The sequence below is a fragment of the Bacteroidota bacterium genome (assembly GCA_016699695.1).
GTDB lineage: Bacteria > Bacteroidota > Bacteroidia > Bacteroidales > UBA10428 > UBA10428.
In genome coordinates this window covers 1,211,100-1,441,785 of record CP065006.1, presented here as the reverse complement: position 1 = coordinate 1,441,785, position 230,686 = coordinate 1,211,100, and the positions used below count along the sequence as shown (strand labels likewise).

Genomic DNA, 230,686 nt, shown 5'->3' with positions numbered 1-230,686 from the left:
GAACTTAGCCGACCGGTTTATACCATGGACATTAAATGCCCCTCGTCGGGTATGGAAAGCCGCAATCTTTTTTCGAACATCGAACAACTCGATGTACGCGACGAGCTTAAATTTGTAGTTGCCAATCAACACGATCTGGACTATGCCATGGAAGTAATTGCTAAATACCAAAGGCATTTTTCTCAAAGCCAGCTTACACTAAATTTCTCCCCGGTTTTTGATGCGATAGAGTTGCCTGTACTGGTGGAATTTCTAAAACTACATAACAAAATTTTCGAAGAGAAGAGGTTAAAAGTCCGTTTAAACCTTCAGATCCATAAATTCATATGGCCACCGCATCAGCGTGGGGTATAAAAAAAAGGAGACTATTTCAGCCTCCTTTAAATTATTTTGCATTCCTTTGTTTAGAGTAGTTTGTTTTGAACAAGGTATTCGGCTATTTGCACCGCATTGAGTGCGGCACCTTTCTTAATCTGGTCGCCCACGCACCAAAAGGTAATACCTTTCGGGTTGGTAAGATCTTTGCGTACGCGTCCCACAAAAATATCGTCTTCCCCGGCGCTTTTCAAAGGCATTGGGTATGTTTTTCCATCTTCGAAAAGGCTTACACCCGGAGCTGAGGCAAGAGCCTTCTTTACGGCTTCTATTGTAAGTTCTTCGTTTGTTTCTATCCAAACAGCTTCGGAGTGGTTGCGCATTACCGGAACGCGCACACAGGTAGCACTTACTTCAATGTCAGTAGCCATGATCTTTTTCGACTCGTAGAACATTTTCATTTCTTCTTTGGTATAGTCGTTATCGGTAAAAACATCCACCTGTGGAATAAGATTAAAGGCCAGTTGATGTGCGAATTTTTCCACGGTAGGTTTTTCTCCATTGGCTAATTGTTTGCTTTGCAGCACCAACTCGTCCATGGCAGCAGCACCAGCACCGCTGGCAGCCTGGTAGGTTGCTACATGTACTTTTTTAATGTGTGAAAGTTTTTCGATAGGTTGCAGGCATACTACCAATTGAATGGTGGTACAATTTGGGTTGGCAATGATGTTCCTGGGCCTGTTTTTCGCTGCCTGGGGGTTTACTTCAGGCACTACCAGCGGCACATCATTCTCCATTCGGAAAGCAGATGAATTGTCAATCATCACGGCACCATGCTTGGTAATGGTAGAGGCAAACTCTTTGGATGTGCTACCGCCCGCTGAAACAAGGGCAATGTCTACACCTTTAAAATCGTCGTTGTGCTTAAGTTCTTTAACTGCCAGAGTTTTACCTTTGAAGAGGTATTCTTTTCCGGCACTTCTGCCTGAACCAAACAACACGAGCTCATCCATCGGGAAATTGCGCTCGCCGAGTACCCTCAGGAATTCCTGACCTACGGCACCGCTTACACCAACAATTGCTACTTTCATTTTGTCAGATACTTGAATTTAAAGTTTAACAATAAAATAAATCCCCTTTACCGGGGATTTTTTTGTTTAATCTGTTGCAAAAATCGCAATAATTTTCTTGATTGCATAATAGTTTACTGATTTTTGTCATTCATTGTTCACCCGCTTCATCTATGCGCAGTTTTCATTCCCTTGGTCTGCTGCTGATAGTGGTTTGCATTGAAGCACAGGAAATGCGGTTTACATTTGACGATTTTGATCTAAGCGCCTGGGAGCAAAGTAACCCGGGGCATTGGTGTATCGATAGTGTAAATTCCATAGATGGTACAGCTTCTTTGCATCACTGTTTCGATACCACTGCATCCTTTCACGATGCCGCTGCATTTTTCTATGAACCACTCAGGCTCGATTCGGCGATGACAGAATGGTGCTTTACCATTCGCTACGATTACAATCCTTCGGCATCAAATAATTGGGCTTTCTGGTTAACCAGTATGAAGGGGTCAGCCCATCTGTATCCCACGGCAAGCAATCAGGGGTATGTGTTGGGGGTGAACTTTACGGGGTCCGATGATTTTTTAAGACTCTGGCGTTTTAATGGATCCGCCACTACCATAAGTACCGGAGATTTTAACTGGCAGGAAGAAATTTTGCCGGGCACCCCGGTTCGAATCAGAGTAACCAGGAATTTGGATAAAGAATGGCAGGTCTATCTCGATACTTCCGGAACTGAATTCAAGGTTTTAGAGGCAATAGATTCTATTTATTGTACTTCGAATTACTCAGGAATTTTTTATCGCTATACAGCTACACAAGATCAGAAACTTTGGTTGGACGATGTAATGCTGAAAGGCAAATTTCTTGCAGACGTTCAGCCTCCAGTTGCAAAGCATGTGGAAGTAATCGATGGCAGGAGCCTGCTTGTAACTTTCGACGAAGAAATCGATACCACCCGCAGGGTGCTCTTTGTTGTCAACCGTTTTTACAAGCCTGTTTCACTTAAATGGCGAACGAGTAGCGAAGCCCTGGTAAGCTATGATGCAATTTTTTCAGAAAAGAATCTCTTGGAAATATACAATGTAAGCGATCTTACGGGGAATGCACTGCCCTTTCTCACGGCAAAATTTACATATCACCAGGCCGCTTATCACGATGTGTTAATTATAGAAATTATGGCCGATCCAACTCCAACAATAGGGCAACCGGAGTGCGAATACATTGAGTTGTTCAACCGGTCGGCAGATACGGTGAACCTGAAAAACTGGAAATTAGTTTCGGGCGACAGATTACCGGCCATTTTTCCTTTTTTTCTTTTGTTGCCAGGAAAAAGTGTTCTGGTGGCCGATGATGGTTGCATGAATAAGTTTGATAGTACTTTGTCGAAAATACCGGTTAGCACCTTTCCCGCCCTACCTAACGATGGTGAAGTGCTAACTCTCTATAACCAGGAAGGAAGTCTTATTCACACGATTGAATACGATCCGGTCTGGATAAGTGATCAGGAAAAAAGAGATGGCGGTTGGTCGATGGAATTGATGAATCTCAATTACCCCTGCATTACCAAAGGCAATTGGGAAGCAAGCAGGCACGAATCAGGCGGTACGCCGGGGCAGGGAAATTCGCTTCCAGTAGAGGAATTTGAATACCCTGTTGTGAGCTTGTCAGGCCTTTCTGAAATCACGCAACATTCTCTGAAGGCAACTTTTACCGAATCTCTTGACAGTTTTTCTGCTCAACAAGTAAGCAATTATTTGTTTCTGCCTTTTTCATTTTACCCCGATACGGCAAAGGCCATCGGACCTGAATATAAAGAAATCGGACTGATTTTTAACCAGCCCTTGTCATCTAAAGTTGAATATACCCTTCAAGTAAATTCTCGTTTGCATGATTGTTCTGGAACCTCTGTAATAACCGAAGCTATGAGTTTTGGGATTCCTCAAGAAGTCGATAGTGCGGATGTGGTAATTAATGAAATTATGTTCGATGCTACGGATGCAATTCCCGAGTATATTGAACTTTTCAATGCTTCGGAAAAGTGCCTTGACCTGAAGGATTTCCAGCTTGGATTCTTCGATTTGTATGCAGATACAATTAAATCTGCTATAAGTCTTTTCGAGGCTTCTTTCCAGTTGATGCCAGAGCATTACATTGTTCTTACCGAGAATGAGCAACAATTGTTATTTACATATCCATCCCTCCACGCAGACCTTGTAGTAGAACCTCAGCAATGGATAAGTCTTCACAACGATGGAGGCAAATTTGCTCTTTTGCAGCCGGATGGAAGCATAATGGATGCTGCTATTTTCTCACCCCAAATGCATTTTTCTTTGCTCTTGAATTCAAAGGGAGTTTCCCTGGAAAGGATTTCGCCTGAAATATCCGGCTTACTTGTCAGCAATTGGCATTCGGCTGCTACCCATACCGGATATAGCACCCCTGCCGCATTAAATTCGCAAAGTACTGAGTTAAATCCTATCGCAGAAAATGTTTCTTTTACACCCTCTGCCATTAGTCCTGATAACAATGGTGAGGATGATTTTCTACTTATTTCGTATTCGTTTGCTGAGCAAGGATTTGTTTGCAAGATTAAGATTTTTAATTCGCAGGGGGCATTGGTACGAGATCTGGTTCAGAATGAGCTGTGCGCCCTTGAAGGAAGTTATTTATGGGATGGCCTTAGCGAGGAAGGAAAACGTTTGCCAATGGGGTATTACATTGTTTATTTCGAAGCCTGGCATCCAAACGGAGATAGAACGGAGAAAAGGGAATCGGTATTGATGTTGCCAGAAAAAAAATAGCCCGGATACCAGGTACCCGGGCAGTGAATATTCTTTAAAAGGCAATTACAGGCTGCTTACGTGCTTGGTTAAGCCAGATTTTAAATTTGCCGCTTTGTTTTTGTGAATGTCGTTGCGTTTAGCCAGTTTATCGAGCATAGAAGATACTTTAGGCAATAGAGCCTGAGCCTCTGCTTTGTCAGTAGTTGTTCTAAGTTGTTTAATGGCGTTACGGGTAGTACGTGCGTAATACTTATTGTCAACTTTAGTTTCTTCGTTTTGCCTGATTCTTTTCAGCGCTGATTTATGATTTGCCATTGATCTTGATAATTACGTGCTTAAACCTCTTTATTTTGGAGCGACAAAATTAGTTAAAATTTTATATTTGAAAAATAATTCATCCATTATTTTTGGTTGCGGCCTAAATCTTCCACCTGTTGGCTCCATTTGGCTAGTTTGCTTTTGGTTGCGCTTTTAATAGGCCCAAAAGCAGAGATCTTCACTGGTTTGACTCCGCAGAATTTTAAAGTAGCCTTTTTCATGGCGTTGTGGCCGGCGTTGTGGTAAATGAGCCGGTTATACCAAAGGGGTGTATCCATGGTTACTAGCAGTCGTGCCGATTTGTCCTTCAGCAGTTTCAATGGAAAGGGGCTATTTTCCTGAAAACTGAATGCATATTTGGGTAAAAATACCCGGTCGATAAACCCTTTGAGCAAAGCAGGGAAAGTGCCCCACCATGTTGGATAAACGAAAACAAGATGATCGGCCTCGAGAATTAATTTCTGCGCTTCAATTAAGTCAGGTTCCAGTTCGGTTCGCTTTCGGTAGCCAAAATGAAGGATTGGATCAAATTTTAAGTCGGCAAGGTTGAGTATTTTAAATTGTGCACCAGATTGCTCAGCACCTTTCTGATAGCTGGCAGCCAATTGATAGCAAAAGCTTTCTTTATCGGGGTGCCCGTTAATGAGGAGAATATTTTTCATGAAAATTGTTTGGGTGTTTAAAGATTTAATACAGATGCTGTTTTCTTTTTCTTTAATACAAGAGCTGTGCGGCTTGGAAGATATAATTTGATCCAATCTTTTCCGGCAGTACCTCCGATACGTTCGGTGGTATAAATCAGGCTTTCATCAATATTACCATATCCGCCATATAGTTTCGAATCGGTACAAAGCCCCACATTGTATGTTCCTGCATTTACAGCAATGCCATAATTGGGAAAGCTTTTAGATGGGTTAAAGTTGAACACAAAAAGCAACTCGCCACGACTGAAAGCAAGAACCTGATCGCCTTGGTTGTCGGCCCATTTGTAACACCAGGGCTCGCGCAAGAACTTAGTATGTGTGTGCAGGTGAATCATATCGCGGTCGAAATCGGCAAGAAAATGATACCGCAAGTCGGGGTGATCGGCAAGGCTCCATTGGCGGCGGGCATGTTTGTACGACCATCCATTGCCTTCGCGTGGAAAATCAATCCACTCGGGGTGGCCAAATTCATTACCCATAAAATTCAGGTAGCCACCTCCGCTTGCCGCGAAAGTTATTAAACGTATCATTTTATGCAGCGCCATTCCCCGGTCGACCAGAAGGTTTTCCGAGGGTTTATTCATGTGCCAGTACATTTCTTTGTCTATGAGCCGGAAGATAATTGTTTTATCCCCTACCAGTGCCTGATCGTGCGATTCGGCATAGGATATGGTTTTCTCATTTGCTCTGCGGCTGGTGAGTTCATAGAACATTTCGGTTACATTCCATTGCTCGTCTTGCTTCTCTTTAATAATTTTTATCCAATAATCGGGCATACCCATGGCCAGCCTGTAATTGAAACCCAGACCACCATCCTGCACTGGTTCAGCCAAACCCGGTAGTCCGCTCATTTCTTCTGCTATGGAAATTGCCAGTGGATTTACTTCGTGTATCAGCTCGTTAGCCAGGCAAAGGTAGTTGATTGCATCGGGGTCTTGTCCGCCATCGAAATAGGCAGCATAGCTGGTGAAAGCTCTTTCGAGTCCGTGATCGTAATAGAGCATGCTGGTAACTCCATCGAAGCGATAACCATCGAATTGGTATTCGGCCAGCCAATATTGGCAGTTCGAGAGCAGAAAATGCATGACATGCTCCTTGCCATAATCGAAACAAAGCGAATCCCAGGCCACATGTTCGCGCCGGTGGTTGCTATGAAAATATTGGTAGGGCGTACCATCGAACCTTCCCAATCCCTCTACTTCATTTTTTACGGCATGCGAGTGCACCAGATCCATAATCACCATCATACCCATGCCATGTGCGGTATCGATAAGTTCCTTTAATTCATCGGGAGTACCAAAGCGCGAGGAGGCGGCAAAGTAATTCGATACATGGTATCCAAACGATCCATAATAGGGATGTTCCTGCACCGCCATCAGCTGCACGGTATTGTATCCTGCCTTTTGGATGCGGGGTAATACCAGCTCGCAAAATTCCTTATAGGATCCTACTTTTTCTTCTTCTGTGGCCATTCCCACATGGGCTTCGTAGATGATAGGAACTTTGATATTTTTTGCTGGACTTTCGTGCTTCCATTGGTAGGGTTTCCTATCGAGTACCACCGCGTCGAATACTTTGGTGTGTTCGTCCTGCACGCAATACCAGGTATAAGAAGGCAGTCGTTCGCCTTTTCCGCCATGCCAGTGTATTACCAGTTTAAACTTTTGTTTGTCTTTCAACTGGTCACTCGCCAATTTAATTTCCCAGTTTCCGTCTTCGAGCGATTTAAGCTTGTAGTCAGATGTTTCTTTCCAGTCATTAAACTCACCTATCATGTAAATTGCTGTAGCATTGGGGGCCCACTCGCGAAATATCCAGCCCTCTGTAACCCGATGAAGTCCATAATAAAGGTGTCCGGTTGCAAAGGCCTTAAGGTTACCAAATTGGTTCTTTAAACGTTCAATCAGGTTAAGGGCTGCATCGCGTCGACTGGCAATGACAGGAGCAAAGGGTTCGAGCCAGGGATCGTCATGAACTATTTTAGGTAGGTTTTTCATCAATTTTATTTTTTTATTATTAAGGAATGATGGAACCACACATGTTTGTAAAATAAATACTTATGTGTTTGTGTTAGCTAAAACATGTGGGTTTCATATTTCGATGCTTTAGCCTTTAAAGATAGCGAATGTGCAGGGATAATTTCCGGCCGTAATAAAAAAAAAGGGAATCGACTCTTCAACCTTTAAAAATCTATGGTTTCAATTTGATTCCGACCTTTGCTTCTTTTTGCTAAATTTGCACATTCAAGAAAAAACACTTCAGGTTGAAGCTTTATAAAGATTTGTCGGCCGAAATACCCCTACATACAGTGGCAACCATTGGTATTTTCGATGGCGTGCACCTGGCGCATCAGCAAATTATCCGAAGGCTTGACGAAATAAAGAAAAAGTATCAAACCTTGAGCACGCTTGTTACACTTTGGCCCCACCCCCGATACGTTTTAAACAAAGATGCTGCTGGTCTTCAGTTGCTTTCTACTTTGGAAGAGAAGTTGTTAAGGCTTGAGCATTCAGGCATTGACCAGGTTTTGTTAATACCCTTTTCAGCAGAATTTGCAGCCTTGCCTTACGATGTGTTTATTCACCGTGTGTTGGTAGAAAAACTTCGGGTACGGCACCTGGTTGTTGGGTTTAATCATCACTTCGGAAAAGACCGGCAAGGTAGTTATGAGAGTTTGTGCAATTATGGCCAGCAAGCTGGTTTTACAACCGAACAACTTCAGAAGATTGAAATCGATGGCGAGGGAGTAAGTTCTTCGCGCATTAGACAATTTATTTTACATGGCGACCTGGAGCATGCCAACCTTATGCTTGGTTACCCATATACTGTTTCGGGCAATGTGATACATGGAAATAAACTTGGTAGGGCAATGGGTTTTCCGACCGCCAATATTGAGTTGCCCGAAATCTACAAACTGCTGCCAGCCGAAGGGGTTTACGCCATCGAAACCAACATTGATGGAAAGCTTTTTAAAGGTATGTTGAACATTGGTACCCGTCCTACTGTTGATAACCGTGGGCACAAGGTAATGGAGGCAAACTTTTTCGATTTAGAACAAGATTTGTATGACAAACATTTAACTTTGCATTTCTTTAAGCGTATCAGAGCCGAGAAAAAATTCGAAAACCTCGATCTCTTAAAGAAACAAATTGAAACAGATCGTATAGAAATTTTAAATTACTTCAATAAGAAAAAGCATTAAAATTAGAAATGGGAAACACAACATTGACAGAGAGAATTACCTACAAAGTGGCCGACATCAATCTGGCCGACTGGGGACGGAAAGAAATTGAATTAGCCGAGACCGAAATGCCTGGCCTTATGGCTTTGCGCGAGGAGTATGGAAAACAAAAGCCACTGAAAGGAGCCCGGATTATGGGTAGTTTGCACATGACCGTACAAACTGCAGTGCTCATTGAAACCCTTGTGGAACTGGGTGCCGATGTAAGATGGGTAAGTTGTAATATATTTTCGACACAGGACCATGCTGCCGCTGCTGTGGCGGTGGGTAAGAATGGCACATCTGAGAATCCAACTGGTGTTGCTGTGTATGCCTGGAAAGGCGAGACATTAGACGAATACTGGTGGTGTACCGAGCAGGCATTGCAATGGCCCGATGGTGGTTACCCTAACCTGATTCTCGACGATGGCGGCGATGCTACCATGATGGTGATTAAAGGTGCAGAATTTGAAACCAAAGGCATACCCGCTTTTAATTCTGAAAAAGATTCTGAAGAGTGGGGTGTAATATTGGAAACGCTTCATCGTGTGAAATCAGAGAGCCCCGACCGATGGAGAAAAACCCGCGACTCGATAAAAGGCGTATCGGAAGAAACCACTACAGGAGTTCACCGTCTTTACGAGATGTCGAAAAATGGTACATTGCCATTTCCGGCTATCAATGTAAACGATTCGGTTACCAAGTCGAAATTCGATAACCTTTATGGTTGCCGTCACTCTTTAGTGGATGGCTTAAACCGTGCCACCGATGTAATGATGTCGGGTAAAATGGCTGTAGTATGCGGTTATGGAGATGTGGGTAAAGGATGTGCCCAATCCCTGCGTGGCCAGGGAGCACGCGTAGTGATTACCGAAATTGATCCTATTTGTGCCCTGCAAGCCAGCATGGAAGGCTACGAAGTAAAAAAACTTGAAAGCGTTTTGTCTTCGGCCGATATTTTTATTACCACTACCGGAAACTTTGATATCATTACGTCTGAACACATGGCCAAAATGAAGCACCGTGCTATTGTTGGCAACATCGGGCACTTTGATAACGAAATAAATATGGCCGGTCTGAAAAAGGTGCCCGGTATTAAAACCCGCAACATCAAACCACAATACGACGAGTGGATATTCCCCGATGGACACAGTGTGCTTGTTTTAGCCGAAGGCCGCCTGCTCAATCTCGGATGTGCCACTGGCCACCCCAGCTTTGTGATGAGTGCCAGTTTTACCAACCAAACCATTGCTCAGATCGATCTCTGGAAAAATGCACAAAAACAAGCTACCCTTTCGGGCATCGACTATAAAAACGGACAAGTATATACCTTGCCAAAAATTCTGGATGAAAAAGTAGCCCGTTTGCATCTTGCCAAATTGGGTGTAGAGCTTACAGTGCTTACCAAACAACAAGCCGATTACATAGGTGTAAAAGTCGAAGGCCCTTACAAGCCTGAACATTATAGGTATTAGTGGTTTTTTAGTGTAAAAAGCAAAAGGCTGTCCGGTGTGGACAGCCTTTTTTTAGCTTCAATATTTTCCAATTCACTTCATTATTTTTCTTCTACTTAGTTTGTTTTCTTCACAAATTTGGTAAGGATAACAATTTGCTGGCCATTGACCCGGCCTTCGATTTGCTCCGGGTTATCGTGCACCAGCGAAATGTTGCGTACCGCTGTGCCCCGTTTGGCGGTAAAGCTGGCACCTTTTACGTCCAGATCTTTTATCAGCACTACGGTATCGCCCTGCTGCAGTGTAACCCCGTTGCTGTCGATATGGCTTACTTTGTCCTCGTCAGCAGAAAAATCACCTGAAGCCTTCGCCCAAGTCAAGGTATCCTCATCGAGGTAGAGCATATCGAGCAGATCCTGAGGCCAGCCTTCGGCACGGAGCCTGTTAAGCATACGCCAGGCCAGTACCTGCACAGCAGGCACCTGGCTCCACATGCTATCGTTCAGGCAGCGCCAATGGTTACCATCCGGGGTTTCGGAAGAATCGATCTGGCTGCTACAGTTGCTGCAAAGCATGGCACAGGTATCGGCACTTTTTTTGGTAGCCGGGCTAACCTCATAAACACTTAAATTGTCTGTGGCATTGCACAATTCGCATTTCAACCCGCTTCGGGTTTGCAGTTCTTTTTCTATACTCATGGTTTTTTTTATCGAACTGCAAAAGTAAGTGTTTATTGAAAGAATTTTGTTTCCTATTCAGAAAAACAATTCATACCAGAAAGGAGTTTCAAATTTGCAGATGGAGTCATTGACCCGCAAAATTAGAGATGATCTAATACCTTTCCATCCATCTATAACGGCGTGCCTGATCGCCTGTTTTGACTGAAAAAGAGATTTCATGTGAACCATATGTTGCTGCAGACAACTCATTGAAGCCATAGTCGAATGCATATGAAAAGTATATTTTATTTATCCTGAACCCTCCCATTAACACAATATCTGATACGGTTCGATAAGATAGTCCGGCCCATATTCTCGACTCATAGAACATTTTTAAAGAAAGGTCAAGTTGCGCAGCTGGAGATTTTTTATCGCCACCAATGCGAATAAAGTCGTGCATTTTTAACCAGAATGAGGGTTCGATTTGCCAGTTGCGATTTGATTCAAGAGATAGATAGGCAGCTCCAAGCAAATTCCAGCTTCGGCGAAATCCAAGATCAGTCGATTTGTAATTAATTTCCGAGTTGCCGAACATTACAGGTGATTGTAAAATTTGCTGGACCGAAAGACCGAGATGATAGTGTGAATTCATAAAGTTGATACCCGCATTGAAATCGGGTATATAGGTTGGGGAGTTGGCTACTACCAGCATGGGTTCGTTGGTGTTGTCATAAAAATCGAGGTAGGCAGCATTGTAGCTGATCTGACTTATCGTACCCGAAAGGCCAAATGATAATTGCGAGGCTTGCATCGGAATATGATAGGCATAGGCCAATTGCCCTGTTAAAGTACTTAATGCACCGCTATTGTCGGCGAAAACAACGCCACCGAATCCCAGCCTGCCGTTCGAGCCGCTTTTTATCCGGTTCTGAGACCTACCTTTCACAACCTGTGTTTTACTTTTTAAAATTCTTGTCTGGGCACTTGCGCAAAAATTTCGGGGTGTGCGCATTTCATTCCCAAGGTTAAACCATTCATTTCTTGCCATTGCTGTAAAGGTCGACATGCCATCGTCGCCGGCAACAGCCGGATTAATGGTAAATTCGTTCATCATATACTGGCTAAAGCGGGGAACTTCCTGGCAGCCTATATTTCCGCAAACGAAACCTGATATGAATAGACTCATAAAGAGTGTTTTCAATGGAAAACTATTCGACCAGAGAAATTGACCGCGTATCTTTTGTGTAAAATTCATAACTGTTTTAATTAGTACAGAATGTTTAAGTAACCCTTTAAAAGGCTGCTGCCATTGCCCAGGTCGATGATATAATAATAAGTCGAAACCGGTAATACTTTGCCATTTTGCATACCGTTCCACGGTTCAGGATAACCACTTTCGCTTTGGTAGACAAGCAGTCCCCAGCGATCGAATACTTTTACCACTGCATTAGGATAGGTGAGCAGGAAATCCATCTGCCAGATATCATTAACCCCATCTCCGTTAGGTGAGAAGGCAGAGGGTGGGCTTGTGTTAATTGTGTACTGAATATCTGTTACACAGCTAGAGATGTTCTGTGAGTGATCCATCGCTATCCAGATAATCTGCTGATGGGCTTCTAATTCCAATCTGTATCCGACCAGTTCTGAAACCGGTACAGAGTCATGCCCGTTGACCGAAAAATACAGATCTAAATCATTATCGGAGCAGGCATCCTGGGCGTTAGGTATAAGAACCACATCTTCTTCGGTGAGTATGTAATACCAACTATCGTCGAAGGTGGCTTCGAATTCTACCTCCTCTATGCAATTCTGAATTTCAGGGGGCACCGTATCGATAAAAAATATGGGCAGGGACACAGAATCGCTGCATCCGGTAAGGCTGTTAACAATCTGTAAATCTATCCTGCCATTGTCTGTAGGGCTCCAGGCAACAGTAACTTCAGGGGAATTGTCAGGAAAAACGGTACCGTTTACAACCTGCCAGAAATAACTATTCCCTGTTTCTTCCACTGCCATATAACTCGACTCGCTTTGACCCGGACACAAGATCTGTTCACCCTGTATGCCCGTTTCGGGGAGCGGGTGAATGATCAGGCTAGTGGTATCGGATGCCACACAATTGTTAGTATCGGTAAAGGTATATACCAGCAGGTGGTTGCCAGGTTCATATAGCGATGGATCGATTTGGCTTACCATTTCGCCGTTTAGGGTATAAACTCCTCCTATGGGCTGGCCGTGGGAAAGGATAACCGGAGCACTGTTTTCGCAAAGGCTTCCGGGATTTTCCAATACCACTGGAGGCATTTCAGGTGACTCGATTGTTAAATATTGAATATGAATAGCATTACATAGACTGGTCCTATGACTTACTACAATTGGACCAATCTGACTTCCGACAGGAAGTTGGCTGATGTTTAGGGTTTGGTTTTGCAGGATGGCCTCATAGCTTGTTTCTCCGGTATTGCTTAAATACACATCGAATGTATCGCCCTCGGATGCACCTTGTATATCTATCTCAAGCCATCCTTGTTCGTCGCATCGCTCAGGACTGTGGCTTTGTGCCGAAGTTATTATAAAACCCTCAGGCTCACGAATAGTGTCGGAAATAGTATAAGTTGATACGCATTGATTGAGGGTATGCATGAGTCTGATATCCACGAAAGACGTACCTGGCATAATATCATTGTAGGTCAGTGTATTGATAATTAGGGTTGTTGTATCGTCCCATACGGCATCGTTGTTCCAGTCAACCATATAATTATCACCCTCGACACCATCCTCTAAGTTTAAGATCAATTCTCCTCCTTCTCCACATTGATTGGGTTGATTCACCATGGCGCTGACAACAATAGCCGGGGTAATAGTATTAACCCTGCCTGTGTCTGACCAATAAATACTGCATTGGGTTATGGCTTCGGTGATTACCATTGCCGAAAAAGTGGTGCCCTGCTCGATGTTCTCAAGGTTTATGCGGTTGTTCAGCACAACACCGGTGGCATCGATGGTGGCATCGTAATTAAAGTCGATCAGGTACACCTGGTTGTCAGTAGCCCCTTCGAGCGTAAGAATGACTGACCCCAATCCGGAACAAATCTGAGGTTGAATCAGTTCAAAACCTGACACACTAGCCGGGAATGAGTCGCAAATACTACATCCGGTACCATTGAAGAATATACTGTCGGTGTAGCTTGTATCGCTAAGCACATCGCAGTAGCCAAGTTCGCCGTAAACCCCAATATGTACTGGTTCAGTCACCATGCTATCCATGGAGATATTAACTATTCTGCCCTGCGCGGTTACCTCACCGATAGCTCCATTAATACTTAAACCTTCGGGTAGGAGCCATGTGTAGGTATCGGCACCAATATCGTTTACCGAAAAGGCATATTCCAGACCTTCGCACACCGAAGTTTCTAACTGGATAAATTGTGGTGTATCCAGCGTTCCGCCCAAGTTTACCGGGTCGGTACAAATTGTATATTCCGATTCACACTGAGGCATATTCACCAAAACACATACTGCTCCGCCCTGCACACCATTCACAGGAAGGGTCAGAGTAGTATCATCCGCAATTTGAAGAATTTCGAATTTAACAGCATCTGCCATCGAAATGCCTCCACCATTTGTGTGGGTTAGAATCTCTACATTGCCTGAGTTTCCTGCTTCAAATTCGAATTCGCCCAGCGCCCGCCAGATTCCATCCTCAGGAGGCAAAGTATTGTTTATAAATTGAAGATCGGTTCCATTGCGGTGATGAATACGAACCGGCATATCAGTTACATTGTTGTATCTCACATAAGATGATATAGAAACCCTGTAAAGACCTGTATATTGTAATTCTGGTGTATAGCGGATGCTTCTTTCAGCATTATTATCGGCAAAACTGAATTGTTGATTAATCATAGGTGCCCAGTTTTCCTGTTGCCAGCTTCCGCTGATAGAAATACCTTCGGTATCGCTGTCGTCGAGCAAGGTGGTTCGCATTCCTGGAGGCAGCGACCATTGATATGCCCCTGCACCAATGTCATTTACAGTATAAGTCAGGCTGTCTCCCGGGCAGGCAGCCAGGGGTTGATCAATAAAGTAGAAGTCGATCGCTTCTCCAGAGATTTGGATAGTTTCAGTAGTTTGCTGAACAGTGTTGCTACCACCGCAGGCCTCGCCAATGGCGTATACCTGCACCATTCCTCCCGTGCCGTTTTCCACATCGACGGTGATACCCGGCACTGTGGTTACAATATTGTTGGCCAGAAGGCCATTGGGTAAGCTCCAGATGTATTGGCTTGCGCCAGGTATTGGGCTAACTTCGAAAGTAGCTCTAGAGCCAACACACAATGATGTGGGGGCATTAATAAATTCCGGAACAAAGGCTGAAAGTGGCTCATTCCAATAGTAATATACCGAATCGGAAATATGCGCCCCTCCGCAACCATTGATTGAATTAACTATAATGTAACCACCATCGCTGCCATTGTTGAGGCACCGCCACGATTCCCAGTTTACAGGCATCATGGTATCGACCGGCGATGTGCGGTTTCGGAGCTCATAATTGGGATTTCCTTCGAATCCGGGCTCCCAACGCGGTGAGAAAAGTATTGCTGAACCGTTTATTTCCCATGAATAGCTACTTGCAAGTATGTCGCGGTAAAAGATAGGTTTACCAGCATCGCCATTGCAGATTTCGATTTCGTTGACGGATTGTCCTTCTTCGTCAACAAAACCAAGAGAGGTTAAATTAATTGACTGAATTTCAATTGCCATCAGACCAGGCGGGGTGATGTAGTTTCCATTGGTAGCCACAACACTCAACGTGCCTTTCATGGGAGTAGAAATCAAAATGTCAAGCAAAGGCAGGGATGTAGTAGAAACGGCATTGTTGGGCAAGGTCCAGATATAGTTTGTAGCCCCTACATCACTTACAGCAAGGGTAAGTCTGTCGCCCTGGCAAATGGTAAGATTGCCCGAAACATATTCGGGGGGCAATATGGCATTGGCAGTGCTTAAGGTAAAGCGGAATGCATGGCTTGAACAGCCCGTAAGAGTTATGGTGTAAATATCCAGATAGCCTGCTGCTTCGTCAAGAACCCTTATCTGATTGGTATTGTTATGAGGAGTGCCATCGTCGATTAGTTCAAAACCCTGAGGGATATCCCAATAATAATAGTCGCCTGTTCCCTCTATTTCGAGCGTATACACCGCTCCGGGCAATAGTTGGGTGGGATTCTGGCCCGTTGGTACTGTAATGGTAACATTGGTTATTATTGCCGGATCTACGTTCTGTGTCCAGCCATTGTATAAGAACCATTCACTGGCGGCGCAGGTTCCTTCACCTTCGATAGCCCTTACCCTTATCTCATTGTTTCCGTCAGGCATTTGAAAAACAGCGGCTGACCGGGCACTGTCGAGGTATTCGATAAGGTTGGTGTATACATCCCAAGTCCACTCATAGCCTACATTGGGACTGGTGTTTCGAACCCATAGCAGGGCATATTCTTCGCCGCAAAACTGATCAGCAACACCACCATCTGTGCCCAAAAACAAAACAGGTTGAGCGGGTGCCTGATTCACTTCAAAAGCAAAACTATCGACCGCCTCCGTATTTGTACAGCCGTTATTATAAACTTTCGCCGATATGTACCCTGTAATAATTTCCAAAGCCTGTATGTTGATTGATTCAGAGGTCGACAAAGGATAATCGACCGGGTAAATGCCTGTGGGTAAATGCCAGCTTACCGAATCGATTGTAGCATCGAAACGGATACTCGCTCTTTCATCGACATTAAGACACAATATTTCCGGAGCCTCGGAAAATACGGGTACATTAGGCTGTGGATTGATATTGATTGTAGGCGACCGGAATCTTTCGGAGAGTGTGCCATTGTAGTTGGTGGCTACCTCAATAGAGCCTCCAATACCGTCTGTGATTTGCAGGAGAGCCGTGTCGGCCCCTTGGGAAAGCATCACAATGCCATCTGGCAAGGTCCAGGAATATCCGCTATTGGGTACATTTTCGGCAGGTATTGCTCTTACTACAATTGTTAGGCCTTCGCAAAGAATACGTGGCAAGGGGTTTCCATTCGACAAAACAATATTGGTCGGAGGCGGACCAAGAAGAATAAGCATGCTGTCTGACGATGGTGGGCATACCTCATTGGAAATGGACCAGCTCAGGCTGTTTTGACCGAGGCCAATTCCGCTCACTGCCGATGTGGGGTTGTCAGGTTGAAGGATAGTTGCTGTGCCGTAGTTTAAATCCCATAATCCAATTTCGAGGGCAGAGGGCAGGTTTCCTTCAAGGGAGGTGCTCGTTAAAGGTGGTATAAGCACCTGATCCGGACCGGCATCTGCTAAATTAGGAGCTGGTAGCATGAAAACAGCGTAGGAGGTTGAGTTGCTTTCACCATAAGCATTTATAGCCACCACCGATAAGTGAACCGTGATGGTATCACTGCCGGTATAGGAGGCATTCAGGATTATGGTATCGCCTGTTGAAAAACCATCCAGCCCTTCCGGAATGGTCCACCTATAGCTTTCTGCATAGGGATCGGGCTGCAGGGCAAAGAGCAAGCCGGTGCTGTTTCCGCAAACAGTGTCTGGGTTTGTGTTATTTGAGTCAGGCAGAAATATAGGCTGGTCAGGCGCTAAATATTCATTAAAGGTTTGTTCGGTTGTTCCTCCTAGCACATACTCACCCCGAATTTGGTTAAATAGCGTAATTGAATGATTACTCAGATTGGGCAATTCTGTAATATTTGAAAGCCATGGAATGGAGGCATTGTCGAAACGACTTAGCAAGCGAAGTTCATCTTCGTTGGCCATATTTACCTGCGTATTATGAGAATAATAATTGGCTACCCGGTATTGACAATTTGTATTGTATGAATGAACCGCAAATATTCCCCAGTAACGCGATGAGTCCATCGATTCTATCAGCGCATTGTCTGTATTCGACGGTACTGGTGGCATAAAGTCGGTACGGTAAATGTGTATGCCTGTCGAAGAGCCTGAAGTTCTTTCTGCTAAAAGCGAATCGCCGTCGGGGTGAACGAAAACAAGACTTTGTGGGGTGATGTAGTTAGCAAGGCTTACGTCACCCACCGCAGCTCCCGACGATATGTATTGAAACCCTTCGGCTACAGAAACCAATTCAATATCCGATGGGCCATTTTTGTCTTCTAAGATAGTTCCGGCTCCCTGGTCGAAATTGAAATAGAGCACCAGATTTTCACAACTAAAAGGGTTTTCAGGGTTAATCTTTTTACACATCCACTCGCGGATAGTATTCTGGTCGAGTGCTGTGTTCCACACAGTAAACTCATCCATTGCCAGGTTACAAACGCCACCAGGGTAATTACCAGCCTGATAAGTAGGATCGTGAAACAATCGGAGTTCTTTAAAATTCATACTGTGAGAAAACTGGTCTTTCAGTATTTGGATGCCATTCGCATAAATAGTAATTTCAGTTCCACGGCGTGTAATAGCATAATGTACCCATTCGGTGGTAGTGGCATGTGCAGAATTGGTTCCAAGGTCTTGATTACTCCATAATGTTGAATTTCTTATGCCACAATTTAATCCATTTGCGCCGTTTATGTTGATGGTGAACCTATGTAAACCAAAGCCCAACATATCGCTGAAATTAAAGGCGGTGCCCCAACCCCTGGCCCAGAAAGTAACCGTGTAGTCATCAATGTCAAGGTACCTGATCAAGCCATGGTTTTCTTCTGTAGGTGCCTGGTTGTTACTCAGTGCCATACCCGATCCGGGTCTTTGAGAAACCACTTCGTGACGAAAAGCCAGATTATACTCTCCTCTTTCACGTTCTTTGCAGGCCAGGTGGAGCAAATTGGAGGTGAGGTCGATATCGGCACCCGAGTGCAACCACTCTTCTTCGCTATACATGTTCCTTCTTAGCAGCCGGTGATCGCTTTCAGCCGCTCCTGACAAAGCATCCGGATTGCCGGCATACACATAAGTGATATCGTAGTTTGGATGGGTGCCATTGGCCAAAAACACACCAAAAACCCGTTCGTCAGATATTCCCTCGTAGTATAATGGCGGATTGTTGTAATGAGACTCCCCTTCGATGATGTACAAATGCACCCCGTTGGGAGATCCTTCTCCAATGTTCGAAACGGCGAGTAAGTCTCCCTGCGGATGGGCAATACTTAATGAAACACCATTCCAATTGCCTTCGTATCGAAAGCGGCTATAATCGCCCAGAGGGGCACCTGATATGGCATAGCGCGAGCGGTCGGTAATGGTTATATTGTGCAAAAGTCCGTTGGCAGTTTGGGTGGTCTGATCATAAACCCTGAAAGTAACATAATCAGGCATGTCGAAGCGGTAATAAGCGCGCAGACTTGAATAGGAAGGTATGGTTGAGTTTATTTTTTTACACATAAATTCCCTGAGGTCGCCAATCGATCTGGCACTATTCCAGAGACGTACCTCGTCGATATAGCCTGTAAAATTATTAGTAGGAACCAAATTGCTTACGGAGGCACCTATTGTGAAATTGGTGCGTGTTACCGGGGAAAGTGAGAAATTGCTGCTTGCCACATCAAAGCCGTTAAGGTAAAGGGTGTAGCGAGTTCCATTTTTTACAACCGCCACGTGATTCCATTTCTCGGCTGATAGTGCAGGGCCAATTAGTTTGGCCATACTGACAGAATTGTTTCCAATGTCCCAAACCAGACGGCCATCGGCCCGTACCACAACATGGTTATAATAATCATTTGCGCCCTCGTTACTAAATGAGAGCACTACCTGTTCGGTGTTAGTAAAGATAGGATTGAACCAGGCTTCGGCCGTGTAATTGCCCGATTCGTCAGGCACGAAATTATCCTGCCCCTCAATGTAATCGTCCAGTCCATCGAGCAGAATGGCTAAACCAGGCCCTACAAGGTTGGTGTCGAGAATTACTTCTAGCGCATCGCAGTTGTCGGAAGCAATGCGTTCTGAAAAAGTTCTGAATTTTGGGTAATGAGCCAGCAGATAGGTTAAAGATTCATCCATATCGCGGGGTTGAATAAAGGACCACACCCCATAGCACGATGAGCGCCCGGCAAAAGAAAGGTGGTTGGCTAACCGCACACCGGCTGACTGAAGACTATCGATAATTTCGTTGTAGATATCGGCCATTTCTTCCGACTGATCGGCCAGGCATACAGCATTGATGAAGGAATTATCGGTTATATAATCGGGATAAGTAGGACTGTCGAAATCACGTTCGCCTGGCAACTGTCCCCCTGTTGGTCCATTTTCGCATCCGTAAAAAGTATGGTTTCCTCCTTCGTAGCAGATAATGTCTTTGTTGAAATATTTCGATAGCAACACATCGGAGTTATTCGCATACCCGCCATTGCACCTGAATTCGTTCAACACACAATTGCGGTACATCTGGTTAAAACCGGCCTGGTCGCCCTCGTTGGACAGAAACCAGTTGTACAAAACAGAACGCCAGTTGGTTCCACTTGCCTCATCGCGGCAGGAGTTGCTGCTGTTGTTGTCTTGAGTGAGGCCAAAATACCAGGTTGTGGCCAGTGCATCCCAATTTTCCGGATCAACCAGGTGAAGGGTACGGCTGTTTACATCTGTATACCGCGGAAAGGCCCCATACACCCTTTTAATCCGCGGCAGGTTTCTGGGTCCGGCCACGCTGGTTACCCGGCCAAATATCCGGTTAATGTGTGCGCCCCGGGCTTCTACATCGCCCAACCCCGGATATTCTGTTACCCTTTTAGCTGCCTGCCAGTGAAAGCCAGAAAAGCCTTGTGCAAAGTTCCACATTTCGTTCCCTACTTCAAGATAGAGTGTGAGGTCGGGGTTCAGCCGGTCCATAAAAAGGTTTACCAGTTGTTCCACATAGGCTTCATCTGCACAATAGGGGATATTCACCCAGGGGTCAATGCCAGTAAGGTTTGCCAACTCGATAATGTATTCGTAATTGCCTCCGCTATGATTGTTCAATTCGTACCAGTTTTCGGGTGTTCGCTCATTCCAGCGCATCCATTCAAGCATGTGGCTTTGATAAAACGGATTGGAAGAAGGCATTAATGTTCTGCATTCTATGTTGTTGGCGTTGTTATATTCCATAAACCTGAGTGAGCTGAATTGCTGCATGCGCTCGAGGTACAAAGGATTAAACTTTTGTCCGGCATCATAGGCATCTTCCAAACCCGGGTAGAGGAACACGATGTTGCGTATCGGGTCGGCCGGATCTGACTCAAGAATATATAACACCCAACCATGAACCATCCAATGCAGGTCGGTTTCAATTCTGCCACCATCGGTAGTTTCGAAGGCATAATCGTATCCACAAAATCCAGAACCAACCGGTCTCCAGCTTTCTCCATATTGTGTAGCTGTAGTCCCTGCATCTGCCACCACATTCTCCATACCCTGGAAGCTGATACGTCCACTGCCTTCCCATTTCATCACCCATCCATTTCGGGGCAAGTCGCCCGGAAAATAAATACGACGGGATATTTGATTGATGGCAACAGGCTTGCCCGGATCAATTGGTTGGGAAGCATTTTCTGATTTAGGCCGGTATTTATATACCGTAAGGGGAAATTGAACCGGGTAACCTTCAGGAGTAAAAAGTCCCTGATCAATCATCATATCGTAATACGATATATAACAGTCTGCCCAATTTTCACCCCAGGCTTCGTTGTTTACAGTACCGCTCCAGTCTGCATCCCAGTGCCAATAGGCGCCATTCACTACCTTAAAAGTATCGAGACTGTATACTTTGTACCAGGGATGGCCATTGTCGCCAATGGGCTCCCAGCGACCACCGTTTTTAAAGAAATCTATCAGCGCATATTCTTCGTTCGACATAGATATACCTGTTCCCAAATCGATGCATTGCTGCGAAGAGCCTGGGATTAGATTAAGGATTAAGGAAATTGAAACAAAAAGTGCTTTGCTTTTAGCACGGAGTTGAGGTAGGATGGGCATTTAGTTTAGGTTTATGGAAAAGGCATAGGTTTAGGACTTATCATAAATACAATTTCGATTCGTAAAGGTTAGCCCTTACAATTACATTTCAGCCTATTTCCGAGGTTAAAATTAACCAAGAATATTCTGTCTTGTAATTTCGAAAATCGATTGACAAGTAAGTTTTTAGGTTGAAAAGGAAAAATGAAAGTCCTTGATTTTTTGCGGGATAATGACTTTCTGAGTTGTTTTAGGAGGTTTTAGTAATAACATGTTTGTAGGTTTGGGAGTGTATATTTTTAACGTAAGCAAAAGTAAAATTGTTGTTTCTACTTAAAAAGTATTTTTATGATTACTCAACGACATGATTTTTCAGGATATCTTCATGCGTGAATAATTCTCTTCGATGTATGCCCGCTTAATTGCTAACTTTACCCATATAGCCTGAAAAAAAGTAATAAACCCCTGATGAGGAGATTTTTCAAAATAGCAAAGTATTCTTTTTATTTCTTGCTGCTTCTTGTGTTATTTCTTTTTGGCCTTGTTCAGCTGGCTCCGGTTCAGCGGCAGTTTGCAGAGCTTGTGATTGATAAGGTATTGCTGCAAAGGGGAATTAATTCGGTGGAGTTCGAACGACTGAAAATAGGCCTGAATGGGAAGGTATCTGTTTATCATTTAAGCATTGCTGATGATAGGTTCAATGAAATTGCTTTCGTAGAAAAATTCGCTGCCCGTGTTGGTTTTATTTCACTACTCAGAAAAGAACTGGCAATTAAAAGCTTGTCTTTGAAAGGCACCAGGGCTCAGCTTTATCGATTGAAAGACAACAGCCTGAATATTGCCGGGTTGATGAAATCAAAACCCAAAGCGGTAAAAAAGCAGACCAAACAAAAGATGGTCATCGACATTGGCCACATCGAATTGAAAAACATTGACTTTCGCTATCACGACAGTGTATCGGCGGTATATCTCGACATCAAACTGGGAAATTTCTCTGTCGACCTGCATGGTAGCAACCTGAATGCCTTAAGCCTGCTGTTGGATAAAATGGAGCTAAAAGATACAGAAGTGCGTCTTGTTCAGGACTATCCATTGGTGAATCGCAAACCAGAGGAAAACAATATCGAAAAGAAAGCGCCTCAAATACAGGTTGGGAATATGCTGCTAAGCAATGTACACTTTAATATGTTGGATAATCGAGATAAGAGCAGTCTTTCAGCCGGGCTAACAAAGCTTAGCGGGAACAAAGCATCTGTCGATATCGACGAACGCAACATTAAAGTGAAGTCAATTTCGCTTTACGAAGGGAGTTTTATGTTGAACGACCTTTTGGCAGGTGAGGTTGAACAGAAAATGGAGCTTAACCCGACCGAATCCCCTCGTGAGATTAGCTTTTCTGGCGGTTGGACCATAGAGGCGGGTCGACTTAAAGGAAAAAACAACCAGGTGTCCCTGTTACTCGAAGAAAAAGAAGCGAATACAAGCAGCTTTTCTCCACAGAATTTTTCTTTCGAGGGCATCGATTTCGATATCCGTAAAGCAAGTGTACGCGATACAGGCATTGTTGCGCAGATAAGTGGATTAACATGCCACAATGCCGATGGATTCAGGCTTCTGAATGCCAGTATCGATGCCGCCATTCATAAAAACATGGGTAGAGTAGAGGTGCATAAACTGTCTACTGGCCGGAGCAATATTAAACTTGAACTGGATGTTTTTTTGCCACTTCAGCAACCGGATATAAAGAATTTAAAGCTCAACAAGCTCTTCGCGGAGGGAGAAATTGCCGAAACTGACTTGGGGTATTTTATGCCTTCTCTTACCAAAACCCTTCCATGGTTAAAAGGCGAGGTGGTTACTGGGAAACTAAATCTTTCAGGTAGTGGAGAAACCCTGACATTAAGTGAATTTGAAATAGGCAGTACCTCACTGTTCACTTTAAAGGCAAAAGGAGCAATTCAGCACTATCAGAGCCTTGAAAATGCAGCTTTTTTATTCGATACTATTCAGCTTGTTTTAACCGAAGGAAGCCCTATGGTAAGTACTTTGGCCGATTCGTTGGCAGGCAGTATTCCGGAAATCAGAGCCGCACTGAGAATAGGTGGCAGGTTAGATTCCGTGGGTGTTCAATTTTACCTTACCGATTTACAAGGTTTTTCGGAAGGTAGCATTCAACTTTCTGGCGATAGTCTGCACCAATCGATTGAAACACAGATTGCTTTAAATGAAATTCACCTTGAGCGGTACCTAAAGGGGAAAACCCCCTTAGCTGTGAACGGCAATATGGTTCTTACGGCTGATCTTTTAGGTTGGGATTCTATATCTAATGCTACGCTTGATCTTTGTCTAAGCAAAATGGAAATTGACACCTTGCTGATCGATACTGTTTTAATGACAGGAAATTTTTCTGCTGGCAATTTTGAGATGGAGTTAAACCATCAATCAGAACTAACTCAACTTAATGCAAAAGCGATGGGCACGATTTTGCCGGATCAGCTGGCTATTGTATATCAGACTGAAATAGTGGGCTTCGATGTATCAAGATTTTTGGAGTTGAAGCAAAAGGGTCTGGTCGATGCCAAAATCGCCGGGATGATCAGGATCAGCGACAGCCTGCACAACCTTTTTAACGCCAATTGCGAGTTCCTTCGGTTTCGAAGCAAGGAGAAGGAGTATCAGCTCAATCAACTAAACCTTGCGGGGCACCTTTCTGACAATTATTTTTCCGGCAGCTTTTCCGGCGAAGGGGTAAAGCTTGAATTGGAGAGCAACATAGCTTTTAATCAAACAGGTAAAACTTTAAAAGACTTTCTGGCAAATCACATTGACCCTATTCAACGGCCGGCAGGTACTTTGGGCGACCAGCTTATTCTCCAATGTCAGGTTCAGAATTCTTATAATTTGCAGCATTTACTCAGCGAACTATTTTTCGATTCTCTGCTCGTAGAATCCGCGGAATTTCATTTCCACTTACAACAGGAATTGCTAAAAGCAAATATTTCCATTCCTTATCTGGCCTACAAAGGGCTATCTATTGCGCGGGTGAGTTCGAATGTATATATTGACTCAACACTTTCAGAATACAAGTTTGAACTTGGCGAAACAGGTTATAAGAAGTTGCGTACTTCAGGCATTAAAGTAGAAGCCAGGGGTAAGGACAATGAACTACAAAGTATTTTTCAGGTAACCGGACATTCAGGTTCTGCCGTATTAATTTTACCCTTGAATTTGAGCCGTCGCGATAGCATACTCTTCTTTTCGGTGAACGACAGCATACAAATAAGCGGCAAAAACTGGCATATCACCCAACCAGAAATACTGAGATACAACAATCGAACTAATCGTTGGAGCACCAGGGGTGTAAATCTGGCCTTCGAAAATCAATCCATTCAACTCGAAGAGAATGCCTTAGAAATTCGAATCAAACTGAATAAGTTGAACCTTGCCATGCTTACTAATTTTGTTAGCATGGCCGAGAAACCCTATTTAACTTCCGGCATACTTTCAGGTGAGTTAGCCTATCGGCTGGAAACAGAAAAGGTCTGGCTTTTTCATTCTGTCATTTCTATTAGCGAAATTGGAATTTTAGGTCGCAGCATTGGAAACCTTAAGCTGGCCATTGATCAACTTGGGAAAGAAAACACAAGAATTCAGCTTGACATTTTAAATCGATCGGACTACTTAAATTTTTCCGGATCGGTGGGTGACCTTGCTGAAAAAAAGCATCAGGCAAAAATTTCCATTGAAGATGTCACGCTTTATTCCGGGCTTTTCGATTCCAGCAATGTCGCCATTACTCAGGGTGGCTTGTTGGGCGAAATGGCAGCTGAAATACTCGAAGAGGGCTTAAACCTGAAAGGAAACCTGCACCTGAAGAACAATGTGGTTAGAATTCCAACTCTTGGAATGAATTTCAAAATAGATAACGAGGAAATTCAATTTTCCAGGCAGGGAATGCATTTTGATGATCTGGACATTTATGATGAAACTGGCAATCGTCTGCGCCTCTCGGGGAATATCTTTACTTCTAACTATACTGACATTAAACTCAATCTGCGCTTACTTACCGATCGTTTTCAGTTAATGAATACCCAGGCAGGGCTTAATAAGAAACTTTTTGGAAAGTTTGTACTCGGTGCCGATTTACGCATCGAAGGGTCTCCAAAATTGCCTGAAATTGTAGCAAAGCTTAACGTGCACAACGAAACCAATCTGACCTTGCTGCTTCCCGAAAAAGACCCTTTGCAGGCAGGAAATGAGGGTGTGATAAGCTTTCGTGAAAGGGATCAGACTATTAGCGACTCTGCATTTATTGCCTCAGGATTTCAACAGGTGCGCGATTCGCTCGATGCAAAGTTTAGCCTTGGGCCTTCAAGCATTGTCCTTTCATTCGATCCTGCTGCCCGCTATACCATTATCACCGATCCCCGGTCGGGCGATTTTGCCCGCTTTGGACTAAACGGGGCACTTCAATACCGCACACTTCAAAATAGCTTGTTTGAATTGAGCGGAAATATACAAATTGTGGAAGGGCTTTACCAGATGTCGTTCTACCAGATGGTTCAGAAAGACTTTACCATAGTGCCTCAAAGTACTATCTATTTTTCCGGGCCATTTAGCAATGCTACTATCGATTTAAAGGCCATGCATGTGGTGCGCACCAACTCACTTGCACTGATGTCGGGAGAATCGATAGGTAGTTCGTCCGCTGAAAAGGCCCTTTACAACCAAAGGCTGCCTTATGAGTTGTATTTTAATGTGTCGGGTCTTTTATTGAGTCCCGATGTGAGTTTTTCGCTTGACCTGCCTGCTGAATACAAGAAAAATTCGCCTATGATAGCCTCTAAACTGGACAAACTGGCCGGGGTTGAAAGTGAACAGGAGCGGAACATGCAGGTTTTTGCTTTGCTGGTTACCGGTGGATTTATTGCCCAGGATGCCGGATCGGGAGCTTCCGGCTCATCGGATGTGGCTACAGCAACGGCACGTAACAGCCTAAACAGTATACTTTCTCAGCAGATGAACAACATCATGTCCGACAACATTCAGTTTTTCGATATGAATATGGGGCTGAATACATATGAAGACTATGCTCGTAAAGGAGGACAGACCACCACCGACCTGGATGTGCGGATATCGAAAAACCTATTCGAAGACAGGGTAAGCTTGCAGATGGAAAGTCGCATCAACCTGAGTGGGAATACCAATCCCGGTCAGAGCAGTTCGAACTACAATACCGACTACAAGTTTTTTTACAACATCGACAAGGATGGAACCTACAAACTAAAGGCCTATAACCTGGCCATTTACGATTTGTTCGATGGCGATATTACCAATACAGGGATCGGAATTTTATATTCGAAAGATTTCGATAGCCGGAAGAGAAAAAATTATGTCGAAATAAATTCACCTCAGAACAGTGAACAGGAATAGGCGTATAGAATTTTTTGCAATGCTCGTAGTTCTGATTCTTGAGGGCTGCACAGGCACCCGGCATTTAGCCGAAGGAGAATTCCTGGCCCGGGATGGAGAGGTGAAGATAGAGCAGAAAGAGGCTATAAAGGGTTTTTCGGATATCAGCTATCAGGCAAAACGTCTCGCTACTGTGAAGCAGAACAACAAGTTGTTTTGGATGCGCCCCAGGCTGAGTATCTACAATGCATTCAAAGAACCCAAAAAAGAAAAAGGATTTAAACATTGGCTAAAGTATAAACTGGGCGCTCCCCCAGTGCTCTATAGCGATACGAAAACAGAACGGATCCGTCAGGCTATCGAGGGGCATTTGTTTAATCAAAGCTACCTGAATGCCCGGGTAGAATATAAACTCAAGGAGGACCGCCATCAGAAGCAGGCAATTTTTTATGTCTACACGGGTCCATCGTTTGCAATTGGCGAGAAAAGTTATCTTCCTTCCGGTACTGTGCACGATTCCACCATTAAGCATCAATTAAATACAGAAAGCCTGCTCGTAACCAAGCAGCCCTATAAGTTCGATCAACTACTTGAAGAGAGAAATCGCATTGCATTTTCACTAATGAACAGTGGATATTATTATTTCCGTCCCGACTATTTTGAATTTCAGGCCGACACCTTCACTCAACCCCAACAAATTAACCTTGCTCTGGGCATGAAGCCAACAACCCCTGCAGAAGCTTACAACAAGTTTAAAATTCACACAGTCACTGTGAAAGACTTTTTCAGGCTCGATACCGGATATGTGGGGAATAAAGAACGAATAGGAAACATCGATTACCTTACGCCTTATCCACACATTAATCCAGAAGTGGTTATCAACACCATTCACCTGCACCCTGATAGCCTTTATAACCGTAACGTGCATCTAAAAACCCTCAACCAAATACGTAGCTTGCAGGTATATAAGTTTGTCAACATCACCTACACACAAGACGATTCGCTTTCGGATCGTCTTAACGCCAATATTCTTTTGGAACCACTGAGCAACATGTCTTTCAGTGGCGAATTAAATGCCAACATCAAGTCGAACAACTTTGCAGGTCCGGGTTTGCAGCTTGCATTTACCAAGCGTAATGCGTTTAAAAACGCCGAGTTGTTTCAGCTGAGCACAAGTGGCAGGTTCGAAACTCAGATTGGGCAGGGCTTTGTAGGGAATACGTCTTACGAGGCAAGAGTCGATGCCGGCTTGCAGTTTCCACGCTTGTTTCCCTTTAAACTACACAGAGTGAAAGGCATGAATTTACCTAGCACAAGCATCAACCTGGGTTGGGGTTTACAGGAAAGAGTACAATGGTATAAAATGCTAAATTGGAATACGACCTTGCGCTATAGTTGGCGGCATTCGGAAAAAGTTAGTCACCGCGTTAGTCCAATGGACATCAACCTGAGCAAATTGTTAGAGACTACCGAACAATTCCAGGATTACCTCGACAGCAATCCTTCGGTGCGAAGAAGTTTTGAAGAGCAGTTTATTCTGGGTACCAATTACGATTTTTATTACAGCGCCTCGGCCGATCGGTTAAATACACCCTTTTTTATGGGTATCACCCTCGATTTTTCCGGCTTATTGCTTGGCGCTGTAACCCAACTTGTGGAGCAGCAGCCGGCATCTACGACAGACCCATACGAGGTGTTTACACTACCCTATGCCCAATACCTGCGCACGGTGTGGGATTTTCGACGAACAATTCGTCTTTGGCCTAAGCATTCATTGGCTTTTCGAGTCAATGCCGGTGCCGGATTGCCTTATGGCAATTCGGTGGTAATGCCCTATATCAAGCAGTTTTATGTGGGAGGCACGAACAGTCTCAGAGGGTTCCAGGCACGGTCGGTGGGTCCGGGTACTTTTCAGACCGAAACAGATTCGGATGGCTTTATCGACCAGGCAGGCGACCTGAAACTGGAATTAAACGCTGAATACCGCTTTCCTTTATGGGGAGTGTTGCACAGTGCCATGTTTATCGATGCCGGCAATATCTGGTTGGTCAATGAGGATGAAGCCCGCCCTGGTAGCCAGTTTCAATCTTCTGATTTTTTAAATGAACTGGCAGTAAGTTCGGGTTTGGGGCTACGGATTAAATTCGACCCCCTTGTCATCCGCTTCGACTGGGCCTGGCCATTGCGTTTCCCTTACGAGGTAAACGGCAGCAACTGGGTTGTAAAAGACATTGGTTTTGATAATCCCAATTGGCGAAAGGAAAATCTGATCCTGAACATTTCTTTGGGATACCCGTTCTAAATATAGTTATACCGATTGATAGGTTACGATTTGCAAATTCCACAAAACAATTTTTCTACATGCTAGGGTAGCAAAAAACAGTTAACTACAGAAGTGAATAGCAAAAAAACAAATCATGACAAAGAATCACAAAATTCAACTGACAATGGAGCAACAGGGAGAAATGTTGATCACATTGAAAGCCCGTTTTGAGAAAAATATGAACCGGCATCAAGGCTTAGAATGGGTTAATGTGCTTAGAAGACTGGAAGGGGATACTGAAAAAATCTGGTCGCTCTATGCGATGGAAACCACCGGTGGGGAGCCGGACGTAGTGGCTTTCGATACCTTAACCGGCGAATACATTTTTTACGATTGCTCGGTAGAAAGTCCGAAAGGGCGCCGAAGCATTTGTTACGACCGCGAGGCGCTGGAAGCAAGAAAAGAAAACAAGCCTGAGAACAATGCCATGGACATGGCAGCTTCAATGGGCATCGAAATACTTACAGAAAAGCAATACAGGGAGTTACAGCAACTCGGAAATTTCGACACCAAAACATCGAGTTGGGTAACAACACCTGCTGAGATTCGAAAACTTGGAGGCGCTCTTTTTTGCGATAGACGTTACAACCATGTGTTTGTTTACCACAATGGAGCAGAATCTTACTATGGTGCAAGGGGTTTTCGCGGATCGTTAAGGGTATAAAGAGGAATTAGGAAGGTGGCTGGGTGAGAGAAATTCTCTATAAGTTTAGTAGAAACGGGCATGACATAAAAAAACCGTTCTACAAACTTTGGTTATCCCCAATGAATAAACTCGGGTTTAAAATAGCACACAAAGGCAAAAGAAATGAGTTTAAGAAAGTCTTCTGAAATTAATTTCAGTAAAGACTTTCTTAAAAATATCTGATTATAATTTAACAGTCAATCCAACTCCACCTGTTGCTCCTTGAGTGCTTGCTCCACCAAGTTCAAAATACACACCCCATTTATCATTCCAAAACCATCTTCCACCAGCATGCAGACCTATATCGAAATTGCTGCTTTCATTATCACTTCCAATGTAAAATGCATAACCTGCTCCAACACCTCCATAAACATCCCAAGACTCATGTGTTATGCCAAATAAATTATCAAAATAGTAATTTGCTCTAATGTTGGCGGTAAACCAGTTGAGGTCAAAATTAGTCGATGCACCTGGAGCAATTGTGATATCTTGATGAACCGGGATTTCATAGTTAACACCGATTAAGCCAAGATTTAATTCACTTCTGGCCTGACCAAATACATTGCCAGCAAAGCACATGCAGGTGAATAGACTGGCGAAAATAACTTTTTTCATACTTTAATATTTTGATTAGTTAACAAAGTTAAAAAAATAAATATAGCCCTGAATATATTTTTTTGGACTAAATACAATTGGCATTTAAACGGCATGTTATAAGCGGTATAGCTATAAGGGCTTGGATTCGCCAATTATCAATACAGCGATAAACGATAGTTTTTTGTTTGCTTCAATTTTAATTTAATTTGAAAGCGAATCCACTGCAATGTGTAATTTGCTGAATCAGTATTGTTTATGTTTAATAAGTGCTGGTCAATTTTTCCTGGTTCACAGCACTATTACTGAAGATCAAGTTAAAACGATGAAATAAAAGGGGTTTCGCGATCAATCTTTCCAGTTCACTTCGATCATTTCTTTCCCCATCTTTTCTTTAGCAAGGCTGGCCAGACTTAAAAGCTCTGTCTTGCAGCAGTCGATGGACTGGTTTTTGTTTAACCTAAGTTTCAGTTCTTCGGCCAGGGCCGCCACGGTAATTTTTTTCTTTGTCATAATGATTCGGTGTTAAAAGGTGTTTTTTTGTTTGAAAAAGTAATAAAAGGTACAAAAAATGAGAGACAATTGCCAGTAAATAAACTGGTATACCTATCGACAGCCAGGTCCAAATAAGTTTTTTTAAATCTGATATAAAAACCAGCTGCTAAATGGCTCTTTATTTGCGTCACATAGTATCGGAACTGCGTAAAATTTACTAACTTAAAGGAGGTAACCCTCTTCGGAAAAAACTGCTAAAGATGCTTTCGTTGCATTTGAAAATAATTCGCTGGTTCGAGCTTCTTCTCTTGTACATCGGTTTACCTCTGCTACTGAAATACAGTCAGAATCCCGGACTAAAATTTGTGGCACTCTTGCTGGTGTTTGGAGTGTTTTTGTATGTCTTGTTGCGCGATAAGACATTTAAGAAGAGGCAGTTCAGACTGAATGGCTTCAGGGCCTGGCGTATGATCCTGTGGCGCACCTCACTCATGATTATTTTTCTGCTTACCTTCACCTGGTTTTTCTACCCCGCACAATATTTTGCTTTGCCAGCGCATGCTACTGGTTTATGGGCTATGACGGTACTGGCCTATCCGTTTGTTTCTGTAATACCCCAGGAATTGGTTTTCAGGGTTTACTTTTACCATCGTTTTCAGGGACTGGTTGCCAACCGAAACTTGCTCATGCTGGTAAATGCCTTGCTGTTTTCCTATTCCCATATTGTTTTTAACAACTGGGTTGTATTGGTGTTTACTTTCATTGCAAGCCTATTATTCTCTTTTACCTACCTGCGGCATCGTTCGTTTACGATCGTTGTGCTTGAGCACAGTCTCTACGGCCTATTGGTTTTCACCATTGGTCCGGCTAGTTTTTTCCATTCCTTTTAGGTTCTGATATAGTAAGGCTTAAATTCAATAATCCTTACTTTCAGATTTATTCGTGAGACTTAAATTTCATGAGTTCACGAAATGAAATTTTATAGTCGAACAATGCCGATGAAAGCGGGTGCGCAGTTAAATACCCCGCTTCTTGAGGCGATAAAATAAAATCCTTTGCAGATACCCCGTCAGCTTGCTGCTGAGAGCTTCATTTTCCTGAGGACAGATTTCCTTTTACATGCCAATAACCTGGCAACCTGAAATTTGGACTTCTTTAAACAGATAGATTAGTTCATTCGCCGGTGTCTGGCCTTTCTTGACCGATTAGGGCTGCTTTTCATCTTTTTGGTAACATACTTTTACTTAAACAATTCGATTTTACCATGGAGAAAAAAATTCTTGTAATTGGCGGTACGGGTATGCTCGGTAAACCAGTAGCCGCAGCCTTAAAGAGCAATGGTTTTCATGTTCTTATTTTTACACGTACTCCGGATGAGGCCCGCATCAAGATGCCAGGAAATTTTGAATTTGTCAAGGGAGACATCAGTAATATGGAATCCCTCGATCAGGCTTTGAATGGTTGTTATGGAGTTCATATCAATCTTCAGGGCGGACCTTCCATGAAGTCATTCGAAAAAACAGAGCATCAGGGTACTCGAAATATTCTGGAGGCTGCTATCCGCCAGGGAGTTGAAAGAGTAACATTTATCTCCGGGGCTTCGGTAAGTGAAAAAAACAGTTGGTTTCCAGTTATCCGGGCTAAATACAAGGCCGAAGAGGCTATTAAATCCAGTGGACTTAACTATACCATATTCAGACCTTCGTGGTTTTTTGAGTCACTGCCCTTGTTTGTGCGTAATGACAAAGCCATGATGCTTGGAAACAACCAAAACCCTTACCATTGGCTCGCGGCAAAAGACTATGCAGCAATGGTCGCTGTGGCATATTTGTCGGAGGAGGTTCTTAATAAAACACTGGTGGTTTTTGGGCCCGAAGCGTATACCAACAACGAGGCACTCAGCCGGTATTGCGAGATTAAACATCCGGGTATAAAAAAGGTAAGATTGTCGGCTGGAGCAATAGGTTTTATTGGACTACTGAGCTTTAATCCTGCCCTCAGGTTTCTTGGCAGATTTACAAAATACTTCGAAGGCATTTCGGAAAGCGAAGATAAGTACGGACCTGAGGTTACCATCCTACGCACTACAACAAATCTTCAAAATTGGATAGCTCCCAATCATTAAAATAATTTAGAATATGAAACTCAAGCGGGCACTGTTGGGAGTTTTATTTATTTTTGGTTCATTGGGAGCTAGAGCCCAGTCGGGGGAAGTTATTCCCTATTTCAGCGGCAAAATTATGGCTGCCTCCATCCTCAACAGTGTTACTATTATTCTTGACAGTGCATCGACAGGAGACTATTTAGAACTCAGGGTTGATAATTACCAGGCCTTACATAACGACATGATGGCCTGGGCAAGCCTCACCGGAAATGAGACCTTGCTTCTTGACAAGGATGCCCTGACAAGTACCTACCGCATTGTGAAGCATCATCAGGGACCCGTTTACAAACATTTTGCGCTCATTGTTTCTGAGGATGGACCCGATGAATTAGTATCGCCTCTTGGTTTTGCCTGGGCAGCAGCACTAAGCGGGATGCAGGTCTCCATCTTTTTTCAGGGATCGGCTGTAAAATTACTGGAGCAGGGATACAAAGAGAAACAAGGAGGAATTAATTCGGTTTTTAGACATAAGGGACAAAATAGACATGAGCCCGGTGAGCCTATCACATCGCAGGAGAAACTCAGAGAATTGGAAAGGTTAGGTGCACAGTTTTATGCATGCCAACCCTCGATGGACCGGTTTAAAGTTAAACCCACTGAATTAATTTTTCCTGACATTGTACTTTCTGAATACATCACCTTTATGGAAGTACTTGCCAAAGCCGATATAAGGTTTTTTCCTTAGAAGAGTTCTTCTTAGCTTTGGAAGGTAAACCCATTCAGAATGACAGGATATTGTTACCATCAATTCATTGAAGCAGAAGCCATAACAGTGTCTGCAGGTAGTATTGCGGCCAACAGAGGGTATGGGGCTTTCGATTTTTTTGGCGTAAGGCACCGACAAGCATTTTATCTCCATCGGCATCTGGAACGCTTTTTCACTACCATGAGTTTGATGAGGCTGAAAATTGAGTATTCACCAGAACAGCTTCAGGCCTTGGTTCATGAAATCATTCAGCGTTGCCAGGAAGATGATTTTTATATTAAATTATTTGCCTATCCTATTGATACTTTTTCCGGAAGTGAAATACCGGCAGAGCTTTTTATTATACCGCTTGTTCTGCCTATCGACACGCGCTTTACTTACAATACAGGCATTATGTTAATCAGCAAAGAGTACCAGCGTTTTTTACCCGAAGCCAAATCGACCAACTACCTACCACTGGTATACTGGCAACACGAAATCGACCTTGCCGGTGCTGCCGATGTTCTATACTATAATGCCGGTATCGTCAGCGAAACTTCTCGCGGAAATGTATTTCTGGTAAAAAACGGAAAGGTATTTACCCCAGCCAGAAATATGCTGAAAGGCATTACCCGTAGCATTATACTCGATCTGCTGCAGGAAAAGGGCGAGCCATGTATCGAGCGCGATATTGCTTTCGACGAATTGTTTACGGCCGATGAAGTATTTCTTTCCGGTACCACTAAAAAGGTGTTGCCAGTTACCTGTATCGACCATCGGATCATTCATAAAGGCCAAATAGGCCCTACATCACAGTGGCTTATGAGCGAATTCGAATCCTTGCTCGGGAGCTGATTTAGTTGGGTTAAATCAGACTAGACATTCTTTTTAAACAGTTAATTGAACCCTAAACAATTCAATTGACCCTGGCTTCAGCCAGGGGTAATTGAAATCAAATCTGTCTTAACGGTAATTTGAGCAGGTTGATAGGAGTGACCAGCAAGATCTTTTATTTTGAATGACTTTCGAGATAACCTTTCGGAGTGCCATAAAAATACACCACTTCAATTTTCTCCGAACGCGACAAACCGCCGGGGTTGCAGCCAGGCATACCTTCAGGAATTTCAATTCCGAGTTCCTGGTAGTATGCTTTCCATGCAGCATTCATTTCAAACCCTCCGGGAACTTTAAAAGTCATGGGTTGAAGTTCAAAAAAAGTTGCTCCATTGTTTGCCTGCTCGAATAGTGTATAAATAAGTTGCGAGCAGTAATAGCTACTGTCGTTCCAGATGTAACTGGTATTATAGGGCAAGCCGAGGTATTTTTCCTTTAGCAGCATTACTTTCGGAATTAGCGGCAAATAGGCATCTTTTACCCTGGCTACCATCACTTTTGGATTTCCAGCACTGTCGGTACTGCGTTGAATAAACTGTTGGAAAGCTGTTTCAATTACTCCTGCTCCGGTGGCTTCTAAAACCCAATAAGAAGAATCGCTGTGTAAAACCACCAAACCCATGTGAGAAAAGTTGGCACCATGGTAGCCTTCCGTAACCGATTCGATGGCATCGCAGAGCGGTCCGCAGTCCAGGTCCTGAAAAAGCAGGTCGCCATGCTCAGGATAAAAGCGATGTTGCTGGGCAGTTAAAAAACTTGTTGAGGTTAGCAATAAAAAACAAAAGATGCTAATTTGTAAGTGGTTCTTCATGGATAGTTTGATTGGAAGTGAGCATTTTTTGGGCTTGCACGAGGTTTTCAGGTCTTCCTAACAGGTATATGCAATCATCGGGTACAAAGCTAATGTCGGCATCGGGGTGTTCAATAATTTCATTTTCACGCTTGATAGCCAGAAGTGTCACATTCATCCGGCGGCGCAAGGCTATGTCGCGGAGCGAACGGCCCACAATTTCCGATCCTGTTTCTACCCGGTAGGCATTGATTTCAAAGTCGGGTAGTTCTTCCAGAAACCATCCGGGCTCGGTACGGCTATACTCGCGAAAAACACCATAATAATCTTCACGCACCCTGTTAACCAATACCGAAATATCGCGCTGGGGCATTAATCTTTTTTTCAAAATCTGGTTAAAAAACTCAATGGCAGTTTCGAACTTCTCCGGTACAATGTGGTTGGCTCCCTGTTTAAAAAGCAGTTCGAGGTCTTCCACATTTTTTGCCCGACCCAAAATGAAAGCATGATGATTTATCTGGCGCACCTTATCGATAATGGCCGTAGAAGCAATGACATCACCTACAGATACCACCACAATATCGGCACGTTCGACATGCGCTTTCAACAAGATTGGTTCATTCAGGGCATCGCCATAAATAACAGCTTCGCCGGCTATTTGCTTTTCGCGGACCATAATAGGGTCGAAGCAGATGGAGACGTAAGGAATATCTTGTTTTTTCGCGAGCATAGACAGTTTCTGTGCCCTTAAGTCTTTTCCGATGATAACCAAATGGCCTGTATATTCTGGTACCGGAATTTCCTTTAAGGGAAACAAGCCATCAATAAGCACTCGCGGTAGGGGAAGTTTAAGTAAAAAATTAGTAAATGGCCGGGCAATAGAGATAAAAAAAGGTGTGAGCGACATGCTTAAAACGGCCACCGATAAGAAAAGCTGAAAAAGGTTCTCAGGCAGTAGCTGTTGACTGCGGCCTATTTTGGCCAGCACAAAAGAAAATTCACCCACCTGGCTAAGGGCAATACCTACCAGCACAGTACCCCTGAAAGTATGGCCCAGAATAAAGCCTGTACCTCCGGCAATAATTGTTTTTACCAATAATACCAATAAAAGTGTAAAACTAACGAGGGCCAGGTTATCAAATACATAGCTAAGGTCCAGAAGCATTCCGATGGATACAAAAAAGAAACTGGCGAACATGTTTTTAAAGGGCACCAGGTTGCCAAATACATTGTGACTGTAATCCGAAGCAGAAATCATCAGTCCGGCAAGGAAAGCTCCAAATGCAAGCGACATTCCCAGGCTGAAAGTAAGCAATGCCACAGCAATGCAAAACAGGAATACACTCATCAGAAACAGTTCCTGATTTTTACGAGTGACCAGGAATTTTAATAGCCATGGAGTGGCCCATTTGCTACCAGCATAAATGAAAGCAATAATACCAATACCCTTCAAGCTAAGCAGTAAAAGATCCTGACCAATTTCCAGGTTATCGCCCGACATAAACTGGGTAAACAGCAACAGGGGCACCAGCATGAGATCTTGAAAAATCAGGATTCCGATTACAGTTCGTCCATAGTTCGAGGTAAGTTCGGAGCGCTCCTGCAATATTTTAAGTACTATGGCTGTACTGCTGAGCGAAGTGATAAAGCCTGCAAAAATTGCTGTTCTTGGCGGTAAATCGAAAACCTTTGCTACCCCAAAGATTACCAGTCCAGTGAGGACAAATTGCAAAAATCCACCCAGAAAAACCACCTTTCGGATTTTAATAAGTTGTTTCAGCGAAAACTCAAGGCCCAGTGTAAACATCAGCAGAACCACACCAATTTCGGCCATCAGTTCAATTTCGTGTTTCCCTTTTATTAAACCGAGCAGGTGGGGGCCGGCAATGATGCCTGTAAGCATGTAGCCAATAATGTTGGGTACCTTCAGTCTGTTAAACAGTAAGTTAACACTAATAGAAAGCGCAAAGATGATTACAATATCGCTGAGTATTCCGGTTTCCATATTGGATAAAAAGAAGGTTTGGGTTTAGAATCCCTATTTTTGCCTAAAGATAAAAAAATAGCGCACCAAATTGTGCGCTACTATCGTTAAACCGAATTGGAGGATTTTATTACAAGAGCTTCTGTTAAAAGACGAATCGGATATTTAACCCAAAACTATCCCAATACATATCGGTGTTATCAATAATTCTCAGGTAAGGTCTCCAATCGAGGCCTAAGGCCAGCGGGGCTCCGTTAAAGTGGTATTCAATACCTGCTTCGCCCGCTACACCCAGTTGAAAATTATCGCTTAAGAAGGTGTAAGGACCTGCACCAAGATACCAGTTGAAAGCTTCCTCGCCGAGTGGCTTGTAGAGAAAATCCCATAACACATCAAGACCCAGGCCATCATTAAAGTATGCGTCGGCATGTATCCGGCTGAATTTTCCTGCCTGGAAAACTCCATCAATGGCAACCCCATTGTAGCCAAAGTTTCCAAAACGCAAACCAAATTCCTGACCCATAGAAACGCATGAGATTCCTATTATTAAAAGAAATGTAAAAAGGATTTTTTTCATAGTTGCACAGTTGTATTAAAGTGATTCAAAATAAGATTCTAAGCTTCATCGATGTTTTTGTGCCCCAAAATTAACACAAAAAACTTCAGTATAGAAATCATAGAAAAATGAAATAAGTTCAATTTTAACTGAAGATGAATATTTAAAACTATTTGTCCTTCAGAATTACTTCGCCTTTCGTTAGCCACGATATACCAAAAGCCCACAAACAAAGTGCTTCGAGCCAAAAAATGGGGCTTAATTTCTGCAAGGCAGGGAAGCTTTGGCGAAGCCATACTATATAAATGGCCATTATCAAAATTCCGGCCAGCATTATCCATCCACAGGCTTTGTAAATCCTGTTACGCAGAATTTTGCGTGGAGTAGGTTGCGGGTCTCCTTTGGTAAAGATAAGCAGAGAAAATGCTGCTAAAACCAAAAACAACAAAGCGGCCGAGATCAGATGCAAAACGCCTACAATGCCATTGTCTGTTTCCTGAACCAGGCAATTCGAAAGCTCATCGGGTGTAACGCTTGTAGGCATAAAAGCTACTCCAATGGCAAACACGCAGGCCAGATTGCCGGCAAGATTGTCCCAGCTATCGGGATAACCTTTGTACGACCACAAAAAAAGACCTATGGCACAAAGGTAACCCACAAATACATTCCCCATTCGTGTGTGGTAATAATTGCTGATAGAACCTTGCACTCCACAGCAACGATCGAGAACGATCGACCCGAGAATTAGAATAACCGGAAGCGAAACACCTGTGATTCCAAGGGTGCGTTGAAGGGTTTTGTAGGAAATCAATTGGGGTTGATCGGAAGTTTTCATGGTAGTTTGGTTTAATTGGTATCCAAAAGTTATGAAACATCGGGGAAGAACATGCAACAATGAGAAGAAAAAATAGTAATCGTACAATTTGTTCCAACAAAGAATAAGCAAAAAGTCCTTGTAGTAACTGGCTATCAATTGGACTCAGGCTTATCTTTTATAAGATACTTGAAGTTATTTATCTGGTTTCCACCGACTTGTTAATTAGTTTTTCAAATGGCATAGATATTGTTTCGCCCAATTCTGTATTTTTAGTTTAATTTCAATCCAACTAAATGAAGCACCCATGTTTAGTAAAACACACACGATAGCAATTAAACAATAACATGGGTGTTCGATTATACCTTCAAAATTAATATTGTTATGATGAAACAAATTAGAACAACCTTATTTCTGGCAGCAGCATTTTTTCTTTTGCAGAACAATGCTTGGGTTAGTGTTAACACTACCAAACCTGCCCTGGCGCCACTTCCCTCGCATATCCGGTCAATTGTTGTCATTGATGGCACATTATTGCCAGTCAATTCCGGAACCAAAATAGAGAAAGTACTTACTGGCGAGGTGTTTGCTCAGGACGAGCAAGCAATCGGAAAATACATCGAAGGCATAGTAGAACTTTGTTCATCCTACGGCCGCATCACCGTCATCCGGTCCGGGGAGCGTTACGAAGGAGGGGGAACTAAAAACACCTTTCCGAAACCACTGGACTGGGATGCAGTGAAAAAGTATTGCGAGAAATACAACGCCGATGCAGTAATGGCCATTGAAGTGTTCGACTCCGATTACATGGTCACCGGTATTCCTTTCAACATGGGAACTATAAAGACACCGAATGTGAACACGACTTCCATCAATACAAGCGGAACAGTGACCCTTAACATTGGTTTACGCATCTACGATCCCCGGGAACAAAAAATTACCGATGAGTATCGCACCACCGAATATATCGATTTAAACTCGTCGGTTTATTCGGCAGAATCGGCTGTGAATACCGTTTTAAGCAAAGTAGAGATCGTTAACCAGGTAAGTTACGACTTGGGCTTATTCTATGGTAAACGCATTTCGCCCTGGATTACGAGCGTTACACGTTATTTTTACAACAAGCCAAAAAAGAGTAAAAACCTGCAGCAGGGTGTGCGCAGGTCTGAAGTTGCCGACTGGAAAGGAGCCATCGAATCGTGGACCATGGTCTTGGAGAGCAACCACAAGAAAGACAAAAAAGCATACAACGAGGCAGCTTTTAACATTGCAGTAGCATGGGAAGTGCTGGGCGATTTGCAAAAAGCCAGCGAATGGGCGCGCAGAGCCTATGTCGATTACAACGACAAAGATGCCAACGGATATTATAACGACATACAGGCCAGGATACGCGAGGAAGAAATCCTCAACGCCCAGCTTATGCAATAGCTTGCGAGTAAAGTAAATCCGATTAATTTCGCTGCAACAATTCGCACATGCGAACCGTTTAAGATCAGTAATTGCAACATAAAAAAAGAAATCGCCATGCGAGGTTTTATACTTTTAATTCTATTGACTTCTGTTCTGATTTCCTGCACCAAAGAACCCCTGTTGGATGTTCGCGAGTTGACAATTCCCGATTCCCTTATACTTGAGGCACACGATGTGGGTTGGGAGCTTTATTCCTGGGATGCAAATGGCGATTTGCGTTTCTCGTTAGTGGTTGCAACCAGCCGCTATAAAACCACCGAAGAGGTATTAGCCAATGAATATGCGGTAACGAGTCGCGAAGAGTTAAAAATGCTTTTACGCAGTCTTCCTGCCGGCGATACGATTACCTGGTATGGGGTCGATTGGATCCAGGAGCATCTGCAGGGAGCCAATGTTTTATTCAATATGCCGACTTTTTTAACCCAATACGATATTGATGTATTCTGTCGAGAGAATAACCTTGTACTTAACTTTGTAGAATAATCAGGAAGGCATTTCGGTTTTGCAGACTTGAAATGAATTCGTCTTTCGAACCAATTTGATCAGATTTCTTGAGCATAATACGCTATATTTGAAAAGCAATTATGAGGCAGAATGATAAGCTATCAATTCAATAATAACCTTCAGATTCTCGAAGTGGAATACAGTGGCGAGGTGGATCTGAACCAATTGATTGAATACGGAGAGAAAATTAAAAACGATGGTTCGCTTCCGCGCAATTTGCTTATTTTAACCGATGCCACCAAGGCAAATTACCGGTTTGAAATCTCTGATACTTCCATCATTCTCGATACCCTAAAAGAGCAACTTAGTTCTTACACCTCAGTAAGAACAGCCGTGATACACCAAAGACCTATGGAAACGGCATTTTCAATGGCTTTGGAGGTGGATCAGGAAATTCCGGGCTACCAGCACATGGTTTTTGCAACCCGCACTGCTGCATTGAATTGGTTGTTGGCAGGTTGGTAGGAGTTCGGCACAACTTCTTTTTTACCGTTTTTTCAGGAACTTTTGATCAAATCAACCTCCCGGGTGGCGATGAATTTTAAAAAACCAGAAAGCCATCAACAGACAGAGAGCCGATGCTGCGATAAAGACCTGCATCACCGACACCATTCCAATTTTGTCCATTAAGAATCCGATTAGCAGGTTACCGGCTGTTTGTCCTATCCCCAGGTAGCTTCCCCAAATAATTGATTGCCCGGTGGCCTGTTTGCCGGGGGGCATAATTTTGCCAATGTATTCGATGGCGCCTACCAGAAAAAAAGCCAGCGAAACCCCCTGAAGAGCACCAGTAGCCAGTGCTACAGCTATGGTTGGGAAACTACCATACAACAAGAAACGGATGAACATAGTGAGCATGCCGATGAGTATAAGCCTATGCAGGCCTATTTTTTTTAGCAATCGGTTACCAATTATAAATAGTGGTATTTCGCTAAGTGCCATGATGGCATATGCATAACCTATGGTGTTATTGGATGCATCAATTGACGAAAAATACAGATTCAGAAACGAGTTTACCGGCGAACAAATTATACCATAAAGTGCTACTAAAGCCGTAAACCACATGAGAGGCTTATTCTTAAGTAATTCTCTAAAGTGAAGACGTTCAAAATTTGGTTTAAACACTCTTTTTCTTTTACGGGTCGTTAAAAAGGGTATTGCAAAAAGAAACAATAGCGCCGACAAGGGGAAAATATTATTAAGGGGGAGCTTTGCAAACAAAAAACCACCCAGTATCGAAGCAAGTGCCCAACCTAATGAACCCCATAACCTGAAACTGCCATAAGAATGTTTCTTTTCGGTTTCGGCATACTGCATGGCAAGAGCATCGGTGAGCGGCCCCATCGGATGGTAAAAGAACGATAAGAGCGGTATATAAATTAAAAGGGCAGCAAAACTTGTTACATTTCCGAGAAAGAAGATAAACACAGCAGTGACCAAAACCCCAATGCGTAAAGTTGGTCTGATCCCATGATGGTCGGCATACACTCCCCAAAGAGTGACAACCAGAAAAATACTTCCTTGCATAATGGCATTCAGTGTGCCGATTTGTGTACCTGTAAAACCCTCCTGCTCCAGAAAAATATTGTAATAGACTCTCCATACAGCAAAAGCCATATAGAGAAACAAGTAAATAAAGCGTATTTTAAATACCGTCATCATCTGGCAGGAAGTTTATTTGAAGTGGTGCTTGTTTAAGTTCAGCTGAAAATATTGCATCGAATATATCCACTTATTATAAATCCGATTTAATTGTCCCGATAAACGACTCAATTTTTCCCTTCAACGAACCTTCTTTTTCCAGGGCTTGAATAAATGCCGACCCAATAATAGCACCATTGCCATAACGGCATGCCTCCTGAAAGCTTTGATGGTCAGAAATGCCAAAACCGATGAGGGTAGGTGTTTTAAGATTTAGTTTTTTCAGACGGTTAAAATATTCGATCTGATAGGGTTCAAATCCTTTTTTGGTGCCGGTAGTAGAAGAGGCAGCCACAATGTATAGAAAACCTTTCGACAACTTGTCGAGTTCGAGGATGCGTGCATCGTCGGTTTGCGGGGGAACCAACAAGATGTTTGCCAGGTCGGTTTCTTCGAAGTATGGCTGGTATCGCTGCTGATACAAAGCTGGCGGAAGATCTGGCAAAATGACACCGTCGATACCTGTTTCCTGGCACTTTTTGCAAAAGGCCTCAATACCAAATTGCAATACAGGGTTCAGGTAACCCATGAGCACAATGGGTATCTGTGTTTTTTTTCGTATATCTTTTAATTGTTCAAACAACAACGAAAGACTCATGCCATTCTGAAGTGCCTGATGACTGCTACGTTGTATAACAGGTCCGTCTGCTACCGGATCGGAAAATGGAATTCCTATCTCGACAATATCGGCTCCGGCCTTATCGAGCGACAATAATATTTCGGTTGTATCGTGCAGATTTGGGTGGCCTGCAGAAAAATAGACCGAGAGGAGATTGTGTTTTTTATGCTGAAAAAGTTGATTGAGTCTGTTCATATTTCTTGGTATAATGCAGGATAAGCTTTTTGGGAGCCTGGGCTATCCCTTGTTTTGTATATTCATTGCATCAATATAGGTCTGCATATCCTTGTCGCCCCTACCCGAAAGGTTTATCACAACTATATCCTTTTGATTAAAAGTCATTTTTTCGAGTAGGGCAAATGCATGAGCCGACTCCAAAGCGGGTATAATACCTTCGAGTTTTGCAAGCATAAAGGCTGCCTTGAGGGCCTCATCGTCAGTTACCGGATAGTATTTTCCGCGGCCCGTTTTAAACAAGTGGGCATGCAGAGGGCCAACTCCCGGGTAATCAAGGCCCGCAGAGATGGAATAAGGCTCAATTATCTGGCCATCGGAAGTTTGCATGAGCATGGTATGTGCGCTGTGCAAAACTCCCGGCGATCCGATTGTAAGTGTAGCCGCTGTCTCTTCGGCTTTTTCAACTCCCAGCCCTGCTGCTTCGGCACCTACCAGTGTTACCTTTTCATCGTCGAGAAAGTGATAGAAAGCCCCGGCAGCATTGCTGCCACCACCCACGCAGGCAAGCACATAGTCAGGAGTTTCGCGCCCCTCGTGCTCTTTTAGCTGCCAGCGTATTTCTTCGCTGATAACTGATTGAAGGCGCGCTACCAGGTCGGGGTAAGGGTGTGGCCCCACTACTGAACCAATGATATAATGGGTATCGATCGGATGGTTAATCCAGTCGCGTAAGGCCTCGTTGGTAGCATCCTTTAGAGTTTTATTGCCACTGGTGGCGGGTATTACTTCGGCACCCAGCATTTTCATGCGCAGCACATTGGGCATCTGCCGTTTCACATCCACCTCGCCCATATAAACTACGCATTGCATACCAAAGAGGGCGCAAACGGTGGCAGTAGCCACTCCATGTTGTCCGGCCCCTGTTTCGGCAATGATGCGTGTTTTGCCCAGTTGACGAGCGATAAGAATCTGACCGATGGTGTTGTTTAGTTTGTGCGATCCGGTATGGTTCAGGTCCTCTCGCTTAATGTAAACCCTGGTATTGTATTTGGCAGAAAGTCTGCGGGCGAAATAGAGCGGTGAGGGGCGACCGACAAAGTCGCGCATCAGCACATCGAATTCTTTTTTAAAACTGCTGCTGGCCATAATTTCGAGGTAACGATGTTGCAATTCAGTGATGTTGCGGTACATCATCTCAGGGATGTAGGCTCCCCCAAATTCACCATAAAAGCCGTCTTTATCTACTGTGTATTTATTCATGGGTACGTATTTCTTTGAAAAATTTCCGAAGTTTGGGTATATCTTTCATTCCGGGCTCCATTTCGAACCGGCTGTTGATGTCAATAGCGAAAAGGTTCACCAGTGTCAGGGATAGAATGGACTGGGCATCGCTCGCCTCTATTCCTCCGCTTAAAAAGAAAGGTTTCTCGCCGGAATATTGCTTCAACAACATCCAATCGAATTTCTTGCCGGTGCCACCGTGCGCTTCCGAGCGGGTATCGAACAAAAAATAAGTGCAGGCCTGCTGATACGAATCCAGTTTCTTGAAATTGAATTGTTCGTTCACCCCAAAAGCCTTAATAAGGGTGAATCCGAGTTCCTGCAACTGCATACAATAATCTGGGCTTTCGTTTCCATGCAACTGAATCCATTTAAAGCCAAAGAGGTTCGATTTGCGAATTATTTCCGGCAGGAGTTCGTTGACAAAGACGCCTGTTAGTGTGGTGTTATCAGGGATAGTCTGGCGAATGGCCGGTGCCAGAGAGTCTTCGACATATCGGGGCGATTTGGGGTAAAAAATAAGTCCCAGGTAGTCGGGTTTTAATTCCGCAACCTGACCAATATTGGCAGCATCGCGCATGCCACAGACTTTTATTTTTAAAGTGCGTCTCATTCCTTAAGCTGTTGCATAAAAGTTTGAAAAGCCATGCCTGGGTTCTCGGTCTTCATAAAGTTTTCGCCCATGAGAAAACCATCAAAACCTTTTTTTTGTAATAGCTGGATAATATCAACAGAATGGATGCCACTCTCGGCAATTTTTGGCATATCGGCCGGCAGCATGCTAGCAAGTCGAATTGAGTTTTCGATGTTTACCTCAAAGGTTTTCAGGTTACGGTTGTTGATACCCACCAGATCGGCATTGCTGTTTATTTTGTCGAGTTCTTCTTCGTTATGTATTTCCAGCAAAACTTCCAGTCCAAGTTGTTTTGCAAATGCATAGAGCGATTGAATTTCTTCAGCTGAAAGCACCGCGGCAATAAGCAGGATGGCATCAGCACCATAGGCTTTTGCTTCGATAAGCTGGTATTCGTCGATGATAAACTCTTTGCGAAGCAAGGGAATATTTACTTGCCTGCGTGCTGCGACCAGATCGTCGATGCTACCCCCAAAAAAATTAAAATCGGTAAGCACCGAAATAGCAGCGGCTCCGGCTTGCGAATAGGCTTTGGTTACCTCTTCGACCTTTACCTTGTTGTTAATGACACCTTTCGAAGGTGATTGTCGTTTAAACTCAGCGATAATGGCATTGGGTCCCTTTTTTTGTATCGATTCTTTCATGCTCAGGACCGGACGTTGAAATAGCACCATCTGCTCGAGCTCTGCAGTGCTGATTAACTCTTTACAACTGGCTACTTCTTTTCTTTTGTAGGATATTATTTCGTCAAGAATCGTCATGCCTATGATATTAGGGTTGAAGTTTAATAAGTTTTTTTAATGCGGCCAAAGCTTTGCCTTTTTCCAAACTTTCGCGGACTGTTGCCAGGCATTCTTCAATACTTTTTTCAGGATACATGCATTTGATTCCAAAGGCAGCATTGGCCGAAACTACGTCGTTTTGAACCTTTGTTCCATTCCCTTCCAAAATATGTATAAATAGTTTCGCTGAGTCTTCAATATTCTTGCCACCTGCTAAATCTACAGGATGAACGGTGGTCAATTGGATATCTTCCGGAGAAAAAACCCGGTCATCGAATTGGGAGATTACCCGAAAGGGATTGGTGAGGGATATCTCATCGTACCCATCAAGATTGTGTAGAAGTGTATAATTCAACCCTGAAGTTTTGTACACATGATGATACAGTTCCATTACCTCCTGGTTGTATACGCCTACCAGCTGGTTTTGTGGACGGGCTGGATTTACCATTGGCCCAAGCAAGTTAAAAAAGGTTCTTACTCCAAGTGATTTTCTTACCGGGCCTACCTGTTTCATGGCTGGATGAAACAGCGGGGCATGCAGGTAACAGAAATTAGTTTGTTCCAGTTCTTTGCGGATTTTCCCTGCCTCGTTCGAAAACCGGTATCCTAAGTGTTCGAGTAAGTTCGACGATCCGCAAACCGACGAGGCGCTATAATTGCCATGCTTTACCACTTTGATGCCTGCACCTGCCAGAATAAAAGCTGTGGCTGTGGAGATGTTAAAAGTGTTCTTTTCGTCGCCTCCTGTGCCACAAACGTCGATGGTATTGTAATCTGAACAATCTGCCGGAATGCATAAATCGAGCAAGGCATCGCGAAAACCAGCCAACTCGTCCGGGGTAATGGGGCGCATGAGATATACGGTGATAAATGCAGCTATTTCAGCTTCGGAATAAAAACCCTGGCTAATACTCTTTAGCGTATCCTTCGCCTGTTCTCTGAACAATGTCTGGTGAGCAAATAAATATCGCAGTGTGTCCTTCATTTCTTTCGTTGATAGTGAATAAACAATGCAGTACTTTAGTTAGTTGGGTAAGCAAGCCAGTTTTCGAGCAGTTGCATACCATGTTGGGTGAGTACTGACTCAGGATGATATTGAACCCCTTTCACATCATACTCTTTGTGGCTAAGGCCCATGATTAGCCCCCTGTTGTCGAGGCTTGTAATTTTCAAACACTCTGGTAAGCTTTCCCGGTCCACTACCCAGGAGTGGTAACGGCCCACTTCAAAGGTCCCTGGTATCTTGTTGTACAGCCTGTCTTCCGGAGCTACTACACCAATCTCTGTAGACACTCCATGATAAACTGTGTCGAGGTTAATAAGTGTACCTCCAAAGGCTTCGCCAATGGCTTGATGCCCAAGGCACACCCCCAAAATACTCTTGGTAGGGGCAAAGCGTCTGATTAGGTCGAGACAGATTCCTGCTTCTTCCGGCACACCAGGTCCCGGAGAAAGAAGAATTTTATCGTAATTGTCTACTGCGTCTAACGATATCTGGTCGTTGCGGAATACATCTACATGCTGGTGGGTAAGGTTTTCGAGGTAATGTACCAGGTTATAGGTGAAGGAGTCGTAATTGTCTATGACTAATATTTTCATGGTAAAATGGATTATATTTTTTGGGCAAGGGCAATGGCTTTTTTTAATGCGCCCAGTTTGTTGTTTACTTCCTGAAGTTCATTCTCTTTGACTGATACCGACACAATTCCTGCTCCGGCTTGATAGTAGAGGGTTTTTGCCTTGCTTAGAAAGGTGCGTATCATGATGGCATGATTCAAATTGCCATCGAAACCAAGGTAACCGATTGCCCCACCATAATATCCACGGTTTTGGTTTTCGTATTGGTCAATCAGCTGCATGGCTTTGTATTTTGGGGCACCCGAAAGTGTACCTGCCGGAAAAGTTGACATCATAATATCCACCACATCGTCGGCTTTACGCAACTGTCCGGATACCGTGGATACCATGTGGAGTACATGCGAGTAATACTGAATTTCGCGGTAGCTGTCGACCCTTACATCAGTAGTAAAACGGCTCAGGTCGTTTCTGGCCAGGTCAACCAACATAACATGTTCGGCATTTTCTTTTTTATCCTTTGCCAGTTCTTCGGCCAATAGTTTATCTTTTGCATCATCGCCGGTGCGTTTAAAGGTGCCAGCTATGGGGTTAATCACTGCTCTTTTATTGGCAACTTTTATTTGTGCCTCTGGCGATGACCCAAAAATCTGATAATCGGTATAATCGAAATAAAACAAGTAGGGCGAAGGGTTTACCGAGCGCAAGGCCCTGTATACATTAAAAGCATCGCCTTCGTATTTTTGCGAATACTGGCGTGAAAGTACAATCTGAAACACATCACCGCGGTAGCAATGTTTTTTCCCCATTTCAACCAAATCCATGTAACCCTGGTCGGTAAGGTTCGAAACTTCGTTCTCTATGGCGGCAAAGCTGTAGGTTTTAAAGTTTTGACTGTTGATGAGTGATTCGATTCGCGAGATGCTGCTGTTTTCGCCTTCTACCAGATTTTCAATTAAATGCAGTTCATTGTTGAAATGGTTAATGGCGATGATGTATTTATACATGCTGTATCTTACTTGCGGAATGCTGTAAGGACTTGTATGGGCATGCTTTAGTTTTAAGGTTTCAAAATATTCTACGGCATCGTATTCGCAATACCCAAAAATGCCATTTACAGGTAATTTCTCAGCTTGATGAGTTTCGAAAATGGCAATAAAATCATTGAATCTGTCACGAAAATCCGAAGGCTGGCTGATTTTTCCTTCCTCCTTATTTTGGTTGGGCAAATCAATAAAATAATGTCCATCTTGTACCTGAAATGTGGCAATTGGTTGCAAACAGATAAATGAATAGCTGTTTTCGTTTCCGTGGTAGTCGGAGCTTTCTAGAAGTATGGAATTGGGGTATTCTTCCCTTGCCCTTAAATAAATGCTTACCGGGGTAATTACATCGGCGAGCATCTGGCGGCTTATGCAGGTAATTTTAACTTTTTTCATGCTTATATTTTTCGATGTTATTGTCTGTTGGGTTTAAATTAAAAACGGCCTGTCGTGAGTTCGACAGGCCGTTCTATATTTTGTTTTTACACAAAAGGTGTCTTTCTCACATTGTTTCTGTAAGTCCCAGCCACCACCAATTTGCGCAAAAGTTAGTTGTCATTGTTTTTCTGTTGTTTATGCAAATATAAATTATAATTTTTCAAAAAAACAAACTTAAGCTGCTTTTAGACGCTTAATATCTTGTTTGTCGAGTTTTTCCTGAGCGTATTTTTTTGTAATCTTTATCTCCTTGCTGTCTGTCGAGGGCAGGTTAAACATGGCATCCATCATAATTGCTTCGCAAATGGAGCGCAATCCGCGGGCACCTAATTTAAACTCAATGGCTTTGTCGACAATAAATTCGAGCGCATCGTTCTGAAAACTTAGTTGGATATTGTCCATTTCAAACAATTTAGTGTATTGCTTGATAATGGCATTTTTTGGGTCGGTCAATATCTGACGCAATGCATCTCTGTCGAGTGGATTGAGGTAGGTAAGTACAGGAAGGCGGCCGATTATTTCCGGTATCAATCCAAAGGCTTTTAAATCCTGCGGGGCAATATATTGCAGCAGGTTACTGCGATCGATGCGGTCGGCACCTTTAGCAGCGTTGAAACCTACAACCTGGGTGTTCAGTCGTTGGCTGATCTTTCTTTCGATGCCATCAAATGCACCTCCGCAAATAAATAAAATGTTACGTGTATCAACGGGTATCATTTTCTGGTCGGGGTGTTTGCGGCCACCTTGCGGGGGCACATTAACCACCGAACCTTCGAGCAGTTTTAGTAATCCCTGCTGCACTCCTTCGCCCGACACATCGCGGGTAATGGAGGGGTTGTCCGATTTACGGGCAATTTTATCTATTTCGTCGATAAATACAATGCCTTTTTCGGCGGCTTCGACGTTGTAATCGGCTACCTGGAGTAAACGGGTAAGAATGCTTTCGATATCCTCGCCGACATATCCGGCTTCGGTAAGCACCGTGGCATCGACAATGGTAAATGGCACATGTAAAAGTTTGGCTACGGTGCGCGCTAAAAGGGTTTTTCCGGTACCAGTTTCGCCAACCAAAATAATATTCGATTTATCGATTTCCACTTCGTTATCCTTACGAGAGAAATGCATTAATCTTTTGTAGTGGTTGTAAACAGCTACCGACAGAAATTTTTTGGCTTCATCCTGGCCAATCACATACAGGTCGAGAAATTTTTTAATCTCTGCGGGCTTAATCTGCTTAATGGTGTTGATGTCGAAGTCGTTTTTTTTCTTGAGCTCCTCCTGCACAATATCATAAGCCTGCTCGATGCAATTGTCGCAAATATGGCCCGATATTCCGGCAATAAGCAAGTTAGTATCGCGCTTTTCTCTTCCGCAGAACGAACATCTATCCATGGCAGCAGGTTTTATTTTTTTGTTTTAAGCAGCACTTCATCTACCATTCCGTAGGCGTGGGCTTCCTGCGAAGTCATCCAGTAATCGCGGTCGGAGTCTTTTTCCACTTCTTCATAGGGTTTACCAGAATGATCGGAAATGATGGTATAAAGCTCTTTTTTCAATTTTACAATCTCACGGGTAGTAATTTCTATGTCTGAGGCTTGACCTTGTGCGCCACCCATAGGTTGGTGAATCATCACCCTGGAATGTTTTAAGGCAGAACGTTTCCCCTTTGTGCCTGCACAAAGCAAAACAGCAGCCATAGAGGCAGCCATACCGGTGCAAATGGTGGCCACATCGGAGCTGATAAACTGCATGGTGTCGTAAATGCCAAGTCCGGCATGCACTGAGCCTCCCGGGGAGTTAAAGTAAATCTGAATGTCCTTTCCCGGGTCAGCCGAGTCGAGGTAGAGCAGTTGAGCCTGAATTACATTCGCTACATAATCATCAATAGGAAGGCCTAAAAAGATAATGCGGTCCATCATAAGTCGAGAGAATACATCCATAGTGGCAATATTCAGCTGGCGCTCTTCGATGATGGTGGGCGAAATGTAACTGTTATAGGTAGAAGTGATTTTGTCCAGGTGTATACTGGTTATGCCACGATGTTTTACGGCATAATTTCGAAAATCTTTTATATAATCCATGTTAATTCTGTTTACAACAAAGGTACATTATTTTTTTGAGTGAAAAAAAATGAGCAGACTGGCTGCTCATTTTTAGAATTTTTCATTTCAATCAGATAATTTATTCGAATAGTTTGTTAAACTTTTCGAGGCTGATTTCTTTTTCTTCGATTTTTACCGTTTGCTTCACAAAGGCGACTATTTTTTCTTCAAGGGTATTTTCATGCAATTTGCGCATTTCATCTTTATTTTCGAGAGTGCGGCGCGAGAACTGCTCGAGGTGCTCATCGGGTACATTGTTCATGCCATAATAGGCAAATTGCATACGTGCCTGTTGTTTTGCAGCCTCTTTCAAATCTTCAGCATTCAGTTCAATGTTATTTTCTTTGGCAATGCGGTTTTTAATCAGTTGCCATTTCAAATCTTCGGTGAATTTATCGAAGTCTTTATCGATTTCTTCCTGGCTGAATTTTCCTTCGTTCACGGCAATGAGCCAGCGTTTGAGGAATGCCTGCGGAAGGTCTTTTTTAAACTTCTTTACCAGTAACTCTTTGGCGTCGAGTTTTAATCTGTATTCGCTATCGCGTTCAAGGTTTAAAGCGGCTTCTTCGCTTATTTTCTGATGAAATTCGGCTTCGCTGCTGATGGTGCCTTCGCCATAGACTTTATCGAACAGTTCCTGATTCACCTCGGCTTTTGCAAAACGCTGTATTTCCTGAATGTTTATTTTGAATAGGCTGGTGATTGCTGCCAGTTCTTCTCTTTTTATTTTCAGGAGAGCTGCGAGGTCAAACTCGTTGGTGTAAGCCTTCTTTAAATCCAGAACAAGGGTGTCGCCCTTTGATGCTTTCAGAATGGTCTTCTTGATATCCTGATCCTGTATCAGGTCGGTAGACAAGCGGGCTTCGTCCACGTAAATACCAGCTTCCAGAATTTCTCCACTATCGTTGAGCTGATTGATTTTTACGGTGAGCATGTCCTTGTCTTCAATCTTATCCACATTCACAAACTGACCCATGCGCTGGGTGTAGTTATCGACATATTTTTGAATAAGCTCTTTATCGACTTTTATTTTATGGAATGTAAGCTTGTCTTTATTGCTGAGACTAAGATCGAATTGGGGGGCAAGGCCCAGGTCGAATTTAAATTCAAAGCTGGTATCCTTATCGAAGTCGAGGGTTTTATTATCGCCTTCGTGTGGAAGGGGTTCGCCTAAAATGTCGAGTTTTTCGCTTACAAGGTAGTTGCTTAACGACTCCGAGATCAGTTTGTTGATTTCTTCGGCCAATACAGGTTTGCCATACATTTTTCGTATCATGCCAAAGGGTACTTTGCCCGGACGGAAACCTGGAATAGTGGCTTTCTTCCGGTAATCGTTTAAAACCTTTTCAACACGCTCATGGTAATCTTCTTTGGTCAATTCAAGCGTGAGTACTGCATTCAGTTCGTCCACATTCTGCCTGGTAATGTTCATTGTAAAAAAACTTTAAATGGATGGTTATAAATTGTTAAAACCGCCAATACATCGTGTTCATGTGCGAGTATTAGCGGTTATCCAGTTTTGTGCGGATGGAGGGACTCGAACCCACACGCCTTACGACACTAGATCCTAAGTCTAGCGCGGCTACCAATTACGCCACATCCGCAAAACGAGCTGCAAAGATAAATATTTTTTCTATACAGTAAACAGCTAGTTAAAATATTTTTTTTCGTATCTTTTCCGCTTGCAATTGAACATGTTAACCAACACTTTAGGCAATGAAAACAAAACAAAACCATCTAAAAACGCTCGTCGCACTCATTTTGTTTGTGATATTTACTCCATTGCAGGCACAAACAATAAATAAATTATGGGAAACCAAAGGATTTAATACCCCAGAGAGTGTTTTATTTTCAGCCGGTCAAAACCGTTTGTTTGTGTCGAATATTGGAGGTCAGAACCCGATGGAGAAAGACAATAATGGCTTTCTAAGTGTGCTTTCAACTTCTGGCGAAATCCTTTCCCTGGAATGGGCAACGGGTCTTCATGCCCCCAAGGGTATGGCTTTTTATGAAAACATGCTGGTAGTAACGGATATCGACCGCCTGGCTTTTATCGATACGGCGAGCGGCAAGGTAAGTAATTTTTTACCCATCGAGGGTTCGGTTTTTTTAAACGATATTGTGACAAGCCCCGATGGTATTATCGTATCAGACTCACGCGGTAAATGTTATTATAAGGTGAAAAATGGAATAGCAGAAAAGTTTTTGTGCGATACAAGTTTTCAATTCCCCAATGGCCTTTGTCTTTATCAGGACAAAATTCTTTCGGGGGTTGGGAACAAGGTAATCAGCATTCAGCCAAAGGATGGAAGTTATTCAGACTACATAATGGAAACAGGCGGTGTGGATGGTTTGTCTGAGGTAACGGAAAATAGCTTTATAATATCGGATTGGGCTGGTAATGTACATCTTATCAATCCAGATCAAGACAAGAAGTTGCTGTTGAGCACCAGTGAAGAAAAAGTTAACGCTGCCGATTTTGATTACGATACTGTAAGTGGCCGGCTCTATATTCCAACCTTTTTTGCCAACAGCATCAGTGCGTATGAACTTATATTCGAATAAACCTTAACAGGTAAAAATTAACGCAATTCGAAATTCTGTCCAAGGTATACACTACGCACACGTTCGTCGGCAGCAAGCTCTCTGGCGGTGCCGGCCTTTAGTACTTCACCCTCGAAGAGCAAGTAAGCCCTGTCGGTAATCGATAAGGTTTCGTGCACGTTGTGGTCGGTAATCAGTATGCCAATATTTTTTTCTTTGAGTTTGGAAACAATTTGTTGAATGTCTTCTACGGCAATAGGGTCGACACCTGCAAAGGGCTCATCGAGCAATATAAAATTGGGGCTGAGTGCCAGGGCACGTGCAATTTCAGTACGTCGTCTTTCTCCACCTGACAATTGTATTCCCAGACTTTTACGAATTTTGCGCAGGCCAAACTCTTCGATTAAGGATTCGACCTTTTCGCGTTGTTCATTTTTTGGCATATTCGACATTTCGAGTACGGCCTTAATGTTATCTTCTACCGATAGTTTCCTGAACACGGAAGCCTCCTGTGCCAAATATCCAATACCCTTCTGGGCTCTTTTGTAGACAGGTTCTTTGGTAATGTCAACATCGTCGAGAAGAATAGTGCCGGCATTGGGGGCTACCAAGCCAACAATCATATAAAAGGTGGTTGTTTTACCGGCACCATTGGGGCCCAATAATCCAACTATTTCGCCCTGGTTCACTTCTACCGAAACTTCCTTCACCACTGTGCGTGAGCGGTATCGTTTTATCAGGTCTTTGGTACTTAATTTCATTCGCAATTATTTTTTTTAAGCTACTACTCTGAGCTTTTGCTTATTTCGGATTTTTCCCCGATAACATCCAGGTTTATTCTACATTAGATTTGGCCCTAAAAGTAAGAAACTCTTTTTAATGTTTTCGATACCAAACACTTTTTTATGGCAATGGCTATTCTCAATTGTCGGCAATGTAACATCCCACTAAAACGTAATCTGCATCATCACACGAAGGCCAAAGTTCTGGATATCGGGGTTACTTCGATAGGCCAATCGCCACGTTGCTTCCACCCGGAAAAGCTTAAGGATGTTTTCTACTCCCAAGCCTGCTTCCACATATGGCTTTACTCCCAGAATACGAATGTCATTTTCTCTGTTCAAGCTTGGGTCGTTCAACCAGAATAGGTTTTCCGGGAATTCCATCACTTGCATGTTTTTCTCGCTCAGGCTGCCAAAAAGAACTTTTGCCGACATCACTTCGCGCAATTCAAGTCTCCTGATTAGGGGTATGCGGTTCAGGAAAAATCCCTGAAAATGATGTTCAGACCAAATGCCCAGGTATCTGTCCGAAGCAAATTCATAATAGTTCATCATGTTATGCGCATACATATCGTAGGCATAGGTTTCATTACCATCGTGCAGCTCCAACAAGGGGTAAGCTACCTGTCCAAAAATTTGTCCAAGGGTTATCTGGTAGCGGTTATATCCAATAGGGTTTATCTCTACTTTGTCCTTAAACTGAAGTTTTACTTTCAGGTATTCGTAATCGCTTCCAATTAATCCTTTTGGGGCATATGTTAAATCCAAATCAATAGAAGGGTATTTTGAACCCAGGCTTGTACGCTCGAAATGGCCCAGCATAAACTTTTCCTGGTAGGCAAAATGGGTTTTCAATGTAAATTCGGTTGTTTTCACGCTGTTCAATGCCGTGGTTCCTCCCACTTCGTTATAGGCGTTAAAAGGAACATATGGCGTCGCAAAAACCTCTGCATAGCGGATTCCAAAGGCGTTCGAAAAACCCTGAAACCATTCATGGTCGTAAATGCCTTCGTAGTAGTCGAGCATTGTGAGCTTGTAGTTGGGGCGGCGTCTGAGAATGGTTTCGAGGATGTTATCGTCGAGGAATGAATTACTGCTCTTGCCCAATTGTTTGATGTCGTGATAATATTCGAACGAAAGGATGCGTCGGGGATTTTTATCGAACAGACGCTCTACTTTCAACCCATATTTAAACTCCTGGTCGCCAAAACCATAGGCGGTATATCCTCCATACCGGTATGTTTTATTGAAATGTTTATTGGTGCGAGCACCAAACTTAACCCGGTGACCTTCGATAGGGTTATAGCTATAAAAAGTATAATAGGGGCCGAGTTCAAATTTACCTATTTCGTAGTAATAGTCGAACAATAAATCTACTATGCCATAAATTGTTTTATACATTGGCACTTGTTTCACACTATCGACCATTTGGTAAATATTGCTTTCTTCAGCTGAGAGTTCAATGCCCCTGTTCTCGTGCCAGAATGTATCGGCTTTAAATACAGTTTCTTCGTCGACGTAGATATTGGTATTTAGTTTTAATACGTCAGGCGGAATGGTGGTATTGAGCTCGATATTGGTATAAGAGGCCTGCTTACGTCCAAAAAAGCCGTACGATTTGTCGTTGATGTTAAAATCGATAAGCAATTCTTCATATGATAGGAACCAGATCGAATCATTGATTTTGTCGTACTCATTGATGGCCACAAGGTCGTTCATGAAATTGATGTTTACATCCGACGAAACCCTGAGTTGTATCTTTTTAATTGCCCAGCTGGTATCTGCAACCCAGAAATAGCCATAGAAAGTGCGCTCTTTTTTACGCTTTGGTTTGAATACTATTTTGTGGCACCAGGTGCCATCGATATTGGCACTGTCTTCGAGGTAATATTTGTAGTACATGCGTCCAAAGTCGGCAATAGGGCTTACAAAGCCAGGTTCAAACAGGGTAATAAAGTTTTCGTACACATTAAAACGTTGGTACATTTTGCCAGAGAATTGAGATATGGTAGAATTTTCGATACCGGAGACCTTAAAGGCTTCTATTACTTCTTTTTCAACCGAGGGGTTTTTCTGAAAATAAAATTGCGACACACTCTCCGAAATCAATATTGGGAGGTAGTTTTTTCCAAACATTTCGGAGGAGTCTACATAGTCGAATACAAACTGAAAATCCCTCATCAGCCTCTGATCTTTAAAAGCCTGATCGATATTATTCATGTCCAGACGCAGCTTGTTGTAACTTTTATAGGAATAGGAAGGGAACCTGTCGGGATTATTCAGGTGTTTGCGCTCTTTGATATTATCGAGAATCCGGAATGCCGGGTTTTCTCCGGGGGTTACCACAACCTCTTCGATTTGCATGGAGGTTGGCTGAAGGTAAAAATCTATTTTCTGGTTACTATTTTTTTGAATGCCCGTTTTGGCCAGATCGTATCCAAGACATGTAGCAATGAGTGTGTCGGTAGGCCGGGAAGTACTAAGTGAATATTTACCTGCAATGTCAGTAATGGTTCCGGTGGTACTCTGTTTAAATACCACATTGGCAAATGGAATTGTCTCGCGTGTTTGGGCATCGTATACAGTTCCGGAGATAACAGTTTGAGCCAACAAATCAAATGGAATACAAACAAGAAAGAGATAAAGTAGATGTATTTGAAGGGTTTTAAACATGTGCGGTTTTAATTCGGGTATTGTATTTCGCTAACGACAAGGACAAAGTAAAATAATTGCTTAAGTTTAAAAATCAGCTTATATATCCGATGCTTTTTTTCGTTTATTTTCAATACGTCTCGAAAGGATTATACTTATTTCATAAAGCACAATTAATGGCAGGCATACTAAAATCTGGCTGAAAATATCGGGTGGGGTGATAATTGCAGCCACAATAAGTAGAATAACAATGGCATGTTTACGGTATTTAATTAAAAAAGCGGGCGTAACCAATCCTACTTTGCTAAGGAAATAAATTACCGCTGGTAACTCAAACATGACTCCGGCTGCGAAGGAAATGGAAGTTACTGTGCCTACATAAGACATTAGTTTGATGTTGTTTTCGGCAATTTCGCTGACCTGGTAATTAATAAGGAAATTAACAGATAGAGGACAAATAACGAAGTAGCCAAAAAGCACCCCCAAGAGAAAAAGAATGGAAATAAAAAATACGGCACCCCTGGCATGCTTTCGTTCTTTCTGATAGAGTGCCGGACTAATGAATTTCCAGAACTCGTAAATCACAAAAGGAAAGGCAAGCACAACTCCGCTGATAAAGGCAATTTTCATGTGAGCCAGAAACTGTCCGGCCATGGTGATACTCTGTAAACGAAAGGGCTTGGCATTGAGGCAAAGAATGGATGGATTTAGCTCAGCCAGGTTCCAATCTACCATTTGAGCATTTATCACTGCACCAAACTGACATAACCAGGTGGTGGTTATGAAATCAGGTTTCGAAGGCCCCAGAATTACTACATCAAAAACGATACTTTTAAAAATAAAGGCGATGACGCTAAACGCAGTAATTGCAATTACAATCTTGATAAGATGCCATCGCAACTCTTCGAGGTGATCGAGAAAACTCATTTCGCTTCCAGCACTTTTTTTCATAACGATTGTAGGTTTCTCTATTGAGGTTTTCTTATCTTAAAAATTTAAAAGAGTTCTTTAACAATTTTTAGCAACCAGGGTTCAAACCACTGTTTCGGCCATATAATGCCTATAATTGGCATTATCTGCTCAATTCAAACCCTCGTGAGGTCTAATTTAGCAGGCATTTATGGAAGAACTTTAAAAAAACTTTATTATTTTTAATGAAACTAATCAGGTTCAAATATAACCGAATCGAATTTAACACACACAGGATACAATGGATTATTTAGGTTTTTTGGCTTCGGATAACAAACACATTGTATAATCTCATCGTATCGAAGTTGCGATTATTCTAAATTCACAGAATCTGCCCAATCGATTCGTTTTATTAATTGATGCAAGTAAAAAAAGAATATTGTCAATGGCAATAAAACCAGATACTCAATTAACCGACATTTTAAGGAATTATTTTGGGTTTACAAGTTTTAAGGGCAACCAGGAGTTGGTCATTCGAAATATTATGGCTGGTAACGATACTTTTGTGCTCATGCCCACAGGAGGTGGAAAATCGTTATGCTATCAGCTACCTTCTCTTTTGCTCGAAGGTACTGCCATTGTAATATCTCCGCTTATTGCCCTGATGAAGAACCAGGTCGATGCTATGCGCAGTTTCAGCGAAGACGAGGGTATTGCTCATTTTATCAATTCCTCACTCACCAAAACCCAAATAAACCAGGTTAAGACCGATGTAATCGATGGACGCACCAAACTGCTCTATGTAGCTCCTGAATCACTTACCAAGGAAGAGAATATCCAGTTCCTTCAGCAGATAAAAGTATCGTTTTATGCGGTCGATGAGGCACACTGTATTTCCGAGTGGGGTCACGACTTTAGACCCGAATACCGTCGCATCAGGCCAATCATCAATAAAATTGGTGTGGCACCCATTATTGCACTTACAGCCACAGCGACACCAAAAGTACAGCACGATATACAGAAAAACTTGGAAATGCTTGACGCCAGTGTCTTTAAATCGTCTTTTCGCAGGCATAACCTTTATTACGAGATAAGACCTAAAAAGAATGTAGCGAAGGAAATCATCAAATACATTAAATCTAACCCTGGAAAGTCAGGAATTATTTACTGTCTGAGCCGCAAGAAGGTTGAAGAACTCTCGGAATTACTTAATGTGAACGGAATTAGGGCGCTGCCCTATCATGCGGGTATGGATGCCACGACCCGAGCCGATAATCAGGATAAGTTTTTAATGGAAGAAGCAGAAGTTATCTGTGCTACTATTGCTTTTGGAATGGGTATCGACAAACCAGACGTGCGGTTTGTGATGCATTACGATATTCCTAAAAGTCTCGAAGGCTATTACCAGGAAACCGGACGTGCAGGACGCGATGGTGGGGAGGGGAAATGCATTGCTTATTACAGTTACAAAGACATTCAGAAACTTGAAAAGTTTACCCAGGGTAAACCCATTGCCGAGCAGGAAATAGGTCGGCAATTGCTGCTAGAAACGGTGGCTTATGCCGAGTCGTCGGTTTGCAGACCGAGGCAGTTGCTTGCTTATTTTGGCGAGGAGATGACAGGCAAATGCAACAACTGCGATAATTGCCTGAATCCCAAGAAGGAATTCGAAGGCAAAGAGTTTATGCTGATGTTACTCGAATCGGTATTCGAAATAAAAGAAAAATTTAAAACCGATCATGTGGTCGAATTTCTAACCGGAACAAAAAGCAATGCCATCAAATCATACCGTCATCACGAGCTCGAAGGTTTTGGTTGCGGAGCCGAGAAAGACAGTCGTTTTTGGCAGGCAGTTGTTCGTCAGGCACTTATTGCCAGATTCTTGCGAAAAGACATTGAGAATTACGGCTTGCTGCTTTTAACCGAAAGAGGCCATGAGTATATAAAAAATCCACAGCCATTCTTGCTTACCGAAGACCACGAATACAGCGAGGATGAAGATGATGATATATTACCTTCCGGACAGGCCAGGGGTGGCGCTGCCGATGAAGAGCTTTTCCAGCTTTTAAAAGACCTTCGCAGGAAAGTATCAAAAGCTAAGAACATTCCTCCTTTTGTGATTTTCCAGGATCCCTCCTTACAAGATATGGCTACTCAATATCCTGTTACCATAGACGAGCTTCAGAACATTTCCGGAGTGGGTACCGGTAAGGCCAAGAAATTTGGAGATGAATTTATTAAATTGATTAAAAAATACGTCGAAGAAAGAGAAATTGAACGCCCACAAGACATGGTGCTTAAATCAGTTGTAAATAAGTCAGGCATCAAAGTGTTTATTATTCAAAGTATAGATCGTAAATTGCCCTTCGACGACATTGCCAGAGCTAAAGGCCTTAGTATGGAAAACCTGCTGGACGAGGTGGAAGCCATTGTCAACTCAGGCACCAGGCTCGATATAGCCTATTACGTTGACATGGTGCTGGACGAGGAACACCAAGAAGAAATTCATGATTATTTCCTGAACGAGGCTGAGTCTGACTCTTTGGACGAGGCACTGCAAGAGTTAGGCGAAGACGAATATACAGGCAACGATATTCGACTCATGCGTATTAAATTTTTATCTGAACTTGGAAATTAACCTAATTAATAAGCAAAACTATGAAAGCAATTCAACTGTTTTTTCTGCTGCTTTTACCGACTTTTCTTATGGGTCAGCCTTTGCTCACATTCGAAAGCCATGCCCTTAAAAGCGGAGTGAATAACCCTATGACTTTTTGTTCTTACCTGCCAGCTGGGGCAGATGGTGCCCAAATTCAATGGGATTTTTCCCAACTAAAAGCTTTAAGATCCTTTACAGGTGCTTTGGCCGATGCAGGAGTCACTGGTTTTGAATCTGCTAATACGGAGCTGGAAGAGTTTGGCGTGCGCTTTTTTTATAACGTGAGTGAACAAGGCATAAACCACTATGGATATGTATCTGCCGATGGACGCACACAGGTAGTCTTCGATGAACCTTTCGAAAAAATACGTTTTCCGTTTGCCTATCGCGATAATTACACCAGCGATTTTTCGGGTATTTACATGTCCAATGGCAACAAACTGGGTAACATCACTGGCAATGCTTCCGTGAGGGCTGACGCCTGGGGTACAATAAAATTGCCGGGCAATACTATTTTCGAAAATACCCTGCGGGTGAAGGAAGAAAAAACCTATCAGATCGAATTCGAAAGTGGCACACAAAAAGTAAACATGACCACCTATCGCTGGTACAATGCCCATCACCGCTATCCTTTGCTTGTGCTCATTGAAACCGAAGTTTTTCTTGCAAATTCGTCTTCGAAAAGCACTCAGGCAGCTTACAATGTGAATGCAGTTAAAAACACCACTGCAAATGCAGAAAAGCTTAGCGGTGAGAATATGGTATATGTCTATCCCAATCCGGTAACCGATAGGTTAACTCTTAAAGTAATCGCCTCGTCTGCCAGCTTAGCAAGCATTTCACTCACTGATCTTTCCGGTAGAACCCTGGTTGCATTGCCTGCCCGTATGCTTCAGGCAGGTGAAAATCATGTAGTCCTCGAAAGCGAAATTGCTACCGTACCGGAAGGATTTTATTTGGTAAGAATTAGTTTGGGAGGAGAAATTCACACCACCCAGGTTTCGATTGTAAAATAAACTAGTAAACCCTATAATTGCGGCCCTTCCATTGGAAGGGCCTTTTTATTGATAGTGGCAGAAGCAGCGCGACATACAAGGGATAAATTACCGAAACAAGGGGGAGGAAAGCCAGTATACGTGTCTGCCGAAAGAGATCACTTGCCATAAGAAACAAAAATAAGTCGGCCAGCATTTTTAAAGCAAAAAGTACTATTGCCGGAAGATACTGACCAGATATCGCTGATACAATCATGTTTAACAACAGACTTAGGTTTGCAAAATACACTATCAGTGCCAAAATAATGGTATGTGAATCTTTCATCTTGTCTGATTTCGAAACCCATCGACTTCTCTGGTTCAGGAAGTCACTAATTTGAGAGGCGCCCTGAGTGTAAACCATGTGTTCGGGCGATTTTAACACCGTAATTTTACCACCCATTTTCTTTACAGCATGCAGCAGAAATACATCGTCACCTGAGGGAATGCCTATGTCGGGCTGATAATGGCCTAAAGCAGAGACTTTTACAGCAAGGTTGGCACCATTGCACAATACTGCAAAACCGGCATTGGCTGCCCCTGCAGCAGAAACTACTAGGGCCACAGACTCCATTCGAAATATTTTTTGTATGAAGCTCAGGGCAGTGGAGTCAACCAGTCCTATTATCAGGTCGGGATGATTGTGTTGGGTATAATGCGCGGCCAGAGTTTTCAACCACAAGGGTCTCGGCAGGCAATCAGCATCGGTAAAAGCCAGTAAATTGCCCTTGGCTTGTTTTGTGGCAACCTGCAGGGCATTTTTTTTTCCCTGTAAAGTCGGGGGGTTTTGGAAAAGCCTCATCCAGGGATATTTTTTTTCGAACTCCGATAAAACAGCATAGGAATTATCGGTGGAATGATCATCGACCAGTATAGCCTCGAAATGCGGATAGAATTTACTTTGCTTTTGCAAGGCTTTTATAAATGAATGAAGGTTATTTTCTTCATTTCTTAAGGCCACAATCACAGAAACAAATACGGGATTTGAGGCATCATATTTTAAATTGTCCTGAACCTTTATCTTCCGCCATGCGACGCCAAGTGCAACAACTACAATGAAATAGGCGAAAATAAAAAACCCGGCAAAAAGAAACAGATAAGAAGGCATTTATGAATTAGGAGTCAGTTTTGGTAAGCCAATGTTCAATTTTCATAAACAACTCGGTAATATTGATAGGTTTGGTTACAAAATCGTCGAAACCAGCTTCGAAGCACTTTTGTTTTTCTTCGGCAATGGCATTGGCTGTCTGAGCAATAATAGGAAGTTCTTTTCGAAATTTCTTTATACTTCGTGTTGCATCAAGACCATTGACTTCAGGCATTTGCACATCCATTAGTATGAGGTCAATGTCGTCGGTTTTATCGCAAATATCGATGGCTTTCTGACCGTCTTCAGCATGGAGGATTTCTGCATGCGTTTGTTTTAAAAAACCTTCGAGAAATTTAAAACTAAAGAAATCATCTTCAGCCACCAGAAATTTTTTACCTGTCCAGTTATATTCCGATTTGGGTTTACGTTCGGGGCTTGCCTCTCTGATCTTTAATGTAGCAGGCTTATAAGGCACCGTAAAATAAAAGCTCGAACCTTTATTTACTTCCGACTGTGCCCACATCCGTCCACCCACCAGTTCTACAAAACCTTTCGAAATGGCAAGTCCCAGTCCCGACCCGCTGTATTTGCGTGAGCGTGAGTTATCGGCCTGAACAAAACGGTCGAATATTACCTCCAGCTTTTCAGGATTAATACCTATTCCCGAGTCCAAGACATAAAACTCCAGCTCCTGGTTGTCGCGAATTCTATAACCAAATTCAATATAGCCTTTGTTGGTAAACTTAAATGCATTGCCAACCAGGTTGGTAATTATTTGTCTTAACCTGTTTGGGTCTGCGTTAATAAAGCTGTCCTCGTCAGATAGTTCTTTGCGAATACGCAACTTCACTTCCGATTTTTCGCGTTTAAGCCGGTCGGTTAAGAAGGAATTATAAATCTGATTTAACAGGGCATTCAACGAGAAATCGTGGTTAATAATTTTTATCTGTCCTGCTTCTATTTTGGCAAAATCGATAATATCATCGATTAGATTAATAAGTATCTTTCCATTATTGTTGATAATGTCGAGGTATTTTTTTCTTTCCTCGTCCGAAAGCCGCCCGTCGTTTAGCATTTCAGCAAATCCTAGAATACCGTTCATTGGAGTCCTAATCTCATGGCTCATGTTGGCCAGGAAGGCTGTTTTTAAACGGTCCGATTCTTCGGCCTTTAATTTAGCATTTACCAATTCCGATTCAAGCTGGCTTCGGTGCAGAGCTACCGCAACCTGATGGGCAAAAGTTTCGATAATATGCTTGAACTTAATAATGGTTTTATTGAGCGTAATAATGGTAATGCTGCCCAATAATTTGTTATGCCGGGCTAAGGTTATATTATAGGTCTTGTTGGCATGCAGATCGCTTAAAAGCTTGGTAATTCCCGACTGCAGTTCGGGTTGGTTGGAGAAATATTCGGTAAGGTTGGCAATTCCGATCACCGAACCGGCAGTTTCTATATTTGAAAGATCAGCCTGGCGTTTATATTTGATACCGATTAGCGGGAGTCCGGCAATTTCTTCTGATTGTTGCAGAAACAGATCCAGGCCGGCAATTCTTTTTACCACAAACTGATCGCTGGCTTCTTCATAGGCCGATACAATTACAATGGGATTATCAAGAAATTCGAAAAGCTTGAGGCAGATATATTTATACACATCTTCTTTGTCCGAAAGCGATAACAACTCGAGGGCGCTGTTGCTTAAAAAGATGAGGTTATTATGATAGGCCCTTTCTTTCAATTCGGCCATTTTGCGGTCTGAAACATCGCGGGTATTTACCACAATACCGTTAATGTAGGGATTGTTCATGTGGTTGGTAAAGATACTTTCCACATAAATCCATCGCTTGTTTTTGTGCAGACTGCGATATTCTTTTTTTATCTGCAGACCGGGGTTTACAAGGCAATTGTCAAAAGCTTCCTGGTAAATCCAGATATCTTCAGGATGAATGAATTCGCTGAACAATTTTCCTGTCAGTTCTTCGACTGTAAAGTTAAGTATGCGGTTTCGAAGAGAGCTTTCAAAGGTTATAATTCCTTCCTGATCAAGAATTGTAATGGCATCAGACGAGTATTTTAACAAAGCCCTGAAATGCTCTTCATTTTTCTTCACTGCATCTTCAAGTCTTTTTCTGTCGGTTATATCGCGGCTAATTCCTGTTAAACCAATTACTTCGCCCTTTTCGTTAAAAATTGGCGATTTGTATATTTCAAACCAGCTTTCGCCAAAACTATTTTTTTCTGATACTTCAAAATGCCGGCGTTCGCCTGTTAAAATTACTTCGCGGTCAATTTGGGTATTGTATTTGGCTTGTTCTAAAGGCAGCAGGTCAAAATCGGTTTTACCGATAATGTCATCTGGGTTCAGATGGTAAGTGTCGCTAAAAGGATGGTTGACAGATATATACCTTCCGTTTTTGTCTTTCAGCCAGGCAAGAAATGGAATATTGTCAAGAAGGGCTTGCTGTTGCGATCTGGTAGCGGTTAATACCTCTTCTAAATGTTTTTGCTCTGTAATATCGCTAGTCACAGTCACATAGCGGTAAATTTTCCCTTTGATATTGTAAACCGGATAATGACGGGCCCAAATCTTTTTTGTGGTTCGCTTGTTTCGTCTAAGCAGGTAGTGTTGGTTGCGTGATATCTGCTTTCCTCCCGATTCCTTGGTTCGGTTTCGGATGAAGCGTTTACGGTCCGTTTCATCGATCAGTAGCTCAATTCGGTTCATATCCTGCATGGCTTCATCGATACGAATACCAAAGATTTTTTCAAAGGCCGGGTTGGCATACAAAAGCCCCTGCTGGTCCCATAAAATAAAGGCATCGCTGGTATTTTCGGCCAACTGTCTGAATCGTTCTTCGCTTTCGCGAATGGCTTGTTCTGCCAACTGACGTTCCGAAATGTCGTTAAGTATTACCGATATTCCTGTGAGTCGGTAGTTTTTATCAAAGATTGGGTTAAAGGAGCATTCGTAATAATGGGTAAAGCCATCGAGGGTAAAGCTTATATGTTCGATGAGTTTTTCGCCTTTACTTGTTTTTTGAAAACACGCTTTCCAAAAATCTTTTTTTTCCTGATCAAAAAGCAACAATGCATTATCGCCAGTGGCAATGACTTTCCCATTAAGTCTGAGAATAAAGTCCGAAAGGGCTGAATTAAAGATAACAAGCTTATAGGCACTGTCTACAGACCAAATCAGGTCGTTCGAACTTTCGATAAGTGCAGAGAGGTTAGCCTGGCTTTTAATAATTTGTTTTTCGGCTTGCTTTAAGTCTGTAAGGTTGCGCCCAATGCCTATTATGCCGCTTACATTGTGATGGTGGTCGAAAACCGGAAATTTCGAAAGGCTGATATAATCTTTATGTCCTTCGGGGGTAGTAATATCCAAAAGCTTGTCAGACATCGCTTCGCCCTTTTCCATGAGGTTGATGTCTCCTTCGAACAATGCAGATGCAATGGAGTCGTCCGGAGTTTTATTATTTTCCAGGTTGCCAAATAGTTTCCGCACCGCAGAATTGGCAATGAGAACCTGACCATTTTTATTTTTCAGGTAGATATAATCAGGTATTTTTTCTATCAGGGTGAGAAGGGTCTGCTTTTCGTCTATAATGGCATTTTTTCGAAGAACCTGATCGGAGATGTCTTCTGCCAACCCAACGATAAAACTACCTTCCTTCTCTTTGGTGATGAAATTGTAATTAATTCGAACCGCAAGAAGACTGCCGTCTTTTTTTTTGAAGCTGGTTTCGTGCGAATATATCTTTTTTGTGACTTTAAGCTGTTGAATGATTTTATCGCGTTCGCCGGGTACAGCATAGATTTCATTCGAAATATCCTTCAGATCGAGAATTTCTTGTTTCGAATCGTAACCCAACATATGGGCAAGGGTATCATTTACTTCGATATACCTTCCTTTTAAGGTTGAAGCGAATGTCCCCAGGGGAGAATGGTAAAACAGGTCGCGGTAATATTCGGTATTGAATGATTGTTCTTCTTGCATTATACCAGGCCTGCGCTTTTTAGTTTTGTTTGCAAGGTGAAAATACTAAAAAATCATCCAATCGCACCAATAATCGTAGCTGAAAGTAATGAAGCCAGTGTACCCCCCAATAAGGCACGCATACCATAAGTAGATAAAAATACGCGTTTGTTGGGTGCCAATGCACCAATACCACCAATTTGGATACCTACCGAAGCAATGTTAGCAAAACCACAAAGCATGTAGGTGGCCATTACAATGCTCCTTGGCGAATGAATGGCACCCTGGTCAATAAGGGTTTTAAGGTTCGTGTAGCCCACAAGTTCAGTAAAAATAATTTTCTCTCCCATCAGCCGGCCTAAAATGGAGAGGTCGCCCGAAGGAACTCCAATCAGCCACATAAGTGGAGAAAAAATCTGACCCAAAAGGTATTCGAGCGAGAGTGAAGTATAAAATCCACCGCTTGCCCTTGCAATGATTTCGTTCAGGCTATAAGAGTCGCTACTTGCCAGGTTCGAAACCGGAATTTTGCCCAGCCAGCCCAGCATAATATTGAACAAAGCAATGAACGAGTAAAAAACCAAAAGCATGATAGCCACATTAGCTGCAAGTTTTAACCCTTCGAGGGCTCCGGTGCCAATGGCATCCAACACATTACTGCCAGCCTGTTCCCGGGGCACATTAATGTCACGATCGATTTCTTCGGTTTGCGGAAATAGAATTTTTGCAATGACAACAGCTCCTGGGGCAGCCATTACCGAGGCAGTGACCAGGTGCCGGGCAAACAGAATACGACTTTCGGGGCTATCGCCGCCCAGCATACCTATGTAGGCAGCCATTACTCCGCCAGCAATGGTGGCCATACCACTTGTCATCACCACAAACATTTCGGAGCCGGTAAGTTTAGGCAGGTACATTTTTATTAAAAGGGGCGATTCAGTTTGTCCAAGAAATATATTCCCAGCTACAGCCAAGCTTTCGGGCCCCGACATATTCAAGGCTTTTTTTAGCAACCAGGCAAAAACAAATACAACCCGTTGAACAATTCGCAGGTAGAACAAGAGCGACATCAGGGAAGAGAAAAAGATGATGGTGGGCAGTATATGAAAAGCAAAAATGAATCCATAGCTATCCTTGTTCATGATGCTTCCAAATAGGAAATCAGCCCCCTTGTCGGACGAACGTAACACCAGTTCAAAAAGCTTACCGATGAAGTTGATTGCCGACTCCATAAAAGGGATATAAAGTATGGCAAGAGCCAGGCTAATCTGAAAAAGCAATCCGTATATTACAATTTTTATCGAAACGGCTTTTCTATTGACGCTAAAGAGCCAGGCAATGAGCATAATACTTATAAGGCCGATCATTCCTCTAAAAAGCAATGACCATGTAGATACCGCCTCAATGTTTTGGGAGTCTGTTAAGCCAGCCTGGAGGTTATGTTCAGTTTGCTGGATAATCGAAATGCTGTCTGCGGGGGTAGGGGAATTTTGTGCAAAAAGCTGGCATCCTGCTGAGAAATAGAATAAAAAGAAAAATAATACTAGCAAATGCTTCATAAAATAGAGGGATTATTTCCGTCGATTGATTTCATCTCTGATTTGCGAGGCCAGTTCATAATCTTCGGCTTTGATAGCTTCTCCAAGCATTCTTTCGAGCTCGTCGCGTGTGGCGTTCGAAATCGAAACAACATCGATACGGTCTTCTTCTTCCTCCGGATCGTATTCTTCTTCCTCTTCGATGTTCTCCTCGGTATTTTGCTCGAAATCGATAATAATGCCCGCCTTACCGAGAATTTCTTCGGTAGTATAAATCGGGCACCGGAAACGGAGAGCCAGAGCAATGGCATCCGAAGTGCGGCTATCGATTTCTATTGTTTCCTTGTCGTTGGTGCAAGTGAGCCTGGAATAGAATACCCCTTCTTCCAATTTGTGCACATTCACTTCCAACAAGCGAATAGCAAAAGAATGAGCAAAATTATAAAAAAGGTCGTGGGTAAGGGGCCTGGCAGGTTTCAGACCTTCGAGCTGGATAGCGATAGCCTGTGCTTCAAAGCCACCAACAATTATGGGAATGCGGCGCGAGCCATTATCTTCAGCTAAAACAAGAGCATAAGCACCTGTTTGGGTTTGGCTATATGATATACCTAAAACGTTTAATTTAACCTTATTACTCATGCTTGGCAATCCACATCAAAAATTCTCCGGAGGTCTATCTCATAAGGTACAAACCTGCAATTTTTTTTGGCAATATACAAACACTTGAATAAAAAAATTCCCGATTAACTAGCGATGCACTTTTTAAAGGAAAGAGCTTTTTTGGGAGCTTCATTCGGGTATGTTTCGGGCTAATGGTTCAATTCAGTGTCGAAGCGATCATATTTCTATCCTGCCTCTGCCAGTTTGATTGCATTTAGCTATCCTTATTGTGGAGTATTTTCTTCAAAGGATAGGATTTTTTTCTAACGGGAGTTCAAAAAACGCTTTTTATAAAAATAAATTCCAGCATTTATTTGGGAGTATAACAATTTTTATATCTTTGCAGTCCGAATTTCGAACAGGTAAATACAAATTAAATGTACGCAATAGTTGATATAGCCGGACAACAGCTCAAAGTTGAAAAAAACCAAAAGGTTTATGTCCACAGATTAGATGCCGAAGAAGGCAGCAAAGTTACCTTCGACAAGGTGTTACTGATTGACAATGATGGCAAGATCACTGTGGGTTCACCCCTGGTATCCGAAACCATTGTATCAGCCAAAGTAGTAAGCCATTTAAAAGGCGATAAGGTTCTTGTTTTCAAGAAAAAACGCAGAAAAGGCTATCAAAAAATGAATGGTCACCGTCAGTATCTAACCGAACTGATGATTGAAGAAATTGGTGCCGGAAAAGTAGCTGCAAAAGCAGAAGCCAAAGCAGCAGCAAAAATAGAAGCCAAAGCAGAAGTAAAAGCTGAAACAGCAGAGGTAGTGAAAAAAGCAGCCCCAAAAAAAGCCGCTGCACCGAAGGCTGCCAAAACAGAAGACAAAGCAGAATAACAATAAAAAAATAGATAACCATGGCACATAAGAAAGGAGCCGGTAGTTCAAGAAACGGTAGAGATTCAGAAAGTAATCGACTAGGAGTAAAAATATACGGTGGCCAGGTTGCAAAAGCAGGCAACATCATTGTACGTCAGCGTGGAACAAAGCATCATCCAGGTCTGAATGTAGGTCTGGGCAAAGACCACACTATTTTTGCCCTTATTGATGGTACCGTCGAATTCAGAAAAAGAGAAAACGACCGCAGTTTTGTATCTATATTACCAAGCAACGAGTAATAAAAAAATATCGATATATTTGAATCTCCTGTGATAGGTATCGCAGGAGATTTTTTTATTAAATCTTTTCCTTTATGCTTACCCTGAATGTAATCCGAGAAAATACCCAGGAGGTTATTGAAAGACTGCGAATAAAAAACTACGATGCCAGCGAAATAGTAGGCCGAATAATTGATTTGGACAAGCGCCGTCGCGATTTGCAGCAGAAAAGCGAAACCGCATTGGCTGAGATGAATAATCTTTCGAAACAAATCGGAGAACTATTCAAAGAAGGGAAGCAGGCTGAGGCCAATATTGCAAAATCGCGCACCGGACAGCTAAAAGATATTATCAGAGATTTGTCCGCCGAACTGAACGAGGTTCAGAATGAGCTGAATTCAACACTGGTTCAACTTCCTAACTTGCCCTCGCCACTTGTACCAAAAGGAAGCAGGTCCGAAGACAATGTGATTGTCCGCGAAGGTGGCACAATACCTTCGTTACCAGCAAATTCAGTTCCTCATTGGGATCTTGCACAACGATACGACCTGATCGATTTTGAATTGGGAAATAAAATTACCGGAGCTGGATTCCCGGTGTATAAAGGTAAGGGTGCCCGCTTACAAAGGGCGCTGATCAACTTTTTTCTCGACGAGAATACACGAGCCGGTTATCACGAATACCTTCCTCCTTTTGTGGTCAACGAAGATTCTGGCTACGGAACAGGACAGTTGCCCGACAAAGAAGGCCAGATGTATCATGTTGGCATCGATAATTTTTACCTGATTCCTACAGCCGAGGTGCCAGTAACCAACATCTTTCGCGATGTGATTTTGAATGATTCGGACTTTCCGGTAAAGTGTACAGCCTATACTCCCTGTTTTAGACGCGAAGCAGGCTCTTATGGCAAAGATGTAAGGGGCTTAAACCGGTTGCACCAGTTCGACAAGGTAGAGATCGTCCAGATACGGAAGCCCGAAGATTCTTACCAGGCCTTGGAAGAAATGGTTGCACACGTAGAAACCCTGGTTCAGAAACTGGGTCTTCCTTATCGGATTTTAAAACTTTGTGGTGGAGATATGAGTTTTACTTCTGCGCTCACCTACGATTTCGAGGTTTTTTCTGCCGCGCAAAACCGCTGGCTCGAAGTTAGTTCAGTATCGAATTTCGAATCGTTTCAGGCTAATCGGTTAAAATTGAGGTATAAAGATGCTCAAACCAAGAAGACACAACTGGCGCACACATTAAATGGAAGTGCACTGGCCTTGCCACGCATTGTGGCATCGCTGCTCGAGAACAACCAGACAGAAAATGGAATTTTAATTCCCGAAGTGCTTGTGCCCTACACGGGTTTTACAACCATTTAAGCGGTTTATTCGTGAGGCTTAAATTTCATGAGTTCACGAAATGAAATTTTATAGTCGAATCCCGATTTAAATCCATCGGGACTGAAAGCGGGTGCGCGGGTAAATACACCTCCTGTTGAGGCGAATAAAATAAAATCCTTTGCAGATACCCTGTCAGCTTGCTGCGGGGAGCTTCATTCTGCAACCGAATAAGCAAGTTGTGTGAGCCGTACGTCCGTTTGAAGGCCGACCCTACTGGCATTTCCCTTACTCATCTCGAACTTGATGGTGCCATCGCGCACAATAAAGTTAATCATCGAACCTTTGTTGAGTAGCCCTTCGTACTCGGTTAAGAGCAAGATGGGTTTCCCTACGATTTTTGCTTTGGCAGCGTCGAGGTGTTTGACATGCCAATGGCCCAGAAAAAGGATATTTGCAGAGGGATTAATCAGATCGGGTGTTTCGATGTATTCGCATACAATTTTCTGGGTACCTACCATTTTGTTCGTGGTAAGCTTCAACAGTTCATCGTAAATCGATTTGTGCCCAAGGACCTGAATCTTGAAGTCACCAGTTTTGGCTGATGCCGGCCAGTCGAAATACTTGGTAAAGTTATACACGAATAGACCAATGTATTTTTCTTCCTGGCTATGAGCCGAATACTGAACAGCCATAGCCAGAGAGAGAATGAGAAAAATCTTTTTCATCTTATTTTTCAATCGCAAATTTAACGGTTTCGGTACTTACATTTCCGAGCACATCGTAGGCCTTAATAATAACTTCGTAATTACCTGGCAGAAAATCTTTAATGGGGTTAACACTTTTTATTGCGCCTCCGTTAATGGTGTATTCCACCTTTTCTCCCCCTGATTCCTGGTCAGTGGCTGCCACATAGAGCTGTACATTAGCAGGGTAGATGGTTAAACCTTCCTCCCTCACAGTTTTTGATCCGATGGGGGGGCTGCTAAAGTGTTGGTATATTAATGGTGGGTTATTGTCCACAAATAATTTCATGGTATTAGGCGTCTCCTGGTTATCTACTTTATCGGTAGAAAAGTATTGAATGGTTACAATCCCATTTTCTTTGAGAGTAAAAGCCTGTGCGTAGACCTGAGCAGGTTGGTTGCCAATCGCGTAGCTGATCTGGTTCAGCCCAGAGGCATTATCGGTTGCAGCAAGGCTGATTTTAGTGCTGGCAGTAATAAAGATAGAATCCTTTACCTGTTTCTTTGGCAACGAAATGGAGGCCTTGGTAACTGGTCCTTGGGTATCGACGAAATAGGCATTGGTAAGGGTTGCAGATTGGTTACCTACATTGTCGACCGCATTGATTCGAACATAGGCTATCCCTTCGGCATCGAACTCTATACCTTCGGCATAAGGTGTTTCAACCTTGGTGTTGTTGATGCTGTAGAAAACTTTGTCAACACCCGATTTTTGGTCTTCCGCATTCACTTTCAGCTTGGTTTTTCCGGAGACATATTGATAAGTACCTTTCGAATTTGAACCCTGAAATTCGAGTTCAAAGCTGGGGGGATCGTTGTCGACATAAAATTCAAATGTTCCCTCAGTCTGTATGTTTAAAGCGTTTCCGTTGCCTCCAATCACCTGAAGCGCTTCTTTGTTATCGAGGTAGTCGACTGCATAAAAACTCATACTGCCGCTATCGGCCAATAGTTTTACCGGAATTGGTGCGGCATACAATTGACGGGTTCCATTGTTAATCTGATAATAAATGGCCTTTACGCCTGCCATCTTGTCGCTGCTGATAAGTTTGATGGTGGCATTGGGCGATACGAATTTCTCGTTGGTATTGCCTAAAATCTCATAGCTGGTGGTGGGAGCACTGTTGTCGACATAGAATGTTTTTTCAACAGGCCGCTCACGGTTGCCTACCCTGTCGGTACTGTAAAAGCGCAATACGGTTTCCCCCTCTAAATCCAGTTTTAAACTGTCTTTGTATTCAGTATAAGGTTTTGCGTTAATGGAATAATAGGTTTTTTCTATGCCTGAAACAGCATCTGTGGCCGAAAGTTTCATAACAGGATTGCTGCCCAGAAATTGTTTTCCGCTACGTGTAATGCTTTTGCCACTTACAAGTTTATACACAGAATGAGGCGCCAGGCCATCGGCGTAAACTTCGAATATCACATCGCGCTCAGGCAGCACGGTTTTTTTCGTTACCGTATCAACGCATGAAGGAGACCTGAATGTGTTGTACCCTTCGGTATCGAAATACATAGGATTGGAATATTTTTTTGAAGAGTCGCTCTGCAGTCGGTGTTTGGGGGCATTTTCGTCGGGCGAGGTCGACAACCAAAAATAAACACCTAAATCTTTATTGATAAACATCTCGCCATTTTGGCCAAAGACAACCTTTTGTTCGGCAGGCAATTGCTCTTGTGCATGTGAACCTAACGAGCTAAGGAGAATAGTGATAACGACAAAGAAAAAAATTTTCATAAGAGGGTGATTTTGGGTTCAATATAATCAAAAAAGTTCAATGCGAAAACAACTGAGGGTACTTACGTGAATTCAATTGCCGGGTTTGTCGTTTCTTCTTATTTTTAGCAAAATTCTTGACGAAAAACACTTTTTATGAAACGAGCATGATTTGTTAAACACAAACAAGTATGAATTGAAAATCGACGTAGTCAAAATTCATCATGCGAGTTCCATCCAACTTTATTAAATAATTATTTACGAATGACACAAACTACAAGAGGACCATTGATGCTGGCTGGCCTGGCTATCTTGCTATGGTCAACCGTAGCAACGGCCTTTAAACTGGCTTTGCTGCATTTCTCTCCCTTTCAGCTTGTTTTTCTTGCCAGCATATGCTCTGCAATGGTTTTAGGGGTACTGGCAATAATTTTTAAAAAGAAAATGCAATTCCTGATTTCGCGGAAAACTAAAGACATATTCAAATCGCTACTGCTGGGTTTTCTGAATCCGTTTTTGTATTACCTCGTTTTATTCGAGGCTTATAAGCGTTTGCCTGCCCAGATTGCTCAACCCGTTAATTTTACCTGGCCTATTTTTTTAACTATACTGGCGGTTATTTTTCTCAAAGAGAAAGTGAGTGTTCGCACCTTTCCCGCGTTGCTGATTAGTTTTACCGGCGTGGTGGTACTTTCTGTTCAAGCAACAAGCTCGTTTAATCTGACAGGCAAGCAATTTGTTGTCGGTTTGCTGTTAGGGTTACTAAGTGCCCTGATTTGGGCTGTCTATTGGATTATTAGTCTGAAGGATAAACGGCCAGCGCTTATAAGACTTTTTACAGGGTTTAGCTGGGCTGTGCTGCTTCTTTCACTTTATGGCTGGATTAGTGGGAGTTTTTCCGCTGAATGGCATTCAGAATACTTCATTTACCCTGTGTACATAGGCTTTTTCGAAATGAGTATTACTTTTTTTCTCTGGGTGAAGGCCCTCGAGAAAGCTCCTAATAAAGCCTTTTTAAGCAATCTGCTATACCTGATACCTGTATTGTCGCTGTTTTTTATTACGATTGTCTTGAAAGAACCTATTCAGACATCTACTTTTTTGGGTTTGTTGCTAATAATTGCAGGAGTATATATTCAAAGCTTTAAAAAGAAGAATAAACCTGGCTGATTACTGACAAATTAACTGCAGGTATTTTTGCAGGTCTGGCTATTGAGCGTAAATTAGTCCAAAATTCAGAGTATTGAAAGAGAGAATTATCATGGGAATCGATCCCGGCACCAGCATTATGGGATACAGCTTAATCCGCATTGAATCCGGCAAGGCAATTCTGATCGATATGGGGCTGGTGAAGATGAAACACATTCAGGATCCTTACCTCAAGTTAAAAGAGATATTCAGTCAGACCACCTTGCTTATCGATACACACCACCCGGATGAATTGGCCATCGAAGCACCGTTTTTCGGAAAGAATGTGCAGTCGATGCTCAAACTCGGACGGGCTCAGGGCGCTGCGATTGCTGCAGCCCTTCAGCGTAATATCCCAATTTTTGAATATGCTCCGCGAAAAATAAAATTAGCCATTACCGGCCAGGGGAGTGCCTCGAAAGAACAAGTGGCAGGTATGCTGAAAAGTATTTTGGGTTTTAAAGAAGCCCCTGATGCCCTTGATGCCACCGATGCACTAGCCACGGCCATGTGCCATTATTACCAGCGACAACTTCCTGAAACCGGCAATTACAGGGGGTGGGGAGATTTTGTAAAGAAAAATCCTGCAAGAAAAGCCTGATCTATAGGTTTGATTGTATTCGGGTGGCAATGTCTATAAATTCTTCTTCGGAAAGGCGCAGCTTAGGGTTCGAAAAACTTAAATCGCCAATGTAGTTAATGGGTACCAGGTGAATGTGTGTATGGGGTACTTCAAGACCAATGACAGCAATTCCGATTCGTTTGCACGGAATTGTTTTTTCTATGGCTCCGGCAACTTTTTTTGAAAATAGCATCAGCCCGGAGAGTGTATCATCGTCGAGGTCGAAAATATAATCGTTTTCTTTTTTCGGAATAACAAGGGTATGTCCTTTGGCCAGCGGATTGATATCAAGAAAGGCAAAATACTGGCTTGTTTCAGCAATTTTATGACAAGGTATCTCGCCGTTGACAATTCGGGTAAACAGTGTAGCCATAAACTGAACTTTTTTTACCGTGAAATTTCTACAATCTCAAATGGTATGGTGCCAGATGGTACTGTAATTTCAACCTGGTCGCCTACCTTTTTACCAAAAAGTCCTTTTGCAATAGGAGTGCTGATAGAGATTTTGCCGGCCTTCAGGTCGGCTTCGCTTTCAGAAACAATGGTATACACCATGGTGGCATTGTTGGTTTTGTTGCGTATGGTAACGCGACTAAAAATCTGAACTTTAGAAGCATCGAGTTTCGATTCATCGAGCAAACGCGAATTCATAATTGTTTCCTGAAGTCGCGAAATGCGCATTTCGAGCATTCCCTGGGCTTCCTTGGCAGCATCGTATTCGGCATTTTCCGATAAATCGCCTTTGTCTCGGGCCTCTGCAATCTGTTTCGAGATGGCAGGTCTTTCTACATTCATTAATTGATGCAGCTCATTTTTGAGCTTGTTTAATCCCTCTTCGGTAACATATGAAATTTTCGACATAACCAATCCTCCGCTTAAGTTTGGAAGCTAATAAAAACAAAAAAGAATTCCACTTGATGAGGAACTCTTCTAAAAACAAATTTAATAATTTTTCTCTATCCTGAAAGTCTCAGGTTTGACTTGTTTAGAATTTTGAATAGTAAAGAATCGAAGTGAACTGGAATCGCATGACTTGTAGGTCATTAACTATAAAAATCCTGCCGCTTTAAAATCTCTGAATAGATGACAGCCTGCTTCGCATCAAAATGGAATTCCTCCACTTTCTGATCGTAAAGCGCTTTTTCGCTGGTTTTTATGAAATCCTCGTCGATTTCTTCCATTACCTGGCTTTGGAGCATGCCTTTTCTCGAATAATCCGATTCGTTGTTTATATCCGAAAGGAGTGTTTCGCGTGTACTCTCAAAAACAGCAGTACCCTCAGTAGACTCAACCCTATCCAACGGAATTTCCTGTTTCCTATCCTTATAATTACCTTCTATTGATTCAGGTTCCTTTTCCTCTTCTACCGTTTCAAGGTCGAAATGCTGTGCCAGGAACTCTTCAAGGGTGGTAGGAATAATAGGTCTTTCGGTGGGGCTGGCATAGGGTTTAGAGTATTCAGGTTCAACTTCCCTTTCCCGTACAACCGTTCTGCGCATTTGTTCTTCTTTCTTCTTGGCATAATTCTTATAAAGCCCACCTATAACGCTTACGGCGATAAACAAGACGTAAATTAATATTTCTATATAATCCTCCATAGGGCATGCAGTTTTGAATTTAACCCAGAATGCATTCTAAAAATAGGTTGAATAATTCTCAAATGATTACTTTTGTAACATATCTTAGTGCGATGTTACAACAAAAATCAAAGATAGTTTTTTTTTATTCAAGCCTTGCGTTTTTGTTACTTGTTACATGCGACAAGCCTGATCCTTTTGAAATACCCGGTGTATACCTCGATTTTTCCATTAACATTATGTCTGATGTGGAATATTTCAACCTTCAGGCAGCTGGCAATTCGAAAAATATTACTGCACAGGCGGTTGGTCAGGTAAGTTTGGGTTATAACAATAACGGGGTAATAGTTTATAATGGTGGCGACCGCTTTTATGCTTTCGACCGGACCTGCACTTATGAGTTTCCAGTGAATGTGCGTGTGGAGGCAACAGGAAGCAGCGCCAAATGCCCCGGGTGTGAATCGGTGTATGTCTTACCTTCTATGGCATTGCCTTCGCAAGGTAGTCTTTCAAAGCATCCGCTAAAAGAATACCGTACCCAGTATAATTCTTCCACCGGGTGGCTAAGGGTGTATAATTAAAATTGTTGCAATTCTGTTTCTTAATCAATCGATTCTTCTTAATTTCGGAGGGTTTAAAAACAAGCGGTAATATCAATCAAAAATGAAACAAAGCACTATTCAAAGGGTATTAGTCTCACAAGCGAAGACTTATTGAATCATGTGCTGTTCCTCCGATAATCAGGGGTGTTTATTGACTAATTAATTTCTAAAATAATAACAGATGAAAAAATTACTTTTTGCCTTCGCACTTACAGGGCTGCTTTTTTCCTGTAAAAACAGCGGAAAACCTACAGAAGAAGTTGCCGAAACCAGTCCCTTATCCGATTTTGCAGAAAACTACCTGAAAACAGGGGGTGATTTAAGAAACACTCAATCAGTTGCCGATTTTCTGGCGCTTTCGGGCACCACCTTTATGCCTGCGCTCGTGAACGACCCTATGAACTTTGAGTCCTACAAAGGCAATAAATTAAAAGCCGCTGCCAATATTGGAGTGTATATGGCCGATGGATTGTACCAGGTTTCGCTTGATAAGGACTACGAAGGCTATATGAGTGTGGCGGCAGCCAAACAATTGTCTATAGAATTAGGTATTGAAGAGGTGCTCGATGAGATTCTGATTGACCGTTATGCGATTAGTGAACACACTGCCGATACCATTCTTGCAGTGCTTAAAGATGCATTAGTAAAAAGCGAAACTGCCCTTACTGCCAAAAACGAACAGGAAATTTTTGCTGCCATTTTGGTAGGTAATTACATCGAAAAACTATACCATTTGTTTGCCAACATTCTGGAATACCCTGTCGATTTACCTGAAGAATCGAAGATGCTGATTTTGCGCGATGTGCTAAAGGTTACTCAGGTGGAATTAGACATGTTGCCTAAAGCCATTGCGCTTGTTGAACAATACAAAAAACAGGACCCGGCATACCTTTTGGAAGAGTTAAAGAAGCTTAACGAAATTCACATCGCAAGCCGCATTTCTGAGGAAGAAGCCGAAAAGTTAACTCCAGCCATGGTTTTTGAGAATGTGCAAATCAGAGCAATGTACACTGAAATTAAAAATATGCGGAATTACATTGTAGCAACTGAATAAATTTAAAGGGATAAAAACTTAAAGGCTGCCGGAATATAAAATGATGGCAGCTTTTTTATTTTACATTCAGGGCATGGATAATCAGGAAATAAAAACCATTCAATTCACCTCATTGGTGGGTTCTGCCTTGGTAAAACATGGAGTTGTATTGCGCACAGGTGGATACAGCAAAGGCATGTATCAATCGCTTAACCTCAGCAGTAAATGCGGCGACGATATCACTGCAGTAAACCGCAACCGGAAACTACTGGCAGAATGGCTTGGCATCGAAAGTGATAAGGTTCTGTTTCCGGACCAATGTCATACGGCCAATGTGTCCATTGTCGCAAACCATGAATTGCCAAGTCTAACCGAAACCGATGCGATTATAACCAACCAGCATAAATTGGCTATAGGAGTTCTGGCTGCCGATTGTGTACCTGTTTTGTTTTATGATGCGGTAAATGGGGTAATAGCTGCTGCGCATGCCGGCTGGAAAGGAACTGTTCAAAAAATTGTTCCGAAAGTAATTGAATTAATGGCCGAGAAATTTAATTCGAAGCCGGAAGAGATTTGGGTTGGCATAGGTCCGGCAATCGGTGCCCAACGGTATGAGGTTGGGATAGAAGTGCACAATGCGGTGGCCCACTGTAACCCCGAAGCAATGGCTTTCTGCTACCAGCCCTCTATAAAACCGGGGCACGGAACCCTCGATTTGCAAGCCTTAAACCGCCACCAGGCGTTGGCTTCGGGCATTCGGAAAACCCAGATCGAAACCATCGGGCTGTGCACATACGACAACCCGCATCTTTTTTTCTCAGCCCGGCGCGATGGATTTTCCTGTGGGCGATTTGCTTCGGTAATCATGTTGATATAGATGGATTTATTACCTTAATTTGCAGTTATGGAAAAGAACAATCTAAACGACAAAAACATACTCTCGCTCAGTTTTGATGAAAACGGGCTGCTGCCTGCCATTGTGCAAGAGGCAGAAACCTTGCAGATTCTGATGATGGCTTATATCAACCAGGAGGCTTTCCAGGAAACCATGCAGTCTGGATTTGCTACATTCTGGAGCCGGTCGCGCCAGGAACTTTGGAAAAAAGGTGAAACTTCGGGTAACAGAATGCAAATAGTGGAAGTTCGTGTCGATTGCGACCAGGATTGTGTGATATATCTTGTTACCCGCACCCAGGGCGGAGCATGCCATACCAAAAACGTCTCAGGGCAATACCGGAAATCGTGTTTTTATCGGAAAGTTAATGCTGATGATACAAAACTCTTGCTTCTCGAAGACTAAACGATTATTTTTAACTGAATTTGAACAAATGGCTTGGAAGGTTGTGTAGTTTTTTCTCCATTGAAATCTGATAAATCTTATGAAAAAGCAGGAAGAATTCTTTTTAAAATGTATCGAGGAATGGCGCGATGGTTACCTTATTCCAGTGCGCAACCGCATGGGCAATATGATTGAAAGAGAATACCTGCCCTCGGAGTTAAGAGAACCTTTCGAATTAAAATTCAAACAAACCATCATTTACGACGATGATTTTCTGGATTGGTATTGCTCCATGAAAAAGAGCCATCAATCTGAAAATAAAAAACGTTGAAGAGAATAAAAAAGAGCTGTTTTTCTCAGCTTTTTTCCAGGAATATTTGTTGATTTAGGCAATGTCAATCACAGATCCCATTATTTGCTTTCAATTTCCTGGCCTGCATTTTCCGACTGGAGCATTCCTATTTCGTCGAGGGAAAATATCTGGGCCATGTTCAGCAGCATCACAAAATCGTCGTTGGCTCGGGCCATTCCGGCAATAAATTCGGCTTTAAAGTTGACACCCAAATTAGGTGCTGGTTCAATTTGGCTGGTTTCGAGTTCGAGCACTTCAAGTACCTGGTCTACAATGAAACCTACATGCACAATTTCATCATTGTGTTCGAGGTCCATTACAATAATACAAGTATTGGAGGTATATTCCTGCGCTTGCATGTTGAACTTTAGGCGGGCATCGACAACAGGCAAAACAATCCCCCGAAGATTAATAACTCCTTTTAAGTAGGCCGGAGCCTTTGGAATGGACGTAATCTTTGTCATCTCAAGGATATTTAAAACCTCGTTGACGTGCACGGCAAATACTTCATTGCCAAGTTTAAACGATAGGTAAGACCCACCTGTTCTTTGTAGAGTTGCCATTACTTGTTTTTTTTATGCAAATTAAATGTACAAAAACTTGTTTGCAATACCAATGGCCAGCTAGCCAATTTAGAAGAAAATTAACTTGAAAGTTACTTTATGAAACTCCCTTTTCCTCTGAACTTACTTTTTAGTATTATTTTCGTAACAAGTATAATTTGCCAATTGACCAATTTAAATTGGGCAGGGAAAGCCGCTTTGCAGAATTATTCTATTTTTGTACCGAATCTGAAATTCTATGGATAAAGTCTGGGTCTATTCGCTCCTAAGCGTTTTAATGGTAAGCAGTATTTCGTTAGTAGGTATTTTTGCCCTTCTTCTTAATAAATCACTCTTCGAAAAAACCCGTACCCTTCTGGTTAGTTTTGCCGTTGGCACGCTCATCGGCGGTGCAGTTCTTCACCTTTTACCCGAATCGATGGAGCATGGGCACGACCGCTTACCCGCTATTTTGGTGGTAATTAGCATTGTGTCGTTTTTTATCTTTGAAAAATATTTAAATACTCACCTTCATCACCATCCTGGCAAAAACGGGGTTAAATCATTCGGTCCGCTTAACCTGTTTGCCGATGCCATGCACAATTTTCTCGATGGTATTCTCATTGCTGCTGCTTTTAGCATCGATTTTAACACCGGAGTAATTGCCACCATGGCAGTGTTGATGCACGAATTGCCTCAGGAAATTGGCGATTTTGCCATTCTGGTGCAGGCAGGTTATTCTGTGCGTAAAGCTTTATTTTATAACGTACTTTCTGCTTTGTCCTCTTTTTTAGGCTGCGTGGTTGTCTTGTTGTTCCCGCTTTTTGGTGCAGAGATATCGCATTATATTCTACCACTCGCCGCCGGAGGATTTCTTTATATTGCTCTTGCCGATTTACTTCCGGAGCTTATGGCAGTAGGAACATTTAAAAAGTCGTTTTTCCAACTTATTTTTCTCCTTGCTGGTCTGGCGCTAATGTGGTTGGGGCTCGATTTTCATCACATCGGACATTAATCTGCCTGTTACTTTGCATAGTTTTTGCTATACAGCCAATCCGCATTATTGTGGCTGGATAAGCCTACAAATGTGATTCACAGGCATTGTGTTTGCCAATCTGGCAGGTAATGGGGAGTTTTTTCACCAGTAAATTAGTGATTTATGACAACCATCGATATCTTTCGGAAACAAAATAAAGTGATAGACTGCATTCTCGAAGGGCGTATAGCAGAAGTTTTTCCTGAACTTTCGGAATTGGTATTTGCCAGCCGCTTAGGCGATTATATGTCGTCGTTTGAGAATTTGGAAACTACTTATAAAAACATTCTCCGTTATTCTTTTGGCCGCACCCGCGATCCGCAGCGGGATGTCGTTTACCTTAAATTCAAACGAGACCTGATTGAACTTTGCGACGATGTGTCCCATCATCTATTGAATCATTCCGATATTTGGCTGGTAAGCCTGCATAAGCAGGACGAAAGCTTTCTGCATCTCAACGAAAGAGAACGCACAGAACTGGTGGATCACCTTGCAACCGAAAAGGAGTTTAACCAGCTGCTAAGCGAACTTGGCCAGTCGGAAAAACCCGATGAAAAATCGATGGCCAATTATTACCTTATGTTGGATAAGTTTTTCGAGGTGCTTTGGATCAAGGGTAATTATGGCGAAGGAGAGCGTTTGCTTGCTCAACGACTTATTCAATCAGCTGCTATTCCCTGGCAAGACAAAGCACTAATCGTGAGTGCCGTTTCCCTGTCATTGTTTAACCACTTCGATCCGGTGAAGATGGATCTTTTGTTTGATGTGTATGCAGAGGGTAAATACCAGCTTTCGCAACGAGCACTGGTGGGAATCATTTTTGCCCTTTTAGGCTATCACAAACGACTCATCCTATATCCAGAGGTTATTTCGCGCCTCAAGACCGTGGAGCAACCCAGCCTGTTGGCAAAGCATACAGAACAAATCTTGATTCAATTTATAAAAGCCCGCGAAACGGAGAAGGTGACAGAAAAAATTCAGAGGGAGATTTTACCCGAAGTGATGAAAGTAAAACCTGGAATTGAAGATCGATTAAGGTTAGACGAAATGCTTGGAAAAGACGACATTGAAGGCAGAAACCCCGACTGGGAAAACTTTTTTGCCGACTCCCCTGAGGTGTTTAAAAAACTGGAAGAGTTTTCGTCGATGCAGATGGATGGTTCCGATGTATTTATGGGGGCTTTCTCTATGCTCAAGCGTTTTGGTTTTTTTGAGAAAACTTCTAATTGGTTTTTACCTTTTTACAAAGATCATCCTGAAATAAGAAAAAGCCTCTCCGGTGCCGACGAGAAGTATGATTGGAAGTCGTTTTTCGAAGGCGTGGAAAACGCCCCTTTGATGTGTAACTCCGACAAATACTCCTTTTGTTTTAATCTTGGGTTTATGCCCGCGATGCAAAAATCCATGATGCTCGATATGTTCAGTTCGGAGCTGCAACAAATGAATGAATTGTCTGAAGACCAGAAAAAACACGATGCCCATGCAGCGAGCCGCATTGTTTTTATCCAGTATATACAGGATTTGTATCGCTTTTTTAAATTGCATCCCGGGCGAAAAGTCTTTACCGATATCTTTAGCATAAACCCCAATATTGTGGAGATAGATTTTTTAATAGAGATATTCTTTCACACCAAAGGCCTACGTGCTCTGGGCGAATTTTATTTTACCAAAAATTATTACAGCGAGGCCTTGAAAATTTTCGGATTCCTCGAAAAAAGGGAGCCTTCGTTCGAGCTTATCGAAAAAATCGGATTTTGCTACCAGATGCTTGGGCAGTATGAGCAAGCCATCGAAAAATACAAGCAGGGCGAAATTTATGACAACAACCGCGCCTGGCTGCAAAAGAAAATAGGCTTTTGTTACCGCAAAACCGGACAGTACGATAAAGCTATTGAGTACTACAAAAAAGTAGAGTTTCATGAACCAGAGAACCTTGAGGTGCAGACTTTTCTGGGGCAATTGCATATCGATAATCAAGACTATGACGAGGCTCTGAAATACTATTTCAAAGTAGATTATTTAAAACCAAATACAGCCAAAGTATTGCGGCCTATTGGCTGGTGCAGCTTTTTACTGCATAAAACCGATCAGGCCATTCGTTACCTTAAAAAGGTTGCCGATAGCGAAGGGCAGGGTTTCGATCACCTAAACCTCGGGCATGCATATTGGGCAGGAGCTAAGTTACCAGAAGCCATTGAGCAGTACCGGATGGCACTTCGTTTTTCGGGTAATGACATTAGCTGGTTTAAAAATGCCATGAACCAGGATGCCCTAAACCTGAAAACCTATGGCATCGAAGAGCTCGAAGTATCGCTGATGGTTGATTATATTTTATTGGATATTTAGAGCTTTCTGGGATTGACATGGCAAGCCTGCTGTTGTAACTTTCGTTGAAAATGAAGAACATGAAATCGCACAGCATTTTTGTACGTTCCATTCTGTGGACTGCCCGCGTTCTTGGGGCATTCCAGATTCTTACAAGCTTAGTTATTGGCATTGGTGAAATGGCCGACGAAAGTCAGCCTGAAGGTTTTTTATTCTTTTTTAAGAGCCTTGGAGTGGCGATGCAAATTACCATGCTGTTTTGGTTGGCCGGACTGGTTTGCCTGGCATGGGCGTTCTGGAACGAACTTAAAGGTGGGCTGAGTTCCTTGATTTTATTCGTACTGGTTATTCTTATGGCGCTGTTTAATCCACAGGCCAATTTTCAGGTTACATTGTTTGCCTTTCTTTTACCCTCCGCATTATTCTATATTTATGGTTCGATTAAAAAACGAACTAAAAACAGGTAGTCTTTTTCAGAATCCGATAAGCAAATCACATCGCTTTGAAAAGTGAGCAAATAGTTGGTTATATTTGTGCGTGCTTTTTAATAAATAGCCTGAAGCAAGCCGAATAATCGGTACTTCGCACAAGAGCAGTTTGATGAAGTGTTAACGAAATGATTAAAAACAAAATAATAAACAAATGAAAATGAATCGATTTTTTTTATTGACGACCCTGGCCCTGGTTATGGGAGCATGTAGCACCAATAACAATGAAAAACCTGCAGAAAATGCTGTTTCGGAGCCAATTGTGAAAGAGCGCTGGATTAACACTACAGTGGCTGGTATTGTTACCAACATTGTAAAAGAGACCAGAGAGATTACCCTGATGGGATCTGAAGGCAACCTCGTAAGCTTTACTGCCAGTGATGCGGTAGAACGTTTTGATGAAATTAAGGTTGGAGATAGAATTGCTTTCGATTATTTGGTTTATATGAAGGCTGAATTCCGCGAACCTACCGCCGAAGAGCTGGCTGAGCCTTTAAAAGTGATTGCCGAAGTAGCTGTAGCACCTGAAGAGGTGGCTCCGGCAGGTGTATTGGGTGCCATGGTACAGGGTGTAGTTACCATCGAAGTGCTCAACCGCCCTAATTTATTGGCAGTAGTAAAGGGACCCAAAGGCAACTACCTTACAATAGCTGCAGAGGATCCGGCATTTCTGGAAACCTTGCACATTGGTCAAAAATTAATACTTACCTATGCCGAAGCCATCGCAGTATCTTTAACCAGGCTGGATGTTTCGGATACAGTTGAGGCAGCTGAATAAGAATTAGCCAAAAGAGTAAAATCTAATCCGCTAAATCATCTTCTTTTAGGAGGATGATTTTGCGGCTTTTTTCTTTCCGTGAAGGAGAGAAGAATCGGCTGAGGTCAGGATGAAATTACGTGTTATAATACCGTCAAAAACTTCAAACATCATTTTCCGGAGTAATTTATATTTCTTAAGTTGCGGTTAATATCGAGTTGGCAATAATTGTTTGAGGCTTGCATTATAAAAAATCGAAAAGGATTATCTTTGTTTATTGAAGAGCTTAGTATTATGACAGCGATAGAACTAAAAAAGCAATTGATTCAAAGAATAGCAGAGATAAATGATATATCATTTTTAAATGCTATTAAAACAATCCTTGACACAAAAACTCAAACTAAGACTAAGACTTTATTGCTTACTGCCGAGCAACGTCTTGAAATAAACGAATCGCAAAAAGAGATACAGCAGGGATTTTTTATTGAGCAAGTTCAACTTGATAAAGAATTCAAAAAATGGCTAAGCGCAAGATAGTCTGGTCTCATAGAGCCAACATTAAATTGTTTCAAATTCTTGAGTTTTACGCAGAAAGAAATCAAAGTACTGCCTATTCAAAGAAACTTTATAAGAAGTTTAACAAAGAATTGTCATTACTTCTGAAACAACCTGATATTGGAATTATTACTGAAATTGAAGATGTTCGTGGGTTAATTGTTGATGATTACATATTATTCTATGAGAATAAATCTGGTTTGTTAATTGTTCATACAGTCTGGGATTGCAGACAGAATCCAGAAGATTTAAGTATTAAATATACTTGAGCACCTATTGCCAACACACAATAGCGGGCATGCGGGCTACGACGGGTTGCAGGCGTTTTTGGCTCGTAAACTTAAGTAGCTGTAAATTGATAGGTTATCGCCCCGTACTCCACGCACGTCTCGCTATCGTCAACCGTTGTGCACATTAAACAGCAGCCCAATAAAATAACCTCTGATAATGAATAAGAATATAAGAAATATCATCCTAATTTCAATTGTGCTGATTAGTACTGTAATGCACTTTAAACATTTCTCAAAGGATTTGATGAGTATACATGTTTGGAGACAAACACAAACTCAATCAACAATAATTAATTTTTATGAGGAGGATATGAATATTTTAAATCCCCTTAGAAACAATAGGGGTGATTCAGATGGCATTTTTCGAATGGAATTTCCATTAATGCAATGGTTAGTCGCAGCTCAATATAAGATTTTCGGGAATCACTTGATAATTACCAGATTATTTATGTTTTTAATTGGTTTTTTAACTATTTTGGGAATTTACAAACTGTTGGATGCATTATTTCATAATACTATTCTATCTGTCATTGGAGCTTGGGCATTTAATTTCTCCCCAAGTTTCTATTATTATACAATTAATCCTTTGCCTGATAATTTTGCATTATGTTGTTCCGTATGGGGATTGGCTTTGTTTTTTGTATGGTATAACAAAAAGAAAACTATCTTTTTATTGTTTTGCAGTCTGTTATTAAGTATTGGAGCACTCAGTAAATTACCATTTATTATTTATTACATAGTACCAATAGTTTATTTCATTTATTTATTCATAAAAAATGGACTGAATAGGAATTATTTTATTCAAGCATTTATTGCGATAAGTTTCGCAATCTTTCCAATAATTTGGTATTTAACTGTGATACCTCATTGGCATGGTAATGTGATTGTGAAAGGAATGCTTGAGAATAATGAATCTCTGATGAAACTATTAGATTATTACCAACATAACTTGATTTCAACATTGCCTGAATTACTTGTTGGATATGGCTCATTAGTATTCTTTTTAGCAGGATTTTTCTTTTTATTTAGAAACAAAGCTTATCAAAACCCTAAGTTTTTACTATTACTTTCATTGAGTATTTTCGCTATATTGTATTACCTTTTTGAGGCAAATGCAATAGCAAAGATTCATGATTACTATCTTTTTCCTTTCTATCCATTGTTATTTATTCTAGTAGCTTATGGAGCATTTAATCTATATAATTCTAGGATAAAGTTTAATCGTTACTTGACTTATGCATTGATAGCAGTAATACCTATTGCATGCTATTTTAGAATGCAAGGCAGATGGAATCCTGATTCTCCTTGATTTAATAAGGATCTATTATTACATAAGACAGAGCTCCAAAATGCTGTACCAAAAGATGCATTAGTCGTTGCAGGAAATGATGACTCCAATTTTATTATGTTTTATTATATCGACAAAAAAGGATGGGGATTCAACAATGATAGGCTTTCAGCGGATAAGCTTCAAGAAATGATTGAAAAAGGGGCAGAATATTTATATTCGGATTCAAAAAAGATTTATAATAACGTTGAATTAACTCAGTATTTTGATAAAGTGATAATAGAAAAAGGTTCAATTAAAATATACAGTCTTAAAAATTCAGCCCATAACACATGGTAGAGTGCATGTGGGTTTCTTAGGTTTGCGAGGGTTTAGCTTTGTTACTCCCAGAGGTCGTGAACTCACTTCGTTCGGTTCGCTGAACTCCCTACGGTCGGTTGTGGCTCGTAAAAAAAATCGCTGTAATCTGATATGAAAGTGGCTTCGTAATCTCGCAGGATACCCTACAATCAAAAGTTATAGGCCATTAGGCCGCAAAAAAAGATCTTAACAAAGGGTATATTCCATTAAGGTTTTGTTTCGCTGTTTTTCAATTCAGACGTTTGTATCGATCTACAGTATAGTTGCGTAAATGCCTTTATTGTTGTGCGAATGGCGATAAAAGCATAAAAAATCACACTTTTCCCACCAGCATCCATTCGATTTAATCCTCTGAGTTTAAAATAAGTAATAGTGCTATTTTATAAAACAACACCTATTTCCCCGCAAAAAACGACTAAATCGTAAGCGAATCGAGATTATTAGCAATACAAACATCTATATTTGCGGCCAAATACTTACAAATTAATATTTACAACCAAAAACTAAAACCAATGAAAAAGAATTATTTTATTGTTCTCATCATTGCAATACTATTTGCAGCTTGCAGCAAAGAAAGCAACGACGAACTGGTAGGCAAGGTAAATACCGAAACTCTTTCAGAAAAAAGTGCCGGCGCAATGGTTATCTTGCATCAGGCCAATCTCGAGACTCCTGCAGGAACTTCTTATTACAAAGCCGTAGGTTTTATTAAAGTCAAAAATGTAGCTTATACCAAACAGGTAATTGTTCGGTATCGCATAGCTTCGGGAGCATGGGTAGATGCAAGTGCGTCTTACTTCACCACGCTGGACGATGGCAACGAAATATGGAAATTTGCCACAGCTTCAGCTCCTTTCACAAGGTATAATATGCCCGTGATTGAGTTTTGTTTCAAATACCGTGTAAATGGCGTTGATTACTGGGACAACAATTCTGGTAATAATTATAAAATGTATGGCGGCGTGGGATATGAATTTGTGAACGATTTCCTGTTAGGTGGCGAAACCATGGTCGATGCTAAAGTTCAATTGCAAGGTGGACCTACAACCGGTTATTCAATCGCTTTTTGGGGGTATGTGCAAAATATTGCCTATTCGAAAGAAGTAACACTGGTTTATACTACCGATAACTGGGTAACCAGTAAAAGAGCCAGCGCGACTTATGCTGCAGTGAATCCAGGTCAACCCAATGTTGAAATATGGAAAAATACCAACATTCCACTTCCGGGTTTTGTATCAGGAACTACTAAAGTTCAGGCTGCAGTGGTATACAAAGCCAACGGAGTTGAAATGTGGGACAACAATTTTAAAAAGAACTATATTTTGCAATAAGCAATACTGTTTTTTAACGAATGCATTTTATACCCCGCAAGATTAATTTCTTGCGGGGTTTTTTATAACCGGTTTGTCCAATAGTTTTTTACAATGTTTACTAATACAATTGCTATTAAAATATTCTTACTTGATATATAGGTTGTAGGTATTTACAATAATAATTCCTGTAGATTTTTTTGAATTGAAGGTTAAGACAAAAGGGAAATAAAATTTTCGCGATACCTCCTTCCAATGGGGATAATTGACTCTCGGATTTTAATTTGGTTGCCTTCTACGGAGTCTATTTTCGACAACGAAACCAGAAACGAACGGTGAACCCTTGGAAACAAATTAGCTGGCAGCATCAACTCAATTTCTTTTAAATACATATAACAAATTAATGATTTACCAGTAGAGATTATTTTAATATAGTCACCAACTGCTTCTACGAATAGAATTTCATCCAGCTCAATTTTGTAGGTTTTCTTTTCAGATTTTACAAATAGATAAGATTCCGCATGTTTTGTTATGTTTGGCTCTGCAGCTAAAGAATTTGAAATCCTGTAATTTTCTGTTTTTGCTTTTATTCTGCCTATTGCTTTATTGACGGCTACTAAAAAACGTTCGAATGAAAATGGTTTGCATAAATAGTCGACTACATCAAGTTCGAATCCTTCAATGGCATATTCTCTATAAGCCGTAGTGATAATAACCTGTGGAGCTGATTTCAAAGTTCTTAAAAAACTCAGGCCATCAATTTTTGGCATGTTGATATCCAAAAAAAGGATGTCTATAGTGCTTTTATTCAAATAGTTTAGAGCTTCCATGGCATTGTTGCAGCTTGCAACCGTTTCGATAAAATCGAATTCTTTCAGATAGGTTTCAATTACCCCTCTGGCAAGAGGTTCATCGTCAACAATTATACATTTCAGCTTCATAATAACGCTGTTATTTTAAGTTTATGTCCAATTCAACTTTATAGCTATAAGGCTCATCACTTATTAGTAGTTGGTGGTTCTGATGATAAAGCAAGGCAAGTCTTTTTTTTACGTTTTCGATGCCAACCCCTTTGTATTTTTCTTCAACAGAAGTTTTTTGGTTTCCCTTGTTGTTTTTGCAGTAAAAGTGCAGAACAGATTGGCTGTCGGTATGCAATTTTATTGTAATGGTGGAAATATCAGAATCGGTTCTGGAATGCTTAAATGAATTTTCGACAAAAGGGATAAATAAGAGGGGAGCAATCTTTAAATCAGCACTATTCCCATCCCAATTAAACTCAATTTGAGTATTCTTAGTCCGAATTTTTTCCAACTCAATGTAGTTTTTTAAAAAATCAATTTCTTTCTGCACAGGAACAAATTCTTCTTTGCATTCATATAAAATATAGCTCATTAATTCAGAAAGCTTTAAAACTATTTTTGGCGTATTGTCCGATTTCGCTAAGCTTAAAGCATAAATATTATTGAGTGTATTAAAAAGGAAATGAGGATTCAATTGAGCCTTTAAAGCATTGTGTTCCGATTCGATTTTTTCTTTCTCTATCCTTATTAGTTTGCTGGCTATATCTTTAAGTTTATTCCATTCCTGAGCATAATAAAACATAGTAGAAGCAACAATAAAAAACAGTGCATACAAAATAGAAAATGTATAGATAATATGATGCTCTAAAATTCCACCATTTTGCAAATTGCCATTTACATAACTTGTAACTGCCACAATAAAAACAAGGAAACTAAAAATGACAAGGTTTACAACATTGCAAAGTACGAATGGGATAAACTTACTTTTTCTTAGAAAAACAGGGATTAGTATAAGGTAGTTGATATAAGTTGCTATGGCTGAAAACACAACTCTTAATATATGCTGCCAAATTGCACTCGAAGAAGTCAGATTTGAAGAGGATTCTTCGAAATAGGTGAAAACTTCTATTGTAAGAATCAGAATCCAAAAGAGAATATGCTGTATACTTTTTCTCGAAAAAACCTTATTGTTATTATTCACCTGATTCATTAATCTCATTTTGAAAGTTTAAAACTACCATACAAAAGTACTTTTTAAATAATACTCCAAAATCATTTTCGACCAAATGCAATTCTTCAGGGTAAACGACAGCTTTACCAAGTTGAATAGCAAATATGTCATTTATGCCGCTTCTAGCTCATTTCACAGCCTCTTTTGTTTATCTATCGAAAAAAGTTGCCTCGCCCTATACCAGGCTATAGTTTTGCTCAGGAAATACTTTTAAAAATTCATAAAACTAAAACTGAGAATCATGCAACTTATCAAGATTTATAGTATTGCAGCATACCTGATATTTGTGTGCAATTTTGCCAATGCTCAACCAATTACTCAAATTGTGAGAGGAGTAATTTTAGATAAAGAATCGCAAGCCCCCTTAATAGGAGCAACCATAGTGATTAATAATTCCAACCCTTTAATAGGGTCGACTACCGACACTGAGGGTAATTATAAACTTACCGGGGTTCCGATAGGCCGATACGATTTTAAAGTCTCTTATATCGGGTATAAAGAAATTATTATTCCAGAAGTTCTAGTGAGTTCTGGCAAAGAATTAGTGCTGAATGTTGAACTTATGGAAGATTTTAAGTCTCTGAATGAAGTTGTGGTAAAAGCCTCTTCAACAAAAGGCGAAGCCATGAATTCAATGAGCCTTATCAGCGGGAGAAGTGTAAACGTTGAAATGACAAAACGATATGCAGGAGGATTAGACGACCCAAGCCGACTAGCATCCTCTTTTGCAGGTGTATCTACCGATGGAGGTATAGAATCGAATGCTATTATGGTTAGGGGAAATTCTCCTACCGGTATTTTGTGGCAAATCGAAGGAGTTGAAGTTCCAACACCCAGTCATTTTTCAAATTCGGAGGTTCTTGGAGGCGGAGCAATAACAATGTTCAGCAATAACATGTTAAGTACATCCGATTTCTTTACCGGCGCTTTCCCTGCTGAATATGGTAATGCTCTTTCCGGTGTTTTTGATATGAAGCTTACAACAGGAAACAGCGAAAAGTATGAGCATTCCGCTCAGGTTGGAGTATTGGGCATCGATGTTGCCTCGGAGGGGCCTTTTAAAAAAGGTGCTAAAGCATCGTATTTATTCAACTACAGGTACTCAACCATGGGCTTGGTTAGCTCATTCTTGCCAGACGGTGGGTTACCTGTATACCAGGATTTATGTTTTAATTTAAATTTTCCGACCAAAAAAGCCGGAACCTTTTCATTATGGGCTATTGGTGGAATTTCAAATTTTTCACAAGTTCCGGAAAAAGATTCAGTAGCTTGGGAATCGGAAGAAGATAAATTAAATGTGAATGCAGATTTTATAAGCGGAACCGCATCTTTAAAACATAAAATAATAGTTGGTAATAAAAGTTTTATTCATACATCCTTAACAGCTTCTAATAACTACCAGCATACAACCGAAGATATTCTTAATTCGGATTATAATTATGACCCAAGAGTTGATTTCAATTTTCTGGAAAACAGATATAGCGCAAAATCTTTTATAAACCATAAATTTAGCAACCGACATACGAATAGGACAGGAGTTTCCTATACCCTCGTGGATTACGACTATGAAATGGCAAATATTTCAAGCGGCGCATTCTCAAGCGTTTCGAATTCAACTGGAAATACCTCCTATTTGCAAGCTTTCACCCAATCAAAATTCCAACTGACAGAAAGAGTGACTGCAACAATTGGCTTAAATGCGCTTTACTTAGCTTTAAACAAGAAGTATTCAATCGATCCAAGGGCTGGATTAAAATGGAATCAATCATCGAAACATTCATTTAGTTTGGCTTATGGAGTGCATAGTCAGACTCAATTTTTTAATATTTATTTTATCGAGAAAGAAGAAAACGGTCAGTTAAGCTATCCGAATAAAGATTTAGATTTATCAAAGGCACACCACTTTGTAATGGCTTACGACCTGTCGGTTAGTGAGAAAACAAAATTTAAAGTTGAACCTTATTACCAGATTCTTTCTAATATTCCTGTAGTTGAAAATACCTCCACTGCAATTATTAATATCCCGCATTATCATACTTTTAACGAAGAGTTAATTAGTACAGGAAAAGGAAGAAACTATGGGGTTGATGTTACATTGGAAAGAAATCTTTCAGAAGGCTTTTACTATTTATTCACGGCTTCTCTGTTTCAATCTAAATATACCGGCGACGATGGCGTAGAAAGAAATACTGCCTACAATAACAATTACGTAGCAAATCTTTTAGCAGGTAAGGAATGGAAGTTAAGAAATAATAGCAACAACATAATTGGTATAAGTGGCCGCTTGTATTTAAAAGGAGGCAATAGAATTAGTCCTGTGGATGAGGTGGCTTCTTCAGAAAGACAAGAGGTTGTTACTGACGAAACCAGGGCTTTTGAAGAAAGCTGGCCATCTTACTATCGGGCTGATGCAAGCTTTTATTTCAGGAAAAACAAACCTAAGTATTCAAGTATTTGGTCGGTTCAAATAAACAATTGCCTTTTCTCCCCAACCTCTTTTTCAAGAGAATATAATTATAAGAAGGATGCAGTTGTGGAAGTTACCGATGGAAGTCCATTTCCTTCGATAAGCTATAAAATAGAATTTTAATATTAAAGTGAATGTCGTTTTTGTTTTATTCTAAAGCCCCTGGGTTACTCACTCCGTTCGTGACAACGCTGAGCTAAGTTAAGCCAGGGGTAATAGATGAAGCAATAATCGAGGGCTTAAGCCCAAGGATGTAAATTTTTACCGGACAATATAAATCATGATGTGTATCAGTTAAAGAATTGCAATAAATGAGAACAAATTTTGCCACCAAAAAATCATTCTGGATTGTAACGCTATTTTATTTTTTTATAGCCTTTGAGTTCTTTTACATGGCTAGCCCTTTTGCAATCTATTTTTATTCAGTGTATAAACCCGGACTTAATCTAATAAACAATATTTCCGCATTGTCGTGGCTTACAGACTTCTTTTTACCTCATATTTCAGAAGATTCAAAGTCTGGAATGATCAATATTTTAAGCCCGTTAGGTTGGTCATTTTTAGTGTTGGGCTTATTCATTTTTATTGTTGGCGCTTCGCAGGTTTATTATTGCAAATTGCTAAAAAAAGGCGCAGTTACAAGAGGCTTGTATAGCATTATACGCCATCCGCAATATACGGGCTTTATTTTAAGCAGTTTTGGTATGTTGCTTATATGGCCAAGGTATTTAGTATTAATAAGCTTTATTACTATGCTTTTCGTTTATTTTCTATTGGCAAAAATAGAAGAGAAAGAATGTGTTTCGAAGTTTGGAGAAGCATATACTGTCTATAAGAATAGAACATTTATGTTTCTGCCATTTAGTTTACCCTGGATACAAAGAATTCAGATAGAAAACCTCAGCAGGACAAAAAGAATCATTCTATATGCTACCTTTTATTTATTGTCGTTATTTTTTTCGGTCGTGCTTGCAAATGGAATTCGCAAAGGTTCTGTTAGCTCACTATATGTATCTTATAGTGACAATACTGTTAACTTATCAATTACCAAAACCAATGAAAAACTAATCAATGAAATATTAACTACTGCATTGAATAATAATAAAGTAGACAGTATTCTAAAGCCTTTTAAAAATCAGCCCAACAGCTATTTTATAAACTATTTGTTGCCTGCCGATATCTTTTATATTTCTGAAATACCGATGTGTATACCTCAAAATATCGATTGCAATTTTGCCAGGGCCAGCAAAGATAAAAACTTGATTAAGGTAATTTTCACCCGGGCAATTGTCGATAACAACGAAAAAATAGTTGGGAAAGAAATTCTGCTCAAGACCAAATTCACCAGTGCAATTGTTGAGGTATGGATTAATACAAATAATGGAGAAATTATATTCATTCAATACCCCCAAAATGAGATTCGTTATGCAAATATTCCCGTGCCTGTTTTTTAGTATCTGTATAAAATTACTAATAGATATAACTAAAAATTTATATAGCCTTATTAGTTTTATTTTAACACTGATAATGGCTGTTGTGAACGATTAGAAAATGATATTGGTAATTATTTTTGTGCGAGTTTTATCAATTGTTGTCGGTCATTATAACTATACAAACAAATAGAAAAATGATAAAAAAAATCTCACTTATTTTTCTCTCAATTATTTGCCTGGTAAATCTATCAGCTCAAAATGATAGTTTAGAAATTAATCCATCAAATTCTATCAATATTGGCCCGATGGGTGATATTTTTATTCTTCAATATAGTAAAATAGTTAACGAGAAAAATGAACTAATACTTGGGGCTAGCTATACCAATCCTGCAGTTCTGAATGTTATTCAATATCCTGGAACGGAACAGATTTACACCATGGAATTGGGCTATCGCCGATATTTTTGGCAAAACCTCCATGCCGAGCTTCAACTCGACCCGCAATACTTTATTTGTAGCGATTCTGTTGAGAATAAAGACTATAATGGCTTTGGCCTCACTTCCGAAATTCGTTTAGGTTACCGATTTGATTTTAAGATTGCAAAAATTCCATTTCATTTTAATATTCAATGGTTTGCCGGATATCATATAATAAATCCTAAACCCAAAAGTTTTCAAGAGGTTGATGGCGGTTCATTTTATATTTCACCCATACCAATGTTCTTTTTTGGATATAGATTTTGAAAGAATATTGGAAGTCCGAATTCTGGAACTTGTTTAAAAGCTTGCAATAAATTAGTAAATTCAAAGAATAGATTTTAAACTAACACATTGGAATAATGAAAATAATTCTGGATTCACTTTTTGGAAATCTTAGCAGTTTTAGATTCGAAAACCGAGTTTACAACGCAATAATTTTCATTACAATTTTTCAATGTGTTATGGGAGCGGTATGGAATTTTACATTGAAAATGCCTTTTTTATTTACAGGCGTTATAATTGCTTGCGGTATAATTTGTTCTGTTTTTTATTATTACTCTCGCTTTAAACGAAAATTTAGTGCACTTGCATTTGTTTTTTTATCCTGTATTTTGTTGTCTGTTGTATGGTTTTTAAACGAAGGTTCGCAAGGTGCAACACCTTTTTTGTTTATTACTGCTTCGGCCGGAGTAATCTGCATTTCTCCCAAAAAGCGACATTTACTTTATATTGCCATAATTGTATTTACAATAGGAATCCTGCTTTTTCTTGAAAATAACTACTACTCTCTTGTAATGCATGGTCATCATTCCGAAGATGCCCGGCAATCGGATATTGTGTTTTTCTTTATACTCGACCTATTATTGATTTTTTTTATCGTTAGCTTTTTAAAAGAGAATTATGATAAAGAGGCAATGGTTATTCAAGTACAAAAGGAGACCTTAAGTATACAGCATAATAAAATAGTAAGTAGCATTAAGAGCGCCGAATTCATTCAGGAGGCTTTGCTTCCAAATGCTAAATACCTAAACACAATCCTATCGGATTATTTTGTTTTCTATAAACCAAAAGACATTGTGAGTGGAGATTTTTATTGGGCTAATTCCATAGAAAATATCAGCATAATTGTAGCAGCCGATTGCACTGGGCATGGAGTTTCTGGTGCATTAATGAGTATGCTGGGCATCGCCTTTTTGAATGAAATTGTGTCAAAAAATCCTCATGCACAACCAAGTGTTTATTTGAATGAACTACGAGAAAAAGTAATTAGCACATTAAACCAACCAAATGCAAAGAGTAATGTGAACTATGGAATGGATATCTCCATATGTTGTTTAAATAGAGACAATGGAACATTGCATTTTGCAGGAGCAAATAATTCCTTGTTTTTAATACAAAACAATCAAATAATTGAATATAAAGCCGATAAAATGCCAATAGGATTATATCCCAAAGAACATCCGTTTACAACGCAAATTATAAAAGTTGAACCAAATGATGTTTGCTATATCTGTTCAGATGGGTTCGAAGATCAATTTGGAACGAATAAAAAGAAATTTTTGAAAAACAATTTTAGAAATTTACTTCTTGACATTCATGGAAAATCAATGCAGAATCAAAAAGAGTTGATTGAAAGCAGGTTTTATAATTGGAAAGGTGATGAAGATCAAACAGATGATATATTAATAATTGGTATACGTGTATAGAATAAACCTATTATTCGGAAAACAAATGGTAGTATAAATCCCAAAGTATGGCTTTTGGCATTATTTATCGGAAATAAAACACTCCGTATTTTTGAATGTAATAAGTCGAAACGTTAGAAAAAACTCTTACGAATTATTTAGACAATACAAACCATTAGATTTAGTGAAAAGAAATATTATTGAATTTAAATTCGAATATCCAATATCAATTCTATGTGATGGTAAGTAACAATACCATAGATCCTCGGGAATCATGCAACAGCAGCCACATCCCACAAATATTAAAGCTATTATCAGCAAACCCAATTGTTGATATTTTGCCAAATACACTTATATTCGAAGAGAATTTCCATTATTAAACTAATACTAAAACTGTGAATTTCATTACCGGTTCTATCTTATCGCTCTTGATGTTTAATCAGGGCTTTTCTCAATCAATAACTTCTGATAGCCTCTATTTCGAGCAAACCGATACTATCTTTTACAATGAATCTTGGGAGCCAAGCTCGCGGGAAAACGCGCAATTCTACCGCCCCCCAATGACTAAAACAGAGAAGGGATATTTACTGAAGGACTACTATGTATCAGGCGCTCTTCAGATGGAAGGCGTAGTTTTAAACCCAACAGAAGAGAACTTTGATGGCCTTACAACCTGGTATTATCCGAATGGAAAAGTGTCGCAGAAACAGTTTTATGTATATGGTATATTGGAAGGAAACTGCACCTCCTACCGCGAAGATGGATCCGAACTTGCCAGTGCTGAGTATAAGCAGGGAGTACCTTATTCCGGAACGGTAGGATCTGAACAGTATGGTGTTATTTCCATACAGTATTACGAAAACTCAAACATAATTAAGAATATCACTTCGAGTGCAGATTCTTTGAGCAAAGCCAAACTGATTTGGACTAAAACAGATAGTGTGTACTGGAAATTAAGTCAGTACAATCAGTTTGGTGAGTTTGTCGGGGATTTGAATAACATAGAGACTTATGAATACTCCAATGCAACAGGAGTTTTTGCAACATATGGCCATAGTCCATTGGTGGTTACTCAAATTGCACATATTAAGAATGGCACCATTTTAAGTCCGGTTAATTATTATTACACAAATGGGAAAATCAAAAAAGTGGAATATTTGGAAGAAAATGGTTCAAACGATATAGGCCTTGAAATTGTGTACAATCAGAAAGGTGAAATTCTCGATTCGTTGACTTATAAAAATGGAGAACCATACACTGGGGTACAATACGACTTTTTCGGTTCCGAATTAACGAGCCTTCACGCGGATCAGATAGAGCGCACCCGGCCTTTTCAAAAAGGCGAGTTGGAGGGAACAGTCATTGAATATTATTTGAATGGGGCAATGCGTGCGCAAAGGGAATATAAAAAGGGAATGGCCGAAGGATATAGTATAGAGTATGATACTGTGGGCCTTGAGAAATGGAAAGCCATGTATAAAGAGGACGAACCCTGGGAAGGCAGCGTATCCGATGAGTATTATATGTCGGTTGCAAGTTATAAAGAGGGTGAAATAGTAGAGACCAGAACATTTCATTCAAATGGAAAACTTGCCTCTTACAAAGATTTACTCATGGAAGAGAGTTACGATTCATTGGGTGTTTGTATTGCCCATTTAGAGAATAGAAATGGCGAGCCCTATAATGGCAAGCAAATATTAACCTATAACAGTGTTATTTTAGGGGTCACCGAGTATGTGAATGGGGTGATTACTTTAACAGTTGATTATGAATATGGAGTGCCTACTTCAAAAACTGAGTATGCATTAAACGGCGATATCTCTCAGACAACGGAATATTACTCTACCGGAGCAGTGAAGGAAACTTCGCGTATGCAAGGAGGTTATGAGAAAGAGAGAAACTACTTTTCGATGGAAGGTGAACCAATAGGTCAATTGAGGATAGATTATGAATTAGGCTATTTTGGCGAGTATATTACTTTTAATTCAGATAATATCTCCACAATTGAGGTTTATCGGAATAATGAAGTTATCAGAAAGAAATCTTTCAACGAAGAAGGGAAACTGCTGAGTGACATGGATTACAATGGCCCTTCTGTAGTATACGATTTAGTCAACAACAAGGAGTATCATTGCACCTACCAAAATGGCTTGCCTTTTGAGGGAACCGAGGTTGGACAAGACTCCTACTCTCTTGCCATTTTATGGAAAAAAAACTATAAAAACGGAATGCTCGATGGAGAAAGTATTGATTACACAATGCTCGACAACTATTCCACTTATGTGCCCCTGACAATTACAAATTATTCAGAAGGAATTATCGAAGGTATTCAGAAACATTACATCAATGGGATATTGGCACGAGAAATAAGTTACAGCAACGGTTATGCCAATGGTCCAGCCGTTTTTTACAACTCTGCGGGAGAAATAGTTTCAAAAGCAACTTACCTGAATGACCTGCCGCTGGATGGTGTTGTTTATGAGTTTGACTGGATGCATCAACCCACTCTGATAATTTCTTATTCCAATGGCGCCATTCATGGCGAAGTAAGTTATTATACCGACAATAAGTTGGATTATACCCTTACTTATGAACACGACGAAACCATAAAAAGTGTAAGTTATATAGATGGTAATCCAAAATACACCCTTTTTTATAAAGACAATCAGAAGTTTGAAGGCGAGGAGTTTAGCTACAATACCTATTCGCAGTATAAAGATGGTGTTGAAATACTCTACATGGAGTATGGTTACGAACAACCCGACCTGCTGGTAAAAAAGCGTGAGCAGGTAGGCGAAAATCTGATCGAAACAAGCTACTATTCCAACAACACAGCAAAATCAGTTATTACCCTTTTGAACAATACAAAAGAAGGAGATGCAACTTTTTACAATACTGAAGGCAAAGTAATTGCAAGTGGGGTTTACAGCGATAACTTTCCTGTAAATGGGAGCTTTGCATACTTCAACACCTATGACGAAAATTCGTACTTAAAACTCGATTTGCAAACTAAGAAAATAGTAGTATCAGAGTATTCCAACGCTTCTGAGGTGAGCTCTTTCCAATACAATTTGCCTAAAAGCAAATCGACAGAAAAGCTTCAGGATGAAATCAGAAAAGTGATTGATGGTTTGAGCTCCATTTATGGAAGCTACAATGTGGAATCGTACAACTATTAAGAATATTATCCGAAGAAAACTTCGGGTTTGTTCTTATAGGGTGAAAGTGAAGCCATTGGCATTTCCTTTTTCACCTTTTTCTACAATTGCTTCAAGCTCTGGGAAGAAATTTATTCCGGTAAGGACTTCAAGAGAGTCTGCCGGTATGGTAAAATGGAAGAGTTCTTCGCTGCTTGCTTCGTTTTTCATTAAAAAGGCAACAATCTTTTTCTCACCCGTTACATCCAGTATTATTTTGTAATAGTAACCCGGAACGGTAACCCTATTCTCCCCAATAGCACCGAGATTATCGACGAATACAGGCCCGGTAACCACCAGAATAGTATCTTCCTGCACAGCCCAGTCTCTGACCTGCATTTCCAGCTTTTTCCAGATTCCACGGTTAAAAGAGGGTTTTTGCGGCGACATGTTGCTCATGTAAAAACTTTCGGCCATTGCCAACGAGTCCATCTCCATATCGGCAGCGGGTGCAAGGTGGCCGCGGTCATACCCACTGGATTTATAATCTGCAAGACTTGCGCTGCCAGTCGCCACTTTCGCATCCTCCCGAAAGGCCTCTTTTCTGGCTGTATTCGATTGCACCTCTGCTTTAGTAAGTTCGTAATACACCCATTTGGCCTGTTCGTGCTTTTCGCTGTAGCAAAGGGTGTAATGCCTGTGTTCGATTATCTGGCAGCTGTCGCAAACAGGAAGACCCTGGCCTGATAAACAAAGGCTAAGTAATAATAGAAAGCAGGTGAAATAGTAATACATGGAAAAGGAGATAGCGGAAAAATTAGAAATAATTCGGAAGGTTAATATCAATAGTAAAATGATTTTTCTAGGGCGAATTTATCTATCTTTTAAAACAATTTGCAGTATGCAAGCATGAATTATAAAACAAAAGTTGAAATCTATTCGAAATACGATATGGCTTTAATAGAAGGCTGGCTATCCTCTCAGATTTCCTACCCTGTAAGCTTAATTTCTTGCGAGGCTTTTTATACCAAGTTCTTCCTTAAGTTTTATTTAAAAACCTCATTTTCTTTTTGGGTCGTATAGTGAGTGGTACATTTTAAACATTTGTGAAACATCGATTATTTTGCTGGGCTTGTCCTATTGTCCATGGTTAGGTTAGCTTTTTTTTCAATACAGCAGGTAGAATAAAAAATTAAGAAACTTTCTCATCTAATCTTTAAGATTAATTCTTTTTGCATATTATTGTTTTGCCAAAATCTAAATTAATTCTGGTTTTTCTGCAATAGGTTTAGGTTCTTCCTTGAATTAATGTAGAAAAAGACGAATAAGGAATAAAATATAAATACTAACCCTATAAATCCTTCAATCATGAATGCATTAACAACAGCAAAAAGTTGGAAAATATATTTTATCATTTTATTTCTACTTTAACAGATTAAACAAAACCCTTGTAAACATTGATATTTCAAGGAAATTCAGTATCTTCAATGCACAGAAAAACAGGCTTATCGTTCCGAAAAATGTTTAATACAACGTAAAAATAATAATCGATATGGAAAACACTGACCTCTGTAATAGAGCGAGTTAGTGTTCACCTTAATGATTATCAGCATGTATTTTGTAATTCAACAAAGAAGTTCTTTGACAAAGCACAGCAATATTCATTAGGAATAATACAAAGTCAGATGCGCAATATTGAAAGAATAAGCGAAGATTTGGGAGCTAACTACCATCAAATGCAGCACTTTATAACTGAGTCTAACTGGGATCATCGAGTTTTGATAAATCAAGTAGCCCAGGAAGTAAGCCAGGTTTTACCCAAAAGAAAACTTACAGGATTGATTATTGATGAAAGTGGTTGGGTAAAAAAAGGCGACCATAGCGTAGGCGTTGGACATCAATATTGTGGGAATGTAGGGAAACTATCAAATAGTCAGGTTGCGGTATTTGCTTGTTTAAGTAATGGGGATTTTGCATCAATGGTTGATGCCCGACTATACCTTCCCAAGGCTTGGTGTGACGACAAGACAAGATGCGAAAAAGCAGGCGTTCCTGTAAAGCACCGAACATTTAAAACTAAGCTCGAACTGGCATTAGAAATTATTCGCCAGCAAGTAACCAATGGCATCATCTTCGATTTTATTGGAGGCGATGGTTATTATGGTAACGATGTGGATTTTGCCAGCAGCATAGATTTGCTTGGTTATCTGTACATGCTGGATATCCATAAAGACCAAAAAATATATTTGGAACGTCCTGACTTGGCTATTCCCGAGCGAAAAAGCAATAAGGGTCGTGAACCCAAGAAATTAAAAGCAACTACAGACGAATTAAGTGTATCAAAATATTTACAGACTTTAAATGACGAAAATTGGCAGCGTATTAGTGTTCGTAATACAGCCAAAGGAGTTCTTGTAGCTGACTATCATTTTATAAAGCTTTGGATAATCAATAACAGTAAAATGCAAGTAGAGCAAAGGTTACTGGTTATCCGTAAAACGAAAACCAAAGAAGGCAAGGACGAAATAAAATATTCTTTTACCAATGCTAATCTTGAACAATACACTAAGAAAGCTATAGCCTATATGCAAGCACAACGGTACTTTGTAGAACATTGCATAAAAGAATCAAAACAGATACTCGGGCTAGACCAGTTTCAGACACGAAAATGGCTTGCATGGCAACACCAGGTTGCATTAAACTTTTTGGTCTCGTCATTTATTTTAAAAGAAAAATTGCATTGCTTTGATGATTTACCTTTACTATCGGCTCGTGATATTAAAGAATTTATCACTTTTAAACTTTATAAACAGATGACCGAAGAACAAATGATTGATAGAATTTATGACCGGCATTTAAAACGACAGCGTGATATAAATTACTCATATTCAAAATTGTAAATCTGTTAAAGTAGAATTATGCTGTCTTTTTATTAATCTACAATTTGTTTCTTCGCAGGAGCCTGGGATGGGGCTGCGTCCACTTTCTAAAGAAGAGTATGAAAAAGTTCCTGTTGCTGATTTAGAAACATTAAAGAAAAATGCACCAACAAAGGCAATTTCAAAAGTTTTACCTTTAAAACTTGTACTAAGCACTCCAATGGTCGGCAATCAAGCGTCACAAGGTTCTTGTGTGGCATGGGCTAGCGGATATTGCTGCTATTCTATAATGTTGAATTCGAAATTCAACGATTGGACTATTGCCACACGAAGCCCAAGCTATATATTTAATCAATTAACACATTGTACTCAAGAAGTGGGTTGCGGCAATGGTTGTGGTTTAACTGTTCCAGATGCATTAACTCTTATTAAGGAACAAGGGGTTTGTTCATGGAAGAATATGCCTTATGTTGAATATGATTGCTTTACACAGCCTAATGCCACCCAAATTTCCGATGCAGCCCAAAACAAAGCATTAAACTTTGGCAGACTTGCAAACAAAAATGACATTGCTGAAATAAAGAGTAAGTTAAATTATGGTTATCCAATAATAATCAGTATCCCAATTTATGATTCATTTTTTAGCATGTGGAATAAGAAGACAGGTGTTTGGGATAATAATACTGGCCAATCTGAATATTCTCATGCTGTTTGCATAATTGGGTATGATGATAATAAAACCGATGGGAAAAGTACTGGTATGGTTAAAGTCCAAAACTCATGGGGTACGGATGGAGGAGATATGGGTTTCTTCTGGATACCCTACACTTTTATTCAAAGTGGCTGTTTAGAGGAAGCATATGTTCTTTACTCCAGCACAGTTGGTAATAATAACTCCAATTGCACAAACACTGCTCCAATACTGGATAAAGTATTAAGAAATGGCACCAATGTTGAGTACTTTTTTAGAAGTAATTATACTGGTTCTTCTAAAATTACTCTTGAATATTCTATTGATGGAAAAACTTGGAAATCGAATTATTCAAGTACTGGAAATTCCCCTCGCACGTGGTCGAATGTACCTGATACTTTTGGAATGCAATACAGAATTATTGAATCGATAGCTGGTTGCAGCCAATATGCCTCAAATGTTATTCGGCATGGATTTCCTTATTTTGTGACATCATCAAGAACAGGAACAACAATTTCTTGCATTGTTTCTAATCAGGTTAATAGTACAATTACATTACAATATTCGACAGATGAAGGAAAAACTTGGAATCAGGCAACAACTGCAAGTACTTCTAGTCCTTATATTTTTGAAAACATTCCCGATCAAAAGCCCATTGGCCTGAGAATAGTAGAAAACAGTTTAACTCAGGGTATTACTAAATCAAATACTCGAATTGAGGCCAATTGCAATATTGCCCCGATATTAGAAAGGGTTGAAAGAAATAATACAAACGTCTCATATTTTTGGAATAATAATGGGATAAGCAACAATACCATTCGTTTGGAGTATTCTACAAATGGAGGTAGTATATGGGTGTCTAAGCCTGGCACTGCCATTTCACCACGTACATTGTCAAGTGTGCCCAATGTTAAACCAATATCATACAAAGTAGTTTCATGTACCTATGGCTGCGAAGTAAAGTCAAATATAATTGACCAAAAACCTCCATACCTCAACAGTGTTACTCGCGATGGTACCTCGGTGAGTTTTAATTACAATAGTAATGGAAACCCTACCATTACCCTACAATATTCAGACGATCAAGGCAGTAATTGGAAATCGCAAACAGGATGTACATCAACATCGCCCTGTGTTTTTTACAATGTGCCCGATAAAAAACCAATTGTTTACAGAGTATTAGGGGACGCACCTGGATGTGCCACAGCTATATCAAATCAAATAATTATACCCAATTGCACACCAGCTACACTAACAAACATAGTAAGAAGTGGAACTTCAGTAACATATCATTGGATTAATAATACTACATACGGACAAATTAAATTTCAATATTCTACCGATGGTGGCAATAATTGGATATCAGAAACAATTTCAACTGGTACTCAAACATCACCTAGACAATTTTCAAACATTCCTGATGTAAAACCCATTCAATACAGAATAATTACCTTTCCTTTTGCATGTGGTGAGGATGGAGTTATTTCAAATGTAATAGAGCATAAACCTTGTGCAGCGCCAAATTTAGGCACAGTAATACGTAATGGCACATCTGTAAATTATTATTTTGGCAGTAATAATAATACTATAACCCTTCAATATTCCACTAACCAAGGAAGCACCTGGGTTTCTAAATCAGGTTGTACTACATCGCCTTGTACCTACGTGAATGTACCAAATATCAAACCAATAACATTCAGAATAGTTGGCGATGCCCCTGGCTGCGCAACTTCTGCATCCAATACCATCATTCATGCAGATTGTTATCCAACCTTAACCCTCGAAAAAGTTGAAAGAAGTGGAACTTCTGCAAAATATTATTGGAATACCTATGGTGCTGTGTATCAAACAATAGGTTTTCAGTATTCAACAGATGGCGGTGCAAGCTGGAAATCATATCATATTGGTGCAACCTCGCCATACTCCATCAATGGAGTACCTTCAACATTGCCTATGAAATATAGAATAATTGGTTACGCCTATGGTTGTAATAAAGATGGATTAATCTCAAATGTAATAGAACATAGAAGTGCGGGTACTTATCAAGCACTAGAATTTGCTTCCACGGATATTTCAGACATTCAAGATTTAAATTCAGTATATTGGGCCAGATACCTCCCAGATGGTATACTAAAGGCTTATCATACAAATGATGTTAAGGTGTTAAGATTATATAACATTAACGGAAATCTTCTAATTGAAATGAATGTTGCTAACCAGACTGAAAGTGAAATTAACATCGATAATTTACCTTCAGGGGTGTATATTCTAACTTTTGATGGATTTCATTCTAGAAAAGTCTTGAAAGATAAATAACCCATCCTACTTCAAGAGAAATGAATGGGCAATACTTTCTATTAATAGAGTATTGCCCATTTTAATTCACAAGAAATGGGTTATAGCAGTATTTGGTTGAGTTTGCAAATCATTTTCATATGCTCGTCAGCCTAGTTTTTTGAGAGCCTTTGACTTGGTTTTACGTAAACGGTTTTTGTTGGGCTAGCAGAGAATTTTATTTAGCCTGAGTAAGCCAAAATTATTTTTTATTTAACTACAAACCAATTAGTGGTGGTAGGGCAAATATGTATCACTAAATCAACCTTCAATCACCCGAAGGGCTTCCTGTATTTTTTCTTCCTCCGAAAGCATCCCGTCAATCCAGTGTATATTCACACCCTCGCGTTCCATTTTTCTGAACCAGGTCATCTGCCGCTTGGCAAATTGGTGGATGGCGGTTTCGAGTTGGCTTGTCATGTCTGAAAAGCTTAGGTGACCTAACAGGTGTTGAGTAATGTATTTGTATTCGAGGCCATAATAAATAAGGTCTTCCGGGGCGATGCCCTGGTTAAGCAGTCTTTGTACCTCATCCACCAGTCCCTCTTCAAGTCTTCTGTGCAGCCGTGTTGAAATCCGGCGGCGACGCTCTTCACGGTCGAACTGTATGCCAAGGTAAACGGGTTTTATTTCTGGCATTTTTTTTTCTGCCGGAGGGTACAGCAAATAATACTCTTCGATTTCGATGGCCCTGATGGCCCTTTTTACAGTGTCGGTATCGGTTTTATTGTGCAATTTTTTATACGATGCCAGTATGTTTTCGAGTTCCGCAAGACTTTTGTCCTTCAGCTTTTCCCGGAGGCTGTTATTTACAGGCACACTGATAAGCTGGTAGGCTTTTGTCACCGATTCGAGGTACATGCCGGTACCTCCGCAAAGAATAACTTTTTTCTTTCGTTGCTGAATTTCTTCGAAGCAATGGAAAAAGTCTTTCTGAAATTCGAACACATTGTATTTATACCCTGCCGGATGGATATCGACCAGGTGACAAGCAATGGTCTTTCCTTCGACACAATAGTCCTCGTAATCTTTACCGGTTCCGAGGTTCATATCGCGATAAACCTGCCTCGAATCGGCACTGATTATTTCGGCGCCGATGGCATGGGCGAGCAGCGCTGCTAATCGGGTTTTACCCGTGGCGGTTGGGCCTAAAACCACTACCAGGTTATGCTTCTCTGCCAGCATGCTATTCTGTATTGAATAATTGTAAAAATACCCTTACTTTGCAAATCCTTATTGGAAGGTGCAAGATGGCAAACAAAATTGAAATTCGAAATAAAAAGGCAGCACACGATTACGAGTTTATCGAAAAGTATACGGCGGGCATTGTGCTTTCGGGTACCGAGATAAAAAGCTTAAGGCTCGGTAAAGCCAATATGGCCGACTGTTTCTGCTCTTTCCGGGGAAATGAACTCTGGCTTCGGAATATGACTATTTCGGAATATGCAAACCGGGGTTACATGAATCACGATCCCCAACAGGAACGAAAACTGCTTTTAAACCGCACCGAGCTCAAAAAACTCGAGCGTAAGGTCAAGGAAAGAGGGCTTACCATTGTAGCAACCCGTGTATTTATCGCCGAAACAGGATATGCAAAAGTAAACATTGCACTGGCAAAGGGTAAAAAGGAATACGACAAGCGCGAAGACATTAAAAAGCGCGATACGAAGAGGGTTGAAGATCGCCTCAGGAAGCTCTAGGCTTGAAATGTTTCTGTCTGTAGTTTCGAAGAATTTCTAAGCTTGCTATTGTGCGAAGAAGAAATCGTTCAGCTCATAAATATCCTTGGTCGAAAAATCCGTTTCGAAATCGAAATAAGCATCCACGGTATTCATCATTTCATCGAAAGAAATATACCCGTCCTGGTCTTTATCAACCTTTAAAAATTTCTGAGGAATTTCTTTGGCGCCGGCCTTTTTGTAATTGCTGTATGAGGCAGGAGTTCGCACATACATGGCAATATCTTTGCGGGCTACAGCCTTCGACATATCCAGCGATGCAACTACATCTTCGTCCGACATAGCCACACCTCTTTCATCGACCATGGCTCCATACTGCGAATAGGACTCGTCATCGAGGTAATCAGGTATGCGGTCGAGATCACTGTCAATGGGGCAACCAAGGGTATCTGTTTTTACCCCCCAGGGTGTTCCGGGGCATTGATCTATGGCATCGAACCAGCCATCCCCATCTTCGTCGCCCATAAGGGTATTGTCGAATTCGAGTTCGGCAAACACCTTCTCCCATTTGAGCATTTTTGCGCTGGAAAATAAGTCGAGGTGTATCGAAAATTGGGTGAAAGTGAAAAAGTCGGATTGTTGATCGCCAATGATTCCTTGTGTGTTTTTATGGCTCACATGGTCAATTTCGTCATTAAGTGTATAATGCAATGAGCTGCTTACGCGAAACATAAGCCGGTTGGTTACCTGAAAATCGAGCCCTGCTTCCAGAGGAATGGCGATGGAATAGGAAGCATATTCGTTGTAGCCAAAATCGATGTCTTTTACGTTTGTTTCATAGACAAAATCGCGACGTAGCAGTTCGGCATTGGGGTTTACAAGTTGCGATTCGCGGCGGATAGATCCATCGGTCCAATAGTGATAAGGTATTTCTGCGCCCTCGATAAGCGCCAGTTGATCGGTTTTCGAATCGAAGGTAACCATTTCCAATCCAAGCGAAACAAATGGCCTAAGGCGTTTCTGAGGCGAAATAAAATGGTCAAAATCGTAGTTTACATTGAACCCAAAAATATAAGTCGACGAATGGAAATTAAAATTAAGCAAAGTGTCGGTATAGGAGCGTTGATTGCCAGAGAGTGACCCTCCAAGCACGTAAAAGTCTCCGCGGAAAAAATGGCGGTTGTCGAGGTAAGTGGCCACATTTACCGAAAAGCCAGGGTCGCCGTTTAAAATGGTTTGACCGCTGTTTTGAATGTCTCCGAAAAAGTTAAAGCTACCTCCACCAATACCAATGACAGGTTTGTAAACCGGGTTCCAGTTTTCGACTTCCTGCACCAGTAAATTCTCAATATCGCCCGGATCCTGAGCAAAGAGAGGCATGCTGCAAAGGCTTAATAGCAGCACGAGGTTTTTGAAGCTATTTCTGATCCTGGACATAGTTCTATTTGTATTCACTCGAATTCTCCGTTTCCTTATTTATACCATCGCTGGTTCGAAATCATCAAAGCTTCCTGCACGGTAATACGAGTACCATTATTGTAAGCTGAAACAAATGCATCGTCGAGAGTAGTTGAGTTCCAAATTTGTTCGCGGTAGTCGCGGGCCACTTTGTATTCGGGGAACGAACCTACCGAGTATTTATACCAACCTTCGTGGTATTCGTGCCTTACCTCCTTCTCGAGTTTGTAGGATTTAAAATACCTTTTCACGTTCACCGGACTATGGCCTGCAGCCAGTTGCACGCGATAATAGATTCCCTCTTCGGGTTCGAGCATGGTTTTTTTATTCGACTTTGGTTCCTTTTGGTTGGTCACAGGTATATGTTTGCTCACACCATCTGTTTGCCCATAGGCCAGGCTTGCGGCGCCAATGTTTTGAATGAGTAAATTCAGGTCTTCGGAGCTTTTTACCTGTGCCAAATCCTGGGGAGTTTGCTGAATATTGATGGTAATGGTTTTAGCCTCTTCGAGGTAAGAAAATGTACCTTGCAGGGTCGGGGCTTTTTTAGTTCCCATTCCCGTCGGTACCAGTTTGTAAGAGACTAAAAAGAAGGAAGATGCCGGAAGGTTCATCCACAGGTATTTGGCTGTGTTTTTCTTAAAAGTGAAGATGGCATCACGCTCATTTACTGCTTCGGCTTTGTATCCTTCGGGAATGGTTTCTTCAATTTTTGCAAATTTTTCTTTTCTTTCCTTGCTCACAAGAATATTCACGATGTATCCTTTTCCATCGGGCGAAGGCACAGGTGCTTGCCTGATACAAGCTATTTGAGGCTCGGAGCCGGAAACCGGAATATAGGGAATTACAAGGAGCTCGTAATCGTTAATATCAACTATCAGCGATGGATCGGTAGTAGGTGAGGGTAGTATGGTTATTTCACCACTCTGGCTGGTAACAGTGCGGCGCTCATTGTCTGCGATGTACGAGAATTTGCTGGCAATGCTGAACTGCCCTTTCAGTCGGGGGTCTACTTTGATGGTATACGATACCATAATTTCTTTCTCGCTGGGCATATTCATCCAGATAAAGCGAGCCTTTTTATCGTCAAAGCTGAAATCGGCATTTGCAGTTTCTACTGAAGTGGCAGTAAGGCCCGCCGGCATTGTTTGAAGAAGGCGGGAAAAAGAAGCGAGTTCTCCTTTTTTAATAGTCACTTTTACTTCAAAACTGCTGCCTGCCACTACCTGCGTAGGCACTTCGCTGGTAATACCAATGTCGTCGGTAAAACCAAGCTTAAGTATGAGCGCAATAAGTAAATTTGCAAACAATGCAAACAATCTTAACATCAGGCTTTTGTATTAGAACCTACTAAAAATAAGCATTAATCGAAGAGAATAAAAATTTCTACATCGCTATTTCTTTCCAAAAACCATTTAAAATACAGTAATACAGCGCACTAAGGTTGTTAATTTCTTTTTTTTAAAAGTTTGGACTGAGTAGGTATTTCGAGTAAAACTGATTAATGGCATCTACGGCTTCCTGCGCTGTGTCCACCAGCGAGAACAATTCAAGGTCTTCTTCGCTGATGTTTTTTTCATCGCCAAGCATGGTGTTTTTAATCCATTCTACTATTCCCGTCCAGTATTGAACTCCGACCAGGATAATAGGAAACCGACCTATTTTTCCGGTTTGAATCAGGGTAAGCGATTCAAAAAGTTCATCGAGGGTACCAAATCCGCCTGGCAGAACAATAAAGCCCTGTGAATATTTCATAAACATTGTCTTCCGCACAAAAAAGTGATCGAAAGTGATAAGTTTATCGTGGTCGATGAAAAAGTTAGGTTCCTGTTCGAAGGGCAAAGATATATTGAGACCTACCGAACGGCCTTTGCCTCTTTTAGCACCCAGGTTTCCGGCCTCCATAATTCCAGGGCCACCACCTGTGATAATACCATAACCGTGTTGTGTGAGCTCGTAGGCAATTTCTTCTGCTAATTTATAATAGATACTTCCAGGTTCTGTGCGGGCCGAACCAAATATCGACACGCAGGGTCCGATGCGGGCGAGCTTTTCAAAGCCTTCCACAAATTCCGACATAATCTTAAAGATTTTCCAGCTGTCGTAGGTTTTAATCTCGTTCCAGTCCTTTTGCTTAAAAGCCAGCCTTATTTTTTCTTCACTTTTCGGATTAATCATGGGTGTTCCTTTTTTTTCTCAGTATTCATAACAAAGTAAGCGACTTTTTTCAAATCAGTGGCCCAACTTACTGATTAGCTTCTGCATTCTTCTAATTCTTTCTTCAGAAATTGGGCTGTATAACTGTGCGCATTGCCGGCTATTTCTTCAGGCGTACCGGCACAAAGAATTTCACCACCTTCCCGGCCACCTTCTTTTCCCATGTCGATAATGTAGTCGGCCACCTTAATCACATCGAGGTTATGTTCAATCACTATCACTGTATTGCCATGGTCGACTAGCTGATAAAGCACCTCGAGCAGCACTCTGATATCTTCGAAATGAAGCCCGGTAGTAGGTTCGTCGAGTATGTAGATGGTTTTTCCGGTATCGCGTTTGGATAGTTCGGCTGCAAGTTTTACCCGCTGACTTTCTCCACCTGAAAGTGTAGTAGAGGGTTGGCCCAGAGTAATATATCCCAAGCCTACTTTTTGCAGGGTTTTTATTTTACGTATGATGGCAGGAATGCTATCGAAGAATTCTACCGCCTGATTTATGGTCATATCGAGCACTTCGCTGATGCTGCGACCCTTGAATTTTACTTCAAGGGTTTCGCGGTTATAACGTTTGCCTGCACAATCTTTACACACCACATATACATCAGGAAGAAAATTCATTTCTATGGTCTGCACCCCGGCTCCCTGGCAGGTCTCGCATCGTCCGCCTTTTACATTGAAGGAAAAGCGACCCGGTTTGTAGTTGCGTATTTTGGCCTCGCGGGTTTCGGCAAACAGGCTGCGGATATCCGAAAATACACCGGTATAGGTGGCAGGGTTCGATCGTGGTGTTCGCCCCAGTGGCGACTGATCGACGTCGATCACTTTGTCGATGTGTTCCAATCCTTTGATCGACTGATAGGGCAAGGGTTCCTGTTTCGAATTGTACAGGTATTGACTTAGCAGCGGGTAGAGAGTTTCGTTAATCAGACTCGACTTACCGCTACCCGATACCCCCGTAATGCAGATAAACTGTCCCAGTGGTAGGTCAAGATCTACATTTTTAAGGTTATTGCCCGTGCAGCCTTTCAAGTGAATAAAATTACCGTTGTTGGACCTTCTTTTCTGGGGAAGTGGAATATGGCACTTATTGGTTAGGTACTTGGCAGTAAGACCATTGCTTTTTAGCAAACTCTCCGGCGGACCCGCAAAAACAACCTCACCTCCATGCCGTCCGGCTAAGGGACCCATATCGAGTATATAATCCGAGGCCATCATCATGTCTTTGTCGTGCTCTACTACAATAATGGTATTCCCCGAATCGCGAAGGGTTTTAAGTGTATGAATGAGTTTGATGTTATCGCGTTGGTGCAATCCAATGCTGGGTTCGTCGAGTATGTAAAGTACATTTACCAGTTGAGAGCCGATTTGTGTAGCCAGCCGGATACGCTGGCTTTCGCCACCTGACAGGTTACGTGAGGCCATATTCAACGAGAGGTAATTAAGGCCTACATCCAGCAGAAATTGCACCCGGGTGCGCAGTTCTTTGATAATTTCCGTAGCAATGGATTTTTGCCGGTCGCTCAGGTGAATCATTACCGAATCTAGCCAGACGGCAAGTTCGCGTATGTCCATTTCGGCAAGTTCGGCTATGTTTTTATCGTGAATTTTAAAGTGAAGTGCCTCTTTGTTTAATCGCCGGCCATGGCAATCGGGGCAGCTTACCCTTTTTACAAATTGTTGTGCCCATTGTTGTTCGGCTTCGCTCTTATCGCCCGCTGCTTGCATGTTGGCTACATAGTTTACGACGCCTTCGAAACTTAAGAAATAATTCGACGAGGTACCCAATGGGGTGTTTTCCAGCTTCAGGGGTTCTTCGGTACCATACAATATGGCCTGCAAGGCATCGTCCGATATACTTTGGATGGGATCATCGAGCTTAAAACGATATTTCTGTGCAATGGATTCCAATTGCCAAAAAATGAGTGAATTTTTATAGGGTCCCAGGGGTTCGATTGCGCCCTTTTTAATGCTCAGGTTGCGATTAGGAATAATTTTATCGATATCAATCTCACTTATTTTCCCCAGACCGTTGCAGGTGTGGCAGGCGCCCTGCGGCGAATTGAAAGAGAAATTGTGAGGAGCGGGTTCGTTGTATGAAATGCCGGTGGTGGGGCACATCAGCTGACGGCTGAAGTAACGGGCCTCCTTGCTGTCTTTTTCCTGCAGCATAATGGTGCCTTTTCCATGATGCATGGCAGTTTCGACCGATTTCTTCAAACGCTTACCATCTTCTTCGTTGTCGGCAATCTGCAGTTTGTCGATTACCATTTCGATGCTATGGTTTTTATAACGGTCTAGCCGCATTCCGTGTCTTATCTCATCTATCTTTCCATCCACCCGCACATGCATAAAACCTTTGCGAAGTATTTGTTCGAAAAGCTCTTTGTAATGCCCTTTCCGATTTTTTACCATGGGAGCCAACAGGTAGACCTTTTTATTCTGATAAGCCTGCTTGATGAGCGATAGAATTTTATCATCCGAATACTTCACCATTTTTTCGCCCGTATTGTAAGAATAGGCCTCACCTGCGCGGGCAAAAAGTAGGCGCAGGTAATCGTATATTTCGGTAGTGGTGCCCACCGTAGAGCGTGGGTTTTTATTGGTGGTTTTTTGTTCGATGCTCACCACCGGACTTAGACCTGTGATGTTGTCAACATCGGGGCGTTCCATGTTGCCAAGAAATTGCCGGGCATAAGCCGAAAGTGTTTCGATGTATCGGCGCTGCCCTTCGGCATAAAGGGTATCGAAAGCGAGCGATGATTTGCCGCTACCGCTTAATCCGGTAATCACGGTTAAACTATCTCTCGGTATGCTTAAATTGATGTTTTTGAGATTATGAACGCGGGCTCCGTAAACATGTATGCGATTATTCTCTTCCACTTAATCCTTCTCCTTATTCTTTCTGGTTCTATTATTTGGTATGCGAATCTGGTATTCTTTACCCGAGGTATTGGCAAGTTTGTCGTCTCTTAACCAGGGGTTTAAATATTTCAGCATTTTATAATTGGTCTTGTGTTCGTTGGCAAAATCGGCCCAGCTTTCAATCGGGCTATTAACGATTTCTTCTTTGTAACGATAAGGCTGGTAGAGTTCATCAGCGGCTATGTGAAAATTATATTCTGCAGGATTGGATAGTATTAGTTTAAGCGCTAATATGCGGTATACATAGCGAGCAGTTTCTTCGCCAAAAAGCAGGTTGTAATAATTGTTTTCCTTTTGTCTGGTAATTTGGCGGTCTATTCCAAGGCGTCCAACGTTGTAGGAGGCTGCAGTGAGTGTCCAGCTGCCGAATTTTGCATAAGATTCATTCAGGTATTTGCATGCTACTTCGGTGGATTTTGCAATGTGGTAGCGCTCATCAACCTCTTCGTTTATTTCCAGTCCATAATCTTTGGCAGTACCTTCTAAAATTTGCCAGAAACCGACAGCTTTCTTAGGTGAAACCACATTTTCAAGCCCACTTTCTGCTACGGCCAGGTACTTAAAATCATCGGGAATGCCCTGCGCTTTCAAAATAGACTCTATTTCAGGAAAAAACCGGTTTGCCCGCTTAATGAGCAGAATGGTTTGAGAATGATAAAATGAATTCACCAGCATCTCACGTTCGAGGGCTTCCTTTACATCGAAATATTCAAGGGGCACCTTTTCCCCGCAAAAAGTCAGACTGTCGGGGAGGGCAGGGGGAAGATGATATGCCTCGTTGGTTGAAACATAACTACTGTCGTGGTTGCAGTCGGAGCTGATAAATAAAAGAATTACTGTTGAAACAACAATTGCAGCGGTTAAAAAGTATGCAATACTCTTAATGGGGTTCACTTTGTTCATGTGTAGTGTGGGTTTCAATCTTCAAAAATAGACAAAAAATTACCACCGATATATGAACAAGAGAATTAACTTATGCAGAAAGGAGATGGAATTAGAAAAGATAGGTGATGCCTGTTAAAATGCCTATGGAATAGGGTCTTGCCTCCACTGTCGAACCCGGATTAACTGGGCTCAGGTAATATTTAAATTGAGGCTCGACATTCAGGTTGAGCTGATCGTTAAGGCGGTATCCAAAGCCAAGTCCTACGGTACTGCTTAAATTCACCGAATTGAGTTGATTGTTTTCCGCAAAGTAAGTGCCATTATCAAGATAAACCGGACTATCGATCAATAAGTTTGTACTTAAACCTCCCAGAAGGCTAAGATTAAAATCCTGGTCGATTACTACATAACGTGCCATAAAAGGCACTTCGATATATTCGAGGTATTGGGTCAGGGTGCTGCTCTGGTTATAGGCGGCCAGTTTTTCTTCGTCTTGAGTGACCATGTCCCACGAACTGGCATTGGTTGTAAAGCTGGTATTGTAAATTTCGCCCAGCGAAGTCGATACATTCACCGCAGTGATGGTTTCGCCTATACTAGGCATACCACTATTGTCGTAATAGTCCTCTCCACGGGTATTATTCACATTTACAGCTTGCTGTGTGGAGGTGGTTTGCCCCATTTTGGAATAATATACTCCTGATTGCACAGAAAACCTTCTGGCTGCTTTGTATGCTACTTGTACACCACCTGCATAAGCCATTATGCCATTTTCGCTCTGGTTATATGCTTCTGAAAGCTGAGCCGGGGCTTCTGCACTAATTGTCCGATAAGCATATTGTGGGCCTGCCTGCCCGCCCAAAGCCCATTTGTCGGCATTGGTAACTGGTTTTTCTTCAGGTTCGTCAAACACAGCCAGCATGGCATTGTAGCTTTGTTCCGTGGCTTCCGGAGTGGTATGTGGAATTTCCAGGTTCCATTCGGGCATGCTTACTGGAATATTGGCCTTTATGGATGCAATCGGATACATCGACTCAGCCTTGTCTGTCCTCGTCAGTTGTTTGTCAATATGCTGAGGAGTAAGTGCTAAATTTCCAGAGGATGTCGACGGAGCCAGTGATTTTATGGTGGAGATTATATTTTCTTGAAGTGATTTATTTTCTGGTAGTGCAATGGTATTGGACTTGGTTTCCTGGAGCACTGGATTGGAGTGTTTAGGTGCCGATGCAATTTGCAGTTCCTGATTCTTTCCAAATTTGTTTATGCCAATACTGGTTGCTGCAATAAGAAGTGCCGCAGAGGCAGCCACTTTAAAATAGAAAATAGGCGACCTTCTGGCATGTTTTGCCAGGAGTTTTTTCTCAATAAGCTGCCATGCATCTGCGGGTGGTGCAGGTGCAAAGTCTTTTAGTTCTTGTTTAAAATAGTCGTCCATATCGATAAAACCTTCATTCATACTTACGATCGGATTATGGCTCCCGCCTGGTAATGCTTCGAAACTTTATCCTGTAAGATTGATCGGGCGCGTGATAAATTTGATTTCGAGGTACCCTCAGTAATGTCTAGCATTTCCGAGATTTCTTTATGCGAATAACCCTCTATGGCATAGAGGTTAAAAACAGCTCTGTATTTAGGCGACAATTCCTGTATCATCGCTATCAGCTCTTCGGCAGCCAGGCTACTTACAATGTCGTCATTGCTAAACTGCGTATTATCGTGCACTCCATCCTGGATATTTACTATCTTAAACTGTCCACGAAACCGTTCCAGCGAGAGGTTCACAAATATCCTGCGCATCCAGCCTTCGAAAGAACCTTCGAATTTGAACTGGTGGATTTTTTCGAATACTTTAAGGAAACCATCCTGGAGAATATCACTTGCATCGTTTCGATTGCCTGCATAACGAAGGCAAATGCCGAACATTTTTCCAGCCATCAGCGAAAAAAGTTCTTTTTGTGCCCTGCTATCTTGCTGCTGGCAACCTAGAATGATATCCTCAAGCTTATTCTCCAAGTCTTGATACTTATTCCTCAAAGTTAAGATAATCCTACCTCCTTTATTCAATTCGAAATAGCTAATTTGTTACCAGCAAAGTATTGATGCATAACAAAACCAAAAGGTTGCGTGTGATGAAAACAATTCATACTTTTCTACAATAAACCCCCTTAGAGATAAACACTGTATTGCGAATTGCTGATAGGGTCGATAAATGTAAAGTCTTGTTCATTATCGAACATATCCTGTTCCATTCTGCAACAAAGCCTTTAAGGCATGGGAAAGAAATATTTTATTTAACACACACCTAATCAACAGCATGCAAATTTGTGGCATGTTAGTTGTAAAAAGCCCATCGAGAATAAAAGAAGCCTAAATGATAAGAATTAAGCAATTGCACAAATCCTATGTAAATGGGATAAACAGTTTACATGTTCTGAAAGGTATTGATATGCATATCGAAGCCGGCGAGATGGTTTCGATTATGGGGTCTTCCGGATCCGGTAAATCAACCCTTTTGAACGTTATTGGTATTTTGGATAGCTACGATGCAGGAGAGTATAGCCTTAACAATATTTTAATGCAGGGCTTGAGCGAAACTAAGGCGGCATGGTACCGCAACCAGATGATTGGTTTTGTTTTCCAATCGTTTAACCTCATTTCTTTTAAAAATGCTCTTGAGAATGTAGCTCTCCCTCTTTATTATCAAAACGTAAGCCGTAAGAAGCGAAATAAAATTGCCATGGAATACCTCGATCGGGTGGGGCTGGGTCCCTGGGCAACTCATTTACCGAGCGAACTTTCAGGAGGACAGAAACAAAGAGTGGCCATCGCGCGGTCGCTCATTGCCCAACCAAAAGTAATTCTCGCAGACGAACCTACCGGAGCGCTTGATTCGCAAACCTCTTACGAAGTGATGGACCTTTTTCAGGAGATTAATCAGGCCGGAATTACCATTATTATTGTAACACATGAAAAGGATATTGCAGAACGTACCAAGCGGATTATTCACCTGAAAGATGGATTAATAGAGCGGGAATATAAAACCAAATTAAACCTTAACTATGCTTGATTTTGGCGTTTGGCAGGAGATTTTAAGCACCATGAGCAAAAACAAGCTCAGGACTTTCTTAACCAGTTTTAGCGTATTCTGGGGGATTTTTATCCTTATGATTCTGCTTGGCTCTGGCAATGGTCTTAAAAAAGGTGTAATGCACAATTTCAGCGATGCAACCAACAGCGTTTGGATGTGGGGTGGAATGACCAGCATGGCTCACGAAGGGCTTAATATCGGAAGGCCTGTTACATTCAGAAACGATGATTTGAGCTACCTGGATGCCAGTTACGAAGGACTCGAAAACCTTTCGGGCCGCATCAATCTATGGGGAGGGGCTTATCATAGCAGTTATAAGAATGAATATGGCGATTTTGAGATTCAGGCAGTTCTGCCGGGTCACCAGGTTACTGAAAAGCTGGACCTTATGGAAGGCCGGCTGCTCAATGAATACGACATGAAAAAATTCCGGAAGGTTGCCGTGATTGGCCGGAAAGTAAAAGAACGCCTATTCAAGGAAGAAGACCCGATTGGCAAATATGTGAACATAAATGGTATACCATTTCTCGTAGTAGGTGTTTTTACCGATATCCACGATGGAGAAACCGAACGTTTGTACATACCTCTTACGGTGGCGCAGAAAACCTTTCAGCCTGGGAACATGGTGGGTACAATTACTTTTACAACAGGCAACGCCACAGTAGAAGAAAGTGAAGTACTTATTGAGGATATCCGGAAAAAAATAGCCCAAAAGCATGGCTTTAATCCTGATGACCAAAGTGCAATGGGAAGCTGGAATGCCCTTAAAGAATACAAACAGATGCTTACTCTTTTTAACGGCATCAACATTTTTGTTGGAATAATTGGTGTATTTACACTCATTGCTGGTCTTGTAGGTGTAAGTAATATCATGCTCATTGTGGTAAAAGAGCGCACCAAGGAAATTGGCATTCGCAAAGCAATTGGGGCTACTCCCAGATCCATTATAGGACTTATAATACTCGAAGCACTTATTATTACTTCATTTGCCGGATACTTAGGTTTGCTGTTTGGAATAGGTATACTCGAGTTTCTGGCTTCTAAAATGCCAGCCTCCGATTTCTTCAGAAATCCGGGAGTTGATTTCAGGTTCGCAATTTTTGCAGCCCTGTTGGTAATTTTTGCCGGAATGATGGCAGGTTTTGTACCAGCTAGGCGGGCAGCCCGCATTAAACCAATAGAAGCTTTAAGAGACGAATAATCAGTATGGCTATGATAGATATAGATAAGTGGCAGGAAATATTCCACACACTCAAACACAATAAACTTCGAACAGCCTTAACCGCTTTTGGCGTTTTCTGGGGTATTTTTATGTTGGTTATTATGTTGGGTGCCGGCAGTGGGCTGGAAAATGCGGTATATTCAAACTTGGGCGATTTTGCCAGAAACAGCATGTTTATCTGGGCTCAACAAACTACTATGCCCTATAAAGGATTTCCACGCAACCGAAGTTATCATTTTAATTACGACGATTTATATGCCATCAAGGATGGAATCCCCGAAATTGATATCATAGCACCAACTGTCAATGGGGGTGGGTATCAGCAAGCCACACTTGTTGTGAATGGAATACGAAAGGGAAATTTTCAGGTATTTGGCAAGACGCCTGAGGAGAACCTCATCGATCCTGTCGACCTTCTCTATGGCCGTTTTCTTAACGATTTCGATTTGGAAAATAAACGTAAGGCTGTTTTGCTTGGGAAACGGGTTTATGAAGAGTTATTTGCCAAGGGCGAAGATCCAACCAATAAATACATACGCATTAACTCCATATACTTTCAGGTGATTGGAGTATATGAATCGAAACATTCCGGAGGATGGGGCGAGCAGCAAAACAACCAGATTTTTATTCCATTCAGCACCGCACAACAAGTATATAACTATGCCAACCAGGTGGATCATTTCTCCATTGTTGTAAAATCGGATTACCCCGTAAAAGACATCGAACCCAGGGTTATGGCCATTCTGGCAAAAAACCATACCATACACCCCGACGATAAAGGGGCCTTTGGTTACCAGAATGTAGGCGAACAATTTAAAAAAATGAACGGACTCTTTTTGGGTATCCGTGGACTTATCTGGATAGTAGGTGTGGGAACACTCCTGGCTGGTATTATTGGAGTTAGCAACATTATGCTGATCATTATCCGTGAGCGTACCAGTGAGTTTGGCATAAAAAGGGCCATTGGGGCTACTCCCATGAAAATAATTACCACTGTTTTATCCGAATCGATTTTTCTAACAGTGGTAGCTGGCCTTACTGGGCTAATGTTTGGTGTGTTTATTATCGAAATGGTGGCCCTGGCACTTGCAAGTGGTAATGGCGAAATGTTTAAAAACCCTGAGGTCGATTTTAAACTGGCTGTCACCGCGCTGGTCATTATTATTATCTCGGGTCTTATTGCCGGACTCATTCCTTCCAGACGTGCTGTATCCATAAAACCTATAGAAGCAATCAGAACAGAAAATTAAAATAATTCAATAACCATGAAGAAGATAATAAAAATAGCATTGGTGGTAATTTTTGTAGGAGTCATCATTTTTGGGTTCATTTACCTGTACCAAAAATCGAAAGAAAAGGATGTGATTTACGAAACGAAAAATCCAACCATCGAAACAATTGTGCAGAAAACAGTAGCTACCGGAAAAGTAATTCCCCGCAAGGAAATTGCTATCAAGCCACAGGTATCGGGCATTATTTCCGAATTGTATGTTGAACCTGGAAATTTTGTAAAAAAAGGCGACCTCATTGCCAAGGTGAAAATTATTCCCGATATGGTAGCATTAAACGAAGCTGAATCGAGGCTTAACAGGGCTAAGCTTCAACTCGAAGATGCTAAATTGGTATACGACCGGCAAAAAAAGGTTTATGAGCAGGGTGTAATTCCAGAGGCTGAATTTCAAAAAGTAAGGCTTGAATACAATACAGCCATAGAAAACCTCGAAGCTGCAGAGAATAACTTATATTTAATTCAGGATGGTATCACCAAAAAATCAGGTCAGACTTCCAATACTTTAATCCGTTCGACCATCGAAGGAATGGTGCTTGATGTGCCTATTGAAGTAGGCACCTCCGTAATACAATCGAACACTTTCAACGAGGGCACAACCATTGCCTCAATTGCCGATATGGGCGAAATGATTTTCGAAGGTAAAATTGACGAAACAGAGGTAGGTAAAATTAAAACCGGCATGAAGCTGGAGCTTACCATAGGTGCCATCGAAAACGAAACTTTTGAGGCTATACTCGAATACATTGCCCCTAAAGGGGTAGAAGAAAATGGAGCAGTTCAGTTCGAAATTAAAGCCCAGGTAAAACTCTCTGAAAATAGTTTTATACGAGCAGGTTATAGTGCTAACGCCAATATTGTACTGGATAAACGCGACAGCGTTTTAGCCATTTCCGAAGCACTTTTAAAATTCGAAGAAAAAAACAAAGATTCGGTTTATGTGGAGGTAGAAATGCAACCACAGGTATTTGAAAAGCGCTACATTAAAACCGGGTTGTCCGACGGAATAAATATTGAAGTGAAAGAGGGGTTAACAACCGAAGACAAGGTGAAAGCAGGCGAAAAAAAGGAAGAAAAGCCCCCAGTAGAAACTCAAGGATAGAATAGAAGAAACTTCAGGTTTAACTTGTAGTTCTTTTTATAGACGAGGTTTTAGGTTCGAAAGGCTGCAGAGGTGCAGCCTTTCTTTTTTTGTTTAATTGGTAAAAATCTGGGTAAAATAATACCTGCCCTCTTGGTTACGCCTGGCTGAAATGCCTGTGAGGGAATAATTGCCCTCGATGTTTCTGCGATGACCATCGCTGTTTAGCCAGGCATTTACTACTTCCTGTGCAGTGCGTTGTCCGCTGGCTACGTTTTCGGCAAAGGCAGTACTTCCTAATTCTTGCTGCAAGCTCGAAACCCTTTCCTCCCAATTGTCGTGGCTGATACTTTCCGCTTCAATCATATAATCAGTATGGCCGGCTGCAGCCTTCACAAGGGCACTATTCATTGCCAGGGGCTCGAGGTTCTGACTTAGTCGGTATTGATTCACCAGTTGCTGAATTTCAATTTCAATTTCAGTGTTGACAGGAATTTCGTTACTGTCTTCTGAACAGGCAATGAAGCTTGAAATGAGCAATCCAAACAATCCCCATCGAAGTCCATTTTTTATTTTCAGTTTAGCCATAAGTTAAAATTCAATCCAGTGTGCGATTTATCAACGAAGCGGAGGCCTGCGCCGCAGGCAGGATGATGCTGTCGCTGATATTTACATGAGCAGGGCGTGAAACGATAAAGAAAATAAGTTCGGCAATATCTTCTGCTACAAGCGACTCAAAACCTTCGTATACCTTCGATGCCTTTTGCTTGTCGCCTTTAAACCGTACCTCCGAAAAACCTGTATTGACAGCTCCGGGATGTATGCACGAAACCTTTACGCCGGTTCCATTCAAGTCGAGCCGAAGGGCATCGGTAAATGCCGATACGGCATGTTTCGAAGCGCAATAGGCATTTCCTTTCAGGTATACTTCCTTACCGGCAATGGAGCCCATGTTAACAATATGCCCACTTTTTTGAGCGATTAAAATAGGGAGTAGTGCTTTGGTTACATACATAAGCCCCTTTACGTTAATGTCAATCATTTTTTCCCAGTCGTCGAGGTCTGCATCCTGTGCCAGATCGAAACCATGGGCGTTGCCTGCGTTGTTCAGAAGCACATCTATGTTTTTCCAGTTCTCGGGCAGGCTATTAATAGCTTCAAAGGTTTCGGCACGGGAACTTACATCAAAACAAAGGGTTTTTATTCTTGTTTTTTGACCCAGTTCATTCTCCAGCTCAAGGAGTTTTGGTTGCTGGCGACCGCATAAAATGAGGTCGTAACCATTGTCCGACATCAGCCTGGCAGTGGCCAGACCAATGCCCGAAGTAGCCCCAGTAATGAATGCCTTTTTGTTCATGTTTTTTTTTGCAAATATATCATTTTAAAGATGTCACAGAGGGTAGCTACAGAATGGAAGTTATCAAGAAAGTGCTTTTACGAAGGCTTGTGAATATTGAAAATCAGGTTTATGCACAATTTATAGGGAAAACAATTACTTTTGCCTGAAATGCACGAATAGAGATGATAGTTAACAATTACAGGAGCAAGGAGATCAGTTGGTTATCGTTTAACGAGCGATTGTTACAGGAAGCCGAAAAGCCTGAAGTGCCACTTATCGAGCGTATCAAATTTTTGGGTATCTATTCCAATAACCTCGACGAGTTTTTCAGGGTGCGTGTGGCCATTCTCAAAAAGATTGCTCAGCTCAATAAGAATACCATGCTCGACGGAGGTTACCCGCTCGACATACTGAAAGAAGTCTATAAGCTTATTTTAAAACAGCAAAAGCGTTTCGATAAGATATTCAGCGGCTTGGCTGCGGAGTTAAGCGAACATGATATTTATCTGATTAACGAAACACAGCTTACCGAAGAGCAGGGTGAATTTGTGCACGACTATTTTCAAAACCAGGTACGTCCGAATCTGATGCCCATTATCATTTCGAAGAACCGCGAACTGCCAGACCTGAAGGACGATGCCATATACCTGGCTGTAGAATTGGTTCCCAGCAGCGAAAATAGAATTGTACATGCGCTAATGGAAATTCCTTCGCTGCTCAACCGTTTTGTCATGCTTCCTTCCAAAGGGCAAAAGCATTACATCATTTTGCTCGACGATGTAATACGCTATGGATTAATCGACATTTTTTATATGTTTTCACCTTCGCGTGCAAATGCTTTCACTATCAAGCTTACCCGCGATGCAGAATTGAATATCGACGATGACCTGGCCAGGAATTATGTCGACAAAATTTCACAAGGTTTAGAGAGGCGTAAAGAAGCAGCCCCTGTGCGGTTGGTGTACGACAAAGGTTTACCGGCAGATTTTCTTGAGATACTCATGAAAAAGCTGCATTTTACTCCCGGGGATGTAATTCTAAAAGGAGGCCGTTACCACAATTTTAAAGACTTCATCAGTTTCCCGAAAATAGGCTCCAAAAACCTTCGTTACCCTGATTTGCCAGTGGTACCGCACAAGGATATTCAAAAGGGGCAATCTATACTACAGAAAATGAAGGAAAAAGATTTGCTGTTGCATTTCCCCTATCATTCCTTCATCAACTTTATCGATTTGCTGCAGGAAGCGTCGATTGACCCAGATGTAGAGTGCATTAAAATTACCATTTACCGGGTGGCGCGCAATTCGAAGGTTTTAAATGCACTTATCAACGCAGCCCGCAACGGTAAAAAAGTAACAGCTATCATGGAACTTCAGGCCCGATTCGACGAAAAAGCCAACATTGCCTGGTCGAACCGGCTTATTGACGAAGGTGTGCGGGTAATTTACGGGGTGCCAGGACTTAAAGTACACAGCAAACTTTGCCTCATTACCCGAACCGAGAAAAAACATACGGCGCACTATTGCTGCATAGGAACCGGAAATTTTAACGAGGACACAGCCACTGTATTCAGTGATCATATGTTGCTTACTTCCAATACAGGCATTGCCAAAGAAGTAATTTCTATTTTTGAATTTTTCGAAAAGAATTATCACAAAACACGTCAAAGCCACTTGCTGGTTTCTCCTTTTTCGCTGCGCATAAAGCTGAACCAGATGATTCAGAACGAGATTAACCTGGCAAGGGCAGGCAAACCAGCATTTATTTATCTGAAGTTAAACAACCTGGTAGATATAGCTTTAATTAAAAAGCTTTACAAGGCAAGAAAAATGGGGGTTGAAGTACGACTGAATGTAAGAGGGATGTTTTCTGCGGTACCTCAATTTGATAAACTCAGCAAATCGATCGAAGCCATTGGGCTGATAGACCGTTACCTGGAGCATTCGCGCCTTTTTATTTTTGGCAACAACGGAAAGCCTAAGGTCTATATTTCATCGTCGGATCTGATGTCCAGAAACCTCGACCGACGAATTGAAGTGGCCTGCCCGATTTACAACGAAGAGCTGAAGGAAGAGCTACTCACCATGTGTACCATACAATGGCAGGATAACACTGCAGCGCGAATACTTAACAATTCGCTCAGCAACAAAATAAGACAGACTGGTGCCAAGAAAATTCGCTCTCAGGAGTCCTTTCATCATTACCTGATGAAACGACATACCACATAATAACAAAAAAACGCCGGAAACAAGCCGGCGTTTTTGTTAACCCTAAAGTAAATCTATCTGAATCAAAAACTATTCTCCATACACAGGAATATGGCTTAGCTGGGTAATATTTTCGAGGTTGCTGTAATCGTATTGATACAATCCATCGATACCAATCATCAATAGCACTTCGCCCAAAGGAATCACATCAAAAGCATGTATGTCGGGGTAGTGTGCCAATTGATTCGTACTAATGTTCATAGGGTCGGTGGCATTGTATATTTTCAACCCGGCTTCTCCATCGCAAACAAACAACACACCATTGTCTATACCCATTCCATATGGCTCTACCATGGGGTAAGTGCTTAAAAGCTGTGGGCTCTCGATTTGCGTAATGTCAATTACATTCAGCTGACTTTCAATAGCTCCGCAAAGGTTGCCTCCCCGAAGAGTGACATAAGCAGTATTCCCTTCTACCACTACGGGGTCGCAAGCATTGGCATGGCGAAACTCCGAAATATATTCAGGGTTGGAAGTGTTTTGGATGCTGTAAATGTACATACCTTGCTGGCTTCCGACGAACAGCTTGTTTTCATAAGGAAAAAGTGTTTCGATGTTCCAGCTGATCGGGATGCTTTTTTCCCAAACCGGGTTTGCAATATTGGCAATGTTGAAGAGCTTAAGAGAAGATTTGTCGATGGCATATAGGTAGCCATTTACCAGGGTAAACCGGGCCATGGATCCTCCTACGCCAAAATTTGTCTCGCCGCCACCTGTGGGAGCGCCCACCATGTCGTTGCGGACACTTCCTGCAAAATCAAATTCCCAGAAAGGATAATAACGATAATCTTCTTTCGAAAGATCAACTTCTTCGGTATAGGTTATTACCTCATAACCTACAATTACTCCCTGGCTTTCATCCACCGTACCCAGCAGACCGGTTTCGAATTCAGGTATGATATAAGGGAAGATATTGGTATCGCGGTCAACTTCCCGAATATTGTTAATGTCGGAGATATCAATCGTAAGCAGATCGACATAACTATCGGCGTATAGCATATTGCCGGCAATGGCAAGGTCCACATTTCCGGGTATTTCAAGAAATTTAAGAATAACCGGGTTCGAAGGATCCTGGTTGTCAATAATGTGAATACCCTTCAAGTATTCGTTGACAAAAATGTAATTGTCTTTGAAATAAAGTTTGCCTGATTGCACAATATCTTGTTCGTCGGCTACTTTAAAAGAGTTTCGGAGCTGATCGTACGATAAATAAACCGGCTGGTTCACTTCCCACGATTCTTCCACCTTGTCGTTGCAAGAAAACAATACCAACGAGATGGAAAGCACAAACATTGATTGGATTAAATGTCTCATAATAGCAATGGTTTAGTTTATTTTGATAAAAGCCTATTTTTGTCCTGAGCTATTTTGCTGTAAGCTGATTTTTTACTTTCTTCCCTTCAGATGTGTGAAGGATAGTTTTAGTTGCGTGGTGGAATATTTTTTTTTCGGAGCAACCAAAACCTTGGCTTTTTCATCTTACCCACTTAATAATTATCTAAAATTATGAAAACATTTCTCATTGTATTGTTTGCAGGTATTCTCTTAGGGTATGCCCATGCGCAAAAGACAATCGACGTGGTGCATCTGAAAACGGGAAGCATTATCAAGGGAAAGCTTTTAGAAAGTACTGCAGAATCAATAAAGATTGAGACTGGATGCCAAAATGTGTGGGTTTTTTCCATGGATGAGGTGAGTCGTGTTGATACCGAACCCTGGACCGATCCACGCAGTGTGAAAAGCAAGGGATATTTTAACTTTAGCTCGGGGGGAGTGCTGGTAGGTTCGACAGCAAATGACTTGCGGGCACCTTTTAGTGCTTTGATCGAAAATAATTACCGGTTCAACCAATACGTTTCAGCAGGCCTTGTCACTGGTTTGGAAATGCTCAACGAGCCCACTGTGCCAGCAGCATTTAGTTTAAAGGGAATGTTGCCACTTGAAGGTGGAGCTATTCTTTTTCTGGGTGGTATGGTCGGTTATTCCATCTCAGTTGAAAATCCACCCGACCCGTTATATGAAATAAAAGAGAGTTATGGTGGCAATCTGGCCAGTGCCGAAATCGGGCTGATATTTCCATCATATGGACACTTAAGCTTTTTTATGGCTGCAGGCTACCGATACAGCGAACTATCTTATACCCGTTCCGATTGGTACAGAACTGAGGTAGACCGCACCATTTATTACAACCGCATTTCGCTAAGGGTAGGAATTGCCTTCTATTGATTAATTTGGTTTAAAAAGAAACTCCAAGGCTGATCTCGCCCCAGCCATGGCTTTTTCCACCTTTAAATTCCGGAGTGAGATGCACCAGAGAGGCTTTCAACCTCAAGTGGTTGTAAGCGAGTACCCATCCCATACTTAACTTCGAAACAAACATATAACGTTCGGCATTGTCAAAATAGTGGTCGCTCGGGTGGTAATTGAGTATACTGCCCTGTAAGGTAGCATCGAAATAGGATAGAGTGCTGGCAGCATTCATAAAAAGGTAGCATTCGAAATCGGTAGTTCTGTTTCCTGTTGTTTGGAAATCGAAGCCTCCGGCACGTTTGCCTACTCTTACTGTGGCATCGGCCGAAACATCGGTGTATAGACTACCAATTCGGCCATTGATACCATATTGCAGGTCGAATATGGGATTTCGAACCAACATTTCCTGGTAACGCGATTGGAGGTTGATAACAGGAGCATTTTTTACCTGGTATTGCCAGCCTGCAGCGGGCACCATCTCGTCGAGGCTATGCACAAAATCCTGGGTGCGGGCGGCAAGGGAGTATTCTCCTAACATTCCTATGCTTAAGCCTGAACTGAATTTCTTCCGTTTCGTTTCCTGCGATAGCTTGTACTCGCCGATAAAATAACCTGCATAGGGGCGGTCGTTCCATTGGACATCTGTTTCGAACATCTTTTCGGGAGTATACATGTTCTGTCTTATGCTGATGCTATGACTCGCAAATCCATTTTTCAAAGGCATGTACAAGAGCTTGTCCATAGCTTTTATGCGCACTGCAGGACTTATAAACTCAACCGCAGCACCGTTGGTAAAATAGTAATCGGTATGCAGGAAGATATCGTTCTCCCAATGCAGCAAAACCATGTTTTGCATTCCTGTTGATGGACTTAAATCCTGGCCAGGGGAAGGCAAAAAAGTAAGAAGTAGTAAAAGGATAACTAAAAAATTCTTCACAAGTATGTTGTCTTTTATCTGGCAAATGAATTAAAAGAGAGTATAACCAGGTTCGAAACCTGATTATACTCTCTGAATATCAGTGTTGTGTGGGGTGAAAATTATTGTCCTGTGTGTAATCTACGGCGCTCGTGGTAGCGATTGCGTATTTGTATTTCTCGCTCTCTGTCTCCTACAGTTAACAAGGCAGTGCCATCGCAATTGCCTTCGCCATAATTAAGCTGGGCAGTTTTTCCATTGCGAGTCATGCTAATTTCTCCTTCAACAATTACCCATTGGTAGCCAAACTCGGCACAGCGAATTAGCATAAATCTGTTGGTAATTTCGTGTTGGTACATATAACCCTCTACGGTTGTTCCTGTGCGTGTACCGGTAATGTACCATGCGTCATCAGCAGGATTCGAAGCCCTGTGCCATTCGTGGTTACTGTTGCAATTGCGTGTGTAAACCAGGCTGTCGTTGTATATGAGTTTTCCGTTCATAAGCTGATGGGCGAACATTAAGTTACCATCTTCGTTTATTCCAAGGTTTTCGACAGTGCGGGTTCCTTCTACCTTTACATCATTCAGATAGAAATCTATTAATTCGGAGGTACGCACAGCTCCTTCCAAAAACCAACGGTTGGTAATTGTAATCACGATTTTTCCTTTTCTGGTGTAAGTTTCTCCGTTAATTTCGGTTGAACATCCTGCACCATAATCGATGGTAATTACCTTCGGAAACATGGTAGTATCCGGATGATCTACAGTAATGGTTTTGCATACATAAGGTTCTTCGGAACTGGATTTAAGCATGGCGTCAGTGTTGTAACCGTTTGCATCGAGGGTAAAGATATCCTCATCAATCATGGCATCGAGAGAGGTAAAAGCTTCTTCGGCAATTGCATCGTCTTCTGCCATTTGGGCATCAAATTCACTTACAGCGAGGTCTTTGTCGTTCAGGTTGTCGCAAGAAGTAAATGTAAAAGCGGCAGCGAGCATTAACATAATCAGATAAGAAACATTCTTTTTCATGGCTATTTGCATTTAAGTGTTTAAAATAATTCTGATGATCATCGGTTTGTACAGACACTTTGATGCACATCGGGGGGAATGGTTTAATGCAAACCTGAAAAAAAAGTAAAAAGAGTCAGAATATTTTTGAAATAGCTGTTATGCACTTATTTACAGATTAAACTCCCTAAGAAAAATTTCTTTGTAATTTCTTCCAACCGGTATTTTATGTTTCCCAATTTGAACCAGGTTGGGTGAGAAAGCCTCGATTTTATTACGCGCTACAATAAAACTTCGGTGTATACGAAGAAACTGACTGGCAGGCAAGCGCTGCTCAAGTGAGCTGATTGGAAGGTAGCTTACCAGGATTTTTCCTTCGAGGTGCACGTGGATGCAATTTCTTACGCTTTCTACGAATAGAATATCGCGAAGCATAACCCTTACCATCATGGCATCGGATTTTAGATAAATAAAAGCACTTTCTGTATCGTCCTCCTTAGCAATTTGCTCCTGCAAATGCTGATTCATGGCCTTGTCTACCGCTTTTAAAAATCGATCGAAGGAAATTGGCTTGAGCAGATAATCCAAAGTATCAAATTCGTAACCTTTTAAAGCGTATTCGGTGTAAGCAGTGGTAAAAATTATCTTTGGCGTTCTTTCGAGCGAGTTGAGCAAATCAATGCCGGTAAGCTGGGGCATCTGTATATCAAGAAATACCAGGTCGATGGGCTCGGATTGTAATACATTATACGCATTCAGGGCATCGTGGCATTTAGCCACCAGATGTAGGCTTTCGATTCGGTTGATATACTCTTCGAGAATGTCACGGGCAATGCTTTCATCATCGACAATGATACAATTGAGTTTTTTCATTTCCGGGGCGACTTTTAATCGTTATCGTGAATAAGTTCCAGTTCAACAGTATAGCTGTCGGGTTGGTCGTCGAGCGTGAGCCTGTGTTTATCTTTATAAAGCAGATTGAGCCGCTGAGTTACATTCTGCAGCCCCACGCCTGAAAAAGGTTTCTTGCTTTTTAGTAAGTCCGATTTGTTGGTTGGTTTGCTGTTTTCGATCCGGAGCAGGTAGCAATTATTGGCGCTTGTAAAATCGATAGTAATCCACGCACAATCAATCGATTTTGCCACACCGTGCTTGAAACTATTTTCGACAAAATGCAACAGAATCATAGGTGCGATGAACTTGCCAGAGACCTCGCCGTTTAATGTAAAACTCACTTCAAGCTTTTGCCCATAGCGTATTTTTTCCAGTTCGATGTAATTTCTGATATGTTCTATTTCTTTCTCGAGGGGTACTCTTTCGGCCTGAGTTTCGTAGAGAAGGTAGCGCATCAGGTCAGAAAGTTTCAGCACTACCTCGCCAGCCTGATCGGATTTTTTTAGTATCAAACCATACAAAGTATTTAGGGTGTTAAACAGAAAGTGCGGATGCACCTGGGCTTTCAGAAACTTTAGTTCTGCTTGGTACCGGGCTTTTGCCAGTTCGGTGGCAGCTACTTTCTGGTAGTAATAAACACGTAGCAACCTTACTCCCAGAGGTATCACCATTACTGTATTGATATCGATAATATGGTGCATAATCTCATAGGGGTTATGAAAAGGCAAGTCTAGAAAACCATCTACTCTTTCTATCAGAATGAAATAAACCAATATCCGTTGAAACAGACCAAGCAAAAGCATGGCTGCGAGCGAAAGCAAGATAAAGTGGCTGAAGCGGCGGGACAGTAAATAACGCGGGAGCAGAAAATCGATGCAGAAGTATACAGCAGCCATTTTTCCGGGCAGAAGCAGAATTTCGCTAAGAATAATTTCTTTGTAATTCCCCACCGACGAACCCCAGAAAAAGCCAAAAAATACCACTATGGACGACCAGTAAATTAAATGGCGCACCCATCGCATGGCAAATACCTGGCCCCACCAGCTGTTGGTGTTAAAAATACTTTCTGATTGATCGCTCATGCCAGATTTCTAAAATGCTTTTCAACTTCTTGTATACTCAGGTTATCGGCAGCAATTTTTTCTGAATTCACACACATACCACCCAGAATATGTCCGTAAAGCAGGCATTCTTTCACACTTAGCCCCTTTTTATGTGCATACAAAAAGCCGCTGAAAAAAGCATCGCCTGCTCCGTTGGTATCTTTTACGTCGAAACTTTCAATAACGGGCATATCAATCCATTTGCCGTCGCTGCTCAGAGCGGTGGCTCCCTTTTTGCCGTGGGTGCAAACGACCAGTTTTTTTCCTCGCGCCATTAATTTTTGCATGGTGTTACGGTAATCTGTGAGGTTGTCGGAGCTTAGAAAGATAAAGTCTGAAGCATTGATGAAGTCTTCGTGGTAGGGATTTTCGTCGGTATAGTCGTGCAAATCGGTCCACACTTCCTTTTTGTGTTTTCTGAGCAGGGGAATAAAGTGGCGGGCGTAATCGGCAATATTCAGCACAATGGTATCGGACTGAATTATCTCTTGTTCGTATTTGGCATAGTCAATAGGGGGCATGGATGAGGCACTGGTAATAAAGATCGAAATCCGTTCGCCGCGACTGTTCATGAGGTTCACATGCCGTTCGGTTCCAGCCGGGTCGGTATCGATAAAAAGCTTAATTTCTTTGGTACCGAGGTAATCCTGAATTTGTTGCCCATGCCAGTCATTGCCTATAAGTAATTGGAGCATGGTGTCGAACCCCAGGCGGCATAAATTGGCAGCTTTTCCTACTCCGGTGGAGCCTGGCCCCTCGGTGAAAACCGATTGGTGAATGGTTTGTGGAATGGCTTGCGGAAACTCAGGCAAATACACAATGGTGTCGAACGAAGCACCGGACAGAATGAATACTTTCTTTGGCATGACTATTCAAGATTTTGTCAATTGATTCTGGATGAACAGGGCAATGATACGAAAAAAAGGTGCCTGTCCCGATGGATAGCGCCTTTTTTTCGCTCAGGCAAAGGGCATTGACCCACTCACCTTTTCATTGCTTACGAGCCCTAACAAAATGAAATAAATTTAGATTTTTACCCTATCACCATTATAAATCGAAATAAAAATACACAAGGCTTTTTTGTAGTGCAAACGAAAAGGATATTAGGGCCTGGAAACTCTTCGAATAACAATTCGGAAAGGACAAGCGGCTTTTTGTCAAGTATCCTTTCGGTTTATTTTTAAGAATATATCTGGCATTTGGCTTTAAAATTGACGAAATTTACGGTAGAGTTTTAAGGTACAAACAACAACCTCTATGGCTATGAAAAAGTATTTATTGGTGCTAATCTGTATCTCGCTCATTCCTTCCTTTATTCTGGCACAGGAAAAAATCGAAAATGCCTCAACCGAATTGCTTGCCGACACCCTTGCCGGCGATTCGACTACTTATAAACTGGTAGTGTTTGAACTTGGCTATGAAAACTACCTGCTGAGACAGCCTATGATGGAACATTACAGTGTGAGTTACTACAAAAACTGGAACAGGCTGTATGCTATGGAATGGAACAAACGTTTTCTGTTGGGTCCCGACCAGCAACTGTATCAGGAAGAAATCAATTACGATTACAATACCGATTATGGAATTGAACTGGAATACCAGTTATACCATTACTTTCGCTTTTTCGAAGAAAAATACCAGGTGAAATTGGTGGAAAGGGGCAAATAAACTGTTTTTTCTTCCATCATCTTTTAGTGCGGGAAAGGTTTTCTTCGCATACAGAAGTCCCTTAGAAAAGGTTTTATAATTGGCTGGGTGAAAGAATTTTTTTAACTTGTGAAGGCAAGCATACCTTGCTCATATTAAAAGAGTAGCCGAAAATCTTTAAGAGTAGGAAAACTAAAATCTTTAATCGTTATGAAATCAATTATTTACCTGGCATTTCTTGTTTTAATGATTGTGTCTTTATGGAAAATATTTGAAAAAGCCGGCAAACCCGGATGGGCATGTATTATTCCAATCTACAACATACTTGTTTTGCTTGAAATAGTAGGAAAACCATGGTGGTGGTTGTTATTGATGCTTATCCCCGGTGTAAACATAGTTTTTGGCATTTGGATGACCAATCTATTGTCGTTAAGCTTTGGCAAAACAGTAGGTTATACAATCGGACTGCTTTTATTGCCTATTATTTTTTATCCCATCCTGGGACTTGGCGATGCAACGTACAAAGGCGCTGCCGGAAAATAACGCCACAAAGCAATAAAATGAAGCGGACTGATAGCTATCGGTCCGCTTTTTTAATTTTCAGAAAACTATTTCATCAATACGCAGGCATAACTACCCTTTACCTGCCTGGTTGTTGTCACCGAAAAACCACAGGCAATAGCCAGTTCCAGACTGTTATTCCACTCTTTTTCCTTTACATGGCCCCGGGGTTCGGCCAGAAAAACTTTGCCGCCTGGTTTGAGTGCCCGGTAAACCTCCCCAAAAATCAAAGCCTGCTGAGGAATTTCGTGCACTACAGCAAACAAAAGGCAAAAGTCAATTTTTTCCTTTAATTGTTCAATGGAAAAGCTATCCGGGGTTGACTGTATGGTTTGCACAATAGTGTTTAGGCCGGCCTTTTCCGCGCGGTGGTTTAATACTTCTAACATTCCTTGCTGAATATCTACACAATAGACTTTTCCTCCCATACCTGTCATGCACGCCATGGGGATGCTGAAAAACCCCATACCCGGGCCAATTTCGAGTATGGAAGATCCTGGCAAAATATATTCGCTTAAAATATTTTCAGGTCGATGATAAAATTTGCGGAGTGGGCTTATCATGAGCCTTCCTATCCAAACTGGACATGTGTGGTTTGATTCTTTCATTTTTTATCGCTAAATTCATTCATACTTTTATAGTGGCAGCGTGATTTTCTGTAAACACCCTCAGGTAGTCGGCAAAAAATAAAATACTGAAGGTAAAACGCGGGTTATAACTTTTTGGTCCTACCTTTGTTTATCTGATCAAGCATAATGAACACCTACATTAAGAAAACACCCTACGAATTTCGATACACTTACATTTTCTTTTTAAAACTGCGTATTATTCCAATCAATTTTACATCTTTTATCTTTATAACTATATCGAATGATTAATGGAAAAGACAATAAGCAAGCGTTTCTGATTCACGACGAAGTGCTTACTTACCTGGATTTGAAAACCCGCATTGCGCATTATGCTGCGCTTTTTGGAAGTAAAACGAACAACCGCATTGCCATTTTTTCAGAAAACCGGCTGGAGTGGGTTCTGGCTTTTTATGCCTGCTGGCAAACTGGCAATGTACCCGTGCCCATTGATTACCTTGCAGGTATCGACGATGTGAGTTTTATCCTCAACGATTGTCAACCAGCTGTGGTATTTGTTTCACCGGATCGCCAGAAGGTGTTTGACGAAAGCCTTGAACAAGTTAAATATTCGCCCGAAGTGATCGTTTTCGGCAGAGAAACCTTTTCTGGCGAAACCAACCCGACCATTTCAACGAGCCAAACTGACGTGAATAAAACTGCAGTAATAATTTATACCAGTGGTACTACGGGAAGCCCCAAAGGGGTGATGCTTTCGTTCCAGAACCTTATTGCCAACATCGAAGGCGTTACCACCAAGGTAGATGTATTGCGGCCCACCGACCGTTACATGATGTTACTTCCTTTGCACCATGTTTTTCCTTTGCTGGGTACCATGATTATACCTTTTTACTCAGGGGCAACCGTGGCTTTCTGCCCTTCGCTCAATGCCGACGACATTATCAAAACCCTGCAGAAGCATAAGGTTACCGTCATTATCGGCGTACCACGTTTGTATAACCTCATTCGCAAAGGCATTGTCGACAAAATCAATCAAAGTGGAGCTGCCCGGGTACTTTTCAGCCTGGCAAAAAAACTTAAGTCGAAAGCATTTTCAAGAAAAATATTCAAGGCTGTTCACCAGAAATTCGGAGGATCGCTGCGCGTTATGGTTGCCGGAGGTGCTGCCCTCGACCCTGAAGTAGCCATCGATTACCACGCCCTGGGCTTTGAGATACTCGAGGGTTATGGCATGACAGAGGCCGCGCCTATGATCACCTTTACCAGAATAAAAAGATTTAAACCCGGCAGCGCCGGAGAAGTCCTGCCTGGAGGCAAAATTGAGATACGTGATGGCGAAATCGTCTATTCAGGCCCGAACGTAATGCAGGGTTATTACGAGCGCGAAGGTGAAACTAATGATATTTTAAGAGACGGATGGCTTTACACCGGAGACCTTGGTCGACTCGAGGAAGATGGAAGACTATTCATAACCGGACGAAAGAAGGAAATTATTGTGTTGTCGAACGGCAAAAACATTAATCCTGCTGAAATAGAAGCCAAAATAGAAAATTCTTCCCCCTACGTAAAAGAAGCTGCCGTTTGCCTTCAGAAAGAAAACCTGTGTCTGGTAATAGTGCCCGATTCAGCCGCGATGAGACGAGATGGAATAGAAGACGAGAAAGAGTTTTTGAAAAGAGAAGTACTCAAGCCATACAATGCACGGGCTGCCCAATCTAAGCACATTGCACGCCTTTTGGTGATGCAGGAGGAGCTACCTAAAACACGCCTGGGAAAGATTCAACGGTTTAAACTTGACGGCTATATATCTGACAGTGTAAAAACGGAAAAGCGCTCTCACGAGGCTGTCGATTCGCCGGAACTGCAAGCCATCATCGATTTTATCGCACAACAAATCGGACAGGAAGTCTATCCCGACGACCGGTTGGCAGACGACCTTTCCCTTGATTCACTTTCGCGCATCACCCTGATAGTTTACCTCGAAAACACTTTTGGTTTGAATTTACCGGAAGAAAGTCTTGCAAAATACGAACGGGTGCGTGACCTGGCAGATCACATCAGGGCATATAAAACCCGGCATAAGCACGAGATAGTGAATTGGACACATATTCTTAAAGAAAAAATTCACTTTAAAGTGCCAAAAGCGGGCATATCCTTCAACTTTACCAACTGGACATACCGTTTTCTTGTCAAATCTTTTTTAAGGCTTCGTGTGAAAGGGCTTGAGAATATTCCCGAAGGACCTTGCATCATTGCACCGAACCACCAGAGTTTTCTCGATGGATTTGTGGTAGCATCGGCTATTCAGCGCAAAGTGATGCGCGAAACCTATTTTTATGCCAAAGAGAAGCACTGGAAGTCGGCTTTTAGAAGGTTTATGGCACGTAAGAACAATGTAATACTTATGGACATCAATAAAGACCTTAAACTTTCGCTGCAAAAAATGGCCGAAGTGCTGCGCACCAATAAAAAGCTGATTATTTTCCCCGAAGGTACCCGCACCAGCGATGGTCAGATGGGAGATTTTAAACAGACATTTGCAATACTCGCCTGCGAACTGAAGGTGCCGGTAATTCCGGTAGCCATTAGCGGGTCCTACGACGCACTGCCTGCCGGCAAAAGCTTTCCGCGCTTGTTTCGAAAGGTAAAAGTAAGCTTCTTGCCAACGGTGAACCCTGAAAACCTAAGCTACAAAGAAGTGATGGAAAAAGTGCAGGCACTTGTATTTGGTCAGTTGAACAGTGCGAATGCGTAGAAGTTGATGGATATTGATGAGTTGGGCACAAGCTTACAAGAAATAGACTGACAAGAAATCATTAAATTTGAAGAAAAAATACAATGCAACTAATAATTGAAAAGCGGAAAGAAGATTTAAAGAGTATATGTCAGACTCTAAAAATAAAAAGACTTTATGCCTTTGGTTCTGTTGTATCGGATAAGTTCAATGAGAAAAGTGATATGGATTTTTTAATTTCATTTGCAGATAATCTGAGCGTTGAAGAATATACAAATAACTATTTTTCACTTCATTATAAATTGAGAGAGCTTTTTAATCGGGAAATAGATATCGTTACTGAAAGAACTTTATCAAATCCATATTTCATAGAAAGTATCAACGAAACAAAAGAATTGATTTATGAAGCGTGAGATTAAAAAGTATCTTTTCGACATAAACACTTCAATTGATTCAATTTTTGAATACTTAGGTAGTGAAAGGAATTTTATTGAATACCAAAAGAATAAGCTTTTACGAAGAGGAATTGAACGAGAAATAGAAATAATTGGAGAGGCAACCAATCGTATTCTAAAGATTGACCCGGAATTCAATTTTACCAATGCGAGACAGATTGTAGATACGAGGAATTGGGTGATTCATGGTTATGACAAAGTAGATGACGTGGTGATTTGGGGTATTGTTTCAAATCATTTGCTGAATCTAAAAAAGGAGATTGAGGAATATCTCAATGAAAAGTAAAAATAGGCCTGTGCCCAATACGCAAAACATCTCAAGGTTTTGGTCAATGCGGTTTTTATGGTTTTTTCCCCGCACCAGCGATGGTCAGATGGGAGATTTTAAACAGACATTTGCAATACTGGCCTGCGAACTGAAGGTGCCGGTAATTCCGGTAGCCATTAGCGGGTCCTACGACGCACTGCCTGCCGGCAAAAGCTTTCCGCGCTTGTTTCGAAAAGTAAAAGTAAGTTTCTTGCCAACGGTGAACCCTGAGAACCTAAGCTACAAAGAAGTGATGGAAAAAGTGCAGGCACTGGTATTTGGTCAGTTGAACAGTGCGAAGGCATAGTGGGTAATGGATTCCGCAAAATTATTAGCTTTAATACCTGAAATAAGATTTTCAATGAGACCTAATTTCATCCTTGCTTTGTTAGCCTGCATCACATTCACTGTGCAGGCGCAAACCGACACGCTTTTTTATGGCATTAACCTGGCCGGTGCAGAGTTTAGTTCAAATCAACCAGGTGTTTACGGGAAAGATTATATCTACCCCTCGGAAAAACAGCTCGATTATTACCAGTCGAAGGGTTTCAGGCTCATACGGCTGCCATTTAAATGGGAGCGTATTCAACCCGAATTGTATGGCCAACTCGACCCTACTGAGTTAAATCGCATGGAAGAATTTATACGGGAGGCAGACAAGCGCAACATGTTGGTGATACCCGACATGCACAATTATGGTCGCAGAAAAATTAATGGCACCAGCTTTCTTATTGGTTCTTCTTCTTTACCAGTTGCCGCTTATACCGATGTGTGGAAGAAACTTGCCACTGTTTTTTCTTCGTATCAAAACATTTGGGCTTATGGAATAATGAACGAGCCCTACGAAATGCTGAAAGAACACCCCTGGTCAGCTATTGCACAAAAGACCATCGATGCCATTCGAACAGTAGATAAAACAACGGTGATACTCATACCCGGCGATAATTTCAGTTCTGCCCGCTGGTGGAAGGAACACAGCAATAACTTAAAGTACCTCAAAGACCCCTCGAATAAAATAGTGTTCGAAGCCCATATTTATTTCGACAAAGACTATTCGGGTAAATACCATGGCAGTTATACCGAAGAAGGTGCTTATGCCACCATTGGCATTGACCGTGTAAAACCCTTTGTCGAATGGCTCGAGGCCAATAATCTGAAGGGATTTATTGGTGAGTATGGAGTACCCCATGATGATGTACGCTGGCTGGTTGTTCTCGAAAATTTTCTTCAATACCTTCAGCAGCATTGCATTCCTGCCACTTATTGGGCAGGAGGACCCTGGTGGGGCGACTACAATTTGTCGCTTGAACCAGTAAATGGAGTGGAAAAGCACCCCATGATGGTAGTGGAAAAATACCTTTTTGTGCCGCCTTCCTGCAAGTAAAGATATCCTGCTAATTAAGCTATTGTTTAACTTCCAGCAACTGTTGTTGTGTGGATGCTTTAAGTGTGTGGTGCTGAAGCACCTTTCGTCCGAAATAAATCAGAAGAGCCATACTGCACAGCAAGATCGAAGCAGCGATAAAAGCACCATTAAACCCGAGCGAAGGATTGTTAACAAGTGGCTGCACTAGTATGGGCGAAAAGAACATTCCTAAAAACATACTGGTTGATACTCCGCTTACCAATCGGCCCCGCATTGCAATGGGGGCAATCTCTAAAATCCATAAACTGCTTGTAGGTAAAAGCAAACCTACCCCAAGTCCATTAATGGCAAGAGAAAATAAATAGTGAAAATAACTTGTACTCTGTGCTATGGAATAGTATCCCAAACCCATTAGGGTAAAGGCAAAAAGCAGAACTAATGGGAATGAAAGAAAACGCCTGATAAAATGGTAGTTGATGGATACCATTGCAGAGAACAGGGTGGATACACTTATTGCATAACCAATCATGGAATTACTGACACCCTCAATTTTGTGGAGCATAAAAGGCAATTGAACCGGTACCATGTAGAAGCAAACAATGGAAAGAAAAAGCGAGAGGTAGATAACCCCTAAAAGCCATGAATTTACCGAAGTAACTGGTGTGCTGGTTCTGGACGATTTATCTGCAGCTTCTGGCTGGTGCCGGGTTGGCTCGTAAAGATACAGGGATGCCATTACTAAAACCGGCACAGCAAACAGGTAAATCAAAAAGGGTGTTTTCCAGCTAACATCTGCCAAAATTCCGGCAAGACTAATAAAGAACACACCTCCCAGACTAATAAAGGCACCCTGAAAACCCATAAACCGGCTACGTTCCGAACCAATAAAATAATCTCCGACCAGTGTTGTGCTGATGGTCATAATGCCTGCTACGGCAATGCCCAAAACTGCCCTTCCGATTAGGATATGAAAGAGGCTATGCATAAAAAAGGCCGATGTGCCGCTAATGGCATAGATAACAAGGGAAGCCAACAACCAAAGTTTTCGTCCCCTTCGATCGATCAATCGGCCAATAAAGGGTGAAAAAACAGCTATAAACAAAGCAGGAAGTGTGATTACAAGTCTCGTGAGCAGAGCTGCATGCGGCGTATGTGCAAACACCTGGTTAATTTGGGGCAATGAGGGAGCTACTACGGCACCGGCCATCATGGTCATCATGGCCGAAAGCAAGAGTGTGAGCTTTAGTATGGGGCTATTTTTCATTTAGAAAGCAATAATAAGGTATGATGGTAGCCATAAGCCTGAAAGCAAGCTTGTAAAAAGCAACCAATGAATCAAACTTAAAGACTGTTACCCGACTTTTAGTCAATCTTAATGTCTTTTACATTCAACTGAAGGTTGGTGATTCCGCGGAAATTATTTTCCGTAAGCGTGTAAGCAATGTCGAAGGCCTTACCATTTTTCATTTTAGCAAACTTTTTACCCTGCCCAAAGGCAATGGCAGGCAGGGGTCGGAAAGGATTCGATTCTTGCAGAAGGTTCAGTTTCAGGTGGTCGCTTCCTGGCCCAACAGGTCGGCCATCGCCATTGTCCACTACATTTTCGGCAAAGAAAACAGGGTTCATATTTCCCGGACCAAAGGGGGCGAACTGTTTCAGGATACGAAAGAATTTATCGTCGATATCGGCAAAATTAAGCTCGGCATCTATCTCAACCTGGGGTATCAACTGGTCGGGGGTAATGCGTTCATTTACCACTTTTTCGAACCGGTCTTTGAATTTCTGAACATTTTCAGGTTTCATCGTAAGGCCTGCAGCATACATATGCCCTCCGAAGCTTTCCAGCAAGTCTGCACAGTCGTTGATGGCCTCGTAAAGGTCAAAGCCGTTCACACTTCGTGCCGAACCGGTAGCAAAGCCGTTGGATTGGGTGAGTACTATGGTAGGCCGGTAATAGGTTTCGATCAGGCGCGAAGCTACAATACCTACCACTCCTTTGTGCCATCCGGGGTTATATAATAAGGTGCTGTATTTGTATTTATGGCTTTGCTGGACAATCTCAAGCATGGCCTCTTCGGTAATTATCTTATCGATATTCCTGCGTTCGTCGTTGTGGGCATCCAGCTTATCGCAAAGCACAATGGCTTCTTTCTCATTGGCCGAAATGAGTAAATCTACAGCCTGTTTGCCAGACTCCATGCGTCCGGCAGCATTGATGCGGGGACCAATTTTGAACACCACATCTTCAATGGTAATTGCTTTATCAGGAATACCTGACTTAGTTTTGATAGCTCGTAAGCCGATACCGGGGTTTTCTTCGAGTTTTTTCAACCCGAAATAAGTAAGTACACGGTTCTCCCCAACAATGGGAACAATGTCGGAAGCAATACTTACTGCTACCAGGTCGATATGTTCCAGTAAGTTCTCGAAGGGAATGTTGTTTTTTAGAGAAAAGGCATGCATTAATTTAAAACCTACCCCGCAACCCGAAAGTTCCTTAAAGGGATAAGGACAATCGCTTCGTTTTGGGTCGAGCACCGCCACCGCTTTTGGCAATATCTCACCTGGGGTATGGTGATCGCAGACAATAAAATCAATTCCTTTTTGGGTGGCATAGCCAATCTTTTCTACAGCTTTGATTCCACAATCGAGGGCAATGATCAGATCTATGTTGTGCGCTGCTGCATAATCGATACCGGCATAGGATATTCCATAACCTTCGTTGTAACGGTTTGGTATGTAATAGTCGAGGTTGTTGTAATGCTTACGAAGGAAGGAATAGACCAAAGATACAGAGGTAGTGCCGTCTACATCGTAATCGCCATAAACCAGAATATGCTGTTTTTTTTCGATGGCTTCCTCTAATCTGGCCACTGCCAGCTCCATGTCTTTCATTAAAAACGGATCGTGCAGACAATCGAGACTAGGCCTGAAGAACTCTTTGGCCTGATCGAAGGACGTAATATTGCGTTGTACGAGCAGATTAGCAAGAACAGGATTAATGTTGAGTTCACCAGCAAGTTTTTCAATCAGCTCTGAGTTTCCGCTCTCTTTTATTTTCCAGTATTTTTCCATTGTATCTTAAGCCCGGCTCAAAAACTGATAATGTGGCTATCGTTTCATCCATGCATGTGTAAGTGGCACAAAAGTATAAAAATTACAGCCAGGAAGGTAATTTTATTTGGGCTGTGTTAAAAACTTTGCATGTGTTTTTTCACCTTTACTGTGGTTTACAGCTTGTATGCAAGACAATGCTTTACAAAGGTTGTAGGATGTTGTGCACGAAGCCTAGTTCTGCATGGAGAGATGAAACACTTTTACGATTTCTTCTTTTAGCCTTTGCTTTACTTCTTCGAAATCGGGCTTTTTGCCAATTTCTTTCTCCATGGAAGTAACTCCTTTATCGATAAAGCCACAAGGGTTAATGTAGCTGAAATAGTTTAGGTTGGTATTTACATTAAGGGCAAAACCATGCATGGTAACGGCTTTGCTAATCTTTACACCGATGGCACAGATTTTTCTTACCCTGGGGGTAGCTGTTTCTAACCAAACACCAGTAGCACCTTCGAGCTGGGTTGCAACAATAGAGTATTGAGCGAGAGTATTGATGATGGCTTGTTCCAATTTATGAATGTATTCTTTCACACCCATATTCAAAGCTTCGAGGTCGAAAATGGGGTATCCCACAATCTGGCCGGGACCATGGTAAGTAATATCGCCTCCCCGGTTACTCTGGTAATAGCTTGCATCGATTCGTTTGAGAAATTCGTCATTGATGAGCAGGTTATTTTGCTGGCCACTTTTTCCCATGGTGAACACATGCGGATGTTCGCAGAAAATAAGTTTTCCCGGTTCGTTAGTCTGTGCATCTTTATGGTCTCTTATTTGCTGGTTCAACACCTCCTGCCTGTTCCAGGCTTCTTTGTATTCGATAAGTCCAAAATCGAGGTATTGTGCGGTATAGTTCATGTTCTTTTAGGTTTACGGAGATTAAGACATCAGATAGTGACATGTCTCTCGGCATGGTACGAAGAACGCACTTGGGGCCCACTTTCTACGTGCGAAAAGCCCATTGACAAACCTTCGTCTTTTAACCTAAGAAAGACTTCCGGATTCACATATTCTTTCACCGGATAATGCTGCGGCGATGGTCTGAGGTACTGTCCAAGTGTGAAAACATGCACTCCTGCAGCCCGTGCATCGCCCATGGTGGTTATTACCTCATCATAGGTCTCGCCAAGTCCGAGCATGATACCCGTTTTCGCTACCAATCCAGATGCCGCTATATACCGGAGCAGTTCAAGACTGTGTTCGTAGCGAGCCATGGAGCGTACTTCGGGAGTTAAGCGTTCCACTGTTTCGAGGTTGTGCGAAATCACTTCAGGCCTCTCTTGAATAATCAGGTCGTTGGCCCCATTTCCTCTGCGGAAGTCGGGTATTAACACCTCCATGGTCGTAGTTGGGTTCAGGGATTTCACAGTGCGTATGCATTCGGCCCAGAAGGCAGCGCCACCATCGTGCAGCTCATCGCGGGCCACAGAGGTTATCACTACATGTTTAAGTGCCAGACTCCTGATAGTTTCTGCCAACCGCCTGGGTTCTTCAAGGTCTACCGCATCGGGTTTTTGAGTATGCACCTGGCAAAACTTGCAATTGCGGGTGCATTTTTCGCCCAATATCATAAAGGTGGCTGTGCCGGCACTCCAGCATTCGCCTTTGTTTGGGCAGTTTCCGCTCACGCAGATGGTATTGAGCTTCTGGTTTGCCACCAGATTTTTTACCCTTGAATAATTTTGCCCTTTTGGCAATGGTACCTTCATCCAGCGTGGCAGGCGGTGTATGGTTTCGTCCCCAACTTTCATTTGTATAAAATTTAATTTTTTAGATCAGAGAAAACATCCAAGAATAAAATTAGGTTCTATCACACTCAACCGAATTGTCATGGATATTATTTTCTCTTTTACTTAGCTGCAAAAATAGTGTTTACCCATTAACCACGATATGATAAAAATGTTTGTCGGTGTATTTAATTAGAAACAATCATTTTCTTTTGCCTTTTTGTGTTTCCGAACAAGGTTATGTGAATAAGAAACCAATCAGAAAAAGGCTTCTACGAATTGATTCCATTTGGAACCAAAGACTTCTTTTAGTTCAAAATATTCCGACAATTTCTGATCAAGCTCTTCGTAACGGTGCAAACATCCATTTAGAATTCCATGCCAATGGCTATCTAAAATATGGTTTTCTATGCCCGATGCGGAAATAATTCCGGATTCGACCAAAAGGTTTATATTCCAAATTGTACCGTTTAAATCAAGAGAATGCTGAAAGGTATATTTGGGTGAATAGGACCAAATCCAATGAGGACTCCGGTATTTTTCCTGTGCAAGTTTTGTAATGATTCGAATATCATCCTGGGCTAAGGAGCCAGTTTGAGCCTGATGCAATTCGGAAAGGTATTTAAAGAGTGAAGAGGTAAAATCTTCCACACTTATTTTGTTTTTAAGATGCATTGCGATATTGGTTACGCTGGCCCGGTTCGATTGCACAGCCTTGTCGGTATAGCGACCCGGACTTGTTTGAATTGCCCTGCGAAGCTGGTTCAGGTCGGAATTAAAAAGTAATGTGCCATGATGCAGGGTTCTGTTTTTATACACATGTTCGGCATTGCCCGATATTTTTAATTCGCCCAGTCTGATATCGTTGGTTTTTCCGATGTGGGCATCAAGCCCCAGACTTTTAAGGAAGCCGATAATTGGCTCGATGTATCGTTTAAAGTCGATGTGCTTACCCTCCTGGGTATTGCAGATGTAAGTGAAGTTCAGGTTTTGTAAATCGTGCACCACAGTGCCACCCCCTGTGAGCCGTCGTGCAAGTTGAATACCTCTTTCGCGTAAATAGGTATAATTGATCTCGGCAAGTGCATTCTGGTGTTTACCGACAATCACTGTAGGTTCAGAGCGCCAAAGGAGAAAAAAATCGTCGGTACGATTCTTTAACAAATATTCTTCGGTGGCAAGGTTGAAAGTGGGATCGAAAGAATTGCTCAGAATACCAATCATATCATGGCAGGTATTAAATTAATTTGTATTTTCCACCGTCAAAAAGAAATCAATAACTAAGATATGGAAAACCTGGTTGAACGCTTTCTTAAATATGTAAAAATAGAAACCACTTCGAACGAAGAGAACAAGACTTATCCGAGTACTCCCTCGCAAATGGAGTTTCAACAGATGTTGGCAGAAGAGCTGAAAAGTATTGGTATGCAGGATGTTGAACTAGATTCGAACGGCTACCTCATGGCCACTCTTCCAGCCAATACAGATAAGGTAGTCCCCACCATAGGTTTTATTTCCCATGTCGATACCAGTCCGGATTTTACTGCAAAAAATGTCAACCCACAGGTAGTAAAATACGTGGGAAAGCCCATTGAACTGAATAAAAAGGAAAAGATTTTTCTGAATGCCAACGATTTTCCGCAATTGGCCAGGTACCTTAATCATGAAATTATTTGCACCGATGGCACTACTCTTTTAGGGGCAGACGATAAGGCGGGTATAGCCGAAATAGTAACAGCCATGGAATTACTCATAAAAAATCCGGATATCAAGCATGGGAAAATAAGGGTAGGTTTTACCCCAGATGAAGAAGTCGGAAGAGGGGCCGATAAGTTTGATGTAAAAAAATTCGGTGCCGATTTTGCCTATACCCTCGATGGTGGGCCCATTGGTGAGCTTGAGTTTGAGAACTTCAACGCTGCCAGTGCCAAAGTAACCATTCAGGGGCTTAATGTGCATCCCGGAACGGCGAAAAACAAGATGAAAAACTCAATGCGCATTGCAATGGAGCTGAACCAAATGCTTCCTTTTAACGAGCGTCCTGAGTACACCGACGGATACGAAGGTTTTTACCATCTGGTAGAATTTTCGGGCACGGTAGATTATTCGAAAATGAGCTTTATTATACGTGACCACGACAAACAAAAATTCGATCAGAAAAAAGACTTATTAATCAAGGTGGTCGACCATATCAATCTGAAGTATGGTTCAGGAACCGTGAAGCTGATATTGGTTGACCAGTATTATAACATGCGCGAAAAGATTGAACCGGTTATGCACATTGTGCAGCTGGCACAAAGCGCCATGAAAGAAGCAGGTGTTTTGCCCGACATTAAACCCATCAGGGGCGGTACCGATGGCTCGCGTTTGTCGTACATGGGCTTACCTTGCCCGAATATTTTTGCCGGGGGGCATAATTTTCATAGCCGCTTCGAATTTGTTCCGGTTAAATCGATGCAAAAGGCGGTAGAGGTGATACTAAAAATTGCAGAAATAAATGCCCGTTAAGCAATAAGTCAATCTGAAGAAATTAGCAGGTTAAAAGTAAAATCATTAATGCAGAGCTATTGTCATCTGGCTGGCAGGTTGAAGTAAAAACGTGTGCCTTTGCCAACAGTGCTTTCTACCTGAATGGATCCTCCAAGTCTTTTTATCATTTCTTTGCATATAATCAGACCAAGACCTGTTCCCTGTTCATGGTTTGTGCCTTCGCGCACTACTTTTTCGCCCAGTTTAAAGAGTTTCTGGAGGATTTCAGCCGCCATGCCAATGCCTGTATCGCTTACCGAAACTTCAATGCTATTGTCGGTCAGTTTTTCGGCAGAAACGGTTATGGTGCCACCTTCGGGGGTAAATTTTATCGCATTGTTAATAAGGTTACGCAAAATGGTTTGTAAAATGTTTGCGTCTGTATTAACAATGAGGCTATTAGGTGTAGTATTGAGCAGTTGTAATTTTTTGTTGCTGGCAAGTTCAGTAAGTAAATTGGTAACCAGGGATGTTTGCTCCCTAAGGTTGATTTTCTCATAGTCAAGAATCAACCGGCCCTGGGTAGATTTACCCCAGGCAAGAAGATTGTCGAGTAAGGACAGTGAATCGCCTGATGCCTTTGTGAGCAAAGTTATCTGTTCTCTGAGATCCTCCTCCGAAAACTCGTCGAAATGGGTTTGCAACAAATTCGAATAAGCGTGAAAGCTACCTACCAGACCTCTTAAATCGTGGGCAAGTATCGACAGGTAACGCGATTTTTCATCGTTCATTTCGCGTAACTCCTGTTCCGATTTCACCAATTCCTGCTGAATCCGTTTTCGCTCCGTAATGTCCTCTTTAATGGCTACAAAGTGGGTGATTTCTCCTGCTGAGTTGGTAATAGGTGAAATAATGGCATTTTCCCAGTATTCGGTCTTATTCTTTTTTACATTTAAAAACTCGCCCTGCCAGGTTTCTCCCATCAGAATGGTTTCCCAAAGATCATGATAGGCATTAGGCGCAGTATAATTTGATTTGAGCACACGGGGATTTTTCCCGATTACTTCAGCTGCTTTGTATCCGGTTGTTTTTTCGAACTGAGGATTCACGTATTCAATATCTCCTGCTTTATTCGTAATCACAATGGTGGCAGTGCTTTGGTTCACAGCAGCTGAGAGTTGGCGAATTTCTTCTTCAGCCTTGCGCATTTCAGTAATATCATCGAGGCTGATAAGCACCCTTTTAGTGCTTTCAGTTTCGAGGTAGGTGGTAGAAATAAGGTAACTTCTTTCGTAGAGCTGATTGTGAAAGGGAATGCTTATAATACCTTCTACCTGATCCTGATTTTGCCGGGTTTCGATGGTTTTAAGAATGGTTTTGCGAATGAGGCACTGACTGCACATTTCGCCTTTTCCGCAATGGGTTTTCGAGCGCAGTGTGTTGATGCATTTTACAGCTTCTCCTGCCAATAAGCGTGTGAAATGGGTTTTGTCATAGCCCTGGGTCTTAGTGCCGGCTTTGTTGATATTTAGCACATTGCCATTGGTGTCGATAAGGATAAGAATAACCGGGGTGTTTTCGAAAATGGAATCCAACTCGCGGGTGCGGTCTTCAAGTGCCCTCTGGGCCATTTTACGGTAGGTAATGTCGCGTGCAATGCCTTCTAAGCCAATGGCTTCACCTTGTTCGTTTTTTAAAATTTTGGCATTAATGGAGGCAACTCTTTCTTCACCTGTTTTAGAGATAAATGTTGTTTCGAATTCGCGTACAACATCATTTTTCATCAGTTTTTCCACTAAGATATGCCTGTCATTTGCCTGCTGATACAATTCAGTTATAGGGGTACCTACAATTTCTTCGGGCAGATAACCTAAAATATCTGCTACAGAAGGCGATACGATGATAATGTTCCCTTTCAGGTCGGTGCGCACAAAAAGGTCACTCATGGAGTTAAAGATTGAACGGTATTCCTGTTCGCTTTCCCTGAGGTCGGCTTCGGCTTGTTTACGGGCTGTTATGTCGTTAATTACACCATCGAGGTGTAGGACCTCACCTTGCTCATTGACCATTCCCCGTCCACGCTCATGTACCCATTTTACAATGCCGTCTTTATCAATGATACGGTATTCGATGCGGTAGCTGGTTTTTCTTTTAATGGCCTGCTCTATGGCAGATACAACTTTTTGGTAATCTTCGCGATGAATGATGCTGGAGAATGTTCGCTTGTGGTTTTGCAGGAAATCGGATGCCGGATAACCGGTTAATACTTCTATCTCGTCGCTAATAAATTCCATGGTGAATTTTTCGTCGAAAGCGCATCGGTAGGCTGTGCTGGGGAGATTTTCGATGAGCGACTTATAGCGTTGCTCGCTATGGCGAAGCGCTATTTCAGCATTTTTTTGTTCCGAAATATCGCGCGAATAGCATGAGGCTCCCATTAATTCCTGAGTGTACCAGATCGGACTTAAGGCTACCTCCACAAACTGAGGAACACCCTCGAAGTGGAATTCTTCGATAAACTGAATGGTCTCGCCCCTTAATACTTTTTCGTATCGCTCTTTCCAAGTAGAATAGAGAGGCTCCGGTACGCCTTCCAGGGCTGAGGTGCCAGGTTCAAGATTCACCTTAAAAGCGGTTTTAAAATCATTTCTGAAATTTGAGTTTAAAGCCACAATGCATAAATTGTTGTCGATGGACCAGATACGTGCCCGGGTGTTTTCGATGATGCCAAGGAGGTTTGCCTTACTTTTATTTAATTCGAGCTGAAGCTTGACCAATTCTGTCACATCGGTCGAAACCGAAAGAATGGCCGGCTGATGATTAAAGTCGATGCAGGTTGAAGCTACGTTAACCCAAATCTCGCCTCCAGCTTTATTGAAGAACTGATAAGTTTTGTGAATATTGGTTTTTTTTGCCGCTAAAAATTCCTTTGCTCCATTTCCAAACTCCTCGGCAAGTTTGGGTGGTAAAAGCAGGTTCATGTTTCCTTTGAGGGCTTCTTCTTCGGAGTAACCTGATAATTCGGTCCAGGCCTGGTTGACAAAAAGAAATCCTTCGCCATTCATAATCGAAATGGGGTTGGGCGATAATTCGGCCAGAGACTTAAACTGAAGTTCAGTTTCTTTTTGTTTGGTAATATCGCGCGAAAAGCATGAAACACCAATAACCTTTTTGTTGAGACAAATAGGGGTAAAGGAAGTCTCCAGGTAAGAAGGAATGTTGCGGATGGTAAAGTGATCGATAATTGAAAATTGTTCCCCTTTCAGGGCTCTGTCGTAACGTTCTTTCCAAATCGATTTTAATGGCTCCGGTAAACTTATTATAATACTAACACCTTCTTTAAGATGCACACCAAAAGCATTTTTGAAATCCTGCGCAAAATTTTTATTGATTGTGAGCACCTGGTAGTTTTCGTCGACAGACCAGATACGAAACAAAGTATTATCGATCTGTGCACGAAGGTTTATTTGCGCATTCTCCAGGTCGGCAATCGTCTTTAGCAATTTTTGGAGGTCATCGGCAGATTTGGATTCAGAAAAAATAGTTTTGCAAACTTCTTCAAGCTGGGCTACTTTGCTTAGAATAGAATTATATGCTTCATCATCTGACTTCACAAGAACAGATTCGATATCAAGCTTTAGAGCAGCAAAAATCTTTGCTGTCGATTGGTTGATATGAAGTGCTTTTTTCGAATCCATTTTAGCTGAGAGTTGTTGCGATTTTTGCCAAGAAACCATTTTATACATTTAAGCCATACCCCCTCAGGCAATAAAATATCAAGTGGGTCAAATGGCTGATATTACTAAAGTTAATGCAATGTCTAATTTTATACAAGCGTTTGTTGGTTAATCTATAAATTTTCAATAATTGCCTTAAGACTCTGGGCTACCTCATTGGCTACCGGGTTTAGTTTCTCGTTGTTCAGGGCACCCATCATGAGGGCAGGGTTGATGGCTGCTACTTCAAATTCGTGGGTGTTGATTCTTCTGATAACAATTTTGCAAGGAAGAAAAACACCAATATTCGGTTCGGCTTGTATAGCTTTGAAGGCTAAATTGGGGTTGCAAACTCCAAGTATCATGTAGGTATCGATAACCTCACTGCCAAGCTTTTCTTTGAGCTTGGCCTGCATGTCCATCTGGTCGATGATTCCAAAGCCGTTTGCCTTAACACTTGCTTCGAGCTGTTGAAAAACCTGCTCATAACTACCCTGAATCTTTTTTGTAAAGTAATACTCAGTATTTTCTTGTGCCATAGTAAATTGGGTTGCAATGATTATACTTAAAAGAAAAAAACTCACTCTTTTCATTTTCCACACTGTTTGGTTTAGCACACTAACCAAAAAATAAAAGAAATGTTTATCCAAAACGTGCAATAGTGAAATAGTGCAATCGATGGAATCAAAACCATAGATTATCAACGCTTAATTTTTCGCTAATCTTAGCCTGTTTATTTCATAATTATCATTTAATAACACTACTGTCCGGTTAAAATGAAAAAAACCTCTGGCGCCGATTTGCAATCGGTGCCTTGCCATAGGCAAACTATTGCTGTTGCACAGTAAAGCACGGGTCACCGACCCGCGCCAGCGGAGGCGAATAATGTGAAGCAATCTTCTGAATAATGAGATTGCTTCGTTCCTCGATGACGGTAACTTTTCTTAACTTAACGACATTGGGCACGCGTCAGCGGGGGGTTTGCGAAGGTTTAGCTGCGCTGAGCTCCTCCTTCGTCGTCGGTTGTAGCTCGTAAAAAAAGTCGGTGTAAACTGATATGAAAGCAGCTACGAAATCCCGTACGACACCCTACCATCAACCGCTAGCAACAAGCCATGAGAACGAAAATCTTGCAATTGACGTATTGATAAATTATATTTGTACGTAATTTATTTTAAAGATTATGGAAACTAAATTAACATTGAGACTAAATGATAATGTTATCGAAAGAGCTAAAATTTATGCGCGCAGTCATAAGATTAGTCTTTCTAAGATGATTGAATCTTACCTTGACAGCATTACTAAACAAAAAGAAGAAGAGAAAAGGATTTCAATTACTCCTCTAATTAAGAGCTTGAGCGGCGTGATTGATTTGCCTGCTGACTTTGATTACAAAAAAGAATATCGTGATTATTTAGAAAAAAAGTATAAATGAAAAAACTATTCGTTGATACAAATATTGTGATTGATTTATTATCACGGAGGGAACCCTTTTTTGAAGAAACAGCAGAATTATTTTCTCTAGCTGATAAAAAGCAAGTCGAATTATCAGTTTCATCTTTAACTATTGCAAATACTAGTTATGCCTTGTTGAGACAAATGGATTCGAATAAAGCGAAATCGGTTTTAAGAAAGCTTAGGTTGATTCTTAAAGTCTTGCCATTAGATGATAAGATTATTGGATTGGCTTTAAACGACGAGACTTTTTCGGATTTTGAGGATGGACTTCAATACTTTACAGCAATTGAAGACGAGCAAGAATTGATTATTACTAGAAACCTTAGGGATTTTAAAAATTCAAAATTGCCGATAATGACAGCTAAACAATTTATTGAAACGATTAAATAAGTCCAGTTGCCAACACATAGTATAGTGCATGCGGGTTTAGCTTTGTTACTCCCTGTGGTCGTGAACTCACTTCGTTCGGTTCGCTGAGCACCCTTTGGTCGGTTCAGAGGTTTTCGAGTCCAGATGTACATCGGGATGGCTCGTAAAAAAGGTCGGTGTAAACTGAAATAATTAAGGGCTGATAATGTCTATTTTTTAATCTTGCCGAAAGAAGTATATTGGACTGTTATTAAGCCTCTGAGCATGGATTATCAACAAATTATTGAAGAGCTTTGCCTCGAAATAGCTCCTTTGCAGAAAATAGGTAAGGTGGCAGATTATATACCCGAACTGGCCAAAGTGCCGCCCGAAAAGTTTGGCATATCGCTCATTACTCTGGAGGGAAAGGATTTTTACTCAGGCCTGTATCAAGAAGCATTTTCGATACAGAGTATCTCTAAAGTATTCGGACTTTCAATGGCTCTTTCTCTTGCCGGAGATAGTCTGTGGTCGCGGGTGGGTGTGGAGCCCTCTGGTACAGCTTTTAATTCAATCGTTCAGCTCGAATACGAAAAAGGAATTCCCCGTAACCCCTTTATCAATGCAGGTGCCCTGGTGGTGGCCGATGTGCTTTTATCGCACCTGAAAAGCCCCAAAGCCGATTTGTTGGAGTTTATCCGCACTTTGGCAAAGAACCCTGCCATTGACATAAATATCGACGTGTATATTTCCGAGCGAAACACAGGTTCGCTCAATGCATCCCTGGCATACATGCTCAAGTCGTATGGAAATATAAAAAACGATGTAAACCAGGTACTGGATTTTTATTTCTTTCAATGTTCCATCATGATGTCGTGTTACGATCTGGCCACTGCCATGCTTGCTTATGCCGACCACTCAAAAAGTTTCGATTATGCAGGCTATTCCCTAACCCATAGCGGCGTAAAACGGCTCAATGCAGTGATGCTTACCTGTGGTTTTTACGATGAGTCGGGCGAATTCTCTTTTCGGGTTGGTTTACCTGGGAAAAGCGGAGTAGGAGGCGGCATTGTGGCCATCTATCCTCAACGCTTTAGTGTTGCTGTCTGGAGTCCACGACTCAATCAAAAAGGCAATTCGGTGATGGGCATGAAGGCCCTGGAGTTGCTTACTACAAAAACAGGATTGTCGGTATTTTAAAAAAAAAACTCCCCGAACAAATTGCCCGGGGAGTTTCAGAAATTTCAATATTTATCTATTCGGTGCGGGTCCATTCAACCTGGCGGCCGGCAAACTTCATACCCATCACAAAACCTTTTACGTTCAATACATTGTCGACACCTTCGGTAAACCAGATAAAACAATCGTAAGTTTTACCATTGCCCGGATCGTAGATGGTGCCACCTGTCCATTGTTTTTTAGTTGCATCGTAGGCAAAATCTTTTAGCAGCAATAAGCCCATTAGCGGGTCGGAATGTTTTGAGGCATCCGGATTATGGATGTCTTTTTTTTCAGGTTCCTCCAGCCAGACAATTTTTCCATAGTATTTTCCATTGGTGGCTTTGAAAATTTTAATTTTCGAGGTTTTTTCGGTGTTATACCATTCTCCTTTAATGGCTTCTTCCTGGGCAAACACGCCTGCAAAAAGGGAAAGAGCAAACACGGTGGCAAGAAATTTTTTCATAAGCGAAATAAGTTTAAGCGTTAACGTTTCTTAAAATTAACATATTGAAATTTTAATCCGCTTTTTTCGTCAGAAAAAATTTCACTTTGCCATTCTGTTTCCCACATATCGTTCGAAATTGCAGGAAAAAAGGTGTCTGCTTCGAAGGTTTTAAGAATACGGGTGATGTACAATTTATCTGCTATATCAAAAAACTGGCGGTAGATCATGGCACCACCGATGACAAAACTTTCGCTGTTGTCGGGGCATTTTTCAATGGCTTGGTCAATGGAATACACTGTGTCGGCACCTTCGAAAGTTTCGTCTTCAATGTTGGTAATTACAATGTTTTGTCGGTTTGGTAGCGGGCGTTTTGGTAGAGAAAACCAGGTGTTTCGGCCCATAATTACCGGATGTCCCTGAGTAATGGACCTAAAATGGCGCAGGTCGTCGGGCAGATGTGCCAGCAGCTGATTTTTGTTGCCAATGCCATTGTCGAGGGCTACTGCAACTATAATTGAAAGTGTTTTTGCCATGAGGTGAGTGCTTGTTTTAAACCGAAATATCGCCTTTAATATGCGGGTGAGCCTGGTAGTTCTCTAATATAAAATCGTCGAATGCAAAGTCGAAGATGGATTTAACGTCGGGATTTAATTTTAAATGGGGAAGAGGAAAGGGTGTTCGTGAAAGCTGGGTTTTTACCTGCTCGAGATGATTCAGGTAAATGTGGGCATCTCCAAGGGTATGCACAAATTCGTAAGGTTCTAAGCCTGTTACCTGTGCCACCATTGCCAGCAAAGCTGCATAGGACGCGATGTTAAAAGGTACGCCCAGGAAAATATCGGCACTTCGCTGGTAAAGTTGCAGCGAGAGCTTGTTGTCGTGCACATAAAACTGAAAGAGAATATGACAGGGTGGAAGTGCCATATTTTCCAGTTCGCCTACATTCCATGCACTCACTATATGTCTGCGTGACGAAGGATTCTCTTTAATGGATTGAATGACCGCTGAAATCTGGTCGATATGCCGGTTTTCGGAGGCTGGCCAGGAGCGCCACTGGTAACCATATACAGGCCCAAGGTTTCCATTTTCGTCGGCCCATTCGTTCCAGATTCGTACGCCATTTTCCTGCAGATACCGCACATTGGTTTCGCCGCTTAAAAACCAAAGTAATTCGTGTATAATCGATTTAAGGTGAAGTTTTTTCGTTGTTACCATCGGAAAGCCTTCTTCCAGATTAAAGCGCATCTGGTAACCAAAAACACCCAATGTGCCGGTGCCGGTGCGATCGGTTCGTTCGTGGCCCTTTTCGAGGGTATGTGCCAGTAAGTCGAGGTATTGTTTCATCCGTCAAATTTTATATTCATAGATCCGATGGTACCCTCATAATCCAATAGCAGTGCATCAAATTCAAGATGCCGAATTATATTCATCCGCCGTATTGTTTGAATTGGGTAAGATATGGATTTGATGGTATAAAAAGTAGGTTAAAGATCCAAAAATAGTGTGCCAGAACTTCAAAGCACTGTATTTTGATAATTATTAATCAAGATTTTGTTAACAGTCTGCTAAACCTTTATCTTAGCATGTTTTAATTCAAAACTGTATGAATCAAACCCTACGGTATATATTAATTGGCCTGGGAGTTATGTTAATTGGATTTTTATTATGGCGTTTTAGCCATATTGTTTCTTACATCATCATATCCGCAGTATTATCGCTTATTGGACGTCCACTTGTCGATGCATTAAGGCAGCTTCAGTATAAAAATATTCGTATGCCCAAGTGGCTTTGCTCCCTGATAACTTTATTTTTTATTTATGGTTTGCTGGTGGGTTTTCTCAGCTTTATTATACCACTGGTTATCACTGAAGTAGATGTTTTATCTACCATCGATCAGCAAAGTGTGATTAATACTTTGAAAGAGCCAATAGGCCGGATTGATGGATTTATTGACCGTTTTACACTCGATAGTCATGATAAGTTTACAATCGAGAACTTTGTGAATGAACGGCTTGCTACGGTTTTCAACGCCTCATTTGTAAGCGATACAGTTTCGAGACTGGCTTCGGGCATGGGAAATATCTTTATGGCATTTTTCTCCATTTCCTTTATTACCTTTTTCTTTTTAAAAGACGAGAACCTATTTACCGAGGCTATCCTTTCGATGGTACCGGACAAGCATCTGGATTCTTTCCGTCATGCCATGATTTCGTCGCGAAAACTTCTGATACGGTATTTTATCGGAATATTTGTTCAAATTCTAAGCATTTTTGTGATGGTAAATATTGGGCTTACATTGCTGGGCCTGGAGATTAGCCAATGTATATTAATAAGTCTTATTGCTGCAGTGTTAACCTTAATACCTTATATCGGGCCCTTGCTTGGGAGCGCCATAGGTGTATTATTGGGCATTTCGGCAAACCTTCATCTGGCTTTTGATAGTGAGTTGTTATCATTGGTGATAGGTATGATTGTTGTTTTTACTGTAGCTCACCTTATTGATAACATTGTTTCTCAACCTCTTATATTTTCTAACAGTGTAAATGCTCACCCTCTCGAAATATTTATTTTACTTCTTGTGGCCGGCAGTGTAGGTGGGGTGCTGGGTATGATGGTGGCTATTCCTTTGTATACCATTATCAGGGTTTTTGCAAAAGAATTCTTCAATAAATTTAAGGTTGTTAAAAAGTTGACTCAGAAAATTTAATCACAGCTGAAACTAAATTCTATATTTACATCAAAAGCTTCAGCCCGAATGATGCGAATGCGTACGTTTCATATTATTTTTCTACTATTTATTGCTCTTTTGCTGCAAGCACAAGCAGATTTCACATCCACCAATCCGGAGGGGTGTATTCCTTTGGAAGTTGATTTTGCCATTGATAGCAGCACCTATGACCTGAGTACCATTACTGCAGTAAGTTGGGATTTTGGCAATGGCACCGTAATTAATGCCGGAGCTTACGATACCGTCACCGCTATCTATAACGATGTTCGTCGTTATTCGGTAAGCCTCACCATAAACAACAACAGCGCAGGCACTGTGGCGCGTTCTGGTTATATCAACGCCCTGGGCCCTTTAAACTCCGACTTCCGTATAGTAAAAGAGAAAGAAGAACCCGATTATACCTATTCCTTTCATCCACTTGTTGAAATGACAGACAATGGCGCCAATTACACTTTTGCCTGGGAGCATTTTGAAGGAGCTACTTCGTTAAGGCGTATCGCCTATTCTGCCAATTATACCAACCCCGAAAATGCCATTGAACAATATACCTATCCCGATACAGGTAATTACAGAGTAGAGTTGCTGGTGCGCATGATACAGTCTACCTATATTTGCGAGTCACTTACTTCAAAGGATTTACCTGTATTCGAAGAATTTGAGGTAGGCAACGTATTTTCTCCCGGCACCACCGATTATTTTGTAGTCGATCCTGAGAATGTTGCCGTGGTTCTTTCCTTTACGCTTTTTTCGCGGGCCGGAATTGAAGTGTTTGAACAGGAAGCACCAATTATTTATTGGGATGGCAAGGATGCCTCAGGAAGGGATTTAAGTGCCGGAGTGTATTTTTATACTATTGAAGCATTGCAAGGCGACACGGCTGGTTTTTACAGTAAAAAGGGATTCATTCACTTGTTCCGATAATCCGCCCACATTTCAATTCCGTTAATTCATGCAATTTTCATAAAACTTTTCGTAAATTTTCTTGCACTCAAATATTCAAATGATTATTTTAATCGCATCGATAACGATTATAATATAATCAAATAGTACATACACCACATTAAATAAACCCAATTATGGCAAAAGAGATTAGCATCGACGATATCCGTAAAGAAAAACTGAAAGCCCTTGAGCTAACCCTTGGAAAAATTGAGAAAGATTTTGGCAAGGGCACCATTATGAAAATGGGGGATCATGCCGTTGAGAATGTACCATCCATTTCCAGTGGTTCCATTGCACTTGATCTGGCTTTGGGTGTAGGGGGCTACCCTCGTGGCAGGGTGATAGAAATTTTTGGTCCGGAGTCGTCGGGTAAAACTACGCTTACCCTTCATGCCATTGCCGAAGCGCAAAAGGCCGGTGGCATTGCTGCATTTATCGATGCCGAACATGCTTTCGACCGTTTTTATGCCCAAAAACTGGGTGTTGACATCGAAAACCTGCTCATATCGCAACCCGACAATGGCGAGCAGGCCTTAGAGATTACGGATCATCTGATCCGGTCTGGGGCCATTGACATTATTGTAATTGATTCGGTGGCAGCCCTTACCCCTAAAGCTGAGATAGAAGGCGAAATGGGCGACTCGAAAATGGGGCTTCAGGCAAGACTTATGTCGCAAGCATTGCGCAAACTTACGGCCAACATTAACAAAACAAATACCACCTGCATTTTCATTAACCAGCTGCGCGAAAAGATTGGTGTCATGTTTGGTAATCCCGAAACCACCACTGGCGGTAATGCCCTTAAGTTTTATGCCAGTATGCGGGTGGATATCCGCAAGATTACGCAGATAAAGGATGGTGAGGATGCCACAGGTACGCGTGTGAGAGTAAAAATTGTAAAGAATAAACTGGCACCACCCTTTAAAAAGGCTGAGTTCGATATGATGTATGGCGAAGGGATCTCGAAAATTGGGGAGATCATTGACCTGGGTGTAGAGAACGATGTGATCAAAAAAGCAGGTTCGTGGTTTAGTTATGGCGACACCAAACTGGGACAGGGCAGGGATGCAGTAAAGCTGTTACTGCAAGATAACCCCGAATTGGCAGAGGAGATGGAGAAAAAAATTGTGGAGCTGCTAAAAGCAAAGTAGATTCAGCTGTTTAAACTATTTAGTACCATATTATAAAATGTCACGCAGGGCTTGTGCTCTGCGTGTTTTTTTATATCGCCTTTAACTTTTAGAAATGCCTGAAGGGAATTAATTAAGTAACCCGTTTTTTGTTGATGATTATTTGCAAAGGACTATTTAAAAATAAATTCAAATAGACGCTTACTTTTATATCGTTCAGTTGTAGAAGAAACATCCAATCGTTTGTATAATTTGAATTTATTTTTTCAGTTTTATGAAAGCACACCCTGGCATTCGACTGACATTTGGGCTAATAGCCTTATTCTTGACGCTACATTCAGCCTTCGCCCAAAACAATTATGTAAGCCATAGCTTTAACGACACTAGCCTAATCCTATCTACTTCCAGCAATACTTATTCAGTTGCTTTTACTACCTCCGAAATTGTGAAGATAGGTTTTAAGCCCGGCACCGTCCAAGCTCATAATACTTCCTATAGCGTTGTGCTCGATCAGGCAATCCCATGCAATCTGGATGAAGATGGATCATCGCTTAGCCTCTCGGTTTCTGGTCTGGAGGTTGAAATTCAAAAGAACCCTGTAACGATATCTTTTAAAAAGACTGATGGGACAGTTCTGATAGCAGAATCAGAAAGCTTGAACAGCTCCTCTGGCATAATCACTGCTTCATTTAATATAAAACCTGATGAGAACTTCTATGGAGGCGGCAGCCGGGCTATACCAGTCAGCCGCAATGGTTACGATCTTGCCATGTATAATGCTCCTTGGTATGGCTATGAGTACGAAGCCTCAAACCTGAATATTGGAATTCCTTTTGTTGTTTCATCTGAAAATTATGGGCTCTTTTTTGACAAGCAACACCCTGGAAACATGCAGGTTGATATGGATGGGAATAACCTGCTCAACTATTCTGTTTATAAGGATGATGAGCTCAGTTATTATTTTATTTCCGGAGGCACTTTCGACCGGGTTATGGATAATTACACAAACCTTACCGGGAAACAACCTCTTCCTCCGCGCTGGGCATTGGGGTTCATTCAATCTAAGTTTGGCTACGAAACCGAGGCGGAAGCCAGGGATATTATTGATGGCCTGCGAAATGATCAATTCCCGGTGGATGCGATTGTACTCGACCTTCAGTGGCAAGGGGGTGTCTTTGACATGGGTGATCTGGATTGGGACCGCTCCCGCTTTCCGGAAGCCGAGACCATGATGAGCGACTTTCAGTCGCTTGGGGTTAAGACAATTTTGATTTTTGACCCTTATTTTCTTAGCACTACTAATAATTTCACGTATCTCGAAGCAATGGGGTTCTTGGCAGAGGATCCGCAGGGCAATAGCTACGAGTTAAATAATTTTTGGGCTGGCAATGCTGGACTTTTAGACATTACGCTGCCTGCTGCTCAGGAATGGCTGTGGACAAAGTACAACCAGAAAATTCAGGAAGGAGTAACCGGATTTTGGAGCGACCTTGGTGAACCCGAACTGCATCCTTCGGATATGGTTCATTCCACTGGAAATGCTGAAGATATCCATAATGTTTACAGTTTGATTTGGGGCGAAATGCTGTACAGAAAGATGATGCAAAACTACCCGGACACACGTCTGTTTAATCTGATACGTTCAGGTTTTGCTGGCATGCAGCGTTATAGCACTTTTCCATGGTCGGGCGATATACAACGCAGTTATAGGGGGCTGTATGCTCAAACGCCTATCCAAACAGGCATGGGTTTAAGCGGGGTAGCCTACATGCATTCCGATCTTGGGGGGTTTACCGGCGGAGGCGAAAATCCGGAATTATATACCCGATGGATACAGTTTGGTGCTTTTTCTCCAGTAATGCGCGCCCATGGCACCGGTATCGACATGGAACCAAATAATTACCCCGAACCTTATAAAAGCATTTGTCGCCGTTATATCCAGCTACGCTATTCGATGCTGCCTTACAACTATTCGCTGGCATGGTTAAATACAACTACGGGTCGCCCACTTATGATGCCGTTAAATTATTTCGAACCCGATAATGCCCTAACAAAAAGCGTAAACGATCAATTCTTTTGGGGAAAAGATATACTTGTAGCACCCGTGCTAGAAGAAGGCGCTGTAAGCCGCGATGTAATTTTTCCTGCCGGAGAGTGGATTGACAATTTTACAGGCAAGGTTTATCAAGGAAATACCAGCGCAAGTATTGCACTGACATTAGGCGAAATACCCTATTTCTACAGGGCTGGAGCACTTATTCCTAAGTCAGAGGTTCAACTCTCTACCGATTTCTTTACACCAGAGGCTTATTCCATTCATTATTACCCAACTGCTAATGCAGGCAAAACACAGTTTACAATTTTTGAAGATGACGGTAAAACAAAATCTAACTTAGAAAGCAATCAATTCACTTTGATTGACCTGGATGCTGAAGCTACCAGCTCTGATCTTTTACTGAAGGTTACTAATCGGGGCCCAGGATCTACGGATCAGCCAGATTCATGCTTAATTGAATTTATAGTACACAATAATGTCAAGAGTCCTGAGTCCGTATCTGTGAACGATGAATTGATTACTCTTGCTTCGAATAATTCTGAATATATGCTGGCAGGGCAAGGGGCTTATTGGAATGCTGATTCAGCATTATTAAAGGTTAAAACAACCCTCAGTAGCGATTCAGTTCAAATAGTAATTTCTGATATCGAGTATTCAACAGCTATGCAGGATATCCTGGATGAGACTATTGCTGGCTTAAACGTATATCCGACCCAAATATCAAACGGGTTTAAGGTCGAGTACACGAATAAGAAAGGAGGCATTGTTACAATTACGTTAACGGATATGATGGGAAGAAAAATTGAAACCCAAATTATTCAGTCAGTCATTCCAGGCACTATTGAAAGTACCTTGTTTAATACAAATAGCCTGAATGCAGGAATTTACTTTCTAAGTGTTTCTGCAAACAATAGTGCGCCAATTACCCGCCGCCTGATAAAATATTAGTGAGCTAGTGATCGATGAATATTTTTGTACATACAAAATCAAAGCCTCCCCTGTCATAGGAGGTTTTGCTTTTTATTGCGAGAATATGCTTATTCGGTATTGAAAACATGAATAGCACCCTTTTTTACATCGCCCAGGTCTACCGATTCGGTAGTGCCAAAAGAAGGAGCCGTTGAAAATTCTTTTATCACATAAAAATAAACCCCTGTAGCTACGTAGCTGGAGGAATTGTTGATTCGTCCGTCCCAGCCGCCCCAATCACGGATATTCCCTTTAAAATAGTGAATTCGCCTTCCATAACGGTTGTATATTGCAATTTCAAAATCTATGATGCTCACATCGTCCAGCCTCCAGATTGGATTGCTTCCGTTGGGAGGAGAAAAAACATTTTGCACTTCGTTGCCATCGCTGGAAGCAAAGCTTGGCTTAGATAATTCGAGATTTATTTTATCCGAAGTATAATAGCACTCTCTTCGAAAATCGAAATAATTGACTACTTCGATCCAGGCTTCGTATACGCCCCATTTTTGGTAAGCATAAACCGTATCTTCCTGTTCGGTGGTAATCTTTACCGAATCTCCAAAATGGTAAACAATCGAGTCGAAATTGAATGCCCCACTTTCGAAACTATAAAGTCCTGGAGCCGATTTCTCGGTGTAATTTTCACCATAAGCCCGGTAATAGAGTGTATCGCGGTCGGGATAATAATCGCGGTCGTTAAGGGGTATATGCTCGGGAGTTTTAAAATCGGCATAGGGCCTTATCGCTGTTACCAACACAGTGTCTTGCCGGACCAGGTTAGCCTTGTCGGTAATTTTTATAATATAGCTGGCATCTTTCCACCACGAATTGTTAATGGAAAAGCGTAAAAGACCATTCAAGGGATCTGCTTCGTTTAAAATGCCGAAACCAGCATCGGGCTGCGGGCTTATTTCCGAACTACTTTTATAACTTAGAGAGTATGTAAGCGTATCGTTTGTGGTGGGATCGAAATACTCCAGTTTGCGTGGTTTGTATTCGACTTCGATGTATCCAATAGCAATGCAATCGCTGCTGGTGAGTGCATCGCGCGTAATGACACCTGCCGGATTTTTGGTGAGAATTTCCACGCTACTCTCATTAATCATCACCCAGCAAATACATTCTAGGGTTGGGGTTCCAACCAGTCGCAACCTATAGCCCTGGGAAAAGGGGCTGTTTGCGATATTAAGCTGCAATTCTCCAGCAGAGAATGGTTGAAATCCTGTACCCGGGATATATTCATCCCATTCGACCTGGTGGGTACTGTATCCGCTTGTATCGGCAAGAAGGAATTTTTGCGGGTTTTCGGCGTTGAAGACAAATAGAGAATCGGGTTTTCCTCCGGCATAGGCCGCTGTATCGGATAAATCGGCATAGGGGGCCGTAATCTGGGTAAATGCAAATTGCGGCAGAAGAATGAAAAGGAGAATATACCCTGAAAGGAGCCTGTGCATTATATTTGTTTGTATATTAAAATTTTAGTGTTAGCATTTCGGTTCGCAGCCCATTAAAAACTGAACGCAGAAAACATCTTAATTTTTGAGGAGTCCTAAAAAATAACTCACAAAAATATCAAATAGTATGGCAGCAGCAAATCTCTTTTTAAATAAACCCGCTCAAACTTAAGCGCCGATCAGAGGGTTTATTGTTCGTATCGATTGAAGCATAAGGTATTTGGCACAGGCAGCTTATATTCTTTGAATACACTGGGTATGCTGTCTGTTAAATTCTTCTGTATAAATAATTGTGAGAAAAACCAAACAGCTATTTGAGAATTGTATTTTTGCCAAAGTTTGGTAAAATGATTGACTAAAAAGAATGAGCAGACTCTTCGAAGGATTAAATGAGGCGCAGGTACTGGCAGTATCGCATTTTCAGGGACCCTCGCTGGTAATTGCAGGTGCAGGTTCCGGGAAAACCCGTGTTCTCACCTATCGTATTGCGCATTTACTGGAGCAGGGTGTAAAGCCTTCGCGCATTCTTGCTCTCACTTTTACCAACAAGGCTGCCAGGGAAATGCAGGATAGAATACACAAACTCCTGGGTAACAACTCCTCGCATTCGCTCTGGATGGGCACCTTCCATTCCGTTTTTGCCCGCATATTGCGTTCCGAGGCCTCCAATCTGGGTTACCCCTCTGATTTTACCATTTACGATACCATCGATTCAAAAAGCCTGTTAAAGTCTATCATTGCTGAATTGAAACTCGACGATAAAATATACAAACCTGGGGAGGTGTTGGGTCGTATTTCGAGCGCAAAAAACAAACTGATTACCCCACAGGCCTATTACAACGACGAGAAAATACGCCAGACCGACCAGATGAACCGTCGTCCGATGATGGCCGAGGTGTTTAAGCTCTATGCCTCGCGCTGCAAAAAATCGGGAGCTATGGATTTTGACGACCTGCTTTTAAATACCAATATCATGTTCCGCGATTTTCCGGAGGTGTTGGCCAAGTACCAGCAACGATTCGATTTTATTCTGGTAGACGAATACCAGGATACCAATTTTGCCCAATATCTCATCGTAAAAAAACTGGCCGAAAAGCATCATAATATCTGCGTGGTGGGTGACGATGCGCAAAGTATCTATTCCTTCCGGGGTGCTATGATCGAAAACATTCTGAATTTCAGAAAAGACTATCCCGAGTGCCAACTCTTTAAGTTAGAGCAGAATTACCGTTCTACCCAAAGCATTGTCAATGCCGCAAATAGCCTTATCGACAAGAACAGTGAGCAGATAAGAAAGACCATCTTCTCAAAACAGGAAGAGGGCCAGCCTTTGAAAGTAGTAAAAGCCCTCACCGATATTGAGGAAGGTTTTTTGGTTTCGTCGCAGATTCTAGACACCTTGCTTGGTCAGCAATTGCAATACAACGATTTTGCGATATTGTACCGCACCAATGCCCAATCGCGTATTTTTGAGGAGGCCTTGCGTAAGCGCAATATACCCTACAAGGTTTATGGCAGCATTTCTTTCTATCAACGGAAAGAGATTAAGGATATGCTTGCCTACCTACGAATGGTAGTAAACCCCAACGACGACGAGGCTTTCAAACGTATCATCAACTACCCGACGAGAGGGATTGGTAAAACCACCCTTTCGAACCTCGAAGAGCTGGCAGCTAAAAAGGATGTTCCTTTGTGGGAAATTCTTATCCATGCAGGAAGCTACAACAATCTCCTTCAATTTAACCAGGGCACTCTATCGAAGCTTACCGTGTTTGCCGATTTAATACGTAAGTACCAACAGCAAGTACAAAGTCTCGATGCTTTTCAGCTGGCCTCTGAAATGGCTGCTGCCAGCGGCATTCTGAAAGACCTGTACAATGGCACTACCCCGGAAGAACGCAGCAAATACGAAAACCTCGAAGAATTGTTAAACGGCATACGCGATTTTGTGGAAACCTCGCGCGAAACTGGCGAAGCCATGGGCATTGGCCATTACCTCGAGAATGTATCCCTGCTCACCGACAGCGACAACGAAAAGGATGAAGACCGTAACAAGGTTAGCATCATGACTATTCATTCGGCCAAAGGACTTGAATTCAAACAGGTATTTATTGCCGGATGCGAAGAAGACCTTCTTCCATCGTCGATGGCAAAAGACAGCCAGCGCGAACTGGAAGAAGAGCGCCGGCTTTTTTACGTTGCTATTACCCGGGCCATGCAGCAGGTAACCATTAGTTTTGCACAGAACCGTTACCGTTGGGGTACACCTACCGATTGCGCGCCCAGCAGATTCCTGAAAGAAATTGCAGCCGAATACATCGAATGGCCGAACGATATGCGTCAAACGACAAACACAGTCGATGCAGGCAGTTTCCCATTCAGAAAAAGAGATACGGGTACTACAACCAATAACTTTCCATTGCGCCCCAAAACCCAGTTCCGCCAGACCCCAAATGCCAATGCACCCATCGACAGCAGTTTTGTAGCCGATTCTCCTGAGAAAATTCAGTCGGGAATGACTGTAGAACATCAGCGGTTCGGGAAAGGTAAGGTAATACAAATCGAGGGCGAAATGCCCAACCGCAAGGCTACGGTGTTTTTTCAGCAGATAAAGGAAGAAAAGCAGCTGTTGCTGAAATTTGCTCGCCTGCGAATTGTTACTATTGAATAGCAAACCATCTAATATATAATCACTTCTGTCTTGAGCACTTTTATAGCAATGGCTTTGGGTGCTTCGATAAATTCGATTAGCTTTGCAGCACATATTTATTAGTTATGGAATTTGATTATAATACCAGCCGGTCGAAATTGATTCTTCCGGAATACGGTCGTAACATCCACCGGATGGTAGACTACATAAAAACCATCGACGACCGCACCGAACGTAACCGTCTTGCTCATTCAGTTGTGGCAGTAATGGGGAACCTTAACCCTCACCTGCGCGACATCAACGATTTTAAGCATAAACTGTGGGACCACCTGGCACTGATTGCCCGCTTCGACCTGGATATCGATTACCCCTACGATCCGCCTCGTCCGGAGACTTTTATCGAAAAGCCAAAGCAGGTAGCCTACGGTACCAGCCGCATCCGTTATCGTCACTATGGACATTCGGTGGAGATGATGGTTAAATCGGCATGCGAACTGCCCGACAGCGATGATAAATACAAGCTTATCAGCCAGATTGCAAACCACATGAAAAAGGCGTACTACTCCTGGAATCGCGAAAACGTGGACGATGAGATTATTCTAAACGACCTCAACACCCTTGGAGGCGGAACCATCGACATCAAAAGAGTATCGCTTACCGATACCCGCGAACTGGTGGCCAAAAAAAAGCATTTCAAAAAACCCTTCAAAAAAGGCAAATAACCACAAACCCGAATAATCATGGGGTCTTTCAAAATTGAGGGCGGGCACCGGTTAAAAGGCGAAATTATTCCCCAGGGTGCCAAAAACGAAGCCTTGCAGGTATTGTGCGCCTGTTTGCTCACTTCCGAAGAAGTTATAATCGAAAACATACCCGATATTGTCGATGTCAACCATCTGATTGATTTGCTTGTTGCATTAGGAGTGGAAGTAAAAAAAACGGACGAGGGAGCTTATTCCTTTAAGGCTGCCCAGGTAAACATCGAATACCTGCTCACCGACGAGTACCGGAAAAAGAGTGCAAGCCTTAGAGGAAGCGTGATGATTGTTGGCCCCTTGTTGGCAAGATTCGGCAAAGGATACATCCCTAAACCAGGAGGCGATAAAATCGGTCGCCGCAGGCTCGACACCCATTTTAACGGTTTTATCGAACTGGGAGCTGAATTTAGCTACAATCCTTCTGAAAGCTTTTACCGTGTTGAAGCCAGCAACCTGAAAGGCAAATACATTTTACTTGAAGAAGCTTCGGTTACCGGAACTGCCAACCTGGTAATGGCAGCTGTGCTTGCAAAAGGAAAAACAACCATTTACCATGCGGCTTGCGAGCCCTATGTGCAGCAATTATGCCGCATGTTGGTAAGCATGGGTGCCAAAATTTATGGAATAGGCTCCAACCTGATTACCATCGAAGGGGTTGACTCACTGGGTGGCTGCAGGCACAGGCTATTGCCCGACATGATTGAGGTAGGTAGTTTTATTGGACTGGCTGCCATGACAGGTTCTGAAATCACCATCAAGAATGTGTCGGTGGAAAACCTGGGGATCATTCCCCGGGCATTTCAGCGATTGGGAATTCAATTCGAATTTCGAAATGACGACATTTACTTGCCCGGTCAGGATATTTACACCATTGAAAATTTTATCGACGGCTCCATTCTTACCATCGACGATGCTCCCTGGCCCGGACTAACGCCGGACCTGCTCAGTGTCATATTGGTGGTGGCTACTCAAGCCAGGGGCAGTGTGCTGATTCATCAAAAAATGTTCGAAAGCCGCCTATTTTTTGTCGACAAGCTCATCGATATGGGTGCACAGATAATACTTTGCGACCCGCACCGGGCCACAGTTATTGGGCTTGAGCACAAGATAAAATTACGGGCAACTACCATGACCTCGCCCGATATTCGCGCTGGTGTAGCATTACTCATTGCTGCCCTTTCGGCCGAAGGAACCTCCACCATCCATAACATAGACCAGATTGACCGGGGTTATCAACAAATCGACACCAGGTTAAATGCTCTAGGTGCCAGAATCAGCCGGTTGTAGCATGGTTAATAAATTCAGCTTAATTTTTAATTAATAGTTGGTTTAAGATTACTTAATGAATCGATATTATGCTTTTATTTGCACAGATTAATTCATACAAAAATTGTAACGACTAAGTCATTGACATCGGACATATTTAGAGCCTTTTTTTTGGTCCCAAACATTGAATATTATTTGATTAGTCCACACAAATACGATGCTTTATTAGTCCCCATCTTTAATCATTAAACTATACAGCTAGGTAAAAAATGATTCACCCATCTACAGAGTTGAGGCACATTAGCGATACCATTGGTTATGGTGTCTTTGCCACAAAATTAATTCCTGAAGGTACCTTGGTTTATGTAAGAGACTGTCTTGAGATAGCAGTCAGTCAATCGGAATATGCTTTGCACATTCCGGAGATGCAATCAATCATCGAAAAGTATTCCTACATCGATGAGCATGGCGACCGTATTCTTAGCTGGGATATCGGAAAGTTTGTAAACCACAATTGCAATTTTAACACCATCAGCACAGGCTATGGCTTCGAGATTGCAGTGCGTGATATTTTTCCGGGCGAAGAAATCACAGACGAGTATGGCATTTTTAATCTGGAGAGCGAAATGTATTGCTTCTGCGGAAGCAGCCATTGCAGAGGTGTGCTAAAAGCTCCTGACTTCGACAGACTATATAAAGAGTGGGATGTGACCATCAAAAAATCCCTGTCCAAAGTGTTCTGTGTCGAACAGCCTCTTATGCCTTTTGCCGATCAGGAAACAGTGCATGAGTTGAAAGAATATCTGAAGAACCCCACAAAGTATAAATCGGTATATCAGCTTCGCTACAAGAAGCTGCCTGTAGGGGTAGAAGTGATAACGAAATAATTTACTTTAGTATTAGAATGATAAAACCGGCAGTTGTATGCTTGTTTTAATGTGCTTAATTTGCCTAAACGGCATTTGTCTAAAAATATGTACGGTAGTTTTATAGTATTTAAATTAATACTTCCTTGAGGGTAGTATTCCTATCTAAAACGAATAACCGACAAAAAGATAGTGAGTGAAAGTGCACTGCAAAACCCTTTGAATAGAAAAGTAAGAAATTAATATAGAATTTACTATGAAGTATCAAAGAATCATTGGACTTATTACAGGTATATGCATTTCAACCCTGGCAGTATTTTCTCAAAACACTGAACAACCGATTCCGGTTCCTCAAAAGAAATATGTAAAATACCTTGATTTACGATTCGAGAACGGAGCCATGCTTAGCAACGATACCGATTTAGGCGACCAGGTAGTAAACAGTTCGTATTACAATGGAATTGATGTGCGCCTCGCATTTCGCAAATCAGATCCTTACGATATATACAGCAATGTATACCGCAGACCCTACCTGGGTGTGGGCTGGTATGCTTCTACTTTTCATAACAGCGATGTGGGAAAACCGCATGCTTTGTACTTTTTTCTTACCATTCCCTTTGCTTTCGAAGCTACCAATAAACTTACATTTTCTTACACAGGTGCTTTTGGCCTTTCTTATAAATTCAATCCATACGATACCATCGAAAACCCCACCAATGTTTTCATCGGGTCGTACCGCAACTGCTACGTACACCTTGGGTTTCTGGCCAATTACAAGTTCAACGACAAGTTGGCAATGAATGCCACCATCGGGTTCAAGCATTTTTCCAATGGCTCTTTCAAGCAGCCCAATTACGGAATCAACCTTGTTCCGTTTACCCTGGGTCTGAGTTACAAATTAAGTAAAGACCCTATTTATCATTATAAAACCACTATTCCTGATTACACAAAGCATTACCTTACCAATGTGTCCTTTATTGCCGGTAGTAAGAACTACGAACATGGAGAACCAAATTATTTAAAGGCAGCTTTGAGTGTGAACCTTCTTAAACAAATAAACTACCGTTACCGTTTAGGTGTGGGAATGGATATGTATTATGCTGCACACAGCGAATTAAGAAGCGAATCGGGCGAAGCGAATTTCTCCAATTCATTTTCTTATGCTGTGGTTGGATCCTGGGAATGGGCACTCACCAAAAACCTTTATATTCCTTTGGGTATAGGTATTTATCTGCACCGTAATGAGATGAACAACGAAGAAACCCCTTATTACGAAAGAGCAGGAATACGCTACAGGTTTGCCGACCATTACCACGCCGGTGTAACCATAAAAGCACACAAAGGGGTAGCCGATATCTTTGAATGGACAGTGGGTTATACTTTCCATAACGATAAAAACTCGTATTAATAGCACTTTTACATATTGTATTAAAAACCTTTGCTGTTAACGGGCAAAGGTTTTTTTATGGCATTTAAAAACAATTTCTCCCTAATCGTAAATGGCAAAGTCAGATAGGCATCTAACTGTCAATTTGTCCCAAGCAATGCGATTGGCAAGTATTTTGACCCGCGCAGGAGAAATTTTAAAACAGTTCAAAACCTATGACCAGGAAGTCAGTAAAGAAAACCACAGGTAGTGAGAAGTACCAAGCACACGATCACGCAGACAACAAAAATAAAAAAGAATCAGGAGCTGTCGATGAGGCAACATCCATATCAGAAACCGACATTCAGTCAGAGAAAGGCGATAATGTGTCAGCATCGGAGCTGAACGGGCAATCGGAAATAATAGAGGAGTTGGAACGCAGGCTGGAAGACATTCTAGCAGAAGCCAAGGAATGGCAGGATAAATACATGAGGTTGAGTGCAGAGTTTGACAATTACCGCAAACGCACGCTAAAGGAGAAGGCGGAGATCACAAAATTGGCTAATGCCGATCTGCTAAAAGATATTCTTCCGGTAGTTGACGATTTTGAGCGTGGTCGGAATACCCTTTCTCAAGCTGTCGACCTGGATTCGTTTCGACTTGGTATCGATTTAATTTACAATAAATTTGTCGAGTTTCTGAGACAAAACGGTATAAGCGAAATCGATGCTCGCAACCAGGTTTTTGACCTCGATTTTCACGAAGCACTCACCAAAATACCTGCACCTACCGAAGAAGAAAAAGGGAAGGTGATAGATGTGATTGAAAAGGGCTATCTGCTTAACGATCGTGTTATCAGGTATGCCAAAGTAGTGGTAGGCGAATAAAGCGTAAAAGCACAGATATGGCAAAAAGAGATTATTACGAGATACTCGATGTTCCCAAGTCAGCTTCGGCTGATGAAATAAAAAAAGCTTACCGCAAGCAGGCGCTCAAATTTCACCCCGACCGAAACCCGGGCGATAAAGAGGCAGAGGATAAGTTCAAAGAAGCTGCAGAAGCCTACGAAGTACTGAGCGACCCACAAAAGCACCAGCGATACGACCAGTATGGCCATGCCGGCTTGGGCGGTGCTGCCGGTGGTGGAGGTCATTTTACCAACATGGAGGATATCTTTAGTCATTTTGGGGATATTTTCAGCGATTTTGGTTTTGGAGGCTTTGGTGGGTTCAGCGGCAGCAGACACCGTGGCCAGCGTGTGAACAAAGGCACCAACCTGCGTGTAAAAGTTACCCTCGATTTATTTGAGGTAGCCAAAGGGGTAGAAAAGAAGATAAAAGTTACGAAGTATGTAGCCTGTGAGGCATGCCATGGCAAAGGAGCTAAGGGAAGTGATGGTTTTGTGACCTGCAGTACCTGTAATGGTGCCGGCCAGGTAACCCGTATAGCCAATACCATGCTCGGACGCATGCAGACCACTTCGGTTTGCCCAAGCTGCAATGGCGATGGCACTATGATTAAAGATAAATGCAACAGCTGTGCTGGCGAGGGCATTGTAAAAGGCGAAGAAGTAATAAGCCTGAACATTCCTGCCGGCGTAGGAGAAGGTATGCAGTTGAATGTGGCTGGAAAGGGAAATGCAGCGCGCCGTGGTGGTGTGAATGGCGATTTATTGGTGGTAATCGAAGAAAAAAAGCATCCCCATTTGATACGCGATGGCAACGACCTTATGTATTTGCTTTATCTGAGCTTTCCACAGGCAGCCATGGGCGACAATGTTGAAATACCTACCGTTGATGGAAAAGTTAAAATAAAGATTGAACCGGGCACCCAACCCGGAAAGATTCTGCGATTAAGGGGCAAAGGTCTGCCAGAAGTAAATGGTTATGGCCGGGGAGATTTGCTTGTCAACATCAATGTGTGGATACCCACACACTTGAGCAAGGAAGAGAAAAAAACCATCGAGAAGATGGCTGTTTCAGAGAATTTTATTCCTGACGCCGCTGCCGGAGATACCGGCTTTTTCGACCGCATGAAAAACATGTTCGACTAAGGATTTAACCAAATTTAACCACCGGGATACTTTGACGATACCATTAAAATCATATTTTTGGTTAAAAAAAATCTATGCCCTATTTCGAAGCCCGCCAGATTTACAAGCAGTACAGCAACCAACTTGCCCTTCACAATGTCTCCATCGATGTTCCCCAAGCCTCTGTTTATGGACTGTTAGGCCCCAATGGAGCAGGCAAGACCACTTTAATCCGCATTATTAACCGAATTACCGCTCCGGATAGTGGAGAGATCTTTTTTCGTCATCATCCCTTTGCAGCCAGCGATATGGCCTCATTGGGTTATTTGCCCGAAGAACGGGGATTGTACAAAAAAATGAAAGTGGGCGAGCAGGCTTTGTACCTGGCGCGTTTGAAGGGCCTATCGCGGCACGATGCCATACACAAACTAAAGTATTGGTTCGATAAGTTTGAAATGGTTAACTGGTGGGACAAGAAGATTGAGGAGCTCTCGAAAGGGATGGCTCAGAAAGTACAATTTATTACTACTATTTTACACGACCCAGAACTAATCATACTCGACGAACCTTTTAGTGGTTTTGATCCTGTAAATGCCAGCATGCTGAAGAAAGAAGTACTTGCACTGAAGAAAGAGGGAAAAACAATTATCCTTTCTACCCACGACATGAGTTCGGTCGAAGAACTTTGCGACAACATAAGCCTTATCAATAAAGCCGAAACTATACTACAGGGCAAAGTCTCCAATATTCGCCAGCAGTTTAAGAAAAACCGCTTCGAATTGGTATTTTCCGGAAATTCCGATGAGCTTTCAAGGCAGCTCCGGGGACATTGTCGGATAGAAGCCAGCGGAATTCGGGAAGATGGCAATGCCTACCTGCTCCTGCAATTGCCAAGTGGTCACCAGGGCAATGATATTTTACGTTATGCGCTTGAGCTGGTGCCAATTCACGTATTCAGAGAGGTATTGCCCTCGATGAACGAAGTTTTTATACAAGCCGTTAAACAACCTCAACCCTATTCGATATGAGCAAGGTCAAGCACATTATAGCCCGCGAATACCTTACCCGGGTGCGTAAAAAATCGTTTATTGTAATGACCATCCTGGGGCCGTTGCTTTTTGCTGCCATGCTCATTGCTCCAATCTGGCTAACTCAATTAGAAGACAACGAAGCTAAAACTATTGTAGTGGTGGAGTACGATCGATTTGGCGAACCTGTACCCGATAGCCTATTGGTGTTTAAAGGCGTTTTTCAGAATAAACCTTTGCTTACCTTCGAATACCATGGTGGCCTTGCGGAGACTATGGTCGAATCGCTTGCAAAAGAGTCGAATTATTATGGGTTTTTAAAAATCAGGCATAACGTAATTTTCAGTGGGCAGGATGTATCGGTAGAGTTTTTGTCTAAAGAACACCCAAGTTTGGGTTTGGAATTGCAGCTTACCTCTACACTCGAAAATTACCTGCAAAGCAGAAAACTGCTTACCTACAATGTTCCACCGGAAGTATTAAAATCGCTCAAAACCCATGTCAGTTTATCGTCTAAACTGCTCGATAAAGATGGATTTAAAGACAAGGGCAACGTAAACCTGAAGCGCATTGTGGGGTATGTGTGCAGCATGCTTATTTATGGCTTTATCTTTTATTTTGGCTCGCAGGTGATGCGCGGGGTGGTCGAAGAGAAAACAAATCGTATTATCGAAGTAATTATTACCTCGGTAAAACCTTTTCAGCTGATGCTTGGCAAAATTGTGGGTATCGGTCTTGTGGGCCTCACACAGTTTTTAGCTTGGATCCTGCTTACCATTCTTATTTTTCAGGGAGCTTCCAGCTTTTTGATGCGCGAAAAAATGAACGATGTGGAGGCAATGCAAAACCAACCCACGGAATTGTTCGAATCGACTCCTGCCGCAGATGTGGCTACCATCGAAGAGCCGGAGTTTGATTTCTCGGGTATGATTGAGATGGTGAAGGATATTGACATTGTACTTATTTTCGGCTTGTTTCTGTTTTATTTTTTAGGGGGCTATTTATTGTATGCGGCCATGTTTGCCGCCATTGGTTCGGCAGTAGACAACGAAACCGACAGCCAGCAGTTTATGTTTCCGGTCACCATACCATTGATAATTTCCATTATTGTAATGGCCAATGCAATATCCGACCCTTCGGGTTCGGTGGCATTCTGGTTTTCGATGATACCCTTTACTTCGCCCATTATCATGATGGCCCGGATTCCCTTTGGTGTGCCAGCCTGGCAGGTGGTTGCCTCGATGCATATTCTGATAGCCACCTTTATACTTTTAACCTGGCTTGCCGGTAAAATTTATCGAACTGGAATTCTAATGTATGGCAAGAAACCGAACCTTAAAGAGATTCTGAAGTGGATGCGCTACCAGTAAAGTTATTTTGTTAATGGGCAAGGGTATGGTTAAAGATAGAGTCTATAAATCCCACCTAAATTAAATCGTGCAACATGGCTATTTTTACAAGAGATGCCGTGTTTTTGGCTCCCAGCTTGGTAAGTAAATTTTTGCGGTGACTGTCGACAGTAAGCGGGCTGATAAACATCTGTTCTGCTATTTCGTTGTTGGTGAGGCCATCCGAAATATATCGCATGACTTCTACTTCTCGTCGGGTAAGCACCGGCAATCCGCCATCGGTTTTGCTCGATAAAACTTGTTGCGATGTTTTGCAAAAGTATTTATTTCCTTGTTTTACTGCGGCAATTGCTGCCATTATTTCTTCCGAATCTGAATTCTTAACCAGGTATCCACTGGCACCGTTTTCCACTATTTTCTCAATAAAGCTGCGCGAACCGAACGAGCTTAATGCAAGAACCTTTATTGCGGGATGCATTTTAAGTATCTGCTTGCATAAATCAATTCCGTTGATGTCTGGCAGGTTTATGTCGAGAAAAACGACTGAAGGGATATAGTTTTTGAGTATCTCAATGCATTCTGCACCGCTTGAAGCCACCGGACATGAAACACATATGCCATTATCGGCAAGTAATTTCTGAAGGCCTTCGGCCACCAGTGGGTGGTCTTCTACAATGAGAATCTCGTTCATGAAAACTGTGAAAGGTTTCTAAATGTACTAAAAAATCCTTATAAAACCTTTCAGTTAGATTTCAAATTCAATTTCCACCTCCGTGCCTTTTCCAGGTGCTGTATGAATATCTATGATTCCATTAAAACTTGCTACACGCGATTGAATGCTGCTAAGTCCAAAAGACCTGCTATTATCGATCTTTTGTATATCAAAGCCTGCTCCATCGTCTTGCACCGTCAGACTCAGTCTGGATTCTTCCTGAACAAGTTGCACAAGTATTTTCTTTGCTCCGGAATGTTTGAGAGCATTGTTAACCAGTTCCTGTATGATACGAAATGCGGTAATCTCAAGGTTCTGTTCAACGGGTACTTCAATTCCATAAAATCTGAATTCAGTTTGTATGGCATCTCCTGGGCTTAAGGTGGAACAAAAATCGGAAACGGCTTCTTTTAGCCCATACTTTAATAGCACTTCGGGCATAAGGTTATGGGCTACCCGTCGTAGTTCCGTTACCGACAAATCGAGGCTGTTGATTGCATTATCGAAATTAGTTTTTCCCTCCTCGTCGAGGAAATAATTGCCTTTTAAATTAGATAGATTCAGTTTTATTCCGGAAAGCATGCCTCCGAGACCGTCATGCAAGTCGCGGGCAAGCCTGCGACGCTCTGTTTCTTCGCCCGAAAGAACAGCTTGGGTGGCAAGTAGTTGTTGGGTTTTTAATAATTCGCTATATTTTTGTTCTGTAATTATTCTCTTTTGTTTGTGATTGTGGAGAACAAAGTATGCCACAACACTCCCCAATAACATAAATCCAGCAAGGGAGAGCATCATGATGGTTCTTAATTTCTTTTCTGTGGTAAGTTGAATTATTTCCTTCTCCTTTTTCTCGGTTTCAAACTTAACTTCCATTTCAGCAATTTCTTTTATTCGGGCTTCGTGATTTACCTCATTTGAAAGTTCGACATATTTATCAAAAGAATACTCACCGTTCGGAAAATCTCTAAGCCCCATGTAGATGTATGTGAACAAGTAATAGTTTACTTGCATGTAGTTTATGTTTGAAGTATCTGTAACTTCTAAAGCTTTTTTTGCTAATTCTAGCGAGTTTTTATAATCTTGTTTTTTATAATAAGCCAGCGAAATCTTACGATAATTTTCCATTCGCAGATTATTATTTTCAATTTCGCTAAGCAATTGCATAGATTGTTTGTAGATGTTTATGGCTTTATCCTGATCCATAGCATAAACAGAATAATAATCGCCAAGACTACCCAAAGCATTGGCTTCATTTATTGATGCTCCTTCTTCGTGAAACAATTGAATTGCCTCGTTTAATGACAATCTAATATTTGTAGTATCATTTTTCTGAAAATAATATTCTGAAAGGTTTGTTAAGCATGAAGCAATACCAATTTTATGGTTTTCCTTCCGAAAGAACTTAAGTGCTATGCTTGAGTATTGGAACATCTGTTCTATCTCGCCAAGATTAATGTACAATGCTCCAATATTGCTATTTATAACAGCTTGATTGTGAACATCGTTTTGCTTCTCGTATATTTTTAAAGATTTTTGATAATACGATAAGGCCAAATTGTAATTACCATTATCGGCTTCTATATTGCCTAGTTCTTTAAATACAAATCCTAAGGGTAAGGTGTCGCCATTTTCGAGATATATTTTTTCTGCTTTTCTGCAATAAATACCAGCACTGTCTAGTAGATTCCTTTTATAATAGGCTGTTCCCACATTCTGGTATGAAAGAGCAATTAAATTATTGTTTTTCGACTTAATTGATAATTCCAATGCTTTAAATGCAAATTCTGATGCTTCTTGAGGATTATTCTCAAGCACCTTATGGCTTAAGTTGTTAAGTATTGAAGCCTTTTCAGCATTAGAAAATGCCGGACTACTTACTACCAAATTTAGGCTATCATTATATTCGCTTTTTTGTGCATATAAAGCGAATAAAAAATTTAAACTTACTATGCTGATTAAAAGTCGTTTCATTTATGAAATATTTTTTATGTCATTTCTTATATCGGACAAGCTTAATATTCACCAATAATTAGTTTTTTACTCTAGTTTTTTGAGAAGTTGTATTTGGCATGAATTATTTTGATAATTATATTCTTTCGTTAATCAATGTAGAATCTTCTATGTTTTTTATTTGTCGTTTTCTTAATACATCCAGTTAGAAATATCTTCAAGAAAGACCAACTCTAACATCTATTTATTCTCTTATTTTTATGCGTCATAACAACATAAGAGGCCTCTTTTTTATGCCGATTAAAAAAATGATTATTTTTGTTCATAAACAAAAATTAAGGAATTTATGAAATCATTTATATCATTAATTTGTATCTCATTCATTTTAATTGCTTTAAATACTAGCTGCGAAAAAGAAGCTCCTATTGTTCCTGAAGGGGCGATCATCAGAAAACAAAGTGCCGATGAACATAATATTGTTTCAAATGAGGAGCAAGGGACTAAAAAAAGTATTATTGGGAATATAAGATAATTGTTAAACCCAAAGCTTTTAGATAAAATTTTTGGATTATAATTTATTTTAACCCAAACTCAACCTTAATTTCGGTTCCTTTCCCGGGAATGCTCATGATATCAAAAACCCCGTTCAACGCATTTACCCTCGATTTTAAACTTTTAAGTCCCATTCCTTTGAATTCAGATATTTTATCGATATCGAATCCTTTTCCATTATCTTCAATCGTTAAGTTGATACGTTCCTTATCCTGAACCAAATCGATCAATACTTCCGAAGCTCCTGAATGTTTCAGTGCATAATTAACCAGTTCCTGGGCAATACGGTACAGAGCAATTTCGATATTTTGATCCATTCTTTGATTCTCGCCATAAAATCGAAATTGGATGTTAATTTCTTTCAGGTTTTCGAGCGAGGTGCAGAAATCCGTCAAAGCATCTTTTAACCCGAATTTAATTAGCGCTTCAGGCATCATGTTATGTGCGACCTGACGGAGTTCATGAACAGATTTGTCAAGTAATTCCAAGGCATTTCCAAAGTCGGTTTTACCTTTTTCATCCAATATAAAATTCCCTTTCATGTGTCAATAATTTTTTCAATGGTCACATCGAAGTTTCAGGGTAGTTCGTTTTTGCAGGATAAAAATACATCCAGTCACCCTTTCAAATGATAGAAGACTGTTTCCATTTCTGTACCTGAGCCATTGCAACGATTGGGTCGTTCAAAACTAACATTTTAAGGCTAAATAAAAATCCACGAAAAAGGGGATATTTCGATCAGGGCAAGGGCATAGCTTTGTTGATGGTTAAAGTTAACAAAAGTTATATGAAGCCTGAATTGGTTTTACCATCAAAGGAGTTAAGCAAACTCGTAGTTGGTTATCTGAGTGCGATAAATGACGAGAATAGTGAGTATTTTAAAAACCTTGTCATTCCGGTTGAAACTGTAAGTTTGGTTTTTTTTCTTGACAAGAGTGGCTCAATTCTCTCGATGAATGGGAATATCAAACTCCCCGAATACTTTATTCTATCGCCCAAAAGTAACCATCGTATCATTTCAGATACTCCTTCGGAACTTTTTATTGTTTTTTGCCGGGTTTCGGCTTTTAGTGCAATTTTTAAGATATCGCCCACTGTATTTTCCGGCAAGCGCTTTATCACCACCGATCTCTTCAGGGGATACCCCATGCTCAAAATCCTGAAAGAAATTACCCCTTTGAATGAGCGAATTGCTTTTTTCGAGAATTTCATTCTCAATAATACTGCTCTAAGAAGCTATAAAGCGATTATAACAGATGAATTTCGTTCCGATTTATTTTTCCCTGAGTACGAAATTAATCAACGCGAAATTAATCATCCAACGCAATCAGGAAATAAAATTTTCCTGAAGAATGATTACCTGAGCGCAGGACGATAGCTATAGTGGAATGCTGAAAATAGCGAATGGCTGTTGAATTGTCTTTATGTTGAAATTTCGACATCGACCAAAATCCACGAAAAAGGGGATATTATTCACCACACGGTAATCTACTTTTGATCTAACCAACACCTACAAAATACTACATCGTGAAAACAAGAATTGTTCTTTTAGCACTTTTTATTCTGGGTTCAAGCCGAATACAGGCACAAGGCATCGAATGCGGTTATCGGTTTATCTATGGTTTCGATCTGGAAGTTATTGGGTTTAACCCACACACTTATTATAAAGTTGTTGAGCTGGAAGAAGACGAAAACGGCCCTGTTGACGGGCCACTTCGTCAGCAGTTTGCTCAATGGCGTATGCTGAATTATGCCAACGAGGCTTATTACACAAATATCAAATACTCAGAAAGTGCAGATGAAAGGTTCAAGTTGAGTAAAGGGCCTCAAAATAGCTCGCCCACTGTATCTTATGATAAACTTTGCTACGGAAGCCCAACAAAGAATTATAGTTATTACTGGGGCGATTTCAAGAATTCCGTTTCGTTTGCACAATTGCCTCCACCACCTTTTTCCGAGATGCTTGATTACATAATTTTTGGCACTGTTACAAACGAAGAGCGAAGTACTGCTTCTAATTTGCAAATTAAATGCATCAATTTCCGCGAAAATCAAACCATTTTCGAGCGGTGGGATGTCATTGACAGTCCTGAATCAGCCTATAATGTTGTTGAAGGTGCTAGTAAGGAAATGATTTCACATCTGGTAAATTCACGCATTGCGGAATACGAAAAAAACAAACGCGATAAATCGAACGAAGAAGATAATGGCGAGGTTGCCATTGAACCTAAGTTCGAATTTGACCAGGCATCGTACGAAGTGGAATACGAATCGTTGTACGATAGGACTGAGGAAATTACTATTACACTTACCGATTGCGATGGGGAGCCCTTGAAGAATAAAGAAATTCTTGTAGAAGTGAAAAAGGGGTCGATTTTGGAGGATAAGGTAAAAACCGATGAGGACGGTAAAGCCGAAGTCACTTACCTGGCCCCTGAAAATAGTTGTACCGACCAGATTCGTGCTTCGTGGAAATTTAAATACCCCAGTGGAAGAACCAACAAAGCAACAAAAAGTGCTTCTATAAAAGTGAAAGCACCGGTTAGAAAAATTGAAGCCCAAATTACGATAAACACCAATTCTTCCACTTATACTCCTTCAAAAGAAGAACCACGCCAATCGACCACACAAAATTATGTAATAACCGGTAAGCTTGCCTGCGAAATTATGCGCAACCGTATTATTATGTATACCGAAACCCCCGAAAGGCGCAGCGAATGCGATGCGGGAGACCATTGCCCCATACTTTCCGGTTCGTCGAACGACATTGTGCGCGACCCAAACGATGTTACAAAAACAATAAAAGACGAAAGATATCCTTTGTATGTCGGGAGAGACTACTCTGAAATGGGATACCGGTATGTGGGGAATCAGGAAAAATATGTTCAAACAATCGTTTCAAAAGCCGAAGGCGCCAACACGATTGAATCGATCCAACTCGAAATAAAAGCATATGTTGGTGCACAAGGTGAGTTGCCATCTTTAGTTCCCCAATATGTTATCTGGCTAAATGGAGCCATGTATTTAGATAAGCTTAGGATTCACCCCGAAGGCAATGGCAGTAATATGGGCTGGGACGATTATCAGGAAAAGCTGGTACCCACTAACAATCCTAATTTCATTGGAATACCCTACTCCATAAGCGATGCCGATATTAGGTTGAACGAAAACCAGATTTACGATCAACTTATCATCAAAGATGTGAAAGGATTAGACGACTACCTGCTTAAGCCGGTAGGTTCATATACAATTACAGCAAGCGGAAACCGCTACACTAAAGATGAAAGTTTCGAATCGGAGGGCACTATAAAAGTTACCATCACTTTTAATCCGGCTCCGATAGAAAAAGATCCGGATTGGGATAATTGGTAAGCAATATAAATTATGCAACAAATTTTAATTCGAATAAAAAGGTTTAACTTCTGTCAAAATCAAATCTTTACATAACCCATAAAACCATCAATTATGAACATCATCGAAAGAGTAAAAAACATTCTCATCAAGCCAAAAGATGAGTGGGAAGTTATCAGTCGTGAAAACACCCCTGTGGCACAGCTTGTAACCAGTTATCTGCTTCTGCTGGCGCTGATACCTGCCGCCGCACAGTTTATCCGGTATGGTTTAATCGGCTACAACATACCTTTTGCCGGGCATGTTTCCGGTTCATGGTCATGGGGTATACGTCAGGCTGTAGTGTCTTATATCGCAACGGTGGGTGGAGCCTTTATCTCAGCAATGATTATAGACATGTTGGCGCCGAATTTTGCTTCTCGAAAAAATTTCAACAAAGCCATGGAATTGGTGGTGTATTCTTATACCGCTTCTTTTGTAGCTGGAATTTTTTATCTCGTTCCAGGACTTGGTTTCTTGGCTATGCTTGGAGGTTTATATGGTCTATACCTGCTTTACATGGGAATGAAACCTATGATGGAGACACCGGAAGATAAACTGGCTCCTTATTTCATTGTTAGTCTTTTGGTAATTATCGGAGTTACCATTGTACTATCCCTCATTTTAGGGGCAATACTATTATCAAGAGCAGCGCTAACAGGTGTTGGAATGCCAGGTATGTAATCAATAATACAATAGACTATGAAAACCATTCAATATACCTTACTATCAATTCTGTTTGTTTTTGCATCGTGTAAAAACAGCGGAGAAAAATCAGCAGCAGAGCAAGCTCTTACCGATAGCGAAAAAATCGACGAAATATCCGAAACGGCCGATTTAGAAAGCGATGCAAAAAAGCGTTACGAAGTCAAATCGGGAACCATTGTTTATACGGCACCCATGGGTGTGGTGCAAACCCTCACGTGGGACAATTATGGACTTATGGAAGTATTTGTAACAGAACTTGAAATGGCAGGTATTACCTCGAAAGACATTCAAATCCGCCGCGATGGATATCAATATTCATTTAAAGCCGGAGAAACAACTGGCACGAAAACCAAATGGTATACCAACGATATGCATTTCTCAAAAATGGATATGGAAGCCATGAAAAAATACAAGGTTAAAAAGTTAGCGGATGAAACCATTGCAGGTAGAAAATGCGAGAAGTACTCGGCCGAATTCGGAGGTTCACCCATGACAACCTGGGTTTGGGGTAATATTATGATGAAAACCATAACTAAATTCGGTACGGGTGAAATGATAATCGAAGCTACAAAAATTGAGGAAGGACCAGTAGCCGCATCCATTTTCGAAATACCTGCAAATATTACTTTCAGCGAAGTTTAATTCTTTCCCAGGGGGTTATTCCCCCTGGTTTTTCTTTTCATATTTACTTGTTAGAAGTAAAAATCTAAAATAAATTTTGAACTAATGGAAACAATACCAATTATCAAACTTAATAAGTATGCAATTTTCTTCGTATTGCTGGGTTTGGTCATTTTACTCTCTTCAATAAGTTTAAAATCCCAAACGCCAAAAGATTTTTCCGGCAAATGGGAATTCGATAAAACTAAAAGCACCCCGGGACAAATTGCATCGAATTATGAGGGTGTCGTAATAAGGACAATTACACAAACGACTTCAACACTTACCTATAGCGAAATCTACACTAAATCAGACAATGCTGATTGGGCGACAGAGCCTGAAGTGTATAATTTGGATGGAAAAGAGACAAGCGAAAAGTTTAGTTTGGGCATCATTAAGAAAACGGCAAAGTGGACGGATGATTTCCAATCAATTACGCTCACATACATTGATGAGAGAATTAAAGATGGAGTATCAGAGCAATTTTTGAATGCTGAGACGCTAAAAGTATCGGATGATGGTCAAACATTAACCATTAAGACATATTCAAAAAATCCTGTTCAGGGAGAAACAACAAGCTTGAGTATATACCATAAAAGGGAATAAATACTTTAGCTAATTGATTTTTACAATGCTTTTTGTAAGCTGCAATGCTATTTTTTCACATAATTAGCAGATCCTGAAAATTCCACGAAAAAGGGGATAGCATTAGGTACCCTCAAATTGTACTTTTAATTCAAACACATACCATTAAAGCTCTACAATATGAAAACGAAATTATTTGTTTTAATGCTTGCATGCATTTTTAGTTTAGTGTTGCCTGCACAGGTAATCGATGTAAAAGGAAAGCTAAAAAATCAGTCGCTCAACCGAGCCAATCTCCGGACAGATCAGGGAATTGACAAAGGTTTGGATGTAATTGAGGGAGGAGTAAAAGATGCGGTCACGGGTGAAGGAGAAAATGACGATGACCAGTCGAAAAAAGACGAATCAAAAGAGGTGGAATCAGATGAACAGCTTGCCTCGGATGGTAAATCCGGCGGCCAGAAAAAACAAGACGATCCTAAGCTGGAATCGTACTCAAAGTTCGATTTTATACCGGGTGAAAAAATTATTTTCTTCGACGACTTCAGTCAGGATGCTGTTGGCGATTTTCCAATGCTATGGAATACCAACGGCTCTGCCGAAGTGGTTACCACCAATTTATTCCCTGGTAACTGGATGAAGTTTGTGATGTCTGAGTGTGTTTGGACCGACGAACTTTTAAATCTTCCGGAAAACTTTACCATAGAATTTGATGTTATCCCGACAGGAGGCCTGGAGGGCGACGGTATGAGTGGTTATGGGTTCAGGCTTATGCAGGCAAAGAATGCCAGGGCTTGGGACGGCGGATCGGCTCCGGGCGAGGGAGGTTTTTATTTCAATGTTGAATATTTTGGCAGGCCAAACTACAGCACCTGGCTAAATAAAGACGATTGCCAGGCTTCTAAATTGAGCGGACATATCAACGAGGAGCAGCTGAAGCAAAAGATGAATCAGAAATACCATATTTCGGTATGGGTTCAAAAGTCCAGAGTAAGACTATACCAAAACGAAAATAAAATCATCGACCTTCCTAAAGCATTCCCTACTGGCTGCCTGAAACCCGACCGCATTCGGTTTGAATACGGTGCAGCCATGATTTCCAATATCCGCATTGCAGTGGGTGCACCCGATATGCGCAGCAAATTAATTACCGAAGGCAAGCTGGTTAGCTACGGAATTTACTTCGATGTAAATAAAGATGTAGTAAAACCCGAATCGTACGGCACACTCAAAGAAATTGCAAAAGTTTTAACTGAAAACCCCGATGTAAAAATAAAAATCGTTGGGCATACCGATAGCGACGGCGCCGATGCTGCCAACCTCGATCTTTCGAAACGTCGTGGCGCTTCAGTTAAGAATGAATTGGTAAAAACTTTTGGAATTGATGCCTCAAGAATTGAATCGGATGGAGCAGGCGAAAGTCAACCAGTTGCACCAAACGATTCGCCGGCAAATAAAGCGCTTAACCGCAGAGTGGAATTTATAAAATTGTAATGCTATGAAGAAGTATATTTTAACATCAATTGCTATAGTGTTTGCGACAGTGTTACTTGCTCAAAAAACGCCGGAAGTCTATTTAAAAGCCATACCAGCTTTGCCGAATGACTCGTGTTCTGTTACTAATGAAGAGGTTAGTTTGTACATGGAAAAAGTGCAAACACTTATTACCGAAATTAATAACGATATACACGCAAGAAACCAAAAAGCCGATGCCTGTGTTGAAGCAAACAAAGCTGTTGCTCAGGAAAATGCTGCAAAACAAATGCAACAGACGTATGGAATGTCGGATGCCGATATAAATAAAATGAAAAATTCGAAGAATATGTCGGATGCCGAAAAAAAGGAACTGGCCAATAAAATGATGATGCAGCAGACAAACATGTCGATGGATGAAGCAAAAAATCTGCAAAATATGAGCGAAGCAGGGCGCACTGCATATGCCGAAGCTTATGCAACAGAGGCAATGGCTACAAATGATCCAAATGCTAAACAACCCGCGAATATCCAGAATTCGCAAAATATAATGGAACTTACTAATCAACAACTAACCCTTAACAACGAATTGGTTAACAACAGCCAGACATTGCAAGCACAGTACAATGCAATTGATAACGATCCTGAGGCACAAAAAATGCTCAATAACATACAGAAATTTCGCGACAAAGAAGCTTCGTATGGAACCATAATTACATCTGCTCAAGTTCCGGAAATAGACACACTTGAGGCTAAAATTAAAAGAGAACAAATAAAGTATTGTGCGTATCAAACTCCAAAATACAGAGCTCAATTACGTGTACATTTGGCAAATGTGAAAGAACGAATGCCCGAGAACCGTAAAATTGGAGAAACCAACAGTGTTGTTTTGAAAGCCGAAACCGGAATTGATCTTCCTCCAGATACAAAGGATGTTGCATGTCTTGAATCAATTGTTGAATATCTCAAACGCCTGAAAGATGTGAATAAATATGTATTGTACTTCCCGGAATAGAAAACAATATGTATTTCATAAAAAACTACAACTGAATTCCCGACCGAAAATGAGAAAATTGCTGATATTGCTATTCCTGGGATTAACTGTTTTTGCCTACGGGCAGAATAATAATCCCTCCAAAGAAGAGATAAGGCAGAAAATGGCCAAAATCCGGCAAACTACGAATTGGGACGATCCGGTTGCTGCTAAAAAAGCGAATGAAGAAATAAAAGAGCTTGCTGCGCAGTTGATGGCCGCTAATAATTCACAGGCTAATCCACAAAACAATAGCGGACAGGAAGAAGGTACTGACAACAAAGATGCCCAGAAGCTGAATGAATTGAACCAGGAAATGGTCGATCAGAAAATGGATGTCTACGCACAAATATGGAAAGCTGCTGCCGGGGGCAAAGGCGCCGATATTCTGCTGGCAGAACCCTTGCGTGAAGAAATTGTTGAGGAATATAAGGCAGATGATGATAAAACCGTAAAAAATGCAGCATATCTTGAACAGATGACGACCCTGGTCATTGACCTTTCTATGCCCGGTGTACAGGCAGTTATCGATCAAATGCCAAATTTCTTGGGGATTAAAGTATTGGTAATTACAGCAGGTGAACATCCTGTTCCGGTAAATATTAGCGCAATACTCAAAAATGCCTCCGGTTATCCGTTGGAAACTTTATACATCATAAATTTTGGTGTATTTGTAAGAGATATCCCACCGGAAGTAACCGGATTTAAACGCTTATCGGTGCTGGGGCTGTTTAATAATAACATCAGTGCTTTGCCTGTAGATCTGGCAAATCTAAAAACATTAAAAGAGCTTTATATCGATGTAAACCCACTTTCAACGGTTTTCCCATGTGCTGAGTCGTTTTCATCGATCGAAAAACTGGGTATTGCCAAAACGAATATTCCCGATTCGGAAATTACCACTTTAGAAAATAAATTCCCCGGCTGCCAAATATTAACAGAATGAGAACACGAATAGTATTCCTCTTATTGATCACAGTGTTTGCCTTTGGTATGGTTTCGGCTTCTGAAACAAAGTTCTTTATTACCTTAAAATATAAAGGCGATTCACTTGCAGCTACAGCCTATGGATCTCCATTTATAACTGAGGTTTCAAATGCTATTGAAAAAACCTTTCCCTGTGCATTGGTTAACGATATAAATTCAGTAACTACTTTGCTTGGATGGGAAAGAACGCGTGCATTACTCAGCGATCGCAGCGACGAAGCCATAAAAAATATAGGTCAGGCAATGGGGTGCAGATACCTGATAAGCATACAAATTACAGTATGGAACAGCAATGTTACCTTTAACCTTACTTGCATGGACTCACAAAAAGCCGAAACCCTTGCAAATATTTTAGAAACTGGCACCCATGGAGCAGACGGCTTAAATAAAATGACCAAAATAAGCGATAAACTAATCGATGAATTGCTGGAGCTGGAAATTTGCCCTTACAAAGGCACAGTTAACATCGAAGTTAAGGGGGAGAAAGATGAAACAACTACTTCAACTTCATCGGCACCCTGTGGTGGCAATTTAACAACCACCATAACCTCTAAAATGAATTCCACATTGACCTGGAAATTTACCAAAACCGGTAGAAATGCAGCAAACGGCACAGCAACCTACGACATGAATACCAAACTCACTTCAGTAATGGATTTCTCGTGTTATCCTTGTAAAAATGGCAAAAAGGGAGCAGCCAAGATTACCGAAACAGATGAATCTGAGGCAAAAGTGGAAGGATTATCAAACGAAAGCACTTTCGAAGGCAATAAGGTAGATGATGTGCGAATTAAAATTGTATTCACAAAGGATGGCACCTATATGATTTTGGTGGAAGCTACCTCAAAAAAAGGAGTGCTAAAAACAACTACCGAAAAAAAGGTTGAAGGTACATGCGAAGACGAGTCTGAGCCCCGCGATACAAAAACCAAAAGTGTCGATGTTCCTTTAAAAGCTGTATTCGGGCCTTTTCAGGGCAGTCCCGAAGATAAAGTGCTTAGTGAGAAAGAAACCAAAGATGTTTCGCAGGGAACGGAGACAACAACCGTAACCATTGATTTTAATCTTACGCGCGAATAAAATTATGACTAGCCGGAATTGTAATATCTTAATGATTAAATTACTGAAAACCTCATTCATAGCGTCATTCCCGAGTAATCGGGAATCTAGTAAATATTTATTATATCCCCGGCTTCCGCTTTGCTTCACCGAGCTTGTCTGCCGCCAGGTAGAGATGAAGGACAATCAGTGTTTCTGCTCAATTGTTCATTCCCGATACTCATTTAAAATTAACCCTTTGTAACATGAAAATAAATACAGTGCTGTTGCTATCTTTTTTACTGGTATTGCCGACTATACTTATTGCCCAAAACAACGACAATCCGCTGAACGGCCCCAAAAGCGAATATTATCCAAGCGGGAAAATCATGAAAGAATATATTCTCTCGGATGGCGTTCCCGATGGTATTTATAAATATTACAGCGAAAAAGGGCCTCTGTTGGAGGAGCAAAAACTTGTAAAAGGTATCCGGCAGGGAATACAAAAAACATTTTACGAAAGTGGACAGGTTCATATGGAACAAAACTATGAAAATGGTGTCCCGCAAGGACTATCTAAGGAATACTACGAAAACGTAACACTAAAATCGGAAAGCAATCTGACCGGGGAGCCTTGGGAATATTCGGGATATACGAATACTTTTTACGAAGATGGGAAAAAACATACTGAAAGTCAGATTAGGCATGGTGAAATCACTAGCTCTGTTTCATACGACCGGGAAGGACGGGTAAGTTCGGAGTACACTGGGGGAACCACGTATGATTACTGGTATGAAGAAAATGGCAAAAAGCATGTTTTAATTAACGGTGTGCCACAAGATTAATTTATCCTAAAGAATAGTATTCCAAGTTGCTTGCTGCATGGCAGTTATTAACGAACAATTCAGGTTTAACTCATTTTATAAAATAGTATGAAAACTCCATTTTTTGCAATCCTGGTTTTTACAATCCTGGTTTATCGTAGCAATGCCCAGGAACTTCCACTGGTTTTAGAAAAACAGGGCACATTCGAAATTCTGAACCGTACCGATTATGTCGGTTCGGATTGCAGTTTTACAAAAGCCGAAATGACAGCAAACCTTCAGAAAATTAATGAACTGGTTGCTATTATAAGAAAGAATCAGGTGTTAAGCGAAACGAAAGGCTTCGATGGCCGGGCGCGGATTTATACCACTGTTGCCTGCCAGTACGAAGGGGTTTATGGGGTCCCTTCACGCATTAGTTTCGAATTTGCTGCGTGGTACCGAAAAAAGGATGGAACTGAAGTCCGCGGCTTGATAGAACCACCCGAATGGTCGATTTATTTAAATATGGTTCAGCCCGGCTGGTCTGCAGGTTTTTCCCGCAACCCGGATTTCTTTGCCATTCCCGAAAAAAAGGAAACCATAGCGCAGGGAATCGACGTGTATGATGGCGAATATTTTGTATTGTATGACCCGGCCAAGCCCGATTACTGGCTGCCTGTCACCGTAAAGGAGGCTTTCGATGTGGCATATGCCGAAATTAAACGTAACTCCGATGAAATTCAGTGGGCATATTCAAAACAAATGCTGGATGAAGAGTGGGCTGCTATTCCGCCATCGGACTGGAACAAACACGCTACGATGAGCGGAATGCTTTCTCGCGTTGGTACCCTCACCGGATTTCCGAAAATAATGAAGATAAACCCGGCCTATTGGGACAAAAGCAGGTTAAAATCCGAAATCCAGCTAATAACTTTTCATATGATTACCAACAAAAAATTCCTTGAACAGCGCACACAGGAATATCTGAAGGCCAATAGCATAAGTTACCACTGCGCCCGCTTCGAGGAATCGCTCGATATAAATTTTCCTAAAACCTTATTGCCTATTATTACAGCTCATTAACAGCCAGTTTTTTAATGAAATCAATACAACTTTTTGTTATTCTGATACTCTTGTGCGAAAGCATATTCTCACAATATGACGACACAGAAAACCGCCAATTGTGGTTGATAACGGCCAAAATTTCTACAACCAAAACCCACCAAAGAGACACATCGTCGACATTCGATGCAGGAGGCCATGCATGGTCCAAAGAAAGTCACCAGTCTGCACAAACTTCAGCCAGCGGACAAATTACTGCGGTCGTCGAGAACCAGGCAGAAAATCCTGACCTTGAATTCCTATACACCTCTGATGCCGGCGAACCCCTAAGTTTTTCTGTTACCGGTAAGGGAACATATAACTCATCATCGAAACACCGCGAAACTATCGATGGTAAAGTTGTAGACGAAGATATCCGGAGTGATAATGTTTCCGGCTCAGCAAGGCCCGAAGCTTCTATTCATTTCCAATATTCCGGTGAGTACAAATCTGCGAGCGCCAGCATTGATATAAAAGCTGTAGGTTCCTATTCAGGAAAAATGTTTGATGGGGAATGGAAAGATTATGGTGGCGATTACGACGACTACAATATATGGTGTTCGGGAGGCTGTGACCTTGGCTCCGACAGGAATTGCAACATTAACAAAACAGCCAATGGTTATTCTGCAAGTTGGAAATCGAGCGAAAGTAAAAAACGCTCCACGGCAAGCGGCCCGGAATTTACCACCGAGGAACACACCCTGGAAATTACAATTGTTCCTTACAAAGAGTCGGACAAACCGGCAATAACATTAGCCGGTTGCAAAAACATTGGTGTTGGAGAAACTGGCACGGTTACCGCCACCGCCAAACCCGAAGGAGGAAGCTATAAGTTCTGGGTAGAACCTGGCGATATACTTTCTGTAACTTCCGATGGCTCAGCTACGGCAACCGTCAACGGAGTAATGCCGGGTGAGGGTGTGCTAATGGTGGAATACACCACCCCGGATGGAAAAACGGCGCAAACTTCAATGGAAGCCTCGTGTGTTAGTATTGAATCGTACAACGGTGGTGAAGAAATACCTCAAATCGCGTTGTATGATGTTGATGGGAATAAAAAATCGGGCATTTTAACCATATCGGTTACCGGACAACCAGGAAATGCCGCTGAACTCGTGAAATTTGAGCCGGCAAATCCCGGAATCTTATCGGCGGTTGGCATAGGAAACAAAGTTACACTTCAGGGTATTGTCGAAGGAAGCACCATGCTTCAGGCAAAATCGGAATGTGGCGCTGCTGTTGGGCCTGCTGTAGAGGTTGAGGTTGTTAAGTGCGACGACGAAACTATTGCCACCATAGAAAGAATAAAAGAAGCAGCATTAGAAAACTTAGAAGAGGCCACAGAAGAATTACAAAGTTATGCAGGTTCTCCGGAATTTGAAAAAGCCAGGGACGAACTGGTGAGTTCAACTATTGAATTGCTAGCAAAAGCCGGCCTCACTATTATTGCGAATGGTAAAACATCGGGAGCTGTAAAAGTAACAGCCGAGATTGCCGACAAAGGAAGCGCCTTGTCAGAAATAATTGCCAGCAGCAACCCCGAAGAACTAAAAAACAATATTGGCAAAACAGCTTCCGGAGAATCGTTTGAGAAAATAGTGAAAAATCAGTTTGGGGAAGTTGTTGAGGGACTTTGGGGAAAATCGTTAAGTGCAGCAATTGGGGTTCTTGAAGTACAACAAGCAGCCGAGAAATTCGGCAATAATATTGGAGAAATCCTGAAACACGAAGAGGTAATGAAAAGTGTAGTCGAGAATTACGAAAAAGCACACAGAGACTTGAAGCGCATAACTTATCGCGAGCAGCAGTGCAACAGTCAAACAGAAGAATCCGAAGACGAGGATATCGAACTAGCCGATTTAACTCCGATTCCGGGCGAACAAACCCCTTCAACAAATCCAACTCCTACAATAGAACAACCAACAGAACAGGAGCCGCAAAACGACCAACCGACAGATGAAACACCTGCAACTGACGATGAAGTTCTGGTTGACCCCGAACCTCCAACTATACCTCCAAAACAAGTTGGGTTACCTTATGAGCCAGAAGAATGTGGATGTAACAGTTCGCAAAACCTTACGGTAAAATCAACCGATTTTGCAAAGTTGGGCGGCGGTATTAAAAACCTTGGTGAATGTGTCGAAGATTTCAGGAGCACATCGCTAACGGATTATCAAAATGCACTGCAAGAGTTGTCGTCCCTATCCGGGTCGCTGTCGGAATTGCTCAAAACAGATGCGGAAGCATTTTTAGTGAAGGCAATTGAATCGAAACCACAGCTCGATGAGCTTGTTATTAAGGTCAAAGCATACGAAACAGCGGGTGAGGATTTTCTAAATACACTGGTTAAATGTCCGGAATCGGTAACTACCGGTATGGAAATCTTTCAATCGGCCGAAACGATAACCATCGAATCGATTGATACAAATTATTGACAGCAATCTGGAAAGTATTTGTTTAAAAAACGCTTCTGCTGAATAAATCCGATTAAATAAAAATTACCGGATTGGTAATGCTGGAGAAATGGACAGTAAATACTATTGTAGTAATAAACAGATATCAAAACAATCAAACCATAGTTTAATAGCATTAATCTCAAGGTGAGAATAAGCAAGTTAGTTTTAGGATAAAGATTATATTTTGTATTATTTAATTGCCCCGGGCTTAAGCCCGGGGCAATTAAGGGTTTTAGCCCAAAAGGTTAATTTTTATTTGACAACAGTTTATTTAATAAAAAAATGAAAATCATTACGCTTTTAACCACCGCATTTATATTTTCGGTTCTTTCACACGCACAAGAGACAAAATGGTTACTGAATAAAGAAGGGAAATACCGCTTCGAAAGCCACCTGCTGGAAAAGTCATATAGTCTGCGTAATGCAACACTAAGCTCAACCGTAAACCTTGCTTTTAAAAAAAATGTAGCCGATGCAGCAGAATGGTTCCATCAAAACCATCCCATGCTTCTTAACCCAACAGGTTACGACCTGCGGGCACTAACTACCTGGGTTTGGGGCGATTTTTCGACAATTTCCGAATCGGAATATGGTATACCGGCGTCATTAGATTTTTTATTTGAAATTTTCGACTCAAAAGGTGGAAAATGGACCATTGAACCTCCCCAATCCGGAATTATGATAAACAATATTGCCGGTGGGCACGATGGTTGGTTTTTTACCCCCGAATCCATCGTTGAAGACGGTTCGCGATACGACCTTTCTCAGGCAGACAAAGTCAATAAAGCGCTTCAGCAACTTAGCTCGTATTTCCCTGTTTTCCCACTTAAAAGGCAGCTTTCCCCGGGAGTTAATGAGTATGAGTCTTACCCGGGAGGAAGAACAACCATTGTGGTTTTCAACCCCGAAAGGCCCCCGTTTTGGATTCCGGTTACCGTAAAGGAGATGGCCGATGCCCACCTGGCATATTATTCCTTGTTCCAAAAAGTTGAAATCGACAGAATGGTGTTGGAAGAACTGAAGAAGGAAATTGCAGAACTAACTCCTGCAGAATTGGCCGCACCGGCATATGCGGGGCACGATTCACACTTTGTGTTAAAAGTCAACGGGCGCGGACAAGGTTTGCAGATTATGCGCTTCAACCCTGATTATTGGGATAAATCGTTACCACAGTCTGCCATTCAGTTTATGTCGTTTTGGAATGTAAACCTAAGTGAAGAACAGCAGGCAGAAGATTTGAAAAGAAGAGGCTATCCCAAATACTCACAGCTATTTATCAATCAAATTAACTGGAGCGGAGTTGCCGGACTGATTGAGAAAGGGAAATAACCAAAAAAGAATATACGTATCATTAATAGTCGAGTATTGATTTTTCCAAAGAGCCAGCAATGTAACACACTTTTATATGGCTGAACAAATTTTCCTGATGCAGAGCTATATTTTTAAATGCATAATTGGGTGTCTATTTGCTGAGTTAGCGTACAATTTAAGTAGCCAAAGGACAATAGGTTAAACGAAAATAATATTAGAGTTTCTCCAGCTTCACTGTAAAATGCCTCATCAATGGTGCCTCATGAACTATCCGGTAGCCACTTTTAAGATCTTCGCGCCTATCATAAACATTTTTAAGTGCAGCTGCTACCACTTGCATATGGTTGTTGGTATAAGTACGCCGCGGAATAGCCAACCGTAAAAATTCTATGGCCGGATAACGGTTTTCGCGCGTAACTGGATCGCGGTCGGCCAGCAGTGTACCTATTTCTACTGCACGCACCCCTGCTTCTTTGTAGAGTTCGACAGCCAGGGTTTGTGCAACAAATTCTTCTTTTGGCAGGTGGGGTAAAAAGGCATTGGCATTCACAAAAATCGCATGGCCTCCGTAGGGGTGCTGCACCGGTATGCCATAACCGTCGAGCAGTTCGCCCAGATAAGCGGTTTGCTTAATTCGTGCATCCAGAATCTCAAAACTGGTACCCTCGTAAAGTCCTGTGGCCAGCGCATCCATGTCGCGCCCAGACATGCCACCATAAGTCAGGTAACCTTCGAAAAGGATGTTGAAGCTTGAGGCTTTTTCGAACAAGCTGGCATTGCGCATGGCAATAAAGCCACCCATGTTCACATAGCCATCTTTTTTGCTGCTCATGGTCATGGCATCGCCATGGCCGAACATTTCTAGTACAATTTCGCGTATGCTTTTTTCGGCATATGCTTGTTCGCGGAGTTTAATAAAATAGGCATTTTCTGCAAAACGGGCGCCATCGAAACAAAGCATTATGCCATAGCGGTTGGCAAGAGACTTTACCTGTTTAATATTTTCCATCGATACAGGTTGTCCGCCGGCTGAATTGTTGGTGATGGTAATCAGAATGAAGGGAATTTTTTCTGCCCCATGCTCCAGAATTGTTTTTTCCAGCTTCGTCAGGCACACATTTCCTTTGAAAGGGAAATAATTCGAAGTGTCTTTGGCCTCGTCTACCGTGCAATCGATGGCACGCGCCTTTCTGAATTCGATATGCCCTTTGGTGGTATCGAAATGGCTGTTGCCGGGTATAATGTCACCCTCCTTGATGAGTGCCGAAAAAAGCACATTTTCGGCAGCCCTTCCCTGATGGGTAGGTAAAAAATACTCAAATCCTGTAAGACTACTTACAGACTCTTTTAGCCTGTAATACGATGATGCACCTGCATAACTTTCGTCGGCCTGCATCATGGCTGCCCACTGATGGTGGCTCATGGCTCCGGTGCCAGAGTCTGTGAGCAGGTCGATAAACACCTGTTCGCTGCGTAAATTAAAAAGATTATAGTGAGCCTCTTTTATCCATTGCTCGCGTTCATGACGTGTGCTGGGGCGTATGGGCTCCACCATTTTTATTTTGTATGGCTCTGCATAAGGGATTTCCATTACTGAAAGTGTTTAATGAGAAAAATAAAGCAAAATTGTTGTGAGGGGAAGAGAAAAACTATGCAGAAAAAGAATCACGCTTTTTGATTTGCCGAAAAAGGATTTTTGGCAATGATTGGATTTGAACTACGTTGGTATGATAGTAAGCCTTCAACTTTGCACTTTTAAGTGGGCTAAAAGTAAAGTTTATGTTTTAGATATAAAATGATTTATTTCAAAAATATCAATTCATAAGTCATTTGCCTGAGGTATTTCGGATTTTTGCCATTTGGGCTCATAGGGATTTTACTACTTTTACCAATGAAACAAGATTTCTATGAAACGCATTGCCGTGCTCGATTTGGGTACCAACACATTCAACATACTTATTGCCGAGGCAGACGAAAAGGACTACACCATTCTGCACAGCGGGAAACGACCAGTTAAGCTGGGAGAAGGAGGTATCAACCGGGGAGAGATTATTCCCACAGCTATAGCCCGTGGACTGAAAGCCATTGAAGAATATGCCCAAATAATTCGGCAGTATAAGGTGACAGAATTGAAGGCTTTTGGCACCTCTGCACTCCGGTCGGCTTCCAATGGCTACTTGCTTACGGATGCCATCAGGGAATCTACCGGCATTGAAGTGGAAATTGTGTCGGGCGACCGCGAAGCCGAACTCATCTACCTGGGTGTAAGACAAACCCTGTTGCTCAACAACAAAAAATTTCTTATCCTCGATATTGGCGGCGGAAGTAACGAATTTATCGTGGCCGATACCCACAGAATTTATTGGAAGAAAAGCTACAACCTGGGCATTGCCCGCTTGTTGGAACGCTTCAAACCTTCAGATCCTATTGCCATCGAGGAAGAGAATGAGATCCGAAACTATGTGCAGTATGAATTGCGGGATCTTTTGGAGGTCTTGCAGCACAATTCCATCGACACTCTGGTAGGGGCATCCGGATCGTTTGAGACCTTTGCACACTTAATAAGCAATACGGAGGCAATAGAAACACAAGGCGAAACAGAGGCCATTTCGAAGGAAATTCCCCTTTCGCAGTTTTATAAATTGCACGCCATGCTTTCGGCTTCGACCAAACAGGAGCGCGGGTTGATGAAAGGAATGGAGCCCATGCGAATTGAGATGATTGTGCTGGCCAGCCTTTTTGTAAAAATCCTGTTCGAAAACCACACTTTTACCACCCTCTACCAATCGAATTTCTCGCTGAAAGAAGGGGCAGCTTACGAAATGGTAAACTAAGATCTTAAGAATTGAACAATCTCTTATCTTTTCAACCCATCTTGCAGCTTGAGTAAAAACATCTAAATTTAGCACTTCAACCTTTCAATATAAATAGCATGGCCCAGATACTGGTAATCGACGACGAACGCAGCATACGCAATACCCTGAAAGATATTCTCGAATACGAACAACACCAGGTTGATCTGGCCGAAAACGGACCTGCTGGCATTGAATTCTTCAAACAAAAGGTATACGAACTGGTGTTTTGCGACATTAAAATGCCCGAAATGGATGGCATGGAAGTATTGCAACAGCTGATGGAAGTAAATGCCGATGTGCCGGTAGTAATGATTTCGGGCCATGGCACCATCGAAACAGCCGTGGAAGCCATTAAAAAAGGGGCCTATGATTTTATTGCCAAACCACTCGACCTGAACCGACTGTTGGTTACTCTTAAAAACGCTCTCGAACGCCAGGACCTGGTGAGTGAAACACGCAGGCTGAAAAAGAAAATAGGGAAAAAGGCCGACATGGTGGGTAAATCGCCAGCTATCCGGCAGGTAAAAGAAATGATCGAAAAAGTGGCACCCACCGATGCCCGAGTACTCATAACCGGCGACAATGGCACCGGGAAAGAACTGGTAGCCCGCTGGTTGCACGAAAAAAGTAATCGTGCCTCAGGACCTTTTATCGAAGTGAACTGTGCAGCCATACCTTCTGAACTTATCGAAAGTGAACTCTTCGGGCACGAGAAGGGAGCCTTTACCTCGGCCATCAAGCAGCGGAAAGGGAAATTTGAACAGGCCGAAGGGGGCACCATCTTTCTCGACGAGATTGGCGACATGAGCCTTGCAGCCCAGGCCAAGGTGCTCAGGGCCTTGCAGGAGCATAAAATATCGCGGGTGGGCAGCGACAAGGATATCGACATCAACGTGCGGGTACTGGCGGCCACCAACAAAAATATGAAGCTCGAGATAGACGAAAAGAAATTCAGAGAAGACCTCTACCACCGGCTGAGTGTGATTCTGATCCATGTGCCATCGCTCAACGACCGGAAAGAAGATATACCCATGCTGGCAGAACATTTTAACGACCTGATATGCAGCGAATATGGCCAGCCTAAGAAAGAATTTATGCCCGATGCCATCGAAGCCCTGCAGCAAATAAACTGGACAGGTAATATACGTGAGTTTCGTAACGTAGTAGAAAGGCTACTGATACTCTGCGACAAAAAAATTACCGGGCAGGATGTGAAGAACTATGCAGCGCCAATTTCGAGGTAAACTCACAAGGAACATGACAAATCCAGAGCAAATCAAAGGAATAAAGAAGCTGGGTGTATTCCTAATTTTAATAATCAGTGGCTATTTTGTTTTTTTTCTTCATCTCGATTCCGATGCGATTTTCATGTGGGACGAATCACGGCTTGCTGTAAATGGAGCCGAGATGTCATTAAACGGGAATTATCTTGTACCTACTTTTAATGGCGAACCGGATATGTGGAATACCAAACCACCTCTTATGGTCTGGCTTCAGGCAATTTGCATGAAACTTAATGGAATCAACGAGCTTTCTGTCAGGCTCCCGTCAGCCATCGCCGCGCTGGCTACTTTTCTGTTTTTGTTTTACTTCATGTTAAAGCAATTTCGAAACAGATTAATTGGCCTTGCAGCTGCACTAGGTCTGCTTACATGCGATGGCTACATTGCCATACACATTGCCCGCACGGGTGATTACGATGCATTGCTGGCCCTTCTTACAACACTTTATCTGTTTTTGTTTTATCTGACTGTAAGTAAGGACCAAGATAACATCAATGTAAAGTACTTATTTGCAGGTTCAGTTTTTGCAATATTGGCTTTTTATACCAAAACCATACAGGGATTAATATTTATACCAGCCACGTATCTTTTTCTATTGCTTTCTGTCAGATTTCGACCCAAAGCATTTTTTGGATTGACTATTTCTCTGGCGGGCATTTTACTTGTTTGCTTGGCCTATTACATTGTTCGCGAAAGAATAAACCCCGGATACATCGAAGCGAGTATATACAACGATGTTACCGGAAGGTATTTCGATCAGGTTGTTTCGCCAAAACCATGGAACTACTACCTGAAACATTTGCTAAATATGAAATTCAGTTACCTTTTCTATAGCTTGCCTTTCGTCCTATTATATGCCTACCGGCTACGTCAAAAGGCTGAAGGAAAGTTTCTACTTTACCTATTAATAAATCTGATATTCTATTTTGCAGTTATTCAGGTTAGCCAATCGAAGGGTTTGCAATACCTTGCACCTGCCTATCCTATCATGGCAGCATTATTTGGCATAACCTTCATAGCTTTCGCCAACGAACTGTTTTCCATATCCGGGGTAAAAGCTTCTAAGCCCATACTTCTTATTGTGGTTATAATTCTATTTATTTTTCCCTATATCAGTATTCTGAATAAAAACCTTACCCGATTTGATACAAACGGATGGTGGTCGATTAAATACGGGCATTATATGCACAGGGTGGTAACAAAGCAACCCGGGTTGAATGCAATTAGTATTTTACACAATGGTTACAATGCTCACCTTGATTTTTATCTTATTGCAGACCAACAAAAACAGCTTAGCACATTTAAAAAGACTATTGCAGATAGTTTAAAACCCGGTGAATATATTTTATTTTGCGGGTCGGGTTATTTAAAAAAGATTGAAGAGAAGTTTTCTTATCAACTAATCGATACTTATGAGAACTGTTTCCTGATTCGTTTAAACGAAACCACAGACATCAAAACTGAATAATTCAATTTCATGAAAAAAGACCTACCCTGTCTTGCTATTGTAGTTCCTTGTTTTAACGAAGAGGAAGTGTTGGGTGCAACTGCCGATGTGCTTCTCAAAAAAGTACATCAGTTAAAAACAAAAGGAATCGTTGCAGAAAAAAGTTTCTTAGTATTTGTGAACGACGGAAGCACTGACACGACCTGGCAAAAAATTGCTGAGCTTGGTCAGATACATCCCAACATCAAAGGAATTAATCTCGCCAGAAACTTTGGGCATCAGGCTGCATTGTTGGCTGGCATCAATCATTTTGCCCAAAAGGCAGATTGCATAGTTTCCATCGATGCCGACCTGCAAGACGATGTCGAAGTGATTGACCAGATGCTGGATGCGCATAATAATGGCTTTGACGTGGTTTATGGCGTCAGGCAGGAGCGAAAAACGGATTCCTTCTTTAAACGAACGACAGCTTTGTTTTTTTATAAAATTATGCGTTGGCTAGGAGTCGATATCGTATACAACCATGCCGACTTTAGGCTCACCAGTCGGCGGTTCAATGCCGAGCTTTTGCGTTTCGACGAACGAAATTTGTTTTTAAGAGGTATTGTACCCGCCATAGGACTCAGGCAGACCAGTGTGTTTTACAACCGCAAAGAACGAATGGCCGGCACCACCAAATATCCTTTTCGCAAGATGGTATCCTTTGCCTTCGAAGGCATCACTTCATTTTCAGTGCGCCCCTTGAGGATCATCACCATATCTGGTTTAGTCATATTTATCTTGTGTGTAGTTTTATCGGCTATCACCATAATCTCTTTCCTGAATGGCAACACTGTCCGCGGGTGGGCTTCGACCGTGCTGCCATTTTATCTGCTGGGTGGCTTGCACATTTTCTTTCTGGGCATAATTGGCGAATACATTGGCAAAATTTACAAGGAGATAAAAAAGCGTCCTCGTTATATCATTGAATCTACCCTTGAATAGTATGGAAGGTTCCTACAACGATACCCAGCTTCTTACCAATTATCCCAATGGAATTGAAAACCATTATTGGAATGCCTCACGCAATATAATTCTCGAAAAGGTTTTAAACAGGCAGCAGTTAAAAAACAAAACCTTGCTGGAAATTGGTTGTGGCCGGGGTGTTGTGGTGCAATACCTTAATGAAAGAGGTTTTGATTGCTGGGGAGTTGATCTGGCTGCAGGCGAACCAATAAAAAAAAGCACAAAAATCTATATGAGTAAAAGTGCTTTTGATCTTGATGCCTCTTTCCGAAACAAGGTAGATGCGATTTTACTGCTCGATGTGATTGAACACTTGCCCTCTCCTGAAGAATTTTTGCTGAAGGTAAAAGAATCTTTTCCGAATGCACTTTACTATCTTTTAACAGTACCGGCACGTCAGGAGCTTTGGTCGAATTACGATGAGTTTTATGGACATTTCCGGCGGTACAACAAAGAAATGCTCGTAAAACATACAAAAGGCTTGACTGGAAAAATAGTCCGGTTGACCTATTTCTTTCATCTCCTTTACTATCCGGCAAGGGTACTAAAAGGCTTGAAAATAAAACGGAATGTATATTTATTGCCACCGAAAGGCATCTTTCAGAAATTAATACATACCATGTTCAAATGGCTTTTTTATATTGAATTCAAAATTGTTCCCGGCATTGTTCCCGGCACAAGCCTGCTGGGCGTTATACGTTTGAGCGATGAAAAATAGGATTCAAATATCAGGAGGTTTGATGCTAACCGTTTCGGTGGCGATTAACCTTATACTAACTTTGCAATATTTTATTACAGCAAGTCCAAAATTTATCGATTACCTGTTTAATGCCGACCTCTTATTTATGCACACCCTCTATGACGATTTTTTTGTCAGCGGCCATGGCATTAAAGGTTGGACCTTTCCGGGGGGTCAGTTTTTCTTCCCCGATATGGCTTTGTATTTTCTGATCAGAACCTTTGTGGAGCATCCGGGCACCATTTATCTGATCTATGTTTTTGTTCAGCAAAGCCTTATTTTATTTGCTGTAGCATTACTCATACGCAATATTTTTAGTGAGGGCCATTTGTGGATTGCAGCAGCAAGCATATTGATGTTTTCGCTTATTCCGGCCATTGCCATTGTCGATAACGATTACCTTTTCCCTTTTTACCTTTATACCGTTAATTTTCATGTGGGTGCATTCCTTCTTACTATTTACTTTTTTCTTGCAATACTTGCATATTATAAAAGTCCGAGATGGTCAGGATTAGTGCTTATTTTTATTTTAGTTTTTTTAGGATATGTTTCAAGTAAGCTTTTTCTTTTAATGGGTATCGTACCCTCATCTATAGCATTTTTAATAATACTCTTATTCGGTAAACATAAAAGGAATTGGATTAAAGCCATGGTGGTTATTGCGTCTGGATTTGTTTTGGCGATGATTACTTCACGTATGCTTGAGCTATATTTAATAAACGTTATTAAGTATAATACCAAGCCCGACTTTGCTAATATTTCCTTTTCTGTTAATCTTTTTAGCCAGCAGTTATTCGATTATATCAAACATTTGAATATTCGTTCTTTGGTAATATTAAATTACTTTATAGTTTTTGGCATTGGTATTTGGTTATTTTTTAAGAGTTTAAGCAAAAGAGATGCCTTCGAAATGCTTTGGATTTCCATGGTGATAGTTTATCTGGCCGGAGTTTTTCTTGGTCCCATTATTACTGGCATGTATAAGTATACTCCACAAATACGATATAATATTTCAGTTTTTTATTTAGGACTCATTATGCTTTTCCCATTTCTATTGAAGCTTAACAGAACCAGATTAAAAACGGTGAAGATTTCGACTGTCTTTTTGATGCTAATTTTTGGGATTATTATAGGCATTGGTTTTACAAAAACAACAGTAAAACCTAGCTATTATTCACATTACTACCCAAAGTATATACAGATCTTAGATTCGCTAAATTGCGAGTACAATTTAGAAAATGGATTATCAATATATGAGTATTCCACCCAAATAAGGTCGTTCAGCAAAACCGGTTTGAGGGTATATAATGGGAATACGAATAACCTGAATTGCGATTACTTTTTGTCGAACAAAGCTTGGTATCATGGCAAGAGCCAAGAAGGCGAAAGGCCTGTTTTTAATTTCTTATTTCACAACAAACCTTTGAATGACAGTGTTTTACAGAAGCATTTTAGTGAAAAAGAATACTTGTACCAACAGCTAGGTCAAATGCATTTTTACCTGATACCCGATTATGTATATAATGATAACCGAACTATTGTTGTTCTTAAAGACTCTTTGATAGCCCCATAAGATATGTTTAAAAGAAGAAAGAATCAATTGCTTTCGAAATTGAGAAAGTTTTTTACAGTACCACCAATTCAAGCTTCAGTGTTATTTGTTGTGCCTGTTTTTATAGTACTTATCAATATTCAGCTTTCCAATGCATCGGGACCTATGAGCATTCGGTTTTCTGATCCGGAGTTTATTTATCTTTTTAATGGAATGATCATGGCAGAGCCCAACCTGCAAGTTGGCCATATTGATAATCCGGGCACACCCTTGCAAGTCATTGCAGCAATTAGCACCCGCATTGCTCACTTTTTTGTAGGCAAAGAGTCCTATTTTGATGATGTATTAATGCGACCAGATTTTTACCTGGGAATTATTAATTGCACATTGAATAGTCTGGTTGGCATTTTCAGTCTAATCTTTGGCATCGGATTATTTAAAGTTACCGGAAACATCCTCATTTCGCTCTTAGTCCAAATTACCCCATTCTCAAGCCATGAAACCATTGTATCCATGACAAGGGTTTTGCCAGATCCATTTATTTGGCTTGCCTTTATCTGTCTGGTGTATTACCTTATTAAGTACTATTTTGATAGTGATTCAAATGCCCGTCTTAAACATTATGCATTGATGATGGGACTTACCTGTGGGTTTGCATTATCTTTTAAATTTGATGCGCTTAGTTTGTACCTTCTACCATTAATTATTCTGCCGGGTCTTAAGATTAAAATCAGATTTTTACTAATTGGTTTGCTATCTTTTTTCGTTTTTGCATTTCCTATACTTTTCGACCTGGATTTTATCTTTTTTTGGCTGAAAGGCTTGCTTACTCATACTGGTAAGTATGGTTATGGCGATCCGGGAATCATCAATCCTTCCGTTTTTTTTGATAATATACAAAGCATTTTAAAGTTTTATCCTGGGTATAAGTGGGGATTGATCGTAGTGATGCTTTCTCTTGTTCTTGGTTATTTTTTAAAGCCAAAAAATGGCGAGAAGCTATTTGTGATTCAATCTGCGCTTATTGTAACGGCAATTTTTCATGTGCTACTGGTTGCAAAGCATTTTGCTCTGCATTATATGCTTCCTGCACTTGGATTGTTTCCGCTTTTCGTTTTCTTTGGGTTTGAAACTTTTAACAGAAACCGGATTTTTCTCCGTAAGCTTGCGATGATCTCTGTGCTGGGCTTTGTTACCTATTCTTTCACCAATCAGTATAAAAAAACCATTCAATGGAAAAGGCAAGTAACAATTGCGAAAGAGGAGGTAGTGAAGGAAGTGCGCACAATTGTCGGCGATGGGAAGTTATTTATTGTATCTCAGCCCTATAATTTTTATTTTGAAGAGCAAGGTTTAGTGTTTGGTTACTTCTTTACAGGCAAATATCGTCGTCAATTTCAATCTGCTTTAGACAGAATCTACCCGAATAGTTTCGTGTACGATTTTGAAAACATGTATTTTCGCTCGGGAGTAGAGATTAACCCTGATAATTTTTTTAATCCCGGTGATGTCGCCTATGTTTTTATCTGTAGTAAAATTGCCGATAAGGCCCAACCATCGTTAAACCTTTTAGGCAAACTTTCGATGAAAGAAGTATACCGGAATGAGTATACAAACGATTATCTGCTTGAAGTGATAAAAGTTACGGAGTAGTTATCTTATTATGTCTTAACTTGGTTTTATAACAGGAAGGCGCTAGTATTTCAGAACATAAATATTAATTTCTACAAATAGCAAAAATTTATCGGTATGAAAAACATCATTTTAATTTTTTCTGTAATTCTTTTGCCAATCACTTTGGCATTGGCCAATCAGAACGGTGAAGAACAAGATAGCTTGAAAACTTATAAAAACACCATTCGCCTAAACATTAGCAATCCGGCACTATTTGGAGGAAAAAACTATGTATTGGGTTATGAGCGGGTTTTAAACTCGCATCAAAGCTTTTCGGTGAATGCCGGCACACTTAACCTGCCAAAATTCAGTCTGACAGGCGACAGCTCCATTGTATTGCACGATGAGGTCAAAGACAAAGGTTTTAGTATAGCCCTCGATTACCGGTTTTACCTGGCTTCGGAGAACAAGTATCAGGCACCTCGTGGAATTTACCTGGGGCCCTATTATGCCTTCCATTATTATACACGATACAACCATTGGACCATCCCGGGTTCTTCCGGAGATATGGAGGTATCCACCGATACCCGTCTGATAATGAATTTTATCGGAGTTCAACTGGGTTACCAGTTTGTGATCCGAAACCGCTTTACAGTTGATATGGTGTTGATGGGGCCCGGCCGCTGGTTTTACAATGTACAGCCAACAATTTCTACCAACCTGTCTACCGAAGACGAAGCCCTATTGCTCGATAAGCTATACGACCAACTGATCGAAACCCTTCCGGGAGGCAATTACCTGATCGATGACAACCAGATTACCATTAAAAACAATGTGAGCTCTTCGAGTTTTGGGTTCCGTTATCTGATTAACGTGGGGTATAGGTTTTAATGGAGATGAAATACCTTGGAAAGCAAAAACAGCATTGTGAAAAACCAGGAGAATTGTAGCTGAGGGACAATCTCAATATTAGTCACAATATAAAGCATAACAATCATCAATAAAACCCCATGCAAAACTTTGTAATTTGGTGACGTTTACCAAAATAAAAATTACATCACGTTTTTCAAGTTCTTCTTTTAAGTTCAGTTGTTTTGCATTGGTTTGGCCTTCTGACGGATATACTTCGTTGTAGTAAAACCAGAAATTAAAATCTGCAAATAATTCATCGAACCTATGATGAGCAACAGTATAGTAGTACGAATCGGCTACTACAAGCCCGCGCAAACTTGGTGCAAATATCGATTTATCTATGAACACATTTGGATAAGCATAGGTATCGTTGGTATTGATATAAAGCAGGTTTAAACCATCTTCAATATCTTTATCGGAGTTTCTGGGCCGGTTTGTCACGTCAAGTTTTTGCAGTTTTATTTCAGGTTGCGGAATCCCTGTGATTTGTTGCATATAGTTTCTTAATGAATCGACAACAAAATAAGTAGCATAATAGCTCCAATGAATTCCTGTTTTAGGATGAACTGAGTATGCCGATGTATCATCTAGGTTCTTAATAAAGGGTAAGAAGTCGATGTAATTTATTTTTAAAGAATCGAAGTTAAGTCGATAGCTTTCATAGTTTGTTTTTTTTGCTGTCAACTCATTATTTACAGGCAAATATTGTGGGTGAACAAATGATTTTGATGAAGCAACGACCACACATAAATGAACACCCTTGGTTTTTAATACTTCCTGCACCTTCAATAACTTCCATGTTTTCTGGTATACTGCCTCATCACCCAGATAGTCTGACCCGTAATACGAATCGATATATTGCTGGCCATAAAAGTGGTTTTCTTGTCCCCTTACAATGGTTGCGGCATTGATCTTATTAAAAAGATCAAACTCTAACTGGTTGTTTATCCTTACCAAATCGGGTTGAAACCCTATATTCCTTTTTTCATATGCTTCCATACTCATCTGAAACGAATCATCGAAAAAACTTTCCTTCGTAAACTCTACTCTTTCAACAGGTTTTATGTATCCTTTAAGTGGTTCAATTTTAAACACTTTTGTAACCCTCTGAATCAGTGGAAACAACAGTAAAAATAATATCAGACTAAACAATATGGTATTTCGAAAGTGGTTACTTTTCATATTAAAATCTGAAGTAGATAAAAGGATTATAATTGCTACTTACAATCTGCGATAAGGATAGAATATATAAAACAATAACCACTGCAAGGCTTATTACAGTTACAGTTAATTGTTTGCTTCCCCGGTGAAAAATAATCTCCAGATTTTTTCCTGCACGTATAGATGAGCTAAAGGAAAAGAATACTGCTACCACAAATATCAGCCAAAAGCCAAAAGGAGAATTATTTACAGTGGGCAGGCTTATACCTCCGTATAGTAATTTGAAAAAATGCAAGCTTTCTGAAAAAGATTCGACTCTAAAAAACACCCACCCGTTTATTACCAGAAAAAAGGTAAATAACCATGAAAAACCTATACCGGCTTTTTTTAGCAGTTTTATTAAAAACAGTCTCTCCAATGCCAGAAACAAGCCATGATAAGCACCCCATATCACAAAGTTCCACGATGCTCCGTGCCACAAGCCGGAAATAAGAAACACCAGCCATAAATTAAAATAAAGCCTTAATTTATTATTTACCCGGTTACCTCCAAGGGGTATGTATAAATAATCACGCATCCAGTGGCCAAGGGTAATGTGCCACCGGCGCCAAAATTCAGTAATACTTTTTGAAGTATAGGGGCTGTCGAAGTTTTCGGGAAAAGTAAATCCAAACATACGTCCCAGGCCTATTGCCATATCGGAATAACCTGCAAAATCATAATAAATCTGAAAGGCATAGGAGAGAAGGGCTATCCAGGCTTCACCTGTGTTTCTGTCGATGAATGAATGATTAAAAAACGCATCGGCATATTCACCCAGAACGTTCGCAATTAGCACCTTTTTTGCCAAACCTATTCCAAACCGTATAAAGCCATTAATCCGGTCTGACATAAAATGTGTGCGTGCATTAAGCTGTTTAGCCACACTGTTGTAGCGCACAATAGGTCCGGCTATTAGCTGTGGGTACATGACAACATACAGCAAATAAAAGGCAGCGTTTTGGGCAGGCTGTGTGTTACCCCTGTAAATATCGATGCTATAAGTAATTTTCTGAAAAGTGAAAAACGATATACCAATGGGAAGGATAACCTTCGGCCAGTTAATTATTTTATCGCTGTGTGCCGAAACTAAAGCCAGGTTTAAATTTTCGATAAAGAAATTGGCATATTTAAAATAAAGGAGAAACAGCAGACTTATTAATACCGATATTGTCAGAATCAGTCTTTTGTAATGCATACTTTTACTTGTTACCATCATTTTTACCAGGTAAAAATCGATAATAACACTAATTGATAAGACCAGGGTGAATTTTGGTGCCCCCCAGGCATAAAATACAAGGCTAATGGCTAGCAGAAAATAATTTTTATATTTGAAGGGTAGCAAATAGTAGATTATCAGCGACAAAGGCAAGAACCATACAAGAAAGACAACACTGCTAAAAACCATTTGTAAGAAATTAGAAATAAAATGAGGCTAAGCTTAAATATTCATTATTTTCACGTTCAAAACTAACAACATTTAATGAAAAGATTTGGCAATTTCTTTCAACACCATTTATCTCGTTCATTTATTATTTTGCTATTCCCTGCCTTTTACATTATAAACTTCAGCCACCACAGCTGGGTAAAACCAGAAAATGTAATTGCCTGGGATGTAAAGTCGTATTATGCCTATCTTCCTGCAGCCTTTATTCATCGCGATTTATCGCTTGCCTTTACTGCCAAAAACCCTTCGGAATACAATAAATGGTATTGGCCGGTTATAACTCCAACGGGTAAAAAATGCATAGTTACCTCTATGGGTTTGTCGTTTTTGTATGCGCCGTTTTTTCTCGTGGGGCATGCAGTGGCAGCTTTTACACCCTTTGCCGACGATGGGTATTCCCAGCCATACGCCATGGCTTTGGTTTTCAGCGCTATGTTTTATGTGATCTTGGGCTTATGGTTTCTGCGAAAACTTTTGCTTCGTTACTTCGATGAATTGACAACCCTAATAACGCTAATTTTAGTGCTTTTTGGCACCAACCTTTTATACTATTCTAGCTGGTCGGCAGCCATGCCACACAGTTATAATTTCGGGCTGATCAGCTTGTTTCTCTACCTGATTGATAAGTGGCATGAAGGAATTAATTATAAGCGAACGGTAGGGTTGGGTTTGTTGTTTGGTTTAATAGTCCTAATCAGGCCAACGAATATTTTGGTACTTCTTTTACTCATTTTCTGGAACACCAGGGGTTTGAAAGATATTCATAAGCGTGTGCGATTCTTTCTCATCAATTATAAGCATGTATTGCTTATGCTTGTGGCTTTTTTATTGGTTTGGATGCCCCAATTTCTTTATTGGAAATTGGTAAGTGGTAAGTTTCTCTATTTTTCCTACAGCGGTATAGGTGGAAAGTTTTTCTGGAATAATCCCCAAATTGGTGAGATTCTCTTTAGTTTTAGAAAAGGATGGTACCTGTATACCCCGGTTATGTTGGTGGCAAGTATTGGAACTGTTTTAATGTTTAAATACTTAAAAGATAAGGCACTGCCGGTAGTATTATTTTTATTGATAAACATTTACCTTCAGGCATCCTGGTGGTGCTGGTGGTTTGGTGGTTCATGCGGCAATAGGGCATTTATAGATTCCTATGGTATTTTGGCTCTACCACTGGCAGTGGTAATTTATAAAGCTAAAAGTCTAAGATGGGCAGGTATGCCTGTATTTATAGTCATATTATTTTTAGGTTGGTATAATACTTTTCAGATTAAACAATACAACCATGGCTCCTTGCATTATTGGTGGATGTCGAAAACATCGTATCAGCTTGCTTTCTTTAAGAAGAATGCCCGACTTGGCTATTGGAGCGCAATTCCGGTGCCTGATTACACTAAAGCCAGAAAAGGGGTGTATGTTTCCGAAAACCTGATTACACGTTTCGAAGGATACCAAGGCATTAAAGTGGAGCCTAAAGAAATTATGCTGGCCATTAAGTCGGATATAAAGCCTACTGTTCGTCATCAGCGAATGGCAGAAAGGCATGCTATCAGCCTCGATTCGGCTTTAACTATTGCAGCTTATAACCGATATGAAAAAACTTGGTCAGTGGACAAATGGGTGAGGTTTATCGTGACTGAAAAATTAACCGATTCTTTAAAATCCGATACCCTTTGGCTTGACAACAATGTCCCCCAATGGAAGGAGCAAAGCGAAAAAAGTTTACTTGAACAAGTAAATAGCCTTGTGAAGGAAGAAATAAAAAATATAAAATTCTAATGCTGCACAATAAGACTATAGCGGTAGTGATACCGGCATACAACGAAGAAAATCAAATTCAGAGTGTAATTAAGGAAATCCCTTTATTTGTCGATCGAATTGTTGTAGTTAATGACGCTTCTCCTGATTCCACTGAATTGAAAATCAAAGAGCTCTTTTCATTTGCTGGATCCAGCAAATTGCCTGAATTAGTGGCAAAAAAAACAAGCAGTAAATATTACGCAGCCGATGAATTGCTGGCAAGGATTAATGAAGAGGAAAAGAAGTTTTTCCCCGATATGGAGATTGTTCAGCCGCACATCGATTCGAAACTTGTGCTAATTAACCTTAAATGTAATTCTGGTGTGGGGGCTACAATTGCGGCGGGCTATAAATGGGCAAAAGACAATAATATCGATTGCACAGCAGTAATGGCTGGCGATGGTCAGATGGATCCCGATGAACTTGAATCTATTTGTACACCTGTTGTAGTAGAAAATATAGATTATGTAAAAGGCGATAGGCTTTCGCACCCGAGTGCTGCCATTTTTATTCCACGAACCAGGTTTATTGGCAATAGTATTCTTACCATTCTTACTAAAATTGCATCAGGTTATTGGCATGTCACCGATACTCAAACGGGATATACAGCCATTTCAAACAGGGCTCTTAACTGCCTGAGGCTATACAAGATTTATCCCCGATATGGTATGCCTAACGATATGCTTGTAAAATTGAATGTGGCGAACTGCACTTTGCGCGAAATTGTAATTAAGCCAGTATATCATATTGGTGAAAAATCAAAAATGAAAGTCTTTAAGGTGATACCTAAGATTTCGCTACTTCTGCTCAAATCTTTCTTTAAGCGTATTTGGGTTAAATATTTTATTAAAAGTTTCCACCCTCTGTTTATCTTGTATCATATTGGATTTATATTGCTGGCGCTATCCATACCCTATGGAATTAAACTTATAGTAAAGGCTGCACAAGGGATTGATGCCAACCCTCTCACTGCACTTGCATTTGCCTTTACTTTTATCAGTGGGTTTCAATCTATTCTTTTTGCCATGTGGATGGATATTCAGGACAACGAACGCTTGAATAAATAACTACTTTTTTAGGTATTTGGCAGCTAAAGCCAGCAGAAAAATAAAAACTTCGCCGCTAATAAACCATAGTCGTGAGAGGGCTGATATGGTAATGGCTTCCTGCAAACCCAATCCGGTAGCTGCCAGGAAAGCCGATAAGATACCTTCTCTTACTCCGATTCCTCCTGGCGTAAACAAGGCAAGCACCCCGTAACTTACTGCAAGCGGAAAGGCAAAGGCATGCACCAGACTGGCTTCTGTGCTGAGTGATTGTATCAGAAAATAAAATCCTAAGGAGAAAAAAGTCCAATAGAGTAAGATATAAATGCCAAGACGAAGCGAAAGCTTAATGCTAATTACTGGAAGAAGAACTTTCTTTCGTAATATTTTCGCCATTATTCTTTCTGCAAATTGGTGCAAAGGCTGAACAAACAAGACAAGACCAAGTGCAAGGGCCGTGAGCAAAATAATCCAGACCCAATATTGATGTTGAAAGAAAAACACAGCGGGCAGAAATGAAATCAGCAAACCTATTAAGATGTAAAGAATCTGTTCCTTCAGCGACACAAAAGACAATTCGCTGACACCGACATTTCTCTGGTTGCCCACATAGGCCGCCCTGCCCAAAATCATCCATATTTTACCCGGCAGGTATTTGGCAAAAACTGAGAGTCCATGCGAAATCAAAGCTAATCGGGTATCTATTTTATAGCCATGATAAGTGAGGGCTCTTTGCCAGCTCACAGTGCTTAAGAAAAAACCTATCCAAAGTAAGAGGGTTGATACGATTAGCCATTGCCAGCTGAAAGTTATCGTCTGAAAACTTAAGTAATCAAGTTTTACAAGGTATACAATTAATAACACAAGGGAAAGGTAGAGTAGAATACGGAATATCCATTTGGAGTTTTTCATGAAACATCGGCCTCCTTTACCCCCAAATAGACAAAAATATCCTTTACCAGCGCATAGGTGTCTGCTAATGGAATATGCAGGTCTTTCGCCTTAAACCAGCGCACTTCCGATATGTCTTCTCCTGTTTCTGGCACAGGTGTTTCCCTGCCAGTATGTTCCATCTCAAACCAGTAGGTTTTTTTAAGGGCAAGGCCTTTTTTGTAGGGATATGTATGATAGGTCGAGAGCAATGGCTTTTTTATTTGCAAGTTATTCAGTCCGGTTTCTTCCATTACTTCCCTTAGAGCGGCTTGCTGGTAGTTCTCGTCTTTATCGACCTTACCCTTGGGCAAATCCCATTTACCCCGCCTGTATATGAACAGGAATTCATTTTTACTGTTTCTTACAACCCCTCCGGCCGCATCGATGCTACAAAAGCATTTGCGAAAGTCCTCACGCAGATGGTCAATGTCGTAATGGAAAAGAAAGAGCGATTTGATGGTGGTGAGTTTTGAATAAATGTCAATAATTTCTTCCAGGTCACCTTCGTCTTTGTATTTAAAAAACAGGCCATATCGCTCCTGGAATGTTTTGGAGAAATCGTCGGTAAGGTAAATGGCCCTGTCGTTAAAAAAAACTTTATACATTTGCTCCCTGTTTACCCTACTGGCAGGTCATTTTAATAAACCTACACTTACTTAGGGTATGTTACTAATAATTAAAAAATAACACTCATTTGCAAAGCATGAATAAGCGTCAGCAGGAAATCGCTCAATTGCTCCTACAAATTAAGGCAATTAAATTAAATCCGGCAACCCCTTTCGCCTGGGCTTCAGGCTGGAAATCGCCCATCTATTGCGATAACCGAAAGACACTTTCTTTCCCGGAGGTGCGAAATGTCATACGCGATGCTTTTGCAGAAATCATCCGAGAGAAATATCCGCAGGCCGAAGGTATTGTAGGCGTTGCCACAGGAGCCATTGCCCATGGCATACTGGTGGCCGATGTACTGGGTTTGCCTTTTTTGTATGTGCGCTCCAGTGCCAAAGACCATGGCATGCAAAACCTCATCGAGGGCGATTATAAAGTGGGTGGGAGGTATGTGGTCGTCGAAGACCTGATTTCTACCGGAGGCAGCAGCCTGAAGGCTGTGGATGCCTTACGCCAGGCAGGATGCGAAGTGCTGGGTATGGTAGCTATTTTTACCTATAATTTTCCAGCTGCCAACGAAAAATTTTCTGCAAATCAATGTACCCTCGATACCCTCAGTCATTACGATGCACTGATTGAACAGGCTTTACACAGTGGTTATGTAAAGGCTTCCGAGGTCGAAATCCTTCGTAAGTGGCGTTTATCTCCCGATACCTGGATGCAATAGATCTTTCAAATTCACACTTTATTGCGAAAGGTTTTTGTTTAATTCGCTTCTCAACTATTAAGAATCCCTCAGACATGAAACTTGAAAGCCGCTTCGGAAAAAGCAAATACAGCCCTAAGCAAGTATATTCCTTCATTACCGATTTCAATAATTTTAAGAATATGCTACCAGCGGATAAGGTGAAAGACTGGCAATCGGATAGTACTTCATGCAGTTTTTCTGTCGATCCCTTGGGAAAAACCGGCTTTAAGCTGGCGGATAAAATTGAATTCAGCAAAATACAACTCAATAGCATTGATCAATCGCCTTTTGCCTTTGGATTGACAATTTTCCTGAAAACCATATCAGACGAAGAGTCAGAGTTTCAGTTTGTATTCGATGCCGATATCAATCCTATGATTGCGATGATGGCCAAGACTCCGCTCACCAATTTGCTCGAAACACTGGTGAGTCGTATGGAGCAGCTCGATTTTTCATAGGAAGGAACCCTCATTCCTTTTGACTCTATAATAGATAAGATATTTCTCCAAATTCCAGGTGCAACAATTGCCCCTCACTTGTCTCGAAAAGCAGCCGACCATTGGGTTCTACCCCAAGAATACGACCATTTAAAATTCTATTTTTTAGCCCATAGGGGTGCCATTCTTTTAGTCGGTAGATTAAGGACACATACTCGTGGTAAATAATATCTTTTTTGCCTTTCTCGAAGTCCTCCCAGAGTGTATCGATATGTTGAGTAAGGCTAAGACACAACTCTTTTACCGGAAATGTATTCTCATGAATGTTTTTCATCGAAACCGGATTTGGAATTTCTTCGGGAAATTCGGTTTGGTTGACATTTAAGCCAATGCCCGCAATGGTATGGATAATTCTATCACGCAGCAGGGAATTTTCGATCAGGATTCCGGCGATTTTTTTATATTGAAAATAAATATCGTTGGGCCATTTAATCTGGCAGTCTATTCCCAGGTTATTCAGTAGATTCCTGACGGCCAAAGAGGTAATCATGGTAAGGAAAAAACTTTCGGAAGCAGCAAAGTTGGTTTCTCTGAAAAACGATACCAGAAGATTTTCGTGTGGCTTACTATGCCAGCTATGATCTCCCTGTCCGCGTCCAGAATCCTGAAAGGCTGCCATAATGGCTGTCTTGTCAGCAAGGGTTCCGGCCTGCAAGTACTGCTTTACCATTGTGCTGGTCGAGCTGCAGGTTTCTAATTCAATAATTTTCCATGCCATAAGGCAACAATTCTAGGTTTGGTATTGTTATTGAGGATAAAGGTAACTTCATTTTAAACAGATTCAAACCTGAATAAGGCAGAAGCCAAGTTGAAATGGAGCTTTTTTATTTAGAGAGAGAAGGATGTTTGTGCAAAAAATCATTTAAGTTTGTGAAAAATTTAACGAAGCATATTTAATTGGAGAACAACAATTTACTAGTTAACACAATCGTCGAGGGAATTCTCGACAAAAAAGGGAGAGAAATCGTTCTTTTGAATCTTGAAAAAGTCGGAAACGCCTATAATAATCACTTTATAATTTGTCAGGCCGAATCGAATACACAAGTGAGTGCCATTGCCGAATCGGTGGAACGAAAAGTAAAGGAAAGCTTAAAAATAAAGGTACACCACCGCGAGGGGCTTGAGAATTCAATCTGGGTTTTACTGGATTTTTACGACGTACTTGTACACGTTTTTCAAACCGATTATAGAAAGTACTACCGATTGGAAGAATTATGGGGCGATGCCCAAATATCGCGTATAGAAGAGAGTTTTATATAAATAGTATATTATAACAGATGGCAAACAACGATACCAACAGCAACCAAAACGAGAATCCTCAACCGAAGAATCCAAATCCGGAAAATGGGTTTGACAATTTTCCGAAGAAAAATAACAATAACCGCTTCAACTCGTACCTGATTCCGGCCATGATTGGCTTTACCTTGCTGCTGATGTTTTTCTTCAGTGGCCAGCGCGAACCTATCGATACAAGCTGGAAAACAGTGCGAGATGACTTTTTGGCCAACAAAGAGGTAGAAAAGCTTACCATTATTAACCAGACCTATGTCGAAGTTACTATAAAAGCCGATAAGCTCGATCAGCCCAAGCACCGTGAAGTTACTGCCCGGGGTATCAAGCAGCTTGCTAAAACAGGCCCTCACTATAAATTTACCATTGCTTCAGTGGATCGGTTTACCGAAAACCTCGACGAAGCACAAAAGGAACTACCAGTTACAGATCGCATCGAACCCGGAGCAGAATATCGAAAAGATATGTTTGGCGAAGTGTTGGGATGGTTATTACCGCTTGCCATTCTGGTGATAATCTGGGTAGTCATTTTCCGCAGAATGAGTGCTGGCTCAGGTGGAGCGGGTGGTCCTGGCGGAATATTCAATGTAGGCAAATCGCGCGCGAAGATTTTCGATAAAGAAACCAGCGTAAAAGTCGATTTTAAAGATGTTGCCGGCCTCGAAGAAGCCAAAGTGGAGATTCAGGAAATTGTTGAATTCCTTAAGAAACCCAAGAAATACACCGAATTGGGAGGAAAGATTCCGAAAGGAGCTTTGTTGGTAGGCCCTCCAGGTACAGGGAAAACACTCCTGGCGAAGGCAGTAGCCGGCGAAGCCAATGTGCCTTTTTTCAGTATGTCGGGTTCCGATTTTGTGGAAATGTTTGTAGGTGTGGGCGCCTCAAGGGTGCGAGACCTCTTTAAGCAGGCTAAGGATAAGGCTCCGTGCATTATCTTTATCGATGAGATTGATGCCATAGGCCGTGCCCGTGGTAAAAACCCCAACATGGGGGCCAATGATGAGCGGGAAAACACACTAAATCAGTTACTCACCGAAATGGATGGTTTTGCTACCAACACAGGAGTAATTGTTCTGGCAGCCACCAACCGTGCCGACATTCTCGACCGTGCTCTTCTGCGTGCTGGTCGTTTCGACCGTCAGATTCATGTGGAACTTCCCGACTTAAACGAACGAAGAGATATCTTCAAGGTACACCTTCGCCCCATTAAACTCGATAAAAAAGTCGACGTAGAATTTCTGGCCAAACAAACCCCTGGTTTTTCAGGTGCCGATATTGCCAATGTGTGCAACGAGTCGGCACTGATTGCGGCCCGAAAAAACAAACAGGTAGTTGAAAAGCAAGACTTCCTCGATGCTGTCGATCGCATTGTAGGTGGTCTTGAGCGCAAAAATAAAATCATAACCCGTCAGGAAAAGCGAACCATTGCCTTTCATGAAGCTGGCCATGCAACGGTAAGCTGGTTGCTCGAACATGCCAATCCGCTGGTGAAAGTGACTATTATACCCAGGGGTAAGGCTCTTGGGGCAGCCTGGTACCTGCCGGAAGAAAGACAGATTACAACCAAAGAACAACTCCTCGACGAAATGTGCGCCACACTTGGTGGACGGGCTTCGGAAGAAATCAATTTCAACCGTTTTTCAACAGGCGCCTTAAATGACCTCGAACGGGTTACCAAACAGGCGTATGCTATGGTTTCTTATTTTGGCTTAAGTGAAAAAATTGGTCACCTGAGTTTCTATGACTCCTCCGGACAGGGTGAGTTTGCTTTTACAAAGCCTTATAGCGAAAAAACTGCCGAGTTAATTGATGAGGAAACGAAGAAAATAATCTCTCAACAATATCAGCGTGCGATAAAAACTTTAAAGGAAAATAAAGAAGGCTTGGTAAAATTAGGAGATCGACTGCTTGAGAAGGAAGTGCTTTTTGCCGAAGACCTGGAAGAAATTTTTGGTCCCCGGAAAATGGTTCCTGAGGAACAGATCGGCCTTTTTACCAATGGTGACAACAAATTGGCACCAGCTCAGGAAGTTAAACCAGAAATTGTTGTAAAAACTAAGCCAGTACGAAAACCTGCCGTAAGTAAACCTAAGGCGGTTACCCGTAAGAAAAAGGAAGAATAAACAAAAATAGTTTAATCAGCACAATCGATGAGCGATGAGTGGACCCTTGTTTATTCCTCGCAATTTCGGTATCATGCCGAACTGGTGAGGCACATGCTTGAGGACAATTTGATTACTGCTGTAATTATGGATAAGCAGGATTCGAACTATGGCATTGGAAACATCGAAGTGTATGTAAGGCCATCTGAGGCTTTACGTGCAAGGCATTTAATTTCAAAAACTGAGTTTTGAAAACACTCCATATCCGCAGCATTTCCGCAATTGTGTATGTAATTTTAATAGCAGCCAGCATACTTTTACACAAATCTGCTTTTGCTTCTGTGTTGTTGATTTTTAATCTGCTGGCCATGCAGGAATTTTTTGCCATGCAGAAACAACGATCTGCCTTGCGAATTCCAGCTCTTACTCTTGGTTCAGCAGGATTTGTTTTTTCACACCTTGTTTTGTCTTTTGGATTTAATCAGGAATGGCTTGCACTCTTGCTGTTAATTCCTGTTATTCTTTTATTATTCTCACTTTTTAGTAAACAAGAGAATGTACTCCCTGATTTATTTTCGGCAATATTCGGCATTGCATACATCACTCTGCCTCTTATGTTGCTTAACCACATTAATCTTAAGGCAGAAGGTCCGTTTTCTCCTATCATTTTTGCCATGTTTTTTATTATCTGGGCCAATGATGTATTTGCTTATCTGACAGGCATGGCGATTGGAAGGCATAAAATTTTCGAAAGAATATCGCCAAAGAAAACCTGGGAAGGTTTTTTTGGAGGTTTAGTGGCCTCACTTATTGTTGGGTACCTGAGCTTAAGCCTGACTGGCGGCATTGAACTTTGGCTCTGGATAATCATCAGTGGACTGATAGCGATGGCAAGTGTACTGGGCGATTTTGCAGAGTCGCTATTGAAAAGAACCTATGGGGTAAAAGACTCCGGTAAGCTTATCCCTGGCCATGGTGGTGTGCTCGACCGCATCGATTCGCTGCTTTTTGTAGTGCCGGTGTTATACGTTTGTTTAAAAATAATTAACCAGATACAATGAAAATTCATCGTGAAGGAAGAATCATCATTCCTATTACCCTTATCTTGCTGCTTGTGTTAACCGTATTGTTGCACAAGTTTTTTCAACCTTTGGTGGCTGCAGGCATGTTGTTGCCCTTTGTAGTAATTACTTTTTTAGTAATTTGGTTTTTCAGGATACCTGTTCGCAAAGTGATTGCATCTGCGGATAAAGTGATTGCTCCTGCCGACGGTAAAATTGTGGTCATCGAAAAAACTACCGAAACGGAATACCTGAAACGCGAATGCATTCAAGTGTCGATTTTTATGTCGCCCCTGAATGTGCATCAGAATGTGTATCCTTTGTCGGGTACAGTATGCTATACCCAATACCATAAAGGAAAATATCTTGTGGCCTGGCATCCAAAATCGTCTACCGAAAACGAGCGTTCGACCGTGGTGGTAAAAACAGCCTCTGGTACCGAAGTGCTTTTCCGACAGATAGCCGGAGCTGTTGCACGTCGTATTTGCACCTATGCCAAGGTAGGTGATAAGGCTGAACGGGGCGAAGAGTTTGGCTTTATTAAATTTGGTTCGAGGGTTGATATTTTCCTTCCGACCGATGCCAGGATTCTTTGTAAAGTGGGCGATATATCTAAAAATAAGCTCACTGTGCTGGCTGAGTTAAAATAGAATAAAATAGTTAAAAAGTCAGTTATGAGACGGTTTTTACTCTTCATTACTTCGAGTGCAATTTTCACTTTGTTGCTGGTCGTGTTAAGTTTTTTAATTAATGAATTGTGGTTAGGTAAGGTGCACGATGAATTTGCCTTTTTTCGGTCCGAAACCGATTGGAGAGTGAACCCCGGGTTGTTGATTACCTCCTTTGTCTGGGCGGTTTTACTGCATGCGAGCTACCTTTACTTTGGAGAAAGAATCAGAATCGAAAACCGTTTCTTGCAAGGAATGGTTTATGGTTTACTTGTCTATATTTTTTTCGTCGCTTTCCAGGAAATTTATTACTACCAATTTATCAGTTTCGATATCATGATTACAGTGGGTAGTCTTGTTCATTATTTTCTAACCTTTACCCTAGGGGGTGGGTTGATGGCAGTTTTTTTAAAGCGAAATAGCTGAACCCTATGGAAGCATAAATTCTGAGTAGATGACTCAAAGATTTAAAGCTTGTATCAATTCTTTGGAATTTCTTACTGAGTTAAAAACTGTCCCCTAAAAAACACCTTCTCATTTTCTTCCGTGCACAATTGGAAGCGAATAAAACCGCCGGAAAGATATTGTTTTTGCATCAGGGCTTTTTGCCCAAAAGTAAGTTCTTTTAAAAAGTTGAGGGTGAGTCCGCAAATTTGTTTGTTTCTCAGTGAATTAGGTGAGAAAGTATCAAACATCCAATCTACATAGCGTGTGGTGGTCAAATGCTGGTTAATGTCAACATCGCTATACCTAACCTGAAATAGATATTCCTCAGCAGCTTCGGAATTAAAGTCCACGATAGGCACCAATTCCTCAAATGCATGCTTTTTCTGATTAAAGGAAAATACTTCGTTTTCGGGATCGTGCAAACGGGGCCTTCTTTTTTCGACATCGATAAGCAGCCATGTTGAGGTGGCTTTACCAATCGGGGTATTTTCGTGATCGAAGATTGAATAATCGCGCAGGTAGTATAGACGGTGGATGCTCTTCGGCCATGTTTCAATGGTGATGGTATCGAGCCAGGCAGGCATTCGTTTCATTTCGATGTGCAAGCCGGAAAGCACCCATACCAGTTTGTGCTCCATAAGATTGTCAGGTCCCCAACCTAAATTTGTAGCATGTTTCCAGGCTATTTGTATCAAGAAATTGGTGAGGGAGGAGTAGCGGAGTTTATGATCCAGGTCGGCATCGGCCGAGCTAACCAAAAAATCTTGCCGGTACTGGTAATCCGATTTTTGCACCTTTTAGTTATGTTTTTCTGTTTTCCAGTTTATTCTGCACTAAAATCAATAATTGGTATATCAACCAACCAATCAGCGCTCCAAGCAATGCTCCACCCAGAATATCACCAGGGTAATGAACTCCCAGGTATATCCGGCTGTATGATACGAAAATGGCCCAAATGACCATAAAGGCGCTAAACCATTTATTCCGGAAAACAAGTGAGAGAAAAACTGCAAGGGCAAAACTATTGGCTGCATGGCTCGATACAAATCCATAAGGCCCTCCGCGGTAATCATTCAGAATATGAATGCTGTTTTTTAGCGCATTCACATGCGAAGGGCGCAACCGTTTTACATTGTCCTTAATCAGATTCGACGAGACCTGATCGGCCATTGTAATGAGAAGTACGATGGCAATTATTACAGGGATGCTTTTCCATTTATACCGATAGATGAGAAAGGCCAGAATAAGCGCATAGAGTGGTATCCATTCGGTTTTACCAGAAACAAACCACATGACCTTATCCCAAGCTTCGGAATGGAAGCCGTTGAGCCAAAGAAACAGGTTTGTATCGAGGGTAAGAATTTTGTCGAGCATACCGTGTGAGCGTATTTAAAATTGTTGCCAGAGCAAATCCTTGAGTTTTTCGGTATTGTAACCGGTCATCGATGAGATAAAGATATACGGAATGGCTGGCAGGTCTTTGCGAATTTCATCCATTAGTTCCTTATCGAGCAGATCGGATTTGGTAATTGCCAGCACACGTTTTTTATCGAGCAGTTCTGGGTTATATTTCTCCAATTCTTTAAGCAGAATGCGGTAATCACCAGCAACATCTTTTGAGTCGGCAGGAATCATAAACAGGAGAGTCGAATTTCGTTCGATATGACGTAGAAATCTTATTCCCAATCCTTTTCCCTCCGCTGCCCCCTCAATAATCCCTGGTATATCGGCCATTACAAACGACTGGTCGTTACGGTAAGGTACAATGCCCAGGTTAGGAGCCAGGGTTGTGAAGGCATAATCGGCGATTTTAGGTTTAGCTGCCGATATGGAGGCCAGTAAAGTCGATTTTCCGGCATTCGGAAAGCCTACCAATCCTACATCGGCCAGAATTTTTAATTCAAGAATATAATAACCCTCCACCTCGGGTTCGCCGGGTTGAGCATAGCGTGGCGCCTGGTTGGTGGGTGATTTAAAGTGCGTATTTCCAAGCCCTCCACGACCACCCTTTACTAAAATTCTCTCCTGGTCGTGCTCGGTTACTTCGAACAGAGTTTCGCCTGTTTCGGCATTTTTGGCGATGGTACCTAGCGGAACTTCTACATACACATCTTCTCCATCAGCACCAGTTTTCATTGCTCCGCTGCCGGAAGTGCCACTGCCTGCATGAATGTGTTTTTTGTAACGCAGATGCAAAAGAGTCCACATGTTGCGGTTGCCGCGTAAAATTACATGACCGCCTCTTCCACCATCACCTCCATCTGGTCCTCCTTTTGGTACGAATTTCTCTCGTCGGAAATGCGCCGAACCTGCCCCTCCGCGGCCTGAGCGACAAAATATTTTTATATAGTCAACAAAATTTGAATCTGCCATTGAACACTACTTTCTGTATTAAGGATAAACAAGGCAGCAAAGATAAGCTTTTATATAAGAATGCCGGCAGGTTGCTTACTTGGTTATTTTATCTGGTCGATAGCAGTGCACAAACGGCTGAAAATTTCATCGATGCTTCCTACTCCGTCTATAGCCTGGTATTTGTTAAGCTGATCGTAGTAGTCGATTACAGGTGCCGTTTCTTTGTTGTAAACCTTGATACGGTTTTCTATTACTGCACGGTTTTGGTCATCGGCTCTGCCTGAGTCTTTTCCACGCAGCAAAAGTCTTTTTATCAGCTCTTCGTCATCCACATATAAAGCGAGCATGGCACTTATAGAAGCATCTTTTTTTTGTAACATAGTTGTGAGTGCTATGGCCTGGGCGGTTGTGCGCGGAAATCCATCGAAGATAAATCCTCTGGCCTTGCTGTTGGCATCTATTTTAGCCTCAATCATACCAATTACTACCTGATCGGAAACCAGTTCACCCTTATCCATTGCTTTTTTTGCTTCGAGGCCCAGGGGTGTTTGTGTGGCAATTTCGCGTCGTAAAATATCGCCAGTAGAAAGATGAACCAACTGGTATTTCTCTAACAGCATTTCGGCCTGAGTTCCTTTGCCTGCACCCGGAGGGCCAAAGAGTACAATGTTTAACATATAAGCAGATTATTAAGGGTGAATAATTGTGTAAATACTATTAAGGTTTCTTCCATAACCATCGTAATCGAGACCGTAACCAATGATAAAATCGTTAGGGATGCTAAAACCAAGGTAATCAATTTTGTAATGATAAAGATAGGAGTCGGGCTTGAACAACAGTGAGGCTATTTTAATTTCGGCAGGCTCGAAACTTGCAAGTTGTTTCAATGCCGAGTCAAGTGTATGTCCAGTATCAACAATATCCTCTACCAGCACAACGGTTTTACCTTTAATAATTTCGTTCAACCCTATAAGTTGTTTAATCTGTCCACTGCTGGAAGTTCCCTGGTAAGAAGCCATTTTTAGAAAAGAAATACGGCTATGAAGTGTAACTTGCCGGTACAAATCGCTGGCAAACATAAAGGCTCCGTTCAAGATGACAACAAATACAAGTTCGCGATTGCGGAGATCGTCATTAATCTGATCTGCGAGACTGCTTATGCGCAGTTGTATTTCCGACGAAGGAATGCTTATGCGAAATTTTTTCTGGTTTAGAACAACCTCTTTCATCAGGGTTTAATTAAAATATGAGCCACGAAAATAAGCAATCTGAATAATTTAGCCCGTAGGAATCGTAATATTTCTGTGCTTTCACGATCTTTGTAAACATATCAAACAAAAGAACCAGATAGAATATGAATCCAAAAGTAAGCATTATCATGGGGAGCACTTCCGATCTGCCGGTTATGAAAAAGGCTGCTGATTTCCTGAACGATATGGAAATACCTTTTGAAATAAACGCCTTATCGGCTCACCGGACACCTGAAGAAGTAGAAAAGTTTGCAAAAAATGCAGAAGAAAGAGGAATACAGGTAATTATTGCAGCAGCAGGAATGGCTGCCCACCTTCCAGGTGTTATTGCGTCCATGGTAAAAATTCCGGTAATAGGGGTACCCATTAAAGCTAGTTTAGATGGTTTGGATGCCTTATTGGCCATTGTACAAATGCCTCCGGGCATACCGGTAGCCACCGTGGGTATCGATGGGGCGCAAAATGCCGGCATTCTCGCAGCACAGATCATTGCTACCGGCAATGCCGAAATTGCAGCCAAACTGACTGTGTTTAAAAGTAGTCTCAAGGAAAAGATTGTACAAGCCAATCAGGAACTCAAAGAAATTAAATACAAATACAAAACCAATTAACTTTCAGATCAATAATTGAATAGCCTGTTCCGTATCAATTCGGGGCAGGCTTTTTTTTATTCCGGAAAAGTTTTAATTTGCCTTTCAGATACTAGTTCCGTTTCCTTAAGAAAAAACCATTCCCTATAGGCCATGAAAACACAGATCGTTGGTTTTCTGGCAGTGTGGTCAATAAGTCTTACTTCCTTTGCATCGCAGGATCCTATTTTTCCAGGAGCGCGCGAAGGTGCCATGGCTCAATCTGTATTGAGTCTTGATAGTCCATGGGCTGTGTACCACAATCCTGCCGGAATAGCAACCGCCACAAGCGGCAGCTTCTCTTTTTGCCATACAAACAGGTACCTCATACACGAGCTTTCCAGGCATGCTATGGCTGGAGTACTTCCTGCCTCCGGAGGAGCATTTGGATTGGCTTATACCTATACGGGAACCCCGGAATACAACGAGCAACTAATAGTGCTGGCTTATGCGCATCAATTATCGGACAAACTAGAGGCAGGCATTGGATTCAACGCCCATTCGGTATGGATGCCGGCAGATTATGGACAAGACTTTGCACTAACTGGCAGCCTTGGCCTGCTTGCCAGACCTGTAAAACAGCTTTCGGTGGGTTTGCACCTGGTAAATCTTGCAAATGCCCATTATCAAAAGTATAATTTTGAAGCACCTCCCACTTTTTTTCGTGGCGGACTTACCTGGCAAAGCGGGCCATTACTTGCCGCTACCAGCGTGATGATTCAGAAACATGGTAATACAGAACTTAGCATGGGTACTGAATTTCAGGCTATACGAAATCTGGCTGTGAGGTTGGGTGTTTCTTCCTCGGAGGCCATGAGTATTACTTTTGGCCTTGGCTATTCCGATACACGCTGGAGTGCCGATCTGGCTTTTATGCGACATCCATTACTGGGTTTTTCCAGCATGTTTTCTCTTGACATTCGAATTGGAAAAATACCGCAATGAGAATAAGGTGCTTATGTATGATTCTGGCTTGCCTGGCAACCCTTCAAATGGCTGCACAGCCTGCTCAGGGCCATTTGGCTGATTGGCTCGAGTCGATGTTGGAGTCTTCTTCCGGACTTATTGATAAAGATGAGGATGGATTCGAACTATTGGTAACCGACCTGGAGGAGTTGTATTTAAATCCCTTAAACCTCAATACAGCCACTGGGCTCGATCTCGAAAAATTACGTCTTTTAACTCCTTTTCAGATTAAATCGCTGCTTGACTACAGGCAGAAAATGGGTAAAATAATTTCTATCGACGAACTACATTATGTGTTTGGATTTGATGTGCATACAGTAGAATTAATTCGACCCTTTGTGGCGATAGGTCCCCCCGAGGGTTATAAATCAAAAGGCTTGGAAAGTCTGAAGCACGAGGGACTCTTTCGCATTTCGCAGCAAAACATTAATTCAGAAAACTTTACAGGGAATGCTCAAAAGATGTACTTCCGATACAAGACTGGCACTTATGCCGGTTTTCAGGCTGGAGTCTTGGCAGAAAAGGATGCGGGTGAAGATTTCTTTGCGGGAACCAACCCCGGTGGATTCGATCATTATTCAGGCTTTTTTTCCTATAAAGGCAATGGATTTATCAAAAATATTATCATGGGCGATTACAAGCTAAGTGTCGGACAGGGGCTGCTCATGTGGAATGGATATACTTCAGGCAAATCGACCGAAGTTTTACAAGTACAAAAACGTGGGCAATGGATAAGAGGAAATAGCACAGCCGATGAGTATCAGTTTCTACGTGGTGGGGCTATCACTTTCGGCACAAGAAGTTTTACACTTGGTATTTTTACTTCGCAAAAGAAACTGGATGCCTCGCTTGATACTACTTCAGAAGAACAAGCAATCACTACCATTCGCGAAACAGGTTATCACCGCACACTGGCCGAACAGCACCCGGAAAACAATATCACCGAGCAGTGTGCAGGAGTCAGGCTTAATTATACTGGTTCTGCTCTGTCATGGGGGATTAACAGCATTATTACCAATTACAGCTTGCCATTTGCAGTTTCAGATAAAATCTATCGATTACCCGAATCGGGCAAACAACAGTTTCGTGGTATTTCGTTCGATTACAGGTATCTTCAACAGAATATTCAGTTATTTGGCGAAATTGCCCAATCCAATGGCCAAATGGCTTTTTTGCAAGGCATCAACCTGATGCCAGTTTCGAACCTTCATGCGAGTGTTTTTTATAGGTTTTACCACGAGATGTATTATACACCCTATTTCAATGCCATAGCTGAGGGAAGCTCAGGTAGCGGTGAAGAGGGTCTTTTTGCAGGTTTACAATACTCGTCTGGCACAAGGTTTAAAATTTCTGCTTATGCCGACTTGTTTTCTTTTCGTAGGGCACGTTATCAGGTCGATGGCCCATCTTATGGGAAAGAATACCTCATGGAAGGGCTTATTCGTCCTGCCCAGGGATTAGAGATTTTATTAAGGTACAAATTCGAATCAAAACTATTGAACCAGTCCGATACAAGTAGCCAGAAGCTTGCTTTTCAGAAGCTATTTGAAAAACATGCAGTACGCATTCATCTTCGCTATAATTTAAGCGAAGCATTGGCTATGGCAACTCGCTGTGAGGTTTCCAAAAGCGGATATTCCGAAACAGAACCATTTTTGGGATACCTTTTATATCAGGATATATTTTTCAGGAAAATAGAAAAACTTCAATTCACTGCCAGGTATGCCTGGTTCGATGCCCGTGAATACTCTTCGCGTATTTATGCCTACGAGCATAACTTGCGTTATGTATATTCTATGCCCGCCTATTACGGTAAAGGCACTCGCACTTACCTGATGGCACACTATCAACCTTCCAAATCTCTTATGGCAACCCTGCGCTGGTCGTGCACCAGTTATTTCGAAACAGGCATAGCATCATTGCACGAAGTGTCGTTTCAGTGCATATTCCGTTTCTGATGGAAGGAAGAATTTTAGATGTGACTAATTATCTGTAATAGAATTACCGGACAATAAATTTCTGTGCCAGATTATCTATTTTAAGTACATACCATCCTGCCTGAGGCAAAGAATTAAAGCTAAGCCGGTACTCGCCATTACCCAGATCATAGAATTCAATTTTAACCTGACGCCCCATTTGGTCATAAACTACCGGGCTGGCATCGGGTCTGCTTGTTTTTATGAAGAAATAACCTTCTTTTACCGGGTTTGGAAAGATTAAAACAGACTCAGCCAGTGGAGAAATGGAGGTAGTTGTGCCACCTCCGTTGTTGGTAGTATCGTAAGGTTCATAACCTTCAAGCTGAACCAGGGCTGAGGCATTTCTTACGCCAATGTATTCTTTAACGCCGTATTTTACTTGATCGCCCCGGGCCTCATCAAGGGTTTTTTGAAAGTCGCTGTAAGTATAGCTGCGGTCGTAAGTATAGTATAAATCTTCTTCTACAAATGGTGCAATCAGGGTATGGTTTTCGTCGAGAATGGGGTCGAGGTATTCGTGTGTAAAATAGGTGTTACATAAGGTAACCATGTTCCTGCAATAGCTTTCGAAATAACTGTCTATACCCAGAAGCTTTGTGTTTAAAGGAAGATTGATCCAGTCAGAGCCCCATTGTTTCACATCGCGGGTTCCCCAGTCGCCGCCGACCCAGTCAATGCCAAAAGTATTGTCGAGATCGTAAGGAATGAAATCGATTTTATTGGTAGTGGGGTTTTCGTGTATGTAAAAATTATTGGAATTAAACGAGTAGCCATCCCAATGACCAATGAGGGTTTCAACCGCCATTTGGCGAAGGTAGGTTTCTACATCGAAAATCGCTTCGATCCGCGTTTTAAGGTCTTCGCCCGAATAGGAATTGAGTACTGTTACAAAATTGATTAGTTTGCTTCGGTCGTTTGTTTCTTCGTTGGTCTTTAGCTCGTAGAGGTTGTTGTTGTTTACCTCGCCATTGTTTTCAAAAGTAGCCCCCCAAAAGCATTTATAAAGGTTACCTAGCTCGGAATCAAAGCGTTTGTCCAGAAACTCATCGTCAATCTGTTCTACATTCAAATAAAGACCCATGTATTCGCCATTTATATAAACCCGCGCATGTTGTGCCCGGGCAACAGGTATATTGGCAGCCTGATACATTTGCATACTTATGTATTCGCGCAGCATCGAAGGGTCATTCACCCCTGCTTTTAAATTGAATTTTTTGTATCCATGAAACTTATCGCCACCAAATTCCCTGAAATCGATTTTAAGCGATTTCTTAAAATTCTCACGAGAAGTATTGCCTCGTATTCTAATGCCTACGCTGTCGAGCGTTTCGTCAAGATAAGAATTTGCGAAATGCATGCTGGCCAGATAATAGATATCCTCATAGGTGTTTTCCGGAAACCAGAGAGCTTCCTTGTCACTTTCACTCATAGTTAACTCAATCAGGGCTACTTCGTCTGCAGCATAAACCTCATCTGGTTCTGGATTAATACTTTGGTTATAGGCAAGATAGCATACGGTAAGGAGATACGCGACAAAAAAGATTCTCTTCATGGCTTCAATTGTTTACTTTCGAAACGGTGGCTTCTTATATGTTAATAAAAAGAAATGGTTGCATTTATCTTTGATTAAATACAACCAATCATTAAGAAAGTAACTCTCAAATTGAAAAAAAAGAAAAGAAATTAACCCAGGTACGATTTCAGGAGTTTACTTTTGGCTCGCTGACGCAGGTGCTTAATGGCTTTTTCTTTAATCTGCCGTGTGCGTTCGCGCGAAATTCCAATTGAATCGCCAATTTCTTCCAGAGACATGGGTTTACGACCGATACCATAGAAGGCACGGATTACCTTGCGTTCCTTCTCCGGAAGGGTGTTGAGGGTACGCTCAATCTCCTGTTTCAGCGATTCTTCCATCAGAAAATGGTCGGTGCTGGGGTTTTCAGGATTACTTAGAACATCGAGGAGGCTATTATCTTCACCCTCCTGAAAAGGGGCATCGACAGACATATGCCGACCAGATAATTCCAGCGTACTGTAAATTTTTTCTTTAGGCAGGTCAAGTGCTTCGGCAAGCTCGTCTGCTGAGGGTTCGCGCTCATGGGCCTGCTCGAGCTGGCTGAATGTTTTGTTCATTTTATTCAGCGCACCTATTTTATTGAGTGGCAAACGCACAATGCGCGATTGCTCAGCCAGGGCCTGTAAAATGCACTGACGAATCCACCATACCGCATAGGAAATGAATTTAAATCCCTTGGTTTCGTCAAATTTCTGGGCGGCTTTAATCAATCCAAGGTTTCCTTCGTTGATAAGGTCGGGAAGACTTAAACCCTGGTGCTGGTATTGTTTGGCCACCGATACCACAAATCGAAGGTTTGCTTTGGTAAGTTTTTCCAGCGCTTCCTGATCGCCTTTTTTTATCCGGCGAGCCAGATCAACTTCTTCTTCGGGCGAAATCAACTCTTCTTTTCCAATATCGTGAAGGTATTTCTCGAGAGAGTCGCTATTTCGGTTGGTTATGGATTTTGTAATCTTTAATTGCCTCATGATTCAATCAGTATTTGCACAGAACAACAAGGGGTAAACACCCGATGCCAAAAAAAGTTTAACAGCCTATTGCTTAAAACGGTTCAAAATAAACAATAATTACAGGCAAACGGCAAAATTAACATTTTTTAACCCAAATGTTCAATTATTTGGTTCTATTACATTCTATAACTGTCTAAATAATACTTTTAATTGCCAAAAAAAATGTTCCGCGCAAAATCCGCAAAATGTTTTAACGCAAAGTATACAAAGTTTAAAGATTGTTCACAACTCTATGAATACTATCTCTTAAGGTTTTTGAATTGAAATTTATCAATAAACCCAATTTATATCCAGATAGTTTTAGGTAGGTTAATAATTGAGCATAATGCACTGGGGCTATTACTTCAACTGCTTTTATTTCAATGATCAGTTTGTTATTTACCAACAAATCTATCCTGTATCCAACATCTTGTTTAACTTCCTTGTATATAAAAGGCAAACTTACCTGCTGTTTAACATCAAAACCTAACTCTTTTAGATCATAAGCCAGGGCATTTTCATAAGCAGATTCCAACAATCCGGGACCAATACTTTTATGAATTTCTATTGCAGCACCAATTACTTTATAAGAGATTTCATTTTCAGTCATAGATTTAGCTTTTATTTTTTGCGTCTACCAATTTGCGGCCTTAGCGTGGAATAAAAATATTAAAATTCAATAACCACATCAAATTAAAATATAATACTATCAGGATCCTCTCAACCTGAAATATTTCAGCTTGGAAATCCTTTTTTTCGCTTTTCTTTGTGGCCTAAATTTATTTTCATGAACCAGAAAAAAGGCACTGGTGTGGCATACACCTATTTTATGCTTATGGCGGCTATGCTTTGCTGGGGCCTAAGCTTTGTATGGTACAAACAGGCTCTTGAAGTTTTCCCTCCCGTTACGCTAGTGCTGGCAAGGTTGCTACTATCGCTTCCTCTGCTTTTTATTTCGGCTTTGTTGCTAAAGCGACTGAAGAAAATTCAGAGGGCGGATTTTCCGCTTTTTCTTCTTCTTGCTTTTCTTGAGCCCTTCTTATATTTTATCGGCGAAAGTCTTGGTATGCAGTATGTTTCATCCACCGTGGCAGCTATTGTCATTTCCACTATCCCTTTATTTATGGCCATTGTGATGCTGGTAAACAAAAAGGAAACTCTCTATTTGCTTAACTATTTGGGCATTCTGGTTTCTTTTATTGGGGTTGTTTTTGTGGTTATCAGCGACCGCGAAAATATGGTTGCTACTCACAAGGGTATTTTGCTGATGATGATTTCTGTATTTGCTGCCGTAGGTTATGGTTTCGCAATAAAAAAGGCTGCCGAGAAGTATAATTCCCTTACCATTGTCACTACTCAAAATTTTTTGGGAGCCATCTATTTTATTCCTGTGTTCTTAATTTTTGAGCAACAGAAGGTGGCCACCATATCATGGGATATACACAAATTCATGCCCTTGTTTTACCTGGCTATTTTCGCTTCTACTTTTGCCTACCTTGGCTACATACAGGGGGTGCGGAAATTAGGTGTGTCAAAAGCTACCGTATTTGCCAATTTTATTCCGGTGTTTACTGCTATTTTTGCATTGATTATTCTTGGCGACAGCATTAACCTCTTAAAAATAGCAGGGATTATCCTTGTTGTAAGCGGATTAATTTTATCGCAGGCAGGTAAAATGCATCAGGAATCAAAACCCGAAGATGAGATATTGAATGAGCTATACTAGCGATATAATTGATGAAATGAACCGTCGTTCGGACTCCGTGGCAAAGGAGAACAAGTTATTTTTGGAACGCATCGTTAAAACAAAGCCCAAAAACCTTGATAAACTGGTGAATGAGCTCCATGACGAAGCCTTTAAAAAAATCGATTGCCTCGAATGTGCAAAATGCTGCAGCTCTCTTGGC

The 230,686-nt window shown here is 41.5% G+C and carries 196 protein-coding genes and 1 tRNA gene (2 of these 197 only partly in view); 111 read left to right on the top strand and 86 right to left on the bottom strand.

What is annotated here, in order from left to right; genetic code table 11:
• A protein-coding gene (locus IPM71_06130; protein QQS52311.1) for a radical SAM protein crosses the window boundary here: on the top strand, positions 1 to 354 show its 3' portion. It extends 393 nt beyond the left edge of the window; 354 of the gene's 747 nt are visible here — the last part of the coding sequence; its start codon lies off the left edge, out of view; the stop codon is at positions 352 to 354.
• A 50-nt stretch (positions 355 to 404) separates the two neighbouring features.
• Here IPM71_06130 and IPM71_06125 read toward each other — a convergent pair whose 3' ends face one another.
• Positions 405 to 1,406: an aspartate-semialdehyde dehydrogenase gene (locus IPM71_06125; protein ID QQS52310.1), complete on the bottom strand. Its 1,002-nt coding sequence runs from the start codon at positions 1,404 to 1,406 to the stop codon at positions 405 to 407.
• Positions 1,407 to 1,558: 152 nt separating this feature from the next.
• On the opposite strand from IPM71_06125, the gene IPM71_06120 reads away from it, so the two are divergent.
• Positions 1,559 to 4,183, top strand: coding sequence for a lamin tail domain-containing protein (locus IPM71_06120; protein ID QQS52309.1), 2,625 nt, complete (start codon positions 1,559 to 1,561; stop codon positions 4,181 to 4,183).
• 45 nt (positions 4,184 to 4,228) lie between these two features.
• On the opposite strand, the gene IPM71_06115 is transcribed toward IPM71_06120, so the two are convergent.
• From IPM71_06115 to IPM71_06105, 3 genes are all read right to left on the bottom strand, one after another.
• Positions 4,229 to 4,480 carry a 30S ribosomal protein S20 gene (locus IPM71_06115; protein ID QQS52308.1) on the bottom strand — a complete coding sequence of 84 codons (252 nt, stop codon included), beginning with the start codon at positions 4,478 to 4,480 and terminating at the stop codon, positions 4,229 to 4,231.
• Positions 4,481 to 4,566: 86 nt separating this feature from the next.
• Positions 4,567 to 5,145 carry an NAD(P)H-dependent oxidoreductase gene (locus IPM71_06110; GenBank protein ID QQS52307.1) on the bottom strand — a complete coding sequence of 193 codons (579 nt, stop codon included), beginning with the start codon at positions 5,143 to 5,145 and terminating at the stop codon, positions 4,567 to 4,569.
• A 17-nt stretch (positions 5,146 to 5,162) separates the two neighbouring features.
• Positions 5,163 to 7,184, bottom strand: coding sequence for an alpha amylase C-terminal domain-containing protein (locus IPM71_06105; GenBank protein ID QQS52306.1), 2,022 nt, complete (start codon positions 7,182 to 7,184; stop codon positions 5,163 to 5,165).
• 266 nt (positions 7,185 to 7,450) lie between these two features.
• On the opposite strand from IPM71_06105, the gene IPM71_06100 reads away from it, so the two are divergent.
• Positions 7,451 to 8,389, top strand: a complete 939-nt coding sequence (locus IPM71_06100; protein QQS52305.1) for a bifunctional riboflavin kinase/FAD synthetase — start codon at positions 7,451 to 7,453, stop codon at positions 8,387 to 8,389.
• A gap of 8 nt (positions 8,390 to 8,397) precedes the next feature.
• A complete protein-coding gene (locus IPM71_06095) occupies positions 8,398 to 9,882 on the top strand; it encodes an adenosylhomocysteinase (protein QQS52304.1) in 1,485 nt (494 codons plus the stop codon).
• Positions 9,883 to 9,977: 95 nt separating this feature from the next.
• Here the strand turns inward: IPM71_06095 and IPM71_06090 are convergent, their stop codons facing one another.
• The 3 genes from IPM71_06090 to IPM71_06080 all read right to left on the bottom strand — a co-directional run bounded on the left by IPM71_06090 (position 9,978) and on the right by IPM71_06080 (position 21,485).
• Positions 9,978 to 10,559, bottom strand: a complete 582-nt coding sequence (locus IPM71_06090) for a PhnA domain-containing protein (protein ID QQS52303.1) — start codon at positions 10,557 to 10,559, stop codon at positions 9,978 to 9,980.
• Between the two features lie 133 nt (positions 10,560 to 10,692).
• A complete protein-coding gene (locus IPM71_06085; GenBank protein QQS52302.1) occupies positions 10,693 to 11,775 on the bottom strand; it encodes a PorP/SprF family type IX secretion system membrane protein in 1,083 nt (360 codons plus the stop codon).
• 11 nt (positions 11,776 to 11,786) lie between these two features.
• On the bottom strand, positions 11,787 to 21,485 hold the full coding sequence (locus IPM71_06080) for a gliding motility-associated C-terminal domain-containing protein (protein QQS52301.1): 9,699 nt from the start codon (positions 21,483 to 21,485) through the stop codon (positions 11,787 to 11,789).
• A gap of 447 nt (positions 21,486 to 21,932) precedes the next feature.
• On the opposite strand from IPM71_06080, the gene IPM71_06075 reads away from it, so the two are divergent.
• The 3 genes from IPM71_06075 (at position 21,933) to IPM71_06065 (ending at position 29,863) form a co-directional block, all read left to right on the top strand.
• The gene (locus tag IPM71_06075; protein QQS52300.1) at positions 21,933 to 26,897 is read left to right on the top strand and encodes a translocation/assembly module TamB domain-containing protein; all 4,965 of its coding nucleotides are present in this window, start codon (positions 21,933 to 21,935) and stop codon (positions 26,895 to 26,897) included.
• 19 nt (positions 26,898 to 26,916) lie between these two features.
• Entirely contained in the window at positions 26,917 to 29,178 is a 2,262-nt protein-coding gene (locus tag IPM71_06070; protein QQS52299.1) for a BamA/TamA family outer membrane protein, read from the top strand.
• Between the two features lie 115 nt (positions 29,179 to 29,293).
• Positions 29,294 to 29,863, top strand: coding sequence for a DUF4256 domain-containing protein (locus IPM71_06065; protein QQS52298.1), 570 nt, complete (start codon positions 29,294 to 29,296; stop codon positions 29,861 to 29,863).
• 204 nt (positions 29,864 to 30,067) lie between these two features.
• Here the strand turns inward: IPM71_06065 and IPM71_06060 are convergent, their stop codons facing one another.
• Together IPM71_06060 and IPM71_06055 are read right to left on the bottom strand one after the other, a co-directional pair.
• Entirely contained in the window at positions 30,068 to 30,499 is a 432-nt protein-coding gene (locus tag IPM71_06060) for a hypothetical protein (protein ID QQS52297.1), read from the bottom strand.
• Between the two features lie 327 nt (positions 30,500 to 30,826).
• Complete coding sequence (locus IPM71_06055) at positions 30,827 to 30,991, bottom strand: hypothetical protein (GenBank protein ID QQS52296.1); 165 nt, start codon at positions 30,989 to 30,991, stop codon at positions 30,827 to 30,829.
• Between the two features lie 242 nt (positions 30,992 to 31,233).
• Between IPM71_06055 and IPM71_06050 the strand changes: the two genes are divergently transcribed.
• The 4 genes from IPM71_06050 (at position 31,234) to IPM71_06035 (ending at position 34,677) form a co-directional block, all read left to right on the top strand.
• Positions 31,234 to 31,863 carry a CPBP family intramembrane metalloprotease gene (locus tag IPM71_06050; protein QQS52295.1) on the top strand — a complete coding sequence of 210 codons (630 nt, stop codon included), beginning with the start codon at positions 31,234 to 31,236 and terminating at the stop codon, positions 31,861 to 31,863.
• A gap of 374 nt (positions 31,864 to 32,237) precedes the next feature.
• A complete protein-coding gene (locus tag IPM71_06045) occupies positions 32,238 to 33,098 on the top strand; it encodes an NAD(P)H-binding protein (protein QQS52294.1) in 861 nt (286 codons plus the stop codon).
• Positions 33,099 to 33,111: 13 nt separating this feature from the next.
• Positions 33,112 to 33,822 (top strand): DsrE family protein, encoded by a 711-nt coding sequence (locus IPM71_06040; protein ID QQS52293.1) that lies wholly within the window; start codon positions 33,112 to 33,114, stop codon positions 33,820 to 33,822.
• A gap of 39 nt (positions 33,823 to 33,861) precedes the next feature.
• Positions 33,862 to 34,677: an aminotransferase class IV family protein gene (locus tag IPM71_06035; protein ID QQS52292.1), complete on the top strand. Its 816-nt coding sequence runs from the start codon at positions 33,862 to 33,864 to the stop codon at positions 34,675 to 34,677.
• A 154-nt stretch (positions 34,678 to 34,831) separates the two neighbouring features.
• Here IPM71_06035 and IPM71_06030 read toward each other — a convergent pair whose 3' ends face one another.
• From IPM71_06030 to IPM71_06015, 4 genes are all read right to left on the bottom strand, one after another.
• Positions 34,832 to 35,527 (bottom strand): hypothetical protein, encoded by a 696-nt coding sequence (locus tag IPM71_06030; GenBank protein ID QQS52291.1) that lies wholly within the window; start codon positions 35,525 to 35,527, stop codon positions 34,832 to 34,834.
• Entirely contained in the window at positions 35,505 to 37,511 is a 2,007-nt protein-coding gene (locus IPM71_06025; protein ID QQS52290.1) for a cation:proton antiporter, read from the bottom strand. Before IPM71_06025 ends, IPM71_06030 begins: the two co-directional genes overlap by 23 nt.
• A gap of 124 nt (positions 37,512 to 37,635) precedes the next feature.
• Complete coding sequence (locus IPM71_06020) at positions 37,636 to 38,067, bottom strand: outer membrane insertion C- signal (GenBank protein ID QQS52289.1); 432 nt, start codon at positions 38,065 to 38,067, stop codon at positions 37,636 to 37,638.
• Positions 38,068 to 38,215: 148 nt separating this feature from the next.
• The gene (locus IPM71_06015) at positions 38,216 to 38,881 is read right to left on the bottom strand and encodes a DUF998 domain-containing protein (protein QQS52288.1); all 666 of its coding nucleotides are present in this window, start codon (positions 38,879 to 38,881) and stop codon (positions 38,216 to 38,218) included.
• 363 nt (positions 38,882 to 39,244) lie between these two features.
• On the opposite strand from IPM71_06015, the gene IPM71_06010 reads away from it, so the two are divergent.
• The 3 genes from IPM71_06010 (at position 39,245) to IPM71_06000 (ending at position 41,299) form a co-directional block, all read left to right on the top strand.
• Entirely contained in the window at positions 39,245 to 40,288 is a 1,044-nt protein-coding gene (locus tag IPM71_06010; protein ID QQS52287.1) for a hypothetical protein, read from the top strand.
• A gap of 96 nt (positions 40,289 to 40,384) precedes the next feature.
• Positions 40,385 to 40,813, top strand: coding sequence for a hypothetical protein (locus IPM71_06005; GenBank protein QQS52286.1), 429 nt, complete (start codon positions 40,385 to 40,387; stop codon positions 40,811 to 40,813).
• Positions 40,814 to 40,924: 111 nt separating this feature from the next.
• Positions 40,925 to 41,299 (top strand): hypothetical protein, encoded by a 375-nt coding sequence (locus tag IPM71_06000; protein ID QQS52285.1) that lies wholly within the window; start codon positions 40,925 to 40,927, stop codon positions 41,297 to 41,299.
• Between the two features lie 51 nt (positions 41,300 to 41,350).
• On the opposite strand, the gene IPM71_05995 is transcribed toward IPM71_06000, so the two are convergent.
• The 12 genes from IPM71_05995 to IPM71_05940 form a co-directional block, all read right to left on the bottom strand.
• On the bottom strand, positions 41,351 to 42,496 hold the full coding sequence (locus IPM71_05995) for an MFS transporter (GenBank protein ID QQS52284.1): 1,146 nt from the start codon (positions 42,494 to 42,496) through the stop codon (positions 41,351 to 41,353).
• A 73-nt stretch (positions 42,497 to 42,569) separates the two neighbouring features.
• The gene (locus tag IPM71_05990; protein ID QQS52283.1) at positions 42,570 to 43,349 is read right to left on the bottom strand and encodes a tryptophan synthase subunit alpha; all 780 of its coding nucleotides are present in this window, start codon (positions 43,347 to 43,349) and stop codon (positions 42,570 to 42,572) included.
• A gap of 42 nt (positions 43,350 to 43,391) precedes the next feature.
• Positions 43,392 to 44,591 (bottom strand): tryptophan synthase subunit beta, encoded by a 1,200-nt coding sequence (trpB, locus tag IPM71_05985; protein ID QQS52282.1) that lies wholly within the window; start codon positions 44,589 to 44,591, stop codon positions 43,392 to 43,394.
• Entirely contained in the window at positions 44,584 to 45,225 is a 642-nt protein-coding gene (locus tag IPM71_05980; protein ID QQS52281.1) for a phosphoribosylanthranilate isomerase, read from the bottom strand. The genes trpB and IPM71_05980 overlap by 8 nt, the downstream gene beginning before the upstream one ends.
• Positions 45,222 to 46,007: an indole-3-glycerol phosphate synthase TrpC gene (gene trpC, locus IPM71_05975; GenBank protein ID QQS52280.1), complete on the bottom strand. Its 786-nt coding sequence runs from the start codon at positions 46,005 to 46,007 to the stop codon at positions 45,222 to 45,224. Before trpC ends, IPM71_05980 begins: the two co-directional genes overlap by 4 nt.
• A 10-nt stretch (positions 46,008 to 46,017) precedes the next feature.
• On the bottom strand, positions 46,018 to 47,013 hold the full coding sequence (gene trpD / locus IPM71_05970) for an anthranilate phosphoribosyltransferase (protein QQS52279.1): 996 nt from the start codon (positions 47,011 to 47,013) through the stop codon (positions 46,018 to 46,020).
• 35 nt (positions 47,014 to 47,048) lie between these two features.
• The gene (locus IPM71_05965; GenBank protein ID QQS52278.1) at positions 47,049 to 47,627 is read right to left on the bottom strand and encodes an aminodeoxychorismate/anthranilate synthase component II; all 579 of its coding nucleotides are present in this window, start codon (positions 47,625 to 47,627) and stop codon (positions 47,049 to 47,051) included.
• 11 nt (positions 47,628 to 47,638) lie between these two features.
• Positions 47,639 to 49,042 (bottom strand): chorismate-binding protein, encoded by a 1,404-nt coding sequence (locus IPM71_05960; protein QQS52277.1) that lies wholly within the window; start codon positions 49,040 to 49,042, stop codon positions 47,639 to 47,641.
• A gap of 216 nt (positions 49,043 to 49,258) precedes the next feature.
• Positions 49,259 to 50,476 carry an ATP-dependent Clp protease ATP-binding subunit ClpX gene (gene clpX / locus IPM71_05955; GenBank protein QQS52276.1) on the bottom strand — a complete coding sequence of 406 codons (1,218 nt, stop codon included), beginning with the start codon at positions 50,474 to 50,476 and terminating at the stop codon, positions 49,259 to 49,261.
• A gap of 11 nt (positions 50,477 to 50,487) precedes the next feature.
• Positions 50,488 to 51,156, bottom strand: coding sequence for an ATP-dependent Clp endopeptidase proteolytic subunit ClpP (gene clpP / locus IPM71_05950; protein QQS52788.1), 669 nt, complete (start codon positions 51,154 to 51,156; stop codon positions 50,488 to 50,490).
• A 109-nt stretch (positions 51,157 to 51,265) separates the two neighbouring features.
• The gene (tig, locus tag IPM71_05945) at positions 51,266 to 52,618 is read right to left on the bottom strand and encodes a trigger factor (GenBank protein ID QQS52275.1); all 1,353 of its coding nucleotides are present in this window, start codon (positions 52,616 to 52,618) and stop codon (positions 51,266 to 51,268) included.
• A 90-nt stretch (positions 52,619 to 52,708) separates the two neighbouring features.
• Positions 52,709 to 52,790 (bottom strand) — tRNA-Leu (locus IPM71_05940).
• Between the two features lie 112 nt (positions 52,791 to 52,902).
• Between IPM71_05940 and IPM71_05935 the strand changes: the two genes are divergently transcribed.
• The gene (locus IPM71_05935; protein ID QQS52274.1) at positions 52,903 to 53,751 is read left to right on the top strand and encodes a gluconolaconase; all 849 of its coding nucleotides are present in this window, start codon (positions 52,903 to 52,905) and stop codon (positions 53,749 to 53,751) included.
• Between the two features lie 17 nt (positions 53,752 to 53,768).
• Here IPM71_05935 and lptB read toward each other — a convergent pair whose 3' ends face one another.
• From lptB to tatC, 3 genes are all read right to left on the bottom strand, one after another.
• Entirely contained in the window at positions 53,769 to 54,491 is a 723-nt protein-coding gene (gene lptB / locus IPM71_05930; GenBank protein QQS52273.1) for an LPS export ABC transporter ATP-binding protein, read from the bottom strand.
• 186 nt (positions 54,492 to 54,677) lie between these two features.
• Positions 54,678 to 57,185: a carboxypeptidase-like regulatory domain-containing protein gene (locus IPM71_05925; protein ID QQS52272.1), complete on the bottom strand. Its 2,508-nt coding sequence runs from the start codon at positions 57,183 to 57,185 to the stop codon at positions 54,678 to 54,680.
• A gap of 78 nt (positions 57,186 to 57,263) precedes the next feature.
• Entirely contained in the window at positions 57,264 to 58,115 is an 852-nt protein-coding gene (tatC, locus tag IPM71_05920) for a twin-arginine translocase subunit TatC (GenBank protein ID QQS52271.1), read from the bottom strand.
• 403 nt (positions 58,116 to 58,518) lie between these two features.
• Here tatC and recQ point away from each other — a divergent pair, with 403 nt between their 5' ends.
• On the top strand, positions 58,519 to 60,711 hold the full coding sequence (gene recQ / locus IPM71_05915; GenBank protein ID QQS52270.1) for a DNA helicase RecQ: 2,193 nt from the start codon (positions 58,519 to 58,521) through the stop codon (positions 60,709 to 60,711).
• Between the two features lie 20 nt (positions 60,712 to 60,731).
• A complete protein-coding gene (locus IPM71_05910) occupies positions 60,732 to 61,748 on the top strand; it encodes a T9SS type A sorting domain-containing protein (protein QQS52269.1) in 1,017 nt (338 codons plus the stop codon).
• A gap of 1 nt (position 61,749) precedes the next feature.
• On the opposite strand, the gene IPM71_05905 is transcribed toward IPM71_05910, so the two are convergent.
• Genes IPM71_05905 through IPM71_05890 form a run of 4 tightly spaced genes read right to left on the bottom strand, consistent with a single transcriptional unit; the run spans position 61,750 to position 69,009 of the window.
• Positions 61,750 to 62,874 carry a glycosyltransferase gene (locus tag IPM71_05905; GenBank protein QQS52268.1) on the bottom strand — a complete coding sequence of 375 codons (1,125 nt, stop codon included), beginning with the start codon at positions 62,872 to 62,874 and terminating at the stop codon, positions 61,750 to 61,752.
• A gap of 7 nt (positions 62,875 to 62,881) precedes the next feature.
• The gene (locus IPM71_05900; GenBank protein QQS52267.1) at positions 62,882 to 66,853 is read right to left on the bottom strand and encodes a PAS domain S-box protein; all 3,972 of its coding nucleotides are present in this window, start codon (positions 66,851 to 66,853) and stop codon (positions 62,882 to 62,884) included.
• A 53-nt stretch (positions 66,854 to 66,906) separates the two neighbouring features.
• Positions 66,907 to 68,391, bottom strand: a complete 1,485-nt coding sequence (locus tag IPM71_05895) for a Na+ dependent nucleoside transporter (protein ID QQS52266.1) — start codon at positions 68,389 to 68,391, stop codon at positions 66,907 to 66,909.
• A 12-nt stretch (positions 68,392 to 68,403) separates the two neighbouring features.
• Positions 68,404 to 69,009 carry a bifunctional nuclease family protein gene (locus IPM71_05890; GenBank protein ID QQS52265.1) on the bottom strand — a complete coding sequence of 202 codons (606 nt, stop codon included), beginning with the start codon at positions 69,007 to 69,009 and terminating at the stop codon, positions 68,404 to 68,406.
• Between the two features lie 398 nt (positions 69,010 to 69,407).
• On the opposite strand from IPM71_05890, the gene rplU reads away from it, so the two are divergent.
• From rplU to serS, 3 genes are all read left to right on the top strand, one after another.
• Complete coding sequence (rplU, locus tag IPM71_05885) at positions 69,408 to 69,869, top strand: 50S ribosomal protein L21 (protein ID QQS52264.1); 462 nt, start codon at positions 69,408 to 69,410, stop codon at positions 69,867 to 69,869.
• A gap of 20 nt (positions 69,870 to 69,889) precedes the next feature.
• On the top strand, positions 69,890 to 70,150 hold the full coding sequence (gene rpmA / locus IPM71_05880; GenBank protein QQS52263.1) for a 50S ribosomal protein L27: 261 nt from the start codon (positions 69,890 to 69,892) through the stop codon (positions 70,148 to 70,150).
• A 74-nt stretch (positions 70,151 to 70,224) separates the two neighbouring features.
• Positions 70,225 to 71,496, top strand: a complete 1,272-nt coding sequence (serS, locus tag IPM71_05875; GenBank protein QQS52262.1) for a serine--tRNA ligase — start codon at positions 70,225 to 70,227, stop codon at positions 71,494 to 71,496.
• A 173-nt stretch (positions 71,497 to 71,669) separates the two neighbouring features.
• Here the strand turns inward: serS and IPM71_05870 are convergent, their stop codons facing one another.
• The gene (locus IPM71_05870; protein ID QQS52261.1) at positions 71,670 to 72,182 is read right to left on the bottom strand and encodes a YfiR family protein; all 513 of its coding nucleotides are present in this window, start codon (positions 72,180 to 72,182) and stop codon (positions 71,670 to 71,672) included.
• Position 72,183: 1 nt separating this feature from the next.
• Positions 72,184 to 73,938, bottom strand: coding sequence for a hypothetical protein (locus tag IPM71_05865; protein ID QQS52260.1), 1,755 nt, complete (start codon positions 73,936 to 73,938; stop codon positions 72,184 to 72,186).
• Positions 73,939 to 74,181: 243 nt separating this feature from the next.
• Between IPM71_05865 and IPM71_05860 the strand changes: the two genes are divergently transcribed.
• Entirely contained in the window at positions 74,182 to 75,087 is a 906-nt protein-coding gene (locus IPM71_05860) for a DMT family transporter (GenBank protein QQS52259.1), read from the top strand.
• A gap of 91 nt (positions 75,088 to 75,178) precedes the next feature.
• Complete coding sequence (gene ruvC, locus IPM71_05855) at positions 75,179 to 75,706, top strand: crossover junction endodeoxyribonuclease RuvC (GenBank protein ID QQS52787.1); 528 nt, start codon at positions 75,179 to 75,181, stop codon at positions 75,704 to 75,706.
• Between the two features lies 1 nt (position 75,707).
• Here ruvC and IPM71_05850 read toward each other — a convergent pair whose 3' ends face one another.
• The 3 genes from IPM71_05850 to IPM71_05840 form a co-directional block, all read right to left on the bottom strand.
• A complete protein-coding gene (locus IPM71_05850) occupies positions 75,708 to 76,100 on the bottom strand; it encodes an HIT family protein (GenBank protein QQS52258.1) in 393 nt (130 codons plus the stop codon).
• Positions 76,101 to 76,114: 14 nt separating this feature from the next.
• A complete protein-coding gene (gene greA, locus IPM71_05845; protein ID QQS52257.1) occupies positions 76,115 to 76,588 on the bottom strand; it encodes a transcription elongation factor GreA in 474 nt (157 codons plus the stop codon).
• 182 nt (positions 76,589 to 76,770) lie between these two features.
• The gene (locus IPM71_05840; protein ID QQS52256.1) at positions 76,771 to 77,325 is read right to left on the bottom strand and encodes a hypothetical protein; all 555 of its coding nucleotides are present in this window, start codon (positions 77,323 to 77,325) and stop codon (positions 76,771 to 76,773) included.
• Positions 77,326 to 77,468: 143 nt separating this feature from the next.
• Between IPM71_05840 and IPM71_05835 the strand changes: the two genes are divergently transcribed.
• From IPM71_05835 to IPM71_05815, 5 genes are all read left to right on the top strand, one after another.
• A complete protein-coding gene (locus IPM71_05835) occupies positions 77,469 to 77,885 on the top strand; it encodes a hypothetical protein (GenBank protein QQS52255.1) in 417 nt (138 codons plus the stop codon).
• A gap of 202 nt (positions 77,886 to 78,087) precedes the next feature.
• On the top strand, positions 78,088 to 78,960 hold the full coding sequence (locus IPM71_05830; GenBank protein QQS52254.1) for a hypothetical protein: 873 nt from the start codon (positions 78,088 to 78,090) through the stop codon (positions 78,958 to 78,960).
• A 40-nt stretch (positions 78,961 to 79,000) separates the two neighbouring features.
• On the top strand, positions 79,001 to 79,816 hold the full coding sequence (gene pgeF / locus IPM71_05825) for a peptidoglycan editing factor PgeF (protein ID QQS52253.1): 816 nt from the start codon (positions 79,001 to 79,003) through the stop codon (positions 79,814 to 79,816).
• A 27-nt stretch (positions 79,817 to 79,843) separates the two neighbouring features.
• Positions 79,844 to 80,239, top strand: coding sequence for a phosphoribosyl-AMP cyclohydrolase (hisI, locus tag IPM71_05820; GenBank protein ID QQS52252.1), 396 nt, complete (start codon positions 79,844 to 79,846; stop codon positions 80,237 to 80,239).
• Positions 80,240 to 80,318: 79 nt separating this feature from the next.
• Positions 80,319 to 80,549, top strand: a complete 231-nt coding sequence (locus IPM71_05815; GenBank protein QQS52251.1) for a hypothetical protein — start codon at positions 80,319 to 80,321, stop codon at positions 80,547 to 80,549.
• A gap of 80 nt (positions 80,550 to 80,629) precedes the next feature.
• On the opposite strand, the gene IPM71_05810 is transcribed toward IPM71_05815, so the two are convergent.
• Entirely contained in the window at positions 80,630 to 81,133 is a 504-nt protein-coding gene (locus tag IPM71_05810; GenBank protein ID QQS52250.1) for a purine-binding chemotaxis protein CheW, read from the bottom strand.
• A gap of 238 nt (positions 81,134 to 81,371) precedes the next feature.
• On the opposite strand from IPM71_05810, the gene IPM71_05805 reads away from it, so the two are divergent.
• From IPM71_05805 to IPM71_05765, 9 genes are all read left to right on the top strand, one after another.
• Positions 81,372 to 82,127, top strand: a complete 756-nt coding sequence (locus IPM71_05805; protein ID QQS52249.1) for a ZIP family metal transporter — start codon at positions 81,372 to 81,374, stop codon at positions 82,125 to 82,127.
• A gap of 144 nt (positions 82,128 to 82,271) precedes the next feature.
• Positions 82,272 to 84,494, top strand: a complete 2,223-nt coding sequence (locus IPM71_05800; GenBank protein ID QQS52248.1) for a tetratricopeptide repeat protein — start codon at positions 82,272 to 82,274, stop codon at positions 84,492 to 84,494.
• Positions 84,495 to 84,544: 50 nt separating this feature from the next.
• Positions 84,545 to 84,940 (top strand): hypothetical protein, encoded by a 396-nt coding sequence (locus tag IPM71_05795; GenBank protein QQS52247.1) that lies wholly within the window; start codon positions 84,545 to 84,547, stop codon positions 84,938 to 84,940.
• A gap of 181 nt (positions 84,941 to 85,121) precedes the next feature.
• Positions 85,122 to 85,739 (top strand): hypothetical protein, encoded by a 618-nt coding sequence (locus tag IPM71_05790; GenBank protein QQS52246.1) that lies wholly within the window; start codon positions 85,122 to 85,124, stop codon positions 85,737 to 85,739.
• Between the two features lie 273 nt (positions 85,740 to 86,012).
• Positions 86,013 to 86,255: a hypothetical protein gene (locus IPM71_05785; protein ID QQS52245.1), complete on the top strand. Its 243-nt coding sequence runs from the start codon at positions 86,013 to 86,015 to the stop codon at positions 86,253 to 86,255.
• Positions 86,237 to 86,542, top strand: a complete 306-nt coding sequence (locus IPM71_05780; GenBank protein ID QQS52244.1) for a type II toxin-antitoxin system RelE/ParE family toxin — start codon at positions 86,237 to 86,239, stop codon at positions 86,540 to 86,542. The genes IPM71_05785 and IPM71_05780 overlap by 19 nt, the downstream gene beginning before the upstream one ends.
• A 178-nt stretch (positions 86,543 to 86,720) precedes the next feature.
• Entirely contained in the window at positions 86,721 to 87,872 is a 1,152-nt protein-coding gene (locus IPM71_05775) for a glycosyltransferase family 39 protein (protein ID QQS52243.1), read from the top strand.
• A 96-nt stretch (positions 87,873 to 87,968) separates the two neighbouring features.
• On the top strand, positions 87,969 to 88,190 hold the full coding sequence (locus IPM71_05770; GenBank protein ID QQS52242.1) for a hypothetical protein: 222 nt from the start codon (positions 87,969 to 87,971) through the stop codon (positions 88,188 to 88,190).
• Between the two features lie 533 nt (positions 88,191 to 88,723).
• Positions 88,724 to 89,542, top strand: a complete 819-nt coding sequence (locus IPM71_05765; protein QQS52241.1) for a hypothetical protein — start codon at positions 88,724 to 88,726, stop codon at positions 89,540 to 89,542.
• 191 nt (positions 89,543 to 89,733) lie between these two features.
• Here the strand turns inward: IPM71_05765 and IPM71_05760 are convergent, their stop codons facing one another.
• Together IPM71_05760 and IPM71_05755 are read right to left on the bottom strand one after the other, a co-directional pair.
• Positions 89,734 to 90,462: a response regulator transcription factor gene (locus IPM71_05760; GenBank protein QQS52240.1), complete on the bottom strand. Its 729-nt coding sequence runs from the start codon at positions 90,460 to 90,462 to the stop codon at positions 89,734 to 89,736.
• A gap of 10 nt (positions 90,463 to 90,472) precedes the next feature.
• A complete protein-coding gene (locus IPM71_05755; GenBank protein QQS52239.1) occupies positions 90,473 to 91,543 on the bottom strand; it encodes a sensor histidine kinase in 1,071 nt (356 codons plus the stop codon).
• A gap of 253 nt (positions 91,544 to 91,796) precedes the next feature.
• On the opposite strand from IPM71_05755, the gene IPM71_05750 reads away from it, so the two are divergent.
• From IPM71_05750 to IPM71_05730, 5 genes are all read left to right on the top strand, one after another.
• Positions 91,797 to 94,145: a TonB-dependent receptor gene (locus tag IPM71_05750; protein ID QQS52238.1), complete on the top strand. Its 2,349-nt coding sequence runs from the start codon at positions 91,797 to 91,799 to the stop codon at positions 94,143 to 94,145.
• A gap of 188 nt (positions 94,146 to 94,333) precedes the next feature.
• Positions 94,334 to 95,476 (top strand): isoprenylcysteine carboxylmethyltransferase family protein, encoded by a 1,143-nt coding sequence (locus tag IPM71_05745; GenBank protein ID QQS52237.1) that lies wholly within the window; start codon positions 94,334 to 94,336, stop codon positions 95,474 to 95,476.
• A gap of 173 nt (positions 95,477 to 95,649) precedes the next feature.
• A complete protein-coding gene (locus tag IPM71_05740) occupies positions 95,650 to 96,198 on the top strand; it encodes a hypothetical protein (protein ID QQS52236.1) in 549 nt (182 codons plus the stop codon).
• A 95-nt stretch (positions 96,199 to 96,293) separates the two neighbouring features.
• Positions 96,294 to 97,640 (top strand): SpoIIE family protein phosphatase, encoded by a 1,347-nt coding sequence (locus IPM71_05735; protein QQS52235.1) that lies wholly within the window; start codon positions 96,294 to 96,296, stop codon positions 97,638 to 97,640.
• A gap of 539 nt (positions 97,641 to 98,179) precedes the next feature.
• The gene (locus IPM71_05730) at positions 98,180 to 100,798 is read left to right on the top strand and encodes a hypothetical protein (protein ID QQS52234.1); all 2,619 of its coding nucleotides are present in this window, start codon (positions 98,180 to 98,182) and stop codon (positions 100,796 to 100,798) included.
• 33 nt (positions 100,799 to 100,831) lie between these two features.
• Here IPM71_05730 and IPM71_05725 read toward each other — a convergent pair whose 3' ends face one another.
• Positions 100,832 to 101,551 carry a DNA/RNA non-specific endonuclease gene (locus tag IPM71_05725; GenBank protein ID QQS52233.1) on the bottom strand — a complete coding sequence of 240 codons (720 nt, stop codon included), beginning with the start codon at positions 101,549 to 101,551 and terminating at the stop codon, positions 100,832 to 100,834.
• 890 nt (positions 101,552 to 102,441) lie between these two features.
• Here IPM71_05725 and IPM71_05720 point away from each other — a divergent pair.
• On the top strand, positions 102,442 to 103,656 hold the full coding sequence (locus IPM71_05720) for an IS701 family transposase (GenBank protein ID QQS52786.1): 1,215 nt from the start codon (positions 102,442 to 102,444) through the stop codon (positions 103,654 to 103,656).
• 67 nt (positions 103,657 to 103,723) lie between these two features.
• Entirely contained in the window at positions 103,724 to 106,642 is a 2,919-nt protein-coding gene (locus tag IPM71_05715; protein QQS52232.1) for a T9SS type A sorting domain-containing protein, read from the top strand.
• Between the two features lie 279 nt (positions 106,643 to 106,921).
• On the opposite strand, the gene miaA is transcribed toward IPM71_05715, so the two are convergent.
• On the bottom strand, positions 106,922 to 107,845 hold the full coding sequence (gene miaA, locus IPM71_05710) for a tRNA (adenosine(37)-N6)-dimethylallyltransferase MiaA (GenBank protein QQS52231.1): 924 nt from the start codon (positions 107,843 to 107,845) through the stop codon (positions 106,922 to 106,924).
• A gap of 65 nt (positions 107,846 to 107,910) precedes the next feature.
• On the opposite strand from miaA, the gene smpB reads away from it, so the two are divergent.
• Entirely contained in the window at positions 107,911 to 108,360 is a 450-nt protein-coding gene (gene smpB, locus IPM71_05705) for an SsrA-binding protein SmpB (protein QQS52230.1), read from the top strand.
• A gap of 45 nt (positions 108,361 to 108,405) precedes the next feature.
• On the opposite strand, the gene IPM71_05700 is transcribed toward smpB, so the two are convergent.
• The 7 genes from IPM71_05700 to IPM71_05670 all read right to left on the bottom strand — a co-directional run bounded on the left by IPM71_05700 (position 108,406) and on the right by IPM71_05670 (position 117,755).
• A complete protein-coding gene (locus IPM71_05700; GenBank protein QQS52229.1) occupies positions 108,406 to 109,719 on the bottom strand; it encodes a hypothetical protein in 1,314 nt (437 codons plus the stop codon).
• Between the two features lie 92 nt (positions 109,720 to 109,811).
• Positions 109,812 to 111,125 carry an SPOR domain-containing protein gene (locus IPM71_05695; protein QQS52228.1) on the bottom strand — a complete coding sequence of 438 codons (1,314 nt, stop codon included), beginning with the start codon at positions 111,123 to 111,125 and terminating at the stop codon, positions 109,812 to 109,814.
• A gap of 133 nt (positions 111,126 to 111,258) precedes the next feature.
• Complete coding sequence (locus IPM71_05690) at positions 111,259 to 111,975, bottom strand: TIGR00730 family Rossman fold protein (GenBank protein ID QQS52227.1); 717 nt, start codon at positions 111,973 to 111,975, stop codon at positions 111,259 to 111,261.
• 74 nt (positions 111,976 to 112,049) lie between these two features.
• Positions 112,050 to 114,893: an excinuclease ABC subunit UvrA gene (uvrA, locus tag IPM71_05685; protein ID QQS52226.1), complete on the bottom strand. Its 2,844-nt coding sequence runs from the start codon at positions 114,891 to 114,893 to the stop codon at positions 112,050 to 112,052.
• On the bottom strand, positions 114,894 to 115,838 hold the full coding sequence (locus IPM71_05680; GenBank protein QQS52225.1) for a lytic transglycosylase domain-containing protein: 945 nt from the start codon (positions 115,836 to 115,838) through the stop codon (positions 114,894 to 114,896).
• A 91-nt stretch (positions 115,839 to 115,929) separates the two neighbouring features.
• Entirely contained in the window at positions 115,930 to 117,276 is a 1,347-nt protein-coding gene (locus IPM71_05675; protein QQS52224.1) for an outer membrane beta-barrel protein, read from the bottom strand.
• Positions 117,277 to 117,278: 2 nt separating this feature from the next.
• Positions 117,279 to 117,755: an RNA polymerase sigma factor gene (locus IPM71_05670; protein QQS52785.1), complete on the bottom strand. Its 477-nt coding sequence runs from the start codon at positions 117,753 to 117,755 to the stop codon at positions 117,279 to 117,281.
• 436 nt (positions 117,756 to 118,191) lie between these two features.
• Between IPM71_05670 and IPM71_05665 the strand changes: the two genes are divergently transcribed.
• Genes IPM71_05665 through IPM71_05650 form a run of 4 tightly spaced genes read left to right on the top strand, consistent with a single transcriptional unit; the run spans position 118,192 to position 122,520 of the window.
• Complete coding sequence (locus IPM71_05665) at positions 118,192 to 118,887, top strand: ABC transporter ATP-binding protein (protein ID QQS52223.1); 696 nt, start codon at positions 118,192 to 118,194, stop codon at positions 118,885 to 118,887.
• Positions 118,880 to 120,109: an ABC transporter permease gene (locus IPM71_05660; GenBank protein ID QQS52222.1), complete on the top strand. Its 1,230-nt coding sequence runs from the start codon at positions 118,880 to 118,882 to the stop codon at positions 120,107 to 120,109. The genes IPM71_05665 and IPM71_05660 overlap by 8 nt, the downstream gene beginning before the upstream one ends.
• An 11-nt stretch (positions 120,110 to 120,120) precedes the next feature.
• Positions 120,121 to 121,380 (top strand): ABC transporter permease, encoded by a 1,260-nt coding sequence (locus IPM71_05655; GenBank protein QQS52221.1) that lies wholly within the window; start codon positions 120,121 to 120,123, stop codon positions 121,378 to 121,380.
• Between the two features lie 15 nt (positions 121,381 to 121,395).
• On the top strand, positions 121,396 to 122,520 hold the full coding sequence (locus IPM71_05650; GenBank protein ID QQS52220.1) for an efflux RND transporter periplasmic adaptor subunit: 1,125 nt from the start codon (positions 121,396 to 121,398) through the stop codon (positions 122,518 to 122,520).
• A gap of 93 nt (positions 122,521 to 122,613) precedes the next feature.
• On the opposite strand, the gene IPM71_05645 is transcribed toward IPM71_05650, so the two are convergent.
• Both IPM71_05645 and IPM71_05640 read right to left on the bottom strand, forming a co-directional pair.
• The gene (locus IPM71_05645; protein QQS52219.1) at positions 122,614 to 123,087 is read right to left on the bottom strand and encodes a CAP domain-containing protein; all 474 of its coding nucleotides are present in this window, start codon (positions 123,085 to 123,087) and stop codon (positions 122,614 to 122,616) included.
• A gap of 10 nt (positions 123,088 to 123,097) precedes the next feature.
• Complete coding sequence (locus IPM71_05640; protein QQS52218.1) at positions 123,098 to 123,856, bottom strand: SDR family NAD(P)-dependent oxidoreductase; 759 nt, start codon at positions 123,854 to 123,856, stop codon at positions 123,098 to 123,100.
• A gap of 164 nt (positions 123,857 to 124,020) precedes the next feature.
• Between IPM71_05640 and ppk1 the strand changes: the two genes are divergently transcribed.
• The gene (gene ppk1, locus IPM71_05635; protein ID QQS52217.1) at positions 124,021 to 126,066 is read left to right on the top strand and encodes a polyphosphate kinase 1; all 2,046 of its coding nucleotides are present in this window, start codon (positions 124,021 to 124,023) and stop codon (positions 126,064 to 126,066) included.
• Positions 126,067 to 126,135: 69 nt separating this feature from the next.
• Here ppk1 and IPM71_05630 read toward each other — a convergent pair whose 3' ends face one another.
• Positions 126,136 to 127,419, bottom strand: coding sequence for a hypothetical protein (locus IPM71_05630; protein ID QQS52216.1), 1,284 nt, complete (start codon positions 127,417 to 127,419; stop codon positions 126,136 to 126,138).
• Positions 127,420 to 127,611: 192 nt separating this feature from the next.
• On the opposite strand from IPM71_05630, the gene IPM71_05625 reads away from it, so the two are divergent.
• Positions 127,612 to 128,331 carry a hypothetical protein gene (locus tag IPM71_05625; protein ID QQS52215.1) on the top strand — a complete coding sequence of 240 codons (720 nt, stop codon included), beginning with the start codon at positions 127,612 to 127,614 and terminating at the stop codon, positions 128,329 to 128,331.
• Between the two features lie 10 nt (positions 128,332 to 128,341).
• Here IPM71_05625 and IPM71_05620 read toward each other — a convergent pair whose 3' ends face one another.
• From IPM71_05620 to IPM71_05600, 5 genes are all read right to left on the bottom strand, one after another.
• Positions 128,342 to 129,292 carry a lipid A deacylase LpxR family protein gene (locus IPM71_05620; protein QQS52214.1) on the bottom strand — a complete coding sequence of 317 codons (951 nt, stop codon included), beginning with the start codon at positions 129,290 to 129,292 and terminating at the stop codon, positions 128,342 to 128,344.
• Positions 129,293 to 129,393: 101 nt separating this feature from the next.
• Positions 129,394 to 130,305, bottom strand: a complete 912-nt coding sequence (locus tag IPM71_05615) for a hypothetical protein (GenBank protein ID QQS52213.1) — start codon at positions 130,303 to 130,305, stop codon at positions 129,394 to 129,396.
• 150 nt (positions 130,306 to 130,455) lie between these two features.
• Positions 130,456 to 131,157, bottom strand: coding sequence for a response regulator transcription factor (locus IPM71_05610; GenBank protein ID QQS52212.1), 702 nt, complete (start codon positions 131,155 to 131,157; stop codon positions 130,456 to 130,458).
• Positions 131,158 to 131,171: 14 nt separating this feature from the next.
• The gene (locus tag IPM71_05605) at positions 131,172 to 132,260 is read right to left on the bottom strand and encodes a histidine kinase (protein QQS52211.1); all 1,089 of its coding nucleotides are present in this window, start codon (positions 132,258 to 132,260) and stop codon (positions 131,172 to 131,174) included.
• Positions 132,257 to 133,147, bottom strand: a complete 891-nt coding sequence (locus tag IPM71_05600; protein ID QQS52210.1) for a carbohydrate kinase family protein — start codon at positions 133,145 to 133,147, stop codon at positions 132,257 to 132,259. The genes IPM71_05605 and IPM71_05600 overlap by 4 nt, the downstream gene beginning before the upstream one ends.
• 397 nt (positions 133,148 to 133,544) lie before the next feature.
• Here IPM71_05600 and IPM71_05595 point away from each other — a divergent pair, with 397 nt between their 5' ends.
• Both IPM71_05595 and IPM71_05590 read left to right on the top strand, forming a co-directional pair.
• Positions 133,545 to 133,949 (top strand): hypothetical protein, encoded by a 405-nt coding sequence (locus IPM71_05595; protein QQS52209.1) that lies wholly within the window; start codon positions 133,545 to 133,547, stop codon positions 133,947 to 133,949.
• Between the two features lie 189 nt (positions 133,950 to 134,138).
• Entirely contained in the window at positions 134,139 to 134,471 is a 333-nt protein-coding gene (locus IPM71_05590; protein ID QQS52208.1) for a hypothetical protein, read from the top strand.
• Positions 134,472 to 134,536: 65 nt separating this feature from the next.
• On the opposite strand, the gene IPM71_05585 is transcribed toward IPM71_05590, so the two are convergent.
• Positions 134,537 to 135,097, bottom strand: coding sequence for a class I SAM-dependent methyltransferase (locus IPM71_05585; GenBank protein QQS52207.1), 561 nt, complete (start codon positions 135,095 to 135,097; stop codon positions 134,537 to 134,539).
• Between the two features lie 262 nt (positions 135,098 to 135,359).
• Between IPM71_05585 and IPM71_05580 the strand changes: the two genes are divergently transcribed.
• From IPM71_05580 to IPM71_05560, 5 genes are all read left to right on the top strand, one after another.
• Positions 135,360 to 137,831: an AMP-binding protein gene (locus tag IPM71_05580; protein ID QQS52206.1), complete on the top strand. Its 2,472-nt coding sequence runs from the start codon at positions 135,360 to 135,362 to the stop codon at positions 137,829 to 137,831.
• Positions 137,832 to 137,914: 83 nt separating this feature from the next.
• The gene (locus tag IPM71_05575; protein ID QQS52205.1) at positions 137,915 to 138,223 is read left to right on the top strand and encodes a nucleotidyltransferase domain-containing protein; all 309 of its coding nucleotides are present in this window, start codon (positions 137,915 to 137,917) and stop codon (positions 138,221 to 138,223) included.
• Complete coding sequence (locus tag IPM71_05570) at positions 138,213 to 138,551, top strand: DUF86 domain-containing protein (GenBank protein ID QQS52204.1); 339 nt, start codon at positions 138,213 to 138,215, stop codon at positions 138,549 to 138,551. Before IPM71_05575 ends, IPM71_05570 begins: the two co-directional genes overlap by 11 nt.
• A complete protein-coding gene (locus IPM71_05565; GenBank protein ID QQS52203.1) occupies positions 138,541 to 138,879 on the top strand; it encodes a 1-acyl-sn-glycerol-3-phosphate acyltransferase in 339 nt (112 codons plus the stop codon). The genes IPM71_05570 and IPM71_05565 overlap by 11 nt, the downstream gene beginning before the upstream one ends.
• Positions 138,880 to 138,933: 54 nt before the next feature.
• The gene (locus tag IPM71_05560) at positions 138,934 to 139,956 is read left to right on the top strand and encodes a glycoside hydrolase family 5 protein (GenBank protein QQS52202.1); all 1,023 of its coding nucleotides are present in this window, start codon (positions 138,934 to 138,936) and stop codon (positions 139,954 to 139,956) included.
• Between the two features lie 19 nt (positions 139,957 to 139,975).
• Here the strand turns inward: IPM71_05560 and IPM71_05555 are convergent, their stop codons facing one another.
• The 5 genes from IPM71_05555 to IPM71_05535 all read right to left on the bottom strand — a co-directional run bounded on the left by IPM71_05555 (position 139,976) and on the right by IPM71_05535 (position 146,000).
• Positions 139,976 to 141,202 carry an MFS transporter gene (locus IPM71_05555; GenBank protein QQS52201.1) on the bottom strand — a complete coding sequence of 409 codons (1,227 nt, stop codon included), beginning with the start codon at positions 141,200 to 141,202 and terminating at the stop codon, positions 139,976 to 139,978.
• Between the two features lie 98 nt (positions 141,203 to 141,300).
• Positions 141,301 to 143,013: a single-stranded-DNA-specific exonuclease RecJ gene (recJ, locus tag IPM71_05550; GenBank protein ID QQS52200.1), complete on the bottom strand. Its 1,713-nt coding sequence runs from the start codon at positions 143,011 to 143,013 to the stop codon at positions 141,301 to 141,303.
• A 213-nt stretch (positions 143,014 to 143,226) separates the two neighbouring features.
• The gene (gene lipB / locus IPM71_05545; protein ID QQS52199.1) at positions 143,227 to 143,907 is read right to left on the bottom strand and encodes a lipoyl(octanoyl) transferase LipB; all 681 of its coding nucleotides are present in this window, start codon (positions 143,905 to 143,907) and stop codon (positions 143,227 to 143,229) included.
• Positions 143,908 to 143,936: 29 nt separating this feature from the next.
• Positions 143,937 to 144,800 carry a lipoyl synthase gene (lipA, locus tag IPM71_05540; protein ID QQS52198.1) on the bottom strand — a complete coding sequence of 288 codons (864 nt, stop codon included), beginning with the start codon at positions 144,798 to 144,800 and terminating at the stop codon, positions 143,937 to 143,939.
• Positions 144,801 to 145,034: 234 nt separating this feature from the next.
• A complete protein-coding gene (locus tag IPM71_05535) occupies positions 145,035 to 146,000 on the bottom strand; it encodes a lipoate--protein ligase (protein ID QQS52197.1) in 966 nt (321 codons plus the stop codon).
• A gap of 63 nt (positions 146,001 to 146,063) precedes the next feature.
• Here IPM71_05535 and pepT point away from each other — a divergent pair, with 63 nt between their 5' ends.
• Positions 146,064 to 147,284, top strand: coding sequence for a peptidase T (gene pepT / locus IPM71_05530; protein QQS52196.1), 1,221 nt, complete (start codon positions 146,064 to 146,066; stop codon positions 147,282 to 147,284).
• A gap of 62 nt (positions 147,285 to 147,346) precedes the next feature.
• On the opposite strand, the gene IPM71_05525 is transcribed toward pepT, so the two are convergent.
• Both IPM71_05525 and IPM71_05520 read right to left on the bottom strand, forming a co-directional pair.
• Positions 147,347 to 150,943, bottom strand: coding sequence for a PAS domain S-box protein (locus tag IPM71_05525; GenBank protein QQS52195.1), 3,597 nt, complete (start codon positions 150,941 to 150,943; stop codon positions 147,347 to 147,349).
• A gap of 152 nt (positions 150,944 to 151,095) precedes the next feature.
• Positions 151,096 to 151,500: a DUF302 domain-containing protein gene (locus IPM71_05520; protein ID QQS52194.1), complete on the bottom strand. Its 405-nt coding sequence runs from the start codon at positions 151,498 to 151,500 to the stop codon at positions 151,096 to 151,098.
• A gap of 644 nt (positions 151,501 to 152,144) precedes the next feature.
• Between IPM71_05520 and IPM71_05515 the strand changes: the two genes are divergently transcribed.
• The 3 genes from IPM71_05515 to IPM71_05505 all read left to right on the top strand — a co-directional run bounded on the left by IPM71_05515 (position 152,145) and on the right by IPM71_05505 (position 153,967).
• Positions 152,145 to 152,396 carry a hypothetical protein gene (locus IPM71_05515; protein QQS52193.1) on the top strand — a complete coding sequence of 84 codons (252 nt, stop codon included), beginning with the start codon at positions 152,145 to 152,147 and terminating at the stop codon, positions 152,394 to 152,396.
• A complete protein-coding gene (locus tag IPM71_05510; protein QQS52192.1) occupies positions 152,393 to 152,809 on the top strand; it encodes a PIN domain-containing protein in 417 nt (138 codons plus the stop codon). Before IPM71_05515 ends, IPM71_05510 begins: the two co-directional genes overlap by 4 nt.
• Positions 152,810 to 153,052: 243 nt before the next feature.
• On the top strand, positions 153,053 to 153,967 hold the full coding sequence (locus tag IPM71_05505) for a glutaminase (GenBank protein ID QQS52191.1): 915 nt from the start codon (positions 153,053 to 153,055) through the stop codon (positions 153,965 to 153,967).
• 55 nt (positions 153,968 to 154,022) lie between these two features.
• Here IPM71_05505 and IPM71_05500 read toward each other — a convergent pair whose 3' ends face one another.
• The 3 genes from IPM71_05500 to IPM71_05490 are packed head-to-tail and all read right to left on the bottom strand — an operon-like array spanning position 154,023 to position 155,777.
• Positions 154,023 to 154,451 carry a DUF2147 domain-containing protein gene (locus IPM71_05500; protein QQS52190.1) on the bottom strand — a complete coding sequence of 143 codons (429 nt, stop codon included), beginning with the start codon at positions 154,449 to 154,451 and terminating at the stop codon, positions 154,023 to 154,025.
• 20 nt (positions 154,452 to 154,471) lie between these two features.
• Positions 154,472 to 154,966, bottom strand: coding sequence for a dihydrofolate reductase (locus IPM71_05495; protein QQS52189.1), 495 nt, complete (start codon positions 154,964 to 154,966; stop codon positions 154,472 to 154,474).
• Between the two features lie 16 nt (positions 154,967 to 154,982).
• Positions 154,983 to 155,777 carry a thymidylate synthase gene (locus IPM71_05490; protein QQS52188.1) on the bottom strand — a complete coding sequence of 265 codons (795 nt, stop codon included), beginning with the start codon at positions 155,775 to 155,777 and terminating at the stop codon, positions 154,983 to 154,985.
• A 259-nt stretch (positions 155,778 to 156,036) separates the two neighbouring features.
• Here IPM71_05490 and IPM71_05485 point away from each other — a divergent pair, with 259 nt between their 5' ends.
• The 4 genes from IPM71_05485 (at position 156,037) to IPM71_05470 (ending at position 162,237) form a co-directional block, all read left to right on the top strand.
• Positions 156,037 to 157,140, top strand: coding sequence for an AI-2E family transporter (locus IPM71_05485; GenBank protein QQS52187.1), 1,104 nt, complete (start codon positions 156,037 to 156,039; stop codon positions 157,138 to 157,140).
• Between the two features lie 48 nt (positions 157,141 to 157,188).
• Entirely contained in the window at positions 157,189 to 158,082 is an 894-nt protein-coding gene (locus IPM71_05480; GenBank protein ID QQS52186.1) for a gliding motility-associated C-terminal domain-containing protein, read from the top strand.
• Positions 158,083 to 158,237: 155 nt separating this feature from the next.
• On the top strand, positions 158,238 to 159,254 hold the full coding sequence (recA, locus tag IPM71_05475) for a recombinase RecA (protein QQS52185.1): 1,017 nt from the start codon (positions 158,238 to 158,240) through the stop codon (positions 159,252 to 159,254).
• 253 nt (positions 159,255 to 159,507) lie between these two features.
• Positions 159,508 to 162,237: a DUF4968 domain-containing protein gene (locus IPM71_05470; GenBank protein ID QQS52184.1), complete on the top strand. Its 2,730-nt coding sequence runs from the start codon at positions 159,508 to 159,510 to the stop codon at positions 162,235 to 162,237.
• Positions 162,238 to 162,326: 89 nt separating this feature from the next.
• On the opposite strand, the gene IPM71_05465 is transcribed toward IPM71_05470, so the two are convergent.
• On the bottom strand, positions 162,327 to 163,712 hold the full coding sequence (locus IPM71_05465; GenBank protein QQS52183.1) for a gliding motility-associated C-terminal domain-containing protein: 1,386 nt from the start codon (positions 163,710 to 163,712) through the stop codon (positions 162,327 to 162,329).
• A gap of 364 nt (positions 163,713 to 164,076) precedes the next feature.
• Here IPM71_05465 and IPM71_05460 point away from each other — a divergent pair, with 364 nt between their 5' ends.
• The 9 genes from IPM71_05460 to IPM71_05420 all read left to right on the top strand — a co-directional run bounded on the left by IPM71_05460 (position 164,077) and on the right by IPM71_05420 (position 175,048).
• On the top strand, positions 164,077 to 166,383 hold the full coding sequence (locus tag IPM71_05460) for a UvrD-helicase domain-containing protein (protein ID QQS52182.1): 2,307 nt from the start codon (positions 164,077 to 164,079) through the stop codon (positions 166,381 to 166,383).
• 104 nt (positions 166,384 to 166,487) lie between these two features.
• Positions 166,488 to 167,084 (top strand): DUF4290 domain-containing protein, encoded by a 597-nt coding sequence (locus IPM71_05455; protein ID QQS52181.1) that lies wholly within the window; start codon positions 166,488 to 166,490, stop codon positions 167,082 to 167,084.
• A gap of 18 nt (positions 167,085 to 167,102) precedes the next feature.
• Positions 167,103 to 168,407, top strand: coding sequence for a UDP-N-acetylglucosamine 1-carboxyvinyltransferase (murA, locus tag IPM71_05450; protein ID QQS52180.1), 1,305 nt, complete (start codon positions 167,103 to 167,105; stop codon positions 168,405 to 168,407).
• A 248-nt stretch (positions 168,408 to 168,655) separates the two neighbouring features.
• On the top strand, positions 168,656 to 169,273 hold the full coding sequence (locus IPM71_05445; protein QQS52179.1) for an SET domain-containing protein-lysine N-methyltransferase: 618 nt from the start codon (positions 168,656 to 168,658) through the stop codon (positions 169,271 to 169,273).
• A 235-nt stretch (positions 169,274 to 169,508) separates the two neighbouring features.
• Positions 169,509 to 170,660: an acyloxyacyl hydrolase gene (locus tag IPM71_05440; GenBank protein ID QQS52178.1), complete on the top strand. Its 1,152-nt coding sequence runs from the start codon at positions 169,509 to 169,511 to the stop codon at positions 170,658 to 170,660.
• 194 nt (positions 170,661 to 170,854) lie between these two features.
• On the top strand, positions 170,855 to 171,505 hold the full coding sequence (locus IPM71_05435) for a nucleotide exchange factor GrpE (protein QQS52177.1): 651 nt from the start codon (positions 170,855 to 170,857) through the stop codon (positions 171,503 to 171,505).
• Between the two features lie 17 nt (positions 171,506 to 171,522).
• Positions 171,523 to 172,671 (top strand): molecular chaperone DnaJ, encoded by a 1,149-nt coding sequence (gene dnaJ / locus IPM71_05430; protein QQS52176.1) that lies wholly within the window; start codon positions 171,523 to 171,525, stop codon positions 172,669 to 172,671.
• A gap of 74 nt (positions 172,672 to 172,745) precedes the next feature.
• Positions 172,746 to 173,678: an ATP-binding cassette domain-containing protein gene (locus IPM71_05425; GenBank protein QQS52175.1), complete on the top strand. Its 933-nt coding sequence runs from the start codon at positions 172,746 to 172,748 to the stop codon at positions 173,676 to 173,678.
• The gene (locus tag IPM71_05420; protein ID QQS52174.1) at positions 173,675 to 175,048 is read left to right on the top strand and encodes an ABC transporter permease; all 1,374 of its coding nucleotides are present in this window, start codon (positions 173,675 to 173,677) and stop codon (positions 175,046 to 175,048) included. Before IPM71_05425 ends, IPM71_05420 begins: the two co-directional genes overlap by 4 nt.
• Before the next feature lie 55 nt (positions 175,049 to 175,103).
• Here IPM71_05420 and IPM71_05415 read toward each other — a convergent pair whose 3' ends face one another.
• Positions 175,104 to 175,718: a response regulator transcription factor gene (locus IPM71_05415; protein ID QQS52173.1), complete on the bottom strand. Its 615-nt coding sequence runs from the start codon at positions 175,716 to 175,718 to the stop codon at positions 175,104 to 175,106.
• 54 nt (positions 175,719 to 175,772) lie between these two features.
• Positions 175,773 to 177,707, bottom strand: a complete 1,935-nt coding sequence (locus tag IPM71_05410) for a sensor histidine kinase (protein ID QQS52172.1) — start codon at positions 177,705 to 177,707, stop codon at positions 175,773 to 175,775.
• 325 nt (positions 177,708 to 178,032) lie between these two features.
• Between IPM71_05410 and IPM71_05405 the strand changes: the two genes are divergently transcribed.
• Positions 178,033 to 178,218 (top strand): hypothetical protein, encoded by a 186-nt coding sequence (locus tag IPM71_05405; GenBank protein ID QQS52171.1) that lies wholly within the window; start codon positions 178,033 to 178,035, stop codon positions 178,216 to 178,218.
• Positions 178,219 to 178,261: 43 nt separating this feature from the next.
• Here IPM71_05405 and IPM71_05400 read toward each other — a convergent pair whose 3' ends face one another.
• Complete coding sequence (locus IPM71_05400; GenBank protein ID QQS52170.1) at positions 178,262 to 178,780, bottom strand: hypothetical protein; 519 nt, start codon at positions 178,778 to 178,780, stop codon at positions 178,262 to 178,264.
• Between the two features lie 245 nt (positions 178,781 to 179,025).
• Here IPM71_05400 and IPM71_05395 point away from each other — a divergent pair, with 245 nt between their 5' ends.
• The 13 genes from IPM71_05395 to IPM71_05335 all read left to right on the top strand — a co-directional run bounded on the left by IPM71_05395 (position 179,026) and on the right by IPM71_05335 (position 193,804).
• Complete coding sequence (locus tag IPM71_05395) at positions 179,026 to 179,616, top strand: hypothetical protein (protein ID QQS52169.1); 591 nt, start codon at positions 179,026 to 179,028, stop codon at positions 179,614 to 179,616.
• Between the two features lie 149 nt (positions 179,617 to 179,765).
• Positions 179,766 to 181,610, top strand: coding sequence for an Ig-like domain-containing protein (locus IPM71_05390; GenBank protein QQS52168.1), 1,845 nt, complete (start codon positions 179,766 to 179,768; stop codon positions 181,608 to 181,610).
• A 93-nt stretch (positions 181,611 to 181,703) separates the two neighbouring features.
• Positions 181,704 to 182,312: a YIP1 family protein gene (locus IPM71_05385; GenBank protein QQS52167.1), complete on the top strand. Its 609-nt coding sequence runs from the start codon at positions 181,704 to 181,706 to the stop codon at positions 182,310 to 182,312.
• Positions 182,313 to 182,330: 18 nt separating this feature from the next.
• The gene (locus IPM71_05380) at positions 182,331 to 182,978 is read left to right on the top strand and encodes a hypothetical protein (GenBank protein ID QQS52166.1); all 648 of its coding nucleotides are present in this window, start codon (positions 182,331 to 182,333) and stop codon (positions 182,976 to 182,978) included.
• Between the two features lie 84 nt (positions 182,979 to 183,062).
• Entirely contained in the window at positions 183,063 to 183,602 is a 540-nt protein-coding gene (locus IPM71_05375) for a hypothetical protein (GenBank protein QQS52165.1), read from the top strand.
• Positions 183,603 to 183,761: 159 nt separating this feature from the next.
• On the top strand, positions 183,762 to 185,075 hold the full coding sequence (locus tag IPM71_05370; GenBank protein QQS52164.1) for an OmpA family protein: 1,314 nt from the start codon (positions 183,762 to 183,764) through the stop codon (positions 185,073 to 185,075).
• Positions 185,076 to 185,079: 4 nt separating this feature from the next.
• Positions 185,080 to 186,069, top strand: a complete 990-nt coding sequence (locus IPM71_05365) for a hypothetical protein (protein ID QQS52163.1) — start codon at positions 185,080 to 185,082, stop codon at positions 186,067 to 186,069.
• Positions 186,070 to 186,118: 49 nt separating this feature from the next.
• Positions 186,119 to 187,033 carry a hypothetical protein gene (locus IPM71_05360; protein ID QQS52162.1) on the top strand — a complete coding sequence of 305 codons (915 nt, stop codon included), beginning with the start codon at positions 186,119 to 186,121 and terminating at the stop codon, positions 187,031 to 187,033.
• Positions 187,030 to 188,154, top strand: coding sequence for a hypothetical protein (locus IPM71_05355; protein ID QQS52161.1), 1,125 nt, complete (start codon positions 187,030 to 187,032; stop codon positions 188,152 to 188,154). Before IPM71_05360 ends, IPM71_05355 begins: the two co-directional genes overlap by 4 nt.
• Before the next feature lie 224 nt (positions 188,155 to 188,378).
• On the top strand, positions 188,379 to 188,957 hold the full coding sequence (locus IPM71_05350) for a hypothetical protein (protein ID QQS52160.1): 579 nt from the start codon (positions 188,379 to 188,381) through the stop codon (positions 188,955 to 188,957).
• Positions 188,958 to 189,044: 87 nt separating this feature from the next.
• A complete protein-coding gene (locus IPM71_05345) occupies positions 189,045 to 190,001 on the top strand; it encodes a hypothetical protein (protein ID QQS52159.1) in 957 nt (318 codons plus the stop codon).
• 14 nt (positions 190,002 to 190,015) lie between these two features.
• Positions 190,016 to 192,454 carry a hypothetical protein gene (locus IPM71_05340; protein ID QQS52158.1) on the top strand — a complete coding sequence of 813 codons (2,439 nt, stop codon included), beginning with the start codon at positions 190,016 to 190,018 and terminating at the stop codon, positions 192,452 to 192,454.
• 303 nt (positions 192,455 to 192,757) lie between these two features.
• Entirely contained in the window at positions 192,758 to 193,804 is a 1,047-nt protein-coding gene (locus IPM71_05335; GenBank protein ID QQS52157.1) for a hypothetical protein, read from the top strand.
• 196 nt (positions 193,805 to 194,000) lie between these two features.
• Here the strand turns inward: IPM71_05335 and IPM71_05330 are convergent, their stop codons facing one another.
• Entirely contained in the window at positions 194,001 to 195,377 is a 1,377-nt protein-coding gene (locus IPM71_05330; GenBank protein ID QQS52156.1) for a tryptophanase, read from the bottom strand.
• A gap of 316 nt (positions 195,378 to 195,693) precedes the next feature.
• Here IPM71_05330 and IPM71_05325 point away from each other — a divergent pair, with 316 nt between their 5' ends.
• The 8 genes from IPM71_05325 to IPM71_05290 all read left to right on the top strand — a co-directional run bounded on the left by IPM71_05325 (position 195,694) and on the right by IPM71_05290 (position 205,172).
• Positions 195,694 to 196,620: an exopolyphosphatase gene (locus tag IPM71_05325; GenBank protein QQS52155.1), complete on the top strand. Its 927-nt coding sequence runs from the start codon at positions 195,694 to 195,696 to the stop codon at positions 196,618 to 196,620.
• A gap of 98 nt (positions 196,621 to 196,718) precedes the next feature.
• The gene (locus IPM71_05320; protein ID QQS52154.1) at positions 196,719 to 197,885 is read left to right on the top strand and encodes a sigma-54-dependent Fis family transcriptional regulator; all 1,167 of its coding nucleotides are present in this window, start codon (positions 196,719 to 196,721) and stop codon (positions 197,883 to 197,885) included.
• Between the two features lie 13 nt (positions 197,886 to 197,898).
• The gene (locus IPM71_05315) at positions 197,899 to 199,392 is read left to right on the top strand and encodes a glycosyltransferase family 39 protein (protein QQS52153.1); all 1,494 of its coding nucleotides are present in this window, start codon (positions 197,899 to 197,901) and stop codon (positions 199,390 to 199,392) included.
• Between the two features lie 9 nt (positions 199,393 to 199,401).
• Positions 199,402 to 200,355 carry a glycosyltransferase family 2 protein gene (locus IPM71_05310; protein ID QQS52152.1) on the top strand — a complete coding sequence of 318 codons (954 nt, stop codon included), beginning with the start codon at positions 199,402 to 199,404 and terminating at the stop codon, positions 200,353 to 200,355.
• 1 nt (position 200,356) lies between these two features.
• Positions 200,357 to 201,094 (top strand): class I SAM-dependent methyltransferase, encoded by a 738-nt coding sequence (locus tag IPM71_05305; protein ID QQS52151.1) that lies wholly within the window; start codon positions 200,357 to 200,359, stop codon positions 201,092 to 201,094.
• On the top strand, positions 201,084 to 202,688 hold the full coding sequence (locus IPM71_05300) for a hypothetical protein (GenBank protein ID QQS52150.1): 1,605 nt from the start codon (positions 201,084 to 201,086) through the stop codon (positions 202,686 to 202,688). The genes IPM71_05305 and IPM71_05300 overlap by 11 nt, the downstream gene beginning before the upstream one ends.
• Before the next feature lie 3 nt (positions 202,689 to 202,691).
• Positions 202,692 to 204,320, top strand: coding sequence for a hypothetical protein (locus IPM71_05295; GenBank protein ID QQS52149.1), 1,629 nt, complete (start codon positions 202,692 to 202,694; stop codon positions 204,318 to 204,320).
• Positions 204,321 to 204,416: 96 nt separating this feature from the next.
• On the top strand, positions 204,417 to 205,172 hold the full coding sequence (locus IPM71_05290) for a hypothetical protein (GenBank protein ID QQS52148.1): 756 nt from the start codon (positions 204,417 to 204,419) through the stop codon (positions 205,170 to 205,172).
• A gap of 78 nt (positions 205,173 to 205,250) precedes the next feature.
• Here IPM71_05290 and IPM71_05285 read toward each other — a convergent pair whose 3' ends face one another.
• Positions 205,251 to 206,375: a hypothetical protein gene (locus tag IPM71_05285; GenBank protein ID QQS52147.1), complete on the bottom strand. Its 1,125-nt coding sequence runs from the start codon at positions 206,373 to 206,375 to the stop codon at positions 205,251 to 205,253.
• 1 nt (position 206,376) lies between these two features.
• Complete coding sequence (locus IPM71_05280; protein ID QQS52146.1) at positions 206,377 to 207,801, bottom strand: MBOAT family protein; 1,425 nt, start codon at positions 207,799 to 207,801, stop codon at positions 206,377 to 206,379.
• 75 nt (positions 207,802 to 207,876) lie between these two features.
• Between IPM71_05280 and IPM71_05275 the strand changes: the two genes are divergently transcribed.
• Together IPM71_05275 and IPM71_05270 are read left to right on the top strand one after the other, a co-directional pair.
• Positions 207,877 to 209,613, top strand: a complete 1,737-nt coding sequence (locus IPM71_05275; GenBank protein QQS52145.1) for a hypothetical protein — start codon at positions 207,877 to 207,879, stop codon at positions 209,611 to 209,613.
• On the top strand, positions 209,613 to 210,701 hold the full coding sequence (locus IPM71_05270; GenBank protein QQS52144.1) for a glycosyltransferase: 1,089 nt from the start codon (positions 209,613 to 209,615) through the stop codon (positions 210,699 to 210,701). Before IPM71_05275 ends, IPM71_05270 begins: the two co-directional genes overlap by 1 nt.
• Here the strand turns inward: IPM71_05270 and IPM71_05265 are convergent, their stop codons facing one another.
• On the bottom strand, positions 210,702 to 211,592 hold the full coding sequence (locus IPM71_05265) for a flippase-like domain-containing protein (GenBank protein QQS52143.1): 891 nt from the start codon (positions 211,590 to 211,592) through the stop codon (positions 210,702 to 210,704).
• Positions 211,589 to 212,218, bottom strand: coding sequence for an NUDIX domain-containing protein (locus IPM71_05260; protein QQS52142.1), 630 nt, complete (start codon positions 212,216 to 212,218; stop codon positions 211,589 to 211,591). Before IPM71_05260 ends, IPM71_05265 begins: the two co-directional genes overlap by 4 nt.
• Positions 212,219 to 212,316: 98 nt before the next feature.
• Between IPM71_05260 and IPM71_05255 the strand changes: the two genes are divergently transcribed.
• Together IPM71_05255 and IPM71_05250 are read left to right on the top strand one after the other, a co-directional pair.
• Complete coding sequence (locus tag IPM71_05255; GenBank protein QQS52141.1) at positions 212,317 to 212,949, top strand: orotate phosphoribosyltransferase; 633 nt, start codon at positions 212,317 to 212,319, stop codon at positions 212,947 to 212,949.
• A 74-nt stretch (positions 212,950 to 213,023) separates the two neighbouring features.
• Positions 213,024 to 213,428, top strand: a complete 405-nt coding sequence (locus IPM71_05250; GenBank protein QQS52140.1) for a hypothetical protein — start codon at positions 213,024 to 213,026, stop codon at positions 213,426 to 213,428.
• Positions 213,429 to 213,453: 25 nt separating this feature from the next.
• Here IPM71_05250 and IPM71_05245 read toward each other — a convergent pair whose 3' ends face one another.
• Complete coding sequence (locus tag IPM71_05245) at positions 213,454 to 214,185, bottom strand: biotin--[acetyl-CoA-carboxylase] ligase (GenBank protein ID QQS52139.1); 732 nt, start codon at positions 214,183 to 214,185, stop codon at positions 213,454 to 213,456.
• Positions 214,186 to 214,364: 179 nt separating this feature from the next.
• Between IPM71_05245 and rsfS the strand changes: the two genes are divergently transcribed.
• The 6 genes from rsfS to IPM71_05215 are packed head-to-tail and all read left to right on the top strand — an operon-like array spanning position 214,365 to position 219,014.
• Positions 214,365 to 214,727, top strand: coding sequence for a ribosome silencing factor (rsfS, locus tag IPM71_05240; protein QQS52138.1), 363 nt, complete (start codon positions 214,365 to 214,367; stop codon positions 214,725 to 214,727).
• A 17-nt stretch (positions 214,728 to 214,744) separates the two neighbouring features.
• Complete coding sequence (ftsH, locus tag IPM71_05235; protein ID QQS52137.1) at positions 214,745 to 216,880, top strand: ATP-dependent zinc metalloprotease FtsH; 2,136 nt, start codon at positions 214,745 to 214,747, stop codon at positions 216,878 to 216,880.
• Positions 216,881 to 216,907: 27 nt separating this feature from the next.
• Positions 216,908 to 217,111 carry a DUF2007 domain-containing protein gene (locus IPM71_05230; GenBank protein ID QQS52136.1) on the top strand — a complete coding sequence of 68 codons (204 nt, stop codon included), beginning with the start codon at positions 216,908 to 216,910 and terminating at the stop codon, positions 217,109 to 217,111.
• Positions 217,108 to 217,920 (top strand): phosphatidate cytidylyltransferase, encoded by an 813-nt coding sequence (locus IPM71_05225; protein ID QQS52135.1) that lies wholly within the window; start codon positions 217,108 to 217,110, stop codon positions 217,918 to 217,920. The genes IPM71_05230 and IPM71_05225 overlap by 4 nt, the downstream gene beginning before the upstream one ends.
• A complete protein-coding gene (locus IPM71_05220; protein QQS52134.1) occupies positions 217,917 to 218,570 on the top strand; it encodes a phosphatidylserine decarboxylase family protein in 654 nt (217 codons plus the stop codon). Before IPM71_05225 ends, IPM71_05220 begins: the two co-directional genes overlap by 4 nt.
• A gap of 24 nt (positions 218,571 to 218,594) precedes the next feature.
• Positions 218,595 to 219,014, top strand: a complete 420-nt coding sequence (locus tag IPM71_05215) for a hypothetical protein (GenBank protein QQS52133.1) — start codon at positions 218,595 to 218,597, stop codon at positions 219,012 to 219,014.
• A 71-nt stretch (positions 219,015 to 219,085) separates the two neighbouring features.
• Here IPM71_05215 and IPM71_05210 read toward each other — a convergent pair whose 3' ends face one another.
• The 5 genes from IPM71_05210 to hpt form a co-directional block, all read right to left on the bottom strand.
• Positions 219,086 to 219,829, bottom strand: coding sequence for a hypothetical protein (locus IPM71_05210; GenBank protein QQS52132.1), 744 nt, complete (start codon positions 219,827 to 219,829; stop codon positions 219,086 to 219,088).
• 7 nt (positions 219,830 to 219,836) lie between these two features.
• Positions 219,837 to 220,409 carry a phosphatase PAP2 family protein gene (locus tag IPM71_05205; protein QQS52131.1) on the bottom strand — a complete coding sequence of 191 codons (573 nt, stop codon included), beginning with the start codon at positions 220,407 to 220,409 and terminating at the stop codon, positions 219,837 to 219,839.
• A 15-nt stretch (positions 220,410 to 220,424) separates the two neighbouring features.
• Positions 220,425 to 221,408 carry a GTPase ObgE gene (gene obgE, locus IPM71_05200; GenBank protein QQS52130.1) on the bottom strand — a complete coding sequence of 328 codons (984 nt, stop codon included), beginning with the start codon at positions 221,406 to 221,408 and terminating at the stop codon, positions 220,425 to 220,427.
• Between the two features lie 83 nt (positions 221,409 to 221,491).
• Entirely contained in the window at positions 221,492 to 222,067 is a 576-nt protein-coding gene (locus IPM71_05195) for an adenylate kinase (GenBank protein ID QQS52129.1), read from the bottom strand.
• Positions 222,068 to 222,079: 12 nt separating this feature from the next.
• The gene (hpt, locus tag IPM71_05190) at positions 222,080 to 222,619 is read right to left on the bottom strand and encodes a hypoxanthine phosphoribosyltransferase (protein QQS52128.1); all 540 of its coding nucleotides are present in this window, start codon (positions 222,617 to 222,619) and stop codon (positions 222,080 to 222,082) included.
• Between the two features lie 125 nt (positions 222,620 to 222,744).
• Here hpt and purE point away from each other — a divergent pair, with 125 nt between their 5' ends.
• The 3 genes from purE (at position 222,745) to IPM71_05175 (ending at position 226,193) form a co-directional block, all read left to right on the top strand.
• Positions 222,745 to 223,251 carry a 5-(carboxyamino)imidazole ribonucleotide mutase gene (gene purE, locus IPM71_05185; GenBank protein QQS52127.1) on the top strand — a complete coding sequence of 169 codons (507 nt, stop codon included), beginning with the start codon at positions 222,745 to 222,747 and terminating at the stop codon, positions 223,249 to 223,251.
• A gap of 132 nt (positions 223,252 to 223,383) precedes the next feature.
• On the top strand, positions 223,384 to 224,214 hold the full coding sequence (locus IPM71_05180; GenBank protein ID QQS52126.1) for a hypothetical protein: 831 nt from the start codon (positions 223,384 to 223,386) through the stop codon (positions 224,212 to 224,214).
• Complete coding sequence (locus tag IPM71_05175) at positions 224,211 to 226,193, top strand: helix-hairpin-helix domain-containing protein (protein QQS52125.1); 1,983 nt, start codon at positions 224,211 to 224,213, stop codon at positions 226,191 to 226,193. The genes IPM71_05180 and IPM71_05175 overlap by 4 nt, the downstream gene beginning before the upstream one ends.
• Before the next feature lie 43 nt (positions 226,194 to 226,236).
• Here the strand turns inward: IPM71_05175 and IPM71_05170 are convergent, their stop codons facing one another.
• The 3 genes from IPM71_05170 to IPM71_05160 all read right to left on the bottom strand — a co-directional run bounded on the left by IPM71_05170 (position 226,237) and on the right by IPM71_05160 (position 229,389).
• Positions 226,237 to 227,766: a CotH kinase family protein gene (locus IPM71_05170; GenBank protein QQS52124.1), complete on the bottom strand. Its 1,530-nt coding sequence runs from the start codon at positions 227,764 to 227,766 to the stop codon at positions 226,237 to 226,239.
• A gap of 131 nt (positions 227,767 to 227,897) precedes the next feature.
• The gene (locus tag IPM71_05165) at positions 227,898 to 228,758 is read right to left on the bottom strand and encodes an RNA polymerase sigma factor RpoD/SigA (protein QQS52123.1); all 861 of its coding nucleotides are present in this window, start codon (positions 228,756 to 228,758) and stop codon (positions 227,898 to 227,900) included.
• 253 nt (positions 228,759 to 229,011) lie between these two features.
• On the bottom strand, positions 229,012 to 229,389 hold the full coding sequence (locus IPM71_05160; GenBank protein QQS52122.1) for a GxxExxY protein: 378 nt from the start codon (positions 229,387 to 229,389) through the stop codon (positions 229,012 to 229,014).
• Between the two features lie 177 nt (positions 229,390 to 229,566).
• Here IPM71_05160 and IPM71_05155 point away from each other — a divergent pair, with 177 nt between their 5' ends.
• Together IPM71_05155 and IPM71_05150 are read left to right on the top strand one after the other, a co-directional pair.
• Positions 229,567 to 230,505, top strand: a complete 939-nt coding sequence (locus IPM71_05155) for a DMT family transporter (protein QQS52121.1) — start codon at positions 229,567 to 229,569, stop codon at positions 230,503 to 230,505.
• Between the two features lie 16 nt (positions 230,506 to 230,521).
• On the top strand, positions 230,522 to 230,686 hold the beginning of the coding sequence (locus IPM71_05150; GenBank protein QQS52784.1) for a YkgJ family cysteine cluster protein. The gene runs 303 nt beyond the window's last position; the window shows 165 of its 468 coding nt (coding positions 1-165); it begins with the start codon at positions 230,522 to 230,524; its stop codon lies beyond the right edge, outside the window.

Bases quoted from the DNA above. Each gene is read 5' to 3' on its own strand.
- IPM71_06020 (QQS52289.1), bottom strand. From the start codon at position 38,067: ATGAAAAAAATCCTTTTTACATTTCTTTTAATAATAGGAATCTCATGC.
- IPM71_05360 (QQS52162.1), top strand. From the start codon at position 186,119: ATGAGAAAATTGCTGATATTGCTATTCCTGGGATTAACTGTTTTTGCC.
- IPM71_05525 (QQS52195.1), bottom strand. From the start codon at position 150,943: ATGGATTCGAAAAAAGCACTTCATATCAACCAATCGACAGCAAAGATT.
- IPM71_05280 (QQS52146.1), bottom strand. From the start codon at position 207,801: ATGGTTTTTAGCAGTGTTGTCTTTCTTGTATGGTTCTTGCCTTTGTCG.
- IPM71_05745 (QQS52237.1), top strand. From the start codon at position 94,334: ATGAGAACAAATTTTGCCACCAAAAAATCATTCTGGATTGTAACGCTA.
- rpmA (QQS52263.1), top strand. From the start codon at position 69,890: ATGGCACATAAGAAAGGAGCCGGTAGTTCAAGAAACGGTAGAGATTCA.
- IPM71_05365 (QQS52163.1), top strand. From the start codon at position 185,080: ATGAAGAAGTATATTTTAACATCAATTGCTATAGTGTTTGCGACAGTG.
- IPM71_06005 (QQS52286.1), top strand. From the start codon at position 40,385: ATGCGAGGTTTTATACTTTTAATTCTATTGACTTCTGTTCTGATTTCC.
- IPM71_05245 (QQS52139.1), bottom strand. From the start codon at position 214,185: ATGGCATGGAAAATTATTGAATTAGAAACCTGCAGCTCGACCAGCACA.
- IPM71_05355 (QQS52161.1), top strand. From the start codon at position 187,030: ATGAGAACACGAATAGTATTCCTCTTATTGATCACAGTGTTTGCCTTT.
- IPM71_05335 (QQS52157.1), top strand. From the start codon at position 192,758: ATGAAAATCATTACGCTTTTAACCACCGCATTTATATTTTCGGTTCTT.
- IPM71_06045 (QQS52294.1), top strand. From the start codon at position 32,238: ATGGAGAAAAAAATTCTTGTAATTGGCGGTACGGGTATGCTCGGTAAA.
- serS (QQS52262.1), top strand. From the start codon at position 70,225: ATGCTTACCCTGAATGTAATCCGAGAAAATACCCAGGAGGTTATTGAA.
- IPM71_05590 (QQS52208.1), top strand. From the start codon at position 134,139: ATGAAATCAATTATTTACCTGGCATTTCTTGTTTTAATGATTGTGTCT.
- IPM71_05650 (QQS52220.1), top strand. From the start codon at position 121,396: ATGAAGAAGATAATAAAAATAGCATTGGTGGTAATTTTTGTAGGAGTC.
- IPM71_05560 (QQS52202.1), top strand. From the start codon at position 138,934: ATGAGACCTAATTTCATCCTTGCTTTGTTAGCCTGCATCACATTCACT.
- IPM71_05675 (QQS52224.1), bottom strand. From the start codon at position 117,276: ATGAATGAAGGTTTTATCGATATGGACGACTATTTTAAACAAGAACTA.
- IPM71_05340 (QQS52158.1), top strand. From the start codon at position 190,016: ATGAAATCAATACAACTTTTTGTTATTCTGATACTCTTGTGCGAAAGC.
- IPM71_05595 (QQS52209.1), top strand. From the start codon at position 133,545: ATGAAAAAGTATTTATTGGTGCTAATCTGTATCTCGCTCATTCCTTCC.
- IPM71_05460 (QQS52182.1), top strand. From the start codon at position 164,077: ATGAGCAGACTCTTCGAAGGATTAAATGAGGCGCAGGTACTGGCAGTA.
- IPM71_05850 (QQS52258.1), bottom strand. From the start codon at position 76,100: ATGGCTACACTGTTTACCCGAATTGTCAACGGCGAGATACCTTGTCAT.
- IPM71_06105 (QQS52306.1), bottom strand. From the start codon at position 7,184: ATGAAAAACCTACCTAAAATAGTTCATGACGATCCCTGGCTCGAACCC.
- IPM71_05860 (QQS52259.1), top strand. From the start codon at position 74,182: ATGACACAAACTACAAGAGGACCATTGATGCTGGCTGGCCTGGCTATC.
- IPM71_05555 (QQS52201.1), bottom strand. From the start codon at position 141,202: ATGAAAAATAGCCCCATACTAAAGCTCACACTCTTGCTTTCGGCCATG.
- IPM71_05515 (QQS52193.1), top strand. From the start codon at position 152,145: ATGGAAACTAAATTAACATTGAGACTAAATGATAATGTTATCGAAAGA.
- IPM71_05205 (QQS52131.1), bottom strand. From the start codon at position 220,409: ATGCTCGACAAAATTCTTACCCTCGATACAAACCTGTTTCTTTGGCTC.
- tig (QQS52275.1), bottom strand. From the start codon at position 52,618: ATGAACATTACCAGGCAGAATGTGGACGAACTGAATGCAGTACTCACG.
- recA (QQS52185.1), top strand. From the start codon at position 158,238: ATGGCAAAAGAGATTAGCATCGACGATATCCGTAAAGAAAAACTGAAA.
- IPM71_05305 (QQS52151.1), top strand. From the start codon at position 200,357: ATGGAAGGTTCCTACAACGATACCCAGCTTCTTACCAATTATCCCAAT.
- IPM71_05370 (QQS52164.1), top strand. From the start codon at position 183,762: ATGAAAACGAAATTATTTGTTTTAATGCTTGCATGCATTTTTAGTTTA.
- IPM71_06110 (QQS52307.1), bottom strand. From the start codon at position 5,145: ATGAAAAATATTCTCCTCATTAACGGGCACCCCGATAAAGAAAGCTTT.
- IPM71_06035 (QQS52292.1), top strand. From the start codon at position 33,862: ATGACAGGATATTGTTACCATCAATTCATTGAAGCAGAAGCCATAACA.
- IPM71_06000 (QQS52285.1), top strand. From the start codon at position 40,925: ATGATAAGCTATCAATTCAATAATAACCTTCAGATTCTCGAAGTGGAA.
- IPM71_05510 (QQS52192.1), top strand. From the start codon at position 152,393: ATGAAAAAACTATTCGTTGATACAAATATTGTGATTGATTTATTATCA.
- IPM71_05865 (QQS52260.1), bottom strand. From the start codon at position 73,938: ATGAAAATTTTTTTCTTTGTCGTTATCACTATTCTCCTTAGCTCGTTA.
- IPM71_05535 (QQS52197.1), bottom strand. From the start codon at position 146,000: ATGATTGGTATTCTGAGCAATTCTTTCGATCCCACTTTCAACCTTGCC.
- IPM71_05740 (QQS52236.1), top strand. From the start codon at position 95,650: ATGATAAAAAAAATCTCACTTATTTTTCTCTCAATTATTTGCCTGGTA.
- IPM71_05420 (QQS52174.1), top strand. From the start codon at position 173,675: ATGAGCAAGGTCAAGCACATTATAGCCCGCGAATACCTTACCCGGGTG.
- IPM71_05220 (QQS52134.1), top strand. From the start codon at position 217,917: ATGAAAATTCATCGTGAAGGAAGAATCATCATTCCTATTACCCTTATC.
- IPM71_05585 (QQS52207.1), bottom strand. From the start codon at position 135,097: ATGAAAGAATCAAACCACACATGTCCAGTTTGGATAGGAAGGCTCATG.
- IPM71_05170 (QQS52124.1), bottom strand. From the start codon at position 227,766: ATGAAGAGAATCTTTTTTGTCGCGTATCTCCTTACCGTATGCTATCTT.
- trpC (QQS52280.1), bottom strand. From the start codon at position 46,007: ATGACGATTCTTGACGAAATAATATCCTACAAAAGAAAAGAAGTAGCC.
- IPM71_05400 (QQS52170.1), bottom strand. From the start codon at position 178,780: ATGAAAGGGAATTTTATATTGGATGAAAAAGGTAAAACCGACTTTGGA.
- IPM71_05815 (QQS52251.1), top strand. From the start codon at position 80,319: ATGAAAAAGCAGGAAGAATTCTTTTTAAAATGTATCGAGGAATGGCGC.
- IPM71_05505 (QQS52191.1), top strand. From the start codon at position 153,053: ATGGATTATCAACAAATTATTGAAGAGCTTTGCCTCGAAATAGCTCCT.
- IPM71_05295 (QQS52149.1), top strand. From the start codon at position 202,692: ATGTTTAAAAGAAGAAAGAATCAATTGCTTTCGAAATTGAGAAAGTTT.
- IPM71_05580 (QQS52206.1), top strand. From the start codon at position 135,360: ATGATTAATGGAAAAGACAATAAGCAAGCGTTTCTGATTCACGACGAA.
- IPM71_06075 (QQS52300.1), top strand. From the start codon at position 21,933: ATGAGGAGATTTTTCAAAATAGCAAAGTATTCTTTTTATTTCTTGCTG.
- IPM71_05995 (QQS52284.1), bottom strand. From the start codon at position 42,496: ATGATGACGGTATTTAAAATACGCTTTATTTACTTGTTTCTCTATATG.
- IPM71_05965 (QQS52278.1), bottom strand. From the start codon at position 47,627: ATGAAAATATTAGTCATAGACAATTACGACTCCTTCACCTATAACCTG.
- IPM71_05780 (QQS52244.1), top strand. From the start codon at position 86,237: ATGGCTAAGCGCAAGATAGTCTGGTCTCATAGAGCCAACATTAAATTG.
- IPM71_05300 (QQS52150.1), top strand. From the start codon at position 201,084: ATGAAAAATAGGATTCAAATATCAGGAGGTTTGATGCTAACCGTTTCG.
- IPM71_05730 (QQS52234.1), top strand. From the start codon at position 98,180: ATGACTAAAACAGAGAAGGGATATTTACTGAAGGACTACTATGTATCA.
- IPM71_05165 (QQS52123.1), bottom strand. From the start codon at position 228,758: ATGAGGCAATTAAAGATTACAAAATCCATAACCAACCGAAATAGCGAC.
- IPM71_05905 (QQS52268.1), bottom strand. From the start codon at position 62,874: ATGCCTTCTTATCTGTTTCTTTTTGCCGGGTTTTTTATTTTCGCCTAT.
- IPM71_05485 (QQS52187.1), top strand. From the start codon at position 156,037: ATGAATCAAACCCTACGGTATATATTAATTGGCCTGGGAGTTATGTTA.
- IPM71_06090 (QQS52303.1), bottom strand. From the start codon at position 10,559: ATGAGTATAGAAAAAGAACTGCAAACCCGAAGCGGGTTGAAATGCGAA.
- IPM71_05840 (QQS52256.1), bottom strand. From the start codon at position 77,325: ATGGAGGATTATATAGAAATATTAATTTACGTCTTGTTTATCGCCGTA.
- IPM71_05325 (QQS52155.1), top strand. From the start codon at position 195,694: ATGAAACGCATTGCCGTGCTCGATTTGGGTACCAACACATTCAACATA.
- IPM71_05455 (QQS52181.1), top strand. From the start codon at position 166,488: ATGGAATTTGATTATAATACCAGCCGGTCGAAATTGATTCTTCCGGAA.
- clpX (QQS52276.1), bottom strand. From the start codon at position 50,476: ATGGATAGATGTTCGTTCTGCGGAAGAGAAAAGCGCGATACTAACTTG.
- IPM71_05925 (QQS52272.1), bottom strand. From the start codon at position 57,185: ATGTTTAAAACCCTTCAAATACATCTACTTTATCTCTTTCTTGTTTGT.
- murA (QQS52180.1), top strand. From the start codon at position 167,103: ATGGGGTCTTTCAAAATTGAGGGCGGGCACCGGTTAAAAGGCGAAATT.
- IPM71_05615 (QQS52213.1), bottom strand. From the start codon at position 130,305: ATGAAAAAGAATGTTTCTTATCTGATTATGTTAATGCTCGCTGCCGCT.
- IPM71_06080 (QQS52301.1), bottom strand. From the start codon at position 21,485: ATGCCCATCCTACCTCAACTCCGTGCTAAAAGCAAAGCACTTTTTGTT.
- IPM71_05470 (QQS52184.1), top strand. From the start codon at position 159,508: ATGAAAGCACACCCTGGCATTCGACTGACATTTGGGCTAATAGCCTTA.
- IPM71_05715 (QQS52232.1), top strand. From the start codon at position 103,724: ATGGGGCTGCGTCCACTTTCTAAAGAAGAGTATGAAAAAGTTCCTGTT.
- IPM71_05790 (QQS52246.1), top strand. From the start codon at position 85,122: ATGAATCGATTTTTTTTATTGACGACCCTGGCCCTGGTTATGGGAGCA.
- IPM71_05890 (QQS52265.1), bottom strand. From the start codon at position 69,009: ATGAGTAATAAGGTTAAATTAAACGTTTTAGGTATATCATATAGCCAA.
- lptB (QQS52273.1), bottom strand. From the start codon at position 54,491: ATGAAATTAAGTACCAAAGACCTGATAAAACGATACCGCTCACGCACA.
- IPM71_05285 (QQS52147.1), bottom strand. From the start codon at position 206,375: ATGAAAAGTAACCACTTTCGAAATACCATATTGTTTAGTCTGATATTA.
- IPM71_05175 (QQS52125.1), top strand. From the start codon at position 224,211: ATGAGAATAAGGTGCTTATGTATGATTCTGGCTTGCCTGGCAACCCTT.
- IPM71_06085 (QQS52302.1), bottom strand. From the start codon at position 11,775: ATGAATTTTACACAAAAGATACGCGGTCAATTTCTCTGGTCGAATAGT.
- IPM71_05230 (QQS52136.1), top strand. From the start codon at position 216,908: ATGAGCGATGAGTGGACCCTTGTTTATTCCTCGCAATTTCGGTATCAT.
- IPM71_05415 (QQS52173.1), bottom strand. From the start codon at position 175,718: ATGAACGAGATTCTCATTGTAGAAGACCACCCACTGGTGGCCGAAGGC.
- IPM71_05900 (QQS52267.1), bottom strand. From the start codon at position 66,853: ATGCAAGAAGAACAATCATTCAATACCGAATATTACCGCGACCTGTTT.
- IPM71_05645 (QQS52219.1), bottom strand. From the start codon at position 123,087: ATGGCTAAACTGAAAATAAAAAATGGACTTCGATGGGGATTGTTTGGA.
- IPM71_06125 (QQS52310.1), bottom strand. From the start codon at position 1,406: ATGAAAGTAGCAATTGTTGGTGTAAGCGGTGCCGTAGGTCAGGAATTC.
- IPM71_05480 (QQS52186.1), top strand. From the start codon at position 157,189: ATGATGCGAATGCGTACGTTTCATATTATTTTTCTACTATTTATTGCT.
- IPM71_05870 (QQS52261.1), bottom strand. From the start codon at position 72,182: ATGAAAAAGATTTTTCTCATTCTCTCTCTGGCTATGGCTGTTCAGTAT.
- IPM71_05440 (QQS52178.1), top strand. From the start codon at position 169,509: ATGAAGTATCAAAGAATCATTGGACTTATTACAGGTATATGCATTTCA.
- IPM71_05270 (QQS52144.1), top strand. From the start codon at position 209,613: ATGCTGCACAATAAGACTATAGCGGTAGTGATACCGGCATACAACGAA.
- IPM71_05575 (QQS52205.1), top strand. From the start codon at position 137,915: ATGCAACTAATAATTGAAAAGCGGAAAGAAGATTTAAAGAGTATATGT.
- IPM71_05320 (QQS52154.1), top strand. From the start codon at position 196,719: ATGGCCCAGATACTGGTAATCGACGACGAACGCAGCATACGCAATACC.
- IPM71_05315 (QQS52153.1), top strand. From the start codon at position 197,899: ATGACAAATCCAGAGCAAATCAAAGGAATAAAGAAGCTGGGTGTATTC.
- IPM71_05805 (QQS52249.1), top strand. From the start codon at position 81,372: ATGGATAAAGTCTGGGTCTATTCGCTCCTAAGCGTTTTAATGGTAAGC.
- hpt (QQS52128.1), bottom strand. From the start codon at position 222,619: ATGAAAGAGGTTGTTCTAAACCAGAAAAAATTTCGCATAAGCATTCCT.
- IPM71_06010 (QQS52287.1), top strand. From the start codon at position 39,245: ATGATGAAACAAATTAGAACAACCTTATTTCTGGCAGCAGCATTTTTT.
- rplU (QQS52264.1), top strand. From the start codon at position 69,408: ATGTACGCAATAGTTGATATAGCCGGACAACAGCTCAAAGTTGAAAAA.
- IPM71_05655 (QQS52221.1), top strand. From the start codon at position 120,121: ATGATAGATATAGATAAGTGGCAGGAAATATTCCACACACTCAAACAC.
- IPM71_05795 (QQS52247.1), top strand. From the start codon at position 84,545: ATGAAGAACATGAAATCGCACAGCATTTTTGTACGTTCCATTCTGTGG.
- IPM71_05260 (QQS52142.1), bottom strand. From the start codon at position 212,218: ATGTATAAAGTTTTTTTTAACGACAGGGCCATTTACCTTACCGACGAT.
- IPM71_05765 (QQS52241.1), top strand. From the start codon at position 88,724: ATGAAAAAGAATTATTTTATTGTTCTCATCATTGCAATACTATTTGCA.
- IPM71_05520 (QQS52194.1), bottom strand. From the start codon at position 151,500: ATGGCACAAGAAAATACTGAGTATTACTTTACAAAAAAGATTCAGGGT.
- ruvC (QQS52787.1), top strand. From the start codon at position 75,179: ATGGGAATCGATCCCGGCACCAGCATTATGGGATACAGCTTAATCCGC.
- IPM71_05445 (QQS52179.1), top strand. From the start codon at position 168,656: ATGATTCACCCATCTACAGAGTTGAGGCACATTAGCGATACCATTGGT.
- IPM71_05665 (QQS52223.1), top strand. From the start codon at position 118,192: ATGATAAGAATTAAGCAATTGCACAAATCCTATGTAAATGGGATAAAC.
- IPM71_05770 (QQS52242.1), top strand. From the start codon at position 87,969: ATGTTTTATTATATCGACAAAAAAGGATGGGGATTCAACAATGATAGG.
- IPM71_05570 (QQS52204.1), top strand. From the start codon at position 138,213: ATGAAGCGTGAGATTAAAAAGTATCTTTTCGACATAAACACTTCAATT.
- IPM71_05720 (QQS52786.1), top strand. From the start codon at position 102,442: ATGCGCAATATTGAAAGAATAAGCGAAGATTTGGGAGCTAACTACCAT.
- IPM71_05610 (QQS52212.1), bottom strand. From the start codon at position 131,157: ATGAAAAAACTCAATTGTATCATTGTCGATGATGAAAGCATTGCCCGT.
- IPM71_05410 (QQS52172.1), bottom strand. From the start codon at position 177,707: ATGAAACGACTTTTAATCAGCATAGTAAGTTTAAATTTTTTATTCGCT.
- IPM71_05785 (QQS52245.1), top strand. From the start codon at position 86,013: ATGACAGCGATAGAACTAAAAAAGCAATTGATTCAAAGAATAGCAGAG.
- IPM71_06095 (QQS52304.1), top strand. From the start codon at position 8,398: ATGGGAAACACAACATTGACAGAGAGAATTACCTACAAAGTGGCCGAC.
- miaA (QQS52231.1), bottom strand. From the start codon at position 107,845: ATGCTGGCAGAGAAGCATAACCTGGTAGTGGTTTTAGGCCCAACCGCC.
- IPM71_05310 (QQS52152.1), top strand. From the start codon at position 199,402: ATGAAAAAAGACCTACCCTGTCTTGCTATTGTAGTTCCTTGTTTTAAC.
- IPM71_05275 (QQS52145.1), top strand. From the start codon at position 207,877: ATGAAAAGATTTGGCAATTTCTTTCAACACCATTTATCTCGTTCATTT.
- IPM71_06050 (QQS52295.1), top strand. From the start codon at position 31,234: ATGCTTTCGTTGCATTTGAAAATAATTCGCTGGTTCGAGCTTCTTCTC.
- IPM71_05160 (QQS52122.1), bottom strand. From the start codon at position 229,389: ATGACTGAAAATGAAATCTCTTATAAAGTAATTGGTGCTGCAATAGAA.
- IPM71_06030 (QQS52291.1), bottom strand. From the start codon at position 35,527: ATGAAGAACCACTTACAAATTAGCATCTTTTGTTTTTTATTGCTAACC.
- IPM71_06055 (QQS52296.1), bottom strand. From the start codon at position 30,991: ATGACAAAGAAAAAAATTACCGTGGCGGCCCTGGCCGAAGAACTGAAA.
- IPM71_05910 (QQS52269.1), top strand. From the start codon at position 60,732: ATGAAAGCAATTCAACTGTTTTTTCTGCTGCTTTTACCGACTTTTCTT.
- IPM71_05380 (QQS52166.1), top strand. From the start codon at position 182,331: ATGAAAACCATTCAATATACCTTACTATCAATTCTGTTTGTTTTTGCA.
- IPM71_05435 (QQS52177.1), top strand. From the start codon at position 170,855: ATGACCAGGAAGTCAGTAAAGAAAACCACAGGTAGTGAGAAGTACCAA.
- IPM71_06070 (QQS52299.1), top strand. From the start codon at position 26,917: ATGCTCGTAGTTCTGATTCTTGAGGGCTGCACAGGCACCCGGCATTTA.
- IPM71_05500 (QQS52190.1), bottom strand. From the start codon at position 154,451: ATGAAAAAATTTCTTGCCACCGTGTTTGCTCTTTCCCTTTTTGCAGGC.
- IPM71_05755 (QQS52239.1), bottom strand. From the start codon at position 91,543: ATGAGATTAATGAATCAGGTGAATAATAACAATAAGGTTTTTTCGAGA.
- IPM71_05700 (QQS52229.1), bottom strand. From the start codon at position 109,719: ATGCCTCTCTTTGCTCAGGATCCGGGCGATATTGAGAATTTACTGGTG.
- IPM71_05330 (QQS52156.1), bottom strand. From the start codon at position 195,377: ATGGAAATCCCTTATGCAGAGCCATACAAAATAAAAATGGTGGAGCCC.
- recQ (QQS52270.1), top strand. From the start codon at position 58,519: ATGGCAATAAAACCAGATACTCAATTAACCGACATTTTAAGGAATTAT.
- ppk1 (QQS52217.1), top strand. From the start codon at position 124,021: ATGATAGTTAACAATTACAGGAGCAAGGAGATCAGTTGGTTATCGTTT.
- IPM71_06115 (QQS52308.1), bottom strand. From the start codon at position 4,480: ATGGCAAATCATAAATCAGCGCTGAAAAGAATCAGGCAAAACGAAGAA.
- IPM71_05600 (QQS52210.1), bottom strand. From the start codon at position 133,147: ATGCCAAAGAAAGTATTCATTCTGTCCGGTGCTTCGTTCGACACCATT.
- IPM71_05605 (QQS52211.1), bottom strand. From the start codon at position 132,260: ATGAGCGATCAATCAGAAAGTATTTTTAACACCAACAGCTGGTGGGGC.
- IPM71_05375 (QQS52165.1), top strand. From the start codon at position 183,063: ATGGAAACAATACCAATTATCAAACTTAATAAGTATGCAATTTTCTTC.
- IPM71_06025 (QQS52290.1), bottom strand. From the start codon at position 37,511: ATGGAAACCGGAATACTCAGCGATATTGTAATCATCTTTGCGCTTTCT.
- IPM71_06065 (QQS52298.1), top strand. From the start codon at position 29,294: ATGACAAAGAATCACAAAATTCAACTGACAATGGAGCAACAGGGAGAA.
- IPM71_05680 (QQS52225.1), bottom strand. From the start codon at position 115,838: ATGAACAAAGTGAACCCCATTAAGAGTATTGCATACTTTTTAACCGCT.
- IPM71_05980 (QQS52281.1), bottom strand. From the start codon at position 45,225: ATGAGACGCACTTTAAAAATAAAAGTCTGTGGCATGCGCGATGCTGCC.
- IPM71_05670 (QQS52785.1), bottom strand. From the start codon at position 117,755: ATGGCTGGAAAAATGTTCGGCATTTGCCTTCGTTATGCAGGCAATCGA.
- purE (QQS52127.1), top strand. From the start codon at position 222,745: ATGAATCCAAAAGTAAGCATTATCATGGGGAGCACTTCCGATCTGCCG.
- hisI (QQS52252.1), top strand. From the start codon at position 79,844: ATGGAAAAGAACAATCTAAACGACAAAAACATACTCTCGCTCAGTTTT.
- IPM71_05725 (QQS52233.1), bottom strand. From the start codon at position 101,551: ATGTATTACTATTTCACCTGCTTTCTATTATTACTTAGCCTTTGTTTA.
- pgeF (QQS52253.1), top strand. From the start codon at position 79,001: ATGATGGCAGCTTTTTTATTTTACATTCAGGGCATGGATAATCAGGAA.
- IPM71_05465 (QQS52183.1), bottom strand. From the start codon at position 163,712: ATGCACAGGCTCCTTTCAGGGTATATTCTCCTTTTCATTCTTCTGCCG.
- IPM71_05800 (QQS52248.1), top strand. From the start codon at position 82,272: ATGACAACCATCGATATCTTTCGGAAACAAAATAAAGTGATAGACTGC.
- IPM71_05760 (QQS52240.1), bottom strand. From the start codon at position 90,462: ATGAAGCTGAAATGTATAATTGTTGACGATGAACCTCTTGCCAGAGGG.
- IPM71_05290 (QQS52148.1), top strand. From the start codon at position 204,417: ATGAAAAACATCATTTTAATTTTTTCTGTAATTCTTTTGCCAATCACT.
- IPM71_05990 (QQS52283.1), bottom strand. From the start codon at position 43,349: ATGAACAGACTCAATCAACTTTTTCAGCATAAAAAACACAATCTCCTC.
- IPM71_05395 (QQS52169.1), top strand. From the start codon at position 179,026: ATGAAGCCTGAATTGGTTTTACCATCAAAGGAGTTAAGCAAACTCGTA.
- IPM71_05565 (QQS52203.1), top strand. From the start codon at position 138,541: ATGAAAAGTAAAAATAGGCCTGTGCCCAATACGCAAAACATCTCAAGG.
- recJ (QQS52200.1), bottom strand. From the start codon at position 143,013: ATGGAAAAATACTGGAAAATAAAAGAGAGCGGAAACTCAGAGCTGATT.
- pepT (QQS52196.1), top strand. From the start codon at position 146,064: ATGGAAAACCTGGTTGAACGCTTTCTTAAATATGTAAAAATAGAAACC.
- smpB (QQS52230.1), top strand. From the start codon at position 107,911: ATGGCAAACAAAATTGAAATTCGAAATAAAAAGGCAGCACACGATTAC.
- ftsH (QQS52137.1), top strand. From the start codon at position 214,745: ATGGCAAACAACGATACCAACAGCAACCAAAACGAGAATCCTCAACCG.
- greA (QQS52257.1), bottom strand. From the start codon at position 76,588: ATGTCGAAAATTTCATATGTTACCGAAGAGGGATTAAACAAGCTCAAA.
- IPM71_05895 (QQS52266.1), bottom strand. From the start codon at position 68,391: ATGAAGCATTTGCTAGTATTATTTTTCTTTTTATTCTATTTCTCAGCA.
- IPM71_05695 (QQS52228.1), bottom strand. From the start codon at position 111,125: ATGTTAAGATTGTTTGCATTGTTTGCAAATTTACTTATTGCGCTCATA.
- IPM71_05425 (QQS52175.1), top strand. From the start codon at position 172,746: ATGCCCTATTTCGAAGCCCGCCAGATTTACAAGCAGTACAGCAACCAA.
- IPM71_05345 (QQS52159.1), top strand. From the start codon at position 189,045: ATGAAAACTCCATTTTTTGCAATCCTGGTTTTTACAATCCTGGTTTAT.
- IPM71_05960 (QQS52277.1), bottom strand. From the start codon at position 49,042: ATGAAAAAAGTTAAAATTACCTGCATAAGCCGCCAGATGCTCGCCGAT.
- IPM71_05630 (QQS52216.1), bottom strand. From the start codon at position 127,419: ATGAGACATTTAATCCAATCAATGTTTGTGCTTTCCATCTCGTTGGTA.
- IPM71_05385 (QQS52167.1), top strand. From the start codon at position 181,704: ATGAACATCATCGAAAGAGTAAAAAACATTCTCATCAAGCCAAAAGAT.
- IPM71_05625 (QQS52215.1), top strand. From the start codon at position 127,612: ATGAAAACATTTCTCATTGTATTGTTTGCAGGTATTCTCTTAGGGTAT.
- IPM71_06060 (QQS52297.1), bottom strand. From the start codon at position 30,499: ATGAAAAAAGTTATTTTCGCCAGTCTATTCACCTGCATGTGCTTTGCT.
- lipB (QQS52199.1), bottom strand. From the start codon at position 143,907: ATGAACTATACCGCACAATACCTCGATTTTGGACTTATCGAATACAAA.
- IPM71_05495 (QQS52189.1), bottom strand. From the start codon at position 154,966: ATGGCAAAAACACTTTCAATTATAGTTGCAGTAGCCCTCGACAATGGC.
- IPM71_05265 (QQS52143.1), bottom strand. From the start codon at position 211,592: ATGAAAAACTCCAAATGGATATTCCGTATTCTACTCTACCTTTCCCTT.
- tatC (QQS52271.1), bottom strand. From the start codon at position 58,115: ATGAAAAAAAGTGCTGGAAGCGAAATGAGTTTTCTCGATCACCTCGAA.
- IPM71_05490 (QQS52188.1), bottom strand. From the start codon at position 155,777: ATGAAACAATACCTCGACTTACTGGCACATACCCTCGAAAAGGGCCAC.
- IPM71_06015 (QQS52288.1), bottom strand. From the start codon at position 38,881: ATGAAAACTTCCGATCAACCCCAATTGATTTCCTACAAAACCCTTCAA.
- IPM71_05250 (QQS52140.1), top strand. From the start codon at position 213,024: ATGAAACTTGAAAGCCGCTTCGGAAAAAGCAAATACAGCCCTAAGCAA.
- IPM71_05255 (QQS52141.1), top strand. From the start codon at position 212,317: ATGAATAAGCGTCAGCAGGAAATCGCTCAATTGCTCCTACAAATTAAG.
- IPM71_05180 (QQS52126.1), top strand. From the start codon at position 223,384: ATGAAAACACAGATCGTTGGTTTTCTGGCAGTGTGGTCAATAAGTCTT.
- IPM71_06120 (QQS52309.1), top strand. From the start codon at position 1,559: ATGCGCAGTTTTCATTCCCTTGGTCTGCTGCTGATAGTGGTTTGCATT.
- IPM71_05690 (QQS52227.1), bottom strand. From the start codon at position 111,975: ATGATTAATCCGAAAAGTGAAGAAAAAATAAGGCTGGCTTTTAAGCAA.
- IPM71_05660 (QQS52222.1), top strand. From the start codon at position 118,880: ATGCTTGATTTTGGCGTTTGGCAGGAGATTTTAAGCACCATGAGCAAA.
- IPM71_05405 (QQS52171.1), top strand. From the start codon at position 178,033: ATGAAATCATTTATATCATTAATTTGTATCTCATTCATTTTAATTGCT.
- IPM71_05750 (QQS52238.1), top strand. From the start codon at position 91,797: ATGCAACTTATCAAGATTTATAGTATTGCAGCATACCTGATATTTGTG.
- trpB (QQS52282.1), bottom strand. From the start codon at position 44,591: ATGAATAAATACACAGTAGATAAAGACGGCTTTTATGGTGAATTTGGG.
- IPM71_05155 (QQS52121.1), top strand. From the start codon at position 229,567: ATGAACCAGAAAAAAGGCACTGGTGTGGCATACACCTATTTTATGCTT.
- IPM71_05215 (QQS52133.1), top strand. From the start codon at position 218,595: ATGAGACGGTTTTTACTCTTCATTACTTCGAGTGCAATTTTCACTTTG.
- IPM71_05935 (QQS52274.1), top strand. From the start codon at position 52,903: ATGAAAACAAAACAAAACCATCTAAAAACGCTCGTCGCACTCATTTTG.
- IPM71_05830 (QQS52254.1), top strand. From the start codon at position 78,088: ATGAAAAAATTACTTTTTGCCTTCGCACTTACAGGGCTGCTTTTTTCC.
- IPM71_06040 (QQS52293.1), top strand. From the start codon at position 33,112: ATGAAACTCAAGCGGGCACTGTTGGGAGTTTTATTTATTTTTGGTTCA.
- dnaJ (QQS52176.1), top strand. From the start codon at position 171,523: ATGGCAAAAAGAGATTATTACGAGATACTCGATGTTCCCAAGTCAGCT.
- lipA (QQS52198.1), bottom strand. From the start codon at position 144,800: ATGAAAGTTGGGGACGAAACCATACACCGCCTGCCACGCTGGATGAAG.
- trpD (QQS52279.1), bottom strand. From the start codon at position 47,013: ATGAAGGACACACTGCGATATTTATTTGCTCACCAGACATTGTTCAGA.
- IPM71_05810 (QQS52250.1), bottom strand. From the start codon at position 81,133: ATGGCAACTCTACAAAGAACAGGTGGGTCTTACCTATCGTTTAAACTT.
- obgE (QQS52130.1), bottom strand. From the start codon at position 221,408: ATGGCAGATTCAAATTTTGTTGACTATATAAAAATATTTTGTCGCTCA.
- IPM71_05640 (QQS52218.1), bottom strand. From the start codon at position 123,856: ATGAACAAAAAGGCATTCATTACTGGGGCTACTTCGGGCATTGGTCTG.
- IPM71_05775 (QQS52243.1), top strand. From the start codon at position 86,721: ATGAATAAGAATATAAGAAATATCATCCTAATTTCAATTGTGCTGATT.
- IPM71_05735 (QQS52235.1), top strand. From the start codon at position 96,294: ATGAAAATAATTCTGGATTCACTTTTTGGAAATCTTAGCAGTTTTAGA.
- IPM71_05195 (QQS52129.1), bottom strand. From the start codon at position 222,067: ATGTTAAACATTGTACTCTTTGGCCCTCCGGGTGCAGGCAAAGGAACT.
- IPM71_05350 (QQS52160.1), top strand. From the start codon at position 188,379: ATGAAAATAAATACAGTGCTGTTGCTATCTTTTTTACTGGTATTGCCG.